Source organism: Bordetella tumulicola (assembly GCF_965138755.1).
In the GTDB taxonomy this organism is placed as follows: domain Bacteria; phylum Pseudomonadota; class Gammaproteobacteria; order Burkholderiales; family Burkholderiaceae_B; genus Bordetella_A; species Bordetella_A tumulicola.
Genome location: NZ_CBCSFP010000003.1, coordinates 1 through 230,686 on the forward strand (window position 1 = coordinate 1; position 230,686 = coordinate 230,686).

212 protein-coding genes, 6 tRNA genes and 7 pseudogenes (1 of these 225 cut by a window edge) are annotated in these 230,686 nt (G+C 58.2%); 97 read left to right on the forward strand and 128 right to left on the reverse strand.

The features are described from left to right. Positions 1-263: helix-turn-helix domain-containing protein (locus tag ACNAZS_RS10220; RefSeq protein ID WP_415788904.1), on the reverse strand; the 263-nt coding region annotated here is incomplete at its 3' end. Positions 264-400: 137 nt separating this feature from the next. Here ACNAZS_RS10220 and ACNAZS_RS10225 point away from each other — a divergent pair. Continuing rightward, positions 401-1,393: a Bug family tripartite tricarboxylate transporter substrate binding protein gene (locus ACNAZS_RS10225; protein ID WP_415788906.1), complete on the forward strand. Its 993-nt coding sequence runs from the start codon at positions 401-403 to the stop codon at positions 1,391-1,393. Between the two features lie 41 nt (positions 1,394-1,434). On the opposite strand, the gene ACNAZS_RS10230 is transcribed toward ACNAZS_RS10225, so the two are convergent. After that, positions 1,435-3,096: a GMC family oxidoreductase gene (locus ACNAZS_RS10230; protein WP_415789626.1), complete on the reverse strand. Its 1,662-nt coding sequence runs from the start codon at positions 3,094-3,096 to the stop codon at positions 1,435-1,437. A 175-nt stretch (positions 3,097-3,271) separates the two neighbouring features. On the opposite strand from ACNAZS_RS10230, the gene ACNAZS_RS10235 reads away from it, so the two are divergent. Then, the gene (locus ACNAZS_RS10235) at positions 3,272-4,225 is read left to right on the forward strand and encodes a LysR family transcriptional regulator (protein WP_415788908.1); all 954 of its coding nucleotides are present in this window, start codon (positions 3,272-3,274) and stop codon (positions 4,223-4,225) included. Between the two features lie 69 nt (positions 4,226-4,294). Here the strand turns inward: ACNAZS_RS10235 and ACNAZS_RS10240 are convergent, their stop codons facing one another. Both ACNAZS_RS10240 and ACNAZS_RS10245 read right to left on the reverse strand, forming a co-directional pair. Beyond that, on the reverse strand, positions 4,295-5,116 hold the full coding sequence (locus ACNAZS_RS10240; RefSeq protein ID WP_415788910.1) for an arylamine N-acetyltransferase family protein: 822 nt from the start codon (positions 5,114-5,116) through the stop codon (positions 4,295-4,297). A gap of 7 nt (positions 5,117-5,123) precedes the next feature. Then, positions 5,124-5,957 carry an IclR family transcriptional regulator gene (locus tag ACNAZS_RS10245; RefSeq protein ID WP_415788912.1) on the reverse strand — a complete coding sequence of 278 codons (834 nt, stop codon included), beginning with the start codon at positions 5,955-5,957 and terminating at the stop codon, positions 5,124-5,126. An 88-nt stretch (positions 5,958-6,045) separates the two neighbouring features. On the opposite strand from ACNAZS_RS10245, the gene ACNAZS_RS10250 reads away from it, so the two are divergent. Beyond that, positions 6,046-6,909 carry a TauD/TfdA dioxygenase family protein gene (locus ACNAZS_RS10250; RefSeq protein ID WP_415788914.1) on the forward strand — a complete coding sequence of 288 codons (864 nt, stop codon included), beginning with the start codon at positions 6,046-6,048 and terminating at the stop codon, positions 6,907-6,909. 53 nt (positions 6,910-6,962) lie between these two features. Beyond that, positions 6,963-7,931: a Bug family tripartite tricarboxylate transporter substrate binding protein gene (locus ACNAZS_RS10255; RefSeq protein ID WP_415788916.1), complete on the forward strand. Its 969-nt coding sequence runs from the start codon at positions 6,963-6,965 to the stop codon at positions 7,929-7,931. Between the two features lie 66 nt (positions 7,932-7,997). Here ACNAZS_RS10255 and ACNAZS_RS10260 read toward each other — a convergent pair whose 3' ends face one another. Further along, positions 7,998-8,960, reverse strand: coding sequence for a LysR family transcriptional regulator (locus tag ACNAZS_RS10260; RefSeq protein WP_415788918.1), 963 nt, complete (start codon positions 8,958-8,960; stop codon positions 7,998-8,000). 136 nt (positions 8,961-9,096) lie between these two features. Between ACNAZS_RS10260 and ACNAZS_RS10265 the strand changes: the two genes are divergently transcribed. Next, a complete protein-coding gene (locus tag ACNAZS_RS10265; protein ID WP_415788920.1) occupies positions 9,097-10,002 on the forward strand; it encodes an aldo/keto reductase family oxidoreductase in 906 nt (301 codons plus the stop codon). Positions 10,003-10,110: 108 nt separating this feature from the next. Here the strand turns inward: ACNAZS_RS10265 and ACNAZS_RS10270 are convergent, their stop codons facing one another. Further along, the gene (locus ACNAZS_RS10270) at positions 10,111-10,404 is read right to left on the reverse strand and encodes a YciI family protein (RefSeq protein WP_415788922.1); all 294 of its coding nucleotides are present in this window, start codon (positions 10,402-10,404) and stop codon (positions 10,111-10,113) included. 97 nt (positions 10,405-10,501) lie between these two features. Here ACNAZS_RS10270 and ACNAZS_RS10275 point away from each other — a divergent pair, with 97 nt between their 5' ends. Beyond that, complete coding sequence (locus tag ACNAZS_RS10275; RefSeq protein ID WP_415788925.1) at positions 10,502-10,978, forward strand: hypothetical protein; 477 nt, start codon at positions 10,502-10,504, stop codon at positions 10,976-10,978. Between the two features lie 117 nt (positions 10,979-11,095). Here ACNAZS_RS10275 and ACNAZS_RS10280 read toward each other — a convergent pair whose 3' ends face one another. From ACNAZS_RS10280 to ACNAZS_RS10300, 5 genes are read right to left on the reverse strand one after another with little or no spacing between them, the layout of a single operon-like run. Beyond that, positions 11,096-12,226, reverse strand: coding sequence for an SDR family oxidoreductase (locus ACNAZS_RS10280; RefSeq protein ID WP_415788927.1), 1,131 nt, complete (start codon positions 12,224-12,226; stop codon positions 11,096-11,098). 7 nt (positions 12,227-12,233) lie between these two features. After that, positions 12,234-13,205 (reverse strand): Bug family tripartite tricarboxylate transporter substrate binding protein, encoded by a 972-nt coding sequence (locus ACNAZS_RS10285; protein WP_415788929.1) that lies wholly within the window; start codon positions 13,203-13,205, stop codon positions 12,234-12,236. 28 nt (positions 13,206-13,233) lie between these two features. Next, positions 13,234-14,151, reverse strand: a complete 918-nt coding sequence (locus ACNAZS_RS10290; RefSeq protein WP_415788931.1) for an SMP-30/gluconolactonase/LRE family protein — start codon at positions 14,149-14,151, stop codon at positions 13,234-13,236. 9 nt (positions 14,152-14,160) lie between these two features. After that, entirely contained in the window at positions 14,161-14,487 is a 327-nt protein-coding gene (locus ACNAZS_RS10295) for an AtuA-related protein (protein ID WP_415788933.1), read from the reverse strand. Between the two features lie 2 nt (positions 14,488-14,489). After that, entirely contained in the window at positions 14,490-15,848 is a 1,359-nt protein-coding gene (locus tag ACNAZS_RS10300) for an acyclic terpene utilization AtuA family protein (RefSeq protein WP_415788935.1), read from the reverse strand. 147 nt (positions 15,849-15,995) lie between these two features. Between ACNAZS_RS10300 and ACNAZS_RS10305 the strand changes: the two genes are divergently transcribed. After that, on the forward strand, positions 15,996-16,958 hold the full coding sequence (locus ACNAZS_RS10305) for a LysR family transcriptional regulator (protein ID WP_415788937.1): 963 nt from the start codon (positions 15,996-15,998) through the stop codon (positions 16,956-16,958). Here the strand turns inward: ACNAZS_RS10305 and ACNAZS_RS10310 are convergent. Both ACNAZS_RS10310 and ACNAZS_RS10315 read right to left on the reverse strand, forming a co-directional pair. Next, positions 16,935-17,777, reverse strand: coding sequence for an alpha/beta fold hydrolase (locus tag ACNAZS_RS10310; protein ID WP_415788939.1), 843 nt, complete (start codon positions 17,775-17,777; stop codon positions 16,935-16,937). The two genes, ACNAZS_RS10305 and ACNAZS_RS10310, sit on opposite strands and share 24 nt — an antisense overlap. Before the next feature lie 214 nt (positions 17,778-17,991). After that, on the reverse strand, positions 17,992-18,699 hold the full coding sequence (locus ACNAZS_RS10315; protein ID WP_415788941.1) for a FadR/GntR family transcriptional regulator: 708 nt from the start codon (positions 18,697-18,699) through the stop codon (positions 17,992-17,994). A gap of 315 nt (positions 18,700-19,014) precedes the next feature. Here ACNAZS_RS10315 and ACNAZS_RS10320 point away from each other — a divergent pair. From ACNAZS_RS10320 to ACNAZS_RS10335, 4 genes and pseudogenes are all read left to right on the forward strand, one after another. After that, the coding region (locus tag ACNAZS_RS10320; protein ID WP_415789628.1) for a dihydroxy-acid dehydratase domain-containing protein at positions 19,015-19,903 on the forward strand (889 nt) is incomplete at its 3' end. A 1-nt stretch (position 19,904) separates the two neighbouring features. After that, positions 19,905-20,637: pseudogene (locus ACNAZS_RS10325) on the forward strand (dihydroxy-acid dehydratase); the annotation flags it as partial. Between the two features lie 72 nt (positions 20,638-20,709). Beyond that, positions 20,710-21,996, forward strand: coding sequence for an MFS transporter (locus tag ACNAZS_RS10330; RefSeq protein ID WP_415788943.1), 1,287 nt, complete (start codon positions 20,710-20,712; stop codon positions 21,994-21,996). 50 nt (positions 21,997-22,046) lie between these two features. Continuing rightward, the gene (locus ACNAZS_RS10335; RefSeq protein WP_415788945.1) at positions 22,047-23,420 is read left to right on the forward strand and encodes an FAD-dependent oxidoreductase; all 1,374 of its coding nucleotides are present in this window, start codon (positions 22,047-22,049) and stop codon (positions 23,418-23,420) included. Positions 23,421-23,470: 50 nt separating this feature from the next. On the opposite strand, the gene ACNAZS_RS10340 is transcribed toward ACNAZS_RS10335, so the two are convergent. Continuing rightward, a complete protein-coding gene (locus ACNAZS_RS10340) occupies positions 23,471-24,247 on the reverse strand; it encodes an AraC family transcriptional regulator (protein ID WP_415788947.1) in 777 nt (258 codons plus the stop codon). Positions 24,248-24,418: 171 nt separating this feature from the next. On the opposite strand from ACNAZS_RS10340, the gene ACNAZS_RS10345 reads away from it, so the two are divergent. Then, positions 24,419-25,300 carry a beta-keto acid cleavage family enzyme gene (locus ACNAZS_RS10345; RefSeq protein WP_415788949.1) on the forward strand — a complete coding sequence of 294 codons (882 nt, stop codon included), beginning with the start codon at positions 24,419-24,421 and terminating at the stop codon, positions 25,298-25,300. A 61-nt stretch (positions 25,301-25,361) separates the two neighbouring features. Continuing rightward, a complete protein-coding gene (locus tag ACNAZS_RS10350) occupies positions 25,362-26,339 on the forward strand; it encodes a Bug family tripartite tricarboxylate transporter substrate binding protein (RefSeq protein ID WP_415788951.1) in 978 nt (325 codons plus the stop codon). Between the two features lie 304 nt (positions 26,340-26,643). Here the strand turns inward: ACNAZS_RS10350 and ACNAZS_RS10355 are convergent, their stop codons facing one another. The 6 genes and pseudogenes from ACNAZS_RS10355 to ACNAZS_RS10380 all read right to left on the reverse strand — a co-directional run bounded on the left by ACNAZS_RS10355 (position 26,644) and on the right by ACNAZS_RS10380 (position 31,242). Beyond that, complete coding sequence (locus ACNAZS_RS10355; RefSeq protein ID WP_415788953.1) at positions 26,644-27,054, reverse strand: PIN-like domain-containing protein; 411 nt, start codon at positions 27,052-27,054, stop codon at positions 26,644-26,646. Continuing rightward, positions 27,051-27,716 (reverse strand): DUF433 domain-containing protein, encoded by a 666-nt coding sequence (locus ACNAZS_RS10360; RefSeq protein ID WP_415788955.1) that lies wholly within the window; start codon positions 27,714-27,716, stop codon positions 27,051-27,053. Before ACNAZS_RS10360 ends, ACNAZS_RS10355 begins: the two co-directional genes overlap by 4 nt. Positions 27,717-28,593: 877 nt before the next feature. Continuing rightward, positions 28,594-28,678: transfer RNA gene (locus tag ACNAZS_RS10365), tRNA-Leu, on the reverse strand. Between the two features lie 266 nt (positions 28,679-28,944). Beyond that, a pseudogene (gene secG, locus ACNAZS_RS10370) lies at positions 28,945-29,397 on the reverse strand (preprotein translocase subunit SecG); the annotation flags it as partial. A gap of 19 nt (positions 29,398-29,416) precedes the next feature. Next, complete coding sequence (gene tpiA, locus ACNAZS_RS10375) at positions 29,417-30,163, reverse strand: triose-phosphate isomerase (protein WP_415788957.1); 747 nt, start codon at positions 30,161-30,163, stop codon at positions 29,417-29,419. Positions 30,164-30,264: 101 nt separating this feature from the next. Next, positions 30,265-31,242 (reverse strand): NAD(P)H-quinone oxidoreductase, encoded by a 978-nt coding sequence (locus tag ACNAZS_RS10380; RefSeq protein WP_415788959.1) that lies wholly within the window; start codon positions 31,240-31,242, stop codon positions 30,265-30,267. A gap of 122 nt (positions 31,243-31,364) precedes the next feature. On the opposite strand from ACNAZS_RS10380, the gene ACNAZS_RS10385 reads away from it, so the two are divergent. Continuing rightward, positions 31,365-31,454: transfer RNA gene (locus tag ACNAZS_RS10385), tRNA-Ser, on the forward strand. Between the two features lie 7 nt (positions 31,455-31,461). Continuing rightward, positions 31,462-31,546 (forward strand) — tRNA-Leu (locus ACNAZS_RS10390). Positions 31,547-31,592: 46 nt separating this feature from the next. Here ACNAZS_RS10390 and ACNAZS_RS10395 read toward each other — a convergent pair. Further along, positions 31,593-31,748 carry a hypothetical protein gene (locus tag ACNAZS_RS10395; protein ID WP_415788961.1) on the reverse strand — a complete coding sequence of 52 codons (156 nt, stop codon included), beginning with the start codon at positions 31,746-31,748 and terminating at the stop codon, positions 31,593-31,595. A 213-nt stretch (positions 31,749-31,961) separates the two neighbouring features. Here ACNAZS_RS10395 and ACNAZS_RS10400 point away from each other — a divergent pair, with 213 nt between their 5' ends. After that, the gene (locus ACNAZS_RS10400) at positions 31,962-32,603 is read left to right on the forward strand and encodes a DedA family protein (protein ID WP_415788963.1); all 642 of its coding nucleotides are present in this window, start codon (positions 31,962-31,964) and stop codon (positions 32,601-32,603) included. A gap of 84 nt (positions 32,604-32,687) precedes the next feature. Here ACNAZS_RS10400 and ACNAZS_RS10405 read toward each other — a convergent pair whose 3' ends face one another. Next, positions 32,688-32,864 carry a 3-isopropylmalate dehydratase small subunit gene (locus tag ACNAZS_RS10405; RefSeq protein ID WP_415788965.1) on the reverse strand — a complete coding sequence of 59 codons (177 nt, stop codon included), beginning with the start codon at positions 32,862-32,864 and terminating at the stop codon, positions 32,688-32,690. Positions 32,865-33,161: 297 nt separating this feature from the next. On the opposite strand from ACNAZS_RS10405, the gene ACNAZS_RS10410 reads away from it, so the two are divergent. Continuing rightward, on the forward strand, positions 33,162-34,160 hold the full coding sequence (locus ACNAZS_RS10410) for an AraC-like ligand-binding domain-containing protein (RefSeq protein ID WP_415788967.1): 999 nt from the start codon (positions 33,162-33,164) through the stop codon (positions 34,158-34,160). Between the two features lie 26 nt (positions 34,161-34,186). Here the strand turns inward: ACNAZS_RS10410 and ACNAZS_RS10415 are convergent, their stop codons facing one another. From ACNAZS_RS10415 to ACNAZS_RS10450, 8 genes are all read right to left on the reverse strand, one after another. After that, positions 34,187-34,702 (reverse strand): LeuD/DmdB family oxidoreductase small subunit, encoded by a 516-nt coding sequence (locus ACNAZS_RS10415; protein ID WP_415788969.1) that lies wholly within the window; start codon positions 34,700-34,702, stop codon positions 34,187-34,189. Continuing rightward, entirely contained in the window at positions 34,699-35,961 is a 1,263-nt protein-coding gene (locus tag ACNAZS_RS10420; RefSeq protein ID WP_415788971.1) for a 3-isopropylmalate dehydratase large subunit, read from the reverse strand. Before ACNAZS_RS10420 ends, ACNAZS_RS10415 begins: the two co-directional genes overlap by 4 nt. Positions 35,962-35,975: 14 nt before the next feature. Then, on the reverse strand, positions 35,976-36,761 hold the full coding sequence (locus ACNAZS_RS10425; RefSeq protein WP_415788973.1) for a GntR family transcriptional regulator: 786 nt from the start codon (positions 36,759-36,761) through the stop codon (positions 35,976-35,978). A 23-nt stretch (positions 36,762-36,784) separates the two neighbouring features. Further along, positions 36,785-37,750: a Bug family tripartite tricarboxylate transporter substrate binding protein gene (locus ACNAZS_RS10430; RefSeq protein ID WP_415788975.1), complete on the reverse strand. Its 966-nt coding sequence runs from the start codon at positions 37,748-37,750 to the stop codon at positions 36,785-36,787. Between the two features lie 154 nt (positions 37,751-37,904). After that, complete coding sequence (locus tag ACNAZS_RS10435) at positions 37,905-38,822, reverse strand: hydroxymethylglutaryl-CoA lyase (protein ID WP_415788977.1); 918 nt, start codon at positions 38,820-38,822, stop codon at positions 37,905-37,907. 50 nt (positions 38,823-38,872) lie between these two features. Further along, positions 38,873-39,829 (reverse strand): Bug family tripartite tricarboxylate transporter substrate binding protein, encoded by a 957-nt coding sequence (locus tag ACNAZS_RS10440; protein ID WP_415788979.1) that lies wholly within the window; start codon positions 39,827-39,829, stop codon positions 38,873-38,875. 76 nt (positions 39,830-39,905) lie between these two features. Continuing rightward, positions 39,906-41,114, reverse strand: coding sequence for a CaiB/BaiF CoA transferase family protein (locus tag ACNAZS_RS10445; RefSeq protein WP_415788981.1), 1,209 nt, complete (start codon positions 41,112-41,114; stop codon positions 39,906-39,908). 171 nt (positions 41,115-41,285) lie between these two features. Beyond that, the gene (locus tag ACNAZS_RS10450) at positions 41,286-42,227 is read right to left on the reverse strand and encodes a LysR family transcriptional regulator (protein ID WP_415788983.1); all 942 of its coding nucleotides are present in this window, start codon (positions 42,225-42,227) and stop codon (positions 41,286-41,288) included. A 96-nt stretch (positions 42,228-42,323) separates the two neighbouring features. Between ACNAZS_RS10450 and ACNAZS_RS10455 the strand changes: the two genes are divergently transcribed. Continuing rightward, the gene (locus ACNAZS_RS10455) at positions 42,324-42,689 is read left to right on the forward strand and encodes a DUF2784 domain-containing protein (RefSeq protein WP_415788985.1); all 366 of its coding nucleotides are present in this window, start codon (positions 42,324-42,326) and stop codon (positions 42,687-42,689) included. A gap of 133 nt (positions 42,690-42,822) precedes the next feature. Here ACNAZS_RS10455 and ACNAZS_RS10460 read toward each other — a convergent pair whose 3' ends face one another. From ACNAZS_RS10460 to ACNAZS_RS10480, 5 genes are read right to left on the reverse strand one after another with little or no spacing between them, the layout of a single operon-like run. Next, positions 42,823-44,136: an MFS transporter gene (locus ACNAZS_RS10460; protein WP_415788987.1), complete on the reverse strand. Its 1,314-nt coding sequence runs from the start codon at positions 44,134-44,136 to the stop codon at positions 42,823-42,825. A gap of 27 nt (positions 44,137-44,163) precedes the next feature. After that, positions 44,164-45,408 (reverse strand): hydantoinase/carbamoylase family amidase, encoded by a 1,245-nt coding sequence (locus tag ACNAZS_RS10465; protein WP_415788989.1) that lies wholly within the window; start codon positions 45,406-45,408, stop codon positions 44,164-44,166. Continuing rightward, positions 45,405-46,286, reverse strand: a complete 882-nt coding sequence (locus ACNAZS_RS10470; RefSeq protein ID WP_415788991.1) for an alpha/beta fold hydrolase — start codon at positions 46,284-46,286, stop codon at positions 45,405-45,407. Before ACNAZS_RS10470 ends, ACNAZS_RS10465 begins: the two co-directional genes overlap by 4 nt. Positions 46,287-46,297: 11 nt before the next feature. Continuing rightward, positions 46,298-47,431: a pyridoxal phosphate-dependent aminotransferase gene (locus tag ACNAZS_RS10475; RefSeq protein WP_415788993.1), complete on the reverse strand. Its 1,134-nt coding sequence runs from the start codon at positions 47,429-47,431 to the stop codon at positions 46,298-46,300. Between the two features lie 30 nt (positions 47,432-47,461). Beyond that, positions 47,462-48,244 carry an SDR family oxidoreductase gene (locus ACNAZS_RS10480; RefSeq protein ID WP_415788995.1) on the reverse strand — a complete coding sequence of 261 codons (783 nt, stop codon included), beginning with the start codon at positions 48,242-48,244 and terminating at the stop codon, positions 47,462-47,464. A 156-nt stretch (positions 48,245-48,400) separates the two neighbouring features. On the opposite strand from ACNAZS_RS10480, the gene ACNAZS_RS10485 reads away from it, so the two are divergent. Beyond that, a complete protein-coding gene (locus tag ACNAZS_RS10485; RefSeq protein ID WP_415788997.1) occupies positions 48,401-49,069 on the forward strand; it encodes a GntR family transcriptional regulator in 669 nt (222 codons plus the stop codon). Positions 49,070-49,180: 111 nt separating this feature from the next. On the opposite strand, the gene ACNAZS_RS10490 is transcribed toward ACNAZS_RS10485, so the two are convergent. Both ACNAZS_RS10490 and ACNAZS_RS10495 read right to left on the reverse strand, forming a co-directional pair. After that, positions 49,181-51,424, reverse strand: coding sequence for a phosphocholine-specific phospholipase C (locus ACNAZS_RS10490; protein WP_415788999.1), 2,244 nt, complete (start codon positions 51,422-51,424; stop codon positions 49,181-49,183). A 37-nt stretch (positions 51,425-51,461) separates the two neighbouring features. Beyond that, positions 51,462-51,617: a hypothetical protein gene (locus ACNAZS_RS10495; protein WP_415789001.1), complete on the reverse strand. Its 156-nt coding sequence runs from the start codon at positions 51,615-51,617 to the stop codon at positions 51,462-51,464. A gap of 269 nt (positions 51,618-51,886) precedes the next feature. Between ACNAZS_RS10495 and ACNAZS_RS10500 the strand changes: the two genes are divergently transcribed. Continuing rightward, the gene (locus ACNAZS_RS10500) at positions 51,887-52,735 is read left to right on the forward strand and encodes an HAD-IIA family hydrolase (RefSeq protein ID WP_415789003.1); all 849 of its coding nucleotides are present in this window, start codon (positions 51,887-51,889) and stop codon (positions 52,733-52,735) included. An 83-nt stretch (positions 52,736-52,818) separates the two neighbouring features. On the opposite strand, the gene ACNAZS_RS10505 is transcribed toward ACNAZS_RS10500, so the two are convergent. From ACNAZS_RS10505 to ACNAZS_RS10540, 8 genes are all read right to left on the reverse strand, one after another. Next, the gene (locus ACNAZS_RS10505; RefSeq protein WP_415789005.1) at positions 52,819-53,340 is read right to left on the reverse strand and encodes a hypothetical protein; all 522 of its coding nucleotides are present in this window, start codon (positions 53,338-53,340) and stop codon (positions 52,819-52,821) included. Further along, on the reverse strand, positions 53,340-53,654 hold the full coding sequence (locus ACNAZS_RS10510) for a PAAR-like domain-containing protein (RefSeq protein ID WP_415789007.1): 315 nt from the start codon (positions 53,652-53,654) through the stop codon (positions 53,340-53,342). The genes ACNAZS_RS10505 and ACNAZS_RS10510 overlap by 1 nt, the downstream gene beginning before the upstream one ends. A 68-nt stretch (positions 53,655-53,722) precedes the next feature. Continuing rightward, positions 53,723-54,766, reverse strand: a complete 1,044-nt coding sequence (locus ACNAZS_RS10515) for a pentapeptide repeat-containing protein (protein ID WP_415789009.1) — start codon at positions 54,764-54,766, stop codon at positions 53,723-53,725. A gap of 10 nt (positions 54,767-54,776) precedes the next feature. Next, the gene (locus ACNAZS_RS10520; protein WP_415789011.1) at positions 54,777-57,404 is read right to left on the reverse strand and encodes a DUF2169 domain-containing protein; all 2,628 of its coding nucleotides are present in this window, start codon (positions 57,402-57,404) and stop codon (positions 54,777-54,779) included. Positions 57,405-57,413: 9 nt separating this feature from the next. Further along, complete coding sequence (locus ACNAZS_RS10525; RefSeq protein WP_415789012.1) at positions 57,414-58,436, reverse strand: hypothetical protein; 1,023 nt, start codon at positions 58,434-58,436, stop codon at positions 57,414-57,416. Between the two features lie 78 nt (positions 58,437-58,514). Further along, positions 58,515-59,519, reverse strand: a complete 1,005-nt coding sequence (locus tag ACNAZS_RS10530; protein WP_415789015.1) for a hypothetical protein — start codon at positions 59,517-59,519, stop codon at positions 58,515-58,517. A gap of 25 nt (positions 59,520-59,544) precedes the next feature. Then, positions 59,545-60,531, reverse strand: coding sequence for a hypothetical protein (locus ACNAZS_RS10535; RefSeq protein ID WP_415789017.1), 987 nt, complete (start codon positions 60,529-60,531; stop codon positions 59,545-59,547). A gap of 27 nt (positions 60,532-60,558) precedes the next feature. Further along, positions 60,559-62,439, reverse strand: a complete 1,881-nt coding sequence (locus ACNAZS_RS10540; protein WP_415789019.1) for a type VI secretion system Vgr family protein — start codon at positions 62,437-62,439, stop codon at positions 60,559-60,561. Between the two features lie 384 nt (positions 62,440-62,823). Between ACNAZS_RS10540 and ACNAZS_RS10545 the strand changes: the two genes are divergently transcribed. Next, on the forward strand, positions 62,824-63,372 hold the full coding sequence (locus ACNAZS_RS10545) for a PIN domain-containing protein (RefSeq protein WP_415789630.1): 549 nt from the start codon (positions 62,824-62,826) through the stop codon (positions 63,370-63,372). A gap of 76 nt (positions 63,373-63,448) precedes the next feature. Here ACNAZS_RS10545 and ACNAZS_RS10550 read toward each other — a convergent pair whose 3' ends face one another. From ACNAZS_RS10550 to rpsO, 4 genes are all read right to left on the reverse strand, one after another. Continuing rightward, on the reverse strand, positions 63,449-64,666 hold the full coding sequence (locus ACNAZS_RS10550; protein ID WP_415789632.1) for a threonine ammonia-lyase: 1,218 nt from the start codon (positions 64,664-64,666) through the stop codon (positions 63,449-63,451). 99 nt (positions 64,667-64,765) lie between these two features. Next, on the reverse strand, positions 64,766-65,491 hold the full coding sequence (locus ACNAZS_RS10555) for a hypothetical protein (RefSeq protein ID WP_415789021.1): 726 nt from the start codon (positions 65,489-65,491) through the stop codon (positions 64,766-64,768). Positions 65,492-65,642: 151 nt separating this feature from the next. Beyond that, positions 65,643-67,802 (reverse strand): polyribonucleotide nucleotidyltransferase, encoded by a 2,160-nt coding sequence (pnp, locus tag ACNAZS_RS10560; RefSeq protein WP_415789022.1) that lies wholly within the window; start codon positions 67,800-67,802, stop codon positions 65,643-65,645. 90 nt (positions 67,803-67,892) lie between these two features. Continuing rightward, entirely contained in the window at positions 67,893-68,162 is a 270-nt protein-coding gene (rpsO, locus tag ACNAZS_RS10565) for a 30S ribosomal protein S15 (RefSeq protein WP_415789024.1), read from the reverse strand. A 251-nt stretch (positions 68,163-68,413) separates the two neighbouring features. On the opposite strand from rpsO, the gene ACNAZS_RS10570 reads away from it, so the two are divergent. Next, positions 68,414-68,932, forward strand: a complete 519-nt coding sequence (locus tag ACNAZS_RS10570) for a ParB N-terminal domain-containing protein (protein ID WP_415789026.1) — start codon at positions 68,414-68,416, stop codon at positions 68,930-68,932. 63 nt (positions 68,933-68,995) lie between these two features. On the opposite strand, the gene pssA is transcribed toward ACNAZS_RS10570, so the two are convergent. From pssA to ACNAZS_RS10590, 4 genes are all read right to left on the reverse strand, one after another. Continuing rightward, the gene (pssA, locus tag ACNAZS_RS10575; RefSeq protein ID WP_415789028.1) at positions 68,996-69,769 is read right to left on the reverse strand and encodes a CDP-diacylglycerol--serine O-phosphatidyltransferase; all 774 of its coding nucleotides are present in this window, start codon (positions 69,767-69,769) and stop codon (positions 68,996-68,998) included. A gap of 158 nt (positions 69,770-69,927) precedes the next feature. Continuing rightward, positions 69,928-70,944 carry a ketol-acid reductoisomerase gene (gene ilvC, locus ACNAZS_RS10580; protein WP_415789030.1) on the reverse strand — a complete coding sequence of 339 codons (1,017 nt, stop codon included), beginning with the start codon at positions 70,942-70,944 and terminating at the stop codon, positions 69,928-69,930. A 67-nt stretch (positions 70,945-71,011) separates the two neighbouring features. After that, entirely contained in the window at positions 71,012-71,503 is a 492-nt protein-coding gene (ilvN, locus tag ACNAZS_RS10585; RefSeq protein ID WP_415789032.1) for an acetolactate synthase small subunit, read from the reverse strand. Between the two features lie 10 nt (positions 71,504-71,513). After that, complete coding sequence (locus tag ACNAZS_RS10590) at positions 71,514-73,229, reverse strand: acetolactate synthase 3 catalytic subunit (RefSeq protein WP_415789034.1); 1,716 nt, start codon at positions 73,227-73,229, stop codon at positions 71,514-71,516. Positions 73,230-73,690: 461 nt separating this feature from the next. Here ACNAZS_RS10590 and ACNAZS_RS10595 point away from each other — a divergent pair, with 461 nt between their 5' ends. Further along, a complete protein-coding gene (locus ACNAZS_RS10595; protein ID WP_415789036.1) occupies positions 73,691-75,913 on the forward strand; it encodes an FUSC family protein in 2,223 nt (740 codons plus the stop codon). 80 nt (positions 75,914-75,993) lie between these two features. On the opposite strand, the gene ACNAZS_RS10600 is transcribed toward ACNAZS_RS10595, so the two are convergent. Together ACNAZS_RS10600 and yaaA are read right to left on the reverse strand one after the other, a co-directional pair. Then, a complete protein-coding gene (locus ACNAZS_RS10600; RefSeq protein WP_415789038.1) occupies positions 75,994-77,205 on the reverse strand; it encodes an MFS transporter in 1,212 nt (403 codons plus the stop codon). Between the two features lie 14 nt (positions 77,206-77,219). Next, complete coding sequence (yaaA, locus tag ACNAZS_RS10605) at positions 77,220-77,990, reverse strand: peroxide stress protein YaaA (protein ID WP_415789040.1); 771 nt, start codon at positions 77,988-77,990, stop codon at positions 77,220-77,222. Positions 77,991-78,292: 302 nt separating this feature from the next. Between yaaA and ACNAZS_RS10610 the strand changes: the two genes are divergently transcribed. From ACNAZS_RS10610 to ACNAZS_RS10635, 6 genes are all read left to right on the forward strand, one after another. Further along, a tRNA-Ser gene (locus tag ACNAZS_RS10610) sits at positions 78,293-78,382 on the forward strand. Between the two features lie 162 nt (positions 78,383-78,544). Further along, positions 78,545-79,741, forward strand: coding sequence for a tyrosine-type recombinase/integrase (locus tag ACNAZS_RS10615; protein WP_415789042.1), 1,197 nt, complete (start codon positions 78,545-78,547; stop codon positions 79,739-79,741). 193 nt (positions 79,742-79,934) lie between these two features. Beyond that, positions 79,935-81,104 (forward strand): STY4528 family pathogenicity island replication protein, encoded by a 1,170-nt coding sequence (locus ACNAZS_RS10620; RefSeq protein ID WP_415789044.1) that lies wholly within the window; start codon positions 79,935-79,937, stop codon positions 81,102-81,104. A 103-nt stretch (positions 81,105-81,207) separates the two neighbouring features. Beyond that, positions 81,208-81,402, forward strand: coding sequence for a hypothetical protein (locus tag ACNAZS_RS10625; protein ID WP_415789046.1), 195 nt, complete (start codon positions 81,208-81,210; stop codon positions 81,400-81,402). A 21-nt stretch (positions 81,403-81,423) separates the two neighbouring features. Continuing rightward, complete coding sequence (locus tag ACNAZS_RS10630) at positions 81,424-81,621, forward strand: hypothetical protein (protein WP_415789048.1); 198 nt, start codon at positions 81,424-81,426, stop codon at positions 81,619-81,621. A 504-nt stretch (positions 81,622-82,125) separates the two neighbouring features. Continuing rightward, complete coding sequence (locus ACNAZS_RS10635) at positions 82,126-82,989, forward strand: phage integrase N-terminal domain-containing protein (RefSeq protein ID WP_415789050.1); 864 nt, start codon at positions 82,126-82,128, stop codon at positions 82,987-82,989. A gap of 230 nt (positions 82,990-83,219) precedes the next feature. Here ACNAZS_RS10635 and ACNAZS_RS10640 read toward each other — a convergent pair. Continuing rightward, a pseudogene (locus tag ACNAZS_RS10640) lies at positions 83,220-83,585 on the reverse strand (ArsB/NhaD family transporter); the annotation flags it as partial. Between the two features lie 198 nt (positions 83,586-83,783). On the opposite strand from ACNAZS_RS10640, the gene ACNAZS_RS10645 reads away from it, so the two are divergent. Continuing rightward, entirely contained in the window at positions 83,784-84,764 is a 981-nt protein-coding gene (locus ACNAZS_RS10645) for an arsenic resistance protein (RefSeq protein ID WP_415789052.1), read from the forward strand. Between the two features lie 915 nt (positions 84,765-85,679). Here the strand turns inward: ACNAZS_RS10645 and ACNAZS_RS10650 are convergent. The 6 genes and pseudogenes from ACNAZS_RS10650 to ACNAZS_RS10675 form a co-directional block, all read right to left on the reverse strand. Then, positions 85,680-86,312 (reverse strand): cation efflux transmembrane domain-containing protein, encoded by a 633-nt coding sequence (locus ACNAZS_RS10650; protein WP_415789054.1) that lies wholly within the window; start codon positions 86,310-86,312, stop codon positions 85,680-85,682. 185 nt (positions 86,313-86,497) lie between these two features. Further along, a complete protein-coding gene (locus ACNAZS_RS10655; RefSeq protein WP_460475319.1) occupies positions 86,498-87,163 on the reverse strand; it encodes a DsbA family protein in 666 nt (221 codons plus the stop codon). Positions 87,164-87,197: 34 nt separating this feature from the next. Continuing rightward, positions 87,198-87,608 (reverse strand): annotated as a pseudogene (locus ACNAZS_RS10660) (disulfide bond formation protein B); the annotation flags it as partial. 140 nt (positions 87,609-87,748) lie between these two features. Further along, positions 87,749-90,928, reverse strand: coding sequence for an efflux RND transporter permease subunit (locus ACNAZS_RS10665; RefSeq protein ID WP_415789058.1), 3,180 nt, complete (start codon positions 90,926-90,928; stop codon positions 87,749-87,751). A gap of 12 nt (positions 90,929-90,940) precedes the next feature. After that, the gene (locus ACNAZS_RS10670) at positions 90,941-92,443 is read right to left on the reverse strand and encodes an efflux RND transporter periplasmic adaptor subunit (RefSeq protein WP_415789061.1); all 1,503 of its coding nucleotides are present in this window, start codon (positions 92,441-92,443) and stop codon (positions 90,941-90,943) included. 19 nt (positions 92,444-92,462) lie between these two features. Continuing rightward, complete coding sequence (locus ACNAZS_RS10675) at positions 92,463-93,734, reverse strand: TolC family protein (RefSeq protein WP_415789063.1); 1,272 nt, start codon at positions 93,732-93,734, stop codon at positions 92,463-92,465. A gap of 288 nt (positions 93,735-94,022) precedes the next feature. Between ACNAZS_RS10675 and ACNAZS_RS10680 the strand changes: the two genes are divergently transcribed. From ACNAZS_RS10680 to ACNAZS_RS10690, 3 genes are all read left to right on the forward strand, one after another. Then, on the forward strand, positions 94,023-94,364 hold the full coding sequence (locus tag ACNAZS_RS10680) for a DUF4148 domain-containing protein (RefSeq protein WP_415789065.1): 342 nt from the start codon (positions 94,023-94,025) through the stop codon (positions 94,362-94,364). A gap of 117 nt (positions 94,365-94,481) precedes the next feature. Continuing rightward, positions 94,482-95,171, forward strand: a complete 690-nt coding sequence (locus ACNAZS_RS10685; protein WP_415789067.1) for a heavy metal response regulator transcription factor — start codon at positions 94,482-94,484, stop codon at positions 95,169-95,171. Continuing rightward, positions 95,171-96,541 (forward strand): heavy metal sensor histidine kinase, encoded by a 1,371-nt coding sequence (locus ACNAZS_RS10690; RefSeq protein WP_415789069.1) that lies wholly within the window; start codon positions 95,171-95,173, stop codon positions 96,539-96,541. The genes ACNAZS_RS10685 and ACNAZS_RS10690 overlap by 1 nt, the downstream gene beginning before the upstream one ends. Positions 96,542-96,817: 276 nt before the next feature. Here the strand turns inward: ACNAZS_RS10690 and ACNAZS_RS10695 are convergent, their stop codons facing one another. The 4 genes from ACNAZS_RS10695 to ACNAZS_RS10710 form a co-directional block, all read right to left on the reverse strand. Further along, positions 96,818-98,098, reverse strand: coding sequence for an arsenic transporter (locus ACNAZS_RS10695; protein ID WP_415789071.1), 1,281 nt, complete (start codon positions 98,096-98,098; stop codon positions 96,818-96,820). Between the two features lie 105 nt (positions 98,099-98,203). Beyond that, the gene (locus ACNAZS_RS10700; RefSeq protein ID WP_415789073.1) at positions 98,204-98,710 is read right to left on the reverse strand and encodes an arsenate reductase ArsC; all 507 of its coding nucleotides are present in this window, start codon (positions 98,708-98,710) and stop codon (positions 98,204-98,206) included. Positions 98,711-98,721: 11 nt separating this feature from the next. After that, positions 98,722-99,084, reverse strand: a complete 363-nt coding sequence (locus ACNAZS_RS10705) for an ArsR/SmtB family transcription factor (protein ID WP_415789075.1) — start codon at positions 99,082-99,084, stop codon at positions 98,722-98,724. A gap of 173 nt (positions 99,085-99,257) precedes the next feature. Further along, complete coding sequence (locus ACNAZS_RS10710) at positions 99,258-101,501, reverse strand: PhoX family protein (protein WP_415789077.1); 2,244 nt, start codon at positions 101,499-101,501, stop codon at positions 99,258-99,260. Positions 101,502-101,871: 370 nt separating this feature from the next. On the opposite strand from ACNAZS_RS10710, the gene ACNAZS_RS10715 reads away from it, so the two are divergent. The 4 genes from ACNAZS_RS10715 to pstB all read left to right on the forward strand — a co-directional run bounded on the left by ACNAZS_RS10715 (position 101,872) and on the right by pstB (position 105,757). Beyond that, on the forward strand, positions 101,872-102,858 hold the full coding sequence (locus tag ACNAZS_RS10715; protein ID WP_415789079.1) for a PstS family phosphate ABC transporter substrate-binding protein: 987 nt from the start codon (positions 101,872-101,874) through the stop codon (positions 102,856-102,858). Between the two features lie 81 nt (positions 102,859-102,939). After that, on the forward strand, positions 102,940-103,869 hold the full coding sequence (gene pstC / locus ACNAZS_RS10720; RefSeq protein ID WP_415789081.1) for a phosphate ABC transporter permease subunit PstC: 930 nt from the start codon (positions 102,940-102,942) through the stop codon (positions 103,867-103,869). Between the two features lies 1 nt (position 103,870). Then, positions 103,871-104,824, forward strand: a complete 954-nt coding sequence (gene pstA, locus ACNAZS_RS10725) for a phosphate ABC transporter permease PstA (protein ID WP_415789083.1) — start codon at positions 103,871-103,873, stop codon at positions 104,822-104,824. A gap of 51 nt (positions 104,825-104,875) precedes the next feature. Beyond that, positions 104,876-105,757 (forward strand): phosphate ABC transporter ATP-binding protein PstB, encoded by an 882-nt coding sequence (pstB, locus tag ACNAZS_RS10730; RefSeq protein WP_415789085.1) that lies wholly within the window; start codon positions 104,876-104,878, stop codon positions 105,755-105,757. Positions 105,758-105,888: 131 nt separating this feature from the next. Here the strand turns inward: pstB and ACNAZS_RS10735 are convergent, their stop codons facing one another. Next, positions 105,889-106,311, reverse strand: coding sequence for an ArsR/SmtB family transcription factor (locus tag ACNAZS_RS10735; protein ID WP_415789087.1), 423 nt, complete (start codon positions 106,309-106,311; stop codon positions 105,889-105,891). A gap of 112 nt (positions 106,312-106,423) precedes the next feature. Between ACNAZS_RS10735 and ACNAZS_RS10740 the strand changes: the two genes are divergently transcribed. The 6 genes from ACNAZS_RS10740 (at position 106,424) to ACNAZS_RS10765 (ending at position 110,889) form a co-directional block, all read left to right on the forward strand. Next, complete coding sequence (locus ACNAZS_RS10740; protein ID WP_415789089.1) at positions 106,424-106,750, forward strand: ArsR/SmtB family transcription factor; 327 nt, start codon at positions 106,424-106,426, stop codon at positions 106,748-106,750. Next, positions 106,747-107,829: an ArsO family NAD(P)H-dependent flavin-containing monooxygenase gene (locus ACNAZS_RS10745; protein WP_415789091.1), complete on the forward strand. Its 1,083-nt coding sequence runs from the start codon at positions 106,747-106,749 to the stop codon at positions 107,827-107,829. Before ACNAZS_RS10740 ends, ACNAZS_RS10745 begins: the two co-directional genes overlap by 4 nt. Positions 107,830-107,837: 8 nt before the next feature. After that, positions 107,838-108,263, forward strand: a complete 426-nt coding sequence (arsC, locus tag ACNAZS_RS10750) for an arsenate reductase (glutaredoxin) (RefSeq protein WP_415789093.1) — start codon at positions 107,838-107,840, stop codon at positions 108,261-108,263. A gap of 6 nt (positions 108,264-108,269) precedes the next feature. Next, positions 108,270-109,526 carry an MFS transporter gene (locus tag ACNAZS_RS10755; protein WP_415789095.1) on the forward strand — a complete coding sequence of 419 codons (1,257 nt, stop codon included), beginning with the start codon at positions 108,270-108,272 and terminating at the stop codon, positions 109,524-109,526. An 11-nt stretch (positions 109,527-109,537) separates the two neighbouring features. Then, positions 109,538-110,287, forward strand: a complete 750-nt coding sequence (gene arsH / locus ACNAZS_RS10760) for an arsenical resistance protein ArsH (RefSeq protein WP_415789097.1) — start codon at positions 109,538-109,540, stop codon at positions 110,285-110,287. Positions 110,288-110,409: 122 nt separating this feature from the next. Next, positions 110,410-110,889 (forward strand): ArsI/CadI family heavy metal resistance metalloenzyme, encoded by a 480-nt coding sequence (locus ACNAZS_RS10765; protein ID WP_415789099.1) that lies wholly within the window; start codon positions 110,410-110,412, stop codon positions 110,887-110,889. A gap of 156 nt (positions 110,890-111,045) precedes the next feature. On the opposite strand, the gene ACNAZS_RS10770 is transcribed toward ACNAZS_RS10765, so the two are convergent. Genes ACNAZS_RS10770 through ACNAZS_RS10780 form a run of 3 tightly spaced genes read right to left on the reverse strand, consistent with a single transcriptional unit; the run spans position 111,046 to position 114,859 of the window. Then, positions 111,046-112,431 carry a sigma-54-dependent transcriptional regulator gene (locus ACNAZS_RS10770; protein WP_415789101.1) on the reverse strand — a complete coding sequence of 462 codons (1,386 nt, stop codon included), beginning with the start codon at positions 112,429-112,431 and terminating at the stop codon, positions 111,046-111,048. Next, complete coding sequence (locus ACNAZS_RS10775) at positions 112,428-113,933, reverse strand: sensor histidine kinase (RefSeq protein WP_415789103.1); 1,506 nt, start codon at positions 113,931-113,933, stop codon at positions 112,428-112,430. The genes ACNAZS_RS10770 and ACNAZS_RS10775 overlap by 4 nt, the downstream gene beginning before the upstream one ends. Further along, positions 113,930-114,859, reverse strand: coding sequence for a substrate-binding domain-containing protein (locus tag ACNAZS_RS10780; RefSeq protein ID WP_415789105.1), 930 nt, complete (start codon positions 114,857-114,859; stop codon positions 113,930-113,932). Before ACNAZS_RS10780 ends, ACNAZS_RS10775 begins: the two co-directional genes overlap by 4 nt. Before the next feature lie 121 nt (positions 114,860-114,980). Here ACNAZS_RS10780 and ACNAZS_RS10785 point away from each other — a divergent pair, with 121 nt between their 5' ends. From ACNAZS_RS10785 to moaA, 4 genes are all read left to right on the forward strand, one after another. Beyond that, complete coding sequence (locus ACNAZS_RS10785; RefSeq protein WP_415789107.1) at positions 114,981-115,511, forward strand: arsenate reductase (azurin) small subunit; 531 nt, start codon at positions 114,981-114,983, stop codon at positions 115,509-115,511. A 13-nt stretch (positions 115,512-115,524) separates the two neighbouring features. Further along, complete coding sequence (locus tag ACNAZS_RS10790; protein ID WP_415789110.1) at positions 115,525-118,008, forward strand: arsenate reductase (azurin) large subunit; 2,484 nt, start codon at positions 115,525-115,527, stop codon at positions 118,006-118,008. A gap of 49 nt (positions 118,009-118,057) precedes the next feature. Further along, positions 118,058-118,366 (forward strand): c-type cytochrome, encoded by a 309-nt coding sequence (locus ACNAZS_RS10795; protein WP_415789112.1) that lies wholly within the window; start codon positions 118,058-118,060, stop codon positions 118,364-118,366. Between the two features lie 62 nt (positions 118,367-118,428). Beyond that, positions 118,429-119,523, forward strand: a complete 1,095-nt coding sequence (gene moaA / locus ACNAZS_RS10800) for a GTP 3',8-cyclase MoaA (RefSeq protein WP_415789636.1) — start codon at positions 118,429-118,431, stop codon at positions 119,521-119,523. 11 nt (positions 119,524-119,534) lie between these two features. On the opposite strand, the gene ACNAZS_RS10805 is transcribed toward moaA, so the two are convergent. Further along, the gene (locus ACNAZS_RS10805) at positions 119,535-119,990 is read right to left on the reverse strand and encodes an ArsR/SmtB family transcription factor (RefSeq protein ID WP_415789114.1); all 456 of its coding nucleotides are present in this window, start codon (positions 119,988-119,990) and stop codon (positions 119,535-119,537) included. Between the two features lie 469 nt (positions 119,991-120,459). Next, positions 120,460-121,535 (reverse strand): annotated as a pseudogene (locus tag ACNAZS_RS10810) (transposase). A 105-nt stretch (positions 121,536-121,640) separates the two neighbouring features. Between ACNAZS_RS10810 and ACNAZS_RS10815 the strand changes: the two are divergent. Further along, on the forward strand, positions 121,641-122,456 hold the full coding sequence (locus ACNAZS_RS10815) for an APH(3')-I family aminoglycoside O-phosphotransferase (protein ID WP_415789116.1): 816 nt from the start codon (positions 121,641-121,643) through the stop codon (positions 122,454-122,456). Positions 122,457-122,640: 184 nt separating this feature from the next. On the opposite strand, the gene ACNAZS_RS10820 is transcribed toward ACNAZS_RS10815, so the two are convergent. The 4 genes from ACNAZS_RS10820 to ACNAZS_RS10835 form a co-directional block, all read right to left on the reverse strand. Then, complete coding sequence (locus tag ACNAZS_RS10820) at positions 122,641-123,750, reverse strand: PepSY-associated TM helix domain-containing protein (protein ID WP_415789118.1); 1,110 nt, start codon at positions 123,748-123,750, stop codon at positions 122,641-122,643. A 29-nt stretch (positions 123,751-123,779) separates the two neighbouring features. Beyond that, positions 123,780-126,236: a TonB-dependent siderophore receptor gene (locus ACNAZS_RS10825; protein ID WP_415789120.1), complete on the reverse strand. Its 2,457-nt coding sequence runs from the start codon at positions 126,234-126,236 to the stop codon at positions 123,780-123,782. 189 nt (positions 126,237-126,425) lie between these two features. Beyond that, entirely contained in the window at positions 126,426-127,436 is a 1,011-nt protein-coding gene (locus ACNAZS_RS10830) for a FecR domain-containing protein (protein ID WP_415789122.1), read from the reverse strand. A gap of 2 nt (positions 127,437-127,438) precedes the next feature. Further along, entirely contained in the window at positions 127,439-127,984 is a 546-nt protein-coding gene (locus ACNAZS_RS10835) for a sigma-70 family RNA polymerase sigma factor (RefSeq protein ID WP_415789124.1), read from the reverse strand. A gap of 208 nt (positions 127,985-128,192) precedes the next feature. Here ACNAZS_RS10835 and ACNAZS_RS10840 point away from each other — a divergent pair, with 208 nt between their 5' ends. Both ACNAZS_RS10840 and ACNAZS_RS10845 read left to right on the forward strand, forming a co-directional pair. Continuing rightward, complete coding sequence (locus ACNAZS_RS10840) at positions 128,193-128,597, forward strand: DUF2946 family protein (protein WP_415789126.1); 405 nt, start codon at positions 128,193-128,195, stop codon at positions 128,595-128,597. Positions 128,598-128,785: 188 nt separating this feature from the next. Beyond that, entirely contained in the window at positions 128,786-130,900 is a 2,115-nt protein-coding gene (locus ACNAZS_RS10845) for a TonB-dependent receptor (protein ID WP_415789128.1), read from the forward strand. Positions 130,901-130,914: 14 nt separating this feature from the next. Here the strand turns inward: ACNAZS_RS10845 and ACNAZS_RS10850 are convergent, their stop codons facing one another. Then, positions 130,915-132,168 carry a glycosyltransferase gene (locus ACNAZS_RS10850; protein ID WP_415789130.1) on the reverse strand — a complete coding sequence of 418 codons (1,254 nt, stop codon included), beginning with the start codon at positions 132,166-132,168 and terminating at the stop codon, positions 130,915-130,917. A gap of 866 nt (positions 132,169-133,034) precedes the next feature. On the opposite strand from ACNAZS_RS10850, the gene ACNAZS_RS10855 reads away from it, so the two are divergent. Next, on the forward strand, positions 133,035-134,261 hold the full coding sequence (locus ACNAZS_RS10855) for a Hint domain-containing protein (RefSeq protein WP_415789132.1): 1,227 nt from the start codon (positions 133,035-133,037) through the stop codon (positions 134,259-134,261). 192 nt (positions 134,262-134,453) lie between these two features. Next, entirely contained in the window at positions 134,454-135,695 is a 1,242-nt protein-coding gene (locus ACNAZS_RS10860) for a Hint domain-containing protein (RefSeq protein WP_415789134.1), read from the forward strand. A 176-nt stretch (positions 135,696-135,871) separates the two neighbouring features. Here ACNAZS_RS10860 and ACNAZS_RS10865 read toward each other — a convergent pair whose 3' ends face one another. Beyond that, a complete protein-coding gene (locus ACNAZS_RS10865; RefSeq protein WP_415789638.1) occupies positions 135,872-136,324 on the reverse strand; it encodes a MarR family transcriptional regulator in 453 nt (150 codons plus the stop codon). 157 nt (positions 136,325-136,481) lie between these two features. Between ACNAZS_RS10865 and ACNAZS_RS10870 the strand changes: the two genes are divergently transcribed. The 3 genes from ACNAZS_RS10870 (at position 136,482) to ACNAZS_RS10880 (ending at position 139,480) form a co-directional block, all read left to right on the forward strand. Further along, on the forward strand, positions 136,482-137,195 hold the full coding sequence (locus tag ACNAZS_RS10870; protein WP_415789136.1) for a response regulator transcription factor: 714 nt from the start codon (positions 136,482-136,484) through the stop codon (positions 137,193-137,195). Next, positions 137,192-138,592, forward strand: a complete 1,401-nt coding sequence (locus ACNAZS_RS10875) for a sensor histidine kinase (protein ID WP_415789138.1) — start codon at positions 137,192-137,194, stop codon at positions 138,590-138,592. Before ACNAZS_RS10870 ends, ACNAZS_RS10875 begins: the two co-directional genes overlap by 4 nt. Positions 138,593-138,775: 183 nt before the next feature. Further along, positions 138,776-139,480, forward strand: coding sequence for a MarC family NAAT transporter (locus ACNAZS_RS10880; protein ID WP_415789140.1), 705 nt, complete (start codon positions 138,776-138,778; stop codon positions 139,478-139,480). Between the two features lie 42 nt (positions 139,481-139,522). Here the strand turns inward: ACNAZS_RS10880 and ACNAZS_RS10885 are convergent, their stop codons facing one another. Beyond that, positions 139,523-139,720 carry a hypothetical protein gene (locus ACNAZS_RS10885; RefSeq protein WP_415789142.1) on the reverse strand — a complete coding sequence of 66 codons (198 nt, stop codon included), beginning with the start codon at positions 139,718-139,720 and terminating at the stop codon, positions 139,523-139,525. Positions 139,721-139,998: 278 nt separating this feature from the next. On the opposite strand from ACNAZS_RS10885, the gene ACNAZS_RS10890 reads away from it, so the two are divergent. Further along, on the forward strand, positions 139,999-140,316 hold the full coding sequence (locus tag ACNAZS_RS10890) for a virulence factor (protein ID WP_415789144.1): 318 nt from the start codon (positions 139,999-140,001) through the stop codon (positions 140,314-140,316). A gap of 205 nt (positions 140,317-140,521) precedes the next feature. Here ACNAZS_RS10890 and ACNAZS_RS10895 read toward each other — a convergent pair whose 3' ends face one another. From ACNAZS_RS10895 to ACNAZS_RS10915, 5 genes are all read right to left on the reverse strand, one after another. After that, entirely contained in the window at positions 140,522-140,770 is a 249-nt protein-coding gene (locus ACNAZS_RS10895; protein ID WP_415789146.1) for a hypothetical protein, read from the reverse strand. A 275-nt stretch (positions 140,771-141,045) separates the two neighbouring features. After that, complete coding sequence (serS, locus tag ACNAZS_RS10900; RefSeq protein WP_415789148.1) at positions 141,046-142,395, reverse strand: serine--tRNA ligase; 1,350 nt, start codon at positions 142,393-142,395, stop codon at positions 141,046-141,048. 41 nt (positions 142,396-142,436) lie between these two features. Beyond that, the gene (locus ACNAZS_RS10905) at positions 142,437-143,777 is read right to left on the reverse strand and encodes a replication-associated recombination protein A (protein ID WP_415789150.1); all 1,341 of its coding nucleotides are present in this window, start codon (positions 143,775-143,777) and stop codon (positions 142,437-142,439) included. Between the two features lie 66 nt (positions 143,778-143,843). Then, positions 143,844-144,491: an outer membrane lipoprotein chaperone LolA gene (lolA, locus tag ACNAZS_RS10910; RefSeq protein ID WP_415789152.1), complete on the reverse strand. Its 648-nt coding sequence runs from the start codon at positions 144,489-144,491 to the stop codon at positions 143,844-143,846. Further along, on the reverse strand, positions 144,491-146,851 hold the full coding sequence (locus ACNAZS_RS10915; protein WP_415789154.1) for a DNA translocase FtsK: 2,361 nt from the start codon (positions 146,849-146,851) through the stop codon (positions 144,491-144,493). The genes lolA and ACNAZS_RS10915 overlap by 1 nt, the downstream gene beginning before the upstream one ends. A 42-nt stretch (positions 146,852-146,893) precedes the next feature. Between ACNAZS_RS10915 and trxB the strand changes: the two genes are divergently transcribed. From trxB to ACNAZS_RS10930, 3 genes are read left to right on the forward strand one after another with little or no spacing between them, the layout of a single operon-like run. After that, positions 146,894-147,850 (forward strand): thioredoxin-disulfide reductase, encoded by a 957-nt coding sequence (trxB, locus tag ACNAZS_RS10920; RefSeq protein WP_415789156.1) that lies wholly within the window; start codon positions 146,894-146,896, stop codon positions 147,848-147,850. Beyond that, positions 147,840-148,571 (forward strand): Smr/MutS family protein, encoded by a 732-nt coding sequence (locus ACNAZS_RS10925; RefSeq protein ID WP_415789158.1) that lies wholly within the window; start codon positions 147,840-147,842, stop codon positions 148,569-148,571. The genes trxB and ACNAZS_RS10925 overlap by 11 nt, the downstream gene beginning before the upstream one ends. Beyond that, the gene (locus ACNAZS_RS10930) at positions 148,568-148,897 is read left to right on the forward strand and encodes a DMT family transporter (RefSeq protein WP_415789160.1); all 330 of its coding nucleotides are present in this window, start codon (positions 148,568-148,570) and stop codon (positions 148,895-148,897) included. The genes ACNAZS_RS10925 and ACNAZS_RS10930 overlap by 4 nt, the downstream gene beginning before the upstream one ends. 11 nt (positions 148,898-148,908) lie before the next feature. Here the strand turns inward: ACNAZS_RS10930 and ACNAZS_RS10935 are convergent, their stop codons facing one another. From ACNAZS_RS10935 to icd, 4 genes are all read right to left on the reverse strand, one after another. Then, a complete protein-coding gene (locus tag ACNAZS_RS10935; RefSeq protein ID WP_415789162.1) occupies positions 148,909-150,990 on the reverse strand; it encodes a sodium:solute symporter family protein in 2,082 nt (693 codons plus the stop codon). Beyond that, positions 150,990-151,268, reverse strand: a complete 279-nt coding sequence (locus ACNAZS_RS10940) for a DUF4212 domain-containing protein (protein ID WP_415789164.1) — start codon at positions 151,266-151,268, stop codon at positions 150,990-150,992. The genes ACNAZS_RS10935 and ACNAZS_RS10940 overlap by 1 nt, the downstream gene beginning before the upstream one ends. Before the next feature lie 375 nt (positions 151,269-151,643). Next, a complete protein-coding gene (locus tag ACNAZS_RS10945; RefSeq protein WP_415789166.1) occupies positions 151,644-152,780 on the reverse strand; it encodes a porin in 1,137 nt (378 codons plus the stop codon). Positions 152,781-153,158: 378 nt separating this feature from the next. Beyond that, entirely contained in the window at positions 153,159-154,415 is a 1,257-nt protein-coding gene (gene icd / locus ACNAZS_RS10950) for an NADP-dependent isocitrate dehydrogenase (RefSeq protein WP_415789168.1), read from the reverse strand. Between the two features lie 197 nt (positions 154,416-154,612). Between icd and ACNAZS_RS10955 the strand changes: the two genes are divergently transcribed. Then, positions 154,613-155,038: a DUF1841 family protein gene (locus ACNAZS_RS10955; protein ID WP_415789170.1), complete on the forward strand. Its 426-nt coding sequence runs from the start codon at positions 154,613-154,615 to the stop codon at positions 155,036-155,038. A 30-nt stretch (positions 155,039-155,068) separates the two neighbouring features. Here ACNAZS_RS10955 and ACNAZS_RS10960 read toward each other — a convergent pair whose 3' ends face one another. Next, on the reverse strand, positions 155,069-155,431 hold the full coding sequence (locus ACNAZS_RS10960) for a c-type cytochrome (protein WP_415789172.1): 363 nt from the start codon (positions 155,429-155,431) through the stop codon (positions 155,069-155,071). Positions 155,432-155,445: 14 nt separating this feature from the next. After that, positions 155,446-155,787 carry a c-type cytochrome gene (locus ACNAZS_RS10965; RefSeq protein ID WP_415789174.1) on the reverse strand — a complete coding sequence of 114 codons (342 nt, stop codon included), beginning with the start codon at positions 155,785-155,787 and terminating at the stop codon, positions 155,446-155,448. Between the two features lie 154 nt (positions 155,788-155,941). Between ACNAZS_RS10965 and ACNAZS_RS10970 the strand changes: the two genes are divergently transcribed. Together ACNAZS_RS10970 and ACNAZS_RS10975 are read left to right on the forward strand one after the other, a co-directional pair. Further along, positions 155,942-156,814, forward strand: coding sequence for an AAA family ATPase (locus ACNAZS_RS10970; protein ID WP_415789176.1), 873 nt, complete (start codon positions 155,942-155,944; stop codon positions 156,812-156,814). A 1-nt stretch (position 156,815) separates the two neighbouring features. Next, complete coding sequence (locus ACNAZS_RS10975; protein ID WP_415789178.1) at positions 156,816-157,988, forward strand: vWA domain-containing protein; 1,173 nt, start codon at positions 156,816-156,818, stop codon at positions 157,986-157,988. A 46-nt stretch (positions 157,989-158,034) separates the two neighbouring features. Here the strand turns inward: ACNAZS_RS10975 and ACNAZS_RS10980 are convergent, their stop codons facing one another. Then, positions 158,035-158,592, reverse strand: a complete 558-nt coding sequence (locus ACNAZS_RS10980; RefSeq protein WP_415789640.1) for a GNAT family N-acetyltransferase — start codon at positions 158,590-158,592, stop codon at positions 158,035-158,037. Between the two features lie 164 nt (positions 158,593-158,756). Here ACNAZS_RS10980 and ACNAZS_RS10985 point away from each other — a divergent pair, with 164 nt between their 5' ends. Then, the gene (locus ACNAZS_RS10985; protein ID WP_415789180.1) at positions 158,757-161,516 is read left to right on the forward strand and encodes a M16 family metallopeptidase; all 2,760 of its coding nucleotides are present in this window, start codon (positions 158,757-158,759) and stop codon (positions 161,514-161,516) included. 98 nt (positions 161,517-161,614) lie between these two features. Here ACNAZS_RS10985 and dnaJ read toward each other — a convergent pair whose 3' ends face one another. The 7 genes from dnaJ to hrcA all read right to left on the reverse strand — a co-directional run bounded on the left by dnaJ (position 161,615) and on the right by hrcA (position 168,427). Further along, positions 161,615-162,751 (reverse strand): molecular chaperone DnaJ, encoded by a 1,137-nt coding sequence (gene dnaJ, locus ACNAZS_RS10990; RefSeq protein ID WP_415789182.1) that lies wholly within the window; start codon positions 162,749-162,751, stop codon positions 161,615-161,617. A gap of 118 nt (positions 162,752-162,869) precedes the next feature. Then, positions 162,870-164,828, reverse strand: coding sequence for a molecular chaperone DnaK (gene dnaK / locus ACNAZS_RS10995; protein ID WP_415789642.1), 1,959 nt, complete (start codon positions 164,826-164,828; stop codon positions 162,870-162,872). Between the two features lie 89 nt (positions 164,829-164,917). Further along, the gene (locus ACNAZS_RS11000) at positions 164,918-165,298 is read right to left on the reverse strand and encodes a thioredoxin family protein (RefSeq protein ID WP_415789184.1); all 381 of its coding nucleotides are present in this window, start codon (positions 165,296-165,298) and stop codon (positions 164,918-164,920) included. A gap of 11 nt (positions 165,299-165,309) precedes the next feature. After that, positions 165,310-165,861 (reverse strand): nucleotide exchange factor GrpE, encoded by a 552-nt coding sequence (gene grpE, locus ACNAZS_RS11005; protein ID WP_415789186.1) that lies wholly within the window; start codon positions 165,859-165,861, stop codon positions 165,310-165,312. A gap of 85 nt (positions 165,862-165,946) precedes the next feature. Continuing rightward, complete coding sequence (locus tag ACNAZS_RS11010; protein ID WP_415789188.1) at positions 165,947-166,192, reverse strand: hypothetical protein; 246 nt, start codon at positions 166,190-166,192, stop codon at positions 165,947-165,949. 53 nt (positions 166,193-166,245) lie between these two features. Next, the gene (gene hemH / locus ACNAZS_RS11015; protein WP_415789190.1) at positions 166,246-167,367 is read right to left on the reverse strand and encodes a ferrochelatase; all 1,122 of its coding nucleotides are present in this window, start codon (positions 167,365-167,367) and stop codon (positions 166,246-166,248) included. 52 nt (positions 167,368-167,419) lie between these two features. Then, positions 167,420-168,427, reverse strand: coding sequence for a heat-inducible transcriptional repressor HrcA (gene hrcA, locus ACNAZS_RS11020; protein WP_415789192.1), 1,008 nt, complete (start codon positions 168,425-168,427; stop codon positions 167,420-167,422). A gap of 128 nt (positions 168,428-168,555) precedes the next feature. Between hrcA and ACNAZS_RS11025 the strand changes: the two genes are divergently transcribed. The 3 genes and pseudogenes from ACNAZS_RS11025 to ACNAZS_RS11035 form a co-directional block, all read left to right on the forward strand. Next, the gene (locus tag ACNAZS_RS11025) at positions 168,556-169,455 is read left to right on the forward strand and encodes an NAD kinase (RefSeq protein ID WP_415789194.1); all 900 of its coding nucleotides are present in this window, start codon (positions 168,556-168,558) and stop codon (positions 169,453-169,455) included. An 11-nt stretch (positions 169,456-169,466) separates the two neighbouring features. Continuing rightward, positions 169,467-169,962, forward strand: a 496-nt coding sequence (locus ACNAZS_RS11030; protein ID WP_415789196.1) for an AAA family ATPase, incomplete at its 3' end; no start/stop codon positions are given. A gap of 34 nt (positions 169,963-169,996) precedes the next feature. Next, positions 169,997-171,131: pseudogene (locus ACNAZS_RS11035) on the forward strand (DNA repair protein RecN); the annotation flags it as partial. A gap of 70 nt (positions 171,132-171,201) precedes the next feature. Here the strand turns inward: ACNAZS_RS11035 and fur are convergent. Further along, complete coding sequence (gene fur, locus ACNAZS_RS11040; RefSeq protein WP_415789198.1) at positions 171,202-171,621, reverse strand: ferric iron uptake transcriptional regulator; 420 nt, start codon at positions 171,619-171,621, stop codon at positions 171,202-171,204. Positions 171,622-171,824: 203 nt separating this feature from the next. Between fur and ACNAZS_RS11045 the strand changes: the two are divergent. Together ACNAZS_RS11045 and dapB are read left to right on the forward strand one after the other, a co-directional pair. Beyond that, positions 171,825-172,217 (forward strand): annotated as a pseudogene (locus ACNAZS_RS11045) (outer membrane protein assembly factor BamE); the annotation flags it as partial. A gap of 383 nt (positions 172,218-172,600) precedes the next feature. Next, positions 172,601-173,392: a 4-hydroxy-tetrahydrodipicolinate reductase gene (gene dapB, locus ACNAZS_RS11050; protein ID WP_415789200.1), complete on the forward strand. Its 792-nt coding sequence runs from the start codon at positions 172,601-172,603 to the stop codon at positions 173,390-173,392. A 56-nt stretch (positions 173,393-173,448) separates the two neighbouring features. Here the strand turns inward: dapB and murB are convergent, their stop codons facing one another. From murB to ACNAZS_RS11065, 3 genes are read right to left on the reverse strand one after another with little or no spacing between them, the layout of a single operon-like run. Further along, on the reverse strand, positions 173,449-174,546 hold the full coding sequence (murB, locus tag ACNAZS_RS11055; RefSeq protein WP_415789202.1) for a UDP-N-acetylmuramate dehydrogenase: 1,098 nt from the start codon (positions 174,544-174,546) through the stop codon (positions 173,449-173,451). Positions 174,547-174,579: 33 nt separating this feature from the next. After that, positions 174,580-174,792, reverse strand: a complete 213-nt coding sequence (locus ACNAZS_RS11060; protein ID WP_415789204.1) for a YbdD/YjiX family protein — start codon at positions 174,790-174,792, stop codon at positions 174,580-174,582. A gap of 16 nt (positions 174,793-174,808) precedes the next feature. Then, the gene (locus ACNAZS_RS11065; protein WP_415789206.1) at positions 174,809-176,890 is read right to left on the reverse strand and encodes a carbon starvation CstA family protein; all 2,082 of its coding nucleotides are present in this window, start codon (positions 176,888-176,890) and stop codon (positions 174,809-174,811) included. A gap of 304 nt (positions 176,891-177,194) precedes the next feature. On the opposite strand from ACNAZS_RS11065, the gene ACNAZS_RS11070 reads away from it, so the two are divergent. Further along, positions 177,195-178,622 carry a cache domain-containing protein gene (locus ACNAZS_RS11070; RefSeq protein ID WP_415789208.1) on the forward strand — a complete coding sequence of 476 codons (1,428 nt, stop codon included), beginning with the start codon at positions 177,195-177,197 and terminating at the stop codon, positions 178,620-178,622. A 1-nt stretch (position 178,623) separates the two neighbouring features. Beyond that, positions 178,624-179,280, forward strand: coding sequence for a response regulator (locus tag ACNAZS_RS11075; protein WP_415789210.1), 657 nt, complete (start codon positions 178,624-178,626; stop codon positions 179,278-179,280). 90 nt (positions 179,281-179,370) lie between these two features. Here ACNAZS_RS11075 and ACNAZS_RS11080 read toward each other — a convergent pair whose 3' ends face one another. Continuing rightward, a complete protein-coding gene (locus tag ACNAZS_RS11080) occupies positions 179,371-180,150 on the reverse strand; it encodes a class I SAM-dependent methyltransferase (RefSeq protein WP_415789212.1) in 780 nt (259 codons plus the stop codon). Positions 180,151-180,237: 87 nt separating this feature from the next. Here ACNAZS_RS11080 and ACNAZS_RS11085 point away from each other — a divergent pair, with 87 nt between their 5' ends. Both ACNAZS_RS11085 and ACNAZS_RS11090 read left to right on the forward strand, forming a co-directional pair. Further along, complete coding sequence (locus tag ACNAZS_RS11085) at positions 180,238-180,669, forward strand: Rrf2 family transcriptional regulator (RefSeq protein ID WP_415789645.1); 432 nt, start codon at positions 180,238-180,240, stop codon at positions 180,667-180,669. A gap of 113 nt (positions 180,670-180,782) precedes the next feature. After that, positions 180,783-180,858: transfer RNA gene (locus ACNAZS_RS11090), tRNA-Gly, on the forward strand. A 269-nt stretch (positions 180,859-181,127) separates the two neighbouring features. On the opposite strand, the gene ACNAZS_RS11095 is transcribed toward ACNAZS_RS11090, so the two are convergent. From ACNAZS_RS11095 to ACNAZS_RS11130, 8 genes are all read right to left on the reverse strand, one after another. Continuing rightward, the gene (locus ACNAZS_RS11095) at positions 181,128-181,316 is read right to left on the reverse strand and encodes a hypothetical protein (RefSeq protein WP_415789214.1); all 189 of its coding nucleotides are present in this window, start codon (positions 181,314-181,316) and stop codon (positions 181,128-181,130) included. Between the two features lie 5 nt (positions 181,317-181,321). Then, positions 181,322-181,684: a type II toxin-antitoxin system PemK/MazF family toxin gene (locus ACNAZS_RS11100; protein WP_415789216.1), complete on the reverse strand. Its 363-nt coding sequence runs from the start codon at positions 181,682-181,684 to the stop codon at positions 181,322-181,324. Then, positions 181,684-181,938, reverse strand: a complete 255-nt coding sequence (locus ACNAZS_RS11105; protein ID WP_415789218.1) for an AbrB/MazE/SpoVT family DNA-binding domain-containing protein — start codon at positions 181,936-181,938, stop codon at positions 181,684-181,686. Before ACNAZS_RS11105 ends, ACNAZS_RS11100 begins: the two co-directional genes overlap by 1 nt. A gap of 194 nt (positions 181,939-182,132) precedes the next feature. After that, entirely contained in the window at positions 182,133-183,062 is a 930-nt protein-coding gene (locus ACNAZS_RS11110) for a LysR family transcriptional regulator (RefSeq protein ID WP_415789220.1), read from the reverse strand. A 1-nt stretch (position 183,063) separates the two neighbouring features. Continuing rightward, a complete protein-coding gene (locus ACNAZS_RS11115) occupies positions 183,064-183,972 on the reverse strand; it encodes a LysR family transcriptional regulator (protein ID WP_415789222.1) in 909 nt (302 codons plus the stop codon). Positions 183,973-184,104: 132 nt separating this feature from the next. After that, complete coding sequence (locus ACNAZS_RS11120) at positions 184,105-185,088, reverse strand: Bug family tripartite tricarboxylate transporter substrate binding protein (RefSeq protein ID WP_415789224.1); 984 nt, start codon at positions 185,086-185,088, stop codon at positions 184,105-184,107. Positions 185,089-185,343: 255 nt separating this feature from the next. After that, on the reverse strand, positions 185,344-186,612 hold the full coding sequence (locus ACNAZS_RS11125; protein ID WP_415789648.1) for an MFS transporter: 1,269 nt from the start codon (positions 186,610-186,612) through the stop codon (positions 185,344-185,346). A gap of 116 nt (positions 186,613-186,728) precedes the next feature. After that, complete coding sequence (locus ACNAZS_RS11130) at positions 186,729-187,649, reverse strand: LysR substrate-binding domain-containing protein (protein ID WP_415789226.1); 921 nt, start codon at positions 187,647-187,649, stop codon at positions 186,729-186,731. Positions 187,650-187,732: 83 nt separating this feature from the next. On the opposite strand from ACNAZS_RS11130, the gene ACNAZS_RS11135 reads away from it, so the two are divergent. From ACNAZS_RS11135 to ACNAZS_RS11145, 3 genes are all read left to right on the forward strand, one after another. After that, entirely contained in the window at positions 187,733-188,383 is a 651-nt protein-coding gene (locus ACNAZS_RS11135) for a glutathione S-transferase family protein (RefSeq protein WP_415789228.1), read from the forward strand. Between the two features lie 154 nt (positions 188,384-188,537). Next, positions 188,538-189,152 (forward strand): hypothetical protein, encoded by a 615-nt coding sequence (locus ACNAZS_RS11140; protein ID WP_415789230.1) that lies wholly within the window; start codon positions 188,538-188,540, stop codon positions 189,150-189,152. 97 nt (positions 189,153-189,249) lie between these two features. Beyond that, positions 189,250-190,503, forward strand: coding sequence for a chorismate-binding protein (locus tag ACNAZS_RS11145; protein ID WP_415789232.1), 1,254 nt, complete (start codon positions 189,250-189,252; stop codon positions 190,501-190,503). Positions 190,504-190,554: 51 nt separating this feature from the next. Here the strand turns inward: ACNAZS_RS11145 and ACNAZS_RS11150 are convergent, their stop codons facing one another. The 8 genes from ACNAZS_RS11150 to ACNAZS_RS11185 all read right to left on the reverse strand — a co-directional run bounded on the left by ACNAZS_RS11150 (position 190,555) and on the right by ACNAZS_RS11185 (position 199,293). Further along, positions 190,555-191,529, reverse strand: a complete 975-nt coding sequence (locus ACNAZS_RS11150; protein WP_415789234.1) for a Bug family tripartite tricarboxylate transporter substrate binding protein — start codon at positions 191,527-191,529, stop codon at positions 190,555-190,557. A 122-nt stretch (positions 191,530-191,651) separates the two neighbouring features. Then, positions 191,652-193,259 carry an amidase gene (locus ACNAZS_RS11155; RefSeq protein ID WP_415789236.1) on the reverse strand — a complete coding sequence of 536 codons (1,608 nt, stop codon included), beginning with the start codon at positions 193,257-193,259 and terminating at the stop codon, positions 191,652-191,654. A gap of 48 nt (positions 193,260-193,307) precedes the next feature. Then, positions 193,308-194,303, reverse strand: coding sequence for a Bug family tripartite tricarboxylate transporter substrate binding protein (locus ACNAZS_RS11160; protein WP_415789238.1), 996 nt, complete (start codon positions 194,301-194,303; stop codon positions 193,308-193,310). 100 nt (positions 194,304-194,403) lie between these two features. Next, positions 194,404-195,246 (reverse strand): SDR family NAD(P)-dependent oxidoreductase, encoded by an 843-nt coding sequence (locus tag ACNAZS_RS11165; protein WP_415789240.1) that lies wholly within the window; start codon positions 195,244-195,246, stop codon positions 194,404-194,406. Further along, positions 195,243-195,995: an SDR family oxidoreductase gene (locus ACNAZS_RS11170; protein WP_415789242.1), complete on the reverse strand. Its 753-nt coding sequence runs from the start codon at positions 195,993-195,995 to the stop codon at positions 195,243-195,245. Before ACNAZS_RS11170 ends, ACNAZS_RS11165 begins: the two co-directional genes overlap by 4 nt. A 2-nt stretch (positions 195,996-195,997) precedes the next feature. After that, positions 195,998-196,783 carry a citryl-CoA lyase gene (locus ACNAZS_RS11175; RefSeq protein ID WP_415789244.1) on the reverse strand — a complete coding sequence of 262 codons (786 nt, stop codon included), beginning with the start codon at positions 196,781-196,783 and terminating at the stop codon, positions 195,998-196,000. Further along, on the reverse strand, positions 196,780-198,285 hold the full coding sequence (locus ACNAZS_RS11180) for a class I adenylate-forming enzyme family protein (RefSeq protein WP_415789246.1): 1,506 nt from the start codon (positions 198,283-198,285) through the stop codon (positions 196,780-196,782). The genes ACNAZS_RS11175 and ACNAZS_RS11180 overlap by 4 nt, the downstream gene beginning before the upstream one ends. A gap of 18 nt (positions 198,286-198,303) precedes the next feature. Further along, on the reverse strand, positions 198,304-199,293 hold the full coding sequence (locus tag ACNAZS_RS11185; RefSeq protein ID WP_415789248.1) for a Bug family tripartite tricarboxylate transporter substrate binding protein: 990 nt from the start codon (positions 199,291-199,293) through the stop codon (positions 198,304-198,306). Positions 199,294-199,398: 105 nt separating this feature from the next. Between ACNAZS_RS11185 and ACNAZS_RS11190 the strand changes: the two genes are divergently transcribed. Next, on the forward strand, positions 199,399-200,151 hold the full coding sequence (locus ACNAZS_RS11190) for an IclR family transcriptional regulator (protein WP_415789250.1): 753 nt from the start codon (positions 199,399-199,401) through the stop codon (positions 200,149-200,151). Here ACNAZS_RS11190 and pdxR read toward each other — a convergent pair whose 3' ends face one another. Next, complete coding sequence (gene pdxR, locus ACNAZS_RS11195) at positions 200,152-201,573, reverse strand: MocR-like pyridoxine biosynthesis transcription factor PdxR (RefSeq protein WP_415789252.1); 1,422 nt, start codon at positions 201,571-201,573, stop codon at positions 200,152-200,154. A 90-nt stretch (positions 201,574-201,663) separates the two neighbouring features. Between pdxR and ACNAZS_RS11200 the strand changes: the two genes are divergently transcribed. The 4 genes from ACNAZS_RS11200 to ACNAZS_RS11215 all read left to right on the forward strand — a co-directional run bounded on the left by ACNAZS_RS11200 (position 201,664) and on the right by ACNAZS_RS11215 (position 204,188). Continuing rightward, positions 201,664-202,101 carry a GNAT family N-acetyltransferase gene (locus ACNAZS_RS11200; RefSeq protein ID WP_415789254.1) on the forward strand — a complete coding sequence of 146 codons (438 nt, stop codon included), beginning with the start codon at positions 201,664-201,666 and terminating at the stop codon, positions 202,099-202,101. Between the two features lie 49 nt (positions 202,102-202,150). Continuing rightward, on the forward strand, positions 202,151-202,582 hold the full coding sequence (locus tag ACNAZS_RS11205; RefSeq protein ID WP_415789256.1) for a carboxymuconolactone decarboxylase family protein: 432 nt from the start codon (positions 202,151-202,153) through the stop codon (positions 202,580-202,582). Next, positions 202,579-203,187, forward strand: coding sequence for an FMN-dependent NADH-azoreductase (locus ACNAZS_RS11210; RefSeq protein WP_415789258.1), 609 nt, complete (start codon positions 202,579-202,581; stop codon positions 203,185-203,187). Before ACNAZS_RS11205 ends, ACNAZS_RS11210 begins: the two co-directional genes overlap by 4 nt. Before the next feature lie 80 nt (positions 203,188-203,267). Continuing rightward, positions 203,268-204,188 (forward strand): DMT family transporter, encoded by a 921-nt coding sequence (locus ACNAZS_RS11215; protein WP_415789260.1) that lies wholly within the window; start codon positions 203,268-203,270, stop codon positions 204,186-204,188. A gap of 82 nt (positions 204,189-204,270) precedes the next feature. Here the strand turns inward: ACNAZS_RS11215 and ACNAZS_RS11220 are convergent, their stop codons facing one another. Next, the gene (locus ACNAZS_RS11220) at positions 204,271-205,263 is read right to left on the reverse strand and encodes a hypothetical protein (protein ID WP_415789262.1); all 993 of its coding nucleotides are present in this window, start codon (positions 205,261-205,263) and stop codon (positions 204,271-204,273) included. 181 nt (positions 205,264-205,444) lie between these two features. Between ACNAZS_RS11220 and ACNAZS_RS11225 the strand changes: the two genes are divergently transcribed. From ACNAZS_RS11225 to ACNAZS_RS11240, 4 genes are all read left to right on the forward strand, one after another. Continuing rightward, the gene (locus ACNAZS_RS11225; protein ID WP_415789264.1) at positions 205,445-206,494 is read left to right on the forward strand and encodes a DUF1611 domain-containing protein; all 1,050 of its coding nucleotides are present in this window, start codon (positions 205,445-205,447) and stop codon (positions 206,492-206,494) included. Between the two features lie 50 nt (positions 206,495-206,544). Next, positions 206,545-208,173 (forward strand): ATP-binding cassette domain-containing protein, encoded by a 1,629-nt coding sequence (locus tag ACNAZS_RS11230; protein ID WP_415789266.1) that lies wholly within the window; start codon positions 206,545-206,547, stop codon positions 208,171-208,173. Positions 208,174-208,250: 77 nt separating this feature from the next. Then, a complete protein-coding gene (locus tag ACNAZS_RS11235; protein WP_415789268.1) occupies positions 208,251-209,825 on the forward strand; it encodes a sensor histidine kinase in 1,575 nt (524 codons plus the stop codon). After that, the gene (locus tag ACNAZS_RS11240; protein WP_415789270.1) at positions 209,818-210,510 is read left to right on the forward strand and encodes a response regulator transcription factor; all 693 of its coding nucleotides are present in this window, start codon (positions 209,818-209,820) and stop codon (positions 210,508-210,510) included. The genes ACNAZS_RS11235 and ACNAZS_RS11240 overlap by 8 nt, the downstream gene beginning before the upstream one ends. Positions 210,511-210,533: 23 nt before the next feature. Here the strand turns inward: ACNAZS_RS11240 and ACNAZS_RS11245 are convergent, their stop codons facing one another. After that, entirely contained in the window at positions 210,534-211,424 is an 891-nt protein-coding gene (locus ACNAZS_RS11245; RefSeq protein ID WP_415789272.1) for a LysR family transcriptional regulator, read from the reverse strand. Between the two features lie 97 nt (positions 211,425-211,521). On the opposite strand from ACNAZS_RS11245, the gene ACNAZS_RS11250 reads away from it, so the two are divergent. From ACNAZS_RS11250 to ACNAZS_RS11260, 3 genes are all read left to right on the forward strand, one after another. After that, entirely contained in the window at positions 211,522-212,769 is a 1,248-nt protein-coding gene (locus ACNAZS_RS11250) for an alpha-hydroxy acid oxidase (protein WP_415789274.1), read from the forward strand. A gap of 203 nt (positions 212,770-212,972) precedes the next feature. Next, positions 212,973-213,048: transfer RNA gene (locus tag ACNAZS_RS11255), tRNA-Gly, on the forward strand. A gap of 226 nt (positions 213,049-213,274) precedes the next feature. After that, positions 213,275-215,218, forward strand: coding sequence for a tyrosine-type recombinase/integrase (locus ACNAZS_RS11260; RefSeq protein ID WP_009459572.1), 1,944 nt, complete (start codon positions 213,275-213,277; stop codon positions 215,216-215,218). 37 nt (positions 215,219-215,255) lie between these two features. Here ACNAZS_RS11260 and ACNAZS_RS11265 read toward each other — a convergent pair whose 3' ends face one another. Beyond that, on the reverse strand, positions 215,256-216,224 hold the full coding sequence (locus ACNAZS_RS11265) for a Dyp-type peroxidase (RefSeq protein WP_009459580.1): 969 nt from the start codon (positions 216,222-216,224) through the stop codon (positions 215,256-215,258). A 118-nt stretch (positions 216,225-216,342) separates the two neighbouring features. Beyond that, positions 216,343-217,158 (reverse strand): substrate-binding domain-containing protein, encoded by an 816-nt coding sequence (locus ACNAZS_RS11270; protein ID WP_023095485.1) that lies wholly within the window; start codon positions 217,156-217,158, stop codon positions 216,343-216,345. Between ACNAZS_RS11270 and ACNAZS_RS11275 the strand changes: the two genes are divergently transcribed. Next, on the forward strand, positions 217,116-217,409 hold the full coding sequence (locus ACNAZS_RS11275) for a helix-turn-helix domain-containing protein (RefSeq protein ID WP_009459591.1): 294 nt from the start codon (positions 217,116-217,118) through the stop codon (positions 217,407-217,409). The genes ACNAZS_RS11270 and ACNAZS_RS11275 overlap by 43 nt on opposite strands. A 22-nt stretch (positions 217,410-217,431) precedes the next feature. On the opposite strand, the gene ACNAZS_RS11280 is transcribed toward ACNAZS_RS11275, so the two are convergent. The 3 genes from ACNAZS_RS11280 to ACNAZS_RS11290 all read right to left on the reverse strand — a co-directional run bounded on the left by ACNAZS_RS11280 (position 217,432) and on the right by ACNAZS_RS11290 (position 221,448). Next, positions 217,432-218,322 (reverse strand): LysR family transcriptional regulator, encoded by an 891-nt coding sequence (locus ACNAZS_RS11280; protein ID WP_019726376.1) that lies wholly within the window; start codon positions 218,320-218,322, stop codon positions 217,432-217,434. Between the two features lie 503 nt (positions 218,323-218,825). Beyond that, complete coding sequence (locus tag ACNAZS_RS11285; RefSeq protein ID WP_009459598.1) at positions 218,826-220,040, reverse strand: glutathione-independent formaldehyde dehydrogenase; 1,215 nt, start codon at positions 220,038-220,040, stop codon at positions 218,826-218,828. Between the two features lie 466 nt (positions 220,041-220,506). Next, on the reverse strand, positions 220,507-221,448 hold the full coding sequence (locus ACNAZS_RS11290) for a LysR family transcriptional regulator (RefSeq protein ID WP_009459599.1): 942 nt from the start codon (positions 221,446-221,448) through the stop codon (positions 220,507-220,509). 492 nt (positions 221,449-221,940) lie between these two features. On the opposite strand from ACNAZS_RS11290, the gene ACNAZS_RS11295 reads away from it, so the two are divergent. After that, entirely contained in the window at positions 221,941-222,372 is a 432-nt protein-coding gene (locus ACNAZS_RS11295) for a DUF488 domain-containing protein (protein WP_009459601.1), read from the forward strand. Between the two features lie 374 nt (positions 222,373-222,746). Next, entirely contained in the window at positions 222,747-224,723 is a 1,977-nt protein-coding gene (uvrB, locus tag ACNAZS_RS11300; protein WP_009459603.1) for an excinuclease ABC subunit UvrB, read from the forward strand. 150 nt (positions 224,724-224,873) lie between these two features. Here uvrB and ACNAZS_RS11305 read toward each other — a convergent pair whose 3' ends face one another. Beyond that, positions 224,874-225,779 (reverse strand): LysR family transcriptional regulator, encoded by a 906-nt coding sequence (locus ACNAZS_RS11305; RefSeq protein ID WP_009459605.1) that lies wholly within the window; start codon positions 225,777-225,779, stop codon positions 224,874-224,876. 154 nt (positions 225,780-225,933) lie between these two features. On the opposite strand from ACNAZS_RS11305, the gene ACNAZS_RS11310 reads away from it, so the two are divergent. The 7 genes from ACNAZS_RS11310 to ACNAZS_RS11340 all read left to right on the forward strand — a co-directional run. Continuing rightward, a complete protein-coding gene (locus ACNAZS_RS11310) occupies positions 225,934-226,341 on the forward strand; it encodes a ketosteroid isomerase-related protein (RefSeq protein WP_009459611.1) in 408 nt (135 codons plus the stop codon). Position 226,342: 1 nt separating this feature from the next. Beyond that, entirely contained in the window at positions 226,343-226,951 is a 609-nt protein-coding gene (locus ACNAZS_RS11315) for a GNAT family acetyltransferase (protein ID WP_009459619.1), read from the forward strand. Further along, positions 226,948-227,838 (forward strand): carbon-nitrogen hydrolase family protein, encoded by an 891-nt coding sequence (locus ACNAZS_RS11320; RefSeq protein ID WP_009459621.1) that lies wholly within the window; start codon positions 226,948-226,950, stop codon positions 227,836-227,838. The genes ACNAZS_RS11315 and ACNAZS_RS11320 overlap by 4 nt, the downstream gene beginning before the upstream one ends. Positions 227,839-228,120: 282 nt before the next feature. Then, the gene (gene frmR, locus ACNAZS_RS11325; RefSeq protein ID WP_007182548.1) at positions 228,121-228,396 is read left to right on the forward strand and encodes a formaldehyde-responsive transcriptional repressor FrmR; all 276 of its coding nucleotides are present in this window, start codon (positions 228,121-228,123) and stop codon (positions 228,394-228,396) included. A gap of 59 nt (positions 228,397-228,455) precedes the next feature. Further along, on the forward strand, positions 228,456-229,565 hold the full coding sequence (locus ACNAZS_RS11330; RefSeq protein ID WP_011871467.1) for an S-(hydroxymethyl)glutathione dehydrogenase/class III alcohol dehydrogenase: 1,110 nt from the start codon (positions 228,456-228,458) through the stop codon (positions 229,563-229,565). 43 nt (positions 229,566-229,608) lie between these two features. Then, a complete protein-coding gene (locus ACNAZS_RS11335; RefSeq protein WP_009459624.1) occupies positions 229,609-230,007 on the forward strand; it encodes a VOC family protein in 399 nt (132 codons plus the stop codon). 182 nt (positions 230,008-230,189) lie between these two features. Further along, positions 230,190-230,686 carry the 5' end (the start) of a DUF3422 family protein gene (locus ACNAZS_RS11340; RefSeq protein WP_019726353.1) on the forward strand. It continues 838 nt past the right edge of the window, so 497 of the gene's 1,335 nt are visible here — the first part of the coding sequence; it begins with the start codon at positions 230,190-230,192; the stop codon falls past the right edge of the window.

Here is a 230,686-nt window from a genome sequence, read left to right on the forward strand (position 1 = left end):
GTTTGCAAATGGCGCAGCGTTTGTTGCAGCGGAACACTGCTAACCTCGTTCAACCAGGTGTGGTCCGCCGTCTTTTTCAGCGCCGTCAGCGCAGCCGAGCTCGCGTGATATCCCAGGCGCTCTTGCCGCTGGGCCCAAGCCGTCGAGCGAAGATTAAGCATGTGGTTATAGACCACGCGCACACAACCAAACGTGCGAGCCAGCGTGGTCGCTTGCTCGGGCGTGGGATAGAACCGGAATCGGTAGGCGCGTTTGGTTTGCATGCCCAAGATGCTATCCGCGCCAAATCCAATAACTGGATATTCATCCAAGCATCGACTCAAATCAGACCAATCCTGCAGCCTGACGGCTGCGCCTCTTTCCTTCCCGGTATCAATGCCGCGGTTTCACGGAGCAATGGATGAACACACAACGTCGCAATGCCTTGAAAGCGCTTTCTGTCTTGTGCGCAGGCTCCGCCTTGCCCCGTATTGCGCTGGCGCAGTCCGGGTCCTACCCATCAGGTCAGGTCAACGTCATCGTGCCCTATGGCGCCGGCGGCAGCACTGACATCGTCGCCCGTCTGCTTGTCAACGATGTATCTGGGCGTCTGGGCGGCAACTTCGTCACCGAGAACAAGCCCGGGGCGGCAGGCAACATTGGCACCCGCCAGGTCGCCATTTCTCCTGCCGATGGCAAAACGCTGCTGTATTCCACCGCAACGCCTTTCTGCATTAATCCGTACGTCTACCGTACCCTGCCCTTCGATCCCGATAATGACTTCGCGGCGATCTCGCGCACTGCCAAGCTGCCGCTGGTATTGGTCGCCAATGCCGGCCTGGGTATCAAGACGGCTGCGGAGTTCGTCGACTATCTACGCAAGAACCAAAAAAATTGCAGCTTCAGTTCATATGGTGTCGGCACATCCAGCCACATCGCAGGGACGATCTTCACCAAGAAAATCGATGCTTCAGGCGTCCTCCATGTCCCCTACAAGGACATGACGGCAATGGCCGACCTGGCTGCTGGACGCAACACCTTTCATATCGATGCGTGGTCTGCCGTTGCCCCGATGGTCAAAGCAGGTAAGCTGGTAGCACTGGCCGTCTCCAGCAGCGAGCAACTGCCTTGGGCGCCAGAACTCCCTACGCTCGCCAGCGTCATCCATAGCGACTATGACGTCGTCACTTGGCATGCCGTATTCGCCCCGCGCAAAACTCCTGCCGACATCGTCACGTTATTGAACAAGGAATTTCAGAGGTCGCTCGACAAACCCGAAATAAAAAAGACGTTTGCGGAACAAGGCTTTTTGACCTATCCGCCTGCCACGCCAGAGGAAATCGATGCCTTCGTCAAGCACGACAAACAACGCTGGAAAGGCTATGTAGAGGCGGCCGGCATTACGCCGTCGTGATTAAACTGGCGGCCGCTTGCGGCCGCCATCGTCGCCACCTTCTAGCGCCCGCTCAGGATCCAGCTTGCCGCCTTCTCTGCGATCATGAGCGTGGGGCTATTAGTGTTACCGCTGATGATCGTCGGCATCACACTCGCATCGACAACTCTCAACCCTGACACCCCGTGTACCTTTAGATGCGGATCAACGACGGTCATGGGATCATCGGCACGGCCCATTTTTGCAGTCCCGACGGGATGAAAGATCGTCGTCGCGATATCACCGGCAAGCCGGGCAAGCTCTTCGTCTGTCTGAAATTGCGTGCCAGGTTTGTATTCAAACGGCTGGTAGCCGGCCAAGGCGGGCTGATTAACGATATTGCGCGTAATCCGCAGCGAATCCGCAGCCACCTTACGATCCTCTTCGGTACTGAGGTAGTTGGGCCGGATGGCAGGTGCCTGCGCGGGATCCGGTCCCTGTATCTGTACCGTCCCCCGGCTGGTGGGATTCAGATTGCACACGCTGGCCGTAAAAGCATTGAAGGTATGCAGAGGCTCCCCGAAAGCGTCCAGACTCAAGGGCTGAACATGGAACTCAATATTCGGATAAAGCTTCGAAGGATCGCTGCGCGTGAAAGCCCCCAGTTGCGAAGGCGCCATACTCATCGGGCCGCTGCGACGCCAGGCGTACTCCAGCCCGATCTTCGCTTTTCCCCACAAGGTGCTAGCGATCTGATTCAGTGTGCGAGTGCCGTCTACTTTATAAACCGTCCGAATCTGCAAGTGATCTTGCAGATTCGCCCCTACACCGGCTTTGTCCAGTAGCACCTCAATCCCATTTTGCTGAAGCAATGCACCTGGGCCGATACCCGAGAGCTGCATCAATTGCGGTGTACCAATGCTACCCGCGGCGAGGATAACCTCACATCGTGCCTGGACATGCTGCCGGGCACCCGCACGAATCACATCGACACCCTTGCAAGCCAATCCGCCATCGCTGGCGCGCCCCAAGTCCAGGCGCACAACCTGCGTGTGCGTCCAGAGTGAGAAATTGGCACGCGCCATGCACGCCGGTCGCAGAAACGCCTTGGCGGCGTTCCAGCGCCAGCCCGCCTTCTGATTCACTTCAAAATACCCGACGCCCTCGTTATTCCCCTGATTGAAGTCGTCGGAGGCAGGAACCCCCGCCTGCTGAGCAGCCTGCGCAAAGGCATCGAGAATATCCCAGCGAAGCCGCTGCTTTTCCACCCGCCATTCGCCACCGTTACCGTGAAAGCGCGCAAAATCAGAGTTGCTTTCACGATCGGTTCGGTTGCCATCGAGTCGATAATGATCCTCGTGCCGCGTGAAATCCGCTAAACAGTTTTCCCACGACCACGCGGCCTCTCCCGTACTGTCAGCCCAGCTGTTGTAATCGCGCTCCTGGCCTCGCATATAGATCATGCCATTAATGCTGGAACACCCACCCAACGTTTTACCTCGCGGATAGCGCAGCGACCGGCCGTTCAGCCCAGGATCAGGCATCGTGTTGTAGAGCCAATCGGTACGGGGGTTACCTATGCAATAGAGATAACCGACGGGGACATGTATCCAGTGATAGTTATCCTTACCCCCCGCCTCAATGAGCAGCACGCTCTTGCGACCATCAGCCGATAAGCGATTCGCCATCAAGCAACCCGCTGTGCCAGCCCCGATGATGACGTAATCGAAGGCATTGTCCGCCATTCTTTTCTTCATTCCCATGTCTCGTCATACCCGCAGATAATTATTATGTCGTAGAGATTCACATCAACGGTGTTAATGCCCCTCTCCGATCAAGCGCTCAGTTTGACGACAAGAAACGACATGATCCAATGAGAAATGCTTGCCACCTTTATAAGTATCACAAATAATAAGAGCTATGCCGAGCCCCGTCCATCTGCCTATTGATCCCCAAGCGCTACGCACGTTCACCACCGTGGCGCGCATCGGTAACATCACCCGTGCCGCGCAATGCCTGCATCGAAGTCAGCCCGCGATCAGCCTGCAAATCAAGAACCTGAACGAGGCCACTGGCCTCAAACTGTTTCATCGCACGCACCAAGGCATGGTGCTCACATCCGAGGGCGCTGCCCTACTTCCCCTAGCGGACAAAGTGCTCAACGCCCTGACCGAGTTTTCAAGCGCCGTCGCCGCATTACATACCACTGCTCGTGAACAATTACGGATTGGCACCATCCTTGATCCCGAATTCACCCGCATCGGCTCCTTTTTACTCAGCCTCGCCAAATCCTTCCCCCAGATCGAGACGACGCTACAGCAGGAAGTGAGTGGTGAAGTCCTGGCCCGTGTTGAACGCGGCGAACTGGATGTCGGCTTTTACCTCAATCCCCCCGATGCGCTGGCGAGCAAATCAATCATCCGTAAAACGCTGACGCGTTTCGTCTATCGCGTGCTGGCGCCCGCCGGATGGGAAGACAAAGTCCGAGGTAAAGACTGGGCAACACTGGCAACACTGCCATGGATCGCCACCCCACCGTCTAGTGTCCATCATCGCTTGCAACGACGGGTATTTGGGCCAGACTCACTCACGGGCCTGGAGCCCCATCGTGTTGCACTGGTGGATCAAGAGCCTTCGATGCTCGATCTCGTACGCAGTGGCATGGGACTATCGCTGGTACGCGATTCAATAGCCACCCACGAGTCGCAGACACGGGGGTTAGTGATTGCCGACCAGGTGTCGCTTGAATGTGAACTCAGCTTTGTGTGCCGCGCCGAGCGCGCGACGGAACCCGCGATAACAGCGGCCTTCGACACGGTTGGCAAGATATGGAATTCAACAGCGAAAGCTGTACTCGCACAAGGCGGGTTGTAAATGGTGTCCGGATCTGCAGTACTAAAAAGGCACCGATAACGGTGCCTTTTGCTTTTTCAACGTCGCTGTTCAGTCCGCGACTATCAGTGCTTCCAACCGCGCATCCAGTCCGACGACCTCAGCGATCCCAATATGAAATGTGTTTTCAAGTAGGCCCTTGATTTCGTCAATGGAATGGAGCTTTCGTTTTTCCATCTCGCCCGCTCGCGGATAAAAAGAATACAGCGTGTCATGCAGCACATGGCGCCCCTCCTTGGCGGCGCGGGCGGCCACTAGATGGGTGACGAAGTGTGAAGCGGGATGGCGCGATACGTACCAGTTGCTGACCTCATAGTCTGGCAAATAGTTCGGCGTCAGATCAAACGCATAGAGAATCCGCCACGCCTCTTGAACTCTTGTTTCAAGGCGATAGACCCCGTTGTCGCGAGTCAAGCGATACTGTCCATGCGGCGTATCCTGGACTTCATCCATGGCAAAGCGTATGGGTACCGTCAAGGTCATGCCGCCGAAACCGGTATCGGCAATCCATTGCTGACCATCCGCCTCCACCAACAGCAGCATGTGAGTACGCGGCGCGATAACGTCATCGGGTACGTTCAACCGAACGCGTGCAGCCAAGCCGGTCGTCTTGAAACCAACCTGCTCCAATATGTACTGAAACAGGATATTGTGTTCATAACAATAGCCGCCGCGCCCGTGAACGGTGAACTTTTCCAGTAGGGAAGCCACGTCAAGCCGCATCTCCATTGCCGTGAACGGTGACAGATTTTCAAAAGGAATAGTCTGCGTATGTCGGAAGTGCAGTTGGTAAAGCGTGTCAAAAGACGGCGCAAGTACGCCGTCATAATGAATAAGATCCAGGTAGGGCGAAATATCGATTTTTCTTTCCATACTGACACTATGCTCCCGGAAGGGTGGCGCCGGTGGCCTCTTGAATGGCACGCACACAACGCAACAAAGATGGTGCAACTTCGCGTGCGAGGATTTCGGGGCCGAGCTTGAAAGCCGGCCCACCACAATTTACTGAATAGATCTCGCCGTTGGGCATGACCAAAGGGACGGCTATTGCATTGACGTCCTCGTGCCAATCTCCGAGCGAGGACACGTACCCCAGCGTTTGATACTGAGTTATGGCCTGTTGAAGCGGCAATGCCATCGCAGGCCATTGCTGCGCAAATTGCACGCGGAGCATTTGAATCAATGGTTCTCGTTCATCGTCGGTCAGTGCCGCAAGATAGGCACGGCCCGACGCCGATGTCGCCAACCCCAATCGATCCCCCACGCCAATCCTCATCACCAGTGCTGCCGACACTGGGCGGACGGTTTCTAGAAGAACCATGTCGAGCTGGTCCCGCGTGCCGAGGTGTGCGGTCACGCCGGACTCCTCAGCGAATTCGCGCATGTGGGGTCGCGCCTCGGCTCGAATATCCAATCTCCCCAAGTACGAATGACTTAAAGCCATGACACCGGGACCCAACGCGTACCGCTCAGACCCTGGAACGCGCCTCAATAACCCCGAGGTCAGCAATGTACTGATTAGACGCAAAGCAGTCGGCTTTGGAATGGATGTGCCCTCAGAAACCTCCTTAAGCGTCAGCGCTGACTCACTCGCCGCAACCCATCGCAGTACAGCCAGGCCACGCGCCAGCGCAGTCACCTCACCATCCACAGTCTCAACAGAAGTTGCCTCGTTCATTTTCCGATCAACGCCGTTTTTGAAATTAAAGTCCATTGAGCGAATTTTACCGACTTACGAAAAATCTTGCGGCCGCATAGTTAATCATTATAATGAAATTACATTCCATTAAATGGAGGCCATTATGAGTTTACGGGTATCACCGATCACGCCCGAATTTGCCGGAGAGGTGTTCGATCTCGACCTGTCGCAACCACTCAACAAACAGCAAGTGGAAGCCATTGATAAAGCGATGGATCACTACGCGGTTCTGGTATTTCGCGATCAGGACCTCTCACCCGAGCCTCAACTGCGTTTTGCCGAGAATTTTGGAAATCTGGACCTTGGTTTCAAAAAAATATCGAAATCACCAGATAGACTGAACCATGCCGCGGTTCTGGATATCTCCAACGTTGACGCAACTGGAAAGGTCGCCGACAGAAACCATCGGAAGATTATCGGGAATCTGGCCAATCAACTCTGGCATAGCGACAGCTCCTTCCAAACGCCTCCTGCCCGCTATTCAATGCTCCACGCCGTCGTCCTGCCTAGCGACGGTGGAGAAACCGAATTTGCGGATGTGCGCGCTGCCTATGACGCACTGCCTGACGTCAAGAAGCGGCAGTTGGAAGGGCTTCATGCTCAGCACTTTGCCCTGCACTCAAGGTTCTTGCTTGGCGACACGGATTACACCGAAGAACAACGGCAGGCCATTCCCGCTGTTGCTTGGCCCCTAGTGCGTGTTCACCCGACGAGTGGCCGATCATTGCTATTCATTGGCTCCCATGCCAGTCACGTCGTCGAGTTGTCTATCGCCGAAGGCCGCTTGCTTTTAATGGATCTTCTCGAACACGCTACCCAACCTCAATTTATCTATCGGCACGCCTGGAAGCCCGGGGATTTAGTGATGTGGGATAACCGGAGCACGCTCCATCGTGGGCGGCCCTTTGATCTATCAGCCAGAAGAGAGCTTCGCCGCACGACGACGCTGGAAACACGCGCCGAATAAAAATCCATCAAATACCAAAAATGAAGCCGCAGAAGCGGCATGAGGAGACATCAATGAAGAACGCGCTCATTGCGGTGGCATTAGCCGTCGGCACCCTGGTGGCCTCCATACCCGCATGGGGTACCGAGGCCTATCCTCCAGGGCCCGTTCACCTTATCGTGCCTTTTCCCCCTGGCGGGCCCACGGATACGCTGGCCAGGAAGATGGCTGACGGTTTGCAAGCCCAATGGAAGCAACCCGTGATTGTCGAGAACAAACCAGGCGCAGGCACGATCATCGGTGTCGACCACGTCGCCAAGGCCAAGCCTGACGGCCAGACAATTGGCATCGTGATTAGTGCGTTCACGATAAATCCGTCGGTCCGCAAGGCGATGCCATACGACACGCTGAAGGATCTACAAGGCATCACACAACTTGCAGAGTCAAGCCTTGTCCTGGTCGCGCGCGCTGATGCGCCGTTCAACTCGGTAGAAGAGCTCATTCAAATTGCAAAAAAGAATCCTGCCAAGCTGACGTACGCGTCGCCAGGCGCTGGCACCTCAACGCATTTGGCGGGCGAGCTTTTTAATAAGATGGCGGGCATCAAGCTCATCCACGTTCCCTACAAGGGAAGCAGTCCCGCTCAAACCGATCTGATCGGTGGTCAAGTAGACCTGATGTTCGATGTCATGCAATCTGCATTACCCATGGTCAAGTCAGGTCGCCTGAAAGTGATCGCCTTGGCGTCATCAAAGCGTGATCCCGCCTTTCCGGATGTCCCCACCATTAACGAGACCGTCAAAGGATACGTTGTCGGCAGCATGTTTGGATTAGTCACCGCGGCTGCAGTCCCCCATGACACGGTAGAGGCCATCAGCAGGGCTTCAGCAGAGGTACTCAAGTCCCCGAAAGTCAGTGCCTCACTTGCCGACTTGGGAATGGTCGTGGTCTCATCGCCACCAACAATTTTCAACCAGTTTCTAAAAAGCGAGGTAGCCAAGTGGCAACGTGTCGTTCAAGAAAGCGGCATCACGCTTGAATGAACGAAAAACATCAGCGTTGAATACTCATCGTCGACAACGAAAGACCCCGCGACTCCCGAACACTGATTAACGTTCAATGTCTGATTGGCGGGCCTTCACGAACTCGACAAAGGCGCGTAGCGGCGCCGGCAGGTAGCGGCGTCCCGGATAGTAAAGAAATGGGCCGGAGAAGCTGCCCCACCACTCCTCCAAGATAGGAACCAGTGCCCCGCTGTCCAGTTGCGGACGCAGCCAATCCTCGAAGAGATGGATCACGCCACAGCCGGCTACAGCGGCTTCGATCGCCAGCTCTACGCCGCCGCCCAAACGGACCACCAGCGGACCAGTGGGCTCAATGGTGACGATCTTCCCGTCACGCTCGTACTGCCATGCTGACATCGATCCGCTAGGGAATCTGCCACGTAGGCAGGCGTGTTGCAGCAGGTCGCTCGGCTGCAGAGGCACGCCTCGCGCAGCCAAATAGGCGGGTGCAGCGGCGGTCGCCATCCGTTGCCGACGCGGACCGATGGGGATGGCAATCATGTCTTGCTCAAGCCGCTCCTCGTAACGGATGCCGGCATCACAACCGGCGGCCAGTACATCAACGAAGGACTCCTCGACGGCGACATCCAGCATGATGTCTGGATAGGCTTTCATGAATTCCGGAACGATCGCGGGCAGCACCAACCGTGCGACACTCGCCGGTACATTCAATCTAAGCGTGCCGGCCGGATGATCGCGGAATCCGTTGACAACGTCCAACGCCGCCTCAACTTCATCAAGCGCCGGGCTAAGTCGATCCATCAGCCGTGCGCCGGCCTCGGTCAACGCGATACTGCGGGTGGTGCGATGGAGCAGGCGCACGCCGAGCCGGGTCTCCAGCCGTCGCATAGCGTCGCTCAGCCCAGAGGCACTCAGACCCGCCTGTCTCGACGCCTCGCGGAAACCACCTGCCCGGGCTACCGCCAAGAACGCGGCCAGATCGCCAAGAGCTGCCAGAGCACTCAAATTAGCAATGCCACGCGCCTCATCTCCCTTTGTTTCGTGCAATGCTGTCTCCGCAGAAAACCAACTGTACGAAATTACGTACGACCTGTACAAAATATACAGTATTGTCGTACAGACAAGCGGCGCATACAGTCTTTCCAACGACGACCCATCGGTCAAATTCTCAAGGAAAGACTACATGAGCAATCTCGGCAATCCCTCTGCGTTCGCCAGTACGTATCGGCTCGGCACGCGCGTCGTAAAACGCATCGGTTATGGTGCAATGCAACTCGCGGGCCCTGGCGTCTTCGGCCCACCGAAGGATCGAGCAGCGGCCGTCGCACTACTGCGCGAGGCGGTGAATATGGGCGTCAACCATATCGATACCAGCGACTTTTATGGGCCCCACATCACTAACCAGATCATTCACGAGGCACTGCACCCCTACTCTGACGAGCTGACGATCGTCACCAAAGTCGGCGCTCGGCGCGGCGAGGATGCCTCTTGGCTGTTCGCACAATCCGCTGCGGAACTGACGCAGCAAGTTCACGATAACTTGCGCAATCTCGGACTGGACCGATTGGATGTGGTCAACCTGCGCAGCATGCTGGACGTCCATGAGCCAAAGGAAGGCTCTCTAGAACCGCAAGTGATCGCGCTGGCAGAACTACAACACCAGGGGTTGATTCGCCATATCGGCCTGAGTAACGTAACCGCCAAGCAGATCGACGATGCGCGACGCATCTGCGACATCGTCTGCGTACAGAACCAATACAACGTCGCGCATCGGGACGACGATGCGCTGATCGACCAACTGGCTCGCGAAGGCGTGGCCTACGTGCCGTTCTTTCCGCTGGGCGGCTTCTCTCCCCTACAGTCGGATGCACTATTGGCCGTGGCGACCGAGATTCGTGCGACGCCAATGCAGGTCGCGCTGGCTTGGCTACTGCAGAGATCACCAAATGTGCTGCTGATTCCGGGGACATCCTCGATCGCCCATCTCCATCAGAATCTCGCAGCCGCCTCGGTGGCGCTATCAGAGGAGACGTTGGAGGTACTGAATAAAATTGGAACCACGAGCAGCGGGAAAGCGGATGCTTATTGAGGCGATCTCTGCCCGATTGTACGCGTGTCGTGACCGCGCTGGCGGTGGGCTGCGCGGCTCCGTTTCAGGCCGGGACCGTCCTGTCACGCACAGCCACTGTCGTTTATTTCAAATGGCGGTTTGCTCAGAAAAAGCCTTATGCCAAGAGTGAATCTCATATTTTTCCCGCAGTCCATGCAACCAGAATGGATCTGTGCGAAGCAAATCTTCAATAACACTTTTACTGTCGCATTGAACGACCCACAATGCCCCTATGGCATCAGATTCTGGGTCCAGCCGTAGAGAGCCACCGACAAGAATTACCTCACTGTGCACGCGGAGCCATTCAAGATGCGCGTTTAACAAGCGTTTGCGCACATCAAGCCGGTCGGGTCTGTCGTAGAAACGGACTGCGAACAACATTACGCCACCTCATCAAAGAGTCGTTGGCCTGATAAAGAATCCAGTCAAGCACGGGCAGCGGCTAAACTGGGGCAACGGTTTTCACGTGTTCCTCATCATGGCGCCTCAACCCGAACCTTACGTTCCCCGCCACATCGCTCACATCGACACCTGGCGCAACGCCGGCTATGCGGTCAAGATCTACGGCATCCATCACGATCCGTACTTGGCGGGCCCTATCCTGTCCGATGCCGTCGTCGCCTCCGTACGCACCGCTGTGTATGCCGTACTTGACGAGCATTCTACCGATGCGCGCGGCCATGGCCTAGGATTCTGCATCGTGCACGTAGGTCAGGAAGCCGTATGGCTATTGGTGGACTGGTGGATCTCAGGCGGCATTGTGTGCCAGCGTATGCTGTCCGCGCCGCTGACGCAGCCGGACATTTTCACGCCAGTAAGTGCACCGGCGCTGGCCTGCGTCTGGGAGTTGGTGGTCACTGCACACGAGCGTAACGCGTGGGTGCGACACATGCTGACCGCCAAGCCCGATGCGCGCGCTTACCTCGACGACACCTTGCCCGCGGGCCGATACTAAAGCGCGGGGATGAACTCCGAGCGCGTACTGTTGGCGGCGGAAGCCGGATTTCGCGCCTGCGAACGCGCCATCCTGACGCACGGCGGCATGGGCTACTCTTGAGGCGTGACCTGATCGCTAAGCCGTTCCGGCCGGAAGATGCGATGTACGCTCCCCACCGAGGACAGGCGGCGGGATAATTTTCCTCTCAGCTAACACTTGAAGCCAGTGCTTCACGCACTCCTCGGTGTCTAGCACTTGCGTGAAGCCCGCCTGTTTGACCTTGACGGTGCTGACAAACGCTGGGGGTGGAGCCGAAGTCAACCCGTATCCAAATCGCGCGTCCGCTGAGTAATGCGATTGGCCAAGCAACTGGTCCATGCTCATCGGCCTCAATCCGTGCTTCTTAACGAGATTCGCCCACATACTGGCTCGGCTAGGTAGGTACTCGGCCAGGCACAACGGTGTGTCTGGACCCAGCTCAACGTTGAGAAACTCAGCCAGGCCTGGCCATAGGTCCCTCCAACTGAACACCTCACCATTGGTCAGGTTGTAATGCTCGCCCCAAACGTTCGCATCGCTTGCAGCCCAAACGGTCGCGTTGCCAATCAGGCGAGCATCCACCGCTTCGCGCGGATATGAAATATGGCCCGGATAACAGAATGGCGTTCCCTCTTCCCGGCATAGCGCCGCGTAGATGCCGATGACAGGTATGGTATTCATGGCGACGCCCACATTGGGGCCAAGCACGATCGTGGGCCGGAAGATCGTCCAACCAAACCCGGATTTGGCTGCTTTTTCGCGCAGGTAGTCCTCTTGAAACCAGTATGAATTGGGATGATCATCGCGCGGCTCCCGCTCACGCGCGGGGGTGCGAATGGGATGCAGGTGAACACCATAGGCCTTAGTGCCCTGCAACAGGGTCACATGCTGCAGATGTGCGACCTGCGACAACGGCTCGATTACATTCTTGATCATCGTCAGGTTGGTGGACATCTGCTCCGGGTCTTGCCAACCCGATATCAACGTCGGCTTTTCGTAGACTGCGGCATAGACCACATGGGTTACCTGGGGCAACGATGAAAAAGCCTCGCGGCAGGCTTGGGGATCCTGCAAGTCCACCGCCAGGTGGGTGAAGCCCTTGGTGCTAAAGACCTCGGGGCGCCGCCGCGACACCGCAATGACATCCCAGCCCGCATTCAAGAATGAATCAACAGTGGCGGTTCCGACCAACCCGCTGGCCCCCGTGACGAGTACGGTACGTGACATGGTTCTATCAATCCATCACAAGGTTGATCTGTTTGAACAACTCTTTGAAGCGAGCATGCTCATCCATCATTCGCTTGCCGAAGTCTGCGCGGGAATCCGAAGCCGCGACAATACCGAGGTTCGAAAATTTTTCTTGGACCTCAGGGGTGTTAACCGCCTTGTTTATCTCGTCATGCAAGCGGTCCAAGATTTCGGGAGGTGTCCCCGCCGGCGCGACGATGCCATACCAGGCAACACTTTCCGCGCCCGGCAAGCCAGCCTCGGCGACCGTTGGCACGTTAGGCAGCAAGGGGGAACGCTTGACGTCAGCCACGGCGATCGCACGCAGTTGACCGGATTTCACGAAGGACAGAATGGGAGGCACGCCGCTGATCACCATAGAAGTGCGGCCACCCAGCGTATCGGTAATGGCTTCGCTATTGCCTTTGTACGGTACATGCAGGATTGTGGTTTTCGACAAATGCTGGAACATTTCCCCGGCGATGTGGCCGCTGGTCCCCATGCCAGCCGACGCAAAGCTCACCTTATCCGGATTGGCCTTGATATAGGCGATCAGCTCTTGCAAATTATTCACTGGCAGCGAAGGGTTGACCAGTAAGACATTGGGACCCGTAGCAACCATCGCAACCGGTGCCAGGTCTTTCATAGCGTCGTAAGGCATCTTGGCGCGAGCATTCGGATTCACGGTGATGGGTCCGGCCGAAGCAAAGCCAATGGTGTAGCCATCCTTATCGGCTTTGGCGACAAAGTCGGTGCCGAGATCCCCACCTGCACCCGGTTTGTTCTCCACGACGACGGACTGGCCCAATTGCTCAGACAAGGGCTTGGCTATCAGGCGCGCAATAATGTCAATGGAGCTACCCGGACCATAGGTCGCAATAAGACGGATTGGGCGTGAAGGCCAGTTAGATGCTGCTTGGGCCGCGGTCATGGCGACCAAGCCCAGCGCAAGGCCAGCAATCAATCGATGCAGAATCATGATGTGTCTCCTGAGAGGTATGTTGTAGTTAGTTGATGTGGGAATACATCGGTCTGCCGGGATGAGGCAGACGTGCTCGAAGGATGACGCCCTGTTCGGCTTCGGTGATGTAGAGATCGCGTCCGTCTTTCCCACCAAAAGCAACGTTAGTGGTGCGCATGCCCGCACACGAGCGTATGCGGTGTAGCGGCTCGCCCAGCGGACTGAACAACCAAACGGTACCGGCCTGGGCATGCACAACCGCCAAGTTGCCGGCTTCGTCCAGCGCCAGACCGTCCGGCCCCGCCGTGCTGCCGGACAACTGAATAAAGCGACTCGCCTTTTTCATGGAGCCGTCAGGTTCCAATCTCAAAGCATAAATAGCGTTGTCATGGGTAATGGCTACGTACAGCACGTTCTCTGCTTTGTTCAGCACGAGGCCGTTGGGCCCGGCGAGCCCATCCATCAACAAGTCCACAGCGTGCCCATCGCTACGCAGTCGGAATACACGGCCGGTGGGATTATTCAGCGCGCTCTCACCCTGGTCGGTGAAATACAGGTCGCCATTCGATGCAAAGAGCAAATCATTCAAGCCCCGCAGCCCTTCGCGCTGCACATGCTGCAGATAGGGATGTATCGTCTTCGCCTGTGGATCAACCAGCATCAAACCATGAAGATGATCCGCTACAAAAATTCGGCCATCCTGATGAATTTTCAGGCCATTAGGCTCGCCAGCGTAGCTGACAATGACTTCGAAATTGCCTTTCGGATCGACCCGCAGGATGCGGCCATGCGCCAGATCCACGCACCACAGGTTACCCGCGCGATCAAAAGCCGGACCCTCCAGAAATGAATGCATCTTCGTGTGGCGCGCAGCGAGCCAAGAGGAAGGCTGATCGGTTAGATACAGGGATTCAGGCAGCTTGGCAAAAATTTCGGTTTGCAATAGTTCCGCGGGGGGATACATATCGGCCTCTCAAGATGTCAACGGGTTGTCCGGCAACTCTATGCCCAACAACAGCGCGCTTAGCGATTTACCATGGGGATCCAGGCGCAGCGAACGCGTCACGCCGCCCGCCAGAACATTGGGAATGACAAAGTTCAGGGCCTTTAAACTCTCGACCTCGTAGCGCCGAACCGACCCCGCGCCCAGGTGTGAAAATGCCTGCTCAACGCGTTCCGCGGTCAACTCGCGACACAGCGTTCGCCAGCCCGCATCGTCATACGCAATAACGGCTATGCTGGACGTGTTGCCCTTATCGCCAGCGCGCGCATGCGCAAGGTCATAGACCAAAGTTCCCATCGCTATGCTCCTACCGTCATCACTTCGGGGTGGACCCAGTCGCGGGGAATGAGTACTGCGTCCACGGCGATGATCTCCTTGGTGCCTACGTTGACGGGTCCGCCCGCACCATAAGGTCCTTGCATATTCAACTGTCGGACATGGTCGCCCAGCAAATGAGCGCTTTTCTTGTCTGCGCATCGCGCAGCGACGCGCAAGCGCACCTCGTAGGGATCGCTCACCATGGCGGCCGAGTGTTCCCCGTGCAGGCTGCTGATGCCTATCAAGTCGACCTGAAACTCGCTGGCCTGGCCGCCATCTAAGCGAAAGCGCTCTTTCACTGTCTCGGCTGCCAACTGGGCACGAGCGACAGCGTTGATGCCAGCATAGGCAACCTCGCCTGTGCCGATCCAGCCATCCAGGTACCCGACCACCACCTTGTAGCTATCGGTGCGTGAACGAGCGCTGATACCGCGTACCGCCACGCGGTCTGGCGTCAGCTCTTCAAAATGCAGGCCCTGCAGCGACAGGACACAATCAGGGGTGATATAGGCGCTGGGATCATGAATTTCGTACATGGCCTGCTCAGAGCACGTCATGCGATCCAACCTGCCGCCTGAGCCTTCCGGCTTGCCAATGATCAGCCCGCCATCACCGTAAAGGTCCGCATAGGGATAAGGTAATTCCGCCAGACGCGGTACATCTTTCTTGCCGGGATCGGCAAAATAGCCACCCGTGACCTGGGCAGAGCACTCCAGCAAGTGCCCCATTATCGTGCCGGCGGCAAGGCGCGGCAGATCGTCATAGGCCCACCCGTGATGGTGTAGCGCCACGCCCAAAAACAAGGATGGATCTGCTACGCGCCCCGTCATCACGACATGCGCACCCGTGGCCAGCGCATCGCGGACGACATCGGCACCCAAGTAAGCGTTGGCCGAAGCCAGACGAGGCAAGACTTCTTCCAAAGGCAAGCCACGATCCATCAACAATAACTCAGGATGCAAGCGCACGCGGTCGATCACGTCGTCACCGACTACAGCAGCGCATTGAAGCGCTTGCCATCCTAATTCCCGGCCGATGTTCAGAGCAGCCTGCGCGGCACCAATCGGATTCGCGGCGCCCATGTTGGACACCAAGCGCACCCCATTTTGTTGACACAATGGCAGAAAGGCCCGCATACGCTCATCTAGCATTGGGTTGTAGCCTCGGGCACTATCATGCCGGCGTGTAAGAGCCTCTCGCGCAATCGTGCGTTCTGCCAGGCATTCGCAAACCAGGTAATCCAGTTCAGCGTGCTCCAGCAACTGCAACGCCGGGCCGATACGATCATCAGCCATTCCTGCCCCCACGCCGACACGCAGTCGCATACCCTCGTTATTCATACTTGTCCGCCATGTGCTCGTGTGTCCCATCGACGACGCGTCGACCACCTCGCCCAAATGGGAATCCAATTCGGAGTATGAATGTCGTCCAGTAATACTCAAAATGATATATTTAAATCTCGGTAATCACTTTTTTGCATCACCATCATGAGCACGCGACTAACATTGACGATCTACGAACTGGAGGCCGTGCTGCTCGTCGCCGAAACGCTTAACTTTCGCATGGCGGCCGAACGGGCTCACATATCGCAACCGGCACTTAGCAGGCGGGTTCTGGCAGCCGAGCAAAAGCTAAACGCCAAGCTCTTCGATCGCGACAAACATAGCGTGGCACTGACCGATGCCGGTGCCGAGTTGACGCCTATCGCGCAGCGCATGCTCTCAGAGTTTCGAGATTCGCTCAGCGATCTGTCCGAATTCATTGCCGGTCGGCGCGGTAATGTGAACATTTGGGCGCTGCCATCCGTGGCGGCCGCCGTCCTGCCCACCGCGGCCCGGGCACTCCAGCAATCACACCCTCAAGTGCGCTTGGTCATCCAGGCCGCTTCTGCACGCCAAGTCACTCAGGCGGTGGCCGAGGGTAAAGCGGATCTCGGTATTTCGATCGAAATAGCAGATCAGCCGGCTGATGTGGGGTTCACCGCTCTGCTACAAGAAAACTTTGTATTGATTTGCCCAGCCGATGATCCGCTGGCGAAAAAGCGGAAAGTAGATTGGAGCGTATTCGCCACGCGGCCCTTCATCGCAAGCGGGCCGGCCAGTAGCATTCGACACGTTACGGATCGAATACTGGCAGCTTCAGGTCGACTGCCCGATGCGCACTACGTGGCCGACAACATCTCAGTCGTCGGCGCCATGGTGGCAGAGGGAATTGGGGTGGCCGCCGTACCAGAACTGGCGCTGAGGCTAATGGATACGACACGACTAGGAAGCGTGGCGTTGCATTCACCTAGCGCTACGCGGGAAATCGGAATCCTGGTGAAAAAACGGCGCTCTTTGTCAGCAGCGGCACTGCAGTTTATTGCTATGTTGCAGCAGGTCATTGCCGAGCTTCCAAAGGAAAGCGCCCCAATCCCTATGCGACATCTACGCCCGCACAAAGGCCAGTAGGTCGGGGTTGATGGTATCGGCGTTGACGGTCAGCATGCCGTGCGAATAGCCCTTGTAGATCTTCAGCGTCCCATTTTGCACCAGCTCGATCTGTTTCAATGCGGCGTTGGCATAAGGTACGACCTGATCGTCGTCGCCTTGCATGATCAGGGTCGGAACGGTGATGGCCTTGAGGTCCTCAGTCTGATCTGTTTCAGAAAAAGCCTTGATCCCTTCGTAATGGGCAAGCGCACTGCCCATCATTCCCTGGCGCCACCAATTGTCGATGACCGCTTGCGAGACCTTGGCGTCCGGCCGGTTAAAGCCATAAAACGGGCCCGAGGCAACCGCGCTGAAGAATTCAGCACGATTGGCCGCGAGCGCAGAACGAAAGCCGTCGAAAACCGAGATCGGTGTCCCCTCCGGATTATTTTCCGTCTTTACCATCAGAGGGGGAACCGCGCTGACCAGCACGGCCTTGGCGACACGCCCCTGCGGTTGGCCATACTGCGCGACATAACGGGCCACCTGGCCACCACCGGTGGAATGGCCAATGTGGACAGCGTTCTTCAAATCGAGAAATTCGGCCACTGCCGAGGCATCGGCGGCATAGTGATCCATGTCATGGCCGGTGGCGATCTGCGAGGAACGGCCATGGCCGCGCCGGTCGTGCGCAACGACACGGTAGCCGTTCGCCAGGAAGAACAACATCTGGGTATCCCAGTCATCCGATGAAAGAGGCCAACCGTGATGAAACACGATTGGTTGAGCCTCCTTGGGGCCCCAGTCCTTGTAGAAAATCTCGGCGCCATCCTTGGTCTTGATGAATTCGCTGCTCATTTGCTACCTCCTATAGAGGATTTACGAGGTTTGGCCTTTGCAACTGCTATCGCTGCAACGCAGGTAATGGCCACGATACCTGCTGCCCGACAAGCAACGCGCGACTAGCGGCGATAAATCTCAGCCCATACTAACAACAAAAACCCGCGTCTCGATAGAGGATCGCGGGCTCGATTTTGGGTACTGCTGAATACGGAGTTTATTTGGGCAAGCGCTACTGGACTTCCTTGTCCACGTGCTGGACCACCAGATCGATGACACGTGGCGTGTTCTTCGATGCCAACGCCTCGATGATCGCGCAGTGCTCCTGGTGCAGCGTTTCGCGGCTTTCCGGTACAAAACCGTAGACCCTCCAGGCCTGCGTCCATAGCTGATGGATCTGCCGCTGCATGGCAGAAAGGATGGGATTGCCTGCCAACTCGGCGACCTTGGCCTCGAAGCTCAGATCCAGGCCGGCGTTCTCCTCAAACTCGTCTTTCGCCGTTTGGTCCTGGGCATTTTCGTCAATCAGTTCTTTCAGGGCCCGAATGCTGCCTTTGTTGGCCTTGACGGAATAGGCCTCGAAAACCGCGCGTTCGACTGCTGTGCGCGCTGCGATCAGTTGCTGCATGAATTCCGTGTTTACACCCTGCCCCAGCAGCGCATTCAAGTCATCGCCACTGGTGGCGACGGCCCGCTTCTCGACGAAGTAGGTACCGCTGCCCACACGAGTCTCGATACGTCCAGCAGCTTCAAGCACCTTGAGCGCCTGGCGGATCGAAGAACGGCTCACGGAAAAACTCTCGGACAGCTCTCGTTCGGAGGGCAGCTTGTCGCCGACCTGGAATTGGCCGCTGTTAAGCAGATTCTCGAGCTGCTGGCAGACCTCCTGGAAGATGTCTGTGCGCTTGATGGGAAGCATTGAAAAACGGGGCTTGCTCATGTGGGCTCGATGCCGAAGATCCGAAATAGGGGACTCGGAACTTTACCATTCTTCGGCAAAATGGTCCGTCCACTTTCTATACCTTGCCTCTTATCGCCGGTCAATTAGGGTAAATATGGTTAAATTGGATAGTTGTCAGACCACTATTGATCAGATAGCATTCCACTTAGTCAACTTACCCGTGGGCAGTGAATTGCGCGCGGACAGCAAAACCAGGAGACAACAGCGATGTACAGAAGCAATTTTGAACCCGGATCTACCCGTTGGGCGGTCCGGCGCAGCCAGTGGCGCAGCATGGGCATCCGTGAAGAGGACATGGAAAAACCCAAGATCGCCATCATCAATACTTCAAACAAGCTCTCGTGCTGTTATATCCATCTGGATGCCATCAGCGCTCTGGTCCAACAAGCTATCCGCGATGCCGGTGGCCTGGCCTTCGAAGTGCGCACCGTTGCGCCCAGCGATTTCGTCACCAGCGCCGGTAAAAAAGCGCGCTATCTCATGCCAACCCGCGACCTGATGGTCAACGAGGTGGAATGCATGATGGAAGGCGCGGTTCTGGACGGCATGATCTGCCTGTCTTCTTGCGACAAGACCACACCTGCCCATCTGATGGCGGCGGCGCGCCTGGACGTCCCTTCCCTGCTCTTGACCTGTGGCTATCAGATCGGTGGCAAGTGCTCCAACGAGAAGTTCGAGGATCAGTTCTTCGACATCGACGATGTCTACGAGCAAATCGGTGCGTTGGCGACCCGCACGATCACACTCAAGGATCTCACCGATATGACGGATGTGGCGATCCAGTCACCCGGCGTCTGCGCCGGCCTGGGCACTGCGAACTCCATGCATATCGTGGCAGAGGCCATGGGCATGACCTTGCCCGGCAACTCACCCATCTGGGCCAATGGCCGCCGCCTGAACGAATACGCACAAGCCGCCGGCCGCCAGATCGTCGAATTGACGCGCCACGGAATCTCGGCGCGCAAGATCATTACCGAAGAAGCGATCCGCAATGCCGTCATGATGGTGCTGGCCGTCGGAGGCTCAGTCAACACGGTACGTCACATTGCCGCCATCGCCACCGAAGCCGAGCTACCGCTGGACGTAGTGAAGCTGTATGAGGACTATGGCAAGTCCATCAAGCTGCTGACGGCCGTGCGTCCCAACGGCCCCTTCCGCACCGAAGACCTGGAAGCGGCCGGCGNCACGCCAGCCGTCATGAGTCAGTTGCGCGAGCATCTGCATCTGGACGCACTGACCGTCACACGTCAGACCGTGGGCGAGAACATTCGCGATGCACGCGTTAAAGACGACAAGATCATCCGGTCTCTGGCCGACCCGGTCAGCCAGCGGCCTGGCGTCGGCATTCTGCGCGGCAACCTGGCGCCCAACGGCGCCATTGTGAAGTTGTCCGCCGTGCCGGGCGAACGCGCTGAGTTTTCCGGTCCCGCCAATATCTACGAAGGCGAGGACGAAGCCATTGCAGCCCTGGGTCAAGGCCAAATCAATAAGGGCGACGTGATCGTACTGCGCAATATGGGCCCCAGCGGCGGACCAGGCACGGTGTTCGCCTGCAGCTTTGTGGCAGCCCTCAATGGCGCCGGTATCGCCGAGCACGTGGCTGTCGTCACTGACGGTGAATTGTCCGGCTTGAACCGGGGCATCATTGTCGGCCAGTTGATGCCGGAATCAGCAGCCGGCGGCCCGCTTGCCGTGGTCAGGCAGGGCGAGACTATCCATATCGACTTCGTCAACCGCAAGATCGACATGGATGTCCCACAGGATGAGATCGCCCGCCGCCTGGGTGAATGGCGTCCCCGCGAACTCGAACTGGGCGGCGGCAGCAGTACTTATCTCCTGCAGTATGCCCAACTGGTGCAGCCCATCGAGCAGGGCGCGGTGCTGGGCAAACGCAAGGTGCATGCGCACATCTCTTGACCCGTGCGGGTGCCCTTGCCTGGGCATCCGCGCCGGCCAAACCATAACAACGACACACTGAGACAACCCATCATGTCTACGCAAACAGAGGCACAGAAATCCAGGAAAGCGGGTCTCGCAGCATTTATCGGCACCGTTCTGGAATGGTATGACTTCATCATCTATGGCACCGCGGCGGCCATCGTACTGAACAAGGTTTTCTTTCCGAACAGTGACCCGCTGGTCGGCACCCTGGCCGCTTTTGCCACCTATGCGGTGGGATTTCTCGCCCGTCCCCTGGGCGGGCTCTTTCTCGGCTATCTGGGCGACAAGGTCGGCAGAAAGACGGTACTGGTACTGACGCTATTCCTGATGGGTGGCGCAACCACCGCCATCGGCCTGCTGCCGGGCTATGACAGCATCGGTTTATGGGCGCCGGCATTGCTGGTGCTAATGCGTTTGATCCAGGGTTTTGGCGCGGGTGGCGAATACGCAGGGGCCGTAGTGTTGTCGGTCGAGCACGCACAAAAAGGCAAGCGTGGCGCGGCTGGTGCCTGGGCGCCGCTAGGCTTTGCCGCCGCCACGCTGCTGGCCAACGCGGTGTTCTTCTTCTTCCTGAGCGTGCTGAGCGAAGAGCAGTTCATGGCCTGGGGATGGCGCATTCCCTTTCTGCTCGGCGCTGTCTGCGTACTAGTCGGCTACCTTATCCGGCGCAACATCGAGGAGCCGCCGGCCTTCGAGAAAGCCCAGCAGTCGCTACAGACAAAGAAGATCGGTCTGTTCTCGGCCATCAAGCATCATCCGCGCAGCTTCTTCATCGTCATCGGCTCGCGTATGGGCGAGAACGGCTTTGCCTACCTCTACCCGGTATTTTGCGTGTCGTACATGGTGACAACGCTCAAGATGGAAAAATCGATGGCATTGTGGGCTGTGATCATTGCATCGGCCATCCAATTGGTGACGATTCCGTTCTACGGCGCACTGTCCGATCGCATCGGTCGCAAGAAAGTCTACTTGGGCGGCATCATTCTCTCGGTACTATGGCTGGCGCCCTTTTTCATGCTGCTAGACGTGCAGGCCTTCTGGGCCGTGGTTCTGGGCTTCGTGGTCGGCCTGGGTATCGCCTACCCCGCGATGCTCTCGCCGCAGGCGGCCTGGTACGCGGAGCTCTTCGACACCGAGTTCCGTCTCGCAGGCTTCGCCTTCTCGCGAGAACTCGGGTCGCTGCTGGCGGGCGGTCTGGCACCCTTTATCGCGACGGCGCTCTACACCTATTATCAGCATTGGTGGCCCATCGTCGTGTACATGGGCGCCATGGGTATCCTGTCCATGATTGCGCTCGCACTGGGGCCTGAAACCGTGCACAAAGACATCGATTGACGTAGGGGCGACCGCCGTCAACGGCGGCTCGCGCCAATCAAGGAGACACCATGAACAGCAACAACACTGATTTCCCGGCCTGGCATCTCGAAAGCCGCTACGACGCCGTACCCGACCTGCCCGTTCTGGCGGAGGTCGATGTGCTGGTGGTGGGCGGTGGCGCCGCCGGCGTAGCTGCGGCGACGACGGCGGCCGAACACGGCAAGCGGACCATGGTGATAGAACGCTACGGTTTTTTTGGCGGCGCGGCCGTGGCCGGCATGTCGGGGACGATCTGCGGCATGTATCTGGCAAGCGATGTCCACACAGAACCCCGCCAAGTCGTGCAAGGATTCACCGAACGCTTTCGAACCGAGCTGGCCCGCCGCAATGGTGTCACGACACCGCAGCGCTACGGCAAGACTTGGACGGTTACGCACGATCCACTCATGTGGAGTGAGACGGCGGATCAACTCGTCGAGAATGCGGGAGCCAAAACACTCTTCCATACCAGCGTGACCGGCGTCATCGTGGAAAACGACGCGTGCACCGGCGTGATCGTCGAATCGGCCGCAGGACGTTCCGTCATCCTAGCCAAGCGCATCATCGACGCTTCGGGCGATGCTGCCGTCATCGCGCGCGCCGGCTACGGGTATGTCTTCGGCGATCACGGAAAGATCCAGAATCCGACTATGTTCTTCAGGCTCGGCCAGATCGACATGCCGCGATTTCTGGCCTACTGGGGCGAGGACACCATCAACCCGCCCAAGGTCAGCGAGGCGATTCAGCAGGCCGATGCCGACAGGCACTACGATTTGCCTCGCAAGAAAATCTGGATATTCCCAACCACCCGACCCAGCGAATTGCTGGTCAACGCGACCCGACTGACGGCCCGTGACGGCCATATGCTTAACGTCATCGATCCAGAAGACTTCACCGAAGCCGAGATCGCCGGACGCCGCCAGGTGCGTGAGTATGCGGCCTTCCTCGCGCACAACATCCCCGGCTGCGAAGCCAGCTACGTGGTGGATACCGGCACGCAGGTCGGTGTGCGCCAGACCCGCAGCATCGTGGGTGTCGAGACGCTGACCAACGACGACGTGCTGTCCTGCCGCAAGCGCGATGACGGCATCTGCAGAGTACCGTGGCCGATCGAGCTACATGCGGGTGAAAAACCCAAGCTGCACTGGTTGCTGGATGACTACTACGAGGTGCCCTATCTGGCCCTGGTCCCTGAACAAGGCGAGAATCTGATTGTCGCCGGCCGCTGCCTGAGCGCCGAACACGAAGCACTCGCCTCGGCGCGGGTTACCGCCCAATGCTTCGAGTACGGTCAGGCAGCCGCCGTCGCAGCCGTGTTGTCGATCGATACCGGCCGACGCTTGCGCGACATCCCGGGCCAGGAAGTACGCACAACGATGCAGGCATTGGGGAGTGCGCTGTAAGGTGCTGTGAGGCCAAGCGCTTTCATCAAACGACATGCGACGGCGAACACTCAGTTGACGAAATAGCTGCGTGGTGGACAACCAAGGGTGCGCCGAAACATAGCAGTAAAGGCGCTGGGACTGTCATAGCCCAAGTCCATCGCCACCGCAGTGACGCTTTGCCCCGATGCCAGCCTCGTCAGAGCCTCCATCAACCTGGCTTGCTGGCGCCAGCGCTGGAAATTCATTCCCGTCTCGGCAACGAAGTGTCTGGCCAGGGTACGCGAGCTCGCGCCTACTCGCCGCCCCCAGTCATCCAGAGTCAATCGGTCCCCCGGATTGCGCACGATACGTTCGCACACCTCCCGCAGGCGAGCATCGCGGGGCATGGGCAGGTGCAGCGCCGACACAGGTAGTTGACGCAATTCCAGCGCCATCAATTCGCGGATCAGGCGCAGCGCGAGCGAAGGCGGCTGGCCCGCCAGTTCCGCATGCCGCAGGACCAGCTCGCGCATCAGTCGCGACACCCCCACGACGCAACAGCTCGACTTCTGCAGACGCGGGAAACCGCGCGGAGCCAGATCCAGACTGCGCATCATGACCTCGGCACCATACGAGCGGATCTCATGGTCAGTATGAGGCGGCACCCAGATCGCGCGCTCTGGTGGCACAACCCAGCTCCCCTGTGCGGTAGAGACCGACATTACACCTTGTACAGCATAGATCAGGCGGGCGTGATCGTGGGCATGACGAGGCACCAATGCGCGCGCCGGCAGAGTCCTGACGACGACGGAGATAGTGCGAGCGCCTTTCGCGACGTTCAGCGGAGGCATGATGACGAATTCCATGTTGTCCAATTCTAGACGGTGAATGGCCGACACAGCACAGGAAGGACACACAAGCTTGTCTAGACTTCTTGTACGAGTTTCCGGCCAGCGTGCCGGTCCGTCATCCCTACATCTTCAAAAGGACATTTTCGATGCCCCTATTGGTATTAGCACTGCAGTCATGGAGCGGCCATGACTAGAAGCAAACTGATATTGGAAGCCCGCATCAACGAATACATGATGCGAGACAGCAATCCGCACGTCCCCTGGACCCCTGCAGAAATAGCGGACGCAGCCACCCAGGCGCGCGAGGCTGGCGCTGCCATCGTGCATTTCCATGTGCGACGCAGTGACGGTTCACCTGCCCATGACTATGAGACTTACGCCGAGACAATCCGGCTCATCCGTGCCGGCAGTGACATCCTCGTGCATCCTACCCTGGGGCAAATCACGCTGGCGGGAGAGACCACCAGACTCGCACACATCGAGCGGCTGTGCCTAGATCCTGCCTTGAAACCGGACTTCGCGCCCGTCGATCTAGGCAGCACCAATATTGACCGCTATGACGACGAGCACAAGTTCTACGAGACCACAGATCGCACCTATCTGAATTCGACGGGCACGCTGCAAGTGTTCGCGACGCGGCTACGCGAACTTGGAGTCAAGCCAGCGTTTATTTCATGGACAGTACCATTCACGCGCACGCTGGATGCTTTCATGGACATGGGCATCGCCGACGAGCCCGCTTACCTTCTTTTCGAAATGACCGATTCCGGCATACGCGGCGGTCATCCGGGCACTGTGCGCGGCCTGCGCGCTCACGTCGACTTTCTTCCACCTGGCCGTCGCATTGAGTGGACCGTGTGCAACAAGATCGGAAACCTGATCGCACCAGCAGCAGCAGCCATCGAAGAGGGTGGCCATATGGCTGTCGGGCTAGGCGACTACGTATATCCAGAAATGGGCACACCCACCAACGGTGAAGTCATTCGATTCTTCGCGCGCCTGGCGGCCGCGATGGGCCGTGAACTAGCCACTCCGCAAGAGGCGCGGGCCATGCTCGGCATGTCCTGATCGCGATCCACCATAACACGAACATTGCCCCCAACATCGATCCCATCAACGAGGAGACATCATGAAAAAATTCGCCATCGCGTTAGCAAGTGCGACCGTCATGTGTGCGGCATCTCATGCAGCGCACACGCCTGCCCATAATTTTCCTTCCGAGCCAGTGCGAATGATTGTGCCTTTCCCGCCCGGAGGCGGTTCAGATATCGTTGCACGCGTGATTTCCACGACGCTCACCGCGAAATGGAAGCAATCAGTTATTGTCGAGAACAAGGGTGGCGCCGGCGGCAATGTCGGATCGGGATACGTCGCCCACGCGAAACCTGACGGCTACACGCTAATCCTGGGCAATACAGCCACCCATGCGGTAAACCCCAGTCTGTATAAACACCTGTCCTTCGACCTTGTCAAGGATTTCATTCCCGTGGCTTACATCAGCACGGGCCCACACGTACTGGCAGTGAGTCCCAATCTGAACATACACAGCGTAGCCGACCTGGTGCAGCTGGCTCAGGCTGAGCCAGGCAAACTGAACTATGCATCGTTTGGCAGCGGTAGCACAGCACACCTGGCAGGAGAAATATTCAAGAAGGCAGCGCACATATCATGGACGCACGTGCCCTATCGCGGTACCGGTCCAGCCGTCGTAGATTTGATGGGCGGCCAGGTGCAGGCGATGTTCGTGCCAATCGCCGCCGCAATGCCACTCTTGCAGTCAGGTAAGCTGCAGGCCCTGGCGGTGACGAGTCTACAACGATCGCCCTTCCTGCCCAAGATTCCCACAATGGCGGAGCAAGGCTATCCGGGCTTCCAGGCGGACCTCTGGTACGGTTTGTTCGCGCCGGCCGAGACACCTCCGCCAGTAGTCGCGAAAATCGCAGCCGACACACTCGCAGCATTGAAGAACAAGGATGCGCAGGACGCGTTAGCAGCCCAGGGAATGGAAGTCACTGCGCAGGGACCGGACCAATTCCACCCTTTTGTCACGGCCGAAATCGAAAAATGGGCAACCGCCGTGCATGATTCTGGCGCCAAGGTAGACTGACGCATAGGGAAGACACGGCAGATTGAATAGAAGCCACTCCTACTTGTTCCGAACAACAAAAAGCCCGTCAGAAAGTAATTCGTACGGGCTTTTTATCCTATCCAAGACATCCTTGGATTAATTCATCCTTGGTGCGACCGCGAGACTCGAATTTCATAGACAAGCCTATTCCCACGGCGGTGGGTGCAGGAAAGACTCTCCGCCGGGGAAGTGCTGCCACATGGACAAAAAAGCCGGGACTGTGCATTGCCATTATTGAGTGCTCCCCAACCCACCCCACCGAGAAGCTGATGAATGAGGATGCTTAAAGTCGAATTTGTTCGAACTTGCCGTTCATTCGCCATGGTACCCTCACTGCTGCGCCGCCCTGGATCCGTATTACGTAATCCTCTATCGACGGCCACCAGCGCACAAGGTTCTGGGCCTTGTCCCAGTATTTGTGGTCTGACCATTGCTTGCTCAGCACGAAAACCATTAGGCCTGACTTCCTCAGCGCCTCACGCTCCAAATCATTTTTGCGTAGACCGTCCTGCGAGATCACCGCCCATCCTCCTTCCCGTCCGAGCGGCTGGATCCACTCATGATCCGGCGTCGCAGGAGGGAACTTCTCTTTGAGATGTATGATCTCGGAAGCAATACCGCGCGAGCCCTTGCTGAGCTCGCGGATTCCCGCAGCAAGGTACGGGGAAAGGTTGTTATCGAAGAAGAACTTCAAGCGGCCAAGAGCTGGCTTTCGTACTTCACTGCCGCATTAACTTCAGCGGGAGTGATGTCGAACTCGGCAGCTACGGTTTTGTTGTCGCCCTCGACATGCATAGCCTGAGCAATCACATCAGTGGGTATGCCATGCCTTGACAAGACGGGGCGACCAAACGCAATCTCAGGGTCTAACACGATCACCCGGCTGTTCTTTACCGGATGCCACCGCAGCGCCGCGCCATCGGCGTCAAAAAGGATGCCGGCATAAAGGTTTGGACGGATTATGTGCTCGAACACCAATTGCCGCTTGACCAGGTCAGTGAGTTCTCCATCAGAACTTACTGCCTCATAGAATATCGACTTCCCATCTGTTAAAAATCGGTTCGTAGTGAAAGGATATGGGGTCTTGAATAGAACTCGCGAGCTTTCGATAGCAGCCCTGATAACGCGAGTCGGCAGCCCGCTGTCGGAAAATGCCTTGACGATTCGTAGCTCCATCAAGTCCCGGAATCCCAGAACTTTTTCACCCGTATCTGCATACTGGGACCGCCATAGAGGAGGAAGTGCCTTGCCTTTATTCTTATAACCAAACAGCCAGCGGCTTACCTCACGAACCGATGATTTCGTGATTGCAGCTGCTTGGTTCGGGGTGTAGAGGCCTTGGCCGATCAAATTCATGGGTACCTTCCATACAGCAGTGTTTGTACCACAGTGGGCAGCGGTTGCCATCCCTTCCACAACCGCCTTCGGGCGGTTTTCTATTGCCTATCGTGTTGATGTGCTTCCAACGCCAACATCGACCGTGCCGTACATCTCCACCACACTCCCCTCCGTCTGGCCTGCTTCGTTCTTATGCGCGCATCCTGCCAGGCCGACAATCAGAATTGCGACGGCAACAAAGCGGGGAAGGTTTCCAGAAATCATGCGGGCATCCTCGAACTATTCTGAGACCTCATTCTATGCCACCGCCCGCTCTAGGGCAGTGCTGCTATAGCCGGCCAAGCCAATCACTCGGCACAACGCCACCGCCTTAGGACGGTTTTCTTTTGCCCCTAGCGGTCGTTCTTCGACCACCCTTCCCTAGCTAATCGCTAGGGAAGGGATCGGCAACGTATAGCTAAGGTCCAATTCTATCTGTGCCCACCTACGCACTTGTCGGAATGCTCGCCAAAATTTCGGATCTCTAGCCGAATCCGCCGGCAATATCGCCTATAGCGCGCAGCAATTCTCTATCTCCTGTCAGTTCGACACAGCAGGGAAAGGCATATCAGATCCCGTTGCCTTGGAATGGGCAACTGCTCACTCACTCATGCAAATGCAGTGGATTTTTGAAACAGATCCATTGCGTATCATCGACGGGCCCGGTGCCTTGACGAAAAGAGTAGGAGCGGCCGAGAGTGCCGCATTAGTATCGGACGTTTTCTGGAAAGTCCCCACCTTGACCGATGGCCGCCTTCAGCGATACGACGTAGACGCATAGACAACAAAAAACCCGCGCTCACTCAGGAGAATCGCGGGTTCCGTAGACTTCTGTGTACTACCTGATATTAATCCTTGGTGCCGACGGCGAGACTCGAACTCGCACAGCTTTCGCCACTACCCCCTCAAGATAGCGTGTCTACCAATTCCACCACGTCGGCTTCACATTCCGGAAAGCGCTATAAGCTCCCCAGGAAAGTCGGGCATTCTAGCACGAATTTGATGCCTCAGCCAACCGACTGAGGCATCAATCTACCACTCGCTATTGAGCGGGTTTGGGTTGCTCGGGTTGAGCAGGCTCAGCGGCGGGCTTCTCAGCAGCAGGTTGCTCAGTGGCAGGCTTCTCGGCAGCAGGCTTCTCAGTAGCAGGCTGTTCAGCAGCAGGTTGCTCGGTCGGTGCGGTCGGTGCGGTCGGTGCAGCGGGCACATCGGCCGGCGGCGTGGACTCGGGCTGAGCCGGGGCCGAAGGTGTAGCGGGCGCTTGAGGCACGGAGGCATCAGGCTGGGCTGGAGTCGGGGCCGACGTCGATGGCGGCACGGAGGACGAACCGCTGCTCGAGCCCGGGACTTGAGGCACCGAACGGTCAGCCGGGACACTCTGCATTACCCCGGAGTCCATGGCGCCAGAGTTCGACGTGCCCTGGTGGCTGAGGTATGCCAGGCCCAAGGTCGAGGCAAAGAACACCACAGCCGCCCACTTGGTCGTGCGCGAAAGAAAGTTGGCGGCCCCGGTAGCACCGAACAGGCTGCCGGACGAACCGCTACCGAACGCCGAACCCATGTCGGCGCCCTTGCCCTGCTGGAGCAGGACCAGCGCGATGATCCCCAGGGCGGACACTACCTGTACGACCAGCAAAATGGTAAGTGGCAAAGAAGACATTAAGAGAGACTCCGAAAACTTAGGCTGCGGCAATGCGCAGGAATTCTTCGGCCACCAAGGATGCGCCACCTACAAGCGCGCCATCGATGTCCGGCATAGCAAATAAAGTGGCTGCGTTGGCGGCCTTGACGCTGCCACCGTAGAGCACGCGTACTTGGCCTGCCCCCAAGCCACGCAAGGCGACGCGAATTGCGCCGTGAACCTCCTGGGCTTGCTCGGGTGTGGCAGTAAGGCCGGTGCCAATGGCCCAGACGGGCTCATAAGCCAGCACCATACGCGACAACGCCTCGACGCCCAACGCCAGAACGGGCTCAAGTTGGCGTTCGATCACACCCAACGTATTGCCGTTCTCGCGATCGGCCAGCGACTCGCCCACGCACACCACGGGTGTCAAACCCGAGTCGAGGGCGGCACGGGCCTTGTCAGCGACAAGCTGATCGGTTTCACCGTGCAACGTGCGGCGCTCGGAGTGGCCAACCAGCGTCAGACGGCAGCCGAAGTCTTTCAGCATGGCGCCGGATACCTCGCCCGTGAAGGCGCCCTTGGTGTGCGCACTGATGTCTTGCGCGCCCCAAGAGACGGTGCTGCCGTCCAGGGCGGAAGCTGCCTGGGCCAGATACGGGAACGGCACGCAAACACCGATTTCGCAATGCGAAGCCGAATCGGCTGCACGCAACGCCGCCAACAGCGCGGCGTTCTCGGTCAGGTTGCCGTGCATCTTCCAGTTGCCCAGCACGAGACGGGCGCGGTTTTCAACAGAGGTCATGGCGCAAAACGGAGAAGTTGGGAGGCCCGGACCAAAATCCGGGTCAAACCCAAGATTGTATCCTGTTTACCGGAGATTACGCCGTTCTGTGAAAGCAGGCGTTACACCGTAAGGATAATTTTGCCGATATTTTCGCCGGCTTCCATCATGGCGTGCGCCGCCGCGGCCTGTTCCAGCGGCAATGTAGCGTGCACGATCGGCTTGATACTGCCCTGCTCCAGCAACGGCCATACGCGCGCACGCAGGGCCTTGGCAATTTCCCCCTTAAAGGCCACCGGACGGGGACGCAGCGTGGACCCGGTCAGGGTCAGGCGACGGCGCAGGATCTGATTGCCGTCCACCTCGGAACGCGCTCCGCCCAACAACGCGATGACCACGATACGACCATCGTCGGCCAGACATTTCATGTCACGATTGATGTAGTCGCCTGCGACCATATCCAGGATCACATTGACGCCGGCGCCGCCCGTCGCCTCACGCACGACCTCGACAAAGTCTTGCGTTTTGTAGTTGATGCCTTTGGCCGCACCCAACGTCTCGACCGCACGGGCGCGCTCGTCGCTGCCCACGGTGGCGTAGACCGGGTTGCCCATGGCACGCGCCAACTGAATCGCCGTCGTCCCTATACCACTCGCGCCGCCATGCACCAGCAACGACTCGCCGTCCTGCAGGGCGCCACGATCAAACACGTTGCTCCAGACGGTGAAATAGGTCTCGGGCAAACCAGCGGCTTCGATTTCGGACAGCCCCTTGGGAATGGGCAGACACTGCACGGCGGGCGCAACGCAGTACTCGGCATAGCCACCGCCCGCAATCAGCGCGCAGACCTTGTCGCCGATCGCAAATCCACCCGCGGCCACATCGCCGCCCACGATTTCACCCGCGACTTCCAGGCCCGGCAGATCCGACGCACCGGGAGGCGGGGCGTAGTTACCCTTGCGCTGAAACACGTCAGGACGATTGATGCCAGCTGCGGCAACTTTAATCAGCACCTCGCCCACGCCGGGCTCTGGCACGGGCCGTTCCGTCGGAACCAATACCTCGGGACCACCGGGTTGAGAGATTTCTATTGCTCGCATCGCACGCCTCTTCGGTTAAATAGATTATTATTGCGCCCTTTACGGGAGATCCAAACCGTTTGTGTGACATCACTGTCCGCGGATTGGACGACCGAGCTGCGGTATCATCCGCAGCACAGGACGGAAGCGTGGCCGAGCGGTTGAAGGCACCGGTCTTGAAAACCGGCGAGGGTTTGCGCCCTCCGTGGGTTCGAATCCCACCGCTTCCGCCAATGAGTTGCACCCATGGCGAAATTGGTAGACGCAAGGGACTTAAAATCCCTCGCCGCAAGGCATGCCGGTTCGATTCCGGCTGGGTGCACCAATAAAAACAAGGTGCGCCCAATGACAGGACGCCCCATTCTCGGGAACTAGCAGTTCCCCTTCTTTGCCTGCCCCGGAGGGCAGAATCCGCCACCACCACCGCCGCCGCCATGCGGGTCAACGATGATGGCACCATCCGGCGTATACACCGCGCAACCGGTAAGCAAAGAGGCCATCAGGGCCAGACTACAGAGAATTTTCATATCCAAACACAAAGTTGATGATGTGCGCGGAGTGTATTGCCGAAATCTGAAACAAGGTTCTATCCGCAGTTACCAACTGTAGGCCCGCCCCGCCCTAGCCCAGCAGGGTAGGAAGGGATTGAGTTACAAACCGGCTAAACAATCGGGAAAACCCTTACTTAACGCCTACCCCTTGCGTTAAGATGTTTGCCATCTATCGCTCACTATCTTCGCATGGACGCTTATATCGACCAACTCGGCCAGTTCATTCAGGCCAACCAGGACTGGGCCGGGCCGATTGTTTTTCTGTTGACCCTCGGCGAATCGCTGATCGTCGTCGGGCTGGTCATTCCCGCGACCGCATTGATGTTGCTCACAGGCGGCCTGATTGGCGCCGGTACGCTGTCGCCCTGGAATGTGTTGGTCTGGGGTATTGCCGGGGCGATCATCGGCGATACGCTGTCGTATGGATTGGGCCGCTGGCTGGGCCGGGACATGCTTCGCCGCTGGCCGTTCAGGCAACAACGCACGGCCGTCGCGCGTGCGCGTTTGTTCTTCTTCCGATATGGTTTTGCGTCAGTATTCGTCGGACGCTTTTTAGGGCCGATCCGTTCGACCATTCCGACGGTGGCGGGCCTGATGAAGATGAAGCACGTGCGTTTTCAGTTGGCGAATGTCTTGTCGGCGGTGGCCTGGCTGCCGATCATGTTGGCGCCGGGGTTCATCACCGCGCGCGGCATGGAGGCGATGCAAGGCTCTCAACACATGGGCCTGATGATCGGCACAGCCGCCTCCGTACTGCTGGGAGGCGGGTTGCTGGTGGCCTTTATGCGCAGGCGTCAGCCAGCCGAACGCATTCGCACTGGACGCGACTGATTGTTCTCCGCCGAACAACTGCAGGCCCGCAGTCACACGTCCAAAAGTTAACCAAAGAAAAAGCGCATTTTTTATCGCGTCGCGTCATTGGCCAACCGGCGCTTGATTTGCATGAGCACCGCCCGCCTGCACCATATCGCGGAGAAGATCGGGCACCGGGTCGCCCGATAGCGTTGCGCCATCGGGCCGCACGATGCAATGGTCAGGCAGGTCGATACGAATGGACTCACCTTCGGCGATGTCACCGGCGCGTTCGCACACTTGCGTGAAACTCGGGCACGGGGTTGCGACATCAACATACGCAGCATGGCGCGCTTTGTTCTGCCTTTCATGAGGGCCTCTTATTGTGGGAAACAACATGGGTGGTCAACACGGGGCAACCGCCGCAACCGGCGCTGTCCCTACTGTCGCAAAGGTATGCACAGCGCGTTATGGTTATGCGTGCCCCCCTCGGCCGTCTATCGGTTTCACGTCACTGACTATCGGAAAAACGCACTTTTTTATTGTTTCGCGATGGTTGTCCATTAGTATGTAGACACCCAGCCCATGTGAAATCAGATGATCGCCTCTCTATTTGCCCAGGTGCCATTCGAGCAGTATCGGATCGTGAACACCGCCGATCCCGATCAAGCGCGGCAGCAGATAGGTCAGATACTCAATTCGTACCGGTTGCAAGTCATTCGCGGGCGCATCCTCCACAGCCGGCTGGACGTGGTCCCTTGCGGGCGCCTGTCGTTGCTCAAGAGCAGGCATGGATACGGGGCAGACATCAGCATTGATCCCGATTGTCACGGCCTGGATGGCTATTACCTGCTGGTGCTGCCCACACAGGGGCGGGCGGAGTTTCATTTCGATGGACGCCGCATAGAGGTTGCGCCCAATAAAGCGTTCCTCATCAGCCCCGACAGGCGGTTTTACTTCAGCGTCAGCCACGACTACGAACAGGTTCTGCTGCGTCTGGACCGCTCGGCCATCGCCGATGCCTGGCAGCGTCTGACGGGACAAGAACAGGCGCCCGACATCTGTTTCGATGCGATCATTCCCTTGTATACGGCCGGCTGGCAAGCGCTGCTGCCCATGTTGCAATGGGTGGTGCGATGCTCGGGCCTGGGCCCAGGTCAGAACACCACCCACGCGGCCCTGCTGGCCCGAACCGAGATGCTGGTCGCCACCACCTTGCTACTGCACCAACCGCACAGCATGGCGGAGCACCTCTGGCCGGCACCACCGCCCTCCTCTCCTCAGACTATCCGACGCGCGCAAGCCTATATGCTTGAACACCGGGGCGAACGCCTGCCGGTGGCCATGGTCGCCAGCCATTGCGGTCTGTCGGTCAGGCGCTTGCAAACGCTGTTCCAGAATGAATGCGGACAATCGCCATTGCAATGGCTGCGTATGCAGCGTCTGCAATCGATCCGACAGACCTTGTTGCAAGCCGATGACGCGAGCAAAGTCAGTGAAATCGCAACACGCTTTGGCTTCACCCACCTAGGCGAGTTTTCGCGGGCGTACCGGCAGGCTTTCGGCGAAACACCACAACAAACACGCGGTAGATGACCGGACCTGCTAAACCGTGGGGGTGTTCAAGCCTTCATCGGATGTCGTGGCAACGAGCCATTGGCCAACCGGCGTTTGATTTGCATCAGCAAACCTCCCGCCTGCACCATATCGAGCAGAAAATCGGGCACCGGGTCGCACGGTAGCGTTACGCCATTGGCCCGCACGATGCAATGACGAGGCAGGTCAATACGAATGGACTCGCCTTCAGCGATCTCACCAGCGCGTTCGCACGTGAGCAACAACAACCCGACGTTAAAGCCATTGCGAAAATACAGGCCACCGAAGCTCGGGGCAATCACCGCACACAGGCCCAGCTCGACCAATGCAGCGGCAGCCTGCTCGCGCGAGGATCCGATCCCAAAATTGCGACCTGCCACCAACACATCGCCCGGTTGCACACCGCTAGCGAAATCGGGCCGTACGCCTTCCAGACAATGGCGGGCAATGTCTGCAATGCCAAACTTCATATAGGCGCCTGGTGCAAGTTGATCGGTATCGACATCGTCGCCCACGCACCAGGCTTTATGCATTGTCGTCATTGCAGCACCTCGCGCGGGTCGGCGATCCGACCGGCCAGGGCGGATGCCGCCACGGTATACGGAGAGGCCAGATAGACCTGGGCACTGGCTGATCCCATGCGCCCCTTGAAGTTGCGTGCCGTCGTCGCAATGACATTGGCATGCTCGGGAATAGAGCCGCCATAGCCGGAGCACGCACCGCATGAAGTTGGCAGCAACGTGGCCCCCGCCTGCGTCAGCTCGGATAACACCCCCTCGGCCTCGGCCGCCGCCTGCTCGCGCTGGCTGGCGGGCGCCACCATCAGGCTGACGCCCGCGGCGATGCGACGCCCCTGCAGTACACGTGCGGCCGCCCGCAGGTCTTCGAGCTTGGCGCCGGTACAAGCGCCGATATAGGCCACCTGTATCGGCGTATCGGGATAAGCATGCACCGGCGCGGTATTTGCCGGACTATGGGGCGCGGCGACCTGGGGATCCAGCTCCTGGGCATCGAAATCATGCCATTGCGCATCGGCATCCGGATCGGAGTACCAGTGGCTGACATCCACGGCAGGCGCGCCGACGTCGTGCAAGTAGCGGACCGTCGTCTCATCGGGCGCCACCAACCCCGCCTGTGCGCCCAACTCCGCCGACAAATTCGATAGTGTCATCCGCTCTTGCATGGAAAGCGCACGCACGGTCTCGCCGCAAAACTCCACGGCCTGGTAGCGACCGCCGTTCATCCCAAAGCGCCCTATCATGTGCAACATCATGTCTTTGGCCATCACGCCATCGGCCAGGCGGCCATTCCAGCGCATCATCAGCGTTTCGGGAACGCGCATCCAGATTTCGCCGCTGGTGACTACACCCAGCATTTCCGTGCTGCCCACGCCAAACATGTAGGCACCAAAAGCGCCGCCAGTCGGCGAATGCGAATCGCCGCCGACGCAGAACATGCCGGGGCGCAGATGGCCATGCTCGGGCACTACGACATGGCAGATCCCGACCGAGTCATAAACGTGGGGCAACGCCTGTTCGCGCGCCCAATCGCGGGCGATACGAACAATGCGACGCGACTCATCATCGGACTCGGGCACGTAGTGATCCATGACCAGCACGACTTTGGACCGATCCCACAAACCGGTGCCCAACTCTTCGAGCATCGGCTTGAGCCGGCGTGGGCCACTAGAGTCGTGAAACATGGCCAGATCGACCTGGCACGTAACGATATCGCCGACACGCACGGCCTCACGACCGGACGCGGCGGCCAGCAGCTTCTGAGCAAGAGTTTGGCTAGTCATGGTGAAAATTTCCTTCAGGCACGCGCCCGGACCGGCATGCCGGCGGGCAGCCATGATGGTTCGCCGGGCAAGTCGTGGGCTTGCATATCCATACGGTATTCGTAACGGTCGGGCCGGTACTGGGCATGCAACCACTCCACCGGTCGACCTGACACATCGCGCACCAACCGATGCAGGCTAAGCAACGCCGACCCGACCGGCACGCCCAGCAGCCCGGCAACCACGGGCTCGGCGAGCAACGCGGAGATCGACTGTTCGGCACGCGCCACGTGTATACCTAAATCGCGAAAAATTGCCAGCAACGGCTTGGACGCCAAATCCTCCCGCCGTATGCGCTGGCCGATATCGCCCGGCACATAGGTGGTCAAACAAGAAAACGGCTGCCCCCGATAGCGGCGCACCCGCACCGACCGCTGCACAAGGGTGCCGATCTCCAGTTCCAGGCGCGTCGCCACATACGCCGCTGCGGGCATGGCCTCCAGCTCGAGCAGACTCACCTGCGTTTGCATGCCCATATTGGCCAAGTGCGCCATCAGCGCATCGATATCCGAACTATGCTGTGTCGCCGACAGCGCGGCGCCTTGCAGGGCAAACGTGCCCCGCCCCTGGCGACGCTCGATCAATCCTTCGGACTCCAACGCTTGCAGCGAGCGCCGTATCGTCAGTCGCGATACGGCGTACTCCGTGGCCAGGGCATTCTCGCCCGGCATGGCGCTATCCGTCGCGAACCCACCGATCTGCAGCCGCTGCTTCAGCAACAGATAGACCTTGTGATAAAGCGGCAAGGGACTCGCAGGCACGACAAATCTCCTATCGACCGGACTCAATTCACCGTCGCGCCGGTGAACTTGACGATCTCGGCATATCGTTCGATGTCTTTGCGCACAAAATCATCCAGTTCTTCGGGGCTGCTGCTTACGGCGATGGCCGCTTCACGTTCGAGCAACTGACTGAACTCGGGCGCACTGACCGCCTTACGCGCCGCGGCATTCAAGGTCGCCAGGGTCTGCGCCGAAAGCTTGGCCGGACCGAATAACGCAAACCACGCATTCGACTCGAAGCCTTTGACGCTATCGCTAATAGGAGGCACGCCTGGAAATTGCGGCAACACCTCCGGGCTCGACACGCCCAGCGCCTTTAAGGAATCACGCTTGATGTGAGGCAACGCATTGAGCGAACTGGCGAACATCATGTCCACCTGGCCACCCAGCAAATCCGTGATGGCGGGCGCCGTGCCCTTGTAAGGCACATTCAGGATATCCATGCCCGTCATCATTTTCAGGCGTTCGCCGGCCATGTGCAACGACGAACCAATAGCGCCCAGCGCCATGGTGTATTTACCGGGGTCAGCCTTTACCATCGTGATGAGTTCGGGCATCGTCTTGGCCGGAAAATCCTTGCGGGTCACCAGCACGCTGGGCACGTTGGCCAACATACTGATCGGCGTGAAGTCGCTCAGCGGATCAAACGGCAAATTGCGATACAGGGACGCGTTAATCGAAAAGCTCGTGAACGTGACCAGCAACGTATTGCCATCCGGATTGCTCTTGGCTACGTAGTCGGCCGCAATATTGCCGCCGGCACCGGGCTTGTTCTCGACCAGCACGGTACGCTTCAGGTCCAGCGACATCTGTTGGGCAATACTGCGGGCAACCGTATCAGTGGTGCCGCCCGGCGGTGCGCCCACGACCAACTTGATGGTGTCGCTCTGCGCTGACGCCGGTACCAGAGGCACCATCAGCGTGCTGAGCAGCGCGCAGCCAATAGCCCAACGTTGCAAACGTTGCATGGCAGTCTCCTGTTATGTTGTATTGATAATAAGACAAGTGTATAGACACTGATCCCGACACGGCAAGTTGAAAATATTCACACGCGGCAGGCCTCCCGCCGCGCGAACTCCGGGCATCTAGGCGCGAGCATTAATCGCCCGCGCATATTCGTGCTCAGTGCGGCTGAAATGTTTTAGGAATCCCCGCAGCGGCAACCCCGCTACGCAGCGGCTCGCTGGGCAACGCCTGCGCCAGGACTTCACGCGCGGCCAGGAGCCTGGAGAGATCCACCCCCGTTCGATAGCCCATGCTCTCGAGCATGAATACTAAATCTTCGGTGACGATATTGCCCGACGCCCCAGGCGCAAACGGACAGCCTCCCAACCCGCCCAGGCACGAATCAAACGCGCGGATGCCTTCGTTCAACCCTGCCAGTACGTTGGCGAGTCCCAGCCCCATCGTGTCATGCAGGTGCAGTTTGGTCAGGCGTGTCCCGATCGCATCCTGCGTCGCACGCACCGCATCACGCACTTGTGCCGGATGGGCGTAGCCCACGGTATCTGCCAGCGCAATCTCATCCACGCCGGTACAAGCCACGGCTTGCGCGACAGCAGCTACTCGCGACACCGGCACGACGCCCTCCAGGGAACAACCAAAAGCCGTCGCCACCGCGGCGTCAATACGCATGGGTCGCGATTGCGCCCGTACCCAATCCACAATAGATGCCATCATGTCCACCTGCGCATCGGTCCCCTTGCCCACGTTAGCGTGACTATGCGTCTCGCTAACAGAGATGGGAAACGCCAGCACGTGCGCGCCAGCCTCGTAGGCGGCAATCGCCCCCCGGAGATTGCACGCCAATGCGCAGACCGTCAGACCCTCAATCGCCAAAGCCGCTGACAACACCGTACCCGTATCGGCCATCTGCGGCACCAGTTTGGGTGAAACGAAGCTGCCCACCTCGATCTCACGCAGGCCGGCTTGCGCCAACTGCGCGATCCAGCGTGATTTGTCCGCGGCAGGCATCATGCCCTTGGCCATTTGCAGGCCATCACGCGGCCCTACCTCACAAAGTCTGATGTCTTGGGTCATCGTTGATCGCTTCGCTATGGTTTGTTGGTCGGCAATTGTGTGTCGCCGGCCTATTGCACCTTGATGCCGGCGCTCTTGATCGTCTGCTTCGCCTTGTTGATATCCGCCTGGATCAGCGCCGCAAACTGTTCGCGAGACATGGGGTTGGCTTCCAGGCCCTGCGATGCCAGCGCGTCTTGCACGTCTTTACGCGACAGGAGCTTATTGAAATCCGTATTCAAACGCGTCAACACGTCGGTCGGTGTCTTGGCGGGCGCCAACACGCCATAAAACGTCACCACGCTGAAATCGGGGTAACCCAGCTCGGCCACCGTCGGCACATCAGGCAATGCAGGATTGCGTTTGGGTGACGTCACGGCCAGGGCCCGGACTTTGCCGGACTTGATCAACGATGCTGCCGACGAAATCGACGAGCCCGCAAACTGCAAGTGCCCGCCCATCAAATCTGCCAACGCAGGCGACGATCCTTTGTACGGTACGTGCTGCATTTTGAAGCCGGCTTCGTGCTGCAGCATCTCCATCGCCATGTGCACACCACCGCCCGTGCCCGACGTCCCATACGAAATCGTGTCCGGCGCTTTTTTCGCGGCCTCGATCGCATCCGGCAGAGTTTTGAAGGGCGACTTATCGGACACCAGCAACACCATCGGCGTCGTTCCCACCAATGCAACGGGCGCCAAATCCTTGATGGGATCGTAGGTCACTTTCATCAGCAGCGGAATCAACGTAACGTTATCGGATTGACCAATCACCAGGTCATACCCTTGCGCCGGCGAACGCGCCGCCTCGGCCAAACCCAGTGCAGTACCCGCACCCGGCTTGTTTTCCGGCACCACATCCCAGCCATTCAGCTCTTGCAGCTTGGTACCCATCAAGCGCCCGATAAAGTCTGTCCCGCCGCCGGGCGTCGAAGGGATGATGATGCGAATCGGTTTGCTGGGATAGTCCTGGGCTTGCACCAGACAGGCAGCCGTCATTGCAGCCACCGCGAATAGTTTACGGATCATTTAATTTGTCTCCATTATTATGAAATAGATGGACGGTATATATCCGTCTCCGCTGCGCATGAGTCTTAACGCACCCTCACGCAATGACTCCCGCGGCACGTAAAGCCTCGATACGCGCCGCGTCCAAACCTAGCCCGTGCAAAATCGCCAACGTATCGCCGCCCTGTGCGGGAGGATCGGTACGCTTGCCTACCTTGAGCCCGTCGAACTCAATAGGTAGCGCCGCGGTGGAGACCTCTCCGCCATCCGGCAATCGCGTTTTAAGCAGCGCGCCACCGACATTCAAATGCGCATCGTCCAACAGATCATGCGGCTGGCGGATGGGTCCAAACGAAAGATTCGCAGCTTCTAATGCCGCGCATAGTTCGTCGGTCTTCCACTTTTTCAGAATCTCGCCGACACCGGGCACCAACCAGGCCCGTGCCGCCTCGCGGTCCACGGCCGTCGCCAGGCGCGAATCCGCAGCCCACTCGGGAGGCAGGAACTTCTGCGCAAATGTGCGCCACTGCGCATCACTGACCACCGCCACAAACACGCGTCCGTCCGCCGTATCGAAAATGTCGTACACGCCCCAGGGAGGCGCACGCTTTGCACCGAACGGCTCAGGCGCCTGGCCCGTCAACTGATACTGGGCGATAAACTGCGCCACGAGCAGTAAATTGTTCTCGAACAAGCCCGCGCGCACATGTTTTCCGCGCCCGGTTTTATGACGATCATGCAGTGCGGCCAACGCACCCACGACGCCAAAGGTGCCGCCCAGGATATCGTTAACGGACGGCGCCACGCGCTGAGGCGAATCTGCCCCGCCGTTGATATACGCCAAGCCCCCCATCATCTGCACCACCTCATCCAACGCGGTGCGCTGCTTATAAGGCCCCGACAAAAAACCTTTCAGGGACACATAGATCAGTCCGGGATTCTCGGCGGACAGCGACTCGTAATCCAGGCCATACTGTTTCAGGCCACCATCGCGGAAGTTTTCCACCAACATATCGGTCTGCAGCGCCAATTGGCGCACGACCGCTTGGCCTTCCGGTTTTTTCAGATCGATCGAAAGGCTTTTCTTATTGCGATTAAATACTGGGAAATATCCGATACCGGATCCTTTCAGGCGACGCGTGCGATCACCATCGATCGGCTCCACCTTGATCACCTCGGCCCCCAGATCGGCCAACGACAAGCCCGCCGCCGGGCCCATGATCATATGAGAGAGTTCCAGAACCTTAACGCCACGCAATGGCAATTCGGCATGGTCCATGAAGAGCGAATCTGGTGCTGCTGTCATCAATGCTTCCCCGTGCTTGCAATACGACTATGTGGCGGCTCTCAGGACCATGAGGCCCCATCAACGAATAATCGTGCAATGATCGCGGGCCCTAGCGTAATGTGGGTAGCACTCTTTTAGAACGAGGCATTCTCGTTTCGGAATGTTCGTACTAACCCTAATCGCGGAACATCACGCAGCCGGGGTGGGAATCCCCAAATGGCTCAACAATGTCTGTACGGGAGGTGACAGCGCATCCAGATCCTTGACCGCAATGCATATGGGCGTACTGGACCAGGGACCTGACAAAGGAATAAAACGAATATCCAGATGACTATGACGCGCCTGAAGATAACGAGGAACGACCGCCACGCCTAACCCACGCGCGACCAACATACAAATCGTCTCGTGAGCACTGACCCGCGCACTAATACGCCGCGTTACCCCGGCCTCTCTCGCCGTTTTTTCCAGCACGCCACTAATACCGTTTTCGCGGTTCAACTCAATCTGCTCGAATGGCAACAGCTGGGCATAGTCCAGTATGTCGTAGTCGGCGAGTAAATGCTGGCTGGGCACGACCGCGACTAATTCGCAATGGCCCCACGGGAATACTTGCAAGCCGTCATGGCCAAAGTCCGAGCCGACCGCAATATCCGCCCAGCCCTCGAGTACGGCGCGGAATGCTTCCTGAGTCGTGTATTCGAGCAGGGAAAGATCGATTTGTGGATGAGCGCGGCGAAAGGCTTGAATGTACGCGGGAAGCTCACCCGATAACGCGGCGACGCTGGCGGCAAGGTGAATATGTCCGCGTATGCCTGTGGCAAAGCCGGCCATTTCCTGACGCATACGATCCATGCCTTGCAAAAGCAAGCGCGCATGAATGGCAAGTGCGGCGCCCGCGACGGTGGCCTGGACACCTTTGACGCCACGCTCGAGCAGAAGCACGCCGAGTGTTTCTTCAAGCTCCGACATCCGCTTGCTGACGGCCGACGGGACGATGTTTTCCCGGGCTGCGGCGCGGGCAAGGCTACCTTCTTCCAAGGCAGCGACGAAAAGACGGAGCGAAATGGGGTCGAGATCACGCGAAAGCGAAGGGATCGGCGTAACGGGTTTCATTGCGATGGGTATAGCCATGCGATACATTTCATGATCAAGACCTTCTTACATTGCGGCCTATAACGCTCGTCAAGCCAAAGGCTGGGCCGTCCGGATTATCCGAAGCCATCAACCGTGATCTATCGTGCCTTAGCCGATGTGGTTCTGCTGATTCATGCCGCTTTCGTGATTTTTGTCACCATCGGCGGCGTGCTCGTATTGTACAAACGCGCCCTGATGCCTTGGCACTTGGCGGCTTTGGCATGGGGTGTGCTCATCATAAGCATGGGATGGATCTGCCCGCTCACGCCACTGGAAAACATGTTGCGCCAGTTTGCCGGACAAGAAGGCTACGCCGGCGGCTTTATAGAGCATTATGTCTTTCGACTGATTTATCCATCGGGCTTGACGCGAGAAATTCAGATCGGGCTGGCGGCAGGGCTGCTTATCGTCAATGCGGGCATCTATAGTTGGATCTATGCGCGACGGCCAAAGAGATAAAAGTAGCGAACGAGTCCCGTCATGAGGATGCCGCAAACAGACGGGTCTATAAGATCCGGATCACCATGCGAAAAAACGCCGGCACTGCGTGACGCAGTGCCGGCGTTTTATACGGCCTTTAGAGACGAAACCTTCATCGATTGACGAGTTTGGCTGGAATCGTCAAGACCAGCAAGGCGCCGGCAACGAGTACGACCGCGGATACGTACATCGCGATGGTCGAGCTTTGCGTCAAGTCGCGTAGCCATCCAATAAAGTACGGACTGACAAACCCGGCAAGCCCGGCGAACGCGTTGATCGCTGCGACGCCTGCGGCGGCGGCGCTACCCACCAGGAAGGCGGATGGCATGGCCCAGAATAGCGGTCCCGGCGTAATGACGCCCGCAGCGGCAAGCGACAGGCCCAGCAACGCCAAGGGCACATTATGCCCAGCCATCGCTACGACGAGATATCCCGCCGCCCCCATGAGCATGGGGATGATCACGTGCCATCGACGCTCACCCGTACGATCCGAGCTACGCCCAAAACTCAACATGGCAACGATCGCCACGATATATGGCACCGCCGACAACAAACCGATATTCAACACACCGGTAACGCCCGAGGCTTTAATCAAGGTGGGCATCCAGAACGTCAACCCGTATTGACCCATAATGACGCAAAAATAGATCAACGACAGCAGCAGCATGCGAGGATCTCTAAACATATGTCCGACGGACGACAGCACTTGGGCATGGAGGTTCGGTGGCACCTCCAACTGCTTTGCGATGTGGGCTTTTTCAGAGTCCGTCAACCACTTGGCTTTATCCGGAGAGCTGTCCAAGACGAACAACGTCGCGATCCCCAGCACAATGGAAGGAAGCGCCTCGAGAAAAAACATCCACTGCCAACCAGAATAGCCATGAGTATGATGAAACGCCGACATGATCCACCCAGAAATCGGGCCGCCCAGCATACCCGCGACAGGGATCGCCACCATAAACAACGCGATGATTTGCGATCGTCGGTTGGACGGATACCAGGACATCAGGTAATAAATCACGCCGGGGTAGAACCCGGCTTCGGCCGCGCCCAACAAGAAACGTAAAACATAGTATTGCGTCGGTGTCGTAACCCAGACAAAGGAGGCAGAGATTACTCCCCACGTCAGCATGATCCGGGCAATCCAGACTCGTGCACCGACCTTGCGCAGAATCAGGTTGCTAGGCACTTCTAACAGGAAATAGCCAATAAAAAATATCCCCGCACCCAACCCATATACCGTTTCGCTGAAGTTCAGCTCATCGAGCATCTGCAGCTTGGCAAAGCCAACGTTTACCCTATCGATATACGCCGCCACGTAGCAGAACATCAAAAAAGGAATCAGGCGCCAAGTAATCTTTCGATACAGGCGTTTTTCCTCATCTACAGGTAACGCGACAGGTGATGACAGTACAGCATTATTCATGGTTTCCCCTTGCTTTATTCGTGTGAACTATGAACCAGCCAAACTCATAATGACCTCGGTCAATACGCGTGCTCCAGCGGCCGCATCGGCCGCTGTAATCGATTCAGACTCGTTGTGAGTAATCCCCTCATGACAAGGAATAAAAAGCATTGCAGACGGACAAATCGGATGGAGATATCGCGCGTCGTGCCCGGCGGCTGACAGGATTTCCATCCGAGTAATGTCCAACAGATCGGCAGCGTCACGGATGCGTTGCCTCATGTCCTGCGGAAACTCCAACGACATGGCGCTAGAGAGTTCATCGACCTGAACGTGACAAGGTGCTGCATGCGTTTCACAAATGCCTGCGATGGCATCGCCCAACGATGCCAGCACATTGGAGTCAGGATGACGCAGGTCGATAGAAAAGCGCACGCGACTTGGCACAACCGATGGTGCATTGGGTGTCACATCAAAACGGCCGATGGTGAATTTCACGACATCGTGTTCGTCATGGATGTGTATGGTCAGCGCCTGAATAATACGCATCGCGGCAAGCAAGGCATCGCGGCGCTCGCTGCGCAACGACGTTCCCGCATGCGATGCCTCGCCCTCTATGTTGACCATAAAAGTGCGTTTTCCCTGAATACCGCTTACCACACCTATCGCCTTGTGCTCGCGCTCGAGCAGCGGTCCTTGTTCGATATGCGCCTCAACGTAGGCGAAGGTCGGCCGGCCCAGGTCTCGCTGTGGGATATCTGCCATCGCTTGTTGTGCATCGCGCAGGGCATCGCCTACCGAGATGCCCTGCGGATCTCGGATCGACGTGATTTGATCCAGACTGCGCGCCCCCCCGAACACGGATGCGCCCATCATGCCGGGTGCAAAACGCGAGCCTTCTTCGTTCATCCAGGCAACGACCTCAATAGGCCGGACCGGACGAACCCCCGATTCGACAATAGCCTGGCATGCCTCCAGCGCTGCTAACACCCCGTATGCGCCATCGTACTTGCCACCTGTCGGCTGGCTATCCAGATGCGAGCCCGAGATAACGGGCGCGGCCAGAGAGTCTGTGCCCTCCAGGCGCAGGAAAATGTTTCCGGCCTCATCACGAGATGCCTGCAACCCGATAGTGTTTCCCCAATCAATCAATTGACGGCAGGCGGCAATGTCCTCTTTTGACAAGGCTTGTCGATTGACGCCACCACCTGGGGTTGCACCAATGCGTGCGAGTGACTCGTGGCGATCCCACAGACGTTGCTGAGATACTCGCGCAGAAGTCAGGTTGCTCATGATGTCTTCATAATTTGCGACGGCATGGCACGCGGATCGCGCGGCAGCCACCGGCCCTGCGACACCGTCGCGAGAAAATCTGCGACCAACTGATTGAACAACGCAGGCTCCTCGAGGTTCAGCGTATGGCCAGACTTGGGCAACACTGCCAATCCTGATGCGGGAATGGTCTGCTTGAGAAAAATCCCTGGCTGCAGACAATGATCGTCCTCATCACCCACCACGATCAACGTGGGTACGAACATGGCCTTCAGTTGATCCTCGAGATCATATAAAGAAGGTCGACGCGCCTGAACTCCGCGCATCGTCATCGCCGCTCCCTTCGCGCTATGCTGCGACAAATGCTCGGCGAACTCTTTCCAGCCTCGCGGGTCTTTAAGCAAAAAGGCGATACGTGACGCCGCCAAAGCATAGGTTTTCGAAAACTCGTTCGATCCTTGCTTCTCGAACTGGGCGGCAACCTCCAACGATACGTTTTGAAAGTATTCTTCGTGCTCCTTTTCCGCACCGTAGCCCGCGCCGGCGACGACGAGCGACAAGGCACGCTCCGGCGCGATCAGCCCAAAATGAACGGTCGCGAAGCCCCCCATAGAAAGTCCGACAATGTGCGCCTTCTGGATATTCAACGCATCCAACACGCTGACGATATCGAGTGCCGCCTGACGCTGTGAATATTGCTCCACATTTTCAGGAACATCCGAAGGCGGATAGCCACGAGCATTGAACGCGATGCACCGGTGACGCCGCGAAAAATAGCGCATCTGAGGTTCCCAGCTACGCATATCGCCACCGAATTCGTGCACAAAGACAATGGGCTCGCCCTCCCCGGCTTCTTCGTAAACCAGTTGAACATCATCGGTAGTCTTGATGATCGGCATATGTGCTCCAGTCAGAATAGGTTTTCGGGGACGTCGATCGTACGAGCCAGCTCTACCATGTCGGGCAGCAGCTCACTAAAACGATCGGCCCAGGCTTCTGGCACCGTGATGCTGACCTTGACAAAGCGATGACCAAAACGCTTGGTGTGATACGAGCCTTGTCGGATCATGATGCCCTTGGTCTGATAGGCGGCGACCAACGCTTCGGGCTTGATGCCGGCGCCGACCGTTTCGATAATCAGCAGGTTTGCCTGGGACGGATAAACGGGCACCGAAAAACCCGGGATACCCAATGCCGCCTTGGCAACGACCTCTTGGTTGCGACGCTGACGTCGCCAGATCTCCGGAAACCACTGGGCCTTGCTCTTGAGCCCCGCAATGGCGGCTCTCTGAGAGAGAACATTGCTACCCAAGTTGTTCGGGGGGGCAGACGCAAACCTCTCGACCAAGTCCTCGTGCGCCAACACAGCCCCCAGTCGCATACCGGCCAGGCCCAACCATTTAGAGAAGCTATAGATCTGGATAGCCTTTTCCGGATAGAACCGGAACGCCGGGGTAAAGTGCTCGGCAAAACTGCTGTAGGTCGCATCGTGAATCAAATACGCGCCGACCGACTTGGCGATTTCGGCAAATGCCTTGATCTCGTCCTCCGTATGGCAAGTGCCCAGAGGATTGTTGGGGTCAACGAGGTAAATGACGCGGGTATTTTCCGTAACGGCGGCGCGCAGTTGCTCTATTGTTAACTTGTAATGCTGTTGCGCGTTGTAAATCGGCAGTTCGATCACATTCGCACCGGCCTTCTTGGCGAAATGAATCGGCCATGCCCAGCTGGGATCAGTAGTCACGAAATCCGTCCCGGGCGCGCACACATTGCTGCAGACGTTATAGAGCGCCTCGACCGCGCCATCCGTCACCAGCACAGCGGCGTCGGGGGTCCCCATGTCCACGCGGATCAGTTCACGCAACTCTTCAAAGCCGGCTGGCGGCGCATACGCATGATATTCGCCACTATCGAGGGCTTGGATTACCGCTTCTCGGACAGAGTCATGTGGAGGATAGTGGTTGGTGTTTTGCCCCAGCCACATCAAGCCCGGCGTATTGCAAAGCTGATCAAAATATTGATTACGGATTTGAAAGTTTTTCATGGCAATTTATAGATAGCGAATAAACCGTCGTCACACGACGGCACGGCGCGAAGCAATACCCCCGTCAACCGTGAACACGGTGCCCGACGTGTAGCCAGAGCGAAATGAGGCGAGGAACAAGAACAAATCGGTGATCTCGTGAACTTTGGCCGGACGCCCTAGCGGATATCGTTCGAGCAACTCCTCATAGCGATCCGCGTCGCCAAGCCGGTTCTCCGCGAATTTTTTGAGCATGTTGTAGATACGGCTCGTATCGACGGGGCCTGGGTTCACACCCACGACGCGAATGTTGTCATCCAGACTAGAGCCCCCCAACGCGCGGGTCATCGCCATCAACGACGCATTGCCGGCAGCGCCCTCGATGTAGTTGGGATCGCAGACTTCACCCCCATTGCCGATGTTGTTGAGAATGACGCCACCGCCTCGCTGCTTCATGCGTGGGTACACCAAGCGCATCATGTCCGCGTACCCAAAGCCCTTTAAAGCCCAGCCATCGCGCCATTTTTTACCGTCGAGGTCGAACAGCGTGCCGCTGGGGATCACCCCAGCGTTGTTCACCAACACATCGATATCGCCTGCATCGTCCACGATCTGTTCACAGGCATCTGGCAGGGTCATGTCTATGGCGGAGACGGTCACGGCGACCTGACTGCGTTCCTGGATCTCGCGACGCAGCTCTGCCAGTTTGTCAGCCGAACGCGCCGTCAGATGCACATCGCACCCCTCCTCGGCAAAAGCGTACGCCAGCCCTTCTCCTATGCCCTGCGACGCGCCCGTGATGAGAATTTTCTTCCCTTTCAACTGCAAATCCATATTTTCCAGTTCCCTTTTATAAGCACCTGAATCTTCTTTGTGTATACATAATAGGCATTTCTTGTATACATAAAAAGCCAGGGTTAATACTTAACAGGCTTTAAGAAGAGACGATCACGTTACAATCACGTCAAACTGAAACTGGGAGTCCCCTTTTTGACAGAAGCCGTCACCTTTGCCGCGTCAATCCAACAAACCCTAGAGCAGGAGATCCTCTCGGGCGTCCTTTCCCCGGGAACTCGCCTCGAAGAAGAAGAGTTGGCCGCGCGTTTTCGTTGCTCTCGCACACCGGTACGCGAGGCGTTGCGACAATTGGCGGCAGCGTCGTTGATCACAGTACGCGCACGACAGCCGGCAGAGGTGTCGGCGCTGTCGGCGCGCAAACTGATCGAGATGTTCCAGGTAATGGCCGAGCTGGAAGGAATGTGCGCGCGGCTAGCCGCCAGACGGGCGACGGCCGAGCAGATTGCATGTATACAAGCAGCGCACGAACGGCTAGAGGCTGTCGCCGACAGCGAAGACGTGGATCTGTTCTATGAAATCAACCGGGAATTTCACGAAGCGATCTACGAAGCCAGTCAGAATGAATTTTTGGCAGAGCAGACGCGTGGCTTGAGAAACCGGGTCGCGCCCTATCGAAAGCTGGTCACGCATCGGCGGCGGCGGCGAGTCGATTCGTTGACGGAGCACGCTGCCGTGTTAAATGCCATCATCAAAGGTGACGAAGATCTGGCTGATCGCGAAATGGCGGACCATGTGAATTTGCTAGGGGAGAAACTGCTGGACTTTATTGCGTTGTTTCCGGAAAACGCCCAGGGTGCTTGAGTAGGAGGCAGCCAGCATTGCCTGTGTGCTTCATCAGCACATTGATCGGGTGTTGTTCCAAACGGCTGGGCGCGCACCGTAATGCGCGCCCAGCCGTTCATGCCTCAATCATCAGAGATGCTGCGCCATAGCGGGATCGCTGACGCCGTGGCTGCCGTTCTCCATCCGTCCAGCGAAGCGGCGCTCGAAGCCCTCGGCAACAACGCTGAAGTCATACCAATTGCCGCTGTCCTCGATGGACCAATGGTGTTCTGCCACCGTGTCCGCCTCAACCGCCAAGGTCCATGGCCCATCCGTGCGGTAAGCATTGGCCTGCAGCGAGGCCTGCACCACAGCCGTGCCATGATTGCTCACCTTCACGTACACCGCGTTGCCGGCGAGCTCATAGCAAACCTGGACTTCCAGAGCCACGCCCCGTTGCGTATTGCCAGAGAACGTCCGAACGAACCCGTTGGTGCTGTAGACCCACAGATCGTAATCGCCACCGTTCCACGTGTCGGATAGCGTCTTGCCCGCTTCGACGGTGTAGCGGCGGGGAATCAGATCCAGGTTGCGCTTGTCGTAAACATGGAACACTGCCCCAACACTGCCCGTGTTACTGAACAGCAGCTCCACGGCACCGTCCTGCCCAATCCTGGCGCTGGTGTGCAGCTCATAGGGCAGTGCTCGCGACAGACGCGTGCCAGTCTCCTGGTACAGCGGCTGCGGCGTCGCGGGCGCCTGGGTTACCGCCGTCGTGGGCAACAATCTCTGCGCCTCATTGATCGCGACAAAGTTGCTCGTGTCGGGCAATTTGGGCACAACCGGATCATTCGGACTGACGAAATCGAAGCACGAAGTGAGATCGCCGCAGACCGCACGATGCCATGGGCTGATGGCGTCCACTGTGATGTCAAAGCGCGTTTCCAGGAACCGGCCCACCGAGGTGTGATCGAACACTTCCGAATTAACCCAACCGCCCTTGCTCCACGGAGACAACACATACATCGGTACGCGTGAACTCAGGCCCCACGGACGAATTGTTCCGCTGGTGGGATCATCGGCCGACAGATAATTGCCCACGGAGGCATCGAAATATTCGCCATCCAATGGCACGGTGGACTTGCCCATCAAAGCGCCGTTGGCATCATAGGACGGCACCGCCGGCATCGGCAGATGGTCGAAGAAGCCATCGTTCTCGTCGAAAGTCACAAAAACAGCGGTTTTGCTCCAGACTTCGGGATTGGACGTCAGCGCATCCAACACGTCCGCGACAAAATCGGCTGCCCCGGCCACGCCCTCACGGCTGCCCGGATGCTCGGCCAGATCCTGCGTGGGCAGCACCCAAGAGACCTCCGGCAGGGTGCCATTCATTACGTCCTTCTTGAGTTGCGCGAGGAAATTGACGGCACCGTCGTCCTTCTCGGGACCGCCCGTCAACCCATGCTCATAGATTGGTGAACCCGGCTGAGCGGTGCGGAAACTCTCGAAGGCCAGGCAACCATGCATGGCGCCCGTCCAGTTGTTGTTCATGTTCTGGTAGATATGCCAGCTCACGCCCGCGCGCTCTAGCACGTCCGGCAACGTGTCCCATTTGAAGGCGCTATTTGTGTACTTGTAGTTGTAGGCGCCTGTCTCGGGATCGATTTGCCCCGAGCCATCGGGCTGCTGCGCCCGACCCGCTGCCCAGTTCGACGGGTTCGGCCAACAGCGCGAGTTGACGGGCTCGGAGTCAGTATCGGTGCAGTTGATACCCCGCTTGAGCAGTTCCGGATTGGCGTTGGAACCTGACCAGAAGATAATGCGGTTCGGATCGGTGCCGGTGAGAATAGAACAGTGATAGCCGTCACAGATCGTGAAAGCATCGGCCAGCGCGAACTGGAACGGAATGTCCTGGCGCGTGAAGTAGCCCATCGTCGCCTGGTTCTTGAACTGAATCCAGGTATCCATCTTTCCTTGGTTCCACGCCGCTTGCTGGTCGGGGAAATTATGGGGCGTACCGGATCCGATCAACGCGTTGCTGGTCCGCGAGTCGCGGTGAAAAGGCAGGATTTCCTCGCCGCCACTCGGGTTTGGCTGGAAAAATACCGACTTGCCGTTGGTCAGCGGGATCGGGAAACGATCACCGAAGCCCCGTACGCCACGCATCGTACCGAAGTAGTGATCGAACGAACGGTTCTCCTGCATCAGGATCACGACGTGCTTGATGTCTTTAATGGTGCCGGTATCGACGGCGGCGGGAATTGCGAGCGCGCGCTGAATGGAAGCTGGCAGCAAAGCCAAAGCCGACAGCGCGCCGGCCGTCTTGGCCGATGCGCGAAAAAACTGCCGACGTCCTGGCAAATCAGGTAAATGCGAATTGGAGATCTTGGTCATGGAGCGACTCTTGCGTTAGGTTGGACGGGACGGGCGTTTAAGGCGCACAGCGCAACTGGGGCTCGGGCTGCTCGGGGTTAGGCGGCGATGGCGTGTCATCGTCGTCGTCGTTACCGCTGCCACAAGCGGCAAGGGTCAAGCTCAGAGCGATGGCCGCAACGAGGGCGCGGCCCGGTGCAAAGTACGAGGTCATGAATACTCCTGGTTAGGGAACGTTGCCGGGTCTGGATAGCAGCAAAGCCATAAGGACGCCGCATTACTGATCGAGAATGCGGCACAAGTTCAGATCAGGTCCGGAACGCAGATTAGGCGTCGTACATGACAGGCAAATGAAAAACACTCAATTCAAAAAAATACATTTTTGAATTTTATTCATATAGAATTTCACCCGGCCGCTGGCTGGATTCAGCCGCGGCGCTCCCCTCAACGTCAATCCGCGCCCGCGCGCCCCACCGCCGATCCATGACCTGCATTGCCAGCGCATCTCTGTTAGCCCCGTCGGTCTCCCCATTAGCCGAGTCGCCTTGGACACGGCGCTCGCGCGGCCTGATCCTGGATCTGGACGGCACGCTGATCCGGGGACACGAAGTGATCCCCGGCGCTCGGGAACTGCTGGCCTGCTGGTCTGACCGCTATGTCATCGTCTCCAACAATTCCACGGACACGGCGGCCAGTCTGGCGCCGCAACTGCAGGGTTTGGGTTTGCCGGTCGAGGCTGGCTCCGTGGTTCTGGCCGGAGAACAAGCCGTGCACCATATCGCGCGCAGCTATCCGCACTGCAAGCTGATGTTGTGCGGCTCCGAGCATCTGCAGGCATGCGCGGCAGGCCTTGGCCTAGTGCTGGTGTCCCGAGACGCGGACGTCGTGCTGCTGGCGCGCGACGTCGGCTTCAACTATGCCAGGCTGCAGGCCGTGACCCGTGAACTGATGCGGGGCGCAACGCTGATGGTCAGCAATGGGGACCTCACCCACCCCGGCCCCAAAGGGTCAGTGGTGCCGGAGACCGGCGCGTTGCTACGAGCGGTACTGGCCTGCGTACCCGCCGTCCACCCGCACATACTCGGCAAGCCGTCAGCCATGTTGTTCAAAGAGGGATTGCACCGGCTGAAGCTGTCGGCGGAGGATGTCACAGTCATCGGCGACAACGTGCGTACCGACGCGCTAGGCGCGACACGCATGGGAATGGGCTATCTGCTGGTCGGCAGTGCACCGCATGCGGATGCGCCGGACGTGGCGCGGCTGCTTGAGATCGAGTGCGTACGTCGGCATGCGCTACCTGAGGGCATTGCAGAGGGCGACGAGGGTCAGTAACGCTTGGCCAAACGGAACCCTCGGAAGGGGAAGTAATCGTTGAGCCGACTCACGCCGTAACGGCGTGATGTCTGAAAGAACGTCTATTTCAATCGAGCGTAAGACCTCTCGATCATCACCAACGCGAATATCTCGCTGTCGGGTGAAAACCGCACGGGAACGTTACTTCCGACCGTTAGCATGGGCACGGCTTCCTTATGGAACATCTGCTCGATATCGACCGTGAATGGCGGCAACCCAACGTCGTCCGGCCGCACCGCCAGCTTGAGCTCATACCATTGCTTGTGGCGCTCCACCTCAAGCCTACCGTTATATTCCGCCTCGAGAATCGTAGCGGTGCCTTGAGCGCCATTGTCATGCAGATCCTGAGCAATATCGGTGAGCACGGCACTCCGGTAGACGATCAATCCGCAGCCCACCATGAACACGGTAATCGCCCCATTTATGTACAGCATGGCACGTATTACATCTTCTTCCCATATTCCCATGGCAAGGCAAATCAGGCAGCCAATGAATGCGGCTGTCCCTAGCAGCATGAAAATAGGCGCCCCCAGTGTTGTAAACAGGTAGGCGCGCATCTTCGATGCTACGCGGCTGCGTGGCATCAAGCCGCCAGGACCAAGACTTTTTTCTGGTCCATTTTCAGATACATGCCCAGGGTATTCCATAGATTTTGTAATGCCAGGCACAGCCAGCGAATGACCATTCCCCCCGACGCCACCACCGTAAAAGAGAACAAAGCAATGGTCGTACCCAGCATGAACAGCGTACCGGAGGCCACGCCAAGAACGCCTGATGGCATGTCTATAGTCAGGGGCGCAATCGAATACAGATTATGCGCCGGCTTGTTTTGAATAAACACGTTAGTGGTTGGTAGCTTCATGCAGCTCAGCATGTCGTTCTTCGAAACCCCAGTCATATAGGGTCCTAGTCCGATGCTGCGCCCGCTGCCCATACATCCCCAGAATGGCATAGTGGCTCTCCTTGTCAGGCACTCCAGATTTCCGCTTCGAACAACTCGTCGTCGCGTTCTACAGCTCCCAAGCGTCGTTTGATCGACTCATCGTCGCATACCGCTCGGTGAAAGCGTGTTTTTTCCAACTTTACATCTGCAAAATCACAACGGTGCAACACTGCATAGGATAGATCGGAATAGCGCAGATCGGCACGCGCGAAATTACAACGCTCTATCACCGCTTTTCCGAAACTGCTCATATCGAGCCGTGTATCCGAGTAGTTGGTGTCCTGCACCCGCGCCCCATTCCACAGAGACTGACTGAACACAGCCCCCGTGAAGCTGGTGTCATTTATTTCCGTATTAATAAACAAATTACTGACGGCCTTCGCATAATCGAAGCGGCATTTTTGTAGCTTGGCGTCCGTGAAATTGCACATAGCCATGTCGCACTCCGAAAAATCGACCTCTTCCAGAACCGCCTCATTGAACTGCGCGCCCGAGATATCCTGCCCGGAAAAGTCATAACCCGACAGCTTGCAACCCGAAAACATCACCTCGCGGAGAATGGTCCCCTTGAGATTCAAACCATGCATATCGAGTTGAAAAAAAGAAGCCTTGGATAAATCCGCATCGCTAAAATCCGCACCCTCGAGTTGAGTCTCCATGAAGTCGGCAGCGGTCAGCACTTGCCCCTGCCATTTGGAATCTCGTGCGTCGCAGTCGACCAGTGCCAGATCGTCAGCAGAACAATTGCCAAATGTCGAGCCACGCATCATGCAATTAAGCAGCTTGAGGTCGCTGAGTTTGGCGTCCATGAATACGGCGCCCTCTAGTTCGCACTGATCGAATCGGCAGCCTGACAAATCGGCACCTGAGAAGCGGGCGCGCGGAAAACGACAATGAGAAAAAAAGCTGTCTTTTAAGTGAGTGCCGGCGAAACGTACGTCGGAAAAATCGGCACCCCGGAAAAGCATACCCTCCAGGTACTCGTCACCGAATGACTCACCCGCAACGTTCACCCCGATCAACGTGTCGAGCGAGGCTGTTTTGGCCAGTATGTCCGCTTTATTCATCGATGCCTCCTCAACTCAACGGTAGATTGCGCCGTTTTGGCACAGTACGTGTACGTTCGATATAGGCCTGATCGATGATGGTGGATGCATCCAGCAGCGTTTCAGACATGTCCGCCCTAAAGAGATTACACCGCGACAAATTGGTGCCAATAAACCTGGCTTTCTGGAAGCTGCCATTCATCAGGTTGCTGCCCGACAGATTAGCCTGGTCAAAATTGGTTCGCACAAAGGACGACAAAGGAGTCTGCACCCGATGCAGGCGGCAGGCTTCCAGGATCGCCAGAGAGAAATCGCACTGTTCGAGTATCGTGTCGACGAAATTAGCGTGCTCGAACCGCACCTCCCGAAACAGGCTTTGGACAAAATGACAGTCCGAAAACACCGGCTGAGCCAGGACCATGCCTTCGTCGAGCGTCAGTTTGGTTACCCGGCACTTCTGCATTTCCCAATGCACCAACTGAGTCTGATCAAAATCACAACTGGTCAGCGTGCAGTCGATCATGGTCACATCTTCGAAGAGTCCTGCATCGAGATCCATTTTCTCCAGCGTACACGTCTCGAAACGACAGTTGCGCAGTGTCATGCGCGTCATCTGAAGGTGGCGTACGTTCGTCTCCGTTAGTACGCAGGAGTCGAACGCCATATCCTCCGCATTGAAATCCTCCAGCGTCGCCTCGGCAAATCGGCAATCACGGAACACCACAGGCGTACGGGCAATGATGTTGCCAATATAGGCGCCAGCCAGACTGTTGCCGTCGAAACGCGCCTCGCTGATATTCGCCTGCTCCATTCTTGTGCGGTCCAGGCAGGCGCCCTGAAAATTCGCCCGCGCAAGCACCGTTTCCCTGAAAATTGCTCCCGCCAAGTTGCAACCCGATAGATCCGCTCCTTCCAGCCAGCATTCGGAAAAATCAGCGCCCTGCAAATCCATCCCGGACAAATCGGCCCCGGTGAGATTCATGCCGGATAGATTACGGCCTTTCTCATAGCGCGCCAGGATGCGTCGTCGCAAGACGACGGCGCGATGCTCATCCACTCGAGCCACACCGTCCTGAAACTGAACCGAATATAGGTACATCTTGTTGAGCGATTGACGTGCAAAATCATAAACTTCGCCCAGCGTGGATTGCCCAGCCTCAGGCGAACCTGCGGCGATGCCGCGCAACGTCCGACGCGTGTCCACCGACTTCATGTCAAGGCCTGTCAACAGAGCATTCGGCGGGCCGCTGCGTGCAATATGCGGGCGGCCGGACGAACTGCTCATGTCCGCCCGCTCGTACACACTGCGTCTGAGGGAGCGCTCGAACTCCGACTCCTCGGGAACACCCGCGGGCGGCTTTCCTGCCAGTACGTCCTGGCGCTCGCGTTCATGTTCGGCCAGCAGTTCTTCCAGCTCGTGATTATTACGCTCAACCATGGCGGGCAAGTCGGACAAATACATCGGCTTTATAGGTCCGACGAAGCTGCCAGTCGCGCCATCGGGGCCGCCCTCCATGTACTGTCGAATCTTCGCCAGCATGGCATGATCGTCGAGAGGCTGCGTTTCAAACCACGGACCCAGCAAATCGACGGGCAGCAAGTCCTCGTCCCGCAATGCCACGAGCGCCGCCGTTTCATGGTCGCAGCGGGTCTGAAAGGTTTTCAGGTAATGCGCTTGGTCGCGGGGCTCTCCGATGCGTTCCAGGCCTGCCATCAAGGCGGTCACATCGTAAGCGTCATCCTCCTCGATCGGTATAGATCCATGAAACAGCAGCACATAGCTGCAGCGATGAGGGAGGAACCATACGGTAGTCGGACGCATAGAGATTTCGTCCAACATGCCCTGATGGCTACGGCGCTCGATGAAAACACGCGCCTTTAGCGGCGGCAGCACGCCCGACCAACACTCGAGTTCGGGATGCATGTTCCATATCTCGAACGACTCATCCATGCGCAACGCATCGCGATCGTTCCATACCTGGTCGGGCGGAGCAGCATTGAACAAGGAGGGTTGCATATCATCAAAAAAACCGGTGCCTACCTCTTCTATCCACTTTTGATCGTAGGTCCCCATTTTCTCCGCACGATGTGGCCAGTCGATCCGTATCTGCCCGAAGTTCAATGGCCGTACCTGTTGCCCACGGTCATGGATGCGTTCTGTCGGTGACTCCAGATTGGGTAGACGTACCGCACGCAACCCGGGTTCGACTTCGATCTCTTCCAGACCGGTTCCTAGCGGATTGTCCGGATTGCTGGGCCCACCGAAGGAATTGCTCCAGGTCAACGGCATGCATTCAAATGGCATCGGCTCGGACATGGTGTTTCCGGTCCAATACCTATTACCGAGAACCAACCCATCTTTGCGTTTGTCGTCGACGCGCACGCTCACCATGCAGGACTTCTTTTCTTCCTGCTGATGCGTGTATGCATAGCCGCTCACCATGTACTCCGGATGCGGTTTGGGCATGACGAAATCCAGTATTTCGTCAGCATCGAGCTCGGGAAGTATCTCCTGCACGAGCGTAAGCTCGGGCATCAATCGGGGATGGCCTTCTTTTTGCTCAACCAAGGCGGCCACTGTCACCGCCAGATGGATCTCATTGCGCCACCGATAAGGCCTGGGCAACGCCATCAGGCGCAGCGGTTTGACTGTCTTCATCGCTGCTTGTTATCCGAATTTGAGTTTCTTGCACGCTTTCCAGAGTGCGATACCTGCCTGTTGAATTTTCTTTCGAGCATTCGCCCGTTGATCCTCGGTCACTTCAGTAGTCAGTAGCGTCACATAGAAATCGCCACCAAAACCAATCTCTTTGAGAGGGGCGATAGACGAGAGTTTCGCCCAAGTAAGCGACGTAGAAAGCAGTGCACCGCTGGCGCTACCCCCGACTGCCGTCAAGGGGAGCAACGCATACATTTCGTAGCCGCCGCTATAGATACCCACAGAATAGTCCGCAATACTTTCGTCGTGATCGGCCGTGGCCCGATAGTGCGCGCAATTGATCGTGAGCGCGCCAGATGTCGTTTGGATAAAACTGTTATCCACTGTCCACACGGAACCATTGTTTATGTGCCTGGTTTCTTTTCCCAGGTAGGTCTCCGTGACCAGCCCCTGAACCATGGCATTGAAATAGCCGAAGATTTCCAATCCAGAGGGACTCGGGTTATCGGCAACTGCGATCGATACCGCCGCGGCAGTTCCCGCCAGGGCCGCATCACGTGGCGACATGCCGGCCGCCAGCGCCTCTCGCGTCTTGTCCTCGGCGGCACTGCTGCTCGCCCCAGCCCTGGCAGCCTCTTCTCCCGCGATGGCAATAGCTTGGTCGGCGCGCTCCTGGTCGGACAGCGAAGCAGGCAATTTATCGACGCGCGACGCGGCGCCATTCGCAGCCACTCGCGGGTCCGCGACCGTATTACCCACCAGGTTCTGGGCCAGATTCTGCAAATCAACGCCCTGCTTGGTAATCTCACCGGTGTTCGGATCACGAATGGTGGGATTATTCGAGGCAATCTGCGCGGCCGTTTCGCTTGCCGCCGATGCTGTCATTCGATCGACTCCCGAATCCAGCAAAACATCCATGACGCTGCTCTGAATATTGCTCTCGTCGAGTGCGATGCCGCTCACCCGAGCCATGGCGTCAGCGGCGCTGGATCCAGGAATGGGAGTAAAACCAATGGTCGGAAGGTCAGACATGACGCATCGTCCTGAGGAAAGGTACGTGATAGCTCAAACGCCTCTGGCACAACCAGGAATGGCAAACAGAACGCATCATCACTTAATACGATGAGAAATGGCAGTAGTCATCAGCACCCCAAAAATCACCAGGTCCAGCACCGTCCAACGAATATCATTGGCAGACCCCTTGTTTTTCCACAGCACGAGATCGGAATCCAACCCGGCCAAATAAACGCGTCCCCCACTCCCTATGAACGATGCTCCGGACACGGCCTTGCTCAACGTACCGAATTTGTGGCGATAGTAGTACCCAGACACCGACGACAAGGCTGTCGAATAATACGTGCGTTCGTAGCGACCGATGGCATGACCACTATGGGTGCGCACATCCTCCCCCGTGCTTTTCGTTTTGATCGTATCGCAATCGACGAGGAAGTCATGGCCCCCCATGTTGTAGGTGGTCGTCGAAAAATTGGTATGTATCGCGCTGCCCTTAATGTCGACTTGCTCTGCATTATTGAAAGAGTAGTCCGTATTGCCATGCACGAGCATCGTCAAATAACCATAGATCGAAAACGAATCCGCCTGGGGAGTGGACTGGGCGAGCACCGCTGCCACGGCTTGAGCGGCGGCCATGTCGGGGCTGATACCTTGATCCAGGTATCCCTGAAATTTAGTATCAAATAGCGCAGAAGACGCAGTGTCCATGGCGCCAGCATCGGCAAGCGCCTGTTTCCCCTGGTCACGAGCGATTCCCGCTTTGTCGACCTCTCCACCACTTTGCTCGGCCGCCTGCCAGGCATTGCGCGTGTCCTGCATCACAGACTGGCCGGCTCTGGCAGGATCCGCCAGCGTCACGCCGACCAATTGCTCGGCCACCGCCTGCTCCTGTCCGGGACTGCGGCTGGCCAGCTCTCTGGCCGTTGCGGCCGATGCCGCGGCCGTCACCGGATCCCCCCCATGATTCATGATGCGAGCCTTGACCATCGCCTCTAATTCGGCGGGCGTGGGATTGGGATGATTGGCAAAATAGCCGCCGACTTCATCGACAGCTTGTGCCGCTTTAGAGCCGGGGCGGACGTACGGAATCTCACCACTCATCGATAGTCTCCCCTGGACAAAATCATCATGGCAGAATGATCAAGGCAATCACCGTCTTGATAAGACGGCTGTTGAATTTTTCCATGTACTTGTTCGGTACCGTCTCATGGGAGACGCCTTTGAACCCAATACGTCCGGCCCCCCAAGTATCCATGCGCAGTGCAGAGCCAACCCGCACGGTGCCATAGCTGGCATTGACGAGATTGAGATCGACCCCGACCCCTGTCAGGGTCAGATCCACTAAGGGATTCGTCGTCACGGTCGTCGTACCCAGAGAGACAGAGTAAACGCTCCGTGACGAACGTTTATGGTTATGAACGATGTTGGTTTCCGTCTCCGAAGCGAGGATCGCTACCGTTTCCGCCGTCAACTTGACGTCCTTGGCCGTGAGGTGAAAATCGCCTGCCGTATGGTTGTATTCCACCGCTCCCTTCGTCGTCTTGATTTGGCTGTTCTGCAAATCAAGAGTGACTTTGTCGTGCACGACGGCGGTCAGATTTTCATGAATGTCGATGCCAGCCGGCATCAAGGTACCGTCCTGCGTCGCATTGATAATCGCAGCCTGAGCCGGGGCGGCCAACTCGGGAGACATGCCCGCGTCGTTCATTGCAGAGGTCGTCTCCGATAGCATTTCGCGCTGAGCGGACGTCATCGGGGCATCGTGATTCTCCAGATACTTGTCGATCTCGCTTTTCCCAGGTGTGCCCTTGCTTCCCGCGGGGCGATATCCCAATAGCTCATCGCCGTTATCCTCTAGACTGGGAAGCTGGCTCTGGCCTTTCTGATAGGTCTGGGTCGCAGCGGATACCGCCGCTGCATCGGGATCCATCCCGGTCTTGAGCTGATTGCGGGCGAGTTCCGCAGCCTCTTGCTGCAAGACCGGATCATCGCCTGCGCCCGTCTTGGCGTGTCGAACAACGATTTCCTCGACGACTTCGGGGGATGCTGATCCGCCCAGATTATTGATCTCCTCATTGACAGCAGCAATGATATCCTCGGCCAGATTCGGCATATACAGTGACCCCTAAAGCCTCGGCTATCAGCCTACGTTGCCGAAAATCGTTTTTTTGAAATTACCGACCTGAACCGAACCGGACGCGCCCAGCAAAAAATGCCCAACGGCGCCAATGTTAGTCAGCGTCTGTACGCCCGTCTGCGTGTCAACCAATATGCCCGTGGTCGATTTGGTGACATCGCCAGTTGTGGTCTCCAGCACGGTGCCCTGGGTATCGGCGGAATAAGCCTTCCGGTTCACCGTGGTGGGCCCGTTAAGCGTGACGTTGGTCTCTTCGCAGATCTCTACCGTCAGTGTCTTCGCCTTGATGCTGTAATGCGCACCGATATCTACGCTGTAATTGCAGCCCACCGTATGATCATGGTTATTCACCACCTCATGACAATGATCCTTCTGCGCCCGCTGATGCACTAACTCAGCCCCCAGCGTGTCATCAAAAAGCATCTTATTGCACATCGTCGGATCACCATATACCGACTGACTACGGAAACCGCTCTGGTTAGCACCCGCAGGCAATTCCACCGGCGGCATATTATTCGCGTTATAAACGCGCCCCAGCACAATCGGCCTATCCGGGCATCCACCAATAAAATCAACGACAACCTCGTCATTAATCCGCGGTAATTGCAGCCCACCAAAACCACCCCCCGCCCACGGGCTCGACACGCGCACCCAGCACGAACTGCTTTCGTTTTTCTGGCCGTAGCGGTCCCAGTGGAATTGGATCTTGATGCGGCCGTATTTATCGGTCCAGAGCTCTTTGCCCGCCGGCCCGACGACACGGGCCGTTTGCGGTCCGTAGGTACGGGGAATCGGCGTAATGCGCGGTGCGCGATATTGGACGTTCGACGGCAATACCGAGAATGAGGCTTCGTAAAACTCCTCCAGGCCACCACCCGAGGAATAGCCGCCAACACTCATCCGATAGTTGACCATCACCACCAGGTATTCGCGGTTTTCCGCGTTACGGGGATGATTGCGCAGCGTAAACAAATGGCCCGCCGCCAGACCTCGAGCATTGCTCAGGCCCATGTTTTGTTCCTGGATGCTTTGCAGTTCTTCGAGACGGATACGGGCATATTGCTCGCCGTGCTGCGCTTCCTGAAAGCCACCCTGCCATTCGAACATTTCCAAATTACCGGGCTCCGAGCCGCCCTTGCGCCTGGACATGGCGTCCAGGCTGGCGCCCGGTTTGGTGAAGTCATAATCGACGGTTGCGTAACCATCCGGCGTGACCTGCGCCGAGATTTCCCACATGGAAACGTATTCTTCCTGAGGGGTCGCCGTGCGATCCGGACCGTAGTACGGAATCGTGTCGTAGCCCGGCATCGGGCTGTGCGAGGCGATATCATCCGTCAGAACCAGGGTGTGCTGGTCTTTTTCGTGCTTGAAGTAGTAGTAGATTCCTTCGTGCTCCATCAGGCGACTGATGAAGGCAAAGTCGGTTTCCTGATATTGAACGCAGTATTCCCACGAACGGTAGCTGCCCGTCAGCTTGATCTCAAACGGATAGCCGTATTCCCCAAGCACTTCTTTGATAATGTCGGGGACGTTCTTTTGCTGGAAAATCTTGTTATCCGACGTCTGCGTCAGATACCAGAGCCAGGGCTTTACCGTGGCCTTATAGATATAGTTGCGTGAAACGCTGTTTTCGCGGCCAACCATAACGCAACGGACCACTTGCCCGCTCAGATAGCGTGTCGCCGCCGACGTCGCCAGCTCCAGGCTCAACGGCTTGCCCAGCAATTGCTTCAAATCCAGGTTGAAGTTCTCCGCAAGCAGCTCGACGTCGAACTCGAATAGCTGTGACAAGCCCTCATAGCCCGCCATTTGCCTGAATTTCAGGCCGTCTACGGCAGTATGGGCAATGATGGGACGGGTCTGAAAGAAGCTAGGGATATCCACAAACAATCTCCGGGGGAGCTCGTCGACCGACTCAAGCATGCGGCTGTCGCTGAATGGTCGTCATGAAAATGACACGCTGACAAGGCAAAATAACCCTGTATAGGTCTCTTCGCAAACTACTCGAATACCCACGGGGCCTCAATGCGGTTTTCCCTGATAGCTATCGTGAATCTATAACTATCTGAAACGACGGGAAAACCCTTCCCTTACTCGCGATCCATCCCGAAGATGCGTTTTGTTACGATAAAGTGGGGACACGTTGCGCCGTAGGTACCTGTTACAGTGTGACCTCTGCTGTTTTTAGGGCGCCAAGACGGCGTCATGACTGTGCCTGCTCTTCCCCCCTCTTCCCGCCCATTTGTCGTTTTGGATGCCTGTGTATTGATGTCTGGCATTGTGCGGCGGCTCATGCTGCATCTGGCCGCGCGTGGCATCTACCAACCTGTCTGGAGCGAGCGCATTGGCGAGGAATGGCGTCGGAATGCGGGGCGACTATGGGCGATCCCGGTGGACGTGCTGGAGACGCAATGGGCAGAGATGAACGAACGCTTTCCGCATGCAGCGCAAGACGATCTGCAGGTCTACGAGAGCGGGTTACGTTACAGCGACCCCAAAGATTTTCACGTTATCGCGGCCGGTTTGGCGCGACGTGCCCGCTGTGGGCTGCAGCAGCCGCCCCAGGTACTGGTGGCCACCTGGAACCTGAAGGACTTTAACCGGTCGGAATTGCGTCGCCAGGGTCTGGATGTATTTAATCCGGACCGCCTCCTGTCGCAGTGGTGGCAAGAGGACGCGGATCTACTGCGTGAGTCGATTCGCGCGGTCCCGACCGACTATATCGCCCTGGGGCGAGACCCTGAACCCCTGGCAGCTACGCTGCATCGCGAGCGCCTGTACCGACTCAAGGCCCTGGTCGCTCGCGACGGGATATAACCGCCGCGGTTGCCTGCCCAGAGTCCAGGTAACGGACGTGGCATGGCCGTTCGTCCCGTTGCATCAGAGCAATCACTCAATGGTCATGATTACTCGCCGCAAAACCCGCCGCATTCAGGATGTCGATGACTTCCTGAATGTGCTCCGCACCGCGTGTCTGCAGGACAAAATCCACCTCGACGTTACGGACAGGTAGGGCCGTGAAAGCGCGCTGGTGATGCACTTCGGTAATGTTGGCTTGCGCATCCGCGATAAGCTTGGTGGCATGCGCCAGGGCGCCGGGCAAGTCGCGCAGATCGACCCGAATACGCGCCAGGCGGCCCGCCCGAACCATGCCTCGCTCGATCAACTCGCCCAGCATTAATGGGTCAATATTCCCCCCGGTCAGCACCAGGGCCACCCGCTTGCCGCGAAAACCTTGGTGCCCCTCTGCCTGGTCGCGCAGCAAGGCCGCCAACCCGGCAGCTCCCGCCCCTTCGACCACGGTTTTTTCGATCTCCAGTAGCACCACGATGGCGTGCTCGATGTCGCCCTCGCTCACTAACTCGACGCGATCGACCAGGCGCCGCGCGATTTCCTGCGTAAGCACGCCAGGCGATTTCACCGCAATGCCTTCGGCGATGGTGTAGTGGCCCGACGCCATCGAAGCGCCCTTCAGGGCCGCATACATGGACGGAAAGCGCTCGGTTTGTACGCCCACGATTTCAATATTGGGTTTAATGGCCCGCGCGGCAGTCGCAATGCCGCCAATCAGGCCGCCGCCACCAATCGCGATAACCATGGCATCCAGATCGGGCTGGTCTTCCAGCATTTCCAGCGCCAGCGTCCCCTGCCCGGCAATCACGGCGGGGTCGTCATAGGGATGAATCATGATGAGGCCACGCTCACGCACCAACTCGTAGCCTCGTGCCTGCGCGTCATCAAACGTGTCGCCGTGCAGTACAACCTCGGCTCCGAAGCGACGGGTATTGGCGACTTTGACGGTCGGTGTAAAGCGCGGCATCACAATGACGGCGGGTATCCCCATGCGCTGCGCGTGGTAGGCGACACCCTGGGCATGATTACCGGCCGACACAGCGATCACGCCCTTGAGGCGTTCTTCGGGAGTCAACGCCAGCATACGATTCAGCGCCCCGCGCTCTTTGAACGAGGCGGTGAATTGCAGGTTTTCGAATTTCAGCCAGATCTCTGCGCCCAGGATATCGGACAGCGTGCGCGAATGCGTGAAAGGCGTTTTAAGAACTTGCCCTTGCAGGCGGGCGCGGGCGGCTTGAATGGTGGCGAGATCGATCACGTGCGAATCCAGTAATAAGAGCGTCGCCACGTCCATGGACGGTAAAGGGACGCACATTCCGTGCCGACAATGACCGGGGCACCCTGGCAGTGTAAAACGTCAGCGTACGGGCAGGAAGTTAAAGAACAGCAAGCCCTGGGCGTAATTGATGCCGACGCGCCGGTTATTCTCGCCCAAGAGGTTGGCGATCAAATCGAGGCGGCCAATGATGGCGCCGAACTCGCGCTCGAAGCTGAGGTTCGTCGCAGTCGGCGAAATTTCGTTGGCCAATAGCAGAAGCTCGCCGGTATTGTCGCGACGCGACGCCAGCAGCCAGGCGGCAGCCTCAACATTGCGCGCGGCGTTGTAGATCCGTTGTCCGTGCAAAATATCCGAAACATAGAGACGAGTTTTACCGTTATGCGCGGCGATCACGGTGTCAGCCAGACCGTAAATAAAAGCCGCGACGCGATCGCGTGAGTAAGCGGGATCCAGGGAGACCGCCAAAATCTGGATGTCTTGTAATCCACTGAGGCCTGGTGGCGGCGTACGGGTTTCGATCATTTTGCGCACCCGGGCGACGGCAGCCTGTTGATCGGCAACGCCGGCCTTGCGCCATTCGCGGGGATTGCGGCGATAAAGTTTGTCGAGCAAGCTGTACAGGCTGCTCAGGTTGTCGCGGATCTCGAGGGTGACGGTGCGATTGAAGTCGGTCTGCGCGAACTGGTCCATGGACATGTCCTCGCTGCGCGGCCCCACCGCCTCTGGCTGACCGAAGGTGCAGCCGGTGCCCCACAGCAAACTCGCGCTGGCAACAATCCAGCCCGCCCATCGCGGGCACCTCATATCGGGTGATTTCCTGTACTGGCCATGCGGACTCCGTCGCGTCGCGGCAGGGTCACTGTGTCCCCGCGTCAATGCTGCGTTCCGCAATTTACCGTAATTCGGAACAAGAACGGCACCTTTCGGTGCCGTTTTTGCTCAAGAAACGCAAAGCTTATTCAGCTTGCGGCTCCGACGCAGGAGCGGCATCGGCAGCGGGCTGCTGCTGTTGCTCGATCCCGCCGATGGCTTTGATGGACAGACGCAGACGGCCCTTGTCATCGGCTTCGATGATTTTGACGCGAACCTGCTGGCCGACCTTGAGCACATCGTTGATGTTGGCGATGCGGTAGTTGGCGATCTCGGAGATGTGCAGCAAACCATCACGACCCGGCAACACCTGAACGATGGCGCCGAAGTCCAGCAGACGCAATACCGCGCCTTCGTAGACTTGGCCGACTTCGACATCCGCAGTCAGTTCGACAATACGACGCTGGGCTTCTTTAGCCTGAGTTTCGTCGACGCTGGCGATCACGATGGTGCCATCATCGGAAATGTCGATCTGCGTACCGGTTTCTTCGGTCAACGCACGGATGGTGGCGCCGCCCTTGCCGATCACGTCGCGGATCTTTTCGGGGTTGATCTTGATGGTCAACATGCGCGGAGCAAAGGCCGACAATTCGCCACGCGAACCGTCCAGTGCCTCGGTCATCTTGCTCAGGATATGCAGACGGCCTTCGCGGGCCTGGGCCAGCGCGACCTGCATGATTTCCTTGGTGATGCCCTGGATCTTGATGTCCATCTGCAGCGCGGTGATACCGTTTTGCGTACCGGCAACCTTGAAGTCCATGTCGCCCAGGTGATCTTCGTCGCCCAGGATATCGGTCAGGACGGCAAACTTGCCGTTGTCCAGGATCAAGCCCATGGCCACACCGGCCACGTGATCTTTCAGGGGCACACCGGCGTCCATCATGGCCAGCGAACCACCGCACACCGATGCCATCGACGACGAGCCGTTGGATTCGGTGATTTCGGAGACCAGACGAATGGTGTACTGGAACTCATCATGTGCGGGCAGCAGCGACACCAAGGCACGCTTGGCCAGACGGCCATGGCCGATCTCGCGGCGCTTGGGCACGCCGATACGGCCGGTTTCGCCAGTCGCAAAGGGAGGCATGTTGTAGTGCAGCATGAAGCGGTCACGGTACTCGCCCATGAGCGCGTCGATGATCTGCTCGTCTTGCTTGGTGCCCAGCGTGGCCACCACCAGCGCCTGCGTTTCACCACGGGTGAACAAGGCACTGCCGTGCGCGCGCGGCAATACGCCCAGGCGCACGCTGATGGGACGTACGGTGCGGGTATCGCGACCGTCGATACGGGGCTCGCCGTTCAGGATCTGGCCGCGCACGATGCCGGCTTCGATGTTGAACAGCAGGTTGTCGACTTCGACGGAGTCGGGCGCGGCCTGACCGGCGGCAGTTGCCTGCTCAGCCAGCTTGGCGTGCACATCGCTATACACCTGGCGCAATTGCGTCGTACGCGCTTGCTTTTCGCGAACTTGATAGGCAGCCACCAAACCGTCTTGGGCTGCCGCGCTCACCGCGGCGATCAAGGCTTCGTTCTTGGGAGCGGGTTGCCAATCCCAATCGGGCTTGCCGGCTTCGCGCACCAACTCATGGATAGCGTTGATGGCGGCCTGCAATTGCTCGTGACCGTACACCACGCCACCCAGCATGATGTCTTCGGACAGCTGCTTGGCCTCGGACTCGACCATCAGCACGGCGTTTTCGGTGCCGGCGACGACCAGATTCATCTTGGACGACGGCAGTTGCGCAGCGGTCGGGTTCAGCACGTACTGGTCATCGATATAACCAACACGAGCGGCGCCGATCGGGCCATTGAAGGGGATGCCCGAAATCGCCAAGGCGGCGGACGCGCCGATCATGGCGGGAATATCGGGATCGATGTCGGGGTTGACCGACACGGTGTGCAGCACGACTTGGACTTCGTTGTAGAAGTCTTCGGGGAACAGCGGACGCAACGGGCGATCGATCAGGCGCGAGGTCAGCGTTTCTTTTTCGGACGGTTTGCCTTCACGTTTGAAGAACCCACCGGGGATACGACCCGCGGCATAGGTTTTCTCGATGTAGTCGACCGTCAGAGGGAAGAACGTCTGACCGGGCTTGGCCTTCTTGGCTGCCACAACGGTAGCCAGCACAACGGTGTCGTCCACCGACACCAGCACTGCGCCAGAAGCTTGGCGCGCGATCTCGCCGGTTTCCAGTACGACCGTGTGTTGGCCGTATTGGAACGATTTAGTCACTTTATTGAACATGACGAGGATTCCTTACAAATGAAAAACCGTGGCCGCTGCGACCAACGCCGCAACGACCACGGTTGTGTCATGGGGTGCCAACCCCGTCGATCACTTGCGCAGACCGAGTTTTTCGATCAGGGCGCGATACGATTCGGGCTTGCGACCCTTGAGGTAGTCGAGCAGTTTGCGACGGCGGCTGACCATGCGCAGCAGACCGCGGCGCGAGTGGTGGTCCTTCATGTGTTCTTTGAAGTGACCAGTCAATTCATTGATACGGGCGGTCAGCAGAGCCACTTGAACTTCGGGGGAACCGGTATCGCCCTGGGCGCGTTGAAACTCGGCGACGATGTCGGCTTTTTTAATGTCAGCTACGGACATGGAATGACCTCTTTGGACTGGCGGCAGGGCCGAGGTGCCCTACCGTGGGGTTATTAACAATGCGGTTATCAGCAATACAAATTGCTACGTTCGATGTTAATTTGCCCAGCTATGCACGATAGCCGGGCAAATAACGAAGACGATTATAGCCGATTCGCTAGAATTGCCCTATTCGGCCGCTCAAGGTGTTGTCTGGCCGTCCTATTTTGGCTCCGGCCCCCACTCGGCCGCCGCCGCATTGGAGAACCGCCATGCCACGTCCCTCCTACCGCTTGGCAAGCCGCGTCGCCGCGTTGGCCGCCGTGGGCGCACTGTCGGCCTGTGCCAATTTCAACCAGTTGCCGCCGAATACCCCGCTGGCCGACGTGACCGCGCAATTTGGCCACCCCAATTTCGAGTGCACGCTGCCTGACGGCGTGCGTCGCGTCATTTGGACCCAGCAGCCCTCCGGGCAATACGCCTGGGGCGGCAATGTCAGCGCCGACGGGCGCGTAGATCAGGTCGTGCCGATCTTGACTGACGCGCATTTCGAGGTGCTGCGCACCGGCACCTGGACCAGCGACCGCATCCTCTGCGAATTCGGTCCACCGGCAGAAATCTCGGAAGTCGGCCTGCCCAGCGTACGCCAGGTCGTCTGGGCGTACCGCTACAAGCAGTCGCAGGTCTGGAACTCGCTGATGTACGTGTACCTGGGCCGCGATGGCAACGCGCTGACCCGGTTTCATCCGGGGCCGGATCCCATGTACGACGAGGAACTGCCCTGGCGCTAAGGCGGCGTGGGTCCAGCGACCTATCGGCGCCGGCCCATCAGCGCGCCCCCTTGATTCGGGCCGTCACTCGCTGTGCGAACGGCGCCCTTGTTGAAACCGTTTGGCGCGATTCCAGCGCCAGGCCATGACGACCCAGCCGGACAAGCCATACAGGACAAACAGGCCGAACAGCACCACGGGGGGATCGCTGGACACAAACACGAATACAGCGACGACCAGCAGGATTCCCCAAAACGGCACGCTACGGCCCAGGGCAAAGTTCTTCCCGCTGAAGAACGAGGCATTGGACACCATGCTGACGCCGGCATACATGGTCAAACCAAAGGCGACCCAGGCCATCACGCCGTCTTGTAAGGGGAGCTTGTTGTCAATGGCCAGCCAGACAAAGCCCGCCACCAGCGCAGCAGCGGCCGGACTGGGCAACCCCTGAAAATAGCGCTTGTCGACCACGCCAATATTGGTATTGAAGCGTGCCAGCCGCAGGGCCGCCCCGGCCACATAGACAAAAGCCGCCAGCCAGCCCCAGCGCCCCAGGTCATTAAGTACCCACTCATACATCACCAGCGCGGGTGCCACGCCAAACGACGTCATATCCGACAAAGAGTCATATTGCTCACCAAACGCCGACTGCGTATTGGTCAGCCGGGCGACGCGACCATCCATGCCATCCAGCACCATGGCGACGAAAATGGCGATCGCGGCCGTCTCAAACTGATTGTTCATTGCCTGCACGACCGCATAGAACCCGGCAAACAAAGCCGCGGTCGTGAAGGCATTAGGCAACAAATAGATGCTGCGATGACGGTTTTCAGGGTCGCGCATAGAAAAATTGGACATATTTACAGAAAATGGCAACGAATAGCTGAGAGGTTAACTCATCCCGCGGGGCTTGAGTCGTGCGCAGGAGACAAAACAAATGCGGCATCCCCGCGAGGAGATGCCGCAACACAGCGCATCGGCCCACCCTCCCGGGCGAGCCGTGTGCAAAAGCACGATTAGTTCTTGGACTTGTCGACCAGCTTGTTAGCGGCGATCCAGGGCATCATCGCGCGCAGTTTGCCACCGACTTGTTCGATTTGCGATTCGGCGTTGATACGGCGACGCGAGGTCAGCGTGGGGGCGCCGGCCGCGTTTTCCAGGATGAACTTCTTGGCGTATTCGCCGGTCTGGATGTCGATCAGCGCTTGGCGCATGGCTTGGCGCGTTTGCTCGGTGACGATCTTGGGGCCGGTCTCGTATTCGCCGAATTCGGCGTTGTTCGAGATCGAGTAGTTCATGTTGGCAATACCGCCCTCGTAGATCAGGTCCACGATCAGCTTCAGTTCATGCAAGCACTCGAAATAGGCCATTTCGGGCGCGTAGCCCGCCTCGACCAGCGTGTCAAAGCCCGCCTTGATCAACTCGACGGTACCGCCGCACAGCACGGCCTGTTCGCCGAACAGATCGGTTTCGGTTTCTTCGCGGAAGTTGGTTTCGATGATGCCGGCACGGCCGCCGCCGTTGGCGCTGGCATACGACAGGGCGACGTCACGGGCGGAACCGGACTTGTCCTGGTAAACGGCGATCAGGTGAGGTACGCCGCCGCCTTGCGCGTAGGTCGAACGCACGGTGTGGCCGGGGGCCTTGGGAGCGATCATGATGACGTCGATGTCATCACGCGGCACGACTTGGCCATAGTGCACGTTAAAACCGTGGGCAAAAGCCAAAGCGGCGCCGGCCTTGATGTTGGCATGCACTTCGTTGCGGTACACCGAGGCAATGTTCTCGTCGGGCAACAACATCATGACGACGTCGGCGGCCTTGACGGCCTCGGCGACTTCTTTGACTTCGAGGCCGGCGTTGGCGGCCTTGTTCCACGAAGCGCCATCCTTGCGCAGGCCCACCACGACCTTGACACCCGAATCATTCAGGTTCAGCGCATGAGCGTGGCCCTGCGAGCCGTAGCCGATGATGGCAACGGTTTTGCCTTTAACGAGGGAGAGGTCGCAGTCTTTGTCGTAGAAAACTTTCATGTTGTACTCCGGATATATTTGAATTCAGGTTAATGCAGGGATAAGGGCAGATGGGACACCGGCCCCATCAGATTTTCAGGATCCGTTCGCCGCGCCCGATACCGGACACGCCGGTGCGCACGGTTTCAAGAATGGCACTGCGATCCAGCGCGTCGATGAATGCCTGCACCTTGTCCTGCGTGCCGGTCAGTTCAATGGTGTAGGTCTTGTCGGTCACGTCGATGATGCTGCCGCGGAAGATATCGGCCATGCGCTTCATTTCTTCGCGCTCTTTGCCGACGGCCCGCACCTTGATCAACATCAACTCGCGCTCGACGTGCGCACCCTCGGTCAGGTCGACGACCTTGACCACATCGACCAGGCGATTCAGGTGCTTGGTGATCTGTTCGATCACTTCGTCCGAGCCAACCGTCACCACGGTCAGGCGCGACAACGTCGCGTCTTCGGTGGGGGCCACGGTCAGCGTTTCGATGTTATAGCCTCGTGCCGAAAACAAGCCGACCACGCGCGACAGCGCGCCGGGTTCGTTTTCCATGAGCACGGAAATCACATGTTTCATGACCGCCTCCTTACAGGTCTTCGGAACCGAGCAGCATCTCGGTCAGCCCGCGACCAGCCTTCACCATGGGCCACACGTTTTCGGTGCGGTCAGTGATGAAGTCCAGAAAAACCAGGCGATCCTTGTGCTTCTTGAATGCTTCGCGCAATGCGGGCTCGACATCGGCCGGACGCTCGATGCGCAAGCCGACGTGACCGTAGGCCTCGGCGACTTTCACAAAATCGGGCAGAGAATCCATGTACGACTCGGAATAGCGCGAGCCGTAATCGATCTGTTGCCACTGCCGGACCATGCCGAGAAAACGGTTGTTCAGGCAAACGATCTTGGGCGTCAGGTGATACTGCTGGCAGGTCGAGAGCTCCTGGATGTTCATCTGGATCGAGGCTTCGCCGGTAATGACGGCGATTTCCGCCCCCGGGTTCGCCATCTGCACGCCCATGGCGTACGGCAACCCCACGCCCATGGTGCCCAGGCCACCGGAATTGATCCAGCGACGCGGCTTGTCGAACTTGTAATACTGCGCGGCCCACATCTGGTGCTGACCCACGTCCGAGGTTACAAAGGCGTCGCCGCCGGTGACTTCCCAGAGTTTTTCCACCACATACTGCGGCTTGATCACTTCGTCGGAGCCGGCGTACTTCAGGCATTCCTTGCCGCGCCAGGTCTCGATCTGTTGCCACCATTTGTCCAGCGAAGCCGGCTTGGCGTCAGCCCGGGCGGCGTCGTATTGCGCCAAGAGCTCGATCAGCACGTCTTTGACGTTGCCCACGATAGGCACGTCGACGCGCACGCGCTTGGAAATCGAGGACGGGTCGATATCGATGTGAATGATCTTGCGAGCGTTCTGGGCGAAATGTCGCGGGTTACCGATAACACGATCGTCAAAACGCGCGCCCACGGCCAGCAAGACGTCACAGTGCTGCATGGCCATGTTGGCCTCGTAGGTCCCGTGCATGCCCGGCATGCCGACAAATTGTCGGCTGCTGGCTTGCAGCGCGCCCAGGCCCATCAGCGTGTTGGTGCAAGGGGCGCCCAATTGCTCGGTCACACGTCGCAGCTCGTCCGATGCGTTGGACAGAATAACCCCACCACCGGCGTAGATCATGGGCCGCTCGGCGGCCAGCAGCATCTGCACGGCCTTTTTGATCTGGCCCTGGTGCCCCTTGTTGACCGGCGCGTACGAACGCATGCTGATCTCGCCCTTGGGCGGAGCATATTTGCATGGCTGCAGGCTGATGTCTTTGGGGATATCGACCAGCACGGGTCCGGGCCGCCCGGTACGGGCAATATAAAAGGCGCGGCGCATCGTATCGGCCAAGTCTTTTACGTCGCGCACCAGGAAATTGTGCTTGACGCACGGACGGGTGATGCCAACGGTGTCGCATTCCTGGAACGCGTCTTCGCCGATCGCCGCAGTGGGGACTTGCCCACTGATGATGACCATCGGAATCGAGTCCATGTAGGCCGTGGCGATACCGGTGACGGCGTTAGTCACGCCCGGGCCGCTGGTCACGAGACATACCCCGACCTTTTGCGACGCGCGCGAATAGGCATCGGCGGCGTGCACGGCGGCTTGCTCGTGACGCACCAGGATATGCTGAAACTTGTCTTGCTTGAAAATTGCGTCGTAAATGTACAGCACGGCGCCGCCGGGATAGCCGAAAACGTGTTCCACGCCTTCTTCGGCCAGGCAGCGCACGAGAATGTCGGCGCCTATGGTTTCCATGTTGTATTCCTTTCAGTACCGGCCCTGTTTTCCTGACTGTTGCACGCCCTGATACGGCAGCAACCGAACTGGCGCCAACGTCGACAACATGATCTGGCGCTTTGAGATTCACGGAACCTCGCCACCCAGACACCCTGCCGACCCGGCACGCGTTCGTCGGGAACGCAGCGCAAACGTCCCTGGGGGACGCTGGAGGTCGAAATGGAAGCTTTGGCAACACACGCTTGTGACGCGGCCAAACAGCAGATAATCACTGGGGCGGAACGCCTGGAATGTAGCCCGGGCGGCCCGCTTGCCTGAGCGCCGGTATCGGATAGGCAGACCGGCGCAAGAGAGCGAATTTACCGCGTTGCGGCATTGCGAGCAAATCGGGCGTTGGCATATTTCCCACAGTCATCCGGCCCCAAAACCCTCCACATGTTTCTATACTGGCGAAATCGCCCCTGAAAATGCCTCCGCTCATGGACTTTCGCATCGCCAGCATTCCCCGCTTTCTCTATAGCCATTACTTCTTTGGCGGCGTGCGGCAGGGCGTGGGCATGCTGTTGCCTGTGCTGATATTGGGTGGCGTGTTTGGCGAGTATGGCATTGGCCTGGTCGCGACCTTTGGGGCGCAGTGCCTGGCGATCATCGACCAGCCGGGCGGCCCGCAGCGACACCGTATGAACGAAATGCTGGGCGGCGCCCTGTTGGCGACCGCCGCGGTCACCATTACGGGAGCGGCCTCGACCTACCCGCTGTTGTTGTGGTTGGCGATTATCGCCCAGTGTTTCGTGTTTTCGATGTTTTCCGTGTTCGGCAAACGCGGCGGGCTGATCGGATTTGGCGGGATGCTGATCATGACGCTGACCATGCACTCCCCATTGGCGCCCGAACAAGTGCTGGCGCACTCGCTAGCGACGTTGGGGGGCGCCCTGTTTTACCTGGCCTTCAGCCTGACGTTCAGCCGTCTGCTCTGGCTGCGCGAAGAACGCCAGGCCATGTCGGTGGCGCTGTTTGCCACCGCCGACTATATGGCCGCGCGCAGCCGGTTTTATGACGAGACCACGGATCTGGACGATTCGTATCGGGCCTTGATTCAGTCGCAATCCATCATGACCGAAAAACATCAAGCGGCCCGCGACATTGTGCTGCGTACCCTGCCACGCGGAGGCGGGCATGGCGACAATGAACGGATCATGTTGTGGAACATGTTCGTCAACATGCTGCAGTTGCTCGATACGCTCGTCGCGTCGCATACGGACTATGCCCTGTTGCGGCGCGCGCTGGCGGGCCATGATTGCTTGCTCTTCATGCGTGACGCACTGGCCAAAATGTCGGTCGAAGTCGATCGCATTGCGCTGGATGTCTCTCGCGGCAAGACGGCGCAGCACCGCAGCAGCACCAAAGCGGAACTGCGCGCCATCGAGTACGAGATTGAGCAATTCAAGCAACAAGGCATGGGCGAACGCGAGCCCGAAACACTAGCCCTGATCGTGCAAGTCCTGCGACGCTTGCGCAATGCCTCGCGCATTGTAGGTAAGCTCGCCGATCACACAGCGGCACGCAGGGATGCCGAGCCCACGAGCGAACTGCGTATCGACAAATCCCTCACACAGTTCATGTCACGCCAGGAACTACGCCTGGGAATGCTCACCAGCAACCTACGCCTGGATTCGCCCTATTTTCGCTATGCGGTGCGCGTCGCGCTGGCCGCCGCCATCGCCTTGGGAATTGTTGGGCAACTGATCACGCCACAACTGTTTGCCGCCCATAGCTATTGGGTGTTGCTGACGATCATCATCATCATGAAGCCCGGCTTTGCGCTGACCCGCCAACGCAACGGCTGGCGTCTGATGGGCACGTTGATCGGCTGCATTCTGGCCTTGCTGATTTTCCGGATCACGAGCCGTCCCGAAGCTCTATTCGCTGTGCTGCTTGTGGCCTGCATCATGGGCAACAGTCTGCTGCAGCTGAACTACATGGCCAGCGCGATCTTTAACACGCTGTTCGTCGTGATGGTCTTTCACTTTGTCGCGCCGGGCACGGTGTCCATGGCGGTCATTGGCGAACGCGCGATCGATACCGCCTTGGGTTGCGCGATCGCCCTGATATGCAGCTACGTGCTGCCATGGTGGGAGGCACGCTATATGAAGCCATTGGCACGGGCGGCCACCAATGCCAACCGCGAATACCTGTCCACGGGCTTGCGCTATGCCGCAGCCATGCAGGCCGCCAACGCAGCGGGTACCCCCGTGGCCGAGTCATCCACGGCAGAGCCGACTGAGATTGCCTGGCGCCTCGCGCGCAAAAACGTGCATATCGCATTCAGCAACTACGCCGAAGCCTTCTACCGAATGATGAGCGAACCTCAATCACATCAATTGAATGTGCCGGAGTACAACAACCTGTTGATCCAGAATCACATCATGGCCTCGCAGATCACAGCGGCCATTCCGCTGCTGGCAAGCTTGAAAGAAACCCCCGCTGCGATGCAGCAGGCGCTGACCGGCATGGTGGATTTGCTGGATGACAAGAGCCCTGCACCGATCGACTTACCGAACCAATTCGATACGACGGGGGACATGGCCGCGCTGGCCTATCCACTAAAACAAATGTTGCGAGCGTCGACGCAAATACGGCGGGAAATGGCCGGGGTCGCCGATCCACCCCAAAGCCGGCCGGCGACGGCAGCCGCCGCATAGGCCGTTTATCGGGTTGCACCGGCCCAGCCCATGCCGACCCGTACATGGCTGGGCCACTCGCGACCGAGCAAGGCACCCCCTCAGCGGCGGCGGTGCGCGCCTGGCCAAAAATACCAGACCGCCGCGATGACTTGCAGCGCCAGCACAACGCCCCACGCCGTCACATGCGCGACGGGCGGATAGACGCCGCCCTGCCCCGGCCACCAATCCACAACCCACCCCATGCCGACCTGACACGCAAAGATGATGAGGAACATCACCAAATTGGTCGTCGACGCGACGCGCCCCAACAACTCTGGCGGGAACTCGCCCGCCAACAATGCGTAGACCAGGATATTGGCGGATCCAAACACGCCATAGCAGACCCAGAGGATTTCGAGCGGAATCGGCGCACGCAACACGATCAAGGCTTGCGTCAAGAGATACAGCAGCAGGCATACGCCACCAAATCCATACAGCCCCAAGCCCCAGCGTTCCATACGGCGCGCCATGATGCCCAGGCCGACGTTGCCCGCCATCATGGAAAAACCCAACAGCGATACCAACCGGGCGGCATGCTCGACATCGACCCCATTGACGTCAGTCAGATAGGGACGCACCCAGAGAGACTGCACGCCGTAATACACACCACCGGCCATCGCGGGCAGAGACACCAGGCGCCAATACCGCGCGTCGCACAGCAAGGCCCAGGTGCCCCGCAACTGCGAGGCCAGGCTCGGCGCTTGGCGGTGACGAGTCCCCTCGCGCGGTGCGCCAAACCAGATCAGTACGGACACGACGACGGTCACGACCGCCAAGCCCATACTGATCACCTGCCATGACGTATAACCCAGCGCCCAGGAGAGCGGCGATCCGACCAGCACGCCGCCGAGGCCTCCGATGGCCATTACCAAGCCATTGATCATGGGCAAACGCGATAACGGGTGCGTTTGCGCCAGCGCCTGAAAAGCCGCCCCCAGACACACGCATACCCCCGCGCCGATCAGCAACCGCCCCACCATCAGGCCAGCCAGAGAGTCGGACAATCCATACACCAGGGTACCTGCCGCGGCCACCAGCAGCATGATCGCGTTGACCCGCCTTGGCCCCCAGGTATCCAGGAAAATCCCTGCGGGAATCTGCATCAGCGAAAAGCCCAGAAAATACAGGCTCGTCAACGTACCGAGATCCGATGCGGACAGATGCAGCTCTTGGGTCAGAATCGGCCCAAAACCAATATTGACCCCGCGGAACAGGTACGAAACCAGGTACCCCAGCGAGAAAAACAGAAAGACGCGCAGTCCGGCAGACATCAATATGCCACGCGTTAAATCTTGCGGCGAAACACCAGTTTGTCGGCGCTGGACACCGAGGCGTCGTAAGCGTAGCCCTCAACGTCGAACTTGCGCAGGCCTTCGGGTTTGGAGACCTTATGCTCGATGGCATAACGCGCCATCAACCCGCGCGCATGCTTGGCATAAAAGCTGATGACCTTCCAGGCGTCGTTTTTCCAGTCCTGAAACACGCACTGCACGATGCGCGCCTTCAGTACCGATTTATCAACGGCCTTGAAGTATTCCTCCGATGCCAAATTCACCACAACGGGTGTTTTTTCGCCAGCCAGCCGTTCGTTCAGATAATCGGCAATCGTGCTGCCCCAATACTCGTATAGATTTTTGCCTTTGGACGTTGCCAGGCGGGTACCCATTTCCAGACGATACGGCTGCATCAGATCGAGCGGACGCAGCACGCCATACAGGCCACTGAGAATGGCCACGTGCTCTTGCGCCCACGCCAGACGGGCCGGTGACAAGCTACTGGCTTGCAAGCCCTCGTAGACATCGCCATTGAATGCCAACACCGCTTGACGCGCATTGTGCTGCGTGAATTTACGCGTCCACGCGCCATAACGGCTGACGTTCAACTCGGCCAGGGCCGGGCTGAGACTCATCAGACCAGAGACCTCCGATGCCGACAGCTTTTTCAGACCTTTGATCAGCCCCGCTGCCTGGTCCACGAACAAGGGTTGCGTGTGGGTTTCGATATGAACCGGCGTGTCGTAATCCAATTTTTTGGCAGGGGAAAGCAAGAACAACATATGCCAAAGCTCCTTGATCTGATCTTATAGAAAGATATTTTGTGTGAATGCTTAACGTGCCGTCCGGCCGCCCTTGAGCGATTGCACTGTCTTGTCCACCAATCGGGTTGCAACCAGTTGGCAAGACCGGGCTCAAGTTTACCTGCCCAACCCGGGACAACCCACCTGAGCCACACCCGCATTGGGGGTATACCTACGCTTGTCTTCTTCCAAAATTTTCAGGTACAATACTTGGCTTTGCTGCTCTACGTATATCGGCGCGCGACCATGGTGCCGTTTGATCAAACCCGTACAGCACCGCCGGAGAGGTGGCAGAGTGGTCGAATGCGCCGGACTCGAAATCCGGTATACGTTTAGGCGTATCGTGGGTTCGAATCCCACCCTCTCCGCCAGTTTAAGTTCTACAGAAATCCATAGAAGTCCACAAAACCCGCATGAACACTAGGTTCTGCGGGTTTTTTGTTATCTGGACATCCAGGCTGATCTGTTGACAGCTACAAGACTCTGACGGTATGTTGAACGGTATCTGAACGACCGTCAGGAGAGATACCGTCATGGCGTTATCGGATATCACCGTACGGCAGGCCAAGCCGAAGGATAAGCCCTATAAATTGGCTGATGGTTCCGGGCTCTATCTGCTGGTCAACCGGGCGGGCAAGTATTGGCGCTACGACTACCGCTTCGGCGCCAAGCGCAAGACCGTGGCCTATGGGGTGTACCCGGTCCTGACCCTGGCGGCAGCGCGCGATGTACACCTTCAGACCAAACGCCAGTTAAAGGCCGGTATCGATCCGATGGCCGAGCGTCAGGAAGAACGTCAGGTGGCCAGCCTGACGTTTCGCAAGGTGGCGCAGCAGTGGCGCGAACAGTGGAAAATCGGCAAAACCACGAAACACGATACCGATGTTTGGCGACGCCTGGAGATTGACGTTTTTCCCGCCATTGGCGACAAGCCCGTCACGGAACTGACTACTGCCCATGTGCGGGACTGCGTAAAAGCCATCGAACAACGCGGCGCACTGGATATTGCCAAGCGGCAATTGCAGAAATGCAGCCAGATCATGCGCTATGCCGTAGCCCACGATATTGCCGAGCGCAATCCGGTGGCCGATGTGCAGCCGGCAGATATTCTGCCCACCCGCAAAAAACGCAACTATGCCAGGCTGGACGCTAAAGAGCTGCCGCAATTGCTTGGCGACATTGACAATTACGTGGGCGGCGAACATACCCGGCTGGCACTGCAATTGATGGTGCTGACGTTCGTGCGCACATCCGAACTGATCGGCGCAACATGGAGCGAGTTTGATCTGCCTGGAAAGCGCTGGAATATTCCGGCTGAACGGATGAAGATGCGTACGCCCCACATCGTGCCGCTCAGTCGCCAGTCCATTGCTGTGTTGAAAGCGCTGCGGGCGCTGTCCTTCGGGCGCGATTACGTCTTTCCCGCCGATACCGGCAAGCCCACGCACATGAGCAACAACACGATTCTTTACGCGCTGTATCGCATGGGCTATCGAGGCCGCATGACCGGCCACGGTTTTCGCGGCATGGCGTCCACTATTTTGCATGAGCAAGGCTGGCCTCACGCCCACATTGAACTGCAATTGGCGCATCAGGAGCGCGATGACGTGAGCGCCGCCTACAACCATGCGCTGTATCTGACGCCCCGGGCGAAGATGATGCAGGCCTGGGCGGACCACGTAGGTAGGCTGCGTATGAGCAAGGTCGTCGCTATGCGCACGGCGGGTTGATACTTGCTGCTCGTAACGAGTGCGGTGGAAAAATGGATCCGTGAACGGGCCAGCCCTCGAGGTGATAACCGTGCGATCTACGCACCGATCAATACGGGTATGGAGCAGATCGCATTGTCGCCTGACCTGTCAGCGAGACTGCGATGAGATGGGAGGTAACGGGCCGCTGTGGCCCGACCTTTGGAGGCTTCTCATGTCAGACCATCATCATCACCACTACGACCCACCGGGGCACACTGCCCTGTTTGCCACGCCCGCCGCACTCATGCTCGATACCCGGCTCACGCCGCTGGAGCGCAATGCCTGGCAAGTCCTGCGCATGCTACGCGGTGCCGACGGTGTGAGCCCACTGGCGAGCCTGGGGCAATTGCGCCGCTATCTGACCACCACGCCCTTGGGGCTGCGTGCGGGCTACCTGACCGCGCGACGCGTGCTCGTCGTGCTGCGCCTGACCGGTTGGATCAGCCTGGTGGGGCAGCAGCGGGACCCCATGACGGGCCATGTTCTGAGCGAGCGGTATCAGGTGCATGAGCTCGCATTGAGTTTTGCACAGGCCTGCGAGCGGGATGCTGGCTTGGCGCAACTGTTGCACGAGTCCGTCGACGGCGAAGACAACCAGGTGGATCGCGTCGCCATGCACATCCGGGAAACGTTGGAGCAAACGCCCACGGCGAGCGATAACGACGCTCGCAAGCCGAGCCACGACGACGAGCCGCCCGGACCCATGTCGCCATCGCCAGCGGACCAGGACGCTGCCCAAACACCGGCGTTGGAGGATTCCGTCAGCAGCATGGAGAGTCCGCTGCAGACCGGCCACGCCCACCAGATGCCGCCTGAGCAAGACAGTACGTATAAGACGTATATGTATAAAAAACGTACGTACCGCGCACGCGCGTATAAGGAGGGCGGCTCGGTATCCTCCCCTGTGGCCTTGCCGCCTTGCCTGAGGAACGCTAAAACCGATCAGCAAAAAGATGTGCAGGCCGCCTTGCGTCGGCTGCCGCCTACGCATCGCCAAGAGGTGCTGGACGAACTGCAGGCACGCAGCCAGAGCGGCACCGTGCGCAATGTCATTGCTTACTTTTTTGGCCTGATCAAGCGGGTGCTTGCCGGAGAATTTCGCTTGTGGGCGGGCCGCAAGGCGGAGCAACCCGCCAGCCTGCCACAACAGCCCGGTGCGAGTACAACGGCGGCGACCCCGCGTCTGGGCACCCGTCCAGAGCCACCCATGCAGCCCGCATCGCGCGAAACCGCGTTTGCGTACCTCGCTCACCTGCGCAAGACGCTGAATATGCCGGAGCATGCGGGCGAGCTTGCCACGCAAGTGGTGCAGGCCAAGGGCTGGCGGCCGCGTCCTGCCTAGGGCTCGGGCCTTGACCAAGAGGCGCGGCCTCTTGGAACACCGTTCTCGCCGAAGGGCAAGGGTGCGGGGGGACAAACATCCCCTGCACCCAGCCGACAGGCTGATGCGCTGCGTGGGCGCCAATGGTGCGCTTACGCCGGGTGCTCACCCGTTCGGAGCTCGCCTGCGGCTGCGCGCCGCTGCGGCTTGTGCGCCCGCCATTGACCCCCACTACGCGCCGGCTGCCCTGGCCGATGCACGCCATCTGTGTGGAGGCTGCCGCAGTGGCTTTGCACGCAAGCTGCCTGTGCAGGCGTGACATGGGAACCATGGCATCCCTGTGCAGGTAGCCGACAAGGCCGAAGGCCGCGTCAGTGCCGCAGGTAAGGGGCTAGCGCGAACGCTGCCGCAGCGCTTTTTGCCGCAGCACGGCACCGATGCCGCGACATGGGCCGTCACTGCACGCCGCAGTGACGGCCCCACGCACCCCAGCAACAATACGGGCAAAACCGAATCCTATTGTGTGCGGCATACATGATGATGGCTGTCCTACACTGACCGGACAGTTGCCAAGACCGATGGGCTTCATACATCGGCCCCCCCAGCAGCGCGGGTTCCTTCAAGCGCTGGCCCGTCAGGGCGGAACCCACCCAGGTATGCCCAGGCTCCTGCTGCATACCGGCCCCTACCCATGGGGCGGAGCCTTCTTTCATCTGTTCGTACTCATCCTTTTTCGCGCCCACGGCGCACTGTCCCTCGCGGCCATATCTTGCGCGTAATGCGTAGGGTTGCAGCGGCTTTCTTATCCCACTCACTTTCAAAGGAGGATTCATCCACACGTATCGCGTTTTCATCTTGTAGTTCCTCCGTCCGGTCTTCCAACAGGAAGCAAGACGGACGCCTCATCCGAGGCTCTGGTGTCTCCTGAACACCATGCCCTTGCCCTCACGGGATCTCGCCTAGCGAGTTGGCACTAACACTAACCATTGAGTTTCAGGACAACACGACAGTACCGACAACACGTTCACCCAGAGACGGAAAAATGGATGACTTGACCTATACCCTGCGCCAGCTTTGCCAGCGCAACCGCGACGGCAGTCACACCACCCAGGCCGACCGCACACGCTCGCTGACGTTGGTTGCGCGGCAACTGCGCGAGGCCGGTTTCCGACAGATGAAGGCCCCATCGCTCAAGGGAAAGCATGTCGAAGCCCTTTTAGAACGTTGGCAAGCTGAAGGCTTGTCCGCTGGCACCATCAAGAATCGACTTTCGCATCTGCGTTGGTGGGCCGAGAAGATCGGCAAGGCGGGCATCCTGCCGGCGGACAACACGCAACTGGGCGTGGCCGAGCGCCGCTATGTGACCAATGTCAGCAAGGCACGCGAACTGGGCACAGGTCTTGCTCACGTTACCGATGCCCACGTGCGTATGAGCCTTCAGCTACAGGCCGCCTTTGGATTGCGCCGGAAAGAATCGCTCCTCTTCCAGCCCCGTTATGCAGACAAAGGAGACCATCTCGCCCTGAAAGGCTCATGGACGAAAGGTGGAAGGGAGCGAATCGTACCAATTACCACGCCTGCCCAGCGTGAGGTGCTGCAAGCGGCGCACCGTCTGGCGGGAACCGGGTCATTGATCCCGGCGCACAAGAACTACATCCAGCAGCGGCACGTCTACGATGGGCAGTGCAAGGCAGCGGGCCTAAGTCATATGCATGGGCTACGTCATCAGTATGCGCAAAGCCGCTATGAGGTCTTGACCGGCTGGAAAGCCCCTGCGGCGGACGGACTGTCAACGAAGCTCCTGACGTCTGCGCAGCGCGTGCAGGATGCTCACGCGCGGCAAACCATTAGCCAGGAGCTGGGGCATGAAAGAGCACAAGTCACCGCTACCTACCTCGGGAGGTAGCTCGGTTTCTGAACAAACAATGGGGGCAAAAGATTTACCAGTACCGACGCTCAGTGCTGCGCCAACCGACCAGAGGCTGGCTACAATTCCAGGCATTTTTTTTGAAAAAAACAATGTACTGAATTAAGAGTTGATCGTGTGCGTCCGAGCCGGGGACTCGCACAGCGATCATTCCACATATCCGCGGGAGGAGAGCTCGCGTCAAGCCCCTGGTGTAGCTGACGTAGGACCTAATCTAATCGCCAAACTAGGGCAGCCAAAGTCACGGCGAGCACTGGCAACGTCAACACGATACCGACCTTGAAGTAATGCCCCCAGGAGATGACGGTGCCTTTGCGCTCGAGTACGTGCAGCCAGAGTAGTGTGGCCAAGCTTCCGATGGGCGTGATCTTGGACCCCAGATCGCTACCGATGACATTTGCGTAGATCATAGCCTCTTTCACTACTCCGTCGGCTTGCCTAGCATCAATCGACAATGCACCTATCAATACGGTGGGCATGTTGTTCATGACAGAGGAAAGAAAGGCTGCCAGAAAGCCTGTGCCGAACGTCGCGGCCCACATGCCCTGCTCTGCCAATCCCGACAACATGTCGGCACGAAGATTGCGACAGCTGCTATCATGAGAAATTATTCGTATGGCTTTTCTTAGTTTGGAATTTATGGGTACCGTCCTGGCCCGATGCCGTCGTACTTGAACGATTCTTGTGGTATCTATAGGGCCAAACCCGTACCCATATAGGCGGTGGCGATGTGCTTCATCGCGCTGCATACCATCGCTTTTCCAGGATTTACCGTGTCCCTAGCCAAATATCGCGAACGCCTGGAATCCTGGCAGATCTTCGTCTACTTCGCGGCCGTCATAGTGGCTTTGTGCCTAGCGTGGCAATTGCCTGGAACAGTGGCGCTGGCGCCAGCTATCGATCCTCTGCTGGCCTTCATGCTTTTTGTGACCTTTCTGCAGGTACCTCTGACGGAGTTGCGGGAGGCTCTATCGAACGTACGCTTCCTGGGCGCGCTGCTAACGGCGAACTTCATAGCGGTACCGCTACTAGTTGTCGTGCTGCTACCCTGGCTGCCTGCTGATCCGCTGCTACGCATAGGCGTCCTGCTGGTACTACTGACACCATGCATCGATTATGTCGTGACCTTCGCACACTTGGGGCGCGCTGACGCTCGGCCACTGCTGGCCTCCACGCCTGTGTTGTTGATTGGGCAAATGTTGCTCCTACCAATCTTCCTCGGATGGCTCTTGGACCATACGGCAGCTGACCTGGTGAAATGGGAGCCATTCATGCATGCCTTTATCTGGCTGATTGCCGTACCGCTGGTCCTGGCCGCTGCCTGCCAAGCCTGGGCATCGCGCGGGAGACCGGGCCAGGATATCGTGAACATGCTGGGCTTACTACCGGTGCCAGCCACCGCGGCGGTGTTGTTCGTCGTCGTAGCCGCAACGACACCGCAACTTGGACATGCACTGGGTGTCGTGCGTACTGTTGTGCCGATCTATGTCGTCTTTGCTATCACTGGACCGCTTTTGGGTTGGTACGTGGCGCGTGCTTGGCGGCTGCCCACCGCCCAAGGGCGTGCCGTGGCATTCAGCGCCGCCACCCGCAATTCGCTGGTGGTTCTGCCGCTCGGGATGGCCATTCCAGGCGCCGTTCCCTTGATTCCTGCGGTGATCGTCGCGCAGACGCTAGTTGAGCTCATCAGTGAACTGGTCTACGTGAAGCTGCTTCCGCGTATGGGAGCAGGGCCGAAGCTAGCGCGAGAGTAGCCGCGTAGGTTACCGTCTGAAGTCAACCCCTCCCGTCAATGTCACGGCGCACTGGGCTTGCTGGCAGATTCGTCCAGTCCCGCAGGGGCGGTGGATCGAGACTGCGTGGAAGCGCGACAGATCGCCGAGATAGCCCCCTTCTAAGTCCATAAAATTGAGGCTTCAACCTCGTATGCAAGAGTTTGCTCGCAAACGCGCGTCTATCCGAAACGACCGGTAATCTAGTCAGAGGTTTGCTGCTGCTTCGAATTGGTAAATATGTCGCCAATCGCGCTCATTTCAATGAGTCCGCCGGCACACATAAATCCGGTGAAATCTGAGCATCTGGCCGCCTGATCGGTCAACATGAAGGACATCAAAGCGCCCATCAAGGCAACATCAGCCTGGTAAATAATGCTAGGCCCTTGTCGGCCCCCCAAACTAGGCCCGCGCGCCAGCTGCGATACCGTGTTGTGGGGTCCACCCACGAGTTCTGCAATCGTTCCTGCTGCGGCACCTTCGGGCTCTCGGCTCACCCGCAGGCGAAATATCTCTAGGCGCGTCGGCGGAGACAACGCGTGAAAGGCGCTTAATGCGTGCTGAAAAGACATTTCTCCGTGTGGAGGATCAGGGTTGAAATGGCTGGCAACGGCTGGCGATGTAGGGCGTACTGTAGACATATTGGCGCAAATAGCGTCATTGATTCTGTATATCCAGACAGACCATATCGCAAACATGACAGATTGGTGTCAGCAACAATCCAGCAATCATCGTGGTTGCACGCAGACTATCGCCGGAGTCCCGCGGTCAGCCGGAGACCATTCCACCGAGTTACTGCTCGCCTCTGGCGTTAGGGCCTCATTGTCCGCCTGCTGAAAGGCAGCAGGCGGGTTATTAGTCGACAGGCATGGTCCTGACGGACAAGTGTCGCGGTGTCTAAGCCGAGTTGGCACTCTCCACGGCCTTGCTAGCCTCGCCCAGAATTTCGCGACCACCTTTGGCCGCGATAACCGACACAACCAAGCCAAGAATGAGGTCCGGCAGATTGGAGTCCAGCCCCAATACCAGGGCACCTGAAAGGACAATTCCGAGGTTGACGACCGAGTCGTTGCTCGTAAAGATAGTTGACGCCTTAAAGTTGACGTCCTCTCCGCGATGGCGCTTTAGCAATCTCAAGCAGATGATATTGAGTGCCGCATTCGCTGCGGCCATCGCCATCATTGCCGGACCCACTGGTGCCTCGCCACCAAAGAACCGCCGAAGGACCTCAGCTGCCAGCATCGCCGCCAAGGCAATCAACAGCCAGCCCGAGAGACGGACGGCTCGGATTTTTATCGCCTGTGAACGTCCAACCGCATAGAGGCTGACGCCGTACACGGACGCGTCGGCCAGATTATCCAGGGCAGCTCCAATTAGTGCAGTTGAAGAAGCCCACATTCCAACCACGACCCCAACTAAGCACTGGCTCAGGTTGATAATTAAAACAAGCAACAAGATCTTACGATCGCCCATTGAGCGGTCATCAAATTTGTCGCTCTCATCACTGCCGTTGCTGTCGTTCATTGACAATGCCCAGATAGTTTCAAAGGGATGAACTAAAGGTCTTGAGTGATTCGCCTAAGCAGTGGCGGAATTCAAAACCTCCGAAAACGCCTACCGAATCGGGATGCCTTCATAAATCAACAACGATTAATCTTGAGGCGTCGGTATTTGAACCATTCAATATGAGGCAGAACAAAGCTGCCCATCACACGTTACTGCTGCCGTTTGTGGCGGCCCACTGCTTCTCCGACTGCATTTGAAAGCTCCTGGGGCGTAAGCTTGTCAAGTCGGCTTCCCTCGACGAAGAATGTGGGAGTGCCCTTTATACCTACAGCGTTGACGTCTTTCGCGTCGGCCTCAATGATTGCGCTGACGGCTCCGTCCTGCATATCAACGCGGGCTTTCGCTTCATTCAGGCCCGCGCGTGCCGCAGCGCTCCATGCAGCAGCGACGTTTGGATCGTCATGCCATTCTGGCTGCGCGTTCAGCACTGCCTCTAAAACCGGGAGAAAGAGCTCCTGCTTACGAGCCGCCTCGAGCATTCTCACCACTGGCTCGGATCCTTTGTGAAGCAACACATAGCGCAACACCAAGCGGACGTCGTCTGGGTGCTTCTTCAAGAGTTTTTTAACGTGTGGATAAAAAGCACGGCAGCCTTCGCACGAAGGATCAAAGAACTCGACGATGGTTATAGGCGCATCGAACCGCCCAATCACAGGGGAATGAAAGCGCACTAGCAGTGCTCCGCCCTTACGCGCGACGGATTGCTGGATCGTTTTCGATTCCGGCGCACCCGTTAACCGTACAGATAGGACGGCGACAGCAAATACGATAAGCGAAGCTGCACCGATGGTGATGATAAGCAGACGTCGATTCATTGTTGGAATAGTGTCGGGCCGTGAAAAGGGAGGCTACGATCATAGTAAACGCAAGCAGTGAGAGAAACGGCAAGGGTACAGAACCAAAGATCGTCATGGCGGCACCTGAACAGGAGCTATCCGCCGAACAAACGGAGATCTCCGGCTCAATCACATGCCAGTACAACAGCGTGTGATAACCTGCGATCCCACCGCCGACTAGCGCCAAGGGTGAGGCGTAACGCCAGATCCCATAATCCTCACGATAGCAGGCGACACCTAGTATCCAGCAGAGCGGAAACATGAATATCCGCTGGTACCAACACAATACACAGGGGGTCTGCCCCAACACTTCGCCAATGAAAAGGGCAGATAATGTTGCGCCCAGCGCAGTTGCCCATGCCAGAACCAGGCCGGCCCAGGAGCGTCGATTGTGGTTCCCTTCTGAAGCAGCGGCGACGATCACGAAGCATTCTCCCTAACGGTTCTGCGCGTTACTACGCAAGCTGAATGCCTCGTGTAGATTGCGGCGCATGCGGCCCTTCAGCAGTTAGCAAGGTCGTCGTACATCAGCGGAGGTTTTGGCCGACATTTCGGCCAAAACCTTCATACAGCGGGTGCATGCTTGGCTTGTTCAGACACCTCTTCCAGCTCCATCTCTTCTCTGTCGTGCCGGTGGACCAGCCGATACAGCGCCGGAAGCACGAGCAGGGTGAGGATCGTTGAGGATATGATTCCGCCAATCACTACTGTCGCCAAGGGCCGCTGCACTTCTGCCCCTGTCCCCGTTGCGATTGCCATAGGCACAAAGCCAAGCGAGGCTACCAGAGCCGTCATTAAAACCGGCCTCAGCCGGCTGATCGCACCCTCCCGTACGGCCTGGTCCACAGATCTGCCAGCTTCGCGCATCGAACGGATGAACGACAGCAATACCAAGCCGTTCAGTACCGCGACGCCGCAGAGTGCAATGAAGCCAACCGCGGCTGTGATCGACAGCGGAATACCGCGCAACCACAATGCCACTACACCGCCGGTAAGCGCAAATGGGATGCCTGTAAAGACGATCAAGCCGTCCCTAACGTTGCCAAACATGGCAAACAACAATCCGAACACTAACAACAACGCAGCTGGGACCACTATTCGGAGCCGGTTGGCTGCGGACTGGAGTTGTTCAAATGTACCTCCCCAGGAAGTCCAGTAGCCAGAAGGGACTTTCACCCGTGCTTCGATCTCGCTGGTTGCCTCGGACACGAATGAGCCCAAATCGCGTCCTCTCACATTGGCACTCACAACGATACGGCGCTTGCCGTCCTCTCGTGAGATCTGATTAGGACCTGGCGAAAGATCAAAGTCTGCTACCTCACTTAGCGGAATATAGGTCGTCTTTGAATCAGGCGCTGCAGGCAGTGCAATTGGCAGATTGCGAAGCTCCGCAATGTTTTCCCGCACTTTTTCCGGTAAGCGCACTATGATGTCGAAGCGTCGATCCCCTTGGAAAAACGTCCCAGCCTCGCGACCGCCCGCAGCAATAGCCAACGTATCCTGTATCGCAGCCATACTCAGTCCATACCGTGCTGCACGCGCACGATCGATGTTGACAGTAAGCATCGGCAATCCCGTAGTCTGTTCAACCTTCACCTCAGAAGCGCCAGGGATTGTTTCCAGAACTTCCGCGATCTCCGTGGCTGTCGCGTTCAGGACTTCGTTATCATCGCCAAAAACCTTTACCGCCACATCGCTGCGAACCCCCGAGATCAGCTCGTTGAATCTCAATTGAATGGGTTGCGAGAACTCGTAATTATTACCCGGAATTTGTGCTGCTTCTTCCTGAATCGCTGCCAGCAGTTCAGCATGTGACTTCCGTGGCGCTGGCCATTGATCTATAGGCTTAAGCATGATGTAGCCGTCTGAGATATTCGGCGGCATGGCATCCGAAGCAATTTCCGCCGTCCCCGTGCGCGCGAATACCCGTTCAATTTCTGGAAATTTCTCCTTAAGCCGGCTCTCGATTTGCTTTTGCATTTCGACCGACTGTGTGAGACTAGTTCCGGGAACGCGAAGGGCTTGGATCGCCATGTCCCCTTCGTTCAAGTTCGGAATAAATTCGCTACCCAGACGAGAAGCAAGCACGCCACAAACGATAACCAATATAGTTGCTGCGGCCAGCACAATTGGAGTGCGGCGCAGCGTGCCCTCCAGCAGAGGCTGATATCGACGTGTCGCCCACGTCATTAAGCGGTTTTCTTTCTCTGATACTTTGTTTCCCATAAAGAGTGCCACTGCCGCCGGCACAAAGGTCACGGATAGAATCATAGCGCCCAGCAGCGCGAAGACCACGGTCAACGCCATAGGATGAAACATCCGTCCTTCTACACCACTCAGCGCAAAAATTGGCAGGTAAACCACCATGATAATTAACTGCCCGTAGAGCAAAGGCCGGCGCGCCTCCCGCGCAGCCGCAAAAACCTCGTGAAAGCGTTCAGAGCGCGTCAGTGCCCGCTGCTGAAGAGCTTGAGCGTGGCTCAAACGTCGCACGCAGTTCTCCACGATTACGACTGCGCCATCTACGATGATGCCAAAGTCCAACGCCCCAAGACTCATCAAATTGGCACTGACTTTATAGGTGACCATCCCCGTGAAGGTAAACAGCATGGAAAGTGGGATGATCGCCGCTGTAATAAGCGCGGCCCTTATGTTCCCAAGAAATACAAACAAGACGACTATGACCAACGCCGCCCCTTCAAGCAGATTTTTCTTGACCGTGGCTATCGCCTTGTCAATCAAATTCGCCCGGTCATAAACCGTGACAGCTTTAACGCCGTCCGGTAGGGTTTTGTTGATGGAATCTAGCTTTTCCGACACTGCTTCGGAGACGGCAAGACTATTCTGCCCAATGAGCATGAACACCGTGCCGAGCACGACTTCCTGACCGTTATCCGTAGCCGCGCCCGTTCTCAATTCGCGGCCAATTCCTACGTCGGCAACATCCCGTATGCGAATTGCTTGCCCGTTGACCGAAGTCAGCACGATATTGCCGATATCTTCGATGGACTTGACCTGACCTGGCGCGCGTATTAGGTATTGCTCGCCCTTGCGCTCGATATAACCCGCACCAACGTTGGCGTTATTGCTTTCCAACGCCGTCATGACGTCGGCGAGTGTGAGCCCATATGATGCAAGCCGCTCGGTGCTAGGTGCGACTTGGTATTCCTTCGCAAAGCCACCAATGGAATTAACCTCGGTCACGCCGGGGATATTACGCAATTGTGGCTTAATGACCCAATCTTGTATCTCACGCAGATCCATTGGCGTATACGGGGAACCATCTTCTTTTCGGGCATTAGGCTCCGCTTCTACGGTCCACAAGTAGATTTCGCCCAAACCTGACGAAATTGGCCCGAGCGTAGGAGTTATTCCGGCCGGCAGGCTATCCCTGGCTTCTTGCAGGCGCTGGTTTACCAACTGCCTTGCAAAATAGATATCCGTTCCATCCTCAAAAATTACTGTCGTCTGAGAAAGACCATAACGTGACAATGATCGCGTCTGCTCCAACCCCGGAAGGCCAGCCATGACAGTTTCAATCGGATAAGTGATTCTTTGTTCAGTTTCCAGCGGAGAATAGCCTGGTGCCCCAACGTTGATCTGTACTTGCACGTTGGTGATATCGGGAACCGCATCAATTGCAAGGCGTGAATAGTTATATACACCGATGGCGGCCATTCCAAGTGTCAGGAATAGAACCATCCAACGCTGCTCGATTACAAAGCGGATGAGGCGCTCAAACATGGTCTCTCCGCTTCAATGTGCGTGATCGGCACTGGCTTTGCCGAGCTCCGACTTTAATGTAAAAGCGTTTTCAACAGCGTAGCGAACGCCAGGCTCCAGGCCTCGCGTTATTTCAACCATCGAGTTGGAACTCTTTCCAACCGTGATCGGCTGCGCCAGAAAGCCACCGGGGACCTCGATGAACACAATGGACTGTCCATCAACTGTGTGAACGGCATCTGCGTCGACACCGACCGCGACCTCCGAGTCGTCGGTAATCACCTGCACCGTCACAAAGAGGCCCGGTCGCCAGGCGGCTGCCGGGTTGTTCAAAGTAACGCGTGCCGTCGCCGTGCGCGTCTGCTGACCGAGCAATGATCCGATGTAGGAGACTTTGCCCTGTGCAGTTGCCTCGAACGCAGTGGATGACACGATGGCGTCCTCTCCGATGCGTACCGAGGCCAGATCTTTGGGAGCAATCACAAACTCCGCCCAGACGTTGCTTAAGTCCGAGATTGTGAATATGCTGGCGTTATCTGCAAGTGCCTCCCCAAGTGCTATGTGCTTCTCCACTATCATTCCATCAAATGGTGCGCGAACCTCCAACAGCGCGAGATCTTTCGTCTGCGGGAGTGCGCCCACTGCGCTCAATTTCTGCGTAGCATTTTCCACGGCGATTTCGGCCTCGTTTAATGCCGCACGTGCGATTTGGTAATCCTGCTCTGCGGAAACCTTTTCGCGCCATAGGCGCCTCTCTCGGGCATGCGTCTGTGCGGCCAATTCTCGTCGCTTTGTGGCAGCCAGCCACTCGCTGCGCAAATCCGATAACGACGCACTGGAAATCACGGCCAGAAGCTGGCCCTTCTTAACTTGTTGCCCTAGGTCGGCTGAAACGCTTTCCACCACACCCGCCATCCGCGGCACTACGTGCGCGGTACGATCGGCATTGAACTTGACTTCCCCGGGGAATTGGGCAGACGTCGGCAAAGGTGCAGGGCCCGCCACCGCGACTTTGATACCAGCAGTCTTGACCTGCTCCGGCGATAGGGAAATCCTGCCCTCCTCTTTCTCTAGAGAAGCGCGGACGACCTGTTGATCAGATAAGTGGACGTCGGCTTCAATTTTAAAGAAGTGGGGCTCCGCGATGGATTGCACACTAACCAAATCGCCACCTTCTTTGCGAAATGTGAGGCTCTCCACTTCTCCATTCGGACGCGTCAACTTCGCAACCACCTCCCCTGGTTCTACTGCAATCGGCTGCCCTTCGGCATACCCCCAAACCTTCAGGCGAGGCTCTCCTCCCTCTTCGCTAAGCAGCAGTTCCACCCCAAATGTTTCGACGGACGTGAGCGTACCGCCATTTGGGCCGGCGGCCTCGGCCATTTTGGTGGGGCTTGCAGGAGTGCTCTCGTGCTCTTCATGGTCATGTTCATCCTGAGCAGCGTACAGAGGGCCAGAGCCCGTAAGAAACAGCACAAAAATCGCTACCGCGTACTTGACATGCTTTGCGATGCTCGAATATCCGTTGTTCAACATATTGTTTTCTCTACTGGACTCAACGTCCAAGGATCCGCTGGATTTCAGAATGGGCTTGGTATGCTAATGCCACTACCCTGAGGTATGCGATGTTTGCGTCTGATAATGTACGTTGCGCGTCCAACACGTCGAGAAATCCAAATTTCCCTGCCTCAAATCCCTTGCTGGCTGACTCAAACGCTTGCGAGGCTCCCGGGATAACCGACCCTCGGTAATCACGCGCCGCCGCGACGGCAAGATCGAACTGAGAAACAGCTTTTAGTAAGTCTGCCGTCAGTCGTGCCTGCAAGTCCCGATATGTGTCCCGGGCCTTGTAAGCCTGCATTGAGGCGGCGTACACATTGCCTTGATTTCTGTCGATGATAGGTAGAGGGATGGAAATACCGATCTGCGGCTTGTTGCGTCCGACCTCATTGTCACGAGCAACACCTACGCTGACCGTGATATCTGGATAGCGCTTACTCTTCTCGACTTCGATTAACGCCTGTCCCAAGTCGACCGCCATCCGACCCGACTGCAAAATAGGCGACCCCGCTAACTCCGCGCGGAGTGCATCCAAGGTCCCTCTCGCCGGAAGTAGATCGATGTCTGCCTCTACCGAATCAAATTTTGGATCGTTTTCCCCCCAGAGAACGGCTAAATTTCGGCGGACATTCAGCAAGTTTTCTTTCGCCGCTCGCGTCTCAATCCGAGCGTTTGCCAATGCCACTCCGGCCTTGCTGCTCTCCAAAGGAGGAGCTTTTCCTGCAGCGACCCTACGCTCTGCTAGGCGCAGCGCACTGGCCGCAATCTCAACATTATCGTCCGCAACGCGCACTGATTCTTGCGCTACGGCCAGATCGAAAAATGCAGCGATTACGGCGGCGCGCAGCGTTGCTCGGGCGCTATTTACGTCCTGCTTTGCAATGTCACGCGAAAGCTCCGCCGCAGTGACGCGCGCGGCACGTTTGCCGCCGAGCTCGATGGGCATGTTGAGCAAGGCGGTCGTCGTACGCGTGGCCTCCTGAGTATCGTCGACGCCAATATCGAGGGACGGATTTGGCATAAGTCCAGCCTGGGTAACAAGACCGTCGCCTGCGGCAGCCTCATATTTAGACGCGGCAAGCATCGGATTGCGCTCCAGCGCCATGCTCAACGCCTGCTCGAGTGTCAGCAAGCGCCCATCAACGCTTACCGTATCTATAGGCGCCGCTTTAGCAAGAAATGAGTCGAGTTTCGCAGGCTCTTTGGCCTGCGTCGAAGTGACGAGCAACAGGGCCGCGATGGCCAGCGGCGGCGAGAGTAGACGCATTTTTTACCGTAAGGAATTTAGGCTTGGCGAGGACTTAGCTGGACCGATCAGGTCGGGCCATGTTTCACCGGCGGGATCACAGGCAGATAGCCGGCACTGTAGCTAACACGCCTCGTCAATATCTCGACAGAAAAATGACAATTCCGTAATGTTCGGAACTTTACGAATTCGTAATCAGGGTGTTTGCGAATTGACGAGGTTCATTTTGTAGAGTGTCACCAACGCTTAACGAAAAGCGTGTAGGCGACGCAGCCGCGCGCCTGCAGCATACGGAACATGGAGATTTTTATGCTGATTCGTCACACCCGCAATGTACTGATACTCGGTGCCGCGCTCACTCTGCCTTCCATCGCCCAATCGTCGGAGACCTGGCACCAAACTGACACTGAAATCGGTTACGAGACTGCCCCCAGTCACGCCACGGGAGGGAAGACAGCTGAGCAAGTTCGGGCAGAACTTGCGGAGGCCAAAGCCGACAAGCGTGCATGGGCATTGCAGTACAGGGGCCTACCCCTGCCGGCGTCGGCTCAGCAAGGTAGTGGGCGTACCCGAGCAGAGGTCCGGGCGGAAGCAGAGGCAATGAGCGAAGACGAACGAGCTCGGCTCAAGGAGATCTATACGCCCAGCTAAGGCTCGTTATATACGGTCAAATCTCCGTCTGACCCTGCGGGGTTGGCAACCCCGGGAAATGCCTGGACTAGAATATGTCTACATCGCCATTCTTGGCATTTCCTTTACACGATGCCCATGAAAGTTCTGGTAATTGAAGACGAGAAGAAACTCGCCGAGTACCTACGGCGGGCACTTAGCGACCACAACTATATCGTGGACGTGGCGGCCGACGGTCTTGCCGGCCTGCATCTTGCGAAGGAAATCCAGTACGACCTCATACTGCTCGACATTATGCTGCCAGGAATGGACGGCCTGAGCGTTCTGAAGGAGTTGCGCAGGAGCAGTCGCGTTCCTGTGTTGATGCTTACAGCAAGGGATAAGCTTGAGGACCGTGTTCATGGGCTGCATGAAGGGGCCGACGATTACCTATCCAAACCGTTCGCCATGTCCGAGTTGTTAGCTCGAGTTCTCGCTCTGGGTAGGCGCAGCGGCTTACACCCCCCCCAAACAGATGGCCCAAATTTACTACGGGTCGGAGACCTCGAACTTGATCTTCTGCGGCGGCGAGCAAGCCGTAATGGCCAGCGCTTGGACCTCACGGCTAAAGAGTTCACGCTTCTGGCGCTATTGATGCGTAGACAAGGAGAGGTGCTGTCCAGGCTGGATTTAGCCGAACAAGTTTGGGATATGAATTTCAATAGCAACACCAACGTGGTGGAAGTCGCTGTCCGGCGTTTGAGAGGCAAGGTGGACGATCCCTTTGAGAGAAAGCTTCTGCATACCGTACGCGGGATGGGCTACGTGCTAGAGATTCGGGAGCCCTGATGGCAATAAAGCGACCGGAATCGCTAAGAGCATGGCTTTCGTGGTGGCTCGCCATCCAGACGTTTATGGCGCTTAGCCTCGTGTGCGTGGCGGTCTATTACGCTACGAACCTTAATCTAGCCCGGCGTCAGGAGGCCTTAATACAACAAAAAGTTGAAGTTGTACGGCACGTAGTTGAAGAGAACGGTGCAGACGATGATGCGGCAAGAATGCGGCATAAGCTGGAGGACTTCTTCTACGGTCGCCCAGAGTTTACCCTGGTTCTGGAAATCGATGGGCAACGTGTGGTTTTCGGCAATCCCATTGACAACGACCCCACCCGAGAACGCCGCATCTCATTCACATTGCCGTATCCTGGAACGCCCGGCGACTCACTGACGGCAGAGTTGATCCTGGACATATCCGACGATATCCGTCTCCGCAAGGGACTGGCTGGGACGTTGTTCGCTTGTGCGCTATTTGGCGCCGTCGTTGTCGCCGCTATGGGAACTGTGACGGTGCGAAAGGCATTGGCGCCGTTGGACTCACTCGTACAGCAGGCGGCTAAACTATCACCAGATCGCATCGGTGAACGCCTCGATGAGAAAGGGCAGGCAAGGGAGATCCTGCCTCTTGTACGCCAGTTCAACGCCGTATTGCAGAGGCTAGAAAGGGCCTACGTCCAAATGGAGGGATTCAACGCCGACGTAGCCCATGAGATGCGCACACCGCTGACCACCTTGATTGGCGAAACTGAGTTAGCCCTACATAAGCGGCTCGATCAGGAAGAGCTGCTGGACATCCTGGGATCAAATCTGGAAGAACTGCAACGCTTATCAAGTATCGTAAAGGACATGCTATTTCTATCGCAAGCTGATCGAGGTGCTAGAGTCAGAGGGGCATGGGAGCCGAGCGTGTCGGCGATCGTGCAAGAGGTAAGTCAATATCACGAAGCGGAAGCACTGGAGGCAGGCGTGGTGCTCGCAGTGGTGGGTGACGCCGCTTCTCAAATCGACCGTCCTTTATTTCAACGGGCAATATCAAACTTGTTGTCCAACGCTATTCGCTATGCCAGTGCAGGTAGCACTATAGAGATCGCTATATCTTCTACCGCTGCGGGCGAACTGACGGTAGCGGTTCGCAACGAAGGCGAGCCGATTTCACCCGAACATTTACCACGCCTGTTCTACCGCTTTTACCGTAGCGATAGCGCGCGGGAATTTGATGCTAACCATCATGGACTGGGTCTTGCCATCGTATCCGCCATTGCCCGCATGCATGGCGGCGATACCTTTGCGAGATCTTCTGGGCGATACACAACGATAGGCTTTCGCACTCAAGTCGCCGAGCAACAAGGGAGACAAATCTCGGATAGCGACAGCATTGCGTAGAGTCAGATGTTTGCCGTTGATCTGTGTGTAGTCTTCCACAGCGTCTACGCCATCTACTATCGACCTGACGATAAGACCGCAACGATTATGCGCGTACTGCACGGTGCACGCGGCCTCGCTGCGATCTTGACCAAGGCAGGCTTGGAAGCGAATAGGATCAAGCGATGGCCAGGCACTTTCGATCCTTGTAGACATATGTCGCAACGACGTCAGATGTGAGGATATACGTAAACGTCGCCAAGACCTCATCAACTCCGAGTGCAGCATCGACGTTGCCTACCCTAACCGCCAAACCAAGGCCGCAAGTGTTACGGCGAGCACTGGCAGTGTCAACACTATACCGACCTTGAAGTAATACCCCCAGGAGATGACGGTGCCTTTGCGCTCGAGTACGTGCAGCCAGAGTAGCGTGGCCAAGCTTCCGATGGGCGTGATCTTCGGTCCCAGATCGCTACCAATGACATTTGCGTAGATCATGGCCTCTTTCACTACTCCGTCGGCTTGGCTAGCATCAATGGACAATGCACCTATCAATACGGTGGGCATGTTGTTCATGACAGAGGAAAGAAAGGCTGCCAGAAAACCTGTGCCGAATGTCGCGGCCCACATGCCCTGCTCTGCCAATCCCGACAACATGTCGGCAAGATATTGTGTCAGGCCGGCATTGCGCAACCCATAAACCACCAAGTACATACCCAGTGAAAAGATCACAATCTGCCATGGCGCTTCACGTACGACTTTGCGGGTGCTGATGATATGACCTCGACCGGCGACAAGTAACAAAACGGCAGCCCCCACCGCGGCAACCGCGCTGACCGGCACCCCGAGCGGTTCCAGACCAAAGAACCCGACGAGCAACAAGGCCAGGACCGCCCATCCGGCCCGGAAAGTCCCAGGGTCTCGAATCGCGGTAGCCGGATCTTTCAACTGAGTCACGTCATAGGAAGTCGGGATACTCTTACGAAAGTAGAGCAGCAATACGACAAGCGTAGCGGCAACTGACACGATGTTGACCGGCACCATGACTGCGGCGTACCGGTTGAAGCCAATATCAAAGAAATCCGCCGAAACGATGTTGACCAAGTTCGAAACAATCAAAGGCAAGCTGGCCGTATCGGCGATAAATCCGGCCGCCATGACAAAGGCCAAGGTGGCTGTGGAGCTGTAGCCCAGCGCCATCAACATCGCCATGACGATCGGCGTCAGGATAAGCGCTGCGCCGTCATTCGCGAAAAAAGCCGCCACAGCCGCACCGAGCAGCACGATCAAGGCGAACAGCGCACGGCCGTGCCCTCTTCCCCATCGCGCTACGTGCAAGGCCGCCCACTCAAAGAACCCCGCCTCATCAAGCAGCAGGCTAATAATGATCACAGCAATGAACGCGGCCGTCGCATTCCACACGATGCCCCAAACCACGGGGATATCTGTCAGGTGGACGACGCCAACCAACAAGGCCACGATGGCACCAAAGGCGGCGCTCCACCCAATACCAAGCCCTCTGGGCTGCCAAATGACCAAAATCAAGGTCAAGACGAAGATTGCGACAGCTGCGATCATGGGAAATTACTCGTATGATTTTTCTTAGTTTGAAGAAGAAAGGATGCGCCGTATTGGCACATACCCTTCCTTATGCTCTGCGGGAAATCCGCTCCCGCGAAGTTCTCACGACTGGGAAAACTGCGCACCGATATCCTTCAGTTCGCGCTGGATAGCCGCCTTGTCCAAGGTGGCCAGGGGCAAATTCGCAAAAATATTTATCCGGGCCGAAATCTGGCGGAACACCTTGTCAAACACCTGACGTTTCGCTCCATCGCTTCCTTGAACCGCGGCCGGATCCTCGAACCCCCAATGCGCCGAAATAGGTTGGCCAGGCCAAACCGGACAGACCTCTCCGGCGGCGTTGTCGCATACTGTGATAATGAAATCCATCTGCGGTGCGTCGGGCGCGGCAAACTCATCCCAGCTCTTGCTGCGCAGGATTTCGAGCGGATAGCCCAGTATCTGGACCTTATCGATCGCGAACGGATTTACTGTGCCTCCGGGATGGCTGCCGGCGCTATAGGCACGAAAGCGCCCTTTTCCCAAGGTGTTTAGTAGCGCTTCCGCCATAATGCTTCGAGCCGAATTTCCCGTACAAAGGAAAAGAACGTTGTAGACCTTGTCAGACATGTTGCGCCTCTTCAGATAGGTTTCTTGGAACGCGCCGCCCGAGCAGGCGCAGGTTTTGATTTAGCAATCGACGGCATGGGAGCACAAGATCCGCCACCACAGCAGTTCTCAGTCAAGTACGTGAGAAGATCTGCCATCGCTTCGAAGCGAGCCTCGTAAATCACAAAGCGCCCTTCCTGGCGAGATCCTAATAGCCCGACATATACGAGCTCTTTGAGGTGAAATGAGAGCGACGACGGCGGAATGCCACTCTTCTCCGATAGTTGGCCAGCAGCCATGCCGTCAGGTCCCGCCTGCACCAAGAGGCGAAAGATAATCAAGCGAGACTCTTGACCGATTGCGGCAAGTGCTTTGACTGCGTCATTTATTTCCATATTTCGACTATATTAGAATAATCAAAACCAGTAAAGCGCTTTACCTTGTTTGCGACGTCGAGCTCCGCATAAAAAGGCGGGGCGAATGCCGGATCGGCATTGCCCCTAAATTCGTCAACCATCGACGATTTCTGACGTACTACTCTACTACTCTACTTCCCTACTTGACTTCCTTACGTCCCGATGCGCCCCCCGTCGTCCTTGGTAATCACGATCGTGGCGGACCTCGGCCGAACTCCTGCCCCATACCCGAAATTGCTCGGCCACTGGCTGGTGTATTTCGATGGATTGGCAATATCAGCTTGACTGGTGTTCTCGCCTGGATGCTGGATATTGACAAAAATCGCCTTGCCATCTGGAGTTTCACAAAAGCCCGTAATCTCGCACCCGACAGGCCCGACGAGAAAGCGCTTGAGCTGTTCAGCCGCCGGCGGTTGCCCTACATAGGTATCCACGGTAAGTGCGCTGCCATCAGCTTTCGTGTAATTGAGGGACTTTTTCTCGCCATCACCAACCTGGCCAGGCCGTGCCGCCAGCATCATGCAATTGGTCACGTCGGTATAGGCACCGTCATCGGTCTGAAACCAGCACAGTCCCGTAGCCTCGCTGAATACCAAGCCGTCGGGGCTCGAGAAATCTTGATCATCAGTGAGGTTTGACAGGTTGATAGTGCCGGCATCCGCGTCAGCTTGCGCACCGAATAAATACACGTCCCAATCGAATTGATCGCCGCTGCCCGTAGCGGAGGACTCTCTGACACGGAGAATGTGACCATTGGGGTTGCCCATCTGGGCGGTACCATTCTTCATATCGGTGTACACACGCGGATTAGCCGCATCCGGCGCATACTGTGAACCGGTCGGATCAATGCGACGGCTGGTGTTGTTGGTCAAAGCAAAATACACCTCGCCGTTGGCGGGATTCACGCCACACCATTCCGGGCGATCCATCTTCGTGGCACCCGCCGCATCTGCGGCTAGACGAGCATTGATGGCAACATCGGCCTGGTCGGCAAACGGATATGTCGCGGAACTGCTAACAACCGGGTTTTGCAGCGACAGCTCCAACCAGGAACCGGTCCCGTCTTCGGAGAATTTGGCAGCATAGAGCTTGCCGTTGTCCAAATATTTGTCACCTGCGGACATGCGACTGATCGCATCGGCATCCGCGGGATCCCAGTTGGCGGCCGAGACCCATTTGTAAATGTATTCGCCACGAGCATCGTCGCCCATATAGACCACAATAGGCTGCCCTGCAACGGCCTTGCGGAACGCTGCGCTTTCATGAGCGAAACGCCCCAGGGCCGTGCGCTTTTTTGCTTTCCTGCTACGGTCATAAGGGTCGATCTCAACGATGTAGCCTTGGCCGTTCATTTCGTTGCGGTAATCGTCGCTACCATCAGCCGACGTTCCTGATTGGCTTATATTCCAACGAGCATAGCGATCATCCGCACCGGCGGACTCCCATCCGTGGCGCGAGCCGGCACCCTGACTACGCCCGTAGCGCAGAAGCGAAGTCACAGATTTATCATTACCCCGAGCCGCGTCATCGGCGCTGTCGCGGGTGAAGTAGCCGTACCAATTCTCTTCACCCGTCAAGAACGTACCCCAGGGGCTCTTCCCTGTGCCGCAATTGTTCAACGTGCCGCGTGTACGGGTCGCATCGGGCGAATACTTCGTCACGAGTAGTGGATTGCCGCGAGCCGGGCCTGCGATTTCGATTTCACTCAGTGCCGTCAGACGAAAGTTGAAAGACGATTCCGACATAGTCGCCCAGGAATTACCGGTCTTCTGAATTTCGACAACCGAAATGCCGTGAATAGCCACTTCCTTATCTACTTCGGCGGCTGGCCGTGGCAACGTGTTGGTGCCACCGTCCTGGTGCAAGAAGAACGAACTGAAACTCTCGTTCGTCGTGGCTTCGTGATTGACGGCCAGAAGCCCTCGATCCGTGGAGCTGGCCGAAGGCCGGTTGTCTGCGCCCAGTCCAAACCACTCCATGCCGTCGTGATGGTCTCCGGCACGGTTCTCAAAGTCGATGTCCGTACCATCATTCCTGTAGGCCAGCACACCCGCTGAGAGCGGGTCTCCCAGGGCGTATAGCACTTGAGCGGTATATCCCGAGGGCACGATGACGGCATCGGCCAAGCTCTTGGGTACGGCGGTGAAATCAAGCAGCGTTTCCGAAGGTGAAGTCGGCGGCGTTTCGGGACTGTCATCATCGTCATCACTACTGCTTCCACAGGCGGCCAGACCGCCTACGCCGAAGAGGACGGAACCAAGAGTGAGCGTACCTCCTTTGAGCATCCCGCGTCGGCTCAGCCGTGTTTGCAACACCGAATCGAATGTTGGGTTATTCGATGTATTCGAATCTTCGTCATTGAAGTCGACTTTGGGCGTGTTCGTCTTGGTCTTCATATCGTCCTTCTGTCTGGATTTAACGAAGTAAGGAATGTATGCGACGCTGATGACTCTTTCATGACGACACAAACGCAACATTGTCGAAGCGACCACGTTGGTTGATCCATGGCACAACTACAGTCCGCGCATTGAGCTTGGCTGTGGGTGAACCGGCCCCCACCTCCACTATCGCTCCCCTTCCCAGACCCGACTATTAATGAAATTTTTGGCCCTCTAGAGCCCTAATGGCTCGATGGGCGAGTCGCGGTTCGTTTGTAGCTTATGTCATGAAGTTGTCATGTCTGCATTTCATGATGCATGGAGATGAAGAATTATTTAAAAACAGCCTCCCCGGCCTGAACTGCCCCTTTTATCTCAGGAGAAACAAATGAAGTTGTCGACCCTTGCCGCAAGCCTATTCATCGCATGTGCGGGCCTCAATGCTCACGCGCAACAGAACGTGCCGACAGTGCTCATAGACGGATCCAGCACCGTATTTCCGATTTCGGAGGCCGTCGCTGAAGAGTTTCAAAAATCGCAACAAGGCAAAACCCGCGTAACGGTGGGCGTTTCGGGAACGGGCGGTGGCTTCAAAAAATTCTGCCGAGGCGAGCTGGACATCACTGGCGCCTCGCGCCCCATCCGTAAAGACGAAATGGAACTGTGCAAGCAGCACGGCGTAGAGTATATCGAAATGCCTGTCGCTATCGATGCACTGGCCACGATCATCAATCCTTCAAATACCTTCGCAGAGTGCTTGTCGATCCCAGAGCTGAAGACGATGTGGGCGCCTGAAGCGCAAGGCAAGGTGACCAACTGGAACCAGATCAATGATAAGTTCCCGAACGCACCGCTGGTTCTATTCGGCGCCGGCACCGATTCGGGCACTTATGACTATTACACTTTCGCCGTTGTGGGGAAAGAGCACTCCAGTCGCGGCGACTTCACCGCAACCGAAGACGACAACGTGAGTGTCCAGGGCGTCGCCCGCGACGAGAACGCTCTTGGCTTTTTGGGATTGGCCTACTACGAACATAATAAGGACAAGATCAAGGCTGTCGCCATTCGGCAGGATGATGGTTCTTGCGTGCTCCCGTCGGTGGAAAACGCGGTCAACGGTACTTATCAACCGCTGACACGGCCGATTTTCTACTATGTGGACAAGTCGAAGGCCGACAAGAAACATGTCGTGGATTTCATTCATTTCGCATTTGACCCGAAGAACCAAGAAGAACTCGTTTCGGAAGTCGGCTACGTCTCCCTGCCCGCTGAAATCGCGAATTCCGCGAAGGCCAAATTCGATGCGCGCAAGACAGGCTCTCACTTTGAAGGCGGCTCCAAGATCGGCGTCAAGATGACCGATCTCGTAAATTAATCCGCTCACAGTTAGCGAGTCCGGATCGTGGGGCCACGCATAGTGGCCCCACGATGCCCTCAGGAATCCATAGGAACGCCAATGTCCGTCGTTGCCGACAAAGAACGTTTCATACCGAGCCAAGCCTATCGCACTCGGCGACGCACTGTCGACGCTGTAACTCGGGTTTTATTGTTCCTCGCCGCGGGAGCCTCAGTACTTATCACCACTGGAATTGTGTACATCCTGGTCACGGAGTCGTGGGGCTTTTTCTCCCAGGTATCGATCTGGGACTTCCTCACCGACACTCAGTGGACCCCGATGTTCGAGAACCCGCGCTTCGGAATCTGGCCTTTGCTAACGGCGACGCTTTGGGCCGCAGGTATTGCATTGATCATTGCCATCCCGCTGGGCACTGTGCTGGCCGTCTATCTTAGTGAATTTGCGCGCCCATCAGTAAAAGAGGTTGTAAAGCCTTGCCTGGAGATGCTGGAAGCCGTTCCGACTATCGTGTACGGCTACTTTGCACTCCTGCTGTTGACACCGTTTTTTCAGACTTTTATCCCGGGTCTTGGCGGGTTCAACCTGTTGGTCCCTGGCATCGTGCTCGGCATCATGATTCTGCCTTACATCGTATCGGTAAGTGAAGACGCCATGCGCGCCGTACCGAGTTCGATGCGTGAGGGCGCTTATGCCCTCGGAATGTCGCGAGTCCAGACCGCTATCCGTGTCGTAATACCCGGTGCGTTCTCGGGCATCACCGCCGCATACATACTGGGCATGTCGCGGGCAGTAGGCGAAACGATGGTACTAGCCGTCGCCGCAGGTCAAAATCCCAATCTGACCGCCGACCCACGTGAAGGCGCTGCCACCATTACCGCATACATCGTACAAATGAGCATGGGCGATCTGCCGCATGGGAGCTTGGCTTACCAGAGCATCTTCGCCGTCGGCCTAGTGCTGTTCATCATTACTTTCGCGTTCAATTTCTTCGGCCACCTATTGCGCCAGCGTTTTCGGGAAATCTACTGAAATGAATCGTCCACTGATGTCGAAAAGCACGGCCGTAGAGTACGACCCGCAGCTCGCGGCCCGCGTCGGTCGAACCGCCAAGCGGTCTGATTTCATATTTGGGTTGGCGGGTGTGGCGATTCTGATTGTGTCGATGGCCTTGCTGATCGCTTTGTTACTTGACCTGGCGCTTGATGGCGCGGGCCGCATCAACTACGAATTCCTGACTAGCTTTCCTTCTCGCCGGGCTGGGAGCGCCGGCATTCTCTCCGCTTGGGTGGGGACTACGCTTGTCATGGTGGTAACGGCAGCGTTAGCGGTACCCATGGGTGTGATGGCCGGCCTCTATCTGGAGGAGTATGCGCCCAAAAATCTGATTACAACGCTCATTGAGATCAACATAGGAAATCTTGCTGGTGTTCCTTCGATCATATATGGCCTTCTCGCCCTCGGCTTGTTTGTATATATGCTGGGACTAGGACAAACTATCTTTGTCGCGGGCGCCGTGCTGGCGCTACTTATCCTTCCCGTCATCATTGTGTCCACGCGCGAGGCTGTCCGCAGCATTCCTCAGACAGTCAAAGAGGGCGCGTACGGCATCGGCGCCGATAAGTGGCAAACGATGTCCTCCTTTATCCTGCCAGCAGCCCGGCCGGGAATCCTGACCGGCGCAATCGTTGGACTCTCGCGTGCGATCGGCGAAACAGCGCCGGTGATTACCATCGGCGCGCTGACCTATATTGCGTTCCTGCCACCGTCCCCCATCCAAGCCGGATTTCCGTTCATCAACTTCGACTGGCTTGAAGCTCCTTTCACCCTCCTGCCAATTCAGATGTTCAATTGGCTGTCTCGCCCACAGTCCGAGTTTCACGTTAATGCCGCTGCGGCCGGCGTGGTCCTCATTGCGATGACGCTGGTCATGAACGCACTAGCGATCTATATCCGTTACCGTTTGCGCCGTCACACAATGAACTAGCTGATATCGCTGATTAGCGATCAGGACTCCCTCCTAAGCCGAGAATATTCAATGAATGACCTCACTATGCAGAGCCAACCCGTTGATGCACCGGTCGTGATCAAGAGCCCGAGCTCTGCGGCCACCGCAGTCCCCACCACGCCTGTTAATTCGATACTAGTGCCCCCGACGGTACCGCTACGGGCGGAAGCGAAGAACTTATCATTCTGGTACGGCGAATTCCAAGCACTGAAGGACATCAATCTTCCTATAGCAAAAGACCGAGTCACCGCCCTTATTGGAGCGTCTGGCTGCGGAAAAAGCACCTTGCTGCGGTGTTTCAATCGTATGCACGACCTGTATCGCGGAACTCGCTATGGCGGGCAGATCAACTTATTACCCGAGCAAAGCAACCTGGTCGACCTCAAGTCCGATCCGATTCTGATTCGACTACGGATTGGCATGGTGTTTCAAAAACCCAATCCATTCCCCAAATCCATATACGAGAATGTCGCCGCGGCACTAAAAGTACGAGGCATCACCAACCGTTCAATTCTGGATGAACGCGTTGAATCGGCGCTACGCCAAGCTGCGCTCTGGGATGAAGTAAAGGACCGGCTTCATTTGTCTGCCTATGGGCTCTCAGGCGGCCAACAACAGCGTTTATGCATCGCACGTACGCTTGCTCCTAACCCGGAAATAATTCTTTTTGACGAGCCGACATCAGCGCTGGATCCAATCGCGACCGCGAAAATCGAAGATCTTTTCAATAGCCTTCGAAATCAGTACACCATCGTCATCGTCACACACAACATGCAGCAGGCCGCGCGAATTTCCGACTACACCGCATTTATGCACTTGGGGCAAATGGTTGAATTCGGACCGACGGATGATTTTTTCCTCAAGCCAAGGCACGCAATGACCGGCGACTATATCACCGGCCGCTTCGGTTGAATTGGGCTCGCGGCGAGAACGGCAATGGATGCGTTTCTGCGCTGCGACGCAACTACGTGCGACGGATCGATTGCCACAGCTATCGGCGCAGGCCTTCTCAGCGGGCGCCCATTTCTGCTATCGATACTCAATCAACGAGCACCAAAACCAAAAGCGCCAGACGAGTGCCTATCGTTCGGGATACATACGCCATCGTTTTCCCTGCAGCAGTCTTGCAACAGCAGCTCGAGCAAGCCGTAGAGGCCCTCCAAGTTAGCGCGATACCGTACTTCCTCTTGTGTCCGCACGCCTACAACCAAGCCGGCTTTGGCTAAGCTGGCCAGGTGTTGAGAAACCGTGCTCCGCGGTCCACCGACCAAAGACGCCAGTTTGCCGGCCTCGATACCGTATGGCTCCTGTTGAATAAGAGTCCGCAAAATGCCTAGGCGGGTCGTGTGACCGATGGCGCCAAATGCGGCGGCAACATCCAGATTCTCCGACCGTGAGCAAATCGGAATATCGATAGCGCTGACTGTCGCTTGCGCCCGGCTTGCGGGAATATCTATCGCATCCATTACCATTCCATATGTCGTGAATTACAGACATAATGCAATCCTTACATGACAAATTTATGACAGTCGTATTTCTGTTACTACAATTATTCAACTATTGTTGTAGTATTGAGATATGGATAAAAACACCGCCATTCCTATCTTTGAGTCGTTGGCCTCGAGCGTACGGCTCGACATCTTTCGCCTGCTTGTACGCGCCTCTCCCGAAGGCTGCGTCGCCGGCCAGATCGCCAGCGAATTACACCTGCCGCCCACCAATCTTTCGTTCCACCTGAAGGCAATGACCCAGGCCGGACTGCTGACGGTCGAACAGGAGGGCCGCTATATGCGCTATCGGGCCGACATCGCGTTGATGTACGGTCTAGTGGAATATCTGACGGCCGAATGCTGTACGGGTTTGAGTGCTGCCTCGGTAGATGACGCTGAGGGATGTGTGCCATGAACGCCCAAGATGCTCGGCACGCCGATGTCGTCATCATTGGTGGTGGACAAAGTGCTCTCGCAGTCGCGTATTTCCTGAAGCGCACCGATCTGACATTTGTGTTGCTGGACGCTGCGCCTGAATCTGGTGGCGCCTGGCGCCTTGGTTGGGAATCCTTGCATCTATTCTCACCTAGCCAATGGAGTTCGCTGCCTGGCTGGCCCATGCCTGCCACCCAAGGCTATCCGACACGTGGCCAGGTGGTTGACTACCTATCCCGGTACGAGGACCGATACGGTTTTGCCGTGGAACGCCCGGTGCGGGTCACGGCGGTTCGACGTGAGGACTCTGATTTCGCTATAGAAACTGTCAACGGGCAATGGCGCAGCCGGGCCGTCGTCAGTGCAACTGGGACCTGGAGTACGCCCTATATCCCCCCCGTTGAGGGTATACAGACCTTCAACGGGGAACAGATTCATTCCGCGCACTACCGCTGCCCTACTCCATACGCCGGAAAGCGAGTGCTCGTCGTGGGCGGGGGCAACTCGGGCGCCCAGATCCTGGCGGAAGTATCGCAAGTCGCGCAAACGACCTGGGTCACGCAAGCGGAGCCCTTGTTTCTGCCAGACGATGTCGACGGTCGCGTCCTGTTTGAGCGAGCTACGGCGCGCTGGCAAGCACTGCAACAAGGCAAGGCTCCTGAGAACCTTCCGGGGGGCTTTGGCGATGTGGTCATGGTCCCACCCGTGCGTGAGGCCCGTGCTCGAGGCGTACTGCAATCCGTGCGGCCATTCATCCGGTTCACGCCCGAAGGTGTCATCTGGCAAGACGGTACGTCCACTGCCATAGACGCGGTGATCTGGTGCACAGGGTTCCGACCCGCTCTGGATCACCTGGAGCCTCTGGGAATCGTACATCCGGACGGCAAAGTGCGCGTTCATGGCACCCAAGCCGTGGAGGCCCCAGGCCTTTGGCTTGTTGGCTACGGCGAATGGACTGGGTTTGCTTCGGCCACGCTTGTTGGCGTAATGCGTACTGCAAAGTCTACTGCGGTAGAGGTTACTGCCCATATCAACACCCCTTCTCTCCTATCACCTTGAGGACTATCATGAGCGACGTCACCATCTACCATAATCCCCAGTGCGGGACCTCCCGCAACACCCTCGCGCTGATCCGAAATTCCGGCGTCGAGCCGCAGGTCATCGAGTATCTGCAAACCCCGCCAGACCGCGCGACCCTGATCGATTTGATCTCGCGCGCCGGTTTGACGGTGCGCGAAGCCATCCGGCAAAAGGGCACGCCTTATGCCGAGCTCGGCCTGGATGATCCGGCACTGTCCGATGAACAGCTCATCGATGCCATGCTGGCCAACCCAATCCTCATCAACCGTCCCTTTGTCGTCACTGCGGTGGGCGTACGGCTATGCCGGCCATCCGAGTTGGTTCTGGACATTCTGGAACAGCCACAACGAGGCGCCTTCGTGAAAGAAGATGGCGAGGCCGTCATCAACGAGAACGGAAAGCGCGTCAGCTAAGCGACGATGATGCCATCCTCTGCGGCAATCAACGGCGGCTCCTCTCCCGTCAAGGCGCATGGACTGATTACCGCCCTCGGGGTGGGTCAGATATGCTCTTGGGGGTCGCTTTATTACAGCTTTCCGTTGATCGCGGAGGCAATGGGCGCCGAACTTGGATGGAGCAAACCTGATTTGTATGGCGCGGCGACGCTCGGCCTGGTCCTCGCCGCGCTGGCGGCATACCCGGTCGGCGTCGCGGTGGATCGAGGGCACGGCCGTTGGGTCATGGGGCTGTCGTCTTTACTCGCCGCGGTGCTCTTGCTGCTCTGGTCACAAGTGACCTCGCTTGTCGCCTTCTATGTGCTGGTAGCTGGAATAGGCGCTCTACAGGCCGCGACGCTGTACGAACCCGCATTCGCAGTCATTGCCCGAAGAATGGGGGCAAGCCAGTCCCGCAGCGGAATAACGGCGCTCACATTGTGGGGCGGATTTGCCAGTACGGCGTTCATCCCACTGGTGCAATGGCTGCTCAACGAGTGGGGATGGCGCGAGGCGCTGATCGCCTTAGCGGCGGTCAACGGCATCATTTGTACCGGTGCCTATCTGATCTTTATCCAACCGACGCGTGATGCCCAGCCAGAGGGCGATATCGATCCTGGCCACCAGCGACAACAAAGCAAGGATGCTGTCCAAGCAGCGTTGAAACGCCCCGTTTTCTGGGCGCTGCTGTTATCACTGACCGCGTACGCGGCAATGTTTTCGGCGTTCACTTTTCATATGTACCCGTTGCTGCTCGAGCGCGGTCTCGATACCGCCTCAGTCGTACAAGCGATTGCGTTGATCGGCCCAGCCCAAGTCGCCGGCCGCATCGTCGTCAGCATGTTTGCAGCCCGCGCATCAATGCGTATGGTCGGTACAGCCGTGGTGACCGTATTCCCGCTAGCCTTTGGCGCCCTGGCGTTTCTGAACCTCGACTTTCTGACTGTTGCCGCGATCTGCGTGACCTACGGCGCAGCTAACGGGATCTTTACCATCGTTCGCGGCATGGTGGTTCCGGAAATGCTCAGCCGGCACGCCTACGGCGCTATTAACGGTCTGCTCACCGTGCCCATGACATTTGCACGGGCTGCCGCACCACTGGGCGCCGCCGCGCTATGGGGGCTTAGTTCGTCCTACGCCAGCGTGCTCGCTGCCATCCTTGCAGTGGCATTTGTCTTGGCTACGGCATTTTGGTTCGCCGCCTGGCTCAGCCGCCCTACTCTTGAACTTGCACATGACTAAGCGTGTTTAAAATGACTTACTCCTCCCCCTCCGATCTCGAACTGCCCGGCCTGGAAGAGGCATTGCTCGATATCCCGACTCATGAGAAGTTGGCACTATCGAGCGGCTCAGATCACGCACCCCGGATTTTGCTGCTGTACGGCTCACTGCGTGAGCGATCCTATAGTCGCCTACTTACCGAAGAGGCCGCCCGCATACTGACTCGCTTAGGTGCAGAAACTCGAATTTTTGACCCTCGCGACCTGCCTTTGCCCGATAGCGTACCAGCCGACCATCCAAAGGTGGCAGAGTTGCGGGCGCTGTCCATTTGGTCCGAAGGACAGGTGTGGTGTAGCCCAGAGCGGCACGGGAATATGACTGGTGTCTTTAAGAGCCAGATCGATTGGTTGCCATTGGAGACCGGAAGTGTCCGTCCCACGCAGGGGCGTACTCTGGCTGTCATGCAGGTGTCGGGCGGCTCTCAATCATTCAACGCAGTCAACTCGTTGCGCGTTCTGGGACGTTGGATGCGGATGGTGACCATCCCGAACCAATCCTCTGTGGCCAAGGCATTCCAGGAATTCGATGAGGCAGGCCGGATGAAGCCGTCCCCGTATTACGACCGCGTCGTCGATGTCATGGAAGAACTATACAAATTCACCTTGCTTGTTCGTGATCGTAGCGATTACTTGACCGACCGATATAGCGAACGCAAGGGGATGGCGGAGGACATCGCTCGACTCGGTCGCCAAGCCATGGCGCATGAATCGGCAGCCCAGTGAGTGGAATTATCTCTGCACGCTAAGCAGTAACGTCTGGGACTTGACGAAGCTTGATTAATTCCATATATCAAAAACGTATGGAATTAACGTCCAGCCTCAAACCTCATTTCAGGAGACAGGCCATGAAGCGGTTCCATGTACACGTATCGGTAGAAAACCTGGACAAAAGCGTCCAGTTCTATTCCACTCTCTTTGGCCAAGCTCCGTCGGTCGTCAAGGCCGACTACGCCAAATGGATGCTGGACGATCCTCGCATCAATTTCGCTATTTCTCGGCGAGGAGAAACAGTTGGCGTTGATCACCTCGGCCTCCAGGTTGATTCGGAAGAAGAACTGCTGGATTTGCGCAGCCGACTCGAAGTTGCCGACATTGGCTTTCGTGTGGAGTCTCAAATAGGGTGCTGTTATGCCCGCTCTAACAAGCACTGGACTACCGACCCAGCCGGCGTCGCATGGGAAACGTACCACACACTCGGCAGCATACCCACCTTCCACGCCCGCGAAGAGAAAACCAGCACAGCGGCGTGCTGCGCCTCTGACTCGGGGCAGGCGGGCACGTTCAATACACGTCGAGAAACGACTCGGGCAAAGCACTGTTGTTAGGAACGTCAATGCGATAGATATTTCATCGCAGAGGAGCCAGCCATGTTCAACAAAATTGTGGTCGATTACAACCTTACGCACCTGCGTCCAGAAGCACTATTGGCATTGTTGGACATGGCTCAAGCGAACCACGCGACATTGACATTCAAAAGGCCGTCATGATCCTGCCTTGAGCTCATCTAGGCCTTTACCACTAATGTGGCCCTTCCCTTCAATGCTGTGTCGCCTCATTTTCTGCCAAAGGTTCTTTCGGGAAATTTGCAGCGCGTCGGCCGTCTCTTGTATCCGTCCACCGTGGCGGCGCAATGCCTCTTCGATGTACAACCGTTCACAGGTTTCTTGATAAGAAACTAACGTGGCTTCGCCCTGCGGTAACATGGCAAACTGTGTGCCAGTACCCGTCTCTGCCTGGTCTGGGAAGATATCTGCCGGCAGCAAGACATCTGCTTGACTGACCAGACAAGCGCGCTCTATCCGATTATGGAGCTCGCGAATATTGCCGGGCCATGCGTATGTTTGCATCTTCATCAACGACAATGGATGGAGAGATTTCACCGGCTCGCCAAGCCGTTGCGCGATACTACTTGCAAATCGCTTGGCTAACCACGAGATATCCTCAGGCCGTTTCCTTAATGGCTCTACCTGCAGAGTAATGGTGTTGATCCTGTAGTAAAGATCCTCCCGAAACTCACGATTAGCGACCATATCTGGCAGAGCTCGATTCGTGGCACAGATGAGGTCAAACACCGTTGACGTATCGCGTTCGGCACCCAAACGACGAATGTGCTTTTCCTGTATCGCCCGCAACAGTGCAGCCTGTAATGCAAGCGACAACTCACCCACCTCATCCAGAAATAAAGTTCCACCGTGAGCTTGCTCGAAAAACCCCTTTTTGCTTTTTTCAGCGCCAGTAAAAGCACCTCGCTCGTAGCCGAAGAACTCCGCTTCAGCCAGCGTGGGCGCGATAGCTCCACAGTTGACGGCGACGAAAGGCCGTATCGTTGATTCAGCGCTGGCTTGGCGGTGGATCAGGCGTGCCAGCACTTCCTTGCCCACGCCTGATTCGCCAGTCACCAAAACGGCGGACGCCCGACCGGCGACCCTGGGAACAAGCCGGTACAAGTCACGTGCCGCTTGGGACACCCCTAGCTCTATGCTCTCGGCATACACCAGATCGGGCGGCATAAAGTCACGTACCCTCTGGACCAGCGTGGAGATATCGAACGGCTTTGTGACGTAGTCTTTGACGCCCAGCTTCAGCAGACTGACCGCTCGCTCAACCGTCGCATAGGCGGTCATCAGGATAAAAGGGGGCACGGTACAGCCTTCAGCAATCATCTGACAGAAGAGTTCGTCACCGTCAATATCGGGTAATCTCACATCACTGACAATAATGGAATAGGCGTTGGCCTTGATCGCCGCCTTGGCTTGTACTGCACAGGCAAACCAATCCGTTTGCATGCCTTCCAGGCGAAAACGCTCGACGATAGACTCCCCCATGATGACGTCATCTTCAATCAAACAAACATGGGGCTGGCTCATGATTGCACCTCCTTGCTCGATACCTGCTTGTCTTCGTAAAGTGGCAGTGTCACAGTGAATGCGGTGTAATCCAGCTCGCTCAACACTTCGATGGTGCCCTGCATCTGCGTCACTATCTGGTAAGTCACCCACAGCCCCAAACCTCGGGTCTTTCCTCCGCTCTGATTGTCAACGCGGAAGGGTTCGAAAAGATGAGCAAGGGCCTCTTGGGGAATAGCGGTCCCAGAGTTGGCAATTTCTATCCTCAGCACCTTGTCCGAAACCGTTGTTGCGCAGCTCACACTGCCTCCGGGCTCAACTGCATTCTTGGCGTTAATCAGCAGATTCAGCGTCAACTGTCGAACCAAATGCGATGGCAACGATAATACTTGGCTGATAGGAACATTCCAAAGCAATAGGGCGTGTTTATCAACGAGCTGAGGCTCTATCAACATCCTCAAATCTTGCCAGTCGGCTGGAGTTATCGACGACGAGTCCAACCGAGCCTCCACCAATAACGCGTTGACCGTAGTGCGAATCTGCTGAAGGCCGCGGCGCGTCAGTCCAATGGTCCTACCGGTCAATTCATCATATTGACCATGCTTCTCTAGGGTATCCAGTGCATTGAGCATTCCACCCAGCGGATTATTGATTTCATGTGCGACACCAGCGGCGACTCGTCCTACCGCCGCCAGCCGCTCGGCAGCCACCATGTCTCGCTTAAGGGCCTCCTGGTGTTCCAATTGAGCCAGCATTGAAGAGAAGCTACGCCCCAAAACTGCAATCTCGTCGCTACCTCCTTTCGGAATCGACAGATCAATATTCTGTATCGGCTCACGCCCCACGCGCTGTGTCACGTGCGCTAAAGACAGTAGTGGGCGAGCGATCTTATTCCCCCACCACCAGCCGATTAGCAACAACAGCAGCAAGCCCGGTATGCTGATAAGCAGCACCTGCCTGACGAGGCCATTCAGGCGCTGCCGCCAAACTCGAAGGTCATACGCAACCAGTACATATCCGGCCAAGCCCGCATCTTCCGATGTGATGGCCGCGCCAGCTACCGCAAGCGAGTCTTCAAAACGGTCTGTTGCATTGAAAAGAAACGTCTCATTCCCCTCTCGCAGCGTTTCCGCAGTTGCGCGCAACGCCGGGGGGAGTGCTGCAATGGAGGACAAAACAGCATACCGATTTGGATCCGATGCGGCATATACCCGCATACGCGGGTCGATCACAATGATCGCCTTTAATCCCGAACCGCCATCTCCGGCTGCCATCGGAATGCGCAGCGCCTCATAGACGCGCCATAGATCATCTCGTACCAAAGGCTCACGCACGGAAAGAGACAGAACTTGGATCAGGGCCAATGCACTTTGGTGTGTGTCGCGTAGCATGCCGACATACACAGTCCGCAGCAGCGTAAAGGTCACGACAACTTCAGTCAGAATAATCGCTGCCGCCAGAGCGAGTGGAACCTTATAGCGATAGCTGACCCGTGACCAAGGACTCCAACGGCTCAGGTTCATGTGGCCTCCGAGCCGGCTTGGTCGCCAGCAGATACTTGTACCAAGCGCCGAATTCCATCGTACAGAGAATCTCCTCTCTCCACGAATCTATCCAAAATCAGACGGTCAAGGATAAGCCGGCCATCCGGGCGGTTGTGCATCTTCAATAGCGCTTCCTGTAATGCCTCAACGGTATCCGAGGCCACGGTATTACTAATAACGATGGGGGGGAAGCCATAATCCGGCGATCGCCAGGCCACGCGGACGTTTTCCGAGAGTGCGGGAAACCTCAATGCGATGTTATCGAACACATATCCGTCCACTGCCCCACCACTGGCGAGCCCAGCTGATACGGCTTCGACAACTTTGCTATGGGCAAAAGTGAAAAACGTCTTACGGAAGAAACTCAGAGGATCGAAGTGAGTGGATATCAACTCAGTCCTCGGCACAAGAAAACCTGAATTCGACAACGGATCACTGTAGGCAAAAACACGATCACGGAGATCTCTAACATCCTGCGTATCATCATCTGCCTTTGGCACGATCAGATAGGACTGGTAGAGCGGCTCTCCCCTGTACTGCGGCACGGCCAAAAGACGCAATCTATCCGCATTGAGTACATAGGGGTATCCGCAAATCCAGGCAGCATCGATGTGCCCTCGCAGCAGCAAATCAACGATTTCACCATAGCTACGGCGCTGAACGAATTGAACATCTCGCCTTAATGAGGCCTGTAGGTCTGCACGCCAGATCTCGAGCAGTTGGAGCTGATCATCAAGGAAGACAGGCGTAGTACCCAAACGGATTGGCGTCTCCGCCTGACTCAACTTGGCTGTGGCGCAACAGGCAATCGCTGCCATACCGCCAATAAGGTACCTACGGCGGTTACCAAACGGTAACGCAGGGCGCGGCGCCGCCGGGCCAATGTTACCTAGCTGGAACGACATCGCACCCATCTCCTGGTTATTTGTCTCTGTACACCTGATCCTTTCGGAATTGGCACATCCTTTGCTTATAGCAGGTACAGAGTACTGAAACCGTCATTTCGTTTCAACCGGAATTAACGACATGTCAGAGACCCCTATTTTGACCCGACGCGGCTTTCTCAAGGTCAGTGGATCAGGCGGAGTGGCAGCCGCTGCGGCGCTGATTCCTATCGCTTCGGTTCACGCCCAGCCCGCCGAGCCCACAGCAACGGGTGTATCCCTACCCTATCCTGAAAAGTCCATTGGAGCGGCAAAGCAACTCACTGTCGAAGCGCCGCTGCAGTTCACCTATCCAGATGAGGGGTCGCCCTGCGTAGCAGTCAAACTCGGACGTCCAACCCCGGGCGGCGTTGGCCCTGAGCGTGACGTCGTGGCATACAGCACGCTGTGCACGCATATGGGTTGCCCTACGGTGTTCGACGGAAAAACCAAGACGTTCAAGTGCCCGTGCCACTTCAGCGAATTCGACGCCGAGCGGGCGGGACAGATGATATGTGGACAGGCAACGGAGAACCTCCCCAGGATTCTTCTGCGCTATGACACTGGCACCGATGCCATTGCCGCGGTCGGCGTCGAAGGCCTGATCTATGGCCGTCAGGCCAACGTTCTCTGAAACGGAGGTACTCATGGCCAAGACAAAAGATCGTATCGCGCTGCCGCCCAAGGATGCTGCACGGACTAACCTAACCTGTCACTTCTGTATCGTCGGCTGCGGCTACCATGTTTACAAATGGCCCGAGCAACGAGAAGGGGGCCGAGCGCCGGAGCAGAACGCCCTCGGGCTGGACTTTCGCAAACAGCTCCCACCTTTTGCTGTCACGCTGACGCCCGCGATGACCAATGTCATCACACAACGCGACGGCTCGCGCCACAACATCATGATCGTCCCCGACCGGGAATGCGTGGTCAACAGTGGGTTGAGCTCGACTCGGGGCGGCAGAATGGCCAGCTATATGTACACGCCCGACGGCGATGGCAAAGCTCGTCTGAAACAGCCTCGACTGTACGCTGCCGATCAATGGGTTGATGTCCCGTGGGAGAAAGCCTTGGCGCTGTACGCAGGGCTGTTGAAGAAGGTGCTTGACAGCGACGGTCCTGAAGGCATCGTCTTCTCCTGTTTTGATCATGGTGGTGCTGGCGGAGGCTTTGAAAACACGTGGGCGTCGGGAAAGCTGATGTTCTCTGCCCTGCAAACCCCGATGGTACGCATCCACAATCGGCCGGCTTACAACTCCGAGTGCCACGCTACCCGCGAGATGGGCATTGGTGAACTGAACAACGCCTATGAAGACGCCGAACTCGCTGATGTTCTCTGGTCGATCGGCAACAACCCCTATGAGTCGCAAACAAACTACTTCCTCAACCACTGGGTGCCGAATCTGTACGGACAGACGACGGCCAAGAAGAAGGAACGATTCTTAGAGGAAGACCTCCCAGACACCCGAATCGTTTTCGTTGACCCACGCGATACACCCTCTATTTCCATTGCCCGCCAAATCGCGGGGAAAGACCGCGTCCTGCACTTGGCCATCGAGCCAGGTACTGACACTGCCCTGTTCAATGGCTTATTCACCTATGTCGTCGAGCAGGGCTGGATCGACCAAGCATTTATCAAGGAACACACCGCAGGCTTTGACGAAGCGGTCAAGACTAATCGCCTATCGCTGGAAGAGTGCAGCAAGATCACCGGTGTATCTATAGATGATCTGAAGAAGGCAGCGCAATGGTCCTACAAACCCAAGCAAAGCGGCCAACTGCCTCGCACTATGCATGCCTACGAAAAAGGGATCATCTGGGGCAACGACAATTACATGATCCAGTCGGCGCTTCTGGATTTAGTCATCGCCACTCACAATGTAGGTCGGCGCGGCACGGGATGTGTTCGCATGGGAGGGCATCAGGAAGGCTACGCAAGACCTCCTTATCCCGGGGACAAAAAGATCTATATCGATCAGGAGCTCATCAAAGGTAACGGCCGGATCATGACCTGGTGGGGATCCAATAACTTCCAGACCAGCAATAATGCTCAAGCGCTGCGCGAGGCAGTTCTCAAGCGCTCGGCGATCGTAAAAAATGCAATGCTAAAGGCGCGCGGCGCGTCAACCGAAGAGCTCGTCGACATCATCTACGACGCGACAACGAAAGGTGGCCTCTTTGTCGCCAGCATCAATCTGTACCCCACGAAACTTGCCGAAGCCGCTCACTTGCTGTTGCCTGCCGCACATCCCGGCGAAACAAACCTGACGTCAATGAATGGCGAGCGGCGGATACGCCTATCCGAAAAATTCATGGACCCTCCTGGCGAGGCTATGGCGGACTGCCTTATTGCTGCCCGCATCGCCAATACACTGAAGACGCTGTACGAAAAGGAAGGCAACGCCGCGATGGTCGAACGCTTTTCCGGCTTTGATTGGAAGACTGAGGAGGACGCCTTTAACGATGGATTCCGACGAGCAGGCCAACAAGGAGCGCCAGCTATCGATAGCCAGGGCGGGAATACTGGCCACCTGGTCACGTATGAGCGCCTAAAAGCGGCGGGCAACAATGGGGTACAGTTGCCGGTCAAAGCATATGCGGATGGGCATCTACAGGGCACCGAGATGCTCTATACCGACGGGAAATTCGATACCGATGACGGGAAGGCTCATTTCAAGCCCGCACAGTGGAACGGACTTCCAGAGATCGTCGAAGCCCAGAGAAAGAAATTCAAATTCTGGCTGAACAACGGACGGAATAACGAGATCTGGCAAACGGCGTATCACGATCAATACAGTAGCTTTGCTCAAGACCGCTACCCGATGGCCTACATCGAAATCAACCCCGACGACTGCAAGGAACTCGCAGTGGAGGCATCCGACATTGTCGAGGTGTACAACGATTTCGGATCGACCTATGCGATGGTCTATCCGGTCCCGGAGATCAAGCGCGGCCAGACATTCATGATGTTCGGCTATGTCAACGGCATCCAGGGGGACGTCACCACCGATTGGACGGATCGCAACATCATTCCGTACTACAAGGGAGCCTGGGGGAATATTCGCAAAGTGGGCTCCGTCGAAGAGTTCAAGAATACGGTGAGTTTCAAGAGCCGGCGCTTCACTCTCGCATAGTTTTCATCTGACTGGAGCATCAAGCGTTATGCGTGTAAACAAGTTGTGCATGTCCGCAGTTCTTATGCTGGCCTCGGTGACTGCTGTGGCAGCACCCGATCAAATAGTCACTTCTATTCTGACGAAGAATAATTGCCTTGCCTGCCACGCTATCGACAAGAAAGTTGTGGGTCCCGCCTATCGGGCTGTGGGCGAAAAATTCAAAGATGAACCGAACGCGAAAGATCTTCTCGTTGGAAAAATCAAGAATGGTAGCGCGGGAACATGGGGGCCTGTACCCATGCCTCCCAACCCGGGAATTTCCGAGGAAGACGCCCGCCAGGTGGTTGAATGGATACTCGCCGGCGCACCAGAATAGATAATATGCAGGCACGCGGCATTGCTGCCGCGTGCCTGTCAATCGGTTGCTCATATTTCGATATGCTTGAAGCCCCGTTGCTTGATTGCCGCACACGACGAGCCCGTTGGTCACTGGGATCGGCTTTAGACGATCGTGGGAAACCGCTACATGATCGACTGGGCCGGCCGTTACACGATTTGCGCATATCCGTCATCGACCAATGTAACTTCCGCTGCTCCTATTGCATGCCGCGGGACGTGTTTGGTACCGACTATGCGTTTCTACGTCGCGATCAATTGCTCAGCTTCGACGAAATTGAGCGCCTGGCGAGGCTATTCGTCGCATTAGGCGTGCGCAAGATTCGTATTAGCGGTGGCGAGCCTTTGCTACGAAAGGGAATTGAAGATCTCGTTGATCGCCTTGCGGGTCTCAAAACGACAACGGGATTTCCGGTAGATCTGGCCATGACCACCAATGGTGCGCTTTTGGCTCACAAAGCATCCGCTCTCGCCGGAGCTGGCCTCAAGCGACTGAATGTGAGCCTCGACGCATTGGACGTAGACACGTTCCAACGAATGACGGATACACCGATAATTGTCGACCAGATTCTTGAAGGCATTGCCACGGCCTCTAAGGCCGGGATCAAGAGCATCAAAGTCAACATGGTGGTTCGCCGCGGCCTAAACGACCATCAAATCCTGCCGATGGCCAGATACTTTCGGCATTCCGGTCATGTACTGCGATTCATTGAGTTCATGGACGTAGGGTCGACGAACGGATGGAGCCAGAGTGCGGTGGTGCCATCGACCGAAGTCTTATCAAGGATCGATAGAGATTTTCGCCTGGAGCCCATGGAGCCCGCGATAACGGGTGAAGTCGCCCGACGCTGGCGATACCAGGACGGCGCAGGAGAAATCGGTGTTATCTCCAGTGTGAGCAGCCCATTTTGTGGGGACTGTTCGCGAGCCCGGATATCCGCTGAAGGTAAGCTCTATGCCTGCTTGTTCGCGCAGAGTGGGATCGATTTGAGGCAATTGCTGCGCGGTGCAGACGATGATGTCAGCTTAAGGCAAACCATTGAATCAGCTTGGCACCGCCGCAACGATCGCTATTCGGAAATTCGCCATCTCCAGCCACGCTCACGCAAGATTGAAATGAGCTACATCGGCGGCTAGCTTGATGGTGGTCAGGCCTTGGTCTTTTTCAGCTGTGATTTTTTCTTGTTGACGACAATCTCGCAGTCACAATGCCCCGTCAGTGCCGCGATAATCGGTGCGCAGGCCTCGGGGTGACCGTGACAGCAATCTGTCAGCATGAAGGACATCAAAGCGCCCATCACACGAACGTCAGCCCGATAGACGATGCTGCGCCCCTGTCGATCACCCCAGATCAGGCCAGCACGCGCCAGCACTGATAGGTGTTGCGACACCGTGTTGTGAGGCCCATCCACGAGCTCTGCAATCGTTCCAGCTGCGGCGCCTTCGGGCTCACGCTCCATCAGCAGGCGAAAGATCTCCAGGCGCGTCGGTTGAGACAGCGCATGAAAAGCGCTCAATGCGTGCTGGAAAGACATTTCCCCCAGCGGAGGATCAGGGTTGAAATGGCTGACAACGGCCGGCGATGGGGTGCTTACTGTAGGCATATCGGCGCAAATAGCGTCATTGGTTCTGTATATCCGGACAGACTATATCGTATTCATGACAAATTAGTGTCAGCAACAATCCAGCAACCATTCTGAATCACCCCGTGTTCGATTGATATCGATCCACGCTTTGGCGACCTTGAGAGAACAGCACCTAGTTCGCGTCGATATTCGGGATGAATTTAGCCCTCATTGGTTTAACGACGATAACCAATTCGGTTTCTTTGATCTGGACGAAGAACAAAACGGAGTTAAACAAAAAGCCTCCCGAGGGGGAACTCCTGCTTGTATTCGACACACGTTGTATGGAATACGGTATTTTTAACGGTATTTATTCTCTTATTAAATCTATCCAATTGATTTGTATGTTAAAAAACAGAAATATGAATCCCACCCTCCCGCCAGTTTGAGTTCTACAGAAATCCATAGAAGCCCAGGCTCTACCCCATTAACGGGGGATGAACACTCATCAGACCCGGTTAATAACGCCATTCCAACCGCACTGAGCCAAGACTCTCATGCGGTAATTCTCAAAATTTCTGAACCCAAACGCACGACACGAGAGCATCTCCATCTTCGTATGGAATCCCTCGGTGATCCCGTTGGACTTGGTGAAACGCCACATCCGTACGATCGGCTCCAGCCACGATAGTAACGTCGCGGCCAGCGCCTTGGCCGGACTTTGCTCGAACTGCCGGATCAACGCCAGGCCTTCTGCAAGGCGGTCAGTTTCCAGTGATGGCGGCCCATCAGGCTTAATAGCCCACGGTTCCGGCGACCGTCGGGATCGTGCTGTTGCCACAGCTTGAGGAAATGTTGGTTGACCAGCCGAATGACATGAAAACGGTCGGCCACAATCATGGCATTGGGGAAATACCGCTAAGCAATTCGGCGGTAGGTCTCGGACAAATCCATGACGATGAGCCGCACGTGCTCCTTGCCCGGCAAACGCTTCAAATAGCCGTGCAGGCTGGACTCTGAGCGCCCCAGCACTACATCGAATACCTTATGGTTCTTTAAATCCACCAGCGTCATGGCGTAGCCTTTTTTACGACTGAAAAAGTGTTCGTCGATGCCCAGCACCTGCGGGCAAGCCCGGCTCGAGAGTTCTGACACACGTCGCTTCACGAACGATTGATACCAGCGCTCGACCGTCGCGCTGCCTATGCTGTGGGTGACCGTCAGCTTGCGTTGGCTGACCCCGCCCTCGTGCGCCTCAAATACTTCCAGCCGATAGGCCTCGGTGGCGCGTAGTCGAGGGCGGATGCCAGAAAACCGATGCCGGAAATAGCGATTGCAGTCGGGGCAGTGGTACTTGGGCACGCTCAGGTGCAACACCATCAACTGATTACCCTGCCGAGTGTGCTTGAGGGTACGTTGATGTGTCGCTTTAATACGCACAACCTCATGCGCACAGTACTCGCACACAGGCCGCTTGGTGGGCCTGGCCCAGACGTGAATGTCTCGACGCCGCTCGACGCGCTGAACTACTAAATCTCTGATCCCTAAGATAGAATCGATTGGGGACATGGGCATTGCCTCCATTAAACGTGTTTCTTCGCAAAAACAAGTCTAATGAATGTCGGTATCCCCCCGTTTATGATGTAGAGCCGCCATATGCAGACATGGCGGCCGTACGGAGACTATTGAATGATCCATGCCGAGTCGGAACAAGCTTGCCCAGCCGTACCGCTCCCCGCAAGTATGTCAGCCGTGCTGGCGGGGTATGAGTGGGCGCGCGACGCTATCGGTGAGTCCGGCGGTGCCGTCTATCGATTACACGGTAAGGCTCGCGCCCCAGATCTGTATCTGAAACACGGCAAAGATGCCGTTGCTGACGATATCACCGACGAGATGGCAAGGCTGGGTTGGCTGGCGGGACACATCCCCGTACCCGCCGTCGCGCACTTCGTTCGCACGCCTGGTCAGGCATGGCTGCTGATGACAGCGGTGCATGGAAGAACAGCCTACCAAGTGCTGAAATCAAGCCCCGATGCTCACCCCGCAGTTGTCGACGCTCTGGCAGCGTTCCTGCGCCGGCTGCACGCGATCCCGGTTGGGGAGTGTCCCTTCAACAGCGATCACGCTTTCAGACTTGCCCGCGCACGGACACGTATCGATGCGGGTCTAGTCGATGTCGACGATTTCGATGAGGAGCGGGACGGTTGGACCGCCGAACAGGTCTGGGAGGCACTGCAGCGCCTTCTGCCATTCACACCTGATCCGGTCGTGACACATGGCGACTTCTCGCTTGATAATCTTCTGATTCATCAAGGCGAGGTAGCGGGCTGCATCGACGTTGGCCGGGTTGGTATCGCTGACCGATACCAGGACATTGCCATACTCTGGAATTGTCTCGGCGAGTTTGGCCCGTCGCTACAGAGGAGGTTCCTTCTGCAATATGGCATCGCCGACCTCGATCAACGCAAGCTGCAATTCCATCTGATGTTGGACGAGCTTTTCTGAAGCCGAGGACGGCGGCTTTCGCGATTAGGGCGCCAGTGCATCCCATTTAGGAGGAGCATGGAGGGCTATAGCGTAGGTGTAGTTCTCTGCTTCATCGGCTTCGGCCCGGCTCTACCCCATTTTTTTATTTGGTCTGGTGTGCGGGAATTTTTGCCCAGAGCAGGATCGATGGTCGCCTCGCCCCCTAGATTTTGCGCTTGCGCCAAAGATACAGGCCGCTAACCAAGATAACGATCACGATCAGGTCTAACGCGGCCCAGATGATCTTGAGTGGTAGGCCAGCGGTATCGCCATAGTGCAGCGGTCGCGAGAACTGCAGCACGCGCAGGTACCAAGGCATTTCCAGGACCGCCGTCAATCGGCCCGTGCGCGCGTCCACCAGGACACCGTCAAAGAGGTGGGCGCCCAGGGGAGTTTCACCCTTCGCCCACAACAGATAGTGATGGGGCAAACCCAGGCCGGCGTTGGGAAAACGCAGGGACTCCACGACCCGACCGGGGACGGCTGCCTTCGCGGTGGCGTAGGCCTGTTGCACTGAGGCCTGTGGCGATGGACCGAGGCCCGCATCGGCATCCACCGCCACAGCGGCCTGGACATCGTTAGACAGCCAATAGCGGAATGCCGGAACCGCCAGTTCGTGGATGGCGCCAGTGACGCCCATCATCAGCGCCCAGACCAGCGTGACAATCCCCAGAAGGTTGTGCAAGTCCAGCCACTTCAGGCGCGAAGCGCGCTCGGTGCGGACAGTGCCAAATGGGGTTTTCTTCATGTAGGGGTGATAGAGGACGACGCCCGATATCACCGCCACCGCGAAAAGCACGGCCATGAACCCCAGATATAACTGACCGGGAAGGCGGGCGTAGAGGTCGATGTGCAAGCGAATCATGACCGTCATGATGCGGGTACCCAACCCTTCGTCGGCATGATGGACGGCCTGCTGCAACAGGCCACTGCGGGCATCGTACTGCAGCCGGATCGAGGATGTGCCGGACGGGGCCTCGTGGCTGGGCGCCAACGCCATGATGATGCTGGGCGAGTCGCTGGCGACGTCGATCTCTACGATCCGGTGCGCAGGGTAACGCTGGAGCGTCTGGGCGACCAAGCCGTCGAGAGACGGCGCAGGCGTGCTCGGCACGACACTTGGCCAAGACGGTGGCGCGTCCAGCCAATCCACGATTTCGTCACGGAAGATCAAGGGCAAGCCAGAGACGCAGACCACCAGCATAAAGACGGTACAGGCCAGGCTGGTCCACTTGTGGACCAGATACCAGGTCTTGCTACGCACCGCTCTCACGGGCGGCGAGTCTCCTGCGGACCGCCGCACTAGAACTCCGCAGTGACGGACAGCAGAATCGTGCGCGGCGCGGCCACCGTCAGGCCTTCACGCGCGGCCGACTGCCAGTACTGTTTGTTGAACACGTTCTCCACCATCGCCCGCAAGGTCACCGGCGTACCGTTGATGTTGGTCGCATAGCGCGCGCCCACATCAAAGCGAGTCCAGCTCGGCAGTTCTTGCGTGTTTGCCGCGTCGACATACTGTGTGCTGGTATGCAGCATGCGCGCCGTCAAGGTCAGGCCTTGCGCGAAAGGGGTATCCCACTCCGCCGAGGCGTTGAACTGCCAGCGCGGCACGGCGGGTGCGACGCGGCCGTCGTTCACGCCACCTTCCGTCTTGGTCAGGACGCCAGCGGTGTAGGCCACGCCACCCAAGAGCCGCACGTGTCGCATCGGCTCGCCCTGCACCAGGAATTCCAGACCTCGGTTGCGCTGCCTACCCGCGGCCTGATAACGCAGCGTAACCGGGTCCAGATAGGCGCTGGACTGCTCGATCTGGAACGCGCTCAAGGTGGTCGCCACAGTGCCAAAGTCGTACTTGACGCCGACCTCAAACTGCTTCGATACGTCCGGCTTGAAGGTCTCACCGGCGTTCACGGCCTCGGCCGGTGCGGTGCCGCCCTGGCTCAGGCCTTCGATGTAGTTGCCATACAGTGCCAATTGCCGGGTTGGCTTCACCGTCAGTGCGACCGCCGGCGTGACGGCGGATTTACCATAGTCCGATAAGCGCTCGCCGGTTGCCGGGTTGTAGTTCACCGATTGCACGCGTTGCTGGCGCAAGCCAACGGTCAGTTGCACCGCGCCGTCCATCGCCGACAGCGTGTCGGCCAGCGCAACGCTGTACAGTCGCGTCTCGCTGGTCTTGCCTAAATCATGGGGCTTGGCGATGGACGGTTTGGCCAGATCCGCGGGGTCGTACAGGTCGGAGAACACCGTGGTGGAAGAACGCACGCGCGCCGACGAATAGTCGATATCGAGAAAGCTGGCCGACAGCACGGGCTCGTGTTTGATCGGGCCGGTATCGAAACGACCGCGTATGCCGACCTCGCCCGTCTTGCTCCACAGTTTTTCGTTCAGGCGCGCAGGGACTGAGCCTATCGTGCCGGCCGAATCGAGCATCAGCCAAGTGGTCTGCAGGCTTTCAAAATCGTGCTGGCGCGCGCCCAGCGCGCCGTACACCGTCCAGTCGTCGGAGAAGTCATATTCAGCCCGCACGTCGCCGGTCCACTCCTTCGCCTTCCAATATGTCCAGTCGGGAAAGAAGTTGCGCTCCGGATCCGGCGCATGACCGATGTCCTCGCCCGAAGAGGGGGGAAATAGCAGCCCGCTGCGCGCGTCGGTCGTGCGATTCTGGTAATTGATGTCGCCCTCGATGCGAAAGCGATCGCCGCGATAGTCCAGGCCAAGCGCGAAGGCGCCCATATCCTCGCCGGCACCAGAGATATTCATATCGCCACCACCGCCCAGCACATTCAGACGCACGCCGGTGCGCTGGTCTTCGCCGAACCGCCGCGCGATATCCGCCTGCAGGGCGAACTGGCTATTCTCGATATAAGACAGCGTCACACGGTTCAAGGGATCGGCGCCGGCACGCTTGGGCTCCAGGTTGATCGAGCCGCCGACCGAGCCGAACGGCGCCATGCCATTGAGTAGCGCGTTGGGCCCTCGCAGTACCTCGACGCGCTCGATGCCGATCAGCGAGGTGGCGTTGCGCGGGGAGATGCCGTAGAGGCCGTTGTAGGCAACGTCGTAATTGAACAGCGTGAAGCCGCGGATGTTGAACTCGTCACGCCCCGCGCCACGCGAATACGTATTGCGCACCGAAGGGTCATTGACCAGAACGTCGCCAATGTTCTGCGCCTGCTGGTTCTCGATCAGCGTGGACGTGTACGAGGTCACGCTGAAGGGCGTGTCGAGAAAATCCCTATCTCCGAGCAGACCAAGTCTGGCGCCGCGCGTTACCTCACCGCCTGGGTAGGGCTCGTCGGCCGCCGCGGTTGAGGCAGTGACCAACACGGCGGGCAAAGTCGCTGCAGCAGACGTGAGCGCCGTGCGCAGCGAGTAGCCGCCGTCGGCCTGGCGCACGGCCTCCAGGCCGGTGCTATCGAGCAGCACCCGGAACGCACCGTCGACGGTATATGCCCCGCGTACGCCGGGGCTGGTTTTACCGGCCGTCATGGTCGCGGGCACGCTGAGAAGAATATTGGCCTGGTCGGCAAAGCGGCTCAATGCACCCGCCAGAGAGCCGGCGGGGACGTCGTAGGCGTGGATAGGGACGGTTGCTGCGGCACGTCCGGCGGCTTGCGCATGGACCGAGACGACACCCGCGCCTGTCATCAGAATCGCGCCCAACAGAGCCTTGCGCGCCACGCGGCCCACGGCGGCAGGGCGCGGCAATAGAGAGAAGGACAGTCCCGGGTGGGCAGGTTGCGGCAGGCGGCGCATGGAACGCTTTCCTTGGAATGAGGGTGGGCAAGAAGAGGTCCACCGCTTGCAGCCATGGGATATCGCCGGCCGTCACGGACGGGTTTTGCCGTATGGACTCGGCACGGATCCACGGGGTCCTCTTCCCCTGTTAATCGAACGAGCAGAGAAAAAACGAACCGTGGCGTGAAATTCTTTTCGGGAACGTGCTTACCTGGGCTCGAGCGTCACCCACCACGGCAGCGTGCGCTGGACACGTATCGGCAGGTCCCGTTCGAGCATGGCCAGCGTGCGATCCCTGTCGTTGGCCGGATAACGGCCGACGACACGCAGGTCGGCGACGCGGGGATCGACACCGGTATATCCGGCGTGATAGCGACCCAGTTCCGCGATGAGATCGACGAGGGGCAGGTTCTCCGCCAGGATCACGCCGCGAGACCAGGCTTGTCGCGCGGGATCAGCCGGGTTGGCCATGGAGATGGCGTCGGCGGTGTAACGTGTTTGTTCCCCGGCACGCACGAGCGCCACGCGGCCGGCAAGATTCTGGATGCGCACTTGCCCGTCATAAACCGCCAACAGGACATCATCGTCCGACTGCCTTACCGTGAAACGGGTACCCAACGCCTGCAACCGGCCGTAGCGGGTATCGACGAAGAAAGGTCGTTGCCGGGCGTCCTTGCCGGTTTCGACCAGGATTTCGCCGTCGGCCAACGTCAATAGGCGCTGATCCTGGCTGAAATGAACGTCGATGGCGCTGCGGGTGTTGAGCCAGACGCGGGTCTCGTCGGCCAGGACGATGTCGCGTTGTTCGCCAATGCCGGTGGCATAGTCGGACCGCCAAGCGGTCACGACGGCTGGCAAAGGCGTGTGCCGCCAGGCCAGCCAGCCCATGATGCCCACGCCACCCAACGCCAGGATACGGCCGGCAGCCTGGCGCCGCGACGGTACGCGACGGGAGGCGACCTGTACCGCTTTCTCCGCGGCTTCGCGCTCGCCGTCATTACGCAGCAGCGTAAAGCGCCGGCTGACAGCCTCCACGTGCGCCCAGGCGCGGCGATGTTCCGGCCGCGCATCCAGCCAATGCTGCCAGGCGGCACGCTGCCGGGAGTCGGCCTCGGTATCCTGCAAGACCGCATACCACTCAGCCGCCACTTTCAGGCTTTCATAATCTGCTTGCACCGGGAGGTCTTGCGCAAAAATCGGGCGAGGCGACGCGGTCATCACTAGCCCCTATCGACACTGGAAGAGGCCAACCCGGCGTCGATCAACGCGAGATGCAGCATGGCCCGAGCCAGGTACTTCTGCACCATGCGTACGGACACGCCCATGTGATCGGCGATCTCCCGTGTGGAAAGCCCATGTATCTGAGCCTGAATGAAGGCCGTGCGCGCCCTTTCCGGCAGGCGACCGAGCCACTCGCCGACCTCCAGTAGGGTTTCGATGACCAGCGCCTGCTGCTCCGGGGAAGACGCGTAGGCGACAGGCTGGGCGGCAAGGCTTTCCAGCCAGGCCTGCTCTACTTCCCGCCGCCGCCAAAGATCCGTGCATAGCCCTTGCGCCATGGCGCGCAAATAAGCCCGCGCGGCGCCCGCGGTGGCAAAGCCATCGGGCGCCGGCCTTTGGATCAGGCGCAGGAAGGCGTCATGCGCAAGATCGGCGGCGTCTGCCGCATTACCCAACCGGCGCCGCAGCCATCCCTGCAGCCAACCGTGATGATCGCGATATAGCGCGCACAAATCTGAGTGCACAGGAGGCATGGCGACAGACATCGGACGAAAACCCTGGCGCAGCAAACAAGCCGAGCCCAATAGAAATAGGAATAATTATTGTTTATAACTGAAGTCGCTGGCTTCGAGCAATGCCTGTCGTGCGAGACGGACCCGCGCGACGATCGCTACGCACCTGCCACAGACACTGGACGCTGGCCGGAGCCATATCCCAACAATACCCGAGGCTTTGTGTACTAAAATCCGCCGCATGCCTAGAATCCGGGATTCTACGAACCAGCCTCGTGGCCTGCCCTGGCGGATCCTGATCTGCTTGGCCCTGGCCGCCTTTGTGCTTCGCGCCGTCATTCCCAACGGGTTCATGGCAGCGCCGTCGACATCCAACTTCACCCTCGCGCTGTGTAGCGCCGCGGGTTCCCTGAACATCACGCTTGATGTGCCAGAGCAATCCGACGACAAGCACGTCCCGGCAGACACCTGCGCCTTTGGCGCCCTGGCGGCACATGTCGTATTGCCAGAGACAATTCTTGCCCCGGTGCTTTCCGCCGCACAGGCCCGCACGGTGCCTGACATTGCGGTCTATCACGCGGCACCGGCACTGCCCCCGCTTGGGCCGCCGCTAGGCTCACGCGCACCGCCTTCTCTATCTGCCTGATCCGACAGCGGCGTCTATTGCGCCGCCCACGACCGCGAAGAGCAGGTGGGTTCATCCGCAACGTAATGGGTACAGACCTGGCGTGATCGCGCCCGGTCTACGACCACGCCCCGCCTCTCTTCGCCCCGGATCTGCCATCGTGCCCTACGTCGATGCCAGACCCAGACAGAAGCTACTGAAGAGAGAGCATGTTGACCATTATTCGTTCAGGCCCCTACCTGGGCATTCCCCTCGTCCTGGCCGCATTCAATACCGCCGCGCAACCCGCCCCCGCTACGCTAGCCCCCATTACGGTTTTTGCAGGGCCCGAAACAGCCCTCGCGACCGAGGCCACTACGGGTTCCAATCTTGGACTCACACTGATGGAGACGCCTGCCAGCGTCGATATCATCACGCGTGAACAGATCGAGGAGCGTGGTGATATCAGTGTCACCGACGCCATCACTCGTGCGAGCGGCTTTTCGGCCATGACCCATCCTGGCAATGGCAATAGTGCATTGTCAGTTCGCGGGTTCACCGATAGCACCTCGGTCATGCGACTGTATGACGGGCTGCGCCAATACGGCGGCGTGGGCGTGACGTTTCCGTTCGACACGTGGTCGGTCGAGCGCATCGAGGTGTTACGCGGACCGGCCTCGGTGATCTACGGCGACGGCGCGATCGGTGGCGTCGTCAATGTGATCCCCAAGCATCCGACGCACGGGCCGATTGAAAACGAGATACAGGCCACCATCGGTACGCAGGACACCGCACGATTAGGCTTGGGCAGCGGTGGCTCACTGAGCGACACGCTTTCCTATCGGCTGGATTTAAGCGGAAACTATACCGATGGCTGGGTGGACCAGGGCCAGTCGGGCGACGCCACGTTCTCGGGCGCCTTGCGATGGGACGCAACATCCGATCTGAATTTCACGCTCAGCTACGCGTACGGCTATCAGCGCCCCATGCGATATTTCGGTACGCCACTGATCGATGGCGAACAAAACGAGGCGATCCGCAAAAAGAACTACAACGTCAGTGATAGCTTCATGCGCTTTCGCGATCAGTGGACCCAATTGGATACCGTCTGGACCCCCAATGACGCGACAACCTTGCGCGCACGCCTCTACCACGTGCAAAGCGACCGCGACTGGCGCAATGCCGAGCGCTATGTCTATAACCCCGATACCGGCCTGATCGACCGTTCGGACAATACGCAGATCACGCACGACCAGACGCAGACCGGCCTGACCATGGATGCGGCCTTCAAGGGGACGCTGGCAGGGTTGGACAACACGGTGTCGCTGGGTTTTGACGTGAACCACGCGCGTTTCAAGCATATCAACAATACCTACGCAGGCAGTTCCGGGCCGGTCGATCCGTATGACCCGGATCCCGGCCGATTCAACAGCGACGTGCCCAACATTCCGCGCTATCGCAACGAGGCCGACCAGTTCGCCCTGTTCATCGAGGACAGGCTGGCACTGACAAACAAATGGTCTGTCGTCGCCGGCCTGCGCTATGACCATGCCAAAGTGACGCGTGACGATCTGGTTGCCAACGAACGCGCGCTGTCGACAACCTATTCTGACGTGGGTTGGCGCATCGGCACGGTCTACGACGTCACCCCGGACCTGGCGGTATACGCGCAATACGCCGAAGCGGCCGACCCCGTGAGCGGCCTGCTGATGCTCAGCCCGGCCAATGCCGGGTTCGATATGTCCAAAGGCAAACAGATCGAGGTCGGCCTGAAACAGGCATTCTGGGACAACCGAGGCGAATGGACACTGGCTGCCTATCACATACGCAAATCCAACCTGCTGTCTCGAGACGCGACCGACCCTGATCTGCGCGTGCAGATCGGTGAACAATCCTCGCGGGGGCTCGAGGCCTCGATGGCGCTCGCATTTGCGCCCGGCTGGAAGGTCGAAGCCAACGCAGCCATTTTGCGGGCCAAATACGACGATTTCACGGAATCCGACGGTGGCGCGGCAGTGTCTCGCGCGGGCCAAGTCCCGCCCAACGTGCCGCAGCGCCTGGCCAACCTATGGCTAAGCTGGAATTTTCAACCCGGCTGGACAGTCATGGGGGGCCTGCGCTATGTGGGCAAGCGCTACGCCGATAACGCCAACACGCTTGAGCTCCCCTCGTACACCACCACCGACCTGGCCGTGCGGTGGGACGTGAACCGCGACACTACCATTACCGCCCGCGGCTATAACATTTTCGACCGCGCGTACTTCACGACGGCCTACTACACAGACACGCAATGGCTGTACGGACCGGGCCGCCGGTTTGAGCTAACACTCAATCATCGGTTCTAAAGCCGGGGCTGCGACTACGGTTGCGGTTGCGGCTTCGGTTGCGATTGCGGCTTAGGCTTCGGTTGCGGTTGCGGCTTCGGTTGCGATTGCGGTTGCAGACGCTCACCTTGATGAGCGTCTGTCGCTTGGCTGGCCGCGGCCGGGGGTGCCGCAATCTGCGCTGCCGGCTTGGCGTTGCCGCCCGCCGCCGGCTTTTTGTTGGGCTTTATCCCCAGTAGCTTGTCGTAAATTGCACCGAGCCTGCGACTGATGATTCTGGGGTGACAAGCCTGTGCCCGCTCGAGATAGTCCTGCGAAATCCGCATCCGCATTTCAGGAGACATGTTCGCCAGCGCCAATACGGCGCGACGCAAGTCATTGGACGAGCGTGGGTTGAACAACAAATGATGTGACGACTCCGGAAAGAGCTCTTCCATGGTGGGCGTTCTAGGGGCTACGGTCGGCACCCCCAGGGTCAACGACAGGACCGCCACGCCCGACGTCAGTACCTTGTGATAAGGCAAAACCAACCCCGCGCAAGACCGCAATAGGTCCGCCACCTCGGGCGCAGGGACGGACGCCAAGCGACACTCGATCTCGGGACGCGCCTCGCATTGCGCCAACAAATCATCCAGAAAAGATTCCGCCCGAATCGGGTTGCCACAAATCCGCAGCGCCAAGTCGTGCTTGACCATGAAGTCATGAGGCAGCTTGCGCAGCATTTCGGGGATGCCTTTGTACGCACGCACCAAGCCAAAGTACAGCAACGTCCGCGGATGCGCCGGCGGCTGCCCGGCAAGTTCAATCGTTTTCTCGGCAGGCTCGTAAACGTCGAAATAGGTCGGATGCGCCAGGACACGCATCTTGGACAAATCAGTCAACCCGATTTGCTCCTGCAACATCGACATCGCATGTTGGTTGTGAACCAGGATAAGACTCGATAGCGCGGCGAGATCCTTGCGTAATGACAGAAACGTGCCGGTGAACCGCCACTCGTGCGGCTTGATGTTATGGACCGTCCATACGACCTTGCCACCCAGATCGACATAGTGCTTGAGTCGGGCGATGTAATCCCGACGCAGCTTGCCAGCCTGGGATGCAGATTCGCACTTTGCGAAAAGCGCTTCTTCCCAGTGAATGTGGTGGATGGACTTCCCGAGTCGATTCAGTTGCCCAATAGACGTGGCGATAGAGCCTGATGCAATCCTGTATCTGGAACCGATCGACCTATACAGCAATTTTTGATATGGATTGCTATAAACGCGGGAATTAACGATTCCAAATGCCATAGTTTGCCAACAACAGACTCTAAGTGATTTTATTCAGTGCCGGCCGCCAAACAGGTCAGGATAGCCGCCACGTGTCGTTGCCCGCCCCTATACCGGGACGGGCTAGCCCATAGCATTCCACAAAAATGTCGTACCGACGAATCGAACAGTTGCGGCCCGCACAATTCATTACGGCCGCTCGCTGATAACAAGAAAAAAGAAACCGTGTCCCTACAAATATGTCCAGTCATAACACCATCGTAACTAACGAACTTTGTGAGACAACAAAACTAACGCTGCAGCGCAACATATCGAAACGATAACGAGTAAAAAAAGTGTCACTTGGTGCAAGAAAACCAAATTTTCGCTCGAATATAGTAACTTATTATTTATAATGTAACTATAATTTCTTTGATTCGGAACAAGCATTTAGCGGAATTTAATTATTTTTAACTTAGAGTTACATGCATTATTTATCGTTAAGCTTTAAGTCAACAACGTCATATAATTTACAATTAGAAATCACAACAGGAACTTTGATAGATACGATTCGACGGAACCACTCAAGTCTCGTCGTGTTACGTGTTTTTGAGTTACTAAATCCGGGATGCTGTTTCCCATCTGTAAGACGCCAAGCTTTCCTTATGGGAGAAAGATGATGTCGTTGTTGCACGCGCCCTGCAGTTCTCTTTTGCAGTTCCGCAAATCCTCCCGCACGCCCCCTTGCTTTGAATGATTTGATGCTATCGATTCGATAGCGAGAGTTTTTGCGCCTAGCACAATCTGGTCATTTACTACAGAAATTTTCTTAGCTAGCAACCGGCAAGGTGGGTCCCTCCCCCGCCGGCACGCTAGAACGTTTTGCTTCTTATCCTTGGAGAACTAGCATGGCTCTTATCGACCTCGATCTGGGTAACTCTGATCAAACAATCGACTCCACGAACGCGCCCGACGCTTCCAACACCATCGACATCACCGCGCTTGGGTCTCACACCCTGACGGTGGACGGTGTAAACGCTACGATCGAGAGTGTTGCGGGCGTAAGCGCAGGAGCGACGCCCACTTACGCTGTCATCAATGGCGGAAGCTTGACGATCGACTCCGGATTGGCAGATCTCAGCGCGCTGTCCAGCGTCAATTATGCAGTTGGCGATGGTTCCGTAACCGTCAATGGCCCTACCCTTGCGGTCGGCTTGGTTAGTTCGCAATCGATCGATTTCACCGGTGACGGTGGTGCATTTGCCTACAATCCGGGCACACTAGGTGCCCCGACATTCGCGGTGACCAACCTCGGAGTTGGCGATTCGATTGCAGTAGGAACGCGAACCAACGGCACATTTACTTATGATGCTGAGTCGAGCACCGGCACCTTGACCTACCCCGGCGGGCTGCTCGGCGCCACAACCGTGACGTTCGATATCCAGAATCTGAGTCAAGCAGACTACGACGCCATCATTGCTGATAATGGTGGCAGCAACAGCGGTTTCGGCGAGTTCGTTTCGCCGGTGTGCTTCCTGCGTGGCACCATGATCGAAACGACCAAAGGCGAAGTGGCCGTCGAAGACCTCGTTGCTGGCGATATCGTGATCGGCCAATCCGGCGAGCGTACCGTCAAGTGGGTCGGTTTCCGCAAGACGTTCACCAAGCAGATCCCCGCTGATCGCCGTGCCGAGCACATGCCCATCCGCATTGTGCGTGACGCGATTGCCGAGAACGTCCCCAGCAAAGACATCGTGGTTTCGCCCGGACACCATGTCCTGGTCGAAGGCAAGCTGGTTCGCGCTCAAGACCTGGTCAACGGCAAGACGATCTACCAAGAAACGCATCACATCAGCTATGAGTATTTCCACGTTGAGCTCGACCAGTTCGACGTCATCAGCGCCCATGGCCTGATGTCCGAGTCTTGGGCCGATGGTGGCAACCGCGACTACTTCCAGAATGCCGACGTGGCGGCACTGCGTCCGGAAGATCGCCAACGTCGCCGTGCCGATCGTCCGGGCTTTGTCGCCCTGCGTAAAGGCCCTGAGGTCGTGCGTCTGCAAAGCGTGTATGCCGCTCGCGCTGAGCAACTGCAACAAGAGCAAGAAGCACAGCCGATGATTGCCTACGGCTGATCGTCCACGCTAGGCGGCGCCAGTGGCGCCGCTATTGCTAGGAGCTGACTTCCCGCCAGATACCGGATACGGTATCTGGCGGGAAGTTTTGCGTTTTACGATTCGATATTTTTTACCGCGATGGTTAAATCCTCGTCATTTTCTGTGGTTATGCTTTACTAAATTTTCTTAACGCTCATCTCGGAGAACGTCATGGCGGTTATTCCCGTTGATATTAGTGCGGACGATTACACAGTCGATCAAGGCGACTTAAACGCCGGCGATACGTTGGAGCTGACTGGGCTGGGCAGCAACACGTTGACCGTGGACAATGTCAATGCAATCGCTGATATCGATCCGGACGCAGCAGCAGCAGGCACGCCCACCTTTGCTCTTATCAATGACGGAAACTTGACGGTCAATATTGGGCAGGCCAATCTCTTCGGCTTGGACGGCATCAACTACGAGGTTGGCGACGGCTCCGAGATGACCCTTAATGGCTCTCTCAGCCAGGCTGGCTTCGTTGGGCCACAATCGATTGATTTCACTGGCGAAGGCGGTGGCACATTCCTCTACGCCCCGGGTGAGTCGGGACCAGAAGAAGAAACGACAGTATTCGAGGTGACCAACCTTAGTCAGGGCGATGCGATTTGGGTGGAATCGCGTACGAACGGCTCTTTTGAGTACGATGCTACGAGGAGCGTAGCCACCTTGACCTACGGCGGCTCGGGTGGCAGTCAGGAAACCGTGGCATTCGAGATCCATGGTCTGACGCAAGACGACTACGAAGAGATAATTTTTTTACATGGCGGCAGCAACACCGGTTTTGGCGAATTCATCTCACCAGTGTGCTTTCTGCGTGGCACCCTGATTCAGACAGCGAAAGGCGAAGTCGCCGTCGAGGATCTCGTCCCGGGCGATACCGTCATTGGTCAATCCGGCGAGCGCACGGTCAAATGGGTCGGTTTTCGCAAGACATTCACCAAACAGATCGCCCCCGATCGCCGTGCTGAACACATGCCTATTCGCATAGTGCGTGACGCGATCGCCGATAACGTCCCCAGCAAGGACATCGTGGTTTCGCCCGGGCACCATGTCCTGGTCGAAGGCAAGCTGGTCCGCACGCAAGACCTGGTCAACGGCAAGACGATCTATCAAGAAACGCACCACGTCAGCTATGAATATTTTCACGTTGAACTCGATCAGTTCGACGTGATCAGCGCTCATGGCCTGATGTCCGAGTCGTGGGCCGACGGTGGCAACCGCGACTACTTCCAGAATGCCGACGTCACGACACTGCGTCCGGAAGATCGCCAGCGTCGTCGCGCGGATCGCCCGGGCTTTGTCGCGCTGCGTAAAGGCCCTGAAGTCGAGCGTCTGCAAAGCATGTATGCCGCTCGCGCCGAGCAACTGCAACAAGAGCAGGACGCGCAGCCGGTGATCGCCTACGGCTGATCGGCATCACGCTAAGCGGCGCCTGTGGCGCCGCTATGAATGGAAACCGGCTTCCCACCCTGTACCGATATCCGATATTTGCGTGGGAAGCTTGCATTCTACGGCTGGCGCCCTCGAGGCACGACAGCGTATTGGGATCGCGCAGCAGAGACGTCTATCCAGCGCCCTCAAAACACCTATTTGCTGAATTTCCCCAGCAGCTCCACCAACAAGGGGCGGATGTTTTGCAACTGCTCCTGATGGACGGATGACAGTGATTCCAAGGTACGCTCGGCCAGCGGTGTCAGGTGCAACAGCGCGCGACGGCCGTCATTCGGATCAGCCTGGCGGGTCAACATATTCATTTGTACGAGGCGGTTGACCAGTTCAGTCGCGCTATGGGATTTGATGCATAGCCGCTGTGCCAGCTCGGTAACGGTGGGCGCCAAGAGCTGGCCTTTGATCGCCAACAGGGCCTGATGCTGTTGAGGCGCCAGCCCCTGGGCATGCGCCTCGATCTCGCTAAACAGCGCGAATCGGCGCAACTCATAACGAAAGTCCGCCAGCATAGCGAAATCCGACGGCTGCAGCGCAGCGCGCTGACCGGATGAATGAGCGGTAGAGGGTGTAGGGAGTATGACGGCGTCCATGGCGTTAATCATGGTACGCACGCTCGCGCATTATGGGCATTACGAAATCATTAACAATCGGCAATGTTGGCTATCGCTACGCATGTCGACAGGCGTCCGCTCTCGCGTACGTTAGAATTCGCCGCTACAGGGTTGGCCTATTTTTTGGGGGATGACTATGTGGCGCTGCCTGATTGTCGAAGACGACGCCGACAATGCCCGCTATATCGCCAACGGGCTGAAAGAGCTGGGTTATGACCCGGTCATCAGCATGGACGGCCCGACGGCTTTGCAACGTGCGACGACCGACCATTGGGACGCCATTATCCTGGACCGCATGTTGCCCAACGACGTGGATGGACTGTCGATTTTGTGGTCGTTGCGAGCGCTGGGCAAGAAAACACCGGTACTGGTGCTAAGCGCGCTGACTGCCTTGGACGAACGCGTGCGCGGCCTGAAGGCGGGCGGCGACGACTACCTGACCAAGCCCTTTGCCTTTCCGGAGCTCGCGGCGCGCGTCGAGGCGCTGATCCGCCGCGCCTCTCCGCAGTACGAGCAGCGTCAATTAACCGTCGCAGACTTGTCGCTGGATCTGGTCAGCGGGCACGTGACACGCGGCGGCAGAACCATCACGCTGCAACCACGCGAGTACAAGTTACTGGCCTACATGATGAACAATGCGGGCCAAGTTCTGACACGCACGATGTTGTTGGCCACGGTATGGGGCTATCACTATGACCCGCAAACCAACGTTATCGACGTACACATCAGCCGATTACGCCAGAAAATCGATGGCGAGGCGGATACGCCATTGATTCATACGGTACGCGGCGTCGGGTATCGACTGGCCGCGCAACCGCAAGCCGACGCTGGCAAACAAGGCCAGCCATGATTCAACGCCTGCGTCGGATGCTAAGCGGCATCTGGAGCTCGGTGGCTTTTCGCCTGACACTCAACTACAGCATCCTGGCGTTGCTGACGTCGTTGTTGTCATTGATGTTTGTGCATTACCAGAGCGTCAAAATTCTGGAGTCACAGTTTTCTCGTCAGGTACAGATGACGGCCCAGCGCATGAACGCGCATTTCGAACAAGGCGGGCTTGCCGGGCTGACGCGCGAGATCTCGCTGGAAATGGCGGATCACGTGAATACGGATACGGAAATGTTCATGCTGCTGGACCCCGTCGGCCGGATGTTGGCGGGCAATATCGCGTGGGATCCTATTGACGCGCCGCTCAGCGGCAGCGGCGTCATGCGTTCGGTACTGTTGCGGGGCCAACCCGCTCATGGCTATCTGGTCGCACGCAAGCTGCGGGATGGCTCCACGCTGATTATCGGTCACGACTTGCGAGACCTTTACGATCTGACCGAATTGATTCGGAATGTCAGCCTGGCCGCCACCGGCGTCATTGCCCTGCTGGTGTTACTGGGGGCGGTCCTGTTTCGCCGCGTACTGCAACGACGCGTAGAGATCATTCGACGTACCGCGAACCAAGTCGGCGCAGGCAAGCTTGGACAACGCATCCCGGCACATCCACGGCAAGATGAATTTGCGCTGCTATCGAGCGACATCAACGGTATGCTGGATCGTATCGAGCGGCTCATGCACGGCGTACGCAATGTCTCGGACTCGGTGGCGCATCATTTGCGCACGCCGTTGACGCGGATGCTGATGCGGCTGCGTACGATGGATTGGGACACTGCGCCACGACAAGACATTCGTGCAAACGTTGATCGTTTATCGGCCGAGCTGGAGGATCTCGTTAAAGTTTCGGAAAAACTTTTGCAGATCGCCGAGTTAGAGTCCGGCGCACGACGCAGGCGCTTTGAATCGGTGCGCCTGGACGCGATCGCACAAGACGTCGTCGACTTGTATGAAGCGGTGGCCGAGGAACAGCAGGCACAACTGACCCTTCAGAATCACGGAGATGCGCCGTTGCGGGGTGACCCGGACCTGTTGGCCGGCGCGATCGCCACGCTGGTGGACAACGCACTGAAGTACGCCGGCGACGACGCACGCATCCATATCGAAACGGCGCAAACCACAAAAGAAACCCTACTGACGGTCACTGATAACGGGCCGGGTATTCCACCCGGCAAAATCGAACGTATCGGCGAGCGCTTCTATCGCGCCCATCGACAGGTTCCGGGCCACGGGCTGGGGTTGGCAACCGTCAAGGCGATCGTCCGACTGCATGGAGGTCAAATGACGCTAAGCAATGCCGAACCGGGACTACGTGTGCAGTTGCTCTTTCCGTCAGGGTTAGATGCCAACATGGATAGCCAATAAGCGCGCTGCGCCACCAACACGAACGAGACGACGATGACCGTCATTTCTCGTCGCGACAGTGCTACGATGCTCTGGATTTCTGTTCTGAGGCGTTGCTGCGCTGAGGAAATCACGGCTTAATAGGTTTCCTGCTTAGCATCCTGTGTTCACACCCGGCCTGTAGTCCTTTTCTGGAGATATCGCTTGCTATTGGATTTTCTGAAGCTAGTCGGACTGGGGTTGTTCACGCTATTACCCGTTGCCAATCCATTGACCAGCGTCACGCTATTGCTGGCGCTAGGCAAGGACTATACGCACGAAGAGCGCAATCGCCAGGTCGACCGCGCTACGCTGTATGTACTGGGCATCATCCTGGTGTGCTTTTACGCGGGTAACGCCATCATGTCGGGGTTCGGCATATCGATCCCCGGGCTCCGTATCGCGGGGGGCCTGATCGTGGCTTATATCGGCTTTGGCATGCTGTTTCCGGCGACCAGCCAGAGCGAAGCCTCGGCCCAAATCGAGATGGCGCCGGACGAGCCGCGTGTTCATGTCGACGCGCCACACGGACCGCGCCGGCCACCACCTCGTGATATTTCATTTATTCCGCTGGCTCTGCCAGGCACCGCGGGCCCCGGCACGATTGCACTGATCATCAGCAACGCGACGACCATACACAGTACGCACGGATTGCAGATCAGCGCGCAGTTGGCGGTAATCACCGTCGCCGTACTCGTCGCCGGGATTTTCTGGATCTGCATGCGCAGCGCCGAGCGCATTAACCGGTTTCTCGGTCAATCGGGCATTGATGCCGTATCGCGCGTGATGGGCTTTTTGCTGATCTGCATGGGTGTGCAGTTTGTCATTAACGGGATTTTCGAGCTCGCGGGAAAATCCATGCCGGTCTAAGGGCCGACACAGGCCACCCGCGCGGTAGGCACCCGTGTGTGGCTACAGTGCCGGAGGCTCGATCCAGAAAAAGCGTTCGCCCTGCTGAACCATGTCGGCAACGTCTTGGGCGTGCATCCGGTATTCGGTGCCCATCAAGGTGGCGCCACCATCATCATGAATATGGATGACCGCCAAAGGGTCTTCCTTGATGGTGTACCAGTAGTAACCCGGCTTGAGATCGTGAAGTTTCGGTTCCATAGGCTCAGTATATCGACAAACCTTGGTGTACGAGTGTAACCGCCGCACTGAAGCAAGCGGAAATCCACCAAATTTCAGTCGATTACACAAATTCTGCGCCCCCTCTGACGGTCAGTGGCAAATTGATTGCTGCACCACAGCATTTTCATTTATCCGCTCGGCTGGCGTGTTGCGGATTGTCGCTATTGCGGCGGGTACGGTCATGCTCTAGCTGCCGAAAACACCGAAAATAGAACCGTCCTATCAACTCAGCTGCTTTGTGCAGCAGGCAGGTGCACATGAAAAAATGGTTTATTGCCGGTATCAGCGCCGCGGGGCTGCTGATCTCGAGCGCCGCCATGGCACGCGTCGACATCGGCGTCTCTATCGGGATTCCTGGCGTGGTCTATCCGGCTCCCGTATACGTAGTACCAGAACCGGTCTATGTTGCACCGCCCCCGATGGTGTACCACCGTCCCTATTATGTAAGATCCGGTCCGCGCTATTACTACGGCGACCGCCACCACTGGAAGGGTCACAAACATTGGAAGGGACACAAGCACAGACATCATCACCACCGCAGACACCATCGCGGCCATCGCTACCACGATGATTAAAGCGTCGTTCGGTGCCTAGACAAAAAGGCAAAAAGGCGGCCCTGACAGGGTCGCCCTTTTTTATTGGTGTGATGCCGGATGGAAAATGCCACCGGCGTCTATACGGCGACGCAATGCCGCCTTGATTTAGTTTGCCGGCCGGTCCGTGACCGGTGTGGGCTTGCTAGGCAAGCGCCGCGGGGTACTGGGGGCACGCCACCAGCCATTATGCGGACGCGTGCGCGAACTCTGGTTCACCATTGAATCGCACTCCGTTGATGCCCTCGAAGATTTGCAGGCTGCCCTGCTCGGCTTCGGTGCGGGTTGGGAACGGCGACTGGCCCGGTACAAGCCAGCTCTTCTCAGGTGCGTTGCCTCCAATGCGGCGAGTCCAGACTCGTACCTTGAAGCCTTGCCCATCGTCTTCAACGATGTCGCAACGTACACGAAAATCACCGATCATCCTGGAACTCATCTTTATTACCTCCCCCTAACCGTTGATAACAATACCCGCTTATATCGGGTCGGGCATATTGTGCCCTAAAGATGCGACCCTATTTTAGTGGATCACATTTACTGACATCAAAGATCAGAGAATGATTCGAAGGATAACGGGAAAATGCGACAACGATGTGGCAATCGATCAGCGAAATAGTTATATGCAAATTCGCTAATTGACGATGCCTGGGTAAGGCAGGCAATGACGGCCCGTCTATGCCTTGAATGAAGCAGCAACGGGCCTTGGCGAGATCAGGGTTGCAGAATGGTCAAACCACCCATGTACGGTTGCAATACCTTCGGCACGACAATGCTGCCATCGGCCTGCTGGTGGTTTTCCAGCACCGCGACCAAGGCACGCCCTACCGCCAGGCCAGAGCCATTGAGCGTATGCAGGTACTCCGGCTTGCCCTGGCCAACACGGAAACGTGCCTGCATGCGGCGTGCCTGGAAGGTTTCGCAATTCGAGACCGAGGAGATTTCGCGCCAGGTATTCTGGGCGGGCAGCCACACCTCGAGGTCATAGGTCTTGGCCGCGCCAAAGCCCATGTCGCCGGTACACAGCAGCACGACCCGATAAGGCAGCTCGAGCAATTGCAGCACGCGCTCGGCATGCCCCACCATTTCGTCCAGTGCCTGGTACGAGGCATCGGGATGGGTGATCTGCACCATTTCGACCTTGTCGAACTGGTGCTGGCGAATCATGCCGCGCGTGTCGCGCCCCCCGCTGCCCGCTTCGGAACGAAAGCACGGCGTATGCGCCGTCAGGCGTATCGGCAGATCGGCGCCAGCCACGATGGTGTCGCGCACGGTGCTGGTCAGCGTGATCTCCGAGGTGGAGATCAGGTATTGGTCTTCGCGGACAACTTCGTTGCCGCGATCGTCCAGTACCTTGGGATCATCGTCTTCGCCGCCCTTGGAGACAAAAAACATGTCGTCCTTGAATTTGGGCAGTTGGCCGGTGCCAAACAGCGTGGAGCTATTCACGATGTAAGGGGTATAGCACTCGGTGTAGCCATGCTGACCGGTCTGCAGATCCAGCATGAACTGCGCCAGCGCGCGATGCAAACGAGCGATCGGACCCCGCATGAACGAGAAACGCGCGCCGGACAATTTGGCGGCCAAATCAAAGTCCAGGCCCAGCGGCTCGCCGAGCGCCACATGATCTTTGGGCTCGAATGCCAACGGTGGCGGATTGCCATCGGCGGCGGGCTGGCCGGGCAACCAACGACGAACTTCGACGTTGTCGTCGGCCGAGCCGCCCGTGGGCACGCTCTCGTGGGGCAGGTTCGGAATGGCCATCAGCCACTCGCTGAGCGACTGTTGCACGACCGTAAGATCGTCTTCGAGTTGCTTGAGTTGGACAGGAATCGCCTGCGACTCTGCCAGGACAGCAGAGGCATCCTCGCCTTTTGCCTTGAGCTGGCCAATTTGTTTGGCTAATGCGTTGCGGCGTGCCTGCAGGGTTTCGGTTTCCGTTTGAACGGCCTTGCGGCGGGACTCCAGCTCGTTGAACCGTTGCGTATCGAATTCGACGCCACGGGTTTTGAGGCGGTCTACGACGGTTTGCAGATCTTTGCGCAGCAGTATCGGGTCTAGCATGGGCGGCAGGAGTAAGGTTGAAAAGAATGGTGGCGCAACGGCTATCGTTGCTTGGCGCGTTCCTGAGCATCTAACTCACGCAGAAACGCCAGCTTTTGCTGGATTTTAGCCTCTAGGCCGCGATCGGTTGGCCGGTAGAAGGAAGCTTTCACGCCATCGGGGAAATAGTCTTCTGCAGCGGCATAGGCATGCGGCTCGTCATGGGCATAACGATAGGCGTGGCCGTGGCCGAGCTGTTTCATCAATTTTGTAGGCGCGTTACGCAGATGCAGCGGCACGGGCGCGCTGCCATGTTCTGCGGCGAACTTGCGAGCCGCATTGTAGGCGTTGTACACCGCGTTGGATTTCGCGGCGCAGGCCATATAGACCACGGCTTGCGCCAGGGCGAGCTCACCCTCGGGCGAACCCAGGCGTTCGTAGATGTCGGCGCCATGCACCGCCAGCTCGGTCGCGCGCGGGTCGGCTAAACCGATGTCTTCGATCGCCATGCGCACCAATCGGCGCGACAGATATTTCGGATCGGCGCCGCCGTCGAGCATGCGCGAAAACCAATACAGCGCGGCGTCGGGACTGGAGCCGCGCACGGCTTTGTGCAAGGCGCTGATCTGGTCGTAAAACGCATCGCCGCCCTTGTCAAAGCGACGCAGATTCTGCGAAAGCGATGTTTCCAGCCACTCGGCATCGATTTGGTCACGACCCGCTGCCTGGGCGGACTCGGCGACAACTTCGACGGCACTGATGAGACGGCGCGCATCGCCATCGGCCCAGGCAGCGAGCTGCTCGCGCGCGTCAGGTGTAATGCGCACCGCGGCTGAGTCTTCGTGCCCATCGTTGAGCGCCAGGATCGCGCGATCAAGCAGTTGCTGCAGTTCCTCGGCGTTAAGGGATTGCAGCACGTAAACGCGTGCGCGGGACAGCAGGGCCGAGTTGACCTCGAACGACGGATTCTCGGTGGTCGCGCCGATAAAGGTAAACAGACCGCTTTCGACATAGGGAAGAAACGCGTCCTGCTGCGCCTTGTTGAATCGATGCACCTCGTCGACAAACAGGATGGTGCGGCGCCCCTGGCCTTGGGCAACCTGGGCGGTGACCACGGCATCGCGGATGTCCTTGACGCCCCCCAATACCGCGGAAATCGCGATGAATTGCGCATCAAAGCTATCGGCCATCAGCCGGGCCAGCGTGGTCTTGCCCACGCCTGGTGGCCCCCAGAAAATCATCGAATGCGGACGGCCGGACTCAAAGGCGACGCGCAGCGGCTTATCGGGCCCCAGCAGGTGCGACTGACCAACAACATCGGAAAGGGTGCGCGGCCGCAGACGCTCGGCCAGTGGAACATAGGGCCGGTGCGCGGGATCGGCGGCAAACAGATCGTTGCTCATGGCGGCGAAATCACAGCGGGCCGCTTTGCGGCCAAAACAAGCATTACACCATGACGCGGCGGCACGCTACATCTTGACGACGTCGACGCCCGCCGGCGGGGTGAAACGGAATTCGTCAGCGGACAACGACGGGTTTGACTGAATGCCGGAGAGCTCGACACGAGTGGTCTGTCCAAATGCATCGAGCAACTCGACCCGTACGGGCAGATTCTTGTTCAGCCCGATATCGACCTGGGCAAAGCCGGCATCCGCCGTGCGGGGCTTGGCTCGCAACCATTCGAGGCCATCGCGAGCGGGCAGCGCCGTCACATCAAAGGCCTGCTCCAGATCGCCGGAACCAAACAAAATGGCAGCGGGTGACGTACCAATGGCCTGATCCACCTGCCGTGTCGTGACCTGCGCCAGATCAGGGTCGTATTGATACAACTGTTGCCCATCAGACACCACCAACTGCTCGTACGGCTGGCTGACGGCCCACTTGAATTTGCCGGGACGCTGAAAGGCGAAAGTCCCGCTCTGGGCGCGCTGCGTTGTCCCCTGTGGCCCTGTGGTGGCTTGGGTGAACTTGCCTGTCGCACTGTGGACCTCGGCAACGAAGGCCTTGAGTTGTGTTCGTGCATCAGCAGCCAGGGCTGCCAGAGGGCTCAGCGCCAATAGCGCGGCCGTGGTGGCCGTCGCGATGGCGGCGGTCCAGGAACGACGTAAACCGGGCATCAGGCTTCCTCTTTGGACGGCACCAGGATTTCCCGGTTGCCGTTGGATTGCATTGCCGACACCATACCCGATTGCTCCATTTGCTCGAGTAACCGGGCTGCACGGTTGTAACCAATTCGCAGATGACGCTGCACCAGTGAAATCGAGGCGCGACGATGCTTGAGCACGACCTCGCACGCCTGGTCGTACATGGGGTCGCTTTCGGCATCGGCCATTCCCGTGACGCTGCTTACGCCATCGCCGGTCTCGCCTTCGAGGGCCCCTTCGAGCAGGCCTTCGATGTAGTTGGGCTCGCCCTGTGACTTCAGGTGATTAACGACACGGTGGACTTCGTCATCGTGCACGAACGCGCCGTGCACCCGCACGGGCAGACCGGAGCCCGATGGCATATACAACATGTCGCCTTGTCCGAGCAGGGTTTCCGCCCCCATTTGATCCAGGATGGTGCGCGAGTCGATTTTCGACGATACCTGGAAGGCGATACGCGTGGGAATGTTGGCCTTGATCAGGCCGGTGATGACATCGACGCTGGGACGCTGTGTGGCAAGAATCAAATGGATGCCGGCCGCTCGGGCTTTTTGTGCCAGGCGCGCGATGAGCTCTTCGATTTTTTTGCCCACCACCATCATCAGGTCGGCCAATTCGTCGATCACCACCACAATCGTGGGCAACGGCGACAGGGGTTCGGGCTGATCGGGCGTCAACGAGAACGGATTGGGGATGGGTTGCTCGCGCTTGATCGCGTCGTGGATCTTGGCGTTGTAACCCGCCAGATTACGCACGCCCATTTTGCTCATCAGGCGATAGCGTTTTTCCATTTCGCCCACGCACCAGTTCAGTGCATTGGCGGCATGGCGCATATCGGTGACGACCGGCGCCAACAGATGGGGAATGCCTTCGTAGACGCTCATTTCGAGCATCTTGGGATCGATGAGGATCAGGCGCGTCGAGGCGGCGTCGGCCTTATACAGCAGCGACAGGATCATGGCGTTGATCCCCACCGACTTACCCGAACCGGTCGTCCCCGCCACCAGCAAGTGAGGCATTTTGGCCAGATCGGCCACCACGGGGTTACCGGCGATATCCTTGCCCAGCGCCATGGTCACCACGGAATGGCTGGCGTGATAGGTCTGCGACCCGAGGATTTCGGAGAGCTTGACCATCTGGCGACGCGGATTGGGCAACTCTAGGCCCATCAGGTTTTTGCCAGGGATGGTTTCCACCACGCGAATACTGACCAGACTGAGCGCGCGCGCCAGATCCTTGGCCAGATTGACGATCTGGCTGCCCTTGACCCCGGTAGCAGGCTCAATTTCGTATCGCGTAATCACCGGGCCGGCCTGTGCCGCGACAACGGTCACATTCACCCCGAAATCAGCTAGTTTCTTTTCGATCAGGCGCGAGGTGAACTCGATGGTTTCGGCCGATACGGTTTCCAGACTCTGTGCAGGTGCATCGAGCAGACTGATTGCGGGCAAATCGCCCTCGCCTGCCGGCGGCGCAAACAGGGTTTGCTGCTTTTCTTTTTCGACACGATCAGAGCGCGGCACCACGGTAATGGCGGGTTCGATGCGTACGGGTTGCTCGTGCGTCAGCTTTTCGTGCTTGGCCTCGACCTGCTCGGTACGCACGGCCTTGGCGACCTCTCCGACCTTGCGATCCTGACGGGCCGTGTACGAATCGCGCACCCGTCGTGCCAGGCCCTCTACCCAGGCCCCGACGCGCTCGGCCACCTGCAACCACGAGAATGAGAAGAACAAGCTCAGGCCGATCGCCAACAGCACCAGTAACACGAGGGTGCCGCCCGTAAAGCCCAGGCTCTGCGCCAAGACCCCGGCCAGCATCTGGCCGATGACGCCGCCCGCGCCGCTCGCGCCGTCGGTGCCGCCGGGCAAATGCATGCCCCAGCTATACAGGCGCAATGCCTCGATACCAAGAGAGCCGATCAGCACCAGGAAGAAACCGATGCCTTCTTCCCAGTGAACGCGTGGCAGGACCTCGGGCTGCTTGTTATCCGCACGTAACTGACTCGCCAAACGGCGATAGCCTGCCCGTACGCGATGCAACAGCAATATGACCCACCACCAGGCGGAATAGCCGAACAGGTACAGCAAGATGTCCGACAAGGATGCCCCGAGGGTGCCTCCTTGATTGTGGATGACGCCATTGGTAACGGAATGCGACCAACCAGGGTCTGATGGAGACCAAGTGGCCAGCACCAGCGTCAACCAGGCCGCCATAGCGGCAAACAGTATCCAGCGTGCTTCGCGAAGCAAAGCGGAGATACGCGTTTGCAGCGGCGAAGGGCCGTTACGGGTGTTGCGCGAGGCGCGCGGAGAGGCAGTTGAAATACGTGGCATATGCCTCATTATAATTGGGCATCCATCTAAAGATACTGACCTATGTCCACGCCCAAACACGCTAAAGTTTTGATACTAGGATCCGGCCCGGCTGGTTACACCGCTGCCGTCTATGCCGCACGGGCTAATTTGGCCCCGGTTCTTGTTACGGGACTGGCCCAAGGCGGTCAATTAATGACCACTACCGATGTCGATAACTGGCCAGCAGATGCCGCGGGCGTACAGGGTCCCGACCTGATGCAGCGCTTTCAGCAGCACGCCGAGCGCTTTGATACCGAGATGATTTTTGACCATATCGCCAAGGTGGACTTGTCCCAGCGTCCCTTTACGCTGACGGGCGATACGGGCAATGCCTATACCTGCGATGCCCTCATCATCGCGACGGGCGCTTCGGCCAAATATCTGGGCCTGCCCTCCGAAGAAACCTTCATGGGCCGCGGCGTCTCCGGCTGCGCGACCTGCGATGGGTTTTTCTATCGCAACAAGGACGTCGTCGTCGTCGGCGGTGGCAATACTGCCGTCGAAGAGGCCCTGTATCTGTCCAATATCTGCCGCAAGGTCACGGTCATTCATCGCCGCGACAAATTCCGCGCCGAGCCTATTCTGGTCGACAAGATGATGGACAAGGTCGCCAACGGCAATATGGAGCTCAAGCTTTTCTATACCCTGGACGAGGTGCTGGGTGACGACAGTGGCGTGACAGGCGTACGCATTCGTCACACCGAGACCGGCGAAACCGAGGACCTGGAGGTCATGGGCGCATTCATCGCGATCGGCCACCAGCCCAACACCGGGATTTTCGAGGGACAACTCGACATGAAGGACGGCTACATCATCACCAAGAGCGGTCTGTCGGGCATGGCCACCATGACCTCGGTACCGGGTGTGTTTGCCGCCGGCGACGTCCAGGATCACGTCTATCGCCAAGCCATCACCAGCGCCGGCACGGGCTGCATGGCTGCGCTGGACTCACAGCGATGGCTGGAGAATGCAGAGTAACAAAAAGGGGCTGACTGACCTGAAACGCTTGCACCAAGTCGCACAACAAAACCGTGCGAGCACCGAGCAAGCCGCGCGGATCGCACAGCCGAAGGCCACAGCAAAGGCCACGGCCTCGACAGAGGCCGATGATCCCGCCGCGTTTCGCCGCGCGATGCTGGCCGTCACCCCCTTGAAACAAACCGGACGACGCGTGCCCGCGCCAGACAAAGCGCGGTCCGCCGCACAGCGCGGCCCCGTCGCATCGGGGCCCGCCTCCATCAGTCTCGCCGTCGCCATGCGTCGCGCCGCCGCCACGGGAGAAACCTCGACCCGCGCCGATGCCGGCGTCTCTGATGGCGGAGAAGTTGCGCATCTGCTTTCCGAGAGCGGCACGGCCTTTGTACGCGCCGACACCGCGCCCGATACCGCCCGCAATCTGCGCCGGGGCCAATGGCCGGCCGGCGCCGAACTGGATCTACACGGCCTGCGAGTCGAACAAGCCCGCCACGCTGTGCTGTCCTTTCTGGACGAATGCCTGGAGAACAGCATCCGGTGCGTACGCATCGTGCACGGCAAGGGCTACGGCTCGCAAGGCCTGGAGCCCGTACTCAAAGACAAGGTGCGCACCTGGCTGGTCCAGAAGTCCGAGGTCATGGCGTTCTCTCAAGCGCCCGAACGCGAAGGCGGAGCCGGCGCGTTGCTGGTTTTACTGCGCCAAACAGGAGTTCGAAACACGTGAAATGGGTCTACCTGGGGATTGCCATCGTCGCCGAAATCCTGGCCACGAGCGCGCTCAAGAGCGCCGAGGGTTTCACTCGCTGGCTGCCGTCAGTCATTACGGTGACGGGCTATGCCGTGTCTTTCTATTTCCTGTCGCTGACGCTGCGTGAAATACCGGTTGGCATCGCCTATGCCGTGTGGTCGGGCGTAGGCATTGTCTTGATTTCGTTGGTAGGCGCCCTGCTTTTTAAACAACATCTGGACGCCCCCGCGATTCTGGGTATCGTGCTGATCATCGCCGGCGTGGTGGTCATGAACGTCTTCTCGAAATCCATCAGCCACTGATTGAGGCACCATCAAGACAGTGTCGGTGGCTTGCCATCCGGTTCGCGCAAATACTGCACTAACTGGATCGTTGCACTGTCGGGTGGCGGGGTGAGCAATGACACCACGATGATGGTCAAAAACGCCGCAGGCGCGCCAAAGACGCCGGCTGCAATAGGTTGAATCCCCCACCACAGGTTCACCGCCTGTGCGCGGTCAATACCAAAAACCCACTCGCGCAACCAGGGGTGCGTGTGGGCCATATAGGTGAACGTCACCGCCAGGCCGACAAACATCCCTGAGGTTGCCCCCCATTTGTTCGCTCGACGCCAGAACAAGCCCATGACCAGCACCGGGAAAAAGGACGATGCCGCGAACGAGAATGCGGCAGACACCATAAACAAAATATCCGCGGGCTTGCGCGCCGCCACCCAGGCGGCGCCGAAGGCCACGACCAGCAGCAATATCTTTGACACCATCACCCGGCGCGCGGCCGACATCCGGGGCGATACGACCCGGTACCACATATCGTGCGACAGCGAGTTCGACAGCGTCAGCAACAGGCCATCGGCCGTCGACAGAGCGGCTGCCAGCCCGCCGGCGGCGACCAAACCCGAAATGACATAGGGCAAACCGCCGATCTCGGGCATCGCCAACACCACGACATCCGCTCCCATACTGATCTCGCCCAGTTGCACCTTGCCGTCACGATTTACGTCGACAAGATCAAACAAGTTGACGTCGACGGCGCTCCAGGCATGCACCCAACTCGGTAAAGCGGCAAAGTCCGATCCCACGACCTGCGTATACACCTCGTACTTGATCAGCAGCGCCAACGCCGGCGCCATGAAATACAGCAACAAAATAAACAGCAACGACCAACAGACAGAACGCCGTGCCTCCACCACCGACGAGGTCGTGTAAGAGCGCATCAAAATGTGCGGCATGCCAGCCGTCCCCAGCATCAGGCACAGCACCAACGCGAGGAAGTTGGTCCGCATATCCTGGCGAGCCTTGGGGTCTTTTGCAGGGAAGGCTTCGGCATGCGGCACCGGCGGTGAGCCGCGCGCTTCGTAAAGCGCGCGCGCCTGTGACCACGCCGCCCGAGCCTCTTCGACACTGGCGGGATACGTCTCGAGCTCGCGCTCCAGCGTCCGGATATCGATCATGGACGCCTCGGTCGCGCTCAACTGCGCCAGGCGACTGCGCAACCGGTCTTTTTCCTGCGCGAGCGATTGAGGCAGCGCCTGGAGTCGCTGGGTCATTTCATCCGCACGCGCTTTCCACAACTGCCTCACCTGCAACTCTGAGACATCCTTGCCCAATTGTGCTTCGCGCTCGGTGATCTCTTGCAACACGATGCCGGCCGAGAGTTGTGGCAACGGCATATCCGTGTGCTTGATCGACAACCACACGACCGGTACGAGATAAGCCACCACCAAAATGATGTACTGCCCGACCTGCGTCCAGGTCACTGCCCGCATGCCCCCCAGGAAAGAACACACCAGCATCCCACCGAGCGCCACGAAGATACCCAACTCGAACGAAATACCGGTCATCCGCGTCGTGATGATCCCCACGCCATAAATCTGCGCGACCAAATAGGTAAACGAGCACAACACCGCACATGCCACGCCAGCCAGGCGAGCCAGGTTGCCGCCATAGCGCGCGCCCATAAAATCAGGAATCGTGTATTGACCGAACTTGCGCAGATAGGGCGCCAGCAACAGGGCCACCAATACGTAGCCGCCGGTCCACCCCATGATGTAGGCGAGCCCTCCGTATCCGGTCAGATAAAGCGTACCGGCTACACCAATGAACGACGCGACCGACATCCAGTCAGCCGCCGTGGCCATGCCGTTATACACAGCGGGAACACGCCGGCCAGCCACGTAATATTCCACTTGGTCTGACGTGCGGCACACAATGCCAATGCCGGCATACAAGCTGACAGTCACCAGCAAGAAAGCGTAGCCGATCCAATCGCGCGGCATGCCTGCCACTTCAGCCAACGCCAGCAACACGATCAGCAAAACAAAACCTGCCGTGTAAAGCACATAGATACGGCGCAGCCGGATTTCAAACTCGCGGGGATTGCCACCGGAAAACGGCATTAATCACCCTGCTCGCCGTCTCGGCGAGCCCGTGCATCCGCGCGATTCATGACCCACGCATAGATCCCAATCAGCACCAAATAGCATAGCGGGGCACCGTACGCCGCCATCCAGAATGAGAACGGCCATCCGATAAATCCAAATGACAGATCGCGGGCGAAGAAAGCTGGAATAAAAGTCAGCGCGGCCCAACAAACGATGAGCGTGCCGATCAGGATTAGATTACGGTGCCAATAACGCCGCATGGCAGGGGGAGTGGTTACACGAGAATCCGGCATGTCTGGTTTTGTATTCGGTGCCGCGACTAGCCATTATGCAAGAAATTGACTTGCTCGGGCCGGATGCGACAACGGCTGACACCGAGGTGTCAGCCGTTGTGCGATTTGCTTTTATTTGGGTACTGCCAGGTTATTTATACCGGTGCCGCCGGTTGCCTCTTTTCGAGGCTATTTGTCTCCTCACCTGCATGACAAAGATTGTGCACCATGAATGGGATTGTCACACTAGGGGAATGCCCTAGGGTGGCGCAAAAACATCTGTTTGAATGCACCAAAATGGTGCTTTTGAAAACTAAAAAAAGCCACCCACATAGTGGGTGGCCCAAGAACAAGGTGCCCCGACTCCGCTCGGAAAAGGGCAACCCGTACCTATACTTAGAAGCGGTGACGCAAGCCGACGCCGACGGTCAGCATCTTGTTGCCGTCTACGAAAGCAGCAGCGTCTGCATACGAAGCAACCGAGTACAAGTTGGTGCGCTTGGACAGATCGTAGGTGTAACCCACGCTGTAGATGTCCATTGCTTCCAGATCCTTGTTGGGATCAGCACGTTGCCACGAAGCGAACACGTTGCTGGCGCCGCCGATAGGAGCGCTAACACCGACCAGGTACGAATTGATCTTCAGACCATCCCACGTGAAGGCGTCGTTGGTGCCGCCTTGGCCCTTAGCGGGGGTGTTGGGGTTGACGAGGCCGCCCATCAGGTCAAAGTCTTGACCCAGGAACACGCCGTCTTGAGTGCGACCATAAGCCAGCGAGAGCTTCAGGACTTCGAAGTCGTAGGCTGCGCCCAAGATGAATTGCTTGGGTTGCGGTTGGCTCGGATACAGGAACTGCTGGTCATACGTCAAAGCGACATTCAGCGGGCCGTTGTTGTAACGCACACCAGCGGTCACTGCACGGCTGTTATCGCCAGTTTCGAATTCGCCCGGACGGTCTACATCATCCACGTTGAACGAGTAACCGATACCGGCTTGGAAACCACCCCAGGACGGGGTTTGATACATCACCATGTTGTCGTAGCGAACCGTGTTAGCGGCGCTGAACGCAGAACCCATGGTGGAGTTCAAGTAGCTGAGCGAGAAGGGATCGATGCTCGAGAAGTACTTCGAAGCGATGTTGGTTTGGCGACCCAAGTCCAGACGGCCCCAGCTTTCGCTTTGCAGACCGATGGTGGCTTGACGACCAAACAGGCGATCACCTTGGCTGCTGTTACCGTTGCTGGCGCCGAAACCGCTTTCCAGCACGAACACAGCTTGCAGGCCATCACCCAGATCTTCGGTGCCACGCAGACCCCAGCGCGAACCGCTCTGGATGCCGTTGGTCATGCCGATACGAGATTGATAGTTGCCTTGGTACAAGGGGCGGTTGGCGTCATCAGTGCCAACTTTGCCACGTTGATAGGTGAGACCCACGTCAATCAAACCGTACAAGGTGACGGAGGTTTCCGCGACCGCGGTGCCACCGATGCCAGCGAGAATCGCGCCAGCTAGCAGAGTTTTTGTTAGTTTCATGTCCTCATCCCGATCAGTAGAGAGTAGTGAGAAAGCCGCTAGTCCCCACCCGCGGAGACTGCCAGAACCTATACATTAGGGAAAGCCTGTGTCAGCTCCAAATCCAGGAACAACACAATGAATCTAAATGTATCTTACAAAATACTCAAGTCTTTGATTTTTATACAAATCACTAATCGTTATAAATACATTGAGTTACTTAGTTCACATTCAATAATGGCTGATTTATTGCGTCTTAACAACAAATCAGGGGTAACCCTATTGCATATCGCACCCCAGCGGTAAACACCTATGGTGATGATTTTCGCCCCATTTCGCTGCAGATCCTCGCGAATAAGGGGCAGTTCGCTGCAATATGTCCGGGTAATAATATGCTACCTACATATTTTCAATCATGACTCGGCCGAACCCCGAACATGAAACCTGGGTCGCACCTTCGAGCAAGCGAGCGAAGTCATAAGTAACGTGTTTAGACAAGATCGACTTTTCCATGCTGGAGACAATCAGATCCGCGGCCTCGGTCCAGCCCATATGGCGCAACATCATCTCGGCCGACAAAATCTCAGAGCCCGGGTTGACGTAGTCTTTGCCTGCGTATTTGGGGGCCGTGCCATGCGTGGCTTCGAAAATAGCCACCGAATCGGACATGTTGGCACCCGGGGCAATACCCACTCCCCCGACTTGGGCGGCCAGCGCATCGGAGAAATAGTCTCCGTTCAGATTCAGCGTCGCGATGACGTCGCACTCGGTCGGACGCAGCAGGATCGTCTGCAAAAAGGCATCGGCGATTGAATCCTTGATCGTGATCTCGCGACCCGTTCTGGGATTTTTGACCTTGCACCACGGGCCGCCATCAATCAATTGCGCGCCGAATTCTTTTTGCGCCAACGCGTAACCCCAATCACGGAAGCCACCCTCGGTGAACTTCATGATGTTGCCCTTGTGGACCAGCGTGACCGACGAACGGTCATGGTCGATGGCATAACGAATGGCCTTGCTCACCAGGCGCTCGGTACCCTCGCGCGACACCGGTTTGATCCCGATCGCCGAGGTGTCCGGGAACCGGAGGTTTTTCACCCCCAGCCTGGTTTGCAAAAACTGGATGAGCTCTTTGGCTTGCTCGCTTTCTGCTGGATACTCAATCCCGGCATAGATGTCTTCGGAGTTTTCGCGGAAGATCACCACATTGGTCTTTGAAGGCTCGCGAACCGGCGACGGCACACCCTTGAAGTAACGTACGGGGCGCAGACAGACGTACAAGTCGAGTTGCTGACGCAATGTGACATTCAGCGAACGTATGCCCCCACCCACCGGCGTGGCCAATGGGCCCTTGATCGCGACCAAATAGTCTTTGACCGTCTCGAGCGTTTCCTCAGGAAGCCAGACGTCGTCTCCATAAATGCGAGTAGCCTTTTCGCCAGCGTAGATTTCCATCCAATGAATCTTGCGCTGGCCGTCATAGGCCTTCTGGACCGCAGCATCCACGACCTTGATCATCACGGGCGTAATATCAGCGCCCGCACCGTCGCCCTCGATAAAGGGAATAATGGGCTGGTCCGGCACGTTCAACGAAAAATCCGCGTTGGCCGTGATTTTCTGACCCTCGGCGGGAACCGTGATGTGTTGGTACGACATGAATACTCCTGTTGCTCCGGATACTTTTTGCACGCCCGCCGATAAGGTTGCGCTAGCTGCGTCAAACACACGGCGACCGGGTCAAAAGCGAATTCTTGCCAATTCTAGCCGCCATTGCGCAGCACGTGCCGGGGCGCGAACGTCACGAGCGCTAAAATAGCGTTCTATTTCAATATTTTTTCAAGTGTTTTCGCCTCATGTTCAACCCATCCCGGGACCAAGTCCGCGAGTTCTTTATCGAAACGTGGCGCAAGCACCGCGCCGCCGAGGTTCTAACCCCACTAGAGGTCATGGCGCTGGACTGGATCATTGAGCATCCCGAATATCACGGGGACCTCGAACACCCGGAGGCCATGACGGCGGAATATCCGGTCGAGAAAGGACGGACGAATCCGTTCCTGCACCTGTCGATGCACCTGGCCATTGCTGAACAGCTATCTATCGATCACCCACGGGGTATCCGCGCCGCATACCAAAGACTGGTCGCCCGCAGCGATGCACACCAAGCCGCCCACGACATCATGGATTGTCTGGGTCAGGTGGTCTGGGAATCCCAGCGGCTAGGCACGCCGCTGGATAGCGATACGTATATCGAGTTGATTCGCCAACGCGCTGAACGTTAACGCTAGGCGTTTTACGTTAAGCGCGTTGCCTTATTTGCGCACACCCAGATCGCTGGGCTGTGCAGCCAACCATGCCGCAACGTGCTCGATATCCTGATCCGAAAGCTGCGCGGCAAAGGCCCCCATGATGGGATTCTTGCGCACGTTTGCCGTGGCCGGCATACCGGCCGCCCCACGCTTGTAGGACTTTAGCGCCTGGATCAGGTAGTCCTCGTGCTGGCCAGCCAACACGGGGTAGGACGGATCGACAGAGGTCCTGGCATCTGCCCCATGACACGAAGCACAGTTGAATTTATCAAATACCGCCTTGCCGGCGGCCAGGTCTTGAGCCTGCGCCACGCCACCGACCGAAGCCAGAATGACGCCCGCCAGGGCCAACATATAGCGTTTCATCGTGTGCCCCCGCGTCATTTCAGATTGGCGTAGTAAGCAGCCAGATCAGCGATATCCTGATCGCTGAGGCTGCCGGCGATAGCGTCCATCGTGGGATGGCTCCGCGCGCCTTTTTTGTACTCATTGAGGGCGGCTACGATGTACTCGGCGTTTTGGCCTGCGATCATCGGCACATGATAAAGCTCGGGAAAACTGGCTTTGTAGCCAGGAATACCATGGCACCCAATGCACATGGAGATTTTATCTTTGGCATCCTCGACATTGCCGGTCGGTGCTGCGTCAGCAGCAGTTGCCTGACCCGCGCTCACACAGGACATCACTACAACCAGCGAGGACAGATAGGTTTTCAACTTCATTGGAATGGCTCTTTGTCAGGCTGAAAACTGTGCTCGGGATGAGCGACTGGGCCGCAGCCCAGCTACAAACCCGGTCGATTGTACGATAATTGTTGCCAAGCCATACCAACCCCGAGCGTGGATCCCCCTCGCCCCACTTTCGTCACCATTGCCCATGACTGCTATCCAGAACTCTGCCTCTCCCCGCTTCGAAGGAACCGACAGCTATGTCGCGACCGATGATCTCAAGCTGGCCGTCAATGCCGCACTCACGTTGCAACGCCCCTTGTTGATCAAGGGCGAACCGGGCACGGGCAAGACCATGCTGGCCGAAGAAGTCGCACAGGCGTTAGGGCGGCCGTTGCTGCAATGGCATATCAAATCCACGACCAAGGCGCACCAAGGCCTCTACGAATACGATGCCGTCTCGCGCTTGCGCGACTCGCAACTGGGTGACGAAAAAGTCCGCGACATTCGTAACTACATCATGCAAGGCACGCTCTGGCAGGCCTTCGACGCCCACGAACCCGTCGTGTTGCTGATTGATGAAATCGATAAAGCCGACATCGAGTTTCCCAATGACCTGTTGCGCGAACTCGATCGCATGGAGTTCCATGTCTACGAAACGCGCGAAACGGTTTCCGCGCGTCACCGGCCGCTGGTCATCATCACCTCCAACAACGAAAAAGACCTGCCTGACGCCTTCCTGCGCCGCTGCTTTTTCCACTACATTCGCTTCCCCGACCGCGAGACGATGCGCGACATCGTGGACGTGCATTTTCCCGATCTCAAACAGGACGTCCTGCGTGCCGCGCTGGATACGTTCTTTATGTTGCGCGAAGCGCCCGGGCTGAAGAAAAAACCCTCGACCTCCGAACTCCTTGACTGGCTGCGACTGCTGCTGGCCGAGGGCGCCACCGCGGAACAAATCGACGCCCATGCGGCAGCGTCGGTCCCGATGATGGCGGGCGCGTTGCTCAAGAACGAACAAGACGTCCAGTTGCTGGAGCGACTCGCGGCCATGACCCGCGGCAACGTCAGGCGCTGATATGCTGATCGATTTCTTCTACCATCTGCGCGCCCATAAGCTGCCCGTGTCGGTCAAGGAATACCTGACCTTGCTGGAGGCGCTGCAGCAACAGATCATGTCGCCCACCCTCGATGACTTCTATTTCCTGGCGCGCACCGCGCTTGTGAAAGACGAGTCGTTGTACGACCGCTACGATGCCGCCTTTGGCGCGTACTATCGCGGTATCGAGGCCGCCTTGCCCGCCGGCAAAGAGATCCCCATCGACTGGCTGATCAAGCAGTTCGAAAAAAGCCTGACGCCCGAACAAAAAGCCGCTATCGAGAAGCACGGTTTGGACAAGCTGATGGAGCTCTTTAAAGAGCGTCTCGAAGAACAAAAAGAGCGCCACGCGGGTGGCAGCAAATGGATCGGCACGGGTGGCACATCCCCCTTCGGCAATGGTGGCTATCATCCCGAAGGCATTCGCGTGGGTGGCGATTCGGCCGGCAATCGCACGGCAGTCAAGGTCTGGGACATGCGTCAGTTTCGCGACTACGACAATCAGATTGAGCTGGGCACGCGCAACTTCAAAGTGGCGCTAAGACGACTGCGACGCTTTGCGCGCGAAGGCGCTGAGCTCGAACTGGACTTGGATGACACGATCGCCAGCACCGCGCGCAATGCCGGCCATCTCGATTTGCGACTGGTGCCCGAGCGCCACAACACGGTCAAAGTATTGATGCTGCTGGATGTCGGCGGCAGCATGGACGATCACATTGCCCGTGTCGAAGAACTCTTTTCGGCGGCACGCACCGAATTCCGCAACCTCGAGGTCTATTATTTTCATAACTGCCCCTACGAAAGCTTGTGGCAGAGCAATAGCCGCCGAAACAGCGAGCGCTTTGATACCTGGGACGTGCTGCGCAAGTACAACCCCGACTGGCGTCTGATCATCGTGGGCGACGCAACCATGAGCCCCTACGAGATCCTGCAGCCCGGAGGCTCTGTCGAGCATTACAACAAAGAAGCCGGTGCCGTCTGGCTGCGCCGGCTGCTGGATGCCTGGCCCAAGGCCGCGTGGTTAAATCCCGAGCCCACCGCATCATGGCAATACCGTCAATCCATCGCCTTGCTGAACGACATCATGCAAAAGCGCATGTATCCAGTGACCGTGTCGGGCCTGGAACAGGCCATGCGCCAATTATCGAAGTAATGCGTCGGCGTGCCTGCCGGATGCTCGGGGCACGCCGCCTGTCACTTCAACCGTCGATGGGCGCGACGGGCGTATCCAGCAACAACTGATAAAACGCCAGATCCAGCCAACGGCCAAACTTGAATCCCGCATGACGGATGGTGCCGGCGTGCACAAAGCCCAATTTTTCATGTAAACGGATGCTGCCCGCGTTCGTCGCATCAATGCCGCCCACCAGCACATGCAGTTGAGCCTGATGTGCGCGATCGATCAAGAGACGCATCAGCGCCTCGCCAAGCCCGAGTCCGCGAAACCGGCCATCGACGTACACCGAATGCTCCACCGTGTATTTGTTGGCCGGATAGGCCCGGAATGCGCCATAACTGGCAAACCCCATGAGTTCGCCTGCCGCATTCTCGAGTCCCAGGACGGGAAAGCCACCCGCCGTTTTCGCCTGGAACCAGGCCTGCATCGTCTCCAGGGTACGCGGCTCGTAGTCATACAAGGCCGTGGAATGAAGGATGGCGTCGTTGAAAATCGTCAGGATGGCCGGGGCATGACGCGCGTGTGAGCAGTCCACCGCCACGGCGCCGCGGGGCAAAACTTGGGATCGATGATTTTCCATGTACAAATTGTAGCCAAACAGCCCGATACCTCTTGTGCCGCGGGAGCCAGCGCTGGCCGCAAGGCGAAGAAACATCGAGCCCACACCGACTCTGCCGCCGGCCATAGGAACCATCCATTGCGTATACACTCCAACGACTTTCGCCCGCTATATGGATACTTGCTATGCGTTTTTCGTTTCCGAAGTTGCCCGGCCGCCTGAACGCCCTGCTGATCACGTCGTTTCTGGCCTTTCAGGCCGGGGCAACGACCCTGCCGTCAGGGGCCTCAGAAGTCGCCTCGGTCGAGGGCATCACCGAATACCGCCTGTCTAATGGGCTTCGTGTCCTGCTGGCCCCGGATGCCTCTAAACCCACGACGACCGTCAATATGACGTATCTGGTCGGCTCGCGTCAGGAAAATTACGGTCAGACGGGGATGGCGCATTTGCTTGAGCACATGTTGTTCAAAGGCACGCCCACCATCCGAAATGCATTGGGCGAGTTTTCCCGGCGCGGACTGCAAGCCAACGGCTCGACCTCCACCGATCGCACCAATTACTTCGCCAGCTTTGCCTCTGACCCCGATACCCTGAAATGGTATCTGGGCTGGCAAGCGGATGCGATGATCAATTCCTTGATCGCCAAAGAGGATCTCGACTCTGAGATGACGGTCGTGCGAAACGAAATGGAGAGCGGCGAAAACAATCCATTTCGTGTGTTAATGCAGAAAATGCAGGCGGCCGCTTACCAGTGGCATAGCTACGGCAAAAGCACGATCGGCGCGCGCACCGATGTGGAAAACGTCGACGTCGGGCAATTGCGCGCGTTCTATCATCAATACTACCAACCGGACAACGCCGTTTTGATTGTGTCCGGCAAGTTCGACCCCCAGGCCACGCTCAATGCGATCAGCGACACGCTGGGCAAGCTCCCCAAACCGCAACGTACGCTGCCCCCCGAATACACCGTCGAGCCCGTTCAAGACGGTGAGCGTGCCGTGACCCTGCGACGCGCAGGCGGTACCCCCCTGGTCGCGGCCATGTACCACATCCCGGCTGCGGGCAGTCCAGACTACATTCCGTTCGATCTGGCCGCCACCATTCTGTCCGACACGCCCTCCGGCCGCCTGTACCACGCGCTAGTCCCGACCAAGCTGGCGGCGGGCGTATTTGGTTTCACCATGGATCAACATGATCCCGGTGTCGGAATGTTTGGGGCGCAGTTGCAACCGGGCATGGATCAAGACAAGGCCTTGAAAACCCTCACGACGACATTGGAGTCGCTGCGTGAAAAACCATTTACCCAGGCAGAACTGGACCGCGCCCGCAGCAAGTGGCTGACGTCATGGCAGCAACTCTATGCCGACCCGGAACAAATCGGCGTCGCGCTCTCCGAGGCCATTGCGGGGGGAGATTGGCGCTTGCTCTTTTTGATGCGTGACCAGGTACGACAGGCCAAGCTCGAAGATGTACAACGTATCGCCACCCAGTATTTGATCCCCAGCAACCGCACCGAAGGCCGCTATATCCCCACGGAAAAACCGCAACGAGCGCCCCTGTTGCAACGCCCGGACCTGACCGAAACGCTAAAGGACTACAAGGGAGATCCCAACTTTAAGCAGACCGATGCGTTTGACCCCTCGCCCGCCAATATCGATGCGCTGACCCAGCGCAGCAGCCTGGACCTGCCCAATGGGGCGGTACAGCTCGCACTGTTGCCCAAAGATACCCGGGGCGGTCGCGTACAGGCGGAGTTGCTGATTCACTTTGGCGATGCCGAGAGCCTGCGAGGCCAGCGTATCAACGCGGCCGCCGTTGCCGACCTGCTCGAGCGCGGCACGTCCACGCTATCGCGCCAGGAAATTCAAGATCGCTTCGATGCGATGCAGGCCGAGGTGTCCTTCAGTGGCGCCGACACTGATCTGACCGTGGCCATGTCCGCGGCAGGCGATCAATTACCCGCCCTGATCGGCCTGGTGCTGGACGTCGTACGCAATGCCAGCTTCCCGCAGGCTGAAGTCGAGGAATATCAGCGTCAAACTCTGACGTCGATTCGTAGTGCCATGACCGAGCCGACCAGCCTGGCCTCTCGCGCCCTGGCGCGGCAGAACAATCCATGGCCCGCTGACGACGTACGCTACGTACCGACGTTTGACGAGTCGCTGGCTCAAACTGAGCAAATCCAACGCGACGCGTTGGTAGCGTTCCACAAGCGCTTTTACGGCGCAGGCGCGATCAAGTTCTCGGCGGTGGGTGACTTTCAGGCGGATGCCGTCAAGCAGGCACTGACCACCGGGCTGAACGGATGGCAAAAAGCACCCGCCTATACCCGGCTCAGCAAGCCCTATCGGGATATCAAGGCGGAAAACTTCGATATAGAAACGCCCGACAAGGCGAATGCGTTCTATATTTCGCGCATGCCGCTCAAGATCCAGGATACGAACCCGGATTATCCGGCGCTTTATCTAGCGAATTTCCTGCTGGGCACCTCGGAAACCTCACGCCTGTGGAACCGGGTCCGCGAAACCGAGGGCCTGTCGTATAACGTGCGCAGCAACTTGTCGGTATCGTCGTACGAGCCCACGGCCAGCTGGACGGTCTATGCCATCTATGCCCCCGAAAACCGGGATCGGCTGGAGACCGCCATCACAGAGGAGCTCGCCCGAGCTGTCAAAGACGGCTTTACGTCCGAGGAAATCAAGGATGGCATTGCCGCACTGCTGAACTACCGCAAGCTTTCCCGGGCGCAGGACAGCGTATTGGCGTCGGCCTGGATCAGCTACCTGGACCGGGGCCGCACGTTTGAATGGTCGGCACAGATCGACGAGAAGATCGCCGCCCTGACGCCGGACGCTGTCAATGCCGCGCTGCGCAAGTACTTGCAGCCGTCGGCCTTCAGCACCGCGGTCGCCGGAGACTTTGCCAAGCACAAAAAGACGCCCTGACCCTCACGAGCAAAGGCCCCTTGTCATGTGATTGTGACAAGGGGCCTTTCCTTTTTTTGCGGCGAGGCCGCCCCAAGGGGCGGACAAGGCAGTCAGGATCAGCTAAAGAACTCTTTGACCCGATCAGTCCAGGACTTGCTTTGCGGCGAATGGCGTTCTCCGCCATCACTGAGCGACGCCTCGAACTGTCGCAGAATGTCTTTTTGTTCGTCGCTCAGTCGCACCGGCGTCTCGACGACCACATGGCAGTACAAATCGCCCGGATAGCTGGCACGCACACCGCGTATCCCCTTGCCACGCAGACGGAACGTCTTGCCCGACTGCGTGCCTTCCGGGATCGAGATTTCGGCCTTGCCGCCTAGTGTGGGCACTTGCAAGTCGCCCCCCAAGGCGGCCGTCGTAAACGGAATCGTCAGCTCGCAGTGCAGGTCGTCGTCGTCACGCTGGAAGATCTTGTGCTGCTTGATGTGAATTTCGACATACAGGTCGCCAGACGGTCCGCCATTCAAGCCGGGCTCGCCATTGCCGCTGGAGCGAATACGCATGCCGTCATCAATGCCGGCGGGAATCTTGACCTGCAGGGTTTTGTTGCGACGAATACGTCCCACGCCATCGCAAGCCGCGCATGGATCCGTGACCTCTTTGCCACTACCGTGACAAGTCGGGCAGGTCTGCTGCACGCTGAAGAAGCCCTGTTGCATACGCACGGCCCCCGCCCCGCCACATGTGTGGCAGGTCTTGGGCGAGGTGCCGGGCTTGGCGCCGCTGCCGTGGCAGGTGTCACAGTGCTCCCAACTGGGTACGCGGATTTCGGTATCAAAACCCTGGGCCGCCTGCTCGAGCGTGATCTCGAGGGCGTATTTGAGATCAGCGCCACGGTACACCTGTGGACCACCACCTCCGCCGCGACGGCCACCGGCCGCGCCGCCGAAAATCTCGCCGAAGATATCGCCAAAAGCGTCAGCGAAACCCCCGCCCATCCCAGCGCCGCCCATGCCCGCCGCGTTGGGATCAACCCCCGCGTGGCCATAGCGATCATAAGCGGCTCGCTTTTGCTCGTCGCCCAGGATTTCGTAGGCTTCCTTGATCTCTTTGAATTTCTCTTCGGCGTCTTTGCTGTCCGGATTGCGATCCGGATGGTATTTCATGGCCAGCTTGCGGTAGGCCTTTTTCAGCTCATCGTCCGTGGCGTTTTTTGCCACGCCGAGGGCTTCGTAGTAATCGCGTTTTGCCATATTGAATGGGCTCGAGAACGAGCTATAACCTTGGTGATACAGAACGAATTCGCCCGGTAACCGGGATTTCCGGGTACCGGGCGCACTCAGGCGTCATAGACGGCCGCTATTGCCCGACTTATTGATCGCGCTTGACTTCTTTGAAGTCAGCATCGACCACATTGTCATCGGCAGGCTTGCCGGCATCACCGCCCTCTTGTTGCTGGGCAGCCTGGGCTGCTTGCATATCGGCATACATTTTTTCGCCGAGCTTTTGCGAAGCCGTCGACAGGACTTCGACCTTGGCGTCGATCGCCGCCTTGTCGCCGTCCTTCAGCACGTCTTCGAGTTCCTTGATGGCAGTTTCGATGGCTTCTTTTTCGGAAGCCTCGAGCTTGTCACCATACTCGGTCAACGACTTGCGGGTGGCGTGCACCAGTGCATCGGCCTGGTTACGCGCCTGCGCCAGCTCGGCAACACGGTGATCTTCCTCGGCATTTGCCTCGGCATCCTGGACCATGCGCTGGATCTCGTCTTCGGACAAGCCCGAGTTGGCCTTGATGGTGATCTTGTTTTCCTTGCCGGTACCTTTGTCCTTGGCAGACACATGCAGAATGCCGTTAGCGTCGATGTCGAACGTGACCTCGATTTGCGGCAAACCACGTGGCGAGGGCGGAATACCCTCGAGGTTGAATTCGCCCAGGCTCTTGTTGCCCGCGGCGATTTCACGCTCGCCCTGGAATACCTTGATCGTCACGGCCGGCTGGTTGTCGTCGGCAGTCGAGAACGTCTGCGAGAAACGCGTCGGAATCGTGGTGTTCTTCTGGATCATCTTGGTCATCACGCCGCCCAGGGTTTCGATACCCAGCGACAGAGGCGTCACGTCCAGCAACAGCACGTCTTTGCGGTCGCCCGACAACACGGAACCCTGAATCGCGGCACCTGCGGCCACGGCTTCGTCCGGGTTGACGTCCTTGCGCGGATCTTTACCAAAGAACTCTTTGACCTTTTCCTGGACCTTTGGCATACGAGTCATGCCGCCGACCAGGATCACGTCGTCGATCTCGGATACCTTGATACCGGCGTCCTTGATGGCCACACGGCAGGGTTCGATAGTCCGATCGATCAACTCTTCGACCAGGGCTTCGAGCTTGGCGCGAGTGACCTTCAGGTTCAAGTGCTTGGGACCCGACGCATCGGCCGTGATGTACGGCAGGTTGATTTCGGTCTGCTGAGTGGACGACAGCTCGATCTTGGCCTTTTCGGCGGCTTCTTTCAGGCGCTGCAGGGCCAGGACGTCTTTGGACAGATCAACGCCTTGTTCTTTCTTGAACTCGGCGATGATGTAGTCGATGATGCGTTGGTCGAAGTCTTCGCCGCCCAGGAAGGTATCGCCGTTGGTCGACAATACTTCGAACTGCTTTTCGCCATCGACGTCGGCGATTTCGATGATGGAAACGTCAAACGTACCGCCACCCAGGTCATACACCACAATCTTGCGATCGCCCTTTTCGGACTTGTCCAGGCCAAACGCCAACGCGGCCGCGGTGGGCTCGTTGATGATGCGCTTGACTTCCAGGCCAGCGATGCGGCCGGCGTCTTTGGTGGCCTGGCGCTGGCTATCGTTGAAGTAGGCCGGCACCGTGATGACGGCTTCGGTGACTTCTTCGCCCAGATAGTCCTCGGCGGTTTTCTTCATCTTGCGCAGCACATCGGCCGACACTTGAGGAGGCGCGATTTTCTTGCCGCGTGCCTCGACCCAGGCGTCGCCGTTGTCAGCCTTGACGATCTTGTACGGCATCAGGTCGATGTCTTTTTGAACGGCCTTTTCGTCGAACTTGCGACCGATCAGACGCTTGACCGCATACAGGGTGTTGGTAGGATTGGTCACCGCTTGACGCTTGGCGGGTGCGCCGACCAGCGTTTCGCCATCATCCATATAGGCAATGATGGAGGGCGTCGTGCGGGCGCCCTCGGCGTTTTCGATGATTTTGACCTGGTTACCGTCCATGACAGCCACACAGCTGTTGGTCGTGCCCAAGTCGATGCCGATGATTTTGCTCATGGTTGGAATGCCTTGATATTGATTTGCAGATATAGAAATTAGAGAAAAAGATCTCGTCTCAACCTAACTGGGGTCGCCAATGGGGTTTTTCAAGACCCGTGTATGGATTGCTCATCCCGCGATTACGGCCCCTGCTGACGACGGATCGCGGCGACAAACTGGGGCAGCCCGGGCCACCCCGTGATGCGCCCAAGGCGCTTGCCGCCCCGGTACAACACAAAGGTCGGCACACCGTGCAGGCCAAAGCGCCGTCCCAGGGGCTCGTCCGCATAAACGTCAGCCTGAAACCAGGTCAATCCCAGATCCCGCAACGCCTGCTGATGCAGCAAAGCAGCTTGCTTGAATAAATTGCAATTGTAACAATCCTGACCCCACAGAAATACGCAGCGCAGGTCATCACCCGGCGCGTTGACCACTACCTGATCAAAATCGGTGGTCGCGACCGGCCGCATGGCGAATACCCGAAATACCTGGGCCGGATCGAAGGTGGTGGGGTCGGTCATCAGGATGATGCTCAGCCTGCCGACACAATGACCAGCGCGGGCCGCAGGGTGCGGTCGGCGATCACATAGCCCTTTTGCAGGGACTGCACAATGGTGTTGGCCGGCTGCTCGGACGGCACGGAGGAAATTGCCTGATGCAGGTGCGGGTCAAACTTGTCACCCTGGACCGGTGCGACCTCTTTGAGCGCGTTGCGCTCAAAGGCGCTGGTCAGTTGCTTCAGCGTCACGTCGACGCCCTCGCGCAACGCGTCGAGGGTTTGATCGGGCTGAGCCAATGCCGCTTCGAGACTGTCTTTGACAGGGACCAGGCTTTCGGCAAACGACTCAATGCCGAATTTGCGCGCTTTGGTCACATCATCCTGAGCACGGCGGCGGACGTTTTCCGCCTCGGCGTGGGTACGCAACAACTGGTCTTGCTGTCCGGTGACGGTGGCCTGGGCGGCCTCGAGCTCGGCGCGCAACGCAGCGATTTCTGCCTGCAGCGCTTCGATAGTGACGGGCGCGTAGGCGCCTTGATCTTCGGACTCGGGGGCTTGGTCGACAGGCTCTTGAGATGCCGTCATGAGGGTTCCTCCAAAAAAACAATAGCGTTGACCCCAAGAATGGGGGTCAACCCGACGTTTTCAAGAGGCCATGCGACAAATAGGGCTACTTTTTTCCGGGCTGGACCGGTGCGGGCGGGTCGCTGGCAGGAAAGCTTTCTTCCAGCGCCTCGTCGAGAGCGTCTTCACACTCATCCGACGAGATGGAACCCGGTGTCACGGCGGGGGGATCACTCGCCGGAAAGGTGTCTTCGAGGGCTTTGTCGAGCTCGCCATCGGCCGCATTCTCCGCGGGACGGTTCACCTGCGACTCAGACGACGCGCCGGTTCCTGGCTTCACGGATGTGTTCATGCTCAATCTCCTGAAAATTTTCATTCAGTCACGAGCCTGACGCCAAATCACGCCTAGGCACTCACCTTCATGCCCAGTGTACGACCATTCTCCGTATTCGAGATCCAGCCTTGCAGGTGAGTGCCGACCAGATCCGTTAACGCGTCGATCCAGGCCGGATCATCATTGAGCGCCGGGATATACCGGAATTGGCGTCCGCCTGCCGACAGGAAAGCATCGCGGCATTCCTTGCTGATCTCTTCCAGGGTCTCCAGGCAATCTGCGACAAACCCGGGACACACGACGTCCACCTCGGTCACCCCTTGAGCCGCCAAGGTTTTCAGTGTCGGCTCGGTATAGGGCTCCAACCAACGGGCCGTGCCAAAACGGCTCTGGAACGTGACCTCGACCTGCTCCGGCCCCAAACCCAGACGTTCGCGCAGCAGGCGCGCGGTCTCCAGGCACTCGCGGTAGTAGGGGTCGCCCAGTTCGATCGAGTAGCGAGGCAACCCATGAAAACTCATCACCAGCTTTTGCGGGCGGCCATTTGTCTGCCAATAATCGGCAACCTGACCGGCCAGGGCATCCAGATAGCCCGGCTCGTCATAAAAACGTTTGACAAAGCGTAGCTCGGGCTGATCGCGGAGTCTGGCGGCATGCGCGGCCACGGCGTCGACGACCGTCGCGGTGGTACTGGCCGCATATTGCGGATACAGCGGCACCGTCAACATACGCTGACACCCTTGCTGCCGCAAGCGCGTCATGGCCTGCTTGATCGATGGCTCGCCGTAGCGCATCGCCAGTTCAACCTGGACGGCCATGCCACGCGCCTGCAGCGCACGTTGCACTCCCTCGGCCTGACGACGGCTATACACCATCAAGGGTGAGCCTTCGTCCATCCAGATTTCGGCGTAGCGGGGCTGCAAACGCTGCGGCCGCCGCGCGAGCACCAAGCCGTGCAGGATCGGCATCCACAAATAGCGGGGGATCTCGATGACGCGCGGATCAGACAAAAACTCGGCCAAGTAACGACGAATATCGCGTGGCGCAGGGCTCGCTGGCGTTCCCAGATTGACGAGTATGACCCCGACAGGGCCTACCTCCCGGGGCGGCGGATTTTCGTCCAGGGGGTCTGCCTGAGTGGGTTCAGGCAGATAGCGCTCGGGCCATAAATACTTAAACAAGCGCAAAAACACGTCAAGACCTCTCTAGGCGCCTTCCTGCGAAGAGGATGGCCCGGCTACAAATCTAGTGGTTGTGGCTGAACGCGTTCGATAGCAAACGCGCGGTGATATCAACAATCGGGATGACGCGCTCGTAGGCCATGCGCGTGGGACCGATGACTCCCAACGTGCCAATCACCCTGCCGTCTACGCCATAGGGAGCAGTAATAACCGACACTTCTTCCATCGGCAGCAACTGCGAATCGCCGCCGATATAGATTTGCACCCCTTGCGCACGACTGGAAGTATCCAGCAGTTGCAACAGGTCGGTTTTCTGCTCGAACAGGGAGAACATCTTGCGCAAGCGATCCATGTCCGAGGCGATGTCGGTCACGTCGAGCAGCTTGCGTTCACCCGAAATAATCATGTCATCGCCGTCTTCGGCGGCCTCGGTCCCGGCGTCCACCGCCGCCTGCATCAGGCGTGAGATATCGTCGCGCAACTGTGCCAACTCGGTCGCAAGAGTGCGGCGCACTTCATTGAACGACTTGCCCGCGAAATGCACGTTGAAGAAATTGCCAGCCTCAATCAACTCGGCTTCGGCGTAGTCGCGCTGAACGGTCAGGATGCGGTTCTGGACGTCGCCGTCCGGCGTCACAATGATGAGCAACACGCGCCGATCCGACAGACGGATGAACTCAATCTGGCGAAACACCTGGGCGCGCTTAGGCGTCAAGACCACGCCAGCAAATTGCGTCAGGTTGGACAAGAGCGCCGCCGCCGCGCTGACGGCCCGAGAGGGCTCGGTCGCCGTCAACGGCGTTTCACCAAAATGCGGTGACTGAAGCTCATAGGGCTGTACGGCCAGCAGCGAGTCGACAAACATGCGATAGCCGCGCGGCGTCGGCACACGCCCAGCCGAGGTATGCGGGCTATGAATCAGGCCCAGGTCCTCGAGATCGGCCATGACATTGCGTATCGTGGCGGGAGAAAGATCAAAGATTTTGGATAGCGTACGCGACCCTACCGGTTGCCCATCGGCAATGTGGCGTTCTATCAGGGCTTTAAGTAATGCGCGGGCACGGTCATCCATGTGGGCTATTGTATGGAAACTTTCAGAAATGGGTGATTTTTGTCCAACAGTTGGGTAGGCCGCCCCATATAATCGGCAAATCTACTCGGCCATCGTGCCGTCCCTATCGATAATCGTTCCTTTCCACCATGCATTTTCCCATCGTCGCTCTGATTGGCAGATATCAGGATACCGGGCTGGACGCGCCGCTGCGCATCCTGGCCGAGACGCTGGTGCAAGCCGGTCGTCGGGTGCTGATCGAGGCCGACACCGCCAACAACACGGGCATGCACGACTACCCCAACGCCAGCTTGAAGGAAATTGGCGAGACCGCCTCGCTGGCCGTCGTCATGGGCGGTGATGGCACAGTGCTCGGCGCCGCCCGCACATTGGCGCCCTATGGCGTGCCCTTGGTCGGCATTAACCACGGCCGCCTGGGCTTTATTACCGACATCCCCCTGCAAGAAGCGCAAAACGCGCTGTCCCGTGTCATCGAGGGCAACTACCAGGCCGAAGACCGCATGCTCCTAGAGGGCAGTGTCTGGCGCGGCGATCAATTGATGTTCTCCGCGACCGCGCTGAACGACGTGGTGCTTAACCGCGCGGGACGCGGCGGCATGATCGAAGTCCGCGTCGAAGTCGACGGCGGCTTTATGTATGGCCAGCGCGCCGACGGCCTGATCATCGCGACCCCGACGGGGTCAACGGCCTATGCGCTATCGGCCAATGGTCCGATTCTGCATCCGGGGCTGGATGCCATGGTGCTGGTGCCGGTGGCGCCGCAGACCCTGTCCAATCGGCCGATTGTGATTCCTGGCGACGGCGTGCTCAGCATGACCCTGACCGCCATCGGTCGGGTCGAGGTCGGTGCCAGTGTGCATTTCGACATGCAGACCTGGTCTGACTTGCAGCCCGGGGACCGTATTTCTGTACAGCGCGCGCCGTACACGATCCGGTTTGTGCACCCAGAGGGCTATAGCTTCTTTTCAACCCTGCGTCGCAAGTTGCATTGGAATTTAATGCCACAGGCATCCGACAGCGTGGAATAACCGTACCAGCTATGTTGCGCATCCTGCATATTCGCGATTTCGTCATCGTCGAACAGGCCGAGATTCACTTCGGCTCAGGTTTTACCGTTTTTTCAGGCGAGACTGGCGCCGGCAAATCCATTCTGATCGATGCCCTGGCCTTGGCGCTGGGCGGCCGCGCCGACGCGGGGGTATTGCGCGAGGGCGCGACGCACGCCGATATCACGGCCCTGTTCGAAATCCCCGACGGGCTGCGCGGCTGGCTGGCCGAACGCGACCTGGACACAGGCGACGAACTAGCCCTGCGCCGTGTCATTGACGCCCAGGGTCGCAGTCGTGGGTACATCAATGGCATGCCGGCCACCCTGACGCAATTGCGCGAACTGGGTGACAACCTCGTGGATATTCACGGGCAGCACGCCCACCAAAGCCTGATGCGGCCAGACGCGCAACGCGAACTGCTCGACGCCCACGGCGGTCATGCCCCGCTGCGTCAGGCCGTCGCCCAGGCCTGGAAAGACTGGCGAGNGCTCGCGCGCCAACTCGACCTGGCGGAAAAANNCGCCGCCGGACTCGCCGCCGAACGCGAGCGCTTGCAGTGGCAGGCCGAAGATCTCGATCGACTGGCGCTGCAACCCGACGAATGGGACGCCTTGCAGACCGAGCAATCGCGCCTGGCACACGCCCAATCGCTGCTGGATGATGCGGGACAAATCCTGGAAGCCCTCGATGGCGAAAATGACTCGGCGCTGCAACGCTTGAATAGCGCGCAGCATCGCTTGCAGCACATGCTGCGACACGATGCCGGGCTGCATGGCATTGCCGACGAGATCGAATCCGCGCGCATTGCGATGGCCGAAGCCATCTCCGATCTGAACAACTACGTCAGCCGCGTCGAGCTCGATCCCCAACGCCTGGCCGAGGTCGATACCCGCATGAGCGCCATATTTGATACAGCGCGCAAGTACAAGACCGATCCCGAAGCTTTGCCCGCGCTGCGCGAAACAGTGCACACGCAATTAACCGATCTGCAAGCGGCGGCCGACATCGACACCCTGCGTACGCGCGCCGAAGCGGCAGCGGCGCAATACGACACAGCAGCCCGTCAATTATCTGGCGCGCGCGCCAAAGTCGCAAAAAACCTGGGCAAGCAAGTCACCCAGGCCATGCAAACGCTTGCCATGCAAGGCGGACGCTTTGAACCCGTCGTTTCACCAGGCACCCCTTCCGCACAGGGCAGTGACCACGTCGAGTTTCTGGTAGCGGGCCATGCCGGGACGTCGGCGCGTCCGCTGGGCAAGGTCGCCTCGGGCGGCGAGCTCTCCCGGATTTCCCTGGCGCTGTCTGTGATTGCCAGCCGCGCCGCACGTGTTCCCACCCTGATTTTCGACGAGGTCGACAGTGGCGTGGGCGGCGCTGTCGCCGAAGTCGTCGGTCAACTACTCAAGGAATTGGGTGAGCGGCATCAGGTCTTGTGCGTCACCCACCTGCCTCAAGTCGCGGCCTGCGGCAACGCGCAGTATCGCGTCAGTAAAAAGGAAACGAGGGGCACTACGCGCTCGCAGATTGCAGAGCTGGCCCCCGATCAGCGGGTCGAGGAAATTGCCCGCATGCTGGGCGGGATAAAAATCACCGCCACCACACGCGACCATGCGCGTGAAATGCTAGGGGGACTGGCCAGCCAGCCGTCATGCTAGATAACAACCGCTGGCCGTGCCTGACAGGCTTGAAAAGCCCACAGGCAGGAACGCCCCCATCGCCAAGGCTTTAACGCGTCTTGTGGCAGTCGCTGCAGATCCCGTAGAGCACCATGGCGTGGCTTTCCAGGACAAAATTGTTGTCTTTGGCAACTTTGTGTTGACGCTTTTCGATGTCGGCATCGGAAAACTCGAGCACCTTGCCGCAATTCGTGCAGATCAGGTGATCGTGGTGATCGCCGTCGTTCAACTCGAAGACGGCCTTGCCGCTGTCAAATTGGCTGCGGCTCAGGATGCCGGCCTGCTCGAATTGCGTCAGCACACGGTATACGGTCGCCAGGCCGATTTCGACGTTTTCGCCGATCAGCGCACGGTAGACGTCTTCGGCACTCAAGTGCCGCTGGTCTGCCTTGCGAAAAATGTCCAGGATCTTCAGGCGAGGGAAAGTCGCCTTCAAACCCATGTTTTTCAGTTCACTTTGGTCTGTCATGGTGTAATCGCTCTCTTTCCGCGGTGGCTGGGGCTGGGGATTGCGGCGCGAAACTGTAAGCAGCGCACCGCCCTTTTCCGCTGCCCACGGAGCTACCGCATTGTGAAACCTTTATGATAACGGTTTTACCCGCTTTAAATCACAGATAGGGGCGCTTGGTGTCCAACATTGCACGTATTCCGACCCGTTTCCTGAAAACCGCGCTGGCCGCCGCCGCCGTTGCCGCCGCAGTGGCGGGCTGCTCGTCCGACAAATGGGGCTTTCCGTACAGGGCGCCCGTTCAGCAGGGCAACTGGATCACTCAAGAACAAGTCGCCCTGCTGCAGCCTGGCATGACGCGTGAACAGGTGCGCTTTGCCCTGGGCAGCCCCACGTTGACCAGCGTCTTGCACGCGGATCGCTGGGACTACCCGTATTACTTCAAGCCTGGCTACGGCGAACCCAGCGAGCGCAAGTTCACGGTCTGGTTCGAGAACGACCTGCTGGCGCGCTGGGAAGGCGACAAGCAACCTGAGCTGCAACCGTTCCAGCTGGATGCCGAGGGCAAGCCCCAGGAAAAAACTGACGAGCAGATCGACGCGGAAACCGCGCGTCAAAACGCCGAAATCCCCCAATCGTCCCAGCCCGCCGATGCCGCGCAATTGCCGGCATTGGGGACGCCCCCGGGGGGCGCTCTGCCGGCCGAAAACGCCGACACCACCGTCTCCCAGCCCATGCCCGATGCCGGTGCCACCGCGCCTCAGCCCGCTCCCGATACCGCCGCGCCCCAGTCTGCGCCGGATGCCGGCAGCGGTATCACCGCGCCCGGCATGTCGGGCTCCGAAATGTCGGCTCCGGGTGCAGCGTCGCAGCCGGAGCCCGCCGCACCTCAGCGACGAGAGTTACGAATCAATCAGCCGTCTGATTCCGTGAACTCAAGCAATCAACCCACCGGCGGCGCCGAGCCGCTACGTTGATCCCTGCCGCACAAGGAAAGAACATGCGTATTGCTATTGCAGGCGCTGGCGGCCGTATGGGCCGCATGCTGGTCGAAGCCGTCCTGAACGCGCCGGACATGGAACTCACTGTTGCACTTGGCCGCGACGGTTCGCCCACCATCGGTCAGGATGCGGGCGCCTTTCTGGGACGCGACACGGGCGTCGTCATTACGGATCAACTCGATGCCCTGGCCAATGCCGACTGCCTGATCGACTTCACCCGTCCCGAAGCGACATTGGCCCATCTGGAAGCCTGCCTGCGACACGGCACCCGTATCGTCATCGGCACAACGGGATTCGATGACAACGGCCGTGCCGCCATTGATGTGGCGGCACAAAAAATCGGTATCGTGTTTGCTCCCAACATGAGCGTCGGCGTCAATGCAACGCTCAAGCTGCTCGACGTGGCCGCGCGCATTCTGAAGTCCGGCTACGACGTCGAGGTCTTCGAGGCTCACCATCGCAACAAGGTCGACGCGCCCTCCGGCACGGCCCTGAAAATGGGCGAAACCATTGCCTCGGCCTGGGACGTTGCGTTACCGGATGTCGCGACCTGGACTCGCCATGGCGACACCGGGGTACGCCAACCCGGCACCATCGGCTTTTCTGTCGTACGCGGTGGCGACATCGTGGGCGATCACACGGTGTATTTCTGCGGCGCGGGCGAACGCATAGAAATCACGCATCGCTCGGGGAGCCGGGCCACCTATGCCGAAGGCTCATTGCATGCGGCACGCTTTCTGCAAGACAAAAGTAAAGGCGTGTTCGATATGCAGGCGGTGCTGGGGCTCTAGCGCACTAACGCCAGCCAAAGCATTGTGCTGCACCCGAGGGCTTCGATCTGAAGCCCTTATTTTTTTCCACTATCGCGCCACACGATGGGCTCGGGATCCAGCGTGACCTGATAGCGCGCGGCGACATCGCGTTGGATAGCAGCCGCCAGGTCCATGATATCGGTGGCCGTCGCGCCGCCTTTATTGACCAGCACCAGGGCCTGCCTGTCGTGAACGCCCGCACGCCCCAGTTGCTTGCCCTTCCATCCACACTGATCGATCAGCCAGCCTGCGGCGAGCTTGTATCGGCCGTCGGGTTGCGGATACGACACGAGCCCGGGATGCTGTGCCAACAGCGCATCGCGAGCCGTCGCATCCACCAGGGGATTCTTAAAAAAACTGCCGGCATTACCCACCACCGCTGGATCGGGAAGCTTGTCGCGACGGATCTGGCAGACGGCCTCGAAAACAGAACGCGCGGTCGGCGTAACACCCTTCGTGGACGTTGACGCGCCGGCACGCCCGGATCCCGCCAGACCGAAATGACGCTGCAAGTCGGGGTATTCCAATACGGCTCGCCATGGTCGCGGCAACGCAAAACGAACCGACACAATGATCCAGGTACCGGGCGCATCGTGCTTGAAAACGCTATCACGATACGCAAAGCCACACTGCGCCGCGCTCATTTCCACGAGCTGGCGCTGATGCACGTGCCAGGCGGTCAGCCCCGAAAATCGATCCGCCAGCTCAACGCCATAAGCACCGATGTTCTGGACAGGCGCCGCGCCTACAGTACCCGGAATCAACGCCAGATTTTCCAGGCCATCCCAGCCGTGTTCCACGCACTTGGCGACAAAATCGTGCCAATTTTCGCCCGCCCCCGCCTCGATAATCCAGGCATCCGATCGCGCCTCAATCAGGTGTACACCGGCCAAGGCCACCCGGGCCACCAGACTGTCGATATGGGTCGGCAGCACCATATTGCTGCCCCCGCCCAACACCAGCAGGCCCGGATACTGGCTGACCAGATCGGACAATGCGTTCAGTTGATCCACAGAACGCAAGGTCACAAAAGCATCGGCTCGGGCCGGCAAGCCCAGCGTATTAAACGGGGCAAGATCCTGGCCGGACGGCGTGAGGGAGGGTTCAGGCGAAACCTGAGAAAAATCGGGCATGAAAACAAGTGAGGGCTGAGAGCGCACCCAATGTTAACAGCAGCCTATCCGTTTTTTTCCGCCGTAGCGGGCATCCTGACGCTCTCGGAAAAAAGCCTCGTACGTCATGGGCTCTTGGTCGGGATGCGTACGCCGCATGTGCTCGACATAGTTTTCATAGTCGGGCACCCCTACCATCAAACGCAATGTCTGGCCCAGATAGCGACCGGCAGAGCCGGCCGCCGCGCCCAGGTTTGTAAACAGCATACGGCGTCTCCGTGGATCAGTTGCCGCCTGCCACGGCGGGCAGCGGCTCGTACGCGGTTTCGTGCGACGACGCGGAGTGCTGAGCGCGAGCCTGCAACACCGAGCGAATACCGAACACCACAATACTGACTACGACAAACATGAAGAGGCCGCACAGCGCAGCATCGACGTAATCGTTAAACACCACCCGACGCATTTCATCCAGCGAGTGAGCGGGTGCAAGGACTTGTCCTTGGTCGATCGCCGCGTTGTATTTTGCGGCATGCGCCAAGAAACTAACCTTGGGATCGGCGTCGAAAAGCTTCTGCCAGCTAGCCACCATCGTGCACACCAGCAACCACAACGTCGGCAGCACCGTGACCCATGCATAGCGGTCACGCTTCATCTTGAACAACACAACCGTACCTAGCGTCAACGCAATGGCGGCCAGCATCTGGTTGGCAATACCAAACAACGGCCACAGGGTATTAATCCCCCCCAGCGGATCCACCACACCCTGGTACAAGAAGAAGCCCCAGGCGGCCACACACAATCCCGTCGCGATCAAGCTGGCGGGCAACGATCCTGTGCGCTTGAACGACGGCACAAAGGTACCCAGCAAGTCTTGCAGCATAAATCGGCCGGCACGCGTCCCCGCGTCAACGGCGGTCAGAATGAATAGCGCTTCGAACAGAATGGCGAAGTGGTACCAGAAGGCCATCATGCCTTCGCCGCCAACCACCTCGTGCAAAATCTGCGCCATCCCGACGGCCAATGTTGGCGCGCCGCCCGCACGCGAAATGATGGTATTTTCACCGACGTCTTTCGCCGTTTGCATCAAATCAGCCGGCGTCACCACAAAGCCCCAACTCGAGACTACCTGTGCGACCTGCTCGGGCGTCGTGCCGATCAATGCCGCCGGGCTATTCATTGCGTAGTAAACGCCCGGTTCGATCACGCAAGCCGCCACCAGCGCCATCACCGCAACAAACGACTCCATCAACATGCCGCCGTAACCGATATAGCGAGCCTGCATTTCATTTTCGATGAGCTTGGGCGTGGTGCCCGACGCAATCAGCGCGTGAAAACCGGATACCGCGCCGCACGCGATCGTGATAAACAAGAACGGAAACAAATTGCCCGACCATACCGGACCGCTACCGTCGACAAACTGAGTCAGCGCGGGCATTTTCAGTTGAGGGGCAACCACCACGATACCAATCGCCAGCCCCACGATCGTGCCGATCTTGAGAAACGTCGACAGATAGTCACGCGGCGCCAGCAGCAGCCACACAGGCAACACGGCGGCAATAAACCCGTAGACGATGAGGATCCAGGTCAAGGCCTTGCCATCGAAATCAAACCACGCGGACAACACCGGGTGCTGTGCCACGTCTTGCCCAAACACAATCGCAGCCATCAACAACACGAAACCGATGATCGACACCTCGCCGATCTTGCCCGGCCGCAGATATCGCAAATACACCCCCATGAACAGCGCGATGGGAATAGTGGCGCCCACCGTGAAGGTACCCCATGGCGAGTGGGCCAACGCCTTGACCACGATCAATGCCAACACGGCCAGGATGATCACCATGATCATGAAAGCGCCGAACAGGGCGATGACGCCCGCCACGCTACCCAGTTCGGCCTTGACCAGTTCTCCCAGTGAGCGGCCATCGCGCCGCATCGAGATGAACAGCACGACGAAATCCTGAACCGCGCCCGCAAACACCACGCCGGCCAGCAACCATAGGATGCCCGGCAGATAGCCCATTTGCGCAGCCAGTACCGGCCCGACCAGCGGACCCGCTCCGGCAATCGCGGCGAAGTGGTGGCCAAACAATACGTGCTTGTTGGTAGGCACATAATCGAGCCCGTCGTTATGTTTCCACGCCGGCGTCATCCGGGTAGCGTCCAGCTTCAACACCTTGTTGGCGATAAAACGGCTGTAATAGCGGTAGGCGATCAGATAAACACAGACGGCCGCGATCACGATCCACAGCGCGTTGATGGTTTCGCCACGAGACAGCGCTACCGTACCCAGCGCAAATGCGCCCAAGACGGCAATCGCCAGCCAGGCCAGGTGATGACCTAGCCCTTTACTGCTGGTATTCATACATTGCTCCTCTAGCCCCCGCCAAGGCAAAGCGCAGTCGTACCAAGGCTTTGTGGGTGGGCAGACGTTGTGTTGTTGCTGGGCGTGCATGTGCGCACGCCCCTGCGCCCTATCGGCGCAGGCGGTAGTATTTCAATTGGATTCATGCTGAACAAGCGAAGTACTACGTAAATTAACTACGTACTATTACGGATCGCACCGCAGCAGCATTCGGCCAAACCTTTAAAATCCATCAAACAGTATGCCCAGATGACAAGGCTCTCCGAGTGTTGTGCATCGCATCAAATTTGTTCTTCGCACCTCGATGAAATTACGCCTGAAAATACTGCTGTTGGCCGTTGTACCCCTGCTGATCGCCGTCACCGCAATCACGGCAGCAGTCTATGTCCAAGGGCTACAACTAGCGCAACGCGAAAAACAGGTCGTAGAACAAGCCTGGCTCTCCAGCAAAGAAAGTGAACTGCGCCACTATGTCAGCCTGGCCTACAGTGCGATTGCACCGCTCCAGGAATCGGGCAACGACGACGTGACCCGGGCGCGCGCCCTGGCCCTGCTGGCACAAATGGAGTTTGGCCACGATGGTTATTTTTTCGTCTATGACCTGCAGGGTAAAAACCTGATGCACCCCCGCCAGCCCGAATTGGTTGGGCGCGATCTCTGGAACCTGCGTGACGCCGACGAGCGCCCCGTGATCCAGAACTTACTCGCCGCAGCTCGCCAAGGCGGTGACGAAGGCCAGGCCATCCGTTATCAATGGGAAAAGCCTTCCACCCACCAGACCATGGAAAAGCTGGGCTACGTTCGCATCATGGACCGCTGGGGCTGGATGCTGGGCACGGGCATATACCTGGACGACGTCGAACAAGCCCTGACACGCATCGACGCGGCCGCTCAAGCCAACATCCGCAATATGTTGATCTGGGTAGGCGCCATTGTCGCCGCGTCGATATTGGGGATCACCGCTTTCGGCCTGGCATTGAACATCCGCGACCACCGTCAGGCAGATGCCAAGCTACGACTCATGGCGCAGCAAGTGGTGCGCTCACAAGAAGACGAACGGGCCCGGCTGTCTCGCGAGCTGCACGACAGCATCAGCCAAATATTGGTCTCTATCAAACTCTCGTTAGAGGCCGCCCGCGAACGTCTACAAACCCACACGCTGGACCCACAGACCCTGACGCTGATTGATCGACCGCTGTCCGGTGCGCTGGATCGCCTGAACACCGCCGTGGGCGAGGTCCGCCGGATCTCGCATAATCTGCGCCCAAGACTCCTGGACGATCTCGGACTGCCCGCCGCCCTGGACCACCTGGGCCGTGAATTTGCGGCGCTTCATGAAAACGGCGAGCCGCCGCTTGATGTCCAACTGCACATGACGGGTCAAGTACGCCCATTGCCCGAATCGCACGCCACGGCGCTGTTTCGTATCACGCAGGAAGCCCTGACCAACGTCATCCGGCATGCACAGGCCACACGCGCAGACATCACACTCGACTACGACAAGCGAAGCGTGCGCATGACCATCGCCGATAATGGCGTCGGTTTCGATTACCCGGACGAGCAGGCAGATCCCCAATTCGGCATCGGCCTGCGCAACATGCGCGAACGCATGGTGTTACTGGCCGGTACGTTGACCTGCCACGCCAGCGACCAGGGCACCGTCCTTCAAGCCTGGCTCCCCCTCCCCGCCGGAGAACCCTCCGCCGCCGCTAGCGCGGCCCTGCAGGCCTAATATGACCCAAGCCTCCGACACCATCCGACTACTACTGATCGACGACCATCCTCTGGTGCGCGACGGACTACGCCTGCGTCTGGAAACCGTGCCACGACTGGAAGTCATCGGCGAAGCCGCAAACGCCACGGCCGCCCTGGCCTTCCTGCAAGAATGTCTGGCTGGGCATCCCCAGGGCAACACCCTGCCTCACCTGATCCTGATGGACCTCAATATGCCCGGCATGGGCGGCCTGGCCTTGACCGCGCAATTGCACGAGCAATACCCACAGATCGCCGTCCTTGTGTTGTCCATGCACGATAGCGCCGAATACATCGTCCAGGCCGTCAAGGCCGGCGCTCGCGGCTATCTGCTTAAAGACGAACCTGCCCAGGAAATCGTCACGGCCATCCACGCGATCATGGCGGGCCGGATGTACTTCAGCGCCTCGGCCACCATCCACCTATCGGAAACCAATGCGCCAGCCATCCTGCTGACCCAGCGCGAACGCGACGTTTTGCGGCACATCGCGCGCGGCCATGCAAACAAGCAGATTGCACAGGACCTGAATCTATCGGTACGCACCATTGAAACCCACCGGCTGAATATCAAGCGCAAACTCAATATCGAAGGCCAGGCCGAGTTGATCAAATACGTGGTTGAACACCGGAATCTGTGACGTCGCCAGGTCAACGATTCAAACCCGCCACAGCCACCAAGTCGAACACCCTATGCAGTGACGCCCGACTTTGTGGGGAGCCATTCATTCTCAACGTTTCGCCACGGCGATGAGTGCGGTTGAAGGAATCGGAAGAATTGATCGATCACCCGCCCGTTGGCGTACCTCCGCGATCACCGCCGCTTTGTCTACATCGCTCAGGCTAGTCCAGTCCGGGGACATGCCGAATAGCGTATCGGGCTCGTCGAGCGCCGAGATTTCCAGCAGATAGTCGTGGGTCACCGCCTCAATTTGTGGATCGTGATAGCCCGCCGCGATCAGTTCGCGCGCGAAATCCCCTGGATCATTTAACGCCTGTACAGCCTCAGGCATGGTCATTCCCGCAAGTTCGGGAAATAGCTTCTGCCGTATTTGACCAAGCAGCAGGAAAGTCGCCGCGCCCTGGCTCTGCCACGTCGCCACCACGCCGTAGCCGCCGGGTCGCGTCACCCGCCGCATCTCTACCAGACCCTTGCGCCAGTCGGGGAACATGATCACGCCGAAGATCGAAAAGACGGCGTCGAAACTCTCGTCAGGCAAATCAAGCGCCTGTCCATCCATCACCCGCGTGTCGACATTAGGCAACCCCGCAGCGGCGACGCACGCAATCATGCCGGGCGAAAAATCCGTTGCCAGCACCTTCGCCCCAGTACGCGCCGCCGCCAGCGCAAGCGCACCCGTTCCGGTTGCCACATCGAGCACATCGCTCTCGCGCGTGAGCGCAATACGAGCGAGCGCCGCCTCTGCGAAGCGTGCGGTGAACCGATGCGCGGTCTGTTGATACGTGCGGGCAGCCTTGTCCCAATGATCCGCGTTTTCGTATTCTTTCATTTCATAATCTCCACAAATCACGTAACATCATAAGTATCATGATTATGCGTGTTTGCCAACCTCGAGAGGCATGCGAAGGATAAAAGAATGCGAAACGACAGCCGCCTTTCCCGGATGTTGCATGTGCTGCTCCATATGGCTCGGCACGACGGACCAATGACGTCAGAGGCAATCGCCGCGATGCTCAAGACCAACCCGGTCGTCGTCCGCCGCACCATGGCCGGCTTGCGCGACGCCGGCTATGTTCGCTCGGATAAAGGACATGGCGGCGGTTGGATTATCACGTGCGATCTTGAGCGCATATCACTGCTGGACATCCATCGTGCGGTTGGTGGACCCAAGATATTTGCGATCGGCAACGAACCATCCAGCCCAGGCTGCGCGATCGAGCAACTCGTCAACGAAGCACTGGAGGACGCCCTGCGCGATGCTGAGACACTGCTGATCAAACGACTGGGCGCGATCAGTCTCGCCGAATTAAGCCGCGGCCTCGAAACGCGCCACGTCGCCGCGCACTAAATTCGAACAGCATTTCCGCGGGTGGTAGTGAAGCGATCCACACTCACTTGCACACCCAAAAAAAGTCATATAGAATCTCGCTTCTTTGCTGCTGACGCACCGTTAGCTGCAACGCGGGAGTAGCTCAGTTGGTAGAGCGCAACCTTGCCAAGGTTGAGGTCGCGAGTTCGAGACTCGTCTCCCGCTCCAATTTATGATTACAGACTTCCATTGGCGTCTGTAAGTTGTTGAAAAAGGAGCTTCGGCTCCTTTTTTCATTCCAGCAAGAGCCGCCGGAATCCAGAACAAATGAATAAGCATTGAGACGGCGCTCCATTTCACATGGATGCCCCCCCTGCCGATGGGGCTTATGCTCGGTCGGATCTAGTCCGCAACCGCTTGTGGCGTTGGTACCGGGACGAAGGACTCGACCAGACCCTGGACGACCTATCGCTTCGAACCCGGCGGCCTGGCCGTGATTACGGCGGGACGCCGGACCGTGCTGGGCTACCGCCATCGGCCTCGTGGGCTAGTGCGCCGCGCTCCTCATCGCCCGCCCCCAGCACGGCCGCCAATATGGACTCTCGCCGCTCTACTCGCAGAATACCTTGCAACGCACGGCCACGACCAACTTCAATATTGCCGATAGCCAGCCCTAGTACGTACACCCTCTTTACTCACCAATCGAAATGATCTGGTTTAGTTGTTCGCACGCGGCCAGGAATACGTCTTGGGGGGCGTGCTTCCATGGATGAGGTTTAGCACCTCTTGCACGCCAATCGAATGATTTGGGCTGATGCGCCAAAACATAACTCGTGACATTCTTCCGGCCTTTGAACTTGATCGCGAAAGGATTGCTATCGTTGTACTCAGCCGTCGTCATGGGTAAACCGATAACAATACTCGTCTTCTCATTAAACGCCATAGGAGATAGAACCAACATAGGATGCATGTTCTTCATCTCCCGACCAACCTGAGGATTACAGTCGATCCAAATAATGTCGCCACGATCTGGCGCCCAAGCTGCCTTCGCCATCAAAGGGTCTCCGCGCCTACAGGGGAGACCGCCATCGCCTCGCCGCCGTGTTTAGCCGGATCGAACTTCTGAAGCTTTTCCGCAAGAGTGAGTTTGCGCGGCCCAACCGGCTTCACGGTGACACCGATCTCATCCGTTGTCACCTCTACCTCGAGGCCCGCCTCGAAATGCGCCGAACGCGCGACTGCCGCAGGAATTCGAACGGCCAAACTGTTTCCCCACTGCTGGATCGTAAGCTTTGCGGTCTTTGCCATGATGCCAAACCTCCTGTAATGTATCAACAAGTATATACGTGACAACGCGATGTATCAACACGTCTATACATAACGCCTGTGCATTGAAAGGTGGTGTCCGCCGCGCAAGTACGCTTGTTAAGTCACCAGCATCGTCGAAATACCCTTCCAGGAAATGGTGCTATAGGACGGACGTTCGGCGTTCTTGCGCGAGGCTACGGCCGCCGCGCCGGACTAGCTCGCTTGCCAGTTACATCGCGCCGAACGAAAGTGCTGGATTGGCGTGCGACTTCCGCCACCTTGCGTCCAAGGTCGGAGGCCGGATGCTTGAGAAAACAGCAGGAATAGCCGACAGTAGGTCCGGGAGCTGGCGTCTTGACCAGTACGAGGCTTCCGGAACGCAGTTCACTTCGGAAGAGCTGCACGGGCAAGCAACTGATGCCGACACCCGCCGCCACCAGACCGGCCAACGCTTGAATATTGTTGCCACCATAGATGCGCTCAGGCTGCACACCCTCACTTTCCCAAAGCCGGCTACAAACAAGTGTGATGACCGAGTTCTCGGACTGTTCAATGACAGGCTTTGACGCAAGCTCGTGCAACGGGTGCGAAACGTCCGCGGCGAACATTCCCGGAGCGGCAAACCATCCGAACTTCACTTCGCCGACGCTGACCGTCAAGACGGCTTCCGATGCATGATGGTTGGGCAAAATGGTGAAGTCCAGGTCGCCGCACTCCAGTTTTTCCTGCAACGCCAGGGAAAAATCGATTTCGGGTTGAACGATGATCGACGGGTAGGAAGCCTTCATCCGCTTGAGGAAATCCGGGAACCACGTCAGGGCGACGACTTCAGTCAACCCGACTTTCAGCGTCCGCACGGGGGGATGACCGGAACGCTTCAACTGCTCAAGCGCCTGGAGTTGGTCAAAAAGATGTTCACACTCCATCTCGAGTTCCCGACCCAGTCGCGTCAAATGATTCTTGCGGCTTGCCCCTGCGAAAACCGGCCCCGCCACGGCTGCCTCGACCTCCTGCAGTCGCTTCGTGGCTGCGGACTGCGTGATGTGCAGCTTTTCGGCTGCTTTGTTCAGCGTGCCTAGCTTGGCCACCCAGTAGAACGCCTGCAATTGCTTAATCGTGAGCATGTCAACTCGCCTTGTGCGGCACGAGCGCCTTATTGAAATCGCAAGTCTTCCTGGCGAGGCCAGCAACGGCGGTATGGAATTCCGTCAAGGAGCCACCCCGCATAATCAACATGTAGTTCAGGCTCGGGGCGCCAATGGGAATCTTCACCTCTCGAAGCAAGCCGGAGTCCATGTTCTGGGCAGCGACTGCACGCGGCAAGCTCGCGATCCCCAAGCCTGCGGCGCAAATTCCGGCGAGAGCGGCAAGGCTGTCACTCTGTATTGAATTGGCCAGCTTGACGCCGCGCTCTAGCAGCCAGTTCTCGATCTGAGTGCCGCCTCCCTGTGCGCGGCCTTGCAGCAGCAGGGTCTGGCGTTCGAATTCTGTCAGTTTCAACAAACCTGGCAGCGGTGCATCCACGGCACAAAACCAGCCGCATCGGGCAACGCCAATCGGCACGCGGGCCATATTGTGCGTACGGACGGACTCCAGGACCACCGCGGCGTCCAGTAACCCATCCTGCATCAGCGCATGCAGATCAACCGATGACCCTACCTTCAAGTCCAGGCGTAGCCCCGGGTAGCGGGCCTTCAGTTTTGCAATGAAAGATCCAAGCCAGGTGACGGCGGATAACTCGGTCACCCCGAGCCGCAGCATGGGCGTGAACAGATTCGAGGCCTCGAAGCGTTCCGTCAAACGCATTCGTTGGCGCAGGATTATCCGCGCGTGCGACAACACCTCCTGGCCCTTCGTCGTCAATCTCGCTGAGCGTCGATCACGATTGAACAGCGGCTCTGGGAAGCCTTGCTCGAACTCGTGGATCAAACGTGAAATACCGGATTGCGAGGTACCGAGATTGTGTGCGGCTTTTTCGAAAGACCCCATGTCCGCAACGGCGACGAAGGCCTCGAGTTCGCGGAACGTGGTCATCCTAGGAAACACCCCAAGCTTTCAAACTCAAACGGGATTTTCCCACATCAACAAATATCTCTTTTCAGAATTTTTTGGCATGCGGACAATCCTGCGGCCACTGAAAGAGGCATTCTCCCGGATTTCCCGATACTAGCTGCCTGCTAGCTCACCCTGCCCAAGCAGATCGGCCACCCAGGTCTTTGTCCTGCCGAACGACTCGCGCATGTAGCCCACGGTCTCGTCGGGATTGAGCGGCGCGGAAATGGCGCCGAGCTGGCTGCGCAGCTTCGGCTGCACATCCGGCATCTGCACCACGTCGGCCAAATGTTTGCCGAGCACCTGCGCCTGCGCCTTGTCCATCCCCTTCGGTGCGACGATAACGAAAAAGTCATCGACCACCATACCCGGCACCGACTCGTTGACCGTTGGTATATCTGGGAACAACGGCGACCTCTCTGCGTTGGACACACCCAGGATCTTGACCTTTCCAGAATCAAGCGTCACACGAGTGCCAGCCAGATTCTCGAACTTCGCGTCGATGAAACCTCCCATCAGGTCCTGGTTCGCGGGCGCCGAGCCCTTGTAATGCACGATGGTGACGTCCAGATTTTCAGCTTTGACCAAATACGCGGCGGCAAGGTGACTCGACGATCCCTGCCCCACGGTCCCTATCGTGACTTTCCCGGGATTCGCGTGACAATACTGGACAAACTCGCGTACGTTGGAAATGGGCAGCTCATTGCGGGCCAGGAACAGGTAGGTATTCACAGTGAGCCTGGCCAACGGCGTGAAATCGGTCACGGGATCCAGCTTCTGGATGTCGGGATACACAGCAGGCGCGGTTACCAGCATGGACGAACTCAGGTAAAGCATCTTGCCGTCCGGGGCCTGGCGTTTCACATAATTGCTCGCAATCAGGCCACTGGCTCCGGGGCGTGCCTCAACGATGACCGTCTGGTTGATCTTCGCGCCTAGTTTGTCCGCCACAATGCGGGCCATCGCGTCCGCACCGCCTCCCGGGGGTCCCGGAATAACGATGCTGACAGGTGCCGAATTGGCGTGTACGCGCCCCACCGCCCCCGCCACCAGAACACCACCATAGCCCAGCTTCAAAATGCTGCGACGTGAAATCATTGCGTGCCCCTTTTTATTCATGAGTAGCGGCAGTCTATCGACACCACGAACGATAGAAAACTGAATTTTTTCCGACGAAAAAAATTCCAAATTGGTATGTATTGCTCGCGTTTACCCCTAGGTATTGGGCGAATAGCGACGAAAGCGATCCCTGCGTCTGGCGCGATGAACAGGCGACTCAGGTGGCGGCCGTGGCCGAGCGACTGATACGCGGCACCTGCGGTAGGCGTTGAGCCTCAGCGCACCTGCCCGCTCTCAGCGCTGCGCATTTTCAAATCGGTTGACGGTACGCAGCGCCGGGAACAGATAGCTCCACAGACCCACCACGACCAGCGTGCACAGGCCGCCAGCAATGGCGGCCGGTACGGCCCCCAGCAAGGCCGCGCTGGACCCGGCACGGAACTCGCCGAGCTCGTTGGACGAGCCGATGAACAGCATGTTGACCGAATTGACGCGCCCGCGCATCTCGTCGGGCGTCGCGAACTGCAGCAATGCGCCGCGCACATAGACGCTGACCATGTCGGCCGCGCCCGCCACGGCCAGCGCCAGGCATGACAGCCACATCCAGTGCGATAGCGCGAACACCAGATTGGCCACGCCGAACACCGCCACCGCCAACAGCATGCGCCGCCCCACTTTGGCGTTAAAGGGAAACATGCTCAGACACACGCCCGCGGCCACCTCGCCGGCCGCGATCGAGCTGCGCAGCAGGCCCAACCCCTGGGGACCCACATGCAGGACTTCTTGCGCGTAAATGGGCAACAGGGCCACCACTCCCCCCAGCAGCACGGCAAACAAATCGAGAGAAATCGTGCCCAGGATCATGGGGCGGCCGAAGATAAATCGGATGCCGATACCAAAGCGCTGCCAGATATTGGTGCTGACCGCCTGCGGTGCACCCGCCTGCCCCGCCCGGGATTCCGCGGGCAACACACGCACCTTCTGCAGCAACACGGCACCGCCGGCAAAGGCGACCAGGCAAATTGGGTAGGTAAGAAAGCTACCCCCAGCCGCGTACAGCAGGCCTCCCAGAAAGGGGGCGCCGATGGCAGCGCTACGCATCACCATGCTGTTGGTGGCAATGGCCTGGGGCAGTTGTTCCCGAGTCACTAACTGGGGCAACAGGCTTTGCATGGCTGGCCCGGAGAACGCGCGCGATGCGCCGAACAGCACGAGGACCGCATAAATGCTGGACACACCCGCGTGCCCATGGCCCGACAACCACCACAACAAGGCACTGCAAACCGCGCCGACACTCCAACTGGCGCTGAGGATGTGCTTGCGCGGCAGCCGATCGATCAGGTCGCCGGCCGGCAACAGCAGGAACAACATGGGCAGGAACTGGGCCAGGCCGACGTAGGCCAGGGCCATGGGTTCGCGCGTCAGGTCATATACCTGCCAGGCGACGACCACCGCCTGGATCTGCGTGGCTCCCACAGCCAGCACGCGGGCCAGCAGAAAGGCAATGAAGCCGGAAGGTTGACGGAACAAGGCAGAGAAATCGCCGGAAGACGAAGCAGGCATGAAGTCGGAAAAACCGGGCCGGGAAATCGGAACATTGCTCGCCACCGGCAACACCGGATCGGAAGCATGAAGGCGTATGCGCTATTGTGCCATTCTTATATAAGAGTGGCAGCCGACTAGCGCGCCGTGCGGTCATCCGCAGCTTCATCCTGAAGCCAGCGGCGCACCGCGGCGATGGCCGGCAGCCTGGGGCTGTCTGGTCGCCACACCAGATAATAAGCATGCACATCGGCAATGCTGATATCCCATAGACGTACCAACCGCCCGGCCGCCAGATCGTGGGCCACCAGCGAGCGGCGTGCCAACGCCACGCCGGCCCCATCCGTGACGGCTTGCAGCAGTGCATCGGTGTCGTCGAACTGCGGGGTATCGTCCGGTTCGACCATGTCCAGGCCCGCCGCCTGAAACCAGGGCTCCCAGGGTTGCCACGCATGCCGCAGCAAGATGCAGCGCGCCAGATCGCGCGGCGCGTGCAGGCGACGGCCGCGCCGGTAGGCGGGGCTGGCAACCGGGAACACCTCTTCATCCATCAGCCGTTCGCTTTTCAGGCCTGGCCACGCGCCGGGCCCATATCGCAACGCCAGGTCGATGCCATCGCGGCCGTTCAACCGGGCCAGCGCGTTGCTGGGACGCAGCTCGAGCTCGATGGACGGATGGGTCACCACAAAGCGCGGCACGCGCGGCGCCAGCCAGCGTTGCCCAAAGGCCGGCAACACACTCAACACCAGCCGCTGCGGCGGCGTCGCGGCGGCCGGCACCCGCGGGACAGAATCGGCACGGCCGAAAGCGCGCTCGAGCAGCGCTAGGCCTTGCCGCGCCTGCAAGGCCAGGGCCTGCGCGCGCGCCGTCGGCGCTACCCCCTGGTGTTCACGCGTGAACAATGACACTCCCAATGCCGATTCCAGCCGCCGGATGTGCTGACTGACGGCACCCTGGGTCAGCGCCAGTTCATCGGCCGCGCGCGTGAAGCTGCGCAGCCGCACGGCCGCCTCGAAGGCGCGCAGCGTTTGCAAGGGAGGAAGGTGTCGATCGGCCATGATTCCCCCATTAATATCACTAATACCCAGCCCTCACAAATCATGGTTTGCGGCAAGCTGTGCCACGCCCCTAGACTGGCCACATGACCTACCGACTTTTCTATTCGCCCGGCGCCTGCTCCATGGCGGCGCACATCGCCCTGCAGGAAGTGCAGGCCCCCTTTACACTGGAGCTCGTCGATCTGTCAGCGCGCGCCCACTATCGCCCGGAATACCTGGCCATCAACCCCAAGGCGCGTGTGCCGGCGCTGGGCATCGCGGGTCAGCCGCGTGTGTTGACCGAACTGCCCGCTATCCTGATGTATGTGGCGCAACAGCATCCAACAGCCGAGCTGCTGCCGACGGACGATCCGCTCGCCACCGCCCGTTGCCAGGAATGGCTGAACTGGCTGTCGGGCTGGGTGCACAGCGCCGGCTTTGGTGCCATCTGGCGGCCGGAACGGTTCAGCAACGACGCCTCGGATTACGATCGCATCCGCGCCCAAGGCCGGCGCACAGTCATCGACGCGTACGGAGCCATCGACAAGCAACTGGCCGACGGCAGGCGTTGGGCGCTCGCCGGCGGCTATTCGGTGGTCGATCCGTTCTTGCTGGTGCTGTACCGCTGGGGCAACCGGATCGGGCTGGACATGCACGCCGATTATCCGGCCTGGAGCGCCATCAGTGCGGCGCTAGTCGAGCGGCCGGCCGTGCAGGCCGTGTTGCGGGCCGAGGCGGTGTCGCTGGACGGCTGACCGGTTAATCCTGTTCGGTATACTAACAAGCTGACATAGTATGTCGGTGCAACTAGCGAGGTGACCACCACCTAGCTTCACAAAGGCCCAGACTTCAGTTTGGGCCTTTGTTTTGGCATCGCCGTTTCGGATAAGCAGTATGGAAATATAGGCAATGGACATCGCATTAATCCTGTTGGTGGTCGTCGCGGCATGGCAGGTGCTGCGCATACGTTACCAGCGCACGCACGTTGCTTTACTAGGACACCATTTGGCCAGCTTGCAACTTGAGCGCCACATGGAAACCCTGACGCAGGGCTACGCCCGCGCCATCAGCGAGAAAGAAGAAACACGCCAACTCCAAGTTCTGGAAACCTTTGCACAAACCGAACGCGCTGTGGCGGGGCAAATACAGTCGCTGGCCAGCGCCATGCAAAAGGAAACCCTGCCGGCCACCAGTATGGGTGTGTTGACCTTCTGTATTCCTTATGTGGAACGTTTTGCTCCCGCTCTGACGCGAGATTTTCGTGAGTTGCTGCACATCCATGCGACCGGTCTGCGCCATGTCGTGGACAACGAAAGCCATTGGGATCCCAAGACCCGCGCTTACCACCTCTCGGCAGAGTTATATCTACTGCAACATAGCTGCCACTGGTTCTGCAAATCCCGCGCCGTGGCCGATGCACGTCTGATGCTGCGGCATCAGGTCAATCATCAGAAGGTCCTGGATTCAGTGTCTGCCGTGACCCGTTCAGCGTATCTGCGATGGCAGGGTATCGATAAACGCTAAATCCCATTGTTGTTTCCTTGAACGCGTCATCCCTGCTGCCCTCACGCCATTTTTCTGATACCGTCATTGGCTAGTTTTTTTTGGAAATAAGACAACAATGAGCAAGGAATCTGTGCCGGCGTCTGCCGGTTGGCTATTGGACGATTTCAGTATCGGCGATATATTTTTCGCGTCGCCCACGACTCAGTTCCGCGCACGCGGAGGTGCCGACACACTGACGGCCTATCAACCCGCCACGCGCGACGCCGTGCAGGCATTGTTTGCACGCGCTGCACAACACAATATTACGGACGCGGTGATGTTCGGACTGGTTCCGTTCGACTCCGCCAATCCCGCCAGCCTGACGATTCCCGCACGCTATCAACAGGCTCTCGTTCCCGAACGCCAGGCGCCGCAGGATACGCCCGCCTCGGGCCAACGCCGTGACGCCGCAGCGGATACGCAGCGTCCCAAGGTCATGAGCCGCAAGCCCGTGCCCGCCCCGGAAGTCTACGGCGACATGGTGCGCAAGGCCCTGGACTTGTTCGCACAAGGCGATGTCAAGAAAATCGTGCTGTCGCGCGCAATGGACGTCGTTCTGGATCGGCCGATCGATTACGAGCGGCTATTGCCCGACCTGCTGGCTCGCAATGCGCACGGCTATACCTTTGCCGTTCCCGCGTGGGGCCTGACGGCTACGTCATCACATCAGGCTGACGACGCGGCACACACGTCCGACACGGCGGCCCCCGCACCGAGCGGGACCATGGTCGGCGCAAGTCCCGAGCTACTGGTACGCCGAGAGGGCAACCGTATTTATGTAAATCCGCTAGCCGGCTCCATCGGTCGCCATTCCGATCCAGACGTGGATCGTGCGCGTAAAGAAGGCCTGGCGATTTCAGAGAAGGATCTGCGCGAACACAGCTATGTCGTCAACGACATTGTGCGCATCTTGCGTACCTACTGTGATGAGCTCGACGTACCTGATGGTCCCTCCGTCATTGGCACAGATGCCTTGTGGCATCTATCGACGTACATCACTGGCACGCTGCGTGACCCCGAGGTCACCGCACTGGATCTATCGTGCGCCCTGCACCCGACGCCGGCCATTTGCGGTCATCCGACCGACCTGGCGTTTGGCCATATCCGCGATCTGGAACAGTTCGAGCGTGAGTATTTCGCCGGATTGGTGGGCTGGCAACGCGCCAACGGCGATGGGGAATGGGCGCTGAGCCTGCGCTGTGCCCTGCAAACGGGTGATCGCAACCTGCGCTTGTACGCCGGTGCAGGTACTGTCGCCGGCTCGGACCCCGACAGCGAGATCGCCGAAACGGCCACCAAGATGGAAACCTTCATGCGGGCCATCAGCTAGCCACCGCGTGGCCACGCCGGCCCGGCGGTCATCGCCGGGCCGCGCGCAACGTCAGTTGACGCTCAAGTTCAGCCGTTTGATCAGCGGCTCCCAGCGTTTGAGTTCGTCGTCCATATATTTGTCGAACGCCTCGGGGCCGTCTGCGGCGGGCTCCATAAACTGGTTCTTCAGACGCTCTTGCACCGTGGGCGTTTTGATCGCCTCGGTCAATGCGCTCACCAGCTTGCCCTTGATATCCGCGGGAATGCCTGCGGGTGCCACGAAACCGATCCACGCCGACCCCTCGATACCCGGCACGCCCAGCTCTTCGATCGTCGCCGTATCCGGCAGAAAGCTCATCCGTTCTTTCGAGACGACTGCCAGCGCACGCAGGCGACCGTCCTTGATCATGGGCATGACGGAAATCGGAGGCAGTGCCGCAAAGTCCGTATCGCCCGACAACAACGATGTCACCGCCGCCGGCGAGGACGAGTAAGGAACATGCACCGCCTTGCCCCCCGTACGCTCGAGCAGCAACTCAACCGACAAATGCGAAACCGTACCCGCCCCCGTCGAGGGGAAGTTGTAAGGCTTGTCCTGAGACTTCATGGCCTTGAGCAAGTCGTCGAATGACTTGATCGGCGAGTCACCCGGCACGACCAGAATGTTGTGCTGGTGCACGCCCAAGGTCAACGGATCGATGTCTTTCTTCGGATCGTACGGCAGGTCGCTATACAACACCGTGTTATTGACCATCGGACCGGTGATCGACACCCCGAACGTATAGCCATCGGGTGTGGCCTTGGCGATCGCCGCCGTGCCGAGGTTGCCACTGGCACCGGGTTTGTTTTGCACCACGATGGGCTGGCCCAGCGTCGTGCTGGCCTGCTCCACCACCACCCGCACCATCGTGTCAGGGCTCGAGCCCGGGCCAAACGGGACAATCACCGTCAAAGGTTTGGTCGGCCAATCAGCCGCCTGTGCGACACTGGCCAGTGCGGTCAATGGCAAAACGGCAACCAAGGCCGTCCGTAAAAATTTACGCATAACGCTGTCTCTCCGTGCTGTTGTTCTGAAGTCTCGACTGTCGCCGAGTTTAACTCGCCCGGACAGCGACGGATGCGCCGAGATGATCGACACATCCGCCCGGTGGCCTATCCCTCATATCCTCATGCGGCCAGCGGCGGCTTGCGCAAATGCCACGTTGTCGCTTTCTGGTAGGCGTGCCCCAACTGCAACAACAGGGCTTCACTATACGGACGCCCGATCAACTGAAAGCCCACCGGCAACGCAACAGACTCGCCATCCGGTACACATGCGCCGCCTGGCAGCGATAGCGACGGTACGCCCAGGTAGTTAAGGGGGCGTGTAAGACGCGTCAAGTCCCCGCGCAAACGGCTCGACTCATCGCTGATCGTGTCGAAAACGTCGACGCACGGTGTCTGCGAAGGAAACACGGGCGCCAGCAATACGTCAACATCCGCCATAACCGTATGCGCAAACCGCTGCAGCAGGGGGCCACGCATGGCGGCTGCCCGCAAATACAGCGATGCCGGGATCTGCGTACCCTCTTGCAATCTGGCCCGGGTGAACGCCCCCAACATCGTCGCGGCGTCTTCGGACATCACACTTTCGTATAACGACGTCGCCTCGGCGCGTATCATCAAAATGGCCAGCTCGTTCAAGGCATCGTAAGGAAAATCGGGAACCTCCCGAATCTCGACGCCCAGCGTGCGGAACGATTCCAGACTTTGCGCAACCACCGCCTGTATTCGGGGATCCAGACCATCGGAGAAATACCCCTGTGGCACACCAATACGGCGCCCACGGATTGAGGCGTCCAGCCGATCAATATAGCGATCGTTTCGCGGCGCACCTACGCTGCCGGCATCTGCAATGTCGTAGCCGGCAATGGCTTGCAGCATAAGAGCGCAATCCCGCGCACTACGTGCGATGGGACCCAAATGATCCAGCGAGGAACTCAGGCTCATGGCTCCGGCGCGACTAACCAGGCCATAGGTCGGCTTCAGCCCTGTCACTCCACACAACGCCGCCGGAATACGAATGGAGCCCCCGGTATCACTGCCCAGCGCGCCGTCTACGGCCCCTGCGGCGACCATCGCCGCTGAACCGCTGGAGGATCCTCCGGGAATGCGATGAACCGACCACGGGTTACGGCAATGACCGGCCATTTCGTTGGCCCCGGACGGATCGAATGCCAGTTCCGTCATCTGCAAACGCGCCAAATGGAGGGCGCCCGCCTCATCGAAACGACGCAATACCGTGGCGTCGGACGTGGCCTTGAGCTGGGCGGATTGCCCCAACCCGTAACCCACGTGGTATCCGGTACGATGTACCAAGTCTTTGTGGGCCAAGGGCATGCCGCCCAGCAACCCCAGCGCATCGCCGGCAGCCAGACGCTGGTCCAATTGCCTGGCTTGCCCCATTGCGAACTCGCGCAACAGCTCCACACATGCGTTCGTTGCCGTATTGGCTTGTGCCAACCGCGTTAACGAAACCTCTGCGAGATCTTGCACGCTGATCGCACGTGTCGCGAGTCCTTCGCGCTTTTCCCACCAGTCCTGCCAACCTGGCTCAGCCAACGATGTCTCGTCTGCATTGCCATCGTTTGACTCGGTATGTGCCGTCGCATGCAATGCCTCAGCCATCGAAGTCGGCATCAGACCAAGGTCTGTGCCGGCTTGTGCTGTCAGGCGTTCGGCCACGCCATGCCATTTCACAATGATTTCGCTACGGCCGTCTGAAAAATTGCCCACCACCCTCTCCTGTGAACGCGCTGATCGAAACGTGAAAAATTCGGAAAATCACAACTTCGGGATGTTGCCCTCGGTAATGATCTCGTTCCACTTCTTCAGCTCGCCCACAATGAATTCCTGGGCTTGATCATGCGTGCCGGGCAACGTCTGGGCACCGCGTTCGGCGGCATAACGCTTCATATCGTCTTCGACCAAAATCGTGTTCAGCGTCTTGTTCAGAGAGTCGGCGATGTCGTCTGGACTACCTGCTGGGGCACCCAGAAAGAACCAGGCGGACACATCAAATCCCTCCAGGCCATACGGCTTGCCGACTTCCGATAATGTCGGCAATTCGGGAAACAGTGGCGAACGTGTCGTGCCGGTTACCGCCAGGGCACGCAAACTGCCTGCTTTAACGTGCGGCGCCGACGATGGCATGTCGTCGAACAGCACGTCCACGTGCCCGCCGAGCAATGCGTTGACGGCAGGACCGCTACCCGAGAACGGCACGTGTTCCATCTTGGTACCCGCTTTAAGATTGAACATCTCGCCGGCCAAGTGAATGGTGGTGCCCGCACCCGAGGATGCGTAGGTCGCCGCATCGCTCTTGCCGTGCTTCACCAGATCGCCAATCGATTGAATCGATGAGTCCTTGTTCACCACGACGATTTGAGGGCTCGCCGCGATCAAGCCGATGGGTGTGAAATCTTTTACCGGGTCGTAGCCCACGTTCTTATACAAGTTGGGCGCAACACCGTGCGAGGCAACCGTGCCGAGATAAAGCGTATAGCCATCGGGCTTTGCGCGGCCCGCGTAGGCAGTGCCGATATTCCCGCCCGCGCCGGGCTTGTTTTCAACGACAAACGACTGCTTGTAGTGGTCACCGAGCTTTTGCGCCAGCTTGCGAGCCAGCACGTCCGTCGCGCCGCCGGGGGCAAAGGCCACCACGATAGTCACCGGACGTTGCGGGTAAGTCGTCTCAGCCAACGCAGGGACTGCAGCGCTCAAACCCGCCACCATGGCGGTCAAGCTCATCAACGACTTGATACTGCGGTGATTCCACATTTCAAACTCCCTTGATAGATGCCGTGAACAAATAACTTGTAAAGTAAACGCACGTACTCACGACGCGTAGCGCCGTACGCGCTACGACGTCACCTGAAAATCACGCATACTTCCCGATCAATCCACCGTCGACGACCAGCTCAGTGCCGGTGATATAACTCGCCTCGTCCGACGCGAGAAAAGCCACCGCATTGGCGACTTCCCAAGGGGTGCCCATGCGCCCTATCGGCACTTGTCGATCGCGTGCGGCTTTGGCGGCCTCGAAATCGTCCGGCGAAAACATGCGGGCCACATTGGTGCGCACCCGTGGCGTATCGATCAAGCCGGGTACCACGGTGTTCGCGCGAATACCCTGCCCTGCGTATTGCTGCGCGATCATGCGGGCAAACTGAATGACGGCGGCTTTGGTCACGTTGTACGCCAGGTGCGGATAGCCCAAATAGCGCAGGCCGGCGACCGACGATACGGTCACGATCGCGCCCCCACCCTGCTTGCTCATGATGGGCAAGATCAAACGACTGGCGATAAGCAGGCTGTCGACGTTCACTTTCTGGATACGTTCCCAGTCGGCCAATGCGATATCTTCGGGGCCACCGACTTTGCCTATGCCTGCATTGGCTTGCAGGACATCGATCCTGCCGTACTCGGCCATCACGGCCTGTACGGCTTGCTCCATGGCGTCGGGGTCGGCCACGTCAGCTTGCACGGCCAGACCCCGTGCGCCCAACGACTGCACCGTGGCCAATGCATCGCGGGCGGCATCGAGGTTGTTATCCAGGACACACACGGTTGCGCCGTGACGTGCCAACACGGCGCAACTGGCCTTGCCTATGCTCCAACCGGGACCACTGGATCCGCCACCCGAGACCAGGGCAATCTTGCCGGCCAGTCGCGTGCTGGCTGCAGGCAATACGGCCTGTAGCTCGTTCATGTTGCTGCTCATGCGGCGTTCCCCAATCCCACGGTCATGCCGCCGCATACGTACAGAACCTGCCCGGTAATGAATCCCGCCCGGTCATCCAGAAACGACGCCACGCCGTGCGCCACATCGGCTGGCGTGCCCATTCGCCGTACGGGAATGCTTGCCCGAATTTTTTCGGTTTGAGGCGCTCCCGGCGGGTTGACTCGCTCGAACAACTCCGTTGCGATCGGGCCAGGCCCAATAGCATTCACGGTAATACCGTCGCCGCCCATTTCCAGCGCCCAAGTTCTTGTCATGCCCAATAAGCCGGCCTTGGTCGCGGCATAGACCGTGCGCTCCGTTTTGCCCAGCGCCGCACGACTCGAAATATTGACGACGCGGCCAAACTGGCTGCGACGCATCCCGGGCAACAATGCCTGCATCAGCACCATCGGGGTCTGGATATTCAGCGCCATGACGAACGCCAGGTCGTCCGGCGTCGCATCCTCCAGCAAAGCCGGACGGACAGTTCCCGCGTTGTTTACCAAACGCAAAATATCGCGTTCGGCCGTTAATGCGGCGGCGGCCTGACGAGTGGCATCGACATCACCGAGATCGACGGTAATGTGGGTTTCGCCGGGCAAACATTCGACGGGGGCCTTCAAGTCGAAATTCACGACGTCATAGCCGTCTTGCAACAAACGCTCGATCACGGCGCGACCTATGCCTGCACTGCCGCCGGTCACGAGTACCGTACGCGATGCATGTTGTGTGGCGTCAGAAGCTGCCATGATCATTTCTCCTGCGGATGATGATCCGACTTGCCCGCGCCGACATAGGGAATCTCACGATCAATCGTTTCCCAGATAAAGCGACCCGTAGGACATTGCTGCTCTTCGGCAATATGCGACACCAGACCGGCCGCACGCGAAATGACGGCAAAGCCGCGCATCAAATTGGTAGGAATACCGATTTCGCCCAGCAGCGCGGCGACAGCGCCCGTGGCATTGATCGTGATGTGCCGTCCATAAACGCTATCGACCGTACGCGCGAGCAATTCCAACGCGGCCACCCACTTGCCGTCGAGATCGGACTCGGCACGCGCCAGTTCCAGTAGTTTGAGTGCGCGAGGATCATCCGGCTTGTGCAAATGATGGCCAAATCCGGGCAGCGGCTTCTTGGCATCGCGATACCCCTGCACGATCGTGCGCGCCTCGGCCTCGATATCTTCGGCCTTGAGCAGACGGTCGAGCAACACGGAGCAGTTTTCCATCGTGCCGACGAAACTGCTGCCTACAGCCATCAGGCCCGAGGCGACGGCGCCTTGCAAATTTTCCGGTGCACTCATGTACACCACGCGTGTGGCAATCGCGCTGGGCGTAAAGCCATGCTCCATCAAGGTGATCAACACCGCGTCGACAATGCGCAGATCCACGGGGCGCGCATCTCGTCCGACGATTTGCGAAAACATCACTTCCGAAAAAGTCTTTTTACCAATCAGGTCTTCGACCAGATCCGCATCGCGGTAAGACATGCCCTCGAGGTGATGGGCACATAGACGGGTCACTGGGCGGTTCATGCGATCTCCTTGGTAACGGAATCCCGGACAACATTTTTAAGGACCTTGCCCACCGACGAACGCGGCAGACTGTCCATGAAATGAATACGTTTCGGTGTCTGCACCGGGCCAAGCCTGTCCCGGACAAACATCATTAAATCCTGCGCATCGGTAGTAGCGCCTGGGTGCAACTGCACAGCGGCCTGCACGGCCTCTCCCCACTTGTCGTCGGGGATGCCAAACACGGCGCACTCGTAGACTGCCGGATGCTGCGCCAGCGCGTTCTCGACATCAATGGGATAGACATTGAATCCCCCCGTGATGACAACGTCGCGCAAACGGTCTTTGATATACAAGTAGCCGCGCTCATCGACCACCCCCACGTCGCCAGTATGCAACCAGCCATCGACCAGCGTTTCGGCGGTTTTCTCAGGCAGGCGCCAATACCCTGTCATGACGAGATCGCCACGAACGACGACTTCGCCGGCCTGCCCAGCCGGCTGAATCCGACCATCGCGATCCATGATGGCGAACTCGGAGAACCACGTCACGCAACCAACTGACCCCAGATTCGCCGGATCCTCGAAGTCGGCCGGCGTGATGGCCGTGACGATCTGCGGCGATTCCGTCTGACCGTAGGTAGACCCCACCACCGGACCAAAGAACGCACGCACCTGCTCGAATTTCTCGATGGGCATGGGTGCGCCACCGTAAATCAGATTTCGCAGTTTGGGAAAATCCGCACGCGAAACACCGGGTTGCGCCATGATCATATAGATCAGCGTAGGTGGCATAAACGATAGCGTCCCGCCACGCTCGCGAAATGCCTCTGTAATCGTGGCGGGTGACGACGTATCCAGAAAAACGTGCGTGCCGCCCTGTGCCAGCACAGGCATCAGGTACGTCGAGGTACCATGCGTGATCGGTGCGGCGACCACGTAACGATCCTCGCTCGTCAATCCCCACGCATGGATCTGATTGACGATACCGGCCGTCCAGGCGCGGTACGGCTGCATCACGCCTTTGGGCAGACCTGTCGTGCCACCGGTGAATTTAATTGCCTGCGTCGCATCCGTACCTGGCTCGCAACGTACGGGGCTGCGACCCTCATAGGCGCGCAACAGACTGGCAAGCGCGTGCTCGCCAGTCTGGGCTTCCAAACGGATATGCGTCGTCTGCCCGAAATCCATCAAGGCATCTCCGGTGCTATCGGTCACTACGATGCTTGGCTCGGTTGCGCCCAGAATACGCGCGATCTCCGGCTTGGTACTACGGTAGTTCAACGGTACCCAGATTTTTCCTGAGGCGATCACAGCGAGCAGCGCGACGACATGCTGCGCCGTATTTCCCGCACAAATGGCAACCCGGCTTTGTGGCGTCGGGTCCAACGCCTGCAATGCAGTGGCTAACGCCAGCGATTCGCGTCGCAACCGCTCATAGGTCCATGTGCCTTGCGGGGTATCGAGCGCAATGCGGTCACGAAAACGAGCGGCAGCCCGCAGGAAAAAATCTATTGGGTACACAAACTACTCCTGACTGGGTTATTGCACTTTGAGGCCGGCCGCGGTCACGACTTTGCCCCATTTTTCGATTTCGCTGTCGATGAATTTTCCGAGCGCCGCGGGAGTATTGGGCTGGGGGGGCATCACGAATCCAGCCTTTTCATAGGACGTTTTCAATTCATCGCCAGACAAGCTCTTGTTAATCGCAGCATTCAGCTTTTCGACAATGGCGGGTGGCGTGCCAACAGGCGCCATCAATCCAAACCAGGACTGCACGGAAAACCCTTCCAGCCCCGATTCGGCTAACGTCGGCGCATCAGGCAGAAAGGGCGCACGCTCCGGCGACGTCACGCCCAATGCGCGCAGCTTACCCGCCTGGATGTGCGGCAAAGAAGACGGCAGGTTGTCGAACATCGAGTTCACCTGCCCGCCCAGCAGATCCGCGACGGCCGGGCCGCTGCCGCGATATGGCACATGCAAAATGTCAGTGCCGGTATCCATTTTGAAGAGCTCGCATGACAGGTGAATGGACGAGCCGCTGCCGGACGAGGCGCAGGTCAGCTTGCCGGGGTGACTCTTGGCATAGGCGATGTACTCTTGCACCGACTTGACGGGCAGTTCCGGATTCACCACCAGGACATTGGGAATCGTGGTCAGCAACACCACTGGCGTGAAGTCTTTCTTGAAGTCGTAGTTCAATTTTTCGTACAAGGTACGATTGATCGTATTCGCAATCGATCCCACATACAGTGTGTATCCGTCGGGCTTGGCGCGGGAAACCACCTCGGCGCCAATATTGGCGTTGGCGCCCGGACGGTTTTCGACCACGACGGGTTGGCCCAACGAGTCCGACACAGACTTGGCAACCAGACGAGCCACGATGTCCGTCGCCCCCCCTGCCGCGTAACCGACCACAAAGGTAATCGGGCGTGTCGGATAGGCGTCCGCCGCCTGAGCGGTCGATCCCAAGCCAAACCCTGCCAATCCGATGGTCAAACATCCGGCAAAACGTCGCATAGCAATATGCATTTCAGTCTCCAATGTGTATGTTCATTATTTGGACAATATAATTTTGTCCTGTGCGGTATATGATCACCATCACTGCTTATATAGCAAAGCTCCTATGTCCGAATAATGAACAAAAAACCCAAAAACAGTAGCCAAGGCGCCAGCACGCTGAGACGGGGCCTGCATATTTTTGCGGCACTGCGGCGCGCGCCAGACGGTCTGGATATCAACGGCATCGCCCGTGCACTGGAGATGCAGCGCACTAGCGTGTACCGCTACGTTTCCGTATTGATCGAAGAGGGTTATGCCATTCGCGATTCGCAGACAGGTCTTTATCGTGCGGTCCTGGTCTCCCCCGAATTGGCGGACGAGCAAACGCTTTCCATCGCACAACTGGCACCGGCCATGCGTCGTATCAGCGACCAGACGGGAGACTCGTCATTTCTAATCTGTCGGGTCGGGTCCGACTCGTTGTGCCTGCACCGGGAAATCGGCAACTACCCCCTGCAAGTCCTGTCCGTGACCATCGGCCATCGCCAACCGCTGGGTGTGGGCGCGGCCGGCCTGGCGCTGTTGGCCGCCTTGCCAGCCGACGAGGCGGAGGCAGTAATCCGGCAAAATCAGGAGACGCTCCGATCGTATGGCAACATGACCGCGGCACATATGCGACTGCTCGTTGAGGCCTCGCGCGACCGTGGCTGGGCCACGATAGGCAACACTGCCGTGTCGGGCGCCCTGGGGGTGGGTGTCGCGCTGCGGGATCGTTCCGGTTACCCCCGCCTGGCCATCAGCGTCTCGTGCATTCTTGACCGGATGCCGGCCGCACGCCAGCGCTCGATCGCCGATCTCATCCGCCGCGAGATTGGCGAGGCGGCTTAGCTAGCAGTCGGCGAGTACCGCTCGCAAACGCAGAACGGCGTCGCCTGCCGCGTCGACGTTCGCAAAGTTGGCAAACCCCATCAGCAAACCCGTTTGCGTAGATCGACGTATCCGCCAATCGCTCAGCGCGGCAATCGCGAGCCCGCTGGCCTCGGCCGCCGCGGCGATGCGTTTATCGTTTTGCGCACGCTTCAGATGCGCCAACACCTGGATGCCGCCCGCCTGTGGTTCGACGTGCAGTTCACTGCCCAACGTTTGGGTCAGCGCATCGACCAGATAGGCACGCCTTTCGGCATAGAGCGAACGCATTTTACGTAGATGCCGGGCAAAATATCCTTGCGCCATAAAATCGGCGACCATCGCCTGGGGCAAAATCGAACCCGCGCCCGGCGTGTGCTCCACGCTGTCCCGAAAGCGCCTCACCTGCGACACCGGCACCACGAGATAGGCTAATCGCAATCCTGGAAACAGGACCTTGCTGAAGGTCCCGGTGTACAGCACCCGATCGTCTCGATCCAGGCTTTTCAAGGCGGGCAGGGGTTTGCCGTGATAGCGAAACTCGCTGTCGTAATCGTCCTCGATAATCCATGCCTGGCGGTCGCTCGCCCACTCCAGCAGCGCGAGTCGGCGGGGCAACGACAGCGCCATGCCCATCGGGCTTTGATGGGTCGGCGTCACGACCGCAAAACGCGCGTCGGCGACCTGCCGCTTGCCGGCATCGACGCACAACCCTTCCTCATCAACCGGTACAGGCGAGAGGCGCAAACCGGCACGCAGTAAAAATTGCCGCGCGTAGAGATAACCCGGATCCTCGAACCACCCTGCATCCCCGGCGTTCAGCAGGGTGCGACAGACCAGAGCCAGCGCTCCCCGATAGCCCGTCGTCACAAACACCTGCTCATGCGAACAAGCAATACCGCGTGAAATACCCAAATAGGTAGCAATCGCGCACCGCAATGGATCGTAGCCGGCGGGGTCCGGAGCGGTCATGGCCGTCGTCGTCAACGTGCGCAGGCTGCGGCCCGCCAGACGAGCCCATGTTTTACGCGGGAATGCGTCCAATGCGGGCAACCCCAACTTGAACGGCGCCTCATCGCCCGTGATACCGGGCGGGCGAGGTTGCACCGGGACAGTTGGCACGGCAGCGAACCCATGCGATCCAGTCAATGGGCCCAAATGCGGCGACACCACGGTCCCCGCGGCGCCTCGCGCCACAAAATAGCCCTCGCTGACCAGCATCTGATACGCCGCTTCGACGGTACCGCGCGCCAGATTCAACTCACTCGCCAAACTGCGCACAGAGGGCACTCGCCCCCCGGGAAGAATCCGACCCGCCTCGATGGCCTCTCGAAAGCGCTCATACAGTTGCAAATAAATCGGCGAGCCATGCTCCCGACTCGGCCTCAGACGTTGCAAGTCCATCAGAGATGTCCTATTAATTTATACAAATCTTGCACCTACCCCATGGGACATGATTTTCCTAAATTACAGGGTATGCCACAAGGAAATCCCATGACCTCTTTTGAACTACGCCCGATCGACAGCGAACAGGACTTGCAAGCCTGCTTTCCGGTAATGCAGGAACTGCGCCCGCATCTCACCGATCTCACCACCTTTATTGCGCAAGTGCGCCGTCAGGCCGACCAGGGATATCGCCTGCTGGCCGCATGGCAAGATGACCAGGCACTAGGCTTGGCCGGTTATCGTCTGCAGGAAAACCTGATTTATGGCCGGTTCCTCTACGTCGATGATCTGGTCACCACTGCCCAGGCACGGGGCCATGGGGTAGGAGAGGCGCTGATCAAGGCCTTACGCAACACCGCAAAGCAGCGCGACTGCGCGCACTTCGTCCTGGATACCGGGTTGGCCAATGACTTGGCGCAACGCTTTTATTTTCGTCAGGGGCTGCTGTCCAAAGGACTGCATTTCTGTCAGCCCCTATCGCGATGACCTCGGCCGTACAGGCCACCGTCTTTATCATTTCATACTGGAAATCATCATGAGCATTCTGCGTCTCCCCTACTGGAGCCTTTCTCCCGAAGCCTACCAAGGGTTCATGTCCACCAAAAAATCCTTACAAAAAAGCAGCCTGGGACAACCATTGATCGATCTGGTCTGGCTGCGTATGTCGCAGATCAACGGCTGCGCGTTTTGCCTGGAAATGCATACCAAATCGCTGCGTACGGACGGTGTCGCTGATGCCAAACTGGATAGCCTGGCAGGATGGCGTGTCAGCGAACGCTTTACCGAGCGAGAGCGCGCTGCATTGGCATGGACCGAAGCCCTGACCCATGTCGACCAAACCCACGCGCCGGATGAGGACTTCGAACCGCTGAAAGCTCACTTCAGCGACGCTGACATCTCGGACCTGACCTTTGCCATTGCACTCATGAGCGCGTTCAATCGCTTGGCCATCGGGATGCGCCAATGAACGTTCTGCATATCGATTGCAGTCCCAGGACAACGTCCTACAGCCGCCAGCTTTCCGCCGCCATGGTGACGCGGCTGATATCGAATCATCCTGGCGCACAAATCACCCGTCGGGACCTCGGTCACGAACCTGTCCCACATACCGACTCGGATTACGCGACGGCCCTGTCCACCGCTGATGCGCTGGCCAGCGGTCTAGCAAATGGAGCCACGCAGAGATCAGAGCAATTGATTCAAGAACTGGAAAGCGCCCACGCGCTGGTCATCGGCACGCCGATGAACAACTTCACGGTCCCCTCGACACTCAAGGCCTGGATCGACCAAATCGTACGAGTCGGTCGTACCTTTGCGCCGTCGCCGAATGGAGAGAAAATCGGCTTGCTGCAAGACCGGCCCGTCTATATCGGCATCGCCTCGGGAGGCTTTTTCACCGGTGAGAAAGCCAAGCAACCTGATTTTCTGACGCCTTATCTCGCTGCTATCCTGGGGTGCGTAGGCATAAAAAAACTGCAATTCCTGGCGCTGCAAGGCACGGCATTCCTGGACCCGTCACAATTGGCCACGCAGCAAGGAATCCTGCTCGACACGTTGCGCACAGGAGTTTGAAGAGACGTAGTGGTCTTTCCAGAGCAAGGTTGTTACTCTCCTCCGACGGCTCGAATAGCCATACAAGGTGGAGGATGGCGGTGCAACAGACCGAAGTGGGCAAGGCAACGTCATCGACCTCATTTTGGGTCGCCATCTCTCCTGCCCTCTTCCTGCTGCTTTGGTCGAGTGGATTCGTATTCCTGAAAGCCGGATTGCAATACGCCGATCCGCTGACATTCCTGGCGTTGCGCTACGCCTGTGTCGTCGGGCTTCTCGTATTGGCTTGCCTCTGGCGCCGACCAAGCTTTCGCCTGCAACGCCAAGAATGGGTCAGCCTGATCGTCACCGGGTTGCTCATCCAGGCCGGCTATTTCGCCTTTACCTACCTCAGTCTGAAACTCGGCGCGTCTGCCGGAACGATTGCCTTGATCACCTCGCAACAGCCCATCCTGATCGGACTGCTCGTCCCCTTTGTCGCCAACGAGAGCGTGGGGCTACGCAGATGGATCGGCCTGATCCTGGGCGTCACTGGCGCCATCATCGTGATTGCCTCCACATCCTCGATCGCGACAACATCCATGGCAGGGCTGGGATTCGCCTTGCTAGCGTTGCTCAGCCTGACGGGCGGCACGCTATGGGAAAAACGTTTTGGCACAAAAGCCGACGTGCTGACTATGAACATGGTCCAGTACAGCGTGGGACTGCTCGTCACGGCCCCACTCGCTTTTTGGCTCGAACCGATGCACATTGAATGGCGTCCGGGTCTGTTTGGCTCGCTGGCTTACTTGGTCTTATGCAACTCGCTGCTGGCGATTACCCTACTGCTGGCCATGATCCGGCGCGGCGAAGCCTCCCGGGTTTCCGCCCTGTTTTTCCTGGTGCCTCCCATGACGGCCATCATTGCCTTTGTCGTACTGCAGGAAACACTCCCCGCGCTGGCGATTCCGGGCATGTGCCTGGCCGCGGCAGGGATCTATCTGGTGATGCGACGAGATCGTCGCGGTAGTCCTACAAAGTAGTAACCGGTGAATTGCAACCCCAAAACCCAGGGGAATTTTCAACGCTAAATAGGAACGTCCGATGGCAGGGCATCGATAAAGGCTAAAGACGGGTAGACTGGAAATCCACGTCGAACAGCCAACGCAACCCGATGGGCGAACGCAGAATGCGAGCACCCTGATGCCGCATCCCGGGCACCACCTGGAATACATGGGTAGAGGGCACACCACCATACAATCGCGCCAGATGATCACGATAGGCCAGACAGCGGTCTAGTCTGTCGCGCCCCTGCAGCATGGCCGCAGGGCTACGATCCAGGTGCTGGTCATCGGGGTCGTTATCATGCTCCCCAACCAGATACACCACCTCTTTAGCGGCATACTCACGGCGAATCTCCAACGCTCCGATGCCGCTGACGTAGGCATTGGCCTGCCGCAGTCCATACTTATAGTGGTCATACCCAGGACAGCGTAAAACCGTGTGCCGGCATGGGCGACCATACCCGGCGACCGGCCCGAAACCGCGCCGCGTGTCATCCAGGTATAAATAAGAAGACGGTCCAACCACTATATGGCGCAGCGCGACGCCTTGTGCTCTCGCGTGTGCAGCGCTGCGGCTAGCCGCAGCGTAGCGCTGCACAAACTGCGCACCCGCCGAATGCCCGACGATGACGATTTGCGCCAGGCGCGGAAAGCAATCGCGGTGCAAGAGCCGTTGGATCATGGTATCGACGACAGCAAATGCGCTCACCCCACCACCATTGCGAGACAAGTCGCCCTGCTTCCACGCCTGTGACGCCCAGGCGAGCGTGTCCGCGCCCAGCCCGCGCATGCGAACTTCCTTGCGTGTGAAAAACTGCGGAGCCATCAGATAAGTCTCGGCCCGCACATCCGCCCCCGCCCGTCGCGCCGCGCGAGCGAGAGCCTTCCAATATCGATGCCCATCCCGCTCGATGCCATGCACCACCAGCACCGCGCGACGTGCGTCGGGCTGAATCTCGTCCAGCGAGCTGTCGCTGATATATACACCAGCCAGGCCGTCGCGCAGCCACAAGCGGCGCAAATGCCCGACATCAGAAACATGTTGCAGAGTCAAATCGTGTTGTCCCATCGTGGCGCAGCGGTCCGATAGCCCGTGAGTTCTCGTCGTTGTAACACGCGCGACGCGCGACATCGGTGCACTTACCTGCTTTTAATCTTGTGCTTTTCTATTTCTCAATTACGCCGCGCGCCGCGTTGCTACTGTAGAACGCTCCAAGTGCTTTCAGAGAAACTTCATGCACAACCTCGACTTGCACCAGCGACTATTGCGTTGCAAAACTGCGTACACGACCCGTCACATTGACTTGTCGGAAGCGGCTGACCTGAACACCACCACGACGCCCCGCGCCGGGGATCTCGTGCTCGCCGAAGTCCGCAAGATCGGCCATCACAAGGCCCTGGAATTGCGCGATGGCCGACGTGCCAGCCTGTTCGTCGGGGACGAGATTGTGGTGGCCTACGGTCATCGCTATGCCCCGGATCAGTTCGAGGCGGAAATACGCGGCGACCTCGAGCCTTGCGACCTGGTTGCAGCGGGTGGCCTCGCGTCCAACGTGCTCTCGCGCAGCGAGAAAACTGGTGTCGCCACGCGCATTGCGCCAATTGGATTACTGACGAACCGCCAGGGGAAAGTATTCAACGTGGCTGACGCCGCCCTACCCCCTTTACGCGCAGCCAAAAGCGCCCGTGTATACGCAGTGATTGGCTCATCGATGAACGCTGGCAAGACCACCACCGCGGTAAGCCTTATTCGTGGCTTCATCGCCGCAGGCTACCGTGTCGGCTCCGCCAAGGTGACGGGTACAGGAGCGGGCGGCGACGTCTGGCGGATGATGGACGCTGGCGCGCGACCAGCACTGGACTTCACGTCCGCAGGCGTCGTCTCGACGTACAAAGTGGACCGCGATCAGTTGCTGCGCATCTTCTCCACACTAACCAGTCACGCCATGAATTCTGGCATTGATGTCCTGGTGCTAGAAGTGGCCGACGGACTGTATCAACAAGAAACCGCGGCACTGCTGCAATCGCGCGAGTTCCAGGACCTCGTCGATGGCGTCTTCTTCGCTGCGCGAGACGCGCTGGGCGCGAAGGCAGGCGTAGACTGGCTGACCCGCCAGCGACTGCGGGTCGTCGCGCTTAGCGGCATCATCACCATCGCGCCGCTTGCCATCCAAGAAGCCACCGAAGCGGTCGGGCTGCCGGTACTCGGTTGCAACGAACTCATGGATCCCGTCACGCTGGAGGAGCTAACCAGCACGGAACTGGCACGGGTGGTCAATCAGTGACGGCCCGCGCGCCGCTTCCTCCGATCCTGGCAGGTAGCCGGCGCGGCCTGATGGCCCGCTTACTCGTCAACGGGATCGTGCAGGCAGCTGCCATGGCGGGTATTGCCCTGGCTACGCGGCGGGGCTTTGACGGTCTGCCGCTCTCCGCCGGCGCGTCACAATGGGTACTGGCTCATGCCGCGGCCGTGGCCGCGCTCGGCTTGGCGTTGATGTGGCTACGCACGGCCGAGCGCACTACCGCAGAGCGATTGGGCCAAAGCTACCTGACAGCGATGCGCCTGCGGCTATTCGATCACGTGAACAACCTGTCCAGCCGCGTCCTTCAAAAGCGTGCGCAGGGCATCATGATGGTTCGTTTCGTTGCCGATCTCAACGCACTCAACGACTGGGCCAGCCGCGGATTGGCCCGACTCGTCGTCTCGACTATCACTATCGTGTCGGCACTGGCATTATTAGCCTGGCTGGACTGGGTCATCGCGGCCTGCGTGGGCGTGGTGGTCGCGGCGGCCTTGGCGCTGTTGGTCGCAACGGGCGCCCCACTGTACCGGCGCGTGCGCGAATTGCGCCGCATACGCGGTCGCCTGGCCGCCAATCTCGGAGAAAAGTTGGGAGCTCTCTCGCCCGTGCGTGTATTTGGACGCACGCGAGGCGAGCGCTCTCGGTTGAAAAAACAGAGCCGGCAGTTGGCCGAAGCCGCCGTATCGCAAACGCGTCTAGCCGCCCTATTGCGCGCGGTGCCGGATGCCGTTTCTACCCTGCTGACTGCCCTGGTGCTCATCACCGGCCTGCTGCAAACGGAAAGAGCCGGCACGGGTACCTTGTTGGCTGCGATCCTCGTGGTCAACCTGCTCGATTCACCCTTACGCGACCTGGGCCGCATCTTTGTCTTCTGGCAGAATTACCGCGCCGCCCGAGACGTCCTCGGCAGTTTCTTGCGACTACCCACCCTGGCACATGACCCCCAACTCCCGCCGCTCGCTCCCGGCCCTGGCCGCCTGGAACTGGAGGACATCTCAGTGGGCCATGTGCTTGAACACGTCAACGCCGAAGCACCTGCTGGCGCGCTGATTGCCATCACAGGCGACAGCGGGTCGGGCAAATCAACGCTGCTGGCTCTAGCTGCCCGCATGTTCGATCCGGATCAAGGCGTCGTGCGCCTGGATGGACAGCCTCTGAATAAACATGAGCTCACGTCCACCCGACAGGCGATAGGGACCATTTCTCCCGACCTACCCCTGCTGCGCGGCTCGATCCGGCGCAATCTAACCTACCGCGCACCCTCAGCTACCGATGCCGAAATCACCCACACTCTGCGACTATGCGGACTGCAGGAAACTATCGCAGCGCTACCGCGCGGTCTAGCCAGCCGGATCGCAGAACGCGGCGCAGATCTCCCCGCAGCCCTGCGGCAACGCTTGGTCATCGCACGGGCCATCATGGGCAATCCGCGCCTGCTGCTGATCGATGACGCCGACGCCATGTTCGACGCCGTGCGCGCCGACACTTTGGCACAGGTGCTGCGCCGCGGCGGTCCCACCATCCTGGTGGTCACGAGCGATCCGCAATGGCTAGCGACCGCCGACGCGGTTTGGCAATTGCGATCGGGCAACCTACAAATTCATAAAAATACGAAACAACTGCTCGCATCAAGAAATGAGTGCTCGGTGATAAATCTGTAAAAGAACGCCCACTGCGATGCACAACCGGCCGGTCCCGTGCACAGATCGTTTATGTCTTCCGAGTGTATGAGGATCAGTTGAGTATCAAAACTCGGATCTGGATTTTTCAATCCATCGTCGCTTTTGCCGTCATCGCGATGGCGGCCACCTCCATTATCGCCATGAGGATGACCCAGCACTATGCCGACCGGGTCACCGGCGCCCGAAAAGAGTTGGCCATGACAACGCGCCTGGCCGTCGACGCCAATCGTTATTCGGAACAGATCGCCGAACTCATCTTGATGGGGCCGAGCGAGTTCCCCGATTTCGAAAACGCCCGCGCGGACCTGCACAACTCGTTCGCACTCATACAGCGCAGGGATCTCGCCAACGGATCATCCAGCCCGCAGGACGTTGCACCGTCTCGATATGACCGCATGCGCCTTTTGATAGACGGTATCGACCGCTCAGTGGAGCGTCTATTGACACTCTATTCCGCAGGCAAGCGCGATGAAGCCATCTCCTTATTCCGCACCGAGATCGAGAACCGCCTGGACGCCGAGTTCGAGCACCTCGTCGCCGAGAATGTGAAATCCAAGCAGCGCGAAGTCCTGAAACTGGAAACAGCCTCTGAACAATTGCGACACATGGTGACCGCCACCGTACTGGCATTGCTGGCGATATTATTGGCGTTGGCGTTCTTTTCCGGCTATTTTCTGGCGCACTCGATCGGTCGACCCATCCGAGCGCTGGCCGCCGGCACCCGCGCCATCGAGCAAGGCACGTTACAGCACCGCATCGGCAGTCAGGCGCGCGATGAACTGGGCGTGCTGTCACGTAGTTTCGACGCCATGGCCGCGCAACTACACTCACAGCACACCATGCTGATGATCGCCAAGAGTGAACTGGAAGACGATGTCGCGCAACGCACCCGAGACCTAGCACAGGCCAATCGCCGCTTGACTCAGCTCGACCATCAGCGCGTACGATTTTTGGCCGACATTAGCCACGAATTGCGTACCCCCTTGACGGCGTTGCGCGGCGAGGCCGAGATCGCGCTGCGCAGCAAGACCCCCCAGGAAACCGTATACCGCGAAGCCCTGACGGCAGTCGTGGCCCGCGCCGAAGAAATGGGTCGCCTGATTGAAGACCTATTGTTCGTTGCGCGTTCAGAAAGCGACGACATCGACTTCGAGGTGGCCCCGATGGATCTCAACGAGGTTGTTGTAACGGCGATGCAAGACACCGACGTACTGGCAAAGCAGCACGAGGTGCGACTGACCTTGCGTGGCGGCCCCCAGACCGGCACGGTTCCCGCCTACGGTGACAAGGTTCGGCTGAAACAAGCCGCCATGATCGCATTGGATAACGCCATCAAATATTCTGCTCCCGGCACGACGGTCGAAATCTCGGCGCAACGCAACAACGGCATGGCTGAAATCACCATACGCGACCAGGGTATTGGATGCGCGCCTGAAGATCTTCCCCACATTTTCCACCGCTTTTACCGCGGTGCGGTCGCCCGCGAGCGCTACGCCGCCGGGACCGGCCTGGGGCTGTCCATCGCCCGCTGGATCGTCGACAAACATAGAGGCACGATCGGACTCAGCAGCCGTGTTGGACAGGGTTCGACCCTCACCATCCGATTACCTTTGAGGGATAACCGTGTATAGCGCCAGAGTATTGCTGGTCGAGGATGACCCGCGCATCATTTCTTTCTTGCAACGCGGCCTGCAAGCCGAGGGTTACCACGTTGAGGTATCGCGCGATGGCCAACACGGGTACGAAACAGCGCGAGAGGGGGACTTCGACCTCGTCATCCTGGACCGCATGCTACCGCGGCTCGAAGGATTGGACGTATGCACCCGGTTGCGTGCCGATGGTTGCCGCTGCCTGATTCTGATGCTGACGGCCAAGGCCGAATTGCAAGACCGCATCGCAGGCCTGAAGCACGGGGCAGACGACTATCTGACCAAGCCATTCTCATTTGACGAGCTAGTCGCACGCATGCAGGCGCTGCTGCGCCGCAAACAGGAAAGCCGTGGCGCTGCCACGGTGCTCAGCGTGGGGAATCTGCAGCTCGATTTTGCAGCCAAAACGGCGTATCGCGGTGAGCGGCGTATTGACCTGACCGCTAAGGAATATGCGCTGCTTGCATACCTGATGGGACATGCTGGCACCGTCATCAGTCGCGCCCAACTACTGCGCGATGTCTGGTGCATGGATTTCGATCCCGGTACAAAAGTAGTGGACGTCTACGTCCGCTACCTGCGACGCAAAATCGAGCATGATGGCGAGGCGCCGCTAGTGCGCACCGTACGCGGCTTTGGCTACATGATCAGTGCAGATCCAGACTAGGGCACTATGCCATTTTGGCACCCTCACGTTGGTACTGATTTGCCCAGTTGCCGGGCAGCCTCCACAAAAGACGACTGCACAATATCCAGCAGCCGATGATCCGACTCGGCTTTGCGACGTACCATCGCGAGCGTGCGCACTGGGGCATTCGGCCCCAGGCTTACTTCGCGCACGGCATGCGCATGCAAATGCTCGACACGCAACCGTGGCAACACGGATACGCCGACGCCAGCCCCGACCATGGCGACAATCGCGTCTATTGACGGCAAATCGATCAATGCATGCCGTTGGGGTATCAGCTTTTCCACGAACTGCGCCGCCATCCGCCCGGCAACCATGCGTCGGTCAAAGCGAAGCCAAGGCTGCTCACGCAGAATCTGCGCTGGCGGCGCAGCTCGCAAGCCCTTTGGCACGACCAGCACCAACTCATCATTGAGTAGCTCGGTCCACATGAGCCGGCTGGATCCCCCGGTGGGCGGGCGAATCAATACCGCTACATCGATCCTGCCCGCTTTCAATTCATCCAGCAGGATAGGTGTCGAACCTCGTTCAATTTGTAATTCGACCTGCGGTGCATTGCGTAGCAAATCCGCAAAAGCCAACGGCAAAAGCGTGGTTTGTGCAGAGTCGGTAATACCCAACCTGACCAGCCCACCTGGGGCACGCGCCGCGTGGCTGCGCAATGCTTCGATATCGGCAATGGCGCGATCGACGGTACGAACCACCTCTCGCGCAAATGCCGTGGGCTGCACATGACGCCCGGAACGGTCAAACAACAGCTGGCCAAAGTACGCCTCTAGCTGTTTCATCTGCAGGCTAACCGCGCTGCGCGTCAGATTGACCTGCTCGGCAGCGGCGGTGAGGTTGCCATGCGCCACAACGGCAGAAAGCGTGGCCAAATATTGCAGTTTCATTGTCAAGAAACTCTTGCTTATCGAACGACGAATTATCGCCCATCACTTAAGCATATCGCTCTAGCATGTGACCTTCCTCGCTTTTTCCGGAATTTTCATGCAAGACCCACTCCGCCTACAGGACTATCCCATCGCCAGCCATACCTTGCCCAGCAAGTCCGCCAAGGGGGGATGGCAGGTGCCGAAACGCCTGCAGCGCGTACTGTCGTTGGCGGACTTCGAAGAGGCCGCTCGTCGTCATCTGCCTGCGCCCATCTTTGCGTACATTAGCGGTGGATGTGAAACCGATCGTGCACTACGAAGTAGCGAGGACGCCTTTGCCGACTACGACTGGGTTCCTCGTGCGTTCATCAGCACCTCGCATCGGTCGCTTTCCACGACGCTGTTCGGCGAACGCTGGGCGGCTCCCATTGGCATTGCGCCCATGGGGGTGAGCGCATTATCGGCTTATCGCGGAGATTTCATCCAGACCCAGGCCGCCGCGGCGGCACAGATTCCCGCCATCATGAGCGGCTCGTCGCTCATTCGCCTGGAAGATATCGCCGCCGCCAACCCCAAAGCCTGGTTTCAAGCCTATGTCCCCGGTGAACCGGAGCGCATCGATGCCTTGGTAGACCGCGTCGCTGCCGCAGGGTTTAAGACACTTGTCGTCACAGCCGACGTCCCTGTGTCGGGTAATCGCGAGAACAATATTCGTGCGCGCTTCACCACCCCGCTGCGCCCTAGCCTGCGACTGGCCTGGGATGGCATCACCCACCCGCGTTGGCTATTCGGCACGGCTTTTAGAACCATCGTGCGCCACGGCGTTCCGCATTTCGAGAACTCTCATGCCACGCGCGGCGCACCCATCATCGCATCAAGCGTGATGCGGGATTTCGGTGCCCGGGATCATCTGAACTGGACACATGTCCAACAGATACGCGACCGATGGAAAGGCCGCTTGGTCATCAAAGGCATTCTCTCCCCAGAGGACGCTCAAATGGCACGGCAATATGGCGCCGACGGCATCATTGTGTCTAACCACGGCGGTAGACAGCTCGATGGCGCCATTGCACCGCTACGTGCGCTACCACAGGTGGTACGCGCGCTCGGCCCAGATTATCCCGTCATGATAGACGGGGGTTTTCGACGCGGCAGCGACGTACTCATGGCGCTCGCGCTAGGCGCGAAATTCGTGTTCGTTGGCCGCCCCTTCAATTATGCAGGCACGGTAGCGGGGCAAGCCGGCATCACGCATGCCATCGGCATCCTTGCCACCGAAATGGCGCGCAATATGGCACTGCTAGGCGTACTTAGCCCGTCTGAATTAGGGCCACAGCATCTGCGGCGACGTCACGGCAGTTAACCCGCTCAGTCGCTGGTCCTTATTCAGGCCAGTCTCATACAAGACCTGCTGAGGCCGCGATCTTTCACGACCTCGGACTTTCAGAACATTTTCCTGATACCTTCGTAGGCTGAGTTTCTATGGTCAACGCGAGAATTTGCACGATCGCATAAAAGCCTGCTATAATTTTGGTCTTTGGTGGCCAGCTCTGGTTTACTAAAAATGCGGGAGTAGCTCAGTTGGTAGAGCGCAACCTTGCCAAGGTTGAGGTCGCGAGTTCGAGACTCGTTTCCCGCTCCAAATTTTGATCCACAGACTTCTACTGGGGTCTGTAGGTCATTGAAAAAAGGAGCTTCGGCTCCTTTTTTCATTCCAGCGAGTGCCACGGAAATCCACCCACAGCTACCGTTTTTGAGTGACCAAATAAGGCACAAGAATACGGGTGGGGCGGCTACCGGATAGTTGCTGGGGCTGAGCGGGAACCATGACGAGCATAGGGCCTAAGTCATTACTTAGGAGTCTCGAAATGGCGCTCTCTGATCTGACCGTCCGGCAGGCGAAGACCACCGGAAAACGCTACACCCTCTCCGACAACGACTGCCTGGGCCTGATGGTCTCAGCCGCAGGCGGCAAGTCATGGCAATTCCGCTACTACTGGCTGGGCAAGCAAAAGCGCCTGTGCCTGGGCGGCTATCCTGCCCTCAGCCTGCGTGAAGCCCGGACCGAGCGAGACAAGGCCCAGGCCCTGCTTGCCAGGGGGATCGATCCCCAGGTCGAGCGCGACCAGAAACGGCACGCGGCCAAGCTGGCGGGCGAATACACCTTCAAGACCGTCTTCGATGCTTGGGTCGAGCATCGCCGTAAGGAACTCAAGGAAGGCCGTCAGAGCACGCTTTCCCAGATCCTGCGCATCTTTAACAAAGACGTGCTGCCCACTCTGGGGAAGATGTCGATCTATGACATTCGCCGCCCTCAGCTTCTGGGCGTCCTGGCGGCGATCGAGAAGCGCAAGGCGTTCACTACTGCGGAAAAGGTCCGCACCTGGTTCAACCAGATGTTCCGTTATGCCCTGGTCATCGCCGAGGGGCTGGAGGTCAACCCGGCCGCAGACCTGGACGTGGTAGCCGAACCCAAGCCCCCGGTAGCCCACAACCCCTACTTGCACCTGCCCGAGATGCCCGAGTTCCTCCAGAAGCTCCGGCTCTACAACCCCCGTGGCTGGCAGACCCAGCTTGGCGTCCGGCTGCTGTTCCTGACCGGGGTGCGCACCGGCGAACTGCGGTTGGCCGAACCCGAACAGTTCGACCTCGACAGGGGCTTGTGGATCATCCCGCCGCAGATCGTCAAGCAGCTCCAGGATGAAATGCGCAAGGCAGGGAAGCGGCCGCAGGATGTGCCCCCCTATATCGTGCCGCTATCCCTGCAGGCCATCGAGATCGTGCGCTATCTTCTGGGGGTGATGCGGCCGGCGCAGAGGTACCTGCTGTCACACCGCAGCGAACTCAAGAAGCGCATCAGCGAGAACACCCTCAACAAGGCCGTGCAGCTCATGGGCTATGAGGGGCGCCTGACCGGCCACGGCATCCGCGGCACCATCTCGACGGCGCTCAACGAGATTGGCTACCCGAAGATTTGGGTGGACGCGCAGCTTTCCCATTCCGACCCCAATAAGGTGAGTTCGTCCTACAACCACGCCAAGTACGTTGAGCCGCGCCGTCGGATGATGCAGGACTGGGCCGATCGGCTCGACCTGCTCGAACAGGGCGAAGTGGAAGCCGCGAGCGCGCACCTGACCATCCGTATCGACGGGGTGCCGGCAATGGCAGAAGTGGAGGAAACGATGGATGCGACCCTCACGATGGCCGAGCCCACTCCTCCCGGCGTCCCGCCCGTCGTGGCCACGCCTATTGTCGTAACCCCGAGCAGCGGCGGGATCACGTTCCAGCGGCTGTCTCAGGTGCCGCCGCCTCCGACGCATGCCCCAGAGCCGGAAGTGTCCGCGATCCAGCGCGAGCGCGAGGAAATGCTGACCATCTACGAGTCTCCAAGCAGCTTGCCGGTCCCGCTGTTCGGCAAGCTGGCTGGAAAGTCCAAGGACCAGATCAACCGCGAACTGAAAGCGGGCAAGTTGCTGTCCATCAGTTTGGGTAATCGGGGGCAGCGTGTTCCCGATTGGCAACTGGTGCCGCTCAAGCACAAGCTGGCCCAGGTGCTCATGAACCAGTGCCTGCACGCGGATTCGTGGGATCTGTACCGCATGCTGACCCAGCCGCACCCTGACCTGGGGGACCGCGCGGCCATTGATGCGGTCACGCCGACCAACGTGCCGGCGATCATCCGGGTCATCATGGGCGACTACCAGCACCATGCGGATATGCCCGAGGCCATTGCCCCTTACCCCATCCCCGAGGATGTGCGGCAAAGCGTTCGTCGGCTGGTGGATAGCGCAGTAGTTCTAGACGGAGCATAGGGCTCTCAAACCTTGCAGGGGCCTTGTGGCCCCTGCATTACGCTTGCACCGCCTCCACGAGTTCGCTCAGCGTGCGCGGTGCGGGAGCGAAGAACACGGCGCCGGTGTGCGCCGTCGAGAAATCGAGCAGGCGGTCGTGCATGCCTGGCGGATCGCCGAGGAACATGCGCTCCAGCATCTTCTGCGTCACCCACAGATGCCTGGAGTAGCCGATGAAGTAGGTGCCATATTCGCCCTGGCCGGGGCGGCCGAAGGGCATGTTGTCGCGCAGGATGTCGTGCTCGGTGCCGTCGTCGTCCACGATTGTGGCGAGGGTCTTGTGCGATTTCTGGCCGCTCGTCGCGTCGGGCAATTCGACATTGCTGACGATCTCCCGGCCGATGATCCGCTCTTGCTCGTCCTTGGCGAGCCGAGCCCACGGCTGCATTTGGTGCAGATACTTCTGCACCACCAAGTAGCTACCGCCGGCGAACGCCTGATCTTCACTGCCGACCAGCGTCGAGGCGCCGATGTCGTGCCCGGTCGGGTTGGCCGTGCCATCGACAAAGCCAAGCAGGTCGCGGGAGTCGAAGTAGCGAAAACCGACCACCTCGTCGGCCACCGTCACGCTGCTGCCCAGTTGGTCCAGCAGCAGGCGCTCGAATTCAAAACAGAGATCCTCACGTTCGGCACGGATGTGAAAGAACAGGTCGCCGGGCGTGGCAGGCGCGGTGTGCTTGGCACCCTCGATGGGCACGAAGGGCCGTAGTTCCTTCGGGCGCTTCCCGGTCTGGAAACGGTCCCATAGCGCCGATCCCAGCGCAGTGATGCACGACAGCCGGCCGTTGAGATCGCGGAAGCCCACCGTTTTGATCAGGTCGTCCAGCCCGTCCAAGATGCCGGCGACCGCCTGAAGGGCCTCGTGGCCCTCGGCGACCGTCAACGTGAGAAACACCGCCGCGCGCGACAGCGGCGCATCGATGCTTTGCGAGTCAATTGGTACTCGGTCCCAACCACTTCCAACCATTCGTGCCTCCAAAGACCATGTTAATTCATCATATTGCCAAAGATGGAAGCGCTATCACTGGCGCGCTAACAGGTGCGTGCCGCGGTAATTACCCGAACGCAGCCTCGGCGAGAGCGGGCTATGGGATATTCGAGCAAGCCGCCCTATCCCTGGCAACCAGCATTGCCCTGTGCTCGAACCGCTCAGAAACAGCATTGGCTCGTCCGTGGGGCCGCTGCAGGTATGTCACGATCTCGTAGGGGCCGTCTGAAAGCGGTCGCATAGTGATCCCCCACGCATGGGCACGCTCCATGCGCGATTGCGCCGAGAGCCCCACACCGTAGCCAGCGGTGACCCAAAGCGCCATCATCTCGAACGAAGTCACATGCTGCACGCTCTGTTGGCTCAACGGAAGGGAAGACAGTCGCTGATCGAGCAGTAGGCATGCCTCCGCCGGCCAGCGAAACACCGGATAGTCCAGAAGCTCGGCAAGCGTGATCTTCGCCTGGGCAAGTAAGGGGGACCCCAGCGGCATTGCAACGGCCACGTTCTCGACCCAGAGCGGCTGGCTTTTCACGGCTGGAGCACCAGCGTTCCGAAGCGAGATTCCGGCGTCGTAGCGGCCTTCCTCAAGGCCCGTCATCAGGTCGTCGCCCGAGGTCTCAAAGAACGCGATGGTGACTTCAGGCTCCTCTGCGCGCTGAAGGGCAAGAAGCGTTATGAGGCAAGAGGATGGCACTCCAGGTGCGATAGCAAGCCTGAAATGGGAAAACTGGCTGGTGGCGTCATGCATGAGGGCCCCCAATAAGCGATCTGTCCAGAAAGGCAAACCAGCGTCGCAGTAAAGAGTGAAGTTTAACGTCGTTATCTTTAACGTGGTTAATTGTGGCAGATTGTTTGACGCTTCTGCTAATGCAGAAATCAACAATTCAGCCAGGCCGTCCTTCTGGCACATCGACGTATGAATCCGAGTCGGCGTTAGCCTTCGGACAGGCCGTGCGCGCTGCGCGCGTCGCTCAAGGAGTCGCGCAAGACGAGTTCGCATCTCGGGCAAGCATTTCGCGTTCTCACATGGGTAAGATCGAGCGTGGTGAGCACGTGCCCACGCTTCCGCTCATACTGAAAATTTCTACGGCACTCGGAATAAGCGCGGCTGACCTGATGACGGCGACCGAACGCAATCTGCGTGCCGACACCGATCCCTGAGTGTCTGGCTTGCCAGGCTCCGTCAACCGTCCGATGAGTCGCGTAGGCGAACGACAAATCGCTCTACCGAAGCCGATAAATTGCTGCCGTCGGGCCGAAGCAGGTAGGTCGTGATCACGGCAGAATCCATCGCCAAGGGGCGGATCACCACATCCGGCCGTTGAGAGATGGGAATCTTGGTCGCCGTCATGAAGCCGATGCCGTAGCCGGCGCCGACCAAGGTGAGCATCATGTCCAGTGAGGATACTTCCTCGACAACATTCAGCTTGTGCTCCAACGTGTTGAGCAGCCGCTTGAGTTCGCGGCAATAACCCTCGCATACCTGCGGGTCGCACAGGACAAGTGGATGGCCTTGGAGTTCTTGAAGTGGCACCTCCTTGTAGGTGAGCAATGAGTGCCGAGCTGGCACAGCAATCACCAGCGGGTCGTGCCAGATTGCCTCGGCAGCGATACCGTCGCCGACATCGGCCGTGTGCGCGAACCCGATCATGAAGTCGCCCGAGCGCAAACCGCGCACTTGCTCTGCCAGAGGCACTTCTGACAAGCGTATTTCGATCTCCGGCTCCTCGGCGCGACAACGAGCCAGAAATGCCGACAGTCGTGGATCGATAGCTCCATCTGATACTGCGATGCGCAGGCTACCGCGCAAGCCCGATGCCACAGCCTTGGCATTTTCACGAGCCTGTTCCAGCACAGTGAATAGACGGCGTACATCTTGCAAGAAGACCGCACCCGCCGCCGTCAGAACTGTTCCTCGTCGGTTTCGGTCGAAGAGCACTACGCCCAACTCGTCCTCAAGTTCCTTGATGGCTCGTGATAGCGGTGGTTGTTCGATATGCAAGCGCTCAGCCGCCCGCGTGAAATGTAGCTCCTCAGCAAGAACTACGAAGCAGCGAAGATGGCGCAGCTCCATAGGCCACCCTCCCGTTCCGACTTATCCAACACTGTGCTATCTCCCTATAGAAGTGACTGCCATTTCGGCGGCGGCGAGTTCGGCCACGTCTTTGGAAACTTCTGGCTAAATGAGCCAGGGCTGGGCTGATCGTGCGATGGCCCGAGGCCGGCACAACACCAGGCGAGACTGATCAAGTCCGTGGGGTGGTCAGGATCAGGCGAAGGCTATGTTCAGCCACGCACATCAATGGATGCCGCGCATCTTCTCCGTCCGACCCTTGACCGATTGCGAACCAGGCGCTCGAACACGCCTGCGGTTGATCATCACCTGCGGATTGCTGAGGTTCTGCTCCTGGCCCGAGCCAAGGCAAGCACCCCGTCAAAATCACAACGCCTTGGGGCAGCAGACAAATGCCGGCGAAAATATTCGCCGGCTTCAGTTGCTGGCCGGAGACTAGAGGAGCCAGAATGTCTCTCACCAGAAAGTGTGAGACATCCTGATGCGTAGCCCGCGCCGGATACTTACTGCCGCACTGAACCATGCGGGTCGATGACGTACTTGTATGCAGAACCCGCGTCGAACTCTTTGTACGCGGCGGGCGCGTCTTCGAGCTTGATGAACTTAGTGTTCATCATCGGCGAAAGGTAAGGCATGCGATCGTTCAGTATCGCCCGCATTAACGCGTGGTTGTAATTGGCCGTCGGGGATTGACCAGCCGACATTCGCGGCGACTTGATCCAGGCGTTGGACCATTCCAGATCCATATGGCCTTTCTTGGCTTTCGGGTCTTTCGAGATCGGGTTTGCGCAGTACACACCGACCGTGCTGGTCATTCCGCCGAAGCGGACATATTTGAGCATTGCGTTGGTAACAGCGCTCTCCACGATCTTGTCAGCCTCCGCGCCAAACCCGCGGCAGTCCACACCAACATAGTCGATGACGCGATCCACCTCCCTGTGCCCGGTAATGCGTTCGAGATGTTCCTCGATCGGCACGCCGTCGGAAAGGTTGATGGTTTCCACGCCGTGTGGCTTGAGAAGGTCCAGCCGCTCTTGAATGTAATCGGCAACGATGATGGCGCCTGCACCCAGAAGTCTGGCGCAGGCGGCACCCGCTCTGCCGACCGGCCCGGCACCGAAGATCAGGATGTTTTCGCCGACGACGTAGGCCGGTGCGGCTGGCCAATCAGGGCCAGCGAACCCATGGAAAGCTGTGGGTAGTACGTCAGAGAGAAGGGTCAGGTCGCGGATCTTTTCCATGGCGGCATCCTTGTCAGGAAAGCGCAGGAGATTGAAATCCGCATACGGTACGAAGAGATAATCACCTTGGCCCCCCGTCCAGCCACCGAGGTTGAACCCGTAGGCTCCGCAGTCGATTTCGGGGTTGGTGTTCTCGCATACATCGGAGCGCATATGCTTGCAGTTGTAGCAACGCCCACAACCCACATTGAAGGGGACGGAAACGATGTCGCCCTTCTTCACGACTTCGACGTCTGATCCCACTTCGATCACTTCGCCGGTCATTTCATGGCCCATGGTCATTCCCTTGGGAACAGCAAACGAACCGCGATAAATGTGAAGGTCGCTGCCACAGATATTTGTGGTAACTATTTTGAGGATAGCGCCGTGGGGTGCACTTTTCCCTTGAGGGGTTATCAGCTCTGGAAATTTGAAGGTGTTGACCTTCATTTCCAAGGGCTTCTCGAAAGTCACGATTCGGTTACCGGTCGGAGTCATTTCGTCACCTCTGTGCGTTAATGTTTCCATCTTCTAAATCGAAGTGGGAAACGAGACTTACCGCTGTCAAGAAGAACGATCGTGGTACTGCCTAGCCGTTGGCCGCGTCTCCTTCTGCGGTCTTGACAGCATCGGATCAAGCTCAGAAGTGGTCAAACTGGAATAATCTATGTGCAGATAGACACGATCTATCTACACGGGCTCGTCGAGCCGTGCTCGTCTCCTAGCTGGGAGAGGACAACGATCATCACTACATCGCGCCTCCTAGCTTGATCTAGGAATAGTCAGCTTGACCCAGCGAGACATGAGGAGGCCGCATGCAGCAGGTACTCCTGTCGCCCGTGTTGCCCCTAGACCTGGTGGCCTTCGATGGGTTGCTCAGCACGTGGCGCCTGTTAGCGGCGCACACGGCGTGCCTGCCATCTTTGCCTGGTTGAAGCAATACAGCGTTGCTCTTCGAGACTCGCTATTTCAAGGGGCTTTGGGATGAGTCTGCTTTGGGCTGGAACCGACGATGGATCGATATAACGGATTGAAGAGCGGCGGCCAGTTCTGGGGTGTGCACCATTTCGAGCAATGCGTGCGATGACGGTGCCTCGAACGCATTTTTCCCAGCAACGAATCCGACATTTGAGTGTGACATTGGTCCACTGATACCGATTGCGTGGAGATTCGGAATGTGTGCGAGTTGGCCGGCGAGAGATTGCGGAAGAACTGCCGAATATTTTCCTGTCGCCACGTGTGCCGATAGCACGTCAATTGAATCAGTGCGAATAGTCTGTGCGGTACATTGCGTCAGTCTATCTTGAATGGATTCAGGTACTGCCGAGTTCAGCAGGCACAGTTGTCTATTAAGAACATGGTCCCACGTTGTGCTTCGGGGTTGCTGTGTTCTAGCGGCGTGAAAAAGGAAAATGCGTTCACGGTACAGAAGGTGAGTATCGAAGTCTTCCCCTGGAATATCCTCCAAATGCATGAGTGCGATATCCAGATTGTTTTCTCGAATCGCCTGCAGCAGGGAAGAAGCGCCGGAGACCAGAATTGATTGTTGAAGTAAAGGTGTTTTTTCGGCAAGGGCGATGCTTAATGTGGGTGCTACGCCGGCAGTTCCTGGGAGTATCCCTAGCCGGAATTTCCCCTCTATACCCCGCCGTAGTGCGGAGATTTCTCGCTCCAGTCCTTTGCAGTCGTCATACATCTGCTGAGCCCAAGACAGTACGCGCATTCCTTCAGAAGTGAGCCCGTCGTAGCGTCGGCCATGACGCACGATCTCGACACCCATGTCTTCCTCCAATTGCTTGATGCCCGCGGAGAGTGTCGGCTGAGAAACATTGCAGCTTTTTGCCGCGTTGCCAAAATGGCCTTCACGGTGCAAAGCAAGCAAGTATTCAAAGTTTCTTACGATCATAGATTTTCTTCTGATAGAGTTGATTGAATTTTATACTTTTATGAAAAAACCTGTGCACGCTTCGATCTGCGTTCAACCTTGATCACGCAGGTGGCACGCATGAAAGGCTGTTGTGCGCAGTGCCCATTCAGTAGGCTCGGCTCGTCATCGGCGGCCAGCACCACAACGCACGGGACAGCCAATAGCGCGAACACAGGTGCTTCGCGCTGTAGGGCGAGTCGTCCTCATGTAGCTTAGCAGTTGGCGCGTTCTGGAAGGGAAGAAGCGGGAGTGGTGAAGCACGCAACCGCAAAAGGCGGTGCTAAGCTCTTGAGCTGCTCGGGTCGTGGCCGCGAGTCGTTGAAGCGGCCAGAGAATGGAGCCTGCCGTGGCCGTTGTGGAGTAGCTAGTACGCCATGCCCCCGGCGTTTCCTTGGCTGCGATTGACGGGCGTACCTGGCGGCAGATCAATAACAGCCATTTATGGATGAAGGAACGAGTGGAGTAAGGCAGATGAAGATATTCACGATTGGATTCACTAAGACCTCCGCGCGATCCTTCTTCACCAAATTAGGTGATTCTGGTGCCAAACGCCTAGTCGATGTTCGTCTGAATAATGTTTCGCAATTGGCCGGCTTCGCAAAGCGCGAGGATCTTCGGTATTTTTCCGAGGCGTTGTGTGGGATGGAATATGAGCACCTGCCAGCACTTGCTCCAACCAAGGACATGTTCGAGGCATATAAAATAAAAGGGGGAGATTGGGATATCTACGCGAGGAAGTTTCTGGATTTAATGTCGTCCCGAAAGATTGAGTCAATCGATAAAGAAAAGATTGATAACAGTTGCCTGCTTTGCAGCGAAGACAAGCCCCATCACTGCCATCGGAGGCTAGTGGCCGAGTACCTTGCAGGCAAATGGCCGAATGTTGAGATCGTGCATCTTTAGCAGGTGACGTAGCTCCACGCCTCCGGCGTCTCGTCTTGATGGCTGAGAGAGGCAAAGGCGCGCATCGGCGGGAGCCGCCGCCACACATGGGGCGTACAGAGCAATCTCGCCCGCCACGACTCGATGTCGGCGCTGAACGAGGCGAGTAGCTCCAGGTGCATTGGCAGACGGGCCGCTGGCTGACGTCGTGGCGCTCGGCGGATATGCACTGGGAAGCCCGCCCGTGTGTTGGGCTATCATGTTGGCGACGCCTACGCCCAGGTGGGGCGTGGCAGGATCGCCGTCATTTACACCCCAGTTTGGTACTGCTATAGGTCTTCCGAAATAGCCGATACATCAGGACAAATTGAAGTAGCTCAATTAGGAGATATCTAATGTCAACCGGTACGTTCATTCTGCACTCCAGCTATACGCCGGCGGGGGACCAGCCAGAGGCGATAGCGCGCCTGCTATCGGACATAGAAGAAGGTGCGACACACCAGACGCTGAAGGGTATCACCGGCTCTGGTAAGACCTTTACGATGGCCAATGTGATTCATCGTCTGAAGCGGCCCACGTTGATCTTGGCTCCTAACAAGACATTGACCGCGCAGCTTTATGGTGAAATGAAGCACTTCTTTCCTGAGAATGCTGTCGAGTACTTCGTTTCCTACTACGATTATTTTCAGCCCGAGATTTATATGCCGGGCACCGATCGTTTCATTCCAAAGGACTCGGCCATCAACGATCACCTTGAGCGCCTACGCCTGTCCACGACCAAATCCTTGATTGAGCGCCGCGATGTGATCGTCGTCGCTTCGGTGTCTTCAATCTACGGCCTGGGTGACCCGGAGGCGTACCGAGCGTTGCAGATCGCTCTGTCCCCTGGGGTCAAACTAAACCAGAGAGAGCTGATTCGTCGTTTGGCTCTGCTGCAATATGATCGCACTGAGCGCACTCTCAAACGTGCAACGTTTCGCGCTCAAGGTGATGTGATCGATATCTTTCCTGCTGATTCCGAGCATAGGGCAGTTCGGGTGGAACTGCTGGATGACTCTGTTGCGTCTGTTCAATGGCTAGACCCTGTTACAGGTAAAACGCTTGGGGCAATTGACCATTACTTGGTTTCGCCAAAGACGCTTTTTGCACCGCCCACGAATAAAATAGATTCCGCGTCCAAGAAGATACTCGCTGATATGGAAGAGCGGGTTGCCGAGCTGAACAGGAATAATCGCTTGGTCGAGGCAAACAGGCTGTACGAGCGGATCACGCATGACGTGGAGATGATGCGCGAGGTAGGCTATTGTTCGGGCATGGAAAATTATTCCTGCTACTTCAGCGAACGGGACCCGGCCTCGCCTCCGATCACATTGCTGGATTACCTGCCGAAAGATGGGCTTCTGTTCGTCGATGAATCCCACGTCATGGTGCCACAGATATCCGCAATGTACCGGGGGGATCAGGCGCGCAAGGAGACGTTGATAGATTACGGGTTCCGCTTGCCTTCGTCTAAGAACAATCGCCCGTTGAACTTTGGTGAATTTGAGAAGGTCAAGCCTCAGACCATCTTTGTTTCCGCTACTCCGGGAGACTACGAGCTGAGGGTGTCGAAAGACAGGGTTGTCGAACAAGTTATCAGACCAACGGGACTGCTTGATCCCAAGGTTGAGGTGCGGAAAGCGGACGGATACATAGATGACCTGCTTGCCGAAATATCGAAGTGCGTGAAGAAGAAAAATCGCGTGCTCGTGACTACGCTGACGAAGGTCAGTGCAGAAGAGCTAACGGATTTCTTGACGGACAACGGGATTCGAGCGCGCTACATGCATTCGGACATAAAAGCGGAGGATCGTGTTGAGATCATCAATGGCCTGCGCGCAGGAGAGTTCGATGTTTTGATTGGGATTAGTCTTTTGCGCGAAGGGCTGGATATTCCAGAGGCATCATTGGTTGCTATTCTCGATGCAGACCGTGCAGGATTCTTGCGTTCGGCCCATGCTCTCATTCAGATGATAGGTCGAGTCGCTCGGAATGAAAACGGCAAGGCGATCTTGTACGCCGACGCGGTGACTCCGGCGATGAAACAGGCGATCGATGAAACCAATAGGCGCAGGCAGCTTCAAATTGCCTTTAACGAGGAAAATGGGATTTCTCCGGCCTCGTCTGTGCGAAAACTAGCAGGAGAAGAGACGAATACGGAGGAGCCCACCGTTCACTCCGAGGCTTTCTGCGAGAATTTGTCCGACCTTTGCGATCAGATCACTGCCAAGGAACAGCAGCTACTCGAATTTACCGATACCGGTGACGAGCAGCGCGTCGAAGATATTCGTCGTCAGTTGGATGGTTTGTACCGGCAATTCATTTACATCTAATCGTTTGCCGGCATAGGGTTGCATGGCCGACCGATCTGCACCTGGCGCAAGCGGGCAGACGGTCGGCTCATCATTCAACCGGAGGGGCGAGCCGCCAAGGCTCAGTGCCCCGCTTTCCAGGGCGTGTGCCTTTCAGTGTCTTGCGACGTGTCAGCGCAAAGCTGGCAACGATCCAACGGCGACCAGCATTTCATCAAATACCGCTCGAACCCTTCCCGGAATGGGGCCACGCTGAGGCCGATAGACGTACAACCCCCATGCCGGAGGTTCTTCGCTCTCCAACACTCGCACGAGCTTCCCGCTGGCAATGTAGGGGGCGGCCATGTAGTCCGCCAGTTGCGCGAACGCGATCCCGGCCAGCGCCGCTCCCATTTCCATGTCGGCATTGTCGGCGACGAGAGTGGGTGCGGCAGGTGTCCACTGGCGTCCCGCCTTGAAGTGCCAAGGCCAGGGACGGCCGGTATTGATATCCAAGGCCACGGTAGCTGGCAGGCTGCTTAGCGCATCGATGTTTTCAGGTACGCCCACTTTCTTGATCAGGCGCGGAGCGGCAACGATCGGAAGTTTCATGTCGGCTGCCTTGCGTGCGACGAAGCGGCTATCACGCATGAATCCGACCCTGATTCCGACGTCAATCCCTTCGTCAACCGTATTGCTGATGCGATCGGACAGGCGCACATCCAGCGTGATGTCGGGATGACGCGCGGCCACGCGCTCCAGTGCCGGCAGCACCGCTCTGGTGCCCAAGCTGTGCGGTGCGGTGATGCGAACCGTACCGGACAGGGATGCCTGCTGGTCGGAGCCAGGCGTTCGCCACAGATCCTCGAACCGCTCCAATGCCGGGCGCACCTGGTCTAACAGCCCTTCGCCGAAGGCGGTGATGCGCACCTGGCGCGTGCTTCGATGAAACAACACCTCGCCGTAGTGTTGCTCCAGTTGCTGGATGGCACGGGTGACACCTTGCGGAGAAGTCCCCAGCCGGACGGCTGCATCGCGAAAACTGCTGCTTTCGGCCGCCACCCGAAAGATGCGCAGTAGTTCCATTTCCTTGTTCATGACGCACGCCTCATGGTCGGTTTCGCCGCTCGTTAATTGTTCCAGATGGTGGAATTATAAAATCGCAACAATTCCATATACAAGGGAGGCGCGGTTGCCCAGACTGACAGCACCCCGGAATGCTCCGCTCCGAACAACCCAACAAGGAACGCGAATGAACGCTGCGACTCTCATCACTGCCTACTACGACGCCTTCAACCGCGGTGACCGCGAGGCCATGCTGTCAATGTTGACCGATGACGTCGCGCACGATTTGAACCAGGGCGCTCGTGAGGTCGGTCGCGAAGCCTTCCGCGCCTTCCTGCAGCGCATGGACCGCTGCTATGGCGAGCAACTCCGCGGGATCGTGGTGATGGTCAGCGCCGACGGCCTGCGCGCAGGCGCGGAGTACGTGGTGCATGGCGAATACAAGGTGACGGACGACGGGCTGCCGGACGCCCAGGGCCAGCGCTACGTGCTGCCGGGTGGCGCGTTCTTCGAGATCCGCGATGGCAAGATCGCTCGTGTCACCAACTACTACAACCTCGGCGACTGGATCGCACAGGTCGGAGGGGACGCCTGAAATGACCAGCGACGTGCAGGTGCTGGTTCGTCGTGGGCCGGACATTGCCGAATGGTTCGACACCGTGGCACATCTGCGGGCGAAGGTCTTCCGCAGCTTTCCATACCTGTACGAGGGCGACATCGAATACGAGAAGCACTACCTTTCCATGTACGCCCGTTCGGCAGACAGCCTGTTGGTGCTCGTGCTCGCTGATGACGTGGTTGTGGGTGCGTCCACGGGGTTGCCGCTCGGCGATACGGAGCCGGCCTTCCAGGTACCGTTCGCCGATCGAGGAATCCCGATGGAGGCAGTGTTTTACTGCGGCGAATCAGTCCTGCTCCCAGCCTTTCGGGGCCTTGGCCTGGGCCATCGCTTCTTTGACGAACGCGAAGCGCATGCCCGTTCGTTGGGCGGCATGCAGTGGACATCGTTCGCGTCGGTGGATCGAGCAGACGACGATCCCCGGCGTCCTTCCAACTACCGCAGTAATGATGCCTTCTGGACCCGTCGTGGCTACGTGCGACAGTCGGACATGAAGGTTACGCTGCCCTGGAAGGAGGTGGGTGAGCCGACCGAAACCGAGCAGACGCTCACGATGTGGCTGCACTCTCTGGAGAACGCGAAGTGAAAGTAGCAGTTGCGAAATATGCAGTGGGTAAGCCGACGGACTTCGAGGCATTTGCTGCGCGGCAGCGACTGGTTCTGGAGGAGGCGCGCCGTGGCGGAGCGGAACTGGCCGTGTTGCCCGAGTATCTATCCCTCGAACTGGCTGCAACGTTCAAGCCTAGCATCCGCCGTGATTTCAACGCCTCTCTGGCCGCGCTGCAGGCCTTGCAGCCTGCTTGGCTGGCACTGTATGCCGACCTGTCGCGCGAGTTGTGCATGACCATTCAGGCCGGTACGTTTTTGACCCAGGTTGGTTTGGACCGCTACCGCAACCGAGCTTGGTGGTTTGCGCCTGACGGTACACGCGACTACCAGGACAAACTGCAGTTGACGGGGTTCGAGAAGGACACCGGCGTCATCGAAGGTGGCGACGAACTCAAGGTGTTCGACCTGAACGGTGTGCGTGCCGGCATCGCTGTTTGCTATGACAGTGAGTTTCCATTGCCCGTGCGAGCCCAGAGAGAGGCGGGAGTGCGCCTGCTGCTGGTCCCGAGCTGTACCGACACCCAAGCAGGTGCAACCCGGGTCCGTGTGGGCTGCATGGCGCGGGCGCTGGAGAACCGAATGTTCATCGCGCAGGCCGTGACGACCGGAGCTGCTGACTGGAGTCCGGCGTTGGACACGAACACTGGCGAGGCCACGATCTATGCACCAATGGATCGTGGATTCCCGGATGATGGCATTCTCGCGACGACTTGCGGCACGCAGACATGGGCGATCGGTGATCTTGACGTTGAAGCACTCGAACGAAACCAGGAACAGGCCCAGGTTGCGGTCGATCGTGACTGGGACGGCCAGATGTTGCCTGCACTGCGGAAGGCTCGGTATTCGGGTCGTCAGGTCGCCTAGCCGGTCTCATCTTGTTAGCTTCAGTTCGATGAGTCGGCTTAGATAGGCCACGTCTATCTGCGCATAGATTTTTCCAGTTTGACCAGTTTTGAACTTGCCCCGATGCTGTCGATACATGCAAGAAATATTCATTAATTTGAATGTTTTGCGCTTCTTGGGAACAAATCTGTACTAGCCTGTAAGCGTGCTCGAAGAGCACAGATTTTGTGGCGAAGTTCGGCCGCATATACTATGGGGGAGTATTGTATAATGCGGCGGTGTACCCAAGTAGAGAGGTGTTCGATGCCACACAGCCCGGAAGAAAAGAAGCAAGCACTGACGCGCATCAGGCGCATCAAAGGTCAGGTAGCGACTCTTGAGCAAGCGCTTGATGCAGGTGCGGAATGTCCTGCAATTCTTCAGCAGCTTGCGGCCGTTCGTGGGGCAGTCAACGGATTGATGGCAACGGTTCTGGAGAGCTATCTGCGGGAAGAGTTTCCCAGTAGCGAAATCAGGAGCGATTCGCAGAACAAGTCCATTGACGAGACCATCTCTATCGTCCGCTCCTATCTGCGGTAGAGGCACCAGGGTGCCCTCGGTGAGGGCAAATTTAGTTAGCTAGTAAAGGAAGCGACATCATGAAATCACGTGCAGCAGTTGCCTTCGGGCCAGGAAAGCCGCTGGAAATCGTCGAGATCGACGTCGAGCCGCCGCGCAAGGGCGAGGTGCTCATCAAGATCACGAACACCGGCGTTTGCCATACCGACGCCTTCACCCTGTCGGGCGACGACCCCGAAGGTCTCTTCCCGGTCGTGCTGGGTCATGAAGGTGCGGGTATCGTCGTGGAGGTGGGTGAAGGTGTGACCAGCGTGAAGCCTGGCGATCACGTCATTCCCCTCTATACCGCCGAGTGCGGCGAGTGCCTGTTCTGCAAGTCCGGCAAGACCAACCTGTGTGTCGCGGTTCGTGCAACCCAGGGTAAGGGGCTGATGCCCGATGGTACGACTCGCTTCTCGTACAACGGTCAGCCGCTTTACCACTACATGGGCTGCTCGACCTTCAGCGAATACACGGTCGTCGCCGAAGTCTCGCTGGCCAAGATCAACCCGGACGCCAATCCCGAGCACGTCTGCCTGCTGGGCTGCGGCGTGACCACCGGCATCGGCGCCGTGCACAACACGGCCAAAGTGCAGCCGGGCGACTCGGTGGCCATCTTCGGCCTCGGCGGCATCGGTCTCGCCGCGATTCAGGGTGCACGCCAGGCCAAAGCGGGCCGCATCATCGCCATCGATACCAATCCGGCGAAGTTCGAGCTGGCTCGTACCTTCGGCGCGACCGAATGCCTCAATCCGAAGGACTTCGACAAGCCGATTCACGAGGTTCTCATCGAGATGACCGGCTGGGGTGTCGATCACACCTTCGAGTGCATCGGCAACGTCAACGTGATGCGTTCGGCTCTGGAAGCTGCCCATCGTGGCTGGGGCCAGTCGATCGTCATCGGTGTCGCCGGTGCCGGCAAGGAAATCTCGACCCGTCCGTTCCAGTTGGTCACCGGCCGGACTTGGAAGGGCTCTGCTTTCGGCGGGGTCAAGGGGCGTACCCAACTTCCGGGCATGGTGGAAGACGCAATGAAAGGCGAGATCGATCTCGCCCCGTTCGTCACCCACACCATGGGTCTCGACGAGATCAACCACGCCTTCGACCTGATGCATGAAGGCAAGTCGATTCGCACGGTGATCCACTACTGATCACCCACTATCCATTCAACACCAACCATCAAGGAAACTAACCATGTCCACTCCTGTCATTTCCGGCGACGGCATCTTCTCGCACGTCTTCATCGGCGCCGCCGACGTCCAGAAGTCGGCCGCGTTCTACGACGCCGCCCTGGGTGCTCTCGGCATCAAGAACCTCGGTCCTTTCGGCAACGGATGGGTGCTTTTCGGTCGCGAAAAGCCGGCTTTCATCATCGCCCGTCCGGGCAATGGTGAAGCGCCTTCGAGCAACGGCGTGACGGTCGGCTTTGCGGCCGCCACTCCCGCCGAAGTGGATGCCTTCCACGCCGCCGGCCTTGCCGCAGGCGGCACCGACGAGGGCCAGCCTGGCCCGCGTGGCCACCTGCCGGGTGCCTATGCGGCCTACCTGCGTGATCCGGCGGGCAACAAGGTCTGCTCGTACACCTTCGTCTGAAAGCTAGGAAGCTGAGGGCGTTCTGAAAGGGCCAGCACAAGCCTCTACACGGCGAGCCTATTAGACGGACCGTGTAGAGCGGTGTCTGCTCATGAAGATCGGCCCGCAGCCATGTGCGAAACGCATGGCTGCGGGCATTTGCTTTGAAGCGTGTTTTTCAACCAAGAAGAAATGAGGTCGTTATGAAAGAGCCGGCCAACATAAATACGACGACCGTACAACCCACCCCGACCGCCACCGTGTACGGCATGCCGGCCTACACCGATCGTGCTGCCGCCGTGGGTGAAGTGCATGCGCGCCCGCATCTGTTGATTCAGGCCCCGCGCGGCATATTGCAGCTCGCTTTCATGACCGAAGGCGACCAGGCCAAGGATCAGATGGCGATGAGCGAGTTGTCTCATCGCTTCGGCGTTGCCGAACCCGACCATGCTACGCCGCTTCACGGCGTGACATGGGACGAAGGAGACCTGCACTGTGAAAAGCACACCGAGTTCTCGACGTATCTCTGGTGCGCTTCGCTGGATTCCGAGACGGGAGAGCCGTGCGGCGAAAACCCGTTCAGGCATGGATTTGTGCCTCCCGGCCCGGTCGTATCCGGCATCCGTTTGAGACTTCTTCCGTGGACGCCGGAAACGGAGAAGGAGGCCGATCGCTTCGATCCTGCCAGCCTGTGCTACTC

Bases quoted from the DNA above. Each gene is read 5' to 3' on its own strand.
- ACNAZS_RS10225 (WP_415788906.1), top strand. From the start codon at position 401: ATGAACACACAACGTCGCAATGCCTTGAAAGCGCTTTCTGTCTTGTGC.
- ACNAZS_RS10230 (WP_415789626.1), bottom strand. From the start codon at position 3,096: ATGGCGGACAATGCCTTCGATTACGTCATCATCGGGGCTGGCACAGCG.
- ACNAZS_RS10235 (WP_415788908.1), top strand. From the start codon at position 3,272: ATGCCGAGCCCCGTCCATCTGCCTATTGATCCCCAAGCGCTACGCACG.
- ACNAZS_RS10240 (WP_415788910.1), bottom strand. From the start codon at position 5,116: ATGGAAAGAAAAATCGATATTTCGCCCTACCTGGATCTTATTCATTAT.
- ACNAZS_RS10245 (WP_415788912.1), bottom strand. From the start codon at position 5,957: ATGGACTTTAATTTCAAAAACGGCGTTGATCGGAAAATGAACGAGGCA.
- ACNAZS_RS10250 (WP_415788914.1), top strand. From the start codon at position 6,046: ATGAGTTTACGGGTATCACCGATCACGCCCGAATTTGCCGGAGAGGTG.
- ACNAZS_RS10255 (WP_415788916.1), top strand. From the start codon at position 6,963: ATGAAGAACGCGCTCATTGCGGTGGCATTAGCCGTCGGCACCCTGGTG.
- ACNAZS_RS10265 (WP_415788920.1), top strand. From the start codon at position 9,097: ATGAGCAATCTCGGCAATCCCTCTGCGTTCGCCAGTACGTATCGGCTC.
- ACNAZS_RS10270 (WP_415788922.1), bottom strand. From the start codon at position 10,404: ATGTTGTTCGCAGTCCGTTTCTACGACAGACCCGACCGGCTTGATGTG.
- ACNAZS_RS10275 (WP_415788925.1), top strand. From the start codon at position 10,502: ATGGCGCCTCAACCCGAACCTTACGTTCCCCGCCACATCGCTCACATC.
- ACNAZS_RS10280 (WP_415788927.1), bottom strand. From the start codon at position 12,226: ATGTCACGTACCGTACTCGTCACGGGGGCCAGCGGGTTGGTCGGAACC.
- ACNAZS_RS10285 (WP_415788929.1), bottom strand. From the start codon at position 13,205: ATGATTCTGCATCGATTGATTGCTGGCCTTGCGCTGGGCTTGGTCGCC.
- ACNAZS_RS10290 (WP_415788931.1), bottom strand. From the start codon at position 14,151: ATGTATCCCCCCGCGGAACTATTGCAAACCGAAATTTTTGCCAAGCTG.
- ACNAZS_RS10295 (WP_415788933.1), bottom strand. From the start codon at position 14,487: ATGGGAACTTTGGTCTATGACCTTGCGCATGCGCGCGCTGGCGATAAG.
- ACNAZS_RS10300 (WP_415788935.1), bottom strand. From the start codon at position 15,848: ATGAATAACGAGGGTATGCGACTGCGTGTCGGCGTGGGGGCAGGAATG.
- ACNAZS_RS10305 (WP_415788937.1), top strand. From the start codon at position 15,996: ATGAGCACGCGACTAACATTGACGATCTACGAACTGGAGGCCGTGCTG.
- ACNAZS_RS10310 (WP_415788939.1), bottom strand. From the start codon at position 17,777: ATGAGCAGCGAATTCATCAAGACCAAGGATGGCGCCGAGATTTTCTAC.
- ACNAZS_RS10315 (WP_415788941.1), bottom strand. From the start codon at position 18,699: ATGAGCAAGCCCCGTTTTTCAATGCTTCCCATCAAGCGCACAGACATC.
- ACNAZS_RS10330 (WP_415788943.1), top strand. From the start codon at position 20,710: ATGTCTACGCAAACAGAGGCACAGAAATCCAGGAAAGCGGGTCTCGCA.
- ACNAZS_RS10335 (WP_415788945.1), top strand. From the start codon at position 22,047: ATGAACAGCAACAACACTGATTTCCCGGCCTGGCATCTCGAAAGCCGC.
- ACNAZS_RS10340 (WP_415788947.1), bottom strand. From the start codon at position 24,247: ATGGAATTCGTCATCATGCCTCCGCTGAACGTCGCGAAAGGCGCTCGC.
- ACNAZS_RS10345 (WP_415788949.1), top strand. From the start codon at position 24,419: ATGACTAGAAGCAAACTGATATTGGAAGCCCGCATCAACGAATACATG.
- ACNAZS_RS10350 (WP_415788951.1), top strand. From the start codon at position 25,362: ATGAAAAAATTCGCCATCGCGTTAGCAAGTGCGACCGTCATGTGTGCG.
- ACNAZS_RS10360 (WP_415788955.1), bottom strand. From the start codon at position 27,716: ATGAATTTGATCGGCCAAGGCCTCTACACCCCGAACCAAGCAGCTGCA.
- tpiA (WP_415788957.1), bottom strand. From the start codon at position 30,163: ATGACCTCTGTTGAAAACCGCGCCCGTCTCGTGCTGGGCAACTGGAAG.
- ACNAZS_RS10380 (WP_415788959.1), bottom strand. From the start codon at position 31,242: ATGCGAGCAATAGAAATCTCTCAACCCGGTGGTCCCGAGGTATTGGTT.
- ACNAZS_RS10395 (WP_415788961.1), bottom strand. From the start codon at position 31,748: ATGAAAATTCTCTGTAGTCTGGCCCTGATGGCCTCTTTGCTTACCGGT.
- ACNAZS_RS10400 (WP_415788963.1), top strand. From the start codon at position 31,962: ATGGACGCTTATATCGACCAACTCGGCCAGTTCATTCAGGCCAACCAG.
- ACNAZS_RS10410 (WP_415788967.1), top strand. From the start codon at position 33,162: ATGATCGCCTCTCTATTTGCCCAGGTGCCATTCGAGCAGTATCGGATC.
- ACNAZS_RS10415 (WP_415788969.1), bottom strand. From the start codon at position 34,702: ATGACGACAATGCATAAAGCCTGGTGCGTGGGCGACGATGTCGATACC.
- ACNAZS_RS10420 (WP_415788971.1), bottom strand. From the start codon at position 35,961: ATGACTAGCCAAACTCTTGCTCAGAAGCTGCTGGCCGCCGCGTCCGGT.
- ACNAZS_RS10430 (WP_415788975.1), bottom strand. From the start codon at position 37,750: ATGCAACGTTTGCAACGTTGGGCTATTGGCTGCGCGCTGCTCAGCACG.
- ACNAZS_RS10435 (WP_415788977.1), bottom strand. From the start codon at position 38,822: ATGACCCAAGACATCAGACTTTGTGAGGTAGGGCCGCGTGATGGCCTG.
- ACNAZS_RS10440 (WP_415788979.1), bottom strand. From the start codon at position 39,829: ATGATCCGTAAACTATTCGCGGTGGCTGCAATGACGGCTGCCTGTCTG.
- ACNAZS_RS10445 (WP_415788981.1), bottom strand. From the start codon at position 41,114: ATGACAGCAGCACCAGATTCGCTCTTCATGGACCATGCCGAATTGCCA.
- ACNAZS_RS10450 (WP_415788983.1), bottom strand. From the start codon at position 42,227: ATGGCTATACCCATCGCAATGAAACCCGTTACGCCGATCCCTTCGCTT.
- ACNAZS_RS10460 (WP_415788987.1), bottom strand. From the start codon at position 44,136: ATGAATAATGCTGTACTGTCATCACCTGTCGCGTTACCTGTAGATGAG.
- ACNAZS_RS10465 (WP_415788989.1), bottom strand. From the start codon at position 45,408: ATGAGCAACCTGACTTCTGCGCGAGTATCTCAGCAACGTCTGTGGGAT.
- ACNAZS_RS10470 (WP_415788991.1), bottom strand. From the start codon at position 46,286: ATGCCGATCATCAAGACTACCGATGATGTTCAACTGGTTTACGAAGAA.
- ACNAZS_RS10475 (WP_415788993.1), bottom strand. From the start codon at position 47,431: ATGAAAAACTTTCAAATCCGTAATCAATATTTTGATCAGCTTTGCAAT.
- ACNAZS_RS10480 (WP_415788995.1), bottom strand. From the start codon at position 48,244: ATGGATTTGCAGTTGAAAGGGAAGAAAATTCTCATCACGGGCGCGTCG.
- ACNAZS_RS10490 (WP_415788999.1), bottom strand. From the start codon at position 51,424: ATGACCAAGATCTCCAATTCGCATTTACCTGATTTGCCAGGACGTCGG.
- ACNAZS_RS10495 (WP_415789001.1), bottom strand. From the start codon at position 51,617: ATGACCTCGTACTTTGCACCGGGCCGCGCCCTCGTTGCGGCCATCGCT.
- ACNAZS_RS10500 (WP_415789003.1), top strand. From the start codon at position 51,887: ATGACCTGCATTGCCAGCGCATCTCTGTTAGCCCCGTCGGTCTCCCCA.
- ACNAZS_RS10505 (WP_415789005.1), bottom strand. From the start codon at position 53,340: ATGCCACGCAGCCGCGTAGCATCGAAGATGCGCGCCTACCTGTTTACA.
- ACNAZS_RS10510 (WP_415789007.1), bottom strand. From the start codon at position 53,654: ATGACTGGGGTTTCGAAGAACGACATGCTGAGCTGCATGAAGCTACCA.
- ACNAZS_RS10515 (WP_415789009.1), bottom strand. From the start codon at position 54,766: ATGAATAAAGCGGACATACTGGCCAAAACAGCCTCGCTCGACACGTTG.
- ACNAZS_RS10520 (WP_415789011.1), bottom strand. From the start codon at position 57,404: ATGAAGACAGTCAAACCGCTGCGCCTGATGGCGTTGCCCAGGCCTTAT.
- ACNAZS_RS10525 (WP_415789012.1), bottom strand. From the start codon at position 58,436: ATGTCTGACCTTCCGACCATTGGTTTTACTCCCATTCCTGGATCCAGC.
- ACNAZS_RS10530 (WP_415789015.1), bottom strand. From the start codon at position 59,519: ATGAGTGGTGAGATTCCGTACGTCCGCCCCGGCTCTAAAGCGGCACAA.
- ACNAZS_RS10535 (WP_415789017.1), bottom strand. From the start codon at position 60,531: ATGCCGAATCTGGCCGAGGATATCATTGCTGCTGTCAATGAGGAGATC.
- ACNAZS_RS10545 (WP_415789630.1), top strand. From the start codon at position 62,824: ATGTCTGGCATTGTGCGGCGGCTCATGCTGCATCTGGCCGCGCGTGGC.
- ACNAZS_RS10555 (WP_415789021.1), bottom strand. From the start codon at position 65,491: ATGAGGTGCCCGCGATGGGCGGGCTGGATTGTTGCCAGCGCGAGTTTG.
- pnp (WP_415789022.1), bottom strand. From the start codon at position 67,802: ATGTTCAATAAAGTGACTAAATCGTTCCAATACGGCCAACACACGGTC.
- rpsO (WP_415789024.1), bottom strand. From the start codon at position 68,162: ATGTCCGTAGCTGACATTAAAAAAGCCGACATCGTCGCCGAGTTTCAA.
- ACNAZS_RS10570 (WP_415789026.1), top strand. From the start codon at position 68,414: ATGCCACGTCCCTCCTACCGCTTGGCAAGCCGCGTCGCCGCGTTGGCC.
- pssA (WP_415789028.1), bottom strand. From the start codon at position 69,769: ATGTCCAATTTTTCTATGCGCGACCCTGAAAACCGTCATCGCAGCATC.
- ilvC (WP_415789030.1), bottom strand. From the start codon at position 70,944: ATGAAAGTTTTCTACGACAAAGACTGCGACCTCTCCCTCGTTAAAGGC.
- ilvN (WP_415789032.1), bottom strand. From the start codon at position 71,503: ATGAAACATGTGATTTCCGTGCTCATGGAAAACGAACCCGGCGCGCTG.
- ACNAZS_RS10590 (WP_415789034.1), bottom strand. From the start codon at position 73,229: ATGGAAACCATAGGCGCCGACATTCTCGTGCGCTGCCTGGCCGAAGAA.
- ACNAZS_RS10595 (WP_415789036.1), top strand. From the start codon at position 73,691: ATGGACTTTCGCATCGCCAGCATTCCCCGCTTTCTCTATAGCCATTAC.
- ACNAZS_RS10600 (WP_415789038.1), bottom strand. From the start codon at position 77,205: ATGTCTGCCGGACTGCGCGTCTTTCTGTTTTTCTCGCTGGGGTACCTG.
- yaaA (WP_415789040.1), bottom strand. From the start codon at position 77,990: ATGTTGTTCTTGCTTTCCCCTGCCAAAAAATTGGATTACGACACGCCG.
- ACNAZS_RS10615 (WP_415789042.1), top strand. From the start codon at position 78,545: ATGGCGTTATCGGATATCACCGTACGGCAGGCCAAGCCGAAGGATAAG.
- ACNAZS_RS10620 (WP_415789044.1), top strand. From the start codon at position 79,935: ATGTCAGACCATCATCATCACCACTACGACCCACCGGGGCACACTGCC.
- ACNAZS_RS10625 (WP_415789046.1), top strand. From the start codon at position 81,208: ATGCGCTGCGTGGGCGCCAATGGTGCGCTTACGCCGGGTGCTCACCCG.
- ACNAZS_RS10635 (WP_415789050.1), top strand. From the start codon at position 82,126: ATGGATGACTTGACCTATACCCTGCGCCAGCTTTGCCAGCGCAACCGC.
- ACNAZS_RS10655 (WP_460475319.1), bottom strand. From the start codon at position 87,163: ATGAATCGACGTCTGCTTATCATCACCATCGGTGCAGCTTCGCTTATC.
- ACNAZS_RS10665 (WP_415789058.1), bottom strand. From the start codon at position 90,928: ATGTTTGAGCGCCTCATCCGCTTTGTAATCGAGCAGCGTTGGATGGTT.
- ACNAZS_RS10670 (WP_415789061.1), bottom strand. From the start codon at position 92,443: ATGTTGAACAACGGATATTCGAGCATCGCAAAGCATGTCAAGTACGCG.
- ACNAZS_RS10675 (WP_415789063.1), bottom strand. From the start codon at position 93,734: ATGCGTCTACTCTCGCCGCCGCTGGCCATCGCGGCCCTGTTGCTCGTC.
- ACNAZS_RS10680 (WP_415789065.1), top strand. From the start codon at position 94,023: ATGCTGATTCGTCACACCCGCAATGTACTGATACTCGGTGCCGCGCTC.
- ACNAZS_RS10685 (WP_415789067.1), top strand. From the start codon at position 94,482: ATGAAAGTTCTGGTAATTGAAGACGAGAAGAAACTCGCCGAGTACCTA.
- ACNAZS_RS10690 (WP_415789069.1), top strand. From the start codon at position 95,171: ATGGCAATAAAGCGACCGGAATCGCTAAGAGCATGGCTTTCGTGGTGG.
- ACNAZS_RS10695 (WP_415789071.1), bottom strand. From the start codon at position 98,098: ATGATCGCAGCTGTCGCAATCTTCGTCTTGACCTTGATTTTGGTCATT.
- ACNAZS_RS10700 (WP_415789073.1), bottom strand. From the start codon at position 98,710: ATGTCTGACAAGGTCTACAACGTTCTTTTCCTTTGTACGGGAAATTCG.
- ACNAZS_RS10705 (WP_415789075.1), bottom strand. From the start codon at position 99,084: ATGGAAATAAATGACGCAGTCAAAGCACTTGCCGCAATCGGTCAAGAG.
- ACNAZS_RS10710 (WP_415789077.1), bottom strand. From the start codon at position 101,501: ATGAAGACCAAGACGAACACGCCCAAAGTCGACTTCAATGACGAAGAT.
- ACNAZS_RS10715 (WP_415789079.1), top strand. From the start codon at position 101,872: ATGAAGTTGTCGACCCTTGCCGCAAGCCTATTCATCGCATGTGCGGGC.
- pstC (WP_415789081.1), top strand. From the start codon at position 102,940: ATGTCCGTCGTTGCCGACAAAGAACGTTTCATACCGAGCCAAGCCTAT.
- pstA (WP_415789083.1), top strand. From the start codon at position 103,871: ATGAATCGTCCACTGATGTCGAAAAGCACGGCCGTAGAGTACGACCCG.
- pstB (WP_415789085.1), top strand. From the start codon at position 104,876: ATGAATGACCTCACTATGCAGAGCCAACCCGTTGATGCACCGGTCGTG.
- ACNAZS_RS10735 (WP_415789087.1), bottom strand. From the start codon at position 106,311: ATGGATGCGATAGATATTCCCGCAAGCCGGGCGCAAGCGACAGTCAGC.
- ACNAZS_RS10740 (WP_415789089.1), top strand. From the start codon at position 106,424: ATGGATAAAAACACCGCCATTCCTATCTTTGAGTCGTTGGCCTCGAGC.
- ACNAZS_RS10745 (WP_415789091.1), top strand. From the start codon at position 106,747: ATGAACGCCCAAGATGCTCGGCACGCCGATGTCGTCATCATTGGTGGT.
- arsC (WP_415789093.1), top strand. From the start codon at position 107,838: ATGAGCGACGTCACCATCTACCATAATCCCCAGTGCGGGACCTCCCGC.
- ACNAZS_RS10755 (WP_415789095.1), top strand. From the start codon at position 108,270: ATGATGCCATCCTCTGCGGCAATCAACGGCGGCTCCTCTCCCGTCAAG.
- arsH (WP_415789097.1), top strand. From the start codon at position 109,538: ATGACTTACTCCTCCCCCTCCGATCTCGAACTGCCCGGCCTGGAAGAG.
- ACNAZS_RS10765 (WP_415789099.1), top strand. From the start codon at position 110,410: ATGAAGCGGTTCCATGTACACGTATCGGTAGAAAACCTGGACAAAAGC.
- ACNAZS_RS10770 (WP_415789101.1), bottom strand. From the start codon at position 112,431: ATGAGCCAGCCCCATGTTTGTTTGATTGAAGATGACGTCATCATGGGG.
- ACNAZS_RS10775 (WP_415789103.1), bottom strand. From the start codon at position 113,933: ATGAACCTGAGCCGTTGGAGTCCTTGGTCACGGGTCAGCTATCGCTAT.
- ACNAZS_RS10780 (WP_415789105.1), bottom strand. From the start codon at position 114,859: ATGTCGTTCCAGCTAGGTAACATTGGCCCGGCGGCGCCGCGCCCTGCG.
- ACNAZS_RS10785 (WP_415789107.1), top strand. From the start codon at position 114,981: ATGTCAGAGACCCCTATTTTGACCCGACGCGGCTTTCTCAAGGTCAGT.
- ACNAZS_RS10790 (WP_415789110.1), top strand. From the start codon at position 115,525: ATGGCCAAGACAAAAGATCGTATCGCGCTGCCGCCCAAGGATGCTGCA.
- ACNAZS_RS10795 (WP_415789112.1), top strand. From the start codon at position 118,058: ATGTCCGCAGTTCTTATGCTGGCCTCGGTGACTGCTGTGGCAGCACCC.
- moaA (WP_415789636.1), top strand. From the start codon at position 118,429: ATGCTTGAAGCCCCGTTGCTTGATTGCCGCACACGACGAGCCCGTTGG.
- ACNAZS_RS10805 (WP_415789114.1), bottom strand. From the start codon at position 119,990: ATGCCTACAGTAAGCACCCCATCGCCGGCCGTTGTCAGCCATTTCAAC.
- ACNAZS_RS10815 (WP_415789116.1), top strand. From the start codon at position 121,641: ATGATCCATGCCGAGTCGGAACAAGCTTGCCCAGCCGTACCGCTCCCC.
- ACNAZS_RS10825 (WP_415789120.1), bottom strand. From the start codon at position 126,236: ATGCGCCGCCTGCCGCAACCTGCCCACCCGGGACTGTCCTTCTCTCTA.
- ACNAZS_RS10830 (WP_415789122.1), bottom strand. From the start codon at position 127,436: ATGACCGCGTCGCCTCGCCCGATTTTTGCGCAAGACCTCCCGGTGCAA.
- ACNAZS_RS10835 (WP_415789124.1), bottom strand. From the start codon at position 127,984: ATGTCTGTCGCCATGCCTCCTGTGCACTCAGATTTGTGCGCGCTATAT.
- ACNAZS_RS10840 (WP_415789126.1), top strand. From the start codon at position 128,193: ATGCCTAGAATCCGGGATTCTACGAACCAGCCTCGTGGCCTGCCCTGG.
- ACNAZS_RS10845 (WP_415789128.1), top strand. From the start codon at position 128,786: ATGTTGACCATTATTCGTTCAGGCCCCTACCTGGGCATTCCCCTCGTC.
- ACNAZS_RS10850 (WP_415789130.1), bottom strand. From the start codon at position 132,168: ATGGCATTTGGAATCGTTAATTCCCGCGTTTATAGCAATCCATATCAA.
- ACNAZS_RS10855 (WP_415789132.1), top strand. From the start codon at position 133,035: ATGGCTCTTATCGACCTCGATCTGGGTAACTCTGATCAAACAATCGAC.
- ACNAZS_RS10860 (WP_415789134.1), top strand. From the start codon at position 134,454: ATGGCGGTTATTCCCGTTGATATTAGTGCGGACGATTACACAGTCGAT.
- ACNAZS_RS10865 (WP_415789638.1), bottom strand. From the start codon at position 136,324: ATGGACGCCGTCATACTCCCTACACCCTCTACCGCTCATTCATCCGGT.
- ACNAZS_RS10870 (WP_415789136.1), top strand. From the start codon at position 136,482: ATGTGGCGCTGCCTGATTGTCGAAGACGACGCCGACAATGCCCGCTAT.
- ACNAZS_RS10875 (WP_415789138.1), top strand. From the start codon at position 137,192: ATGATTCAACGCCTGCGTCGGATGCTAAGCGGCATCTGGAGCTCGGTG.
- ACNAZS_RS10885 (WP_415789142.1), bottom strand. From the start codon at position 139,720: ATGGAACCGAAACTTCACGATCTCAAGCCGGGTTACTACTGGTACACC.
- ACNAZS_RS10890 (WP_415789144.1), top strand. From the start codon at position 139,999: ATGAAAAAATGGTTTATTGCCGGTATCAGCGCCGCGGGGCTGCTGATC.
- ACNAZS_RS10895 (WP_415789146.1), bottom strand. From the start codon at position 140,770: ATGAGTTCCAGGATGATCGGTGATTTTCGTGTACGTTGCGACATCGTT.
- serS (WP_415789148.1), bottom strand. From the start codon at position 142,395: ATGCTAGACCCGATACTGCTGCGCAAAGATCTGCAAACCGTCGTAGAC.
- ACNAZS_RS10905 (WP_415789150.1), bottom strand. From the start codon at position 143,777: ATGAGCAACGATCTGTTTGCCGCCGATCCCGCGCACCGGCCCTATGTT.
- lolA (WP_415789152.1), bottom strand. From the start codon at position 144,491: ATGCCCGGTTTACGTCGTTCCTGGACCGCCGCCATCGCGACGGCCACC.
- ACNAZS_RS10915 (WP_415789154.1), bottom strand. From the start codon at position 146,851: ATGCCACGTATTTCAACTGCCTCTCCGCGCGCCTCGCGCAACACCCGT.
- trxB (WP_415789156.1), top strand. From the start codon at position 146,894: ATGTCCACGCCCAAACACGCTAAAGTTTTGATACTAGGATCCGGCCCG.
- ACNAZS_RS10925 (WP_415789158.1), top strand. From the start codon at position 147,840: ATGCAGAGTAACAAAAAGGGGCTGACTGACCTGAAACGCTTGCACCAA.
- ACNAZS_RS10935 (WP_415789162.1), bottom strand. From the start codon at position 150,990: ATGCCGTTTTCCGGTGGCAATCCCCGCGAGTTTGAAATCCGGCTGCGC.
- ACNAZS_RS10940 (WP_415789164.1), bottom strand. From the start codon at position 151,268: ATGCCGGATTCTCGTGTAACCACTCCCCCTGCCATGCGGCGTTATTGG.
- ACNAZS_RS10945 (WP_415789166.1), bottom strand. From the start codon at position 152,780: ATGAAACTAACAAAAACTCTGCTAGCTGGCGCGATTCTCGCTGGCATC.
- icd (WP_415789168.1), bottom strand. From the start codon at position 154,415: ATGTCGTACCAACACATCACGGTTCCCGCCGAGGGTCAGAAAATCACG.
- ACNAZS_RS10955 (WP_415789170.1), top strand. From the start codon at position 154,613: ATGTTCAACCCATCCCGGGACCAAGTCCGCGAGTTCTTTATCGAAACG.
- ACNAZS_RS10960 (WP_415789172.1), bottom strand. From the start codon at position 155,431: ATGAAACGCTATATGTTGGCCCTGGCGGGCGTCATTCTGGCTTCGGTC.
- ACNAZS_RS10965 (WP_415789174.1), bottom strand. From the start codon at position 155,787: ATGAAGTTGAAAACCTATCTGTCCTCGCTGGTTGTAGTGATGTCCTGT.
- ACNAZS_RS10970 (WP_415789176.1), top strand. From the start codon at position 155,942: ATGACTGCTATCCAGAACTCTGCCTCTCCCCGCTTCGAAGGAACCGAC.
- ACNAZS_RS10975 (WP_415789178.1), top strand. From the start codon at position 156,816: ATGCTGATCGATTTCTTCTACCATCTGCGCGCCCATAAGCTGCCCGTG.
- ACNAZS_RS10980 (WP_415789640.1), bottom strand. From the start codon at position 158,592: ATGGAAAATCATCGATCCCAAGTTTTGCCCCGCGGCGCCGTGGCGGTG.
- ACNAZS_RS10985 (WP_415789180.1), top strand. From the start codon at position 158,757: ATGCGTTTTTCGTTTCCGAAGTTGCCCGGCCGCCTGAACGCCCTGCTG.
- dnaJ (WP_415789182.1), bottom strand. From the start codon at position 162,751: ATGGCAAAACGCGATTACTACGAAGCCCTCGGCGTGGCAAAAAACGCC.
- ACNAZS_RS11000 (WP_415789184.1), bottom strand. From the start codon at position 165,298: ATGACCGACCCCACCACCTTCGATCCGGCCCAGGTATTTCGGGTATTC.
- grpE (WP_415789186.1), bottom strand. From the start codon at position 165,861: ATGACGGCATCTCAAGAGCCTGTCGACCAAGCCCCCGAGTCCGAAGAT.
- ACNAZS_RS11010 (WP_415789188.1), bottom strand. From the start codon at position 166,192: ATGAACACATCCGTGAAGCCAGGAACCGGCGCGTCGTCTGAGTCGCAG.
- hrcA (WP_415789192.1), bottom strand. From the start codon at position 168,427: ATGGATGACCGTGCCCGCGCATTACTTAAAGCCCTGATAGAACGCCAC.
- ACNAZS_RS11025 (WP_415789194.1), top strand. From the start codon at position 168,556: ATGCATTTTCCCATCGTCGCTCTGATTGGCAGATATCAGGATACCGGG.
- fur (WP_415789198.1), bottom strand. From the start codon at position 171,621: ATGACAGACCAAAGTGAACTGAAAAACATGGGTTTGAAGGCGACTTTC.
- dapB (WP_415789200.1), top strand. From the start codon at position 172,601: ATGCGTATTGCTATTGCAGGCGCTGGCGGCCGTATGGGCCGCATGCTG.
- murB (WP_415789202.1), bottom strand. From the start codon at position 174,546: ATGCCCGATTTTTCTCAGGTTTCGCCTGAACCCTCCCTCACGCCGTCC.
- ACNAZS_RS11060 (WP_415789204.1), bottom strand. From the start codon at position 174,792: ATGCTGTTTACAAACCTGGGCGCGGCGGCCGGCTCTGCCGGTCGCTAT.
- ACNAZS_RS11065 (WP_415789206.1), bottom strand. From the start codon at position 176,890: ATGAATACCAGCAGTAAAGGGCTAGGTCATCACCTGGCCTGGCTGGCG.
- ACNAZS_RS11070 (WP_415789208.1), top strand. From the start codon at position 177,195: ATGAAATTACGCCTGAAAATACTGCTGTTGGCCGTTGTACCCCTGCTG.
- ACNAZS_RS11075 (WP_415789210.1), top strand. From the start codon at position 178,624: ATGACCCAAGCCTCCGACACCATCCGACTACTACTGATCGACGACCAT.
- ACNAZS_RS11080 (WP_415789212.1), bottom strand. From the start codon at position 180,150: ATGAAAGAATACGAAAACGCGGATCATTGGGACAAGGCTGCCCGCACG.
- ACNAZS_RS11085 (WP_415789645.1), top strand. From the start codon at position 180,238: ATGCGAAACGACAGCCGCCTTTCCCGGATGTTGCATGTGCTGCTCCAT.
- ACNAZS_RS11100 (WP_415789216.1), bottom strand. From the start codon at position 181,684: ATGGCGAAGGCAGCTTGGGCGCCAGATCGTGGCGACATTATTTGGATC.
- ACNAZS_RS11105 (WP_415789218.1), bottom strand. From the start codon at position 181,938: ATGGCAAAGACCGCAAAGCTTACGATCCAGCAGTGGGGAAACAGTTTG.
- ACNAZS_RS11110 (WP_415789220.1), bottom strand. From the start codon at position 183,062: ATGCTCACGATTAAGCAATTGCAGGCGTTCTACTGGGTGGCCAAGCTA.
- ACNAZS_RS11115 (WP_415789222.1), bottom strand. From the start codon at position 183,972: ATGACCACGTTCCGCGAACTCGAGGCCTTCGTCGCCGTTGCGGACATG.
- ACNAZS_RS11120 (WP_415789224.1), bottom strand. From the start codon at position 185,088: ATGATTTCACGTCGCAGCATTTTGAAGCTGGGCTATGGTGGTGTTCTG.
- ACNAZS_RS11125 (WP_415789648.1), bottom strand. From the start codon at position 186,612: ATGCCTGCTTCGTCTTCCGGCGATTTCTCTGCCTTGTTCCGTCAACCT.
- ACNAZS_RS11130 (WP_415789226.1), bottom strand. From the start codon at position 187,649: ATGGCCGATCGACACCTTCCTCCCTTGCAAACGCTGCGCGCCTTCGAG.
- ACNAZS_RS11135 (WP_415789228.1), top strand. From the start codon at position 187,733: ATGACCTACCGACTTTTCTATTCGCCCGGCGCCTGCTCCATGGCGGCG.
- ACNAZS_RS11140 (WP_415789230.1), top strand. From the start codon at position 188,538: ATGGACATCGCATTAATCCTGTTGGTGGTCGTCGCGGCATGGCAGGTG.
- ACNAZS_RS11145 (WP_415789232.1), top strand. From the start codon at position 189,250: ATGAGCAAGGAATCTGTGCCGGCGTCTGCCGGTTGGCTATTGGACGAT.
- ACNAZS_RS11150 (WP_415789234.1), bottom strand. From the start codon at position 191,529: ATGCGTAAATTTTTACGGACGGCCTTGGTTGCCGTTTTGCCATTGACC.
- ACNAZS_RS11160 (WP_415789238.1), bottom strand. From the start codon at position 194,303: ATGTGGAATCACCGCAGTATCAAGTCGTTGATGAGCTTGACCGCCATG.
- ACNAZS_RS11165 (WP_415789240.1), bottom strand. From the start codon at position 195,246: ATGAGCAGCAACATGAACGAGCTACAGGCCGTATTGCCTGCAGCCAGC.
- ACNAZS_RS11170 (WP_415789242.1), bottom strand. From the start codon at position 195,995: ATGGCAGCTTCTGACGCCACACAACATGCATCGCGTACGGTACTCGTG.
- ACNAZS_RS11175 (WP_415789244.1), bottom strand. From the start codon at position 196,783: ATGAACCGCCCAGTGACCCGTCTATGTGCCCATCACCTCGAGGGCATG.
- ACNAZS_RS11185 (WP_415789248.1), bottom strand. From the start codon at position 199,293: ATGCATATTGCTATGCGACGTTTTGCCGGATGTTTGACCATCGGATTG.
- ACNAZS_RS11190 (WP_415789250.1), top strand. From the start codon at position 199,399: ATGAACAAAAAACCCAAAAACAGTAGCCAAGGCGCCAGCACGCTGAGA.
- pdxR (WP_415789252.1), bottom strand. From the start codon at position 201,573: ATGGACTTGCAACGTCTGAGGCCGAGTCGGGAGCATGGCTCGCCGATT.
- ACNAZS_RS11200 (WP_415789254.1), top strand. From the start codon at position 201,664: ATGACCTCTTTTGAACTACGCCCGATCGACAGCGAACAGGACTTGCAA.
- ACNAZS_RS11205 (WP_415789256.1), top strand. From the start codon at position 202,151: ATGAGCATTCTGCGTCTCCCCTACTGGAGCCTTTCTCCCGAAGCCTAC.
- ACNAZS_RS11210 (WP_415789258.1), top strand. From the start codon at position 202,579: ATGAACGTTCTGCATATCGATTGCAGTCCCAGGACAACGTCCTACAGC.
- ACNAZS_RS11225 (WP_415789264.1), top strand. From the start codon at position 205,445: ATGCACAACCTCGACTTGCACCAGCGACTATTGCGTTGCAAAACTGCG.
- ACNAZS_RS11230 (WP_415789266.1), top strand. From the start codon at position 206,545: ATGGCCCGCTTACTCGTCAACGGGATCGTGCAGGCAGCTGCCATGGCG.
- ACNAZS_RS11245 (WP_415789272.1), bottom strand. From the start codon at position 211,424: ATGAAACTGCAATATTTGGCCACGCTTTCTGCCGTTGTGGCGCATGGC.
- ACNAZS_RS11250 (WP_415789274.1), top strand. From the start codon at position 211,522: ATGCAAGACCCACTCCGCCTACAGGACTATCCCATCGCCAGCCATACC.
- ACNAZS_RS11260 (WP_009459572.1), top strand. From the start codon at position 213,275: ATGGCGCTCTCTGATCTGACCGTCCGGCAGGCGAAGACCACCGGAAAA.
- ACNAZS_RS11265 (WP_009459580.1), bottom strand. From the start codon at position 216,224: ATGGTTGGAAGTGGTTGGGACCGAGTACCAATTGACTCGCAAAGCATC.
- ACNAZS_RS11275 (WP_009459591.1), top strand. From the start codon at position 217,116: ATGCAGAAATCAACAATTCAGCCAGGCCGTCCTTCTGGCACATCGACG.
- ACNAZS_RS11270 (WP_023095485.1), bottom strand. From the start codon at position 217,158: ATGTGCCAGAAGGACGGCCTGGCTGAATTGTTGATTTCTGCATTAGCA.
- ACNAZS_RS11280 (WP_019726376.1), bottom strand. From the start codon at position 218,322: ATGGAGCTGCGCCATCTTCGCTGCTTCGTAGTTCTTGCTGAGGAGCTA.
- ACNAZS_RS11285 (WP_009459598.1), bottom strand. From the start codon at position 220,040: ATGACTCCGACCGGTAACCGAATCGTGACTTTCGAGAAGCCCTTGGAA.
- ACNAZS_RS11290 (WP_009459599.1), bottom strand. From the start codon at position 221,448: ATGATCGTAAGAAACTTTGAATACTTGCTTGCTTTGCACCGTGAAGGC.
- ACNAZS_RS11295 (WP_009459601.1), top strand. From the start codon at position 221,941: ATGAAGATATTCACGATTGGATTCACTAAGACCTCCGCGCGATCCTTC.
- uvrB (WP_009459603.1), top strand. From the start codon at position 222,747: ATGTCAACCGGTACGTTCATTCTGCACTCCAGCTATACGCCGGCGGGG.
- ACNAZS_RS11305 (WP_009459605.1), bottom strand. From the start codon at position 225,779: ATGAACAAGGAAATGGAACTACTGCGCATCTTTCGGGTGGCGGCCGAA.
- ACNAZS_RS11310 (WP_009459611.1), top strand. From the start codon at position 225,934: ATGAACGCTGCGACTCTCATCACTGCCTACTACGACGCCTTCAACCGC.
- ACNAZS_RS11315 (WP_009459619.1), top strand. From the start codon at position 226,343: ATGACCAGCGACGTGCAGGTGCTGGTTCGTCGTGGGCCGGACATTGCC.
- frmR (WP_007182548.1), top strand. From the start codon at position 228,121: ATGCCACACAGCCCGGAAGAAAAGAAGCAAGCACTGACGCGCATCAGG.
- ACNAZS_RS11330 (WP_011871467.1), top strand. From the start codon at position 228,456: ATGAAATCACGTGCAGCAGTTGCCTTCGGGCCAGGAAAGCCGCTGGAA.
- ACNAZS_RS11335 (WP_009459624.1), top strand. From the start codon at position 229,609: ATGTCCACTCCTGTCATTTCCGGCGACGGCATCTTCTCGCACGTCTTC.